The following is a 230,686-nucleotide window of genomic DNA, read 5'->3' as shown; positions in this document are numbered from 1 at the left end:
AGCATCGTATTTAAAATAAGTTCCGGAAAATGCAATTAAAAGCAAAATAAGAGAAGCGTAAAATCCTAAAACCTGATGCAGATCGTAATTAACTCTTTTAAAAGATCCGCTCCATTTTATTTTCAGAGATTGTTTTATTAAACGCTTTTGATTGGGAAACCATAATACAAGTCCGGTAATCAGCATAATAATAAAAATTACAACCGACCAGCCCTGAATAAATTCGCCAAAATCTCCTAATAATAGAGTTCGATGTATTTCGAGAACAATATTTAACCAATCAGCATTTTGTTTATTGATTAAGCTGCCGTCGTAAGGATTAAAGTAATACGTTTTTTTCTTTTTGGCCGCGATTTCAACAGCTGCATTAGGTTGTTCTCTATTTATTTTTAAGGCAGTAATTTTTTGTTTGGGCTCCAGACGCTCGTAATTCTCAATTATAGTTTTTAAACCAATAAAAGGTTTTTGCTGAATAGGAACATGCAGATATTCCTTGTTTGTAAAATCACGGATTTCTTCTTCAAAAACATACAAAAATCCGGTTATGCTTATTATAAAAACAATGAGGCCCGATGCTAAACCGAGCCATAAATGTATTTGTCTTATAGTGTTTTTAAAACCTTTGGTCATAATTTGTAATAAGTGCCAAATGTAGATAATATCGTTTAAAATGATGAACTTAAAATCTTAGAATTTAAAAGTAATATTTCCCGTTATTCTCGTCGGATTTTGAGCCGCTAAACGGTAAGACCAGTATTTTTCGTTTGTTAAATTATCTACTTTTAAGCCTAATCTGTATTTTGGTCTGTCATAAAAAACAGAAGCATCTAAAACAGTATATTCAGGGATTTGGAATTTAAAAGCTGCTGTATTCGTTTGATAATACTGACTTCCGTAAATTCCTCCAACACCAAATCCAAGACCAGATGCTGCACCATTGGTTAATCTGTAACTTGCCCAAAGATTGGCAGTTGTTGGTGAACCTGCAGTTGTAGGACGCAATCCGTTTGTGGCAGGGCTTGCTTTTGTTAATCTACTGTCATTATAGGTATAACCCGCTACAATGTTTAAACCTTTAATTGGATTTGCAATAAGCTCAGCTTCAAAACCTTTGCTTAATTGTGTACCATCCTGAATCTGAAAATTAGCGTGATCCGGATCTTCACGCGTAATGTTTGTTACTTTAATATCATAATAACTTAAAGTTGCACTAATTTTATTAAAGTCAAATTTAACTCCTCCTTCTAACTGATTTGCCTGATTTGGTTTAAAAGTATCTCCGTTAAAATCTGAACCTCCAACATTATTAAATCCGTTCATGTAATTTGCAAACACAGAAACTTTCTCTTTGACAACTTGAAAAACTGATCCAAATCTTGGAGAAAATGCTGTTTGATTATAATCGCCTGTCGTAGTATTTGTACTTGGATAATAGGCTCCTTTATTGAAATAACGATCTGCCCTAAGACCTCCCATTACAATCCATCTATCTGTAATATTTAATACATCAGACACATATGCACTGTATGTTCTTTCGTTATTAGATACATAGTTTGTGTACGTTTCCGTTGCAAATAATGGTTTTATTTTCTCAAGAGTAAAATTATTATAAGCATCTCCCGGTGTTCTAAAATTGATCGCAGGCATGTTTACAGATGCATCGTTACGAGTTGCACGAAGGCTGTAGAAATCAAAACCCGCCACTACTCTGTTACGTAGATTACCAATTTTGAAATCTCCATTAAAATTTTGCTGAATGTCGGTTCCGTAATAAGGATAATCCTGATTGGTAACCTGCTGTCTTAAAGTTTCATTACTCAAAGCTGTTAATTGTACCGTATATCCTTCTGAAGATGATCTTGTACGTGAAATAACAGTTTGTGATGTCCATTCATCTGAAATTTTATATTTTAACTGAGCAAAAATATTGTATTGCTGACTTGTGTAATTAACCGTATTATTGGCAAAAGACAATTTGTATGGAATCCCCATTTCTTCAATACTATGTGCCGCAGCATCTGCTTTTGTATAAGGCGCTAATCTTGTTGGCGAAGTTCCTTTTGCAGTACTAAACTCAGCATCGATAAGTAAAGTCAGTCTTTCGTTTACCTGGTAAGAGAAACTTGGAGCGATGAAAAAGCTTTTGTTAAATCCTGCATCCTGAAAACTTCTTTCGCTGTGCAAGGCAGTATTAATTCTAAAAAGTGCTGTTTTTTCGTCATTCAACGGCGTGTTAATATCAGCCGTAAAACGATTTAAATCCCAGTCGCCGGCAGAATAAGAAACTTCACCTTTAAAGAAATCAAAAGGCTTTTTGGTTACTCTGTTAAACAATCCGCCAAAAGAAGAAATCGTACTTCCAAATAAAGTTGCCGATGGTCCTTTGATAACTTCAATGCGCTCTAAGTTTGAAGGATCGATTGTAGTATATGTAAAACTTCCAACACCGTTTCTCACCAATTGAGGCGTAGCAAATCCTCTGGAAATATTGGTTGTTCTTCCCTGATTTCTAACCTCTGCAATACCTGCACCCGGAACGTTTTTAAAAGCACTGTTATAATCAGTAATAACCTGCTCTTTCATAAGTTCTTTACTTACAATAGTGTAAACCTGAGGATTTTCCATGTTTTTAAGTTTCATTTTCGAAACTTCTTCACTTTCTTTTCTTGCAAATCGGTTTCCTCCGGAACTTACAATTACTTCTTCTAATTTTTGAGAAGTATAAAGAAGCTCAAAATCAAGAATAGCATTCGGATTATTTTGATCGACTAAAACTGAAGCCGGAGTAGAATCGTAACCGTTTAATTTTATTTCTACTAAATATGTTCCGAAAGGGATATTTTTTAATTGATAAGCACCTTCAGAATCAGTTGTTGTAATTTTATTTAATTCTGAAATTTTTACGGTTGCCCCTTGTAAAGAATTTCCGTCTTTCAAAATAGCGCGACCCGAAATTGTTCCTAAAATTGACTGAGAAAAAGCTGTTTCTGAGCAAAAAAAGATAGTCAGAAAAACCATAAACACTTGAGGTAAAACATTGTTTTTAAGTGTTTTAAAAATTATTTTCATATTGAATTTGTAATTTATTCTTATTTAGACTGATTACAAATATATTAAACAGGATATAACTTCAAAGTCCAGAATTAAAATTTTCTTAAAAAAAAATAAGAATTAATATTGGAGTTTTTGATAATTGATACTCACAACTCAAAATTAAAATCAACAGTAAAAAGCTGCATTGGTTTTGCTTTTCCTCTTAAAGATATTTCTCCCTGCTGAGTATATTTTATGGAGTTATTTTCAAGCAATTCATTTTTCATAGTTTCGGAAATGACAAAATCATGATTCAGTTCGTTGCATTTACATTGAATTCTGGAAGCGGTATTTAAAAGGTCGCCATGATATACAATTTCTTTTTTAACCTTTCCTACCCACGTTGTTACTGCAGTGCCAATATGCATTCCTGCTTTAAACTTTGGCACTGTATTATATTTTTTTAAATAATACTCCTGTTTATTTTTTATACTTTGTTTTAAAAGATAAAAACAAAATAAACAGCGATTTTCTTTTATTCCTTTTGCAGATTTCCAGGTCAGGATAATTTCATCTCCGGCATATTGATAAACTTCGGCACGAGAAGCAAGAATGGCATCGGTAAAATCATTAAATAAATCCTGAAGCAAACTGCTGTATAAAATGTCTCCCAATTTTTCTGCGAGTGTTGTAGAAGATTTTACATCAACAAACATAAAAATTCGTTCTTCTTGTATTGGCCGATGGTATTTTCCTGTAAAATATTTATAAAAGAAATTTGAGCTAAGTAAACTGCTGATTTCTAAAAAAAGAAGTAAAAAAACAGAAGCCCAAATAGAAAATAAAAAATCGTCTAAAATTCTTTCTGAAATATATGAATGGAAAGCTTCCTGATAAGAAAGATGTTCTGAAATCCTGATAAAAGCAACCGCAAAAAGAAGTAGAAAAACAAGAACACCAATACTGTAAATAAGTGTTTTTAAAATCAAGGTTTTTACAAAAGAATATTGATTTAAAAAGACAAAAGACTTTTCGAATATTATGATTATAAAGCCAATAAAAATCCCGATAACGGTACCTAGAAGCATTTTAAAATATTCCAAATCGGTTCCGGCATCAATAACTGCAGTGTACAACAAACCTAAAATTCCGCCAGCAATAACGGCCCTAAAAATCATGTTGTATTTTCTATAAAAAGACAGCTTAGGTAATTCCATAAAGTGCAGATTCTTTTAAATATATTCATCATAAAAATAAATAATTTTAAAACATAAATCCCTGTCTATTAAAATAGTATTCCCCGAACGTCATACAACATTCAGGGAATTTATTATTACTTTTTTAAATTGATATTGCTATTGAGATTTGATATTGATATTGATATTGCAATAGTAAATTACTTTTTAATCAGCCAGCTTTCAACCGCTCTCGAAAAATCGGCAACATCAATTGGGTGTCGGCTCGTGATTATATTTCCGTCAGTAACTACACTTTGTTCCAAAATAGTACCTCCGGCATTTTTCAAATCTACCTGAATATTCCAGTAACCTGTCAGCTTTCTTCCCTTTAAAATATCAGCCGAAGCTAACACAACCGGAGCGTGACAAATAGCCGCAATTAGTTTTCCTTCTTTATTAAAGTCCTGAATAAATTTAATTACATCTTTATCATTACGAAGATTATCAGGATTCCATGCACCACCCGGAATAAATACAGCGTCATAGTCACTTACTTTGATTTGATCGGCAGTTCGGTCAAATTTTATCCATCCCACCGGCTGTAAATACTGTATTGCCATAACATGCGTATTTGACATTTCAGGATACACTAAACCGTATCTTTCGGGCGCAGGATTAAATTTTGGGGCAACAATATCAACTTGTGCTCCTAATTCTTTAAAATACCATACTGGCCCGGTTAATTCAATTTCTTCAAAACCATCGGCCACTATTACGGCGATTTTTTTTCCTTTTAATGCTGATTTGTCTTTTACGGGAGTAAAAAAGAAGTCTCTTAAACCTTCATTTCCAGGTGCGTTTAACAATTTTGTCACCGGCATATTTACAACGGCAGACTGAGTTGATAATTTGTTTGCGATTTCTAGTTCATTACTTGTTTTCATTTCTTTTGTTTTTACAGTTACTTGTCCTTCTACATTTATTACCGCAAGTACCGTTACGATACCTGCAGCAATCATTTTGCTGATTGTTTTCATGTTTTCTGAGATTTTAAAAATTAATAATGGATTGTTATTCTCGGGTAAGCGGAGCAAACTCTATTAGGTTATGAATTCCGTCCTGAAAAGGTTGTTTTTTAATACTCGTATTTAGGTAATCAATTACAGGCTGAATGGGCGGAAAATTTAAATGATACTGAAAAGCATCGTTGCTTCTGAATTTTTCAAAAGTCACAAACTGAGAATTATCATCAATAAATTGCGATAATTGGTATGTTACAACGCCCGGTTCGCTTCTAAACTCCGGCATTGCTTTGTGATAAACTTTCATAAAGTTTTCTTCGGTACCTTTTTTAGCATCCACAAAAAGCATAATGGTTAATTGTTTGTCTTCTGTTTTACTGGTTCTGCGCCATTCTTGTTTAGAAATTGGCTCTAAATCTTTTACATAAATGACTTTTTCCGGTTTAACCAATGTTGTTTTGATTAAAGTTTTTACGCTTTTTGCTTTTTCACTATTTCTAAATGTATCAAACATATTTTCGTTTGTCCAGCGTTCAAATAACCAGATAACAGATTGGTTCTCCTGCTCAAAATAAGCTTCAGACATAATATTGTTTTCTTCTAAAAGTGAAGCATTAACATAATCTGAAATTGCTTTTTGAAACTTTTCCTGATTTTCTTTTTTCACTTCATAACGTGTGATAACAGCTTTCATTCCTTTGTTTTTTTCAATTGATTTATTTGAATTTTGTGCTTCTGAGATTGATATTTGGAACAGAAACATTGCTGTAATAATTCCTGATAGTTTTTTCGAAATATGTGTTTTCATAATTACTTTTTGTCCTTTTTTAAAATGTAAACTCCCAAAAAGTGAAATAGCAAGCCTATTCCCCAGGCTGTATTCTGCCAAAGCGGCCATAAATACGTTTTGTCTGTAAAAAGCCATGCCAGCCAAAGCAAAGGCGCGGTTAATACAAATACTAATAAGTGAATTCTAAAACCTTTTTTGGGTTCGATATGAGCACTGGTGTGCTCTTTTACAAGATGTCTCATGATATTTAGTTTTAAACAGTTTGGTAATTTTATTTAAGCTGTGTTCCTAATTTTTCTACTTTTTTCAGCCATTTAGCACGCTGGTTTTCTGAAGATTTTCTAATAAACCCAAAAGTCGAAAAACGGATAGGATCAAATCCAACGTAGCCGAATACTATATCTTTAAGTATTTGATATTGAGATGCACGATAAATGAGATAAAACCACCATTTTGGTGTATCCATCGTAACGAGCAGTCTGAGACTTTTTCCTTTTAAAAGTTTTTCGGGGAATATTTTTCCTGAATGGTGTTTGAAAGCAAAATCGGGCAGAAAAATTCGATCAATAAATCCCTTAGTAATGGCGGGCATAAAACCCCACCAATTTGGATATGACAAAACAATGTGGTCAGCCCAGGAAATAAGTTCCTGAGCATGAACAAGATCTTTCTCTAGTTGTAGTTTTTCTCCGGTTTTATATCCGTCAGCAAGATTTACATCAAAATCCAGCTGCGATATGTAAATAGTTTTACAGTTTGCCCCTGTTTTTTCTACTCCTTTTTTGTAAGCATTGAGCAATGCATTACAAAAAGAATTTTGAGAAGGATGTCCAAGTATTAATAAAATATTCGTTTTCATCGCAGATCATTTTAATTTGACACTGCAAAGATTTTAAATAATACAAGGCCGCTCCTGACACAAATGTGTCAAAAATTATTGATGCGCTAATTTTTGACGAATTCGGGTAAGCGTCTGTCTTTCAATACCTAGAAAACTACAAAGGTGAGAAATGGATATTCGGTTAAACAAACCGGAACGGTGTTTAATAAAATCGAGATATCGCTCTTCGGCTGTTTGAAAAATAAAGCTTTCAATACGGGCCTGCTGGCGTTTTAAAATTTCTTCAGCAACCAGACGACCGTACCTTTCAAAGCTTGGTAAATGTTCATAAATCCATTGTATACTTTCGTACGAAAGACAAACCATAACAGTAGGTTCTAAACATTGAATAGAATATTTGCTGGGCTGCTGTGTTATAAAAGAAGGATAATGCGTTGCATAATCGCCTTCGGAATAAAATCCTACGGTAATTTCGTTTCCAACATTATCTATAAAAGAAGAACGAACTAAACCACTGGTTACAAAACCTATGGCTTTTTGTACTTTTCCAAATTGCAGAAAATAATCCTTTTTATTTAGTTCTTCAATAGTAAGTTTTGAAGCAAACTCACGGAGTTCATTATCAGTTACATTAGGACAGATTTCCTTAACCGATTGTAAAAAAAATTCTACTCCTGATTCCATAGTAATACTTCGTTTCAGTTTTGCTCAAATTTAAAAAGATAAATTTAAGAATTTCAACACAATTTATACCATTTTAAGTATTTCATTTACAAACAATTAAAGTTTTTATATTAATTACAAAAGCCATTTTGTCCGGCTAATCTTTTATCATAAATTTGCACTGCCGAAAATCCGGCATTATATCACGTGAACAAAGAATTGGAAAAAATAAAAACTGAAGCTATTAGCTGGACTACTTGCCAGGAATGTCAGGGACGAGGAAAAAAAAGCCGAAGACTGAACAAAAAAGTACGTCTTGAATACCAGATTGCTGTCGAGCAATTTGAAAAAACAAAAGGCCAAACTCCTGCTCCAGTTCGTCCTAAAGCTCCTTTGTACAATTGCGAAAATTGTTCAGGTTCCGGATTGCTTCCTTCTGAAAATTATACTCCTGCCGATACAAAAAATTATCCTCATGTAGCTATCATTGGTGCCGGAATTGGCGGAGCTGCACTTGCTGCTGCCTGCTTACACCGCGGAATTCCTTTTACACTTTATGAGCGTGATGCTGATTTTAATGCCCGATCTCAGGGCTACGGGCTTACGTTACAGCAGGCCAGTAAAGCGATTGAAGGTTTGGGAATTTTTTCTTTAAAAGAAGGCGTTGTATCTACCAGACATCTTGTTCATACTACAGAAGGAAAAGTAATTGGTGAATGGGGAAACCGAAAATGGATTCAGTCAAACGAAAAAACAGCTCCAAAACGCACCAATATTCATATTGCACGACAATCTTTACGTTCGGCACTTCTTGAAAAACTTAACGGAAATTCTGTTCAATGGGGGCATCAGTTACTTGATTTTAAAGAAGATTTTGATAAACGTATTGAACTAAAATTTAAAGTTAATAACGAAATAAAAACCGCCAAAGCCGATCTTATTGTTGGTGCTGATGGTATTCGAAGTTCAGTTCGAAAGCTTTTAATTGGCGATGATGTTACTCCGCTTCGGTATTTGGGGTGCATTGTAATTTTAGGAATTTGTCCTTTGAGTGTTCTTGAACAAGCTGATAATTCCCTATTAGATTCTGCAACTGTTTTTCAGACTGCCAATGGAAATGAGAGAATTTATGTAATGCCGTTTACATCTGATTCGGTAATGTGGCAGCTAAGTTTTCCGATGGAGGAAAATGAAGCAAAAGAATTAAGTGCTTTGGGAACTAAGGCCTTAAAAGAAGAAGCCTGTAGACGGACACAATGGCACGATCCAATTCCACAGATTTTAATGGCAACGCAGGAAAATCAAATATCCGGATATCCTGTTTATGATCGTGAATTGCTTAAATCTGAATTGCTGGAAAAAGGAGGATCTGTAACACTTATTGGAGATGCAGCCCATCCCATGAGTCCGTTTAAAGGACAAGGTGCTAATCAGGCCGTTTTGGATGCACTTACGCTCGCCCGTACCATTACAAAAAAATGCAATCCGTTATCTCAATGGAGAAAAAGAGGATTAAGAGAAAGTGTTTTAACCGAATATGAAGCAGAAATGTTGGAAAGAAGCGCTGTAAAAGTAAAAGGTTCTGCCGATGCAGCTCAGTTTCTGCATTCTGAAATAGTACTTCATGAAGGCGACGAACCACGTGGAAGATGTTTAAAAAGAAAACAGAAATAAAAATATAAAAACCCAAACCTAAAAAGGAATGGGCTTTTTTTGTCTTACAACCTGATTGTTTTGAAACTAATTCAAATTTTAATTCTTAACTTTTAATTTTTTAAAATTAATTATTCGCTAAAGCTTTCAATGCAATATATCGGTCTAAACTTTTAAAGTTATGTCCTTTAGCTTTCATCGCTTTAATATAAGCTGGTGTTGTTCCAGTTGCTTTTGCTCCAACAACTTCTTCAATATCAAAGTCTTCAAAACCAAGACTTTTATATTCTTTAACTAATTCAGCCGTTACATTTTGTGATTTAAGAGCAATTAAATTTTCAGCCTGAATGTTTTTAAAACCTGCATTCTGAAAACTTTTTACGTATTCTGGCGTTACATTCAGCGATTTCATGCCAATAAGATCGCTGTTTGAAAGATTGTTGTATCCCAATGTTTTAAAAGAATCAATAAAAGCTTTATCAATATTTAATGATTTAAAAGCAATAATATCGTCGTCATTATCGTCGTTATTATTATTATCATTGTTTTCATCATCGTTATTATTGGATTTATTTTTATTATTTCTGTCATTTTTAGTCGAACTGCGAAAATCGCTGATGTATTTTCCATCAATTCCCTGCGATTTCAAAGCAATAATATTTCCCGGACTTAAATCTTTGTAACCTGCATTTCGTATTTCGTCGATAAATGCATTATTAATTCCTAAAGATTTGAAAGGCACAAGGTTTTCTAAATCAATATCCGGAATTGCTTTTTTAATAGAAGTAATATACGCTTCATTAACATCCAATGCAGCAAGCGGGATAACCTCATCTTTGTCTAGATTATTGTAACCGTTTTTCTTAAGCATTTGAACATACGAAACTTTGATGTTGATTAAAAAGCAAACCATAAGGTCATTATCTTTTGTAAGCTCTACTCCTTCTTTGCGCATTGCTGTGCTGTAGTCTTTATTGGGAGTAAATTTATAAGTTCCCATACCTTTATCACCTTCAAATTTTCCGGTAAAAGTCATAGTCCCTGCTTCGCGGGTCAAAGTAAATTCGCCTTGTTTGTCTCTGGGAATACTGCTCAATTCACTCAATTGAAAAGTAGTTGATGAATTGTCGTGTTCATCACTTTTAAAGTTAATTTCAATAGAATTGTCTTTGATTACTGCAAACCAGTTTCCGTCAGTTTTCATTCCGTCCTGAATGTTTACATTTTTTTCTGATCCTTTATCAGAAATTACGTTTTGACTTTGCGCTGCCGGTTGATTAAAAAGGCACGCAAAAAGAACTAATAGCGGCACAAGGAAAAAATATTTCCATGTGGTGTGCACATTTGATTTTTTTGAGTTCATCATGATGATTCGTTTTTTTAATAATGATTGATTATAGTTGGTTGTAAGACTCAAAGGAAATTGCGGCGCAGCTACTTTTAGCAGGCTAAATTGATAACTTTCTTTTTCAACACTGCTTTGCTGCAGCATTTGATCATCAGTTAAAAATTCAAGATTGGTTTCTAAAGCTTTACGCCACTGCCATGCAAAAGGATTAAACCATTGAAAAATCAGGACTATTTCTGCAAGCAGGATATCAATAGTATGTTTTTGTTCAATGTGGATTTTTTCGTGCAATAAAATCTGGCTGTAAGTTTCCCACTCGTATTTTTCGGGATTAATGAAAATATTATTACCAAAAGAGCACGGAGCTTTATCGCCCGTTATTTCTACAATACGAAATTTTCCATCCTGAATTACTGATGCAGAATAAGCCCTAAAAAGTAATATAACTGCCTGCATTAAGAAATTAAGCCCAAAAATCACAACGCCAAACCAGTATAAATAAATTATACCCTGCATCAGGACATCAACATTGATTATTTGTTTTGTCTCTTGCGAAATGGCAGGTTCGGCTGGCACTTCTTTTACCGTTTCCGTTTTAATAATTGCAGATGGGATTTTGTTAATTACGATATCTTGTTTTACAGAATGTTTTCTAAATGACAATTGCTGCGGAACCGGAATCAAAGGCAGTGTAAATGCCAGTAGCATACAAGACAGGAGTACATATCGGTTTAAACTAAAAAAAGTTTCTTTTTGTAAAAGCAGCTTGTAAAAACCAAAACATGCTGAAAGAATAAGTGCTGTATATAATATGTAAGGTATCATAACGTATCGTTTTTAATTATAGAAACTATTTCATCTAATTCTTTTTCAGACAGTTTTTGTTCTTTTGCAAAAAAAGCAAGCATTCTTGGGTATGAATTGTCAAAATATTGGCTCACAATATCCTTCAGTGCAAACTGCTGGTATTCCTCTCTGCTTATAATAGGAAAAAAGCAATGCATATTTCCGGCAGTTTCATAATTGAGAAATCCTTTTTCTGCCAGTATCTTCACTATTGTTGCGACACTATTGTAATGCGGTTTTGGATCTGGCAGCAATGGAATTATATCTCTTATAAAGGCTTTTTTTAAATCCCAGAATACTTGCATAATCTGTTCTTCTCTTTTGGCTAGTTTTATCATGGCTAAATATTTTGATGCAAGATACTACTAATTAATTAGTAGACAAACTAATTTTTTAGTTTTTTAACTAATTAATTAGTAAAAACTGATAATCAATACCTTACAAAGTAATCACAACTTAGTATTTAGGTATAGATTTTTAATCTTCTGCTAGACATTAAAATTTAATGAAGAATTCGGGTAGATTGTATGGGATAAAAAAAAACAGCCAAGAAAACCTGACTGGTTAGTATCATTTTTTTGTAAAATCTGTCAACCTATTTTAGGAAGTCTCAATTTAAACAAAACTAACAAGATCTGCTTATTTTTTGTTAAGATCTCCAGGCTGAGGATCACTTTCTTCGTTACCTTCATTAGCACGGGTTGTACCTTTTGTTCCTGTATTTATTGATGTACTGTCTCCAGCTTTTATAGCATCTGAATCGGTGTTTACAGCTGTTCCTGATGCAGAACTTGATTTACAGGAAAAAAACAGCACTGTAAAAAGAATAAATACTAATATTTCTAATTTGTATATCGTTTTCATAATCAATTTTTTAAGTTAATAATATATGTTTTCAAATTTAATTTATAATACGATTTTTTTGTTTCAACATTTTGTAATTTTATTACACAATTAATTACAAATCAAACATTTACATAAAGTGACAATTAAGTAAATATTGATAAAAATGCTGTAATTAAAAATGCAGGGCCCCTGCTTAATTTTGACTGAAATGCAAAAATTGAAATAATTTCAAATCATTAATCAATTAAAAAATAGTAATTATGATAGCAGGCAATAATAAAGATTATGATCAGTACGAAAATAATTTTACAGAAGATAATCAAAGTTATGTTAAAAAATATCAGCAGGAACATATAGGTGACGAAACTAATTTTGAACAGGAATACGCTTTAAATGAAGATCAAAATTATCTTGACAATGAATTTTCTAATGCATTAGACCGAGATGACGAAGATGAAACTCAGGAAGAAGATACTGATTGGGATCAGGATGACTGGGACGAAGACGATGAAGAGGAAGAAGATTTAGATGAAGATGATCTCGATGATGATTTAGTTGAAGATTATGACGAAAATGACCGCGAACCTGAAACTTTTTCAGATGACGGATACAAAATAGATTAACCCGGAAATCTCAATAAAAAAGTGAAGTGCTGTATGAAATATGCAGCACTTTTTTTATGCCATGTTTAAATCACGTATTTATACCTTAACCAGAGAAGTTTGCATTCTGTATTTTTGAATTTAATTGAACTAAAAACAAATTATATGGAAACGAACCCAGATCACACAAAAGAAAATTTAAGCAGTAAAGATTTTGCCTATAATACATTAGTTGCTACTCCGGATGGCGAAAAAATAATTCAGTATTTAAATAAAGGAGATGAGGTGCTAGCATTTTCTGCAAAACAAGAGTCGGGAAAATTGAAGCTTGAATCTTTTACTGCAAAAATTAATTTTAGTTCCGGAACTGGAGATTATGGACATCAGCCTGCTATGGCATATCTGTCAATCGGAGAGCCATATTTGCAAAAAAATATAATCTGTACTACTGATCAGGTTTATTTGCTTTCAAACGGAAAATACACAACGGCTGGTAAACTTAGACCCGGATTACAACTGGTTGAGAAAGATGGTAATCCAATAGATATTACAATGGTTTCTATTGGAAATTACAGGGGCGGAGTTCACAATATTGCGACAGATGCTCCAATAAACAATAATCCTGATGGTCATTTAATAGTAAGTAATGGTGTAATTGCGGGTGATTATGTATTACAAATCCATTTTAGAAATATGCCGGATAGTATAAAATATGATAATGAATAAATTTTTAAAACAAACTGTTTAAAATAAACCTTAAAGTTTGTATGAGCTGGATAATCCTCGAAAACTTATGGAAAAGAACTTTAGATTCTTCGAATGCTTCTACAGTAAGTGACCAAACCTGGGATCAGGAAATAAAAACCCTGTATCAATTAGGAATTGGTATGGAAGACGCCATACAATTTTTGTATTTTGAAAAACCGGATTTTGAAACTTTTAAAAATTGGATAAATAAGAATAAGAAAGACGAAAATAATGCAGTAGAAAATACAGAAGAAAATGTTCTTTCTGAAGAAGACCTGAATTTTTGGAACGAAAACGGTTATGTAATTGTAAAAAATGCCATTTCAAAAAATGACTGTGAGGATACAGAAAAAGCGATTTGGGATTTCTTAAAAATGAATCCTGATAAACCAGAAACCTGGTATAACAGACATGAAAACCAAAAAGGTCTAATGCTCAATTTTTCTGATCATCAAACTTTAAATAAAAACCGTTTTTCGCCCAGAATAAAAAAGGCTTACGAACAGCTTTACAAAACTACTAAAATATACAAAACGATAGATAAAGTGAGTTTTAATCCACCGGAAACTGAGGATTTTACTTTCTTAGGAAGTCCGCTGCATTGGGATATCAGCTTAAAACAGCCCATCACTTTTGGTTTTCAGGGACTCCTCTATCTTACAGACTGCGGTATAGATGACGGCGCTTTTCATTGCGTTACGGGGTTTCATAATCAAATAAACGATTGGCTGAATCATCTAAAACCAAATGAAAATCCCAGAAATAAAGCTATTGAAACCTTACGCCCAAAAGTAATAACCGGCAGTGCAGGCGATTTTATAATCTGGAATAATACTTTGCCTCATTGTGCATCTCCAAACAGAGGCAAAAAACCACGAATGGTCCAGTACCTTACCTATTTACCGGAAAATTATGATGCATCAGGAGAATGGATTTGATTTATTTTAATTTTAAAATTTAAAAATTTCAGTTAGTTCAATTATAGTTTTACCGGCTGGAAGTTTTTTTGGTGCTTTTATTAATTTTTCGGCTAGAATTTCTGTTTCAAGCGGTTTCAACTTTTTGAGAATTCCAATTGCATTAAAGAAATTTATCAGTTTAACCGAGATTTTTTCTCCCAGTCGGTCTGTATTTTCACGTATTAAAGGTCCAGGTCTAAAAATAATATATTGCGGAAAATGAAGTTCTGCAATAAAGTCTTCGAGTTTTCCTTTCATTTTAGAATAAAAAACACTGCTTTTGGCAGAAGCGCCATAAGACGAAACCAAAACAAAAGAATTTACTTTATTTTCTTTGGCTGCCAGAGCAAATGCGGCAGGAATATCAAAATCTATTTTCCATTGGTTTTCTTTTGATCCGGCAGCTTTTAAAGTTGTTCCGAGACACGAAAACAAAACATCTCCATTTATCAGATCTTTAAAAGAATTAGTTTCTGCAAAATTAACAACGTGTTCTGTCAATTTAGAATGCTGTTTACCGGACGGTTTTCGAACAAAAGTAACAACAGAAGTATATTCGGTATTTGTAAGAAGCTGATTTACTAAAAACTTTCCTGTTGAGCCCGTAGCTCCTATTACCAATGCTTTCATAATGATTTTGATAAAATATTTGATCAGAGTTAAAGATACTCAAAAACATGTATTCAAAATTCAAAAAACAAACAAATACAAAATGACATTTTAAACAAAGTAAAAATGGCGTTTTAAACAAAATCGAAAGTTTGACATCTCTATAATTTTGCTTCATAACAATTTTTAAAATAAAAAAAATGAAAACAAATAATTATCAGGGAGCATTACAGAATCCTTTAAACTCAGGATTTAATTCAAAATCAACAACAGCAGATGTAATTAAAGGAATTGACCTTACAGGAAAAACTGCAATTATAACCGGCGGCCATACCGGAATTGGTTTAGAAACTACAAAAACTCTCGCAAACGCCGGAGCAAAAGTAATTGTGGCAGCAAGGGATATTGCAAAAGCCGAGAAAAATCTTGACGGAATTGCAAATGTCGAATTAGAAGCGTTAGATTTTATGAATCCGGATTCTATCGATTCATTTGCTTCAAAATTTTTATCTTCAAAAAGACCGCTGCATCTCCTTATCAATAATGCCGGAATTATGTGGGTCCCATTACGAAGAGATGAGCGTGGTTACGAATCGCAGCTGGTTACCAATTATTTGGGACAGTTTCAGCTTACGGCGAAGTTATGGCCGGCACTTAAAGAGGCTGACGGAGCAAGAGTTTTGAATGTATCTTCATACGGACACCAAATGGCACCATTTGATTTTGATGATCCTAATTTTTTTCATCGTGAATATCATACGCTTCAAGGTTACGGACAATCGAAAACAGCGTGCAACTTGTTTGCGTTAGAATTAGACAGTCGTGCAAAAGATTTTAATGTAAGAGCCTATTCCCTTCATCCGGGAAGTGTTTTGGGAACAGATTTAGGAAGAGAAGAACCTATCGAATTGTTTAAACAAATGGGAACACACGACGAAAATGGAAATTTAAAACCAGAAGTGGCTGCTTTACTTAAAACATTGCCGCAGGGAGCAGCAACAACTGTTTGGTGTGCAACGAGCCCTTTGCTTAATAATATTGGCGGTGTTTATTGTGAAGATGCCGATATCGCCAGATTAGACATTGGAAATATCGAACACAAATTTGATGATCCTTCAACAATATTTGGCGTTCAGCCTTATTCTTTAGATCAGGATAATGCCAAAAGACTTTGGGATTTAAGCGAAAGACTTTTAGGAATCTCGTTTAACATTAAATAAAATAGTAGAAATAGATACCGCCAAGATTTCTATCTTTGGTATACCGAAGAAAAATTGGCGGTTAATTTGTTGAAAAATGGAACATATATCAAAATATTTAACTCCTGAAATTAAACTTTCCTGTTATGAAGATAAATTCTTCAAATCGGATTTAATTTTTGATGACCATATGCTGATTTGGTTTATTTCGGGAGAAACAAAAATCATACAAACCGATGCCGTTTTTACGTTTAAAGCCGGAGATATTTTTCTGATTCCTAGAAATTTACTGGCTACAATAATCAATTATCCCAAAAACGGACAGCCGCACAAAACTGTTGTAATGCATCTGTCGGTCAAACGTTTAAAAGAGTTTTATAAAAACATTGACCTGAGCACTAAAACCGTTTCTGAACAAAAAATTATCTCTTACAATAATCATCCTTTATTAGAAAGCTGTCTGGCTTCTTTAATGCCGTATTTTGATATTGAAGGCGATTTTCCTGAAAATATTGCTTCTTTAAAAATTACCGAAGCGATTAGTATTTTAAGAGAAATTGACAAAAGTGTCGATAACATTTTAGCGAGTTTTGATGAACCCGGAAAAATTGATTTAATCGATTTTATGCAGCGTAATTTTATGTTTAATATGCCAATGGAAAAACTAGGCTATTTAACAGGACGTAGTTTGTCTACATTTAATAGGGATTTTAAGAAATATTTTGACACCACGCCGCAAAAATGGCTAACCAAAAAAAGATTAGAATTGGCCCACTATCATTTAGCCGAAAACAAGAAAAAGCCAACTGAAATTTATTATGAAGTAGGTTTTGAAAACCTGTCCCATTTTTCTTTTGCTTTCAAAAAACAATTTGGCTATTCTCCCACAGCATTAGGAAGTGTTAAGTAATCCAATTATCAATTATCAATTATCAATTATTAATGGTTTATCTCTTCTTACTTTTCACTGTAACAGAATCTTTATCTGCATTTTGTTTTTTTGAAGAGCTGGTATAAGTCGCACCATCCTGGGCGTCTTCGCCAGGACCAATTCCAGTTCCCGTGCCTCCATTTTTTGTGCCTTCTTTTCCCAAATCTTTATTGGGTGTAGTGCTTGCAGCACCAGTATTAGGATCACCAGTACTTTTATTCGTTCCGGTTTCATTTGTACCCGTGCTGTCTGCACCTTTTGTACTGTCTGTAGCAGTTGTCGTTTCAATTTCGTCGCTGTAACCATCCTGATTATTTTTACACGAAAATAAAAAAGCTGTAAGCATAAGCACTATTACGATATTTGATTTAAATAGATTCATAAGTTAAATTTTAGTTTTTAAACAATTCAGCTGCAATACATTAGCATTTAATAGCTGTTCTATTTTTCTTTCGAGTTTTTCCTGATTAACGGTTATATAAATTTCCATAGACCCCGTCCCTACTTTCAAAGCTAGAATATGTCCGCCGTAGGCGTCAAATTTATCATCTGCAGCAACGCCATGAATATGCAGGGATGGTTTTCCTTCGCTCCATGCAATAGAGCCTGTTAAACTTCCCATTTCTACTTTATTGAAAGTTTTAGGATGAAATTTCTTCTGATTAAAATCATAAAAACCAAAAGTGGCTTCCTGAGCAAAACCAATTCCGGTAAAATTCGCCGAAGGAATCTGCTGTTCTTTTGCTAAATTTTCAATTTCGGCAAGTACATTATCACCTTCACGCAACACCATTAAATAACCATAAACAGTTTTGGTAAAACGACATTTTTGGCTGTCATTACTTTGCTGTCCCTGAGCATTTATGGTAAGGCTTATAAATACAGCAAATAATATTTTTCTAAGTAATAAATGCATCTTCTTAAATTTTAAGCAATTACGAATTTTAAAATTACTTTGGTCTGTACATAAAACCTTATACTATTTCATATTCATATTACAAAACTTCAACTTTCGTGAATTGTAATGCAATAAATGGCATAATGAAATGTTATAAATAGAGATTATCAGCTCACTTTAAGTGCTGATTTAAGAATTTAAAAAGTAAATAAGAATGAAAAAAATATTGTTTCTAATTATAATGGCCGCTTCCCTGCACGTTCATTCGCAGGAAGAAGTGAAAGGAAAATATCAGCCTATTCAATCAAAAACTCCGGAAAGTAAAGAAGTAATTCCGCCAACGGAAACTCCGCCGCCAGATGAACCTACACTTGCAAAAGATCCAATTGTTTTAAAAATAGATCCTAAAGAACTTTTTAAAGACAATACGCTTTACAAACAAGAGGCAAATGTAGAAGGTATTTTTTATAGACGAAATGAATATTTAGGAGGTTTTGTAACCAAATCATCAACTTCAACCATTCGTTACCGTGACGCCGCTTTTGTTGATGGTGATAAAATCAGAGTATATCATAACGATAAAGTTATTGAACCAGAAGTTAATTTGGTTGGAGAATTTAAAGGCTTTAAAATAAATCTGGTAAAAGGTATGAACAAAATCGATTTTGAAGCCTTGAACGAAGGTTCAGCATCACCAAATACTGCCGAATTTCAGGTATATGATGACAACGGAAAAGTGATAGAAGCCAGCCAATGGAATGTTGGAACTGGTTATAAAGCAGTTATTATTTTATATAAAGAATAAATTAGTTTATTATTAATTCAGAGCCTGTAGAATTCTACAGGCTTTTTTTTTACTCATAATTAAAACTTCAAATTTTTTTCCCATAAAGCAAAAGTCTTTTAAAAGAATAAATAGCCGGAAGTTTAGGAAAATGCAGTGCAATTCTTTCTTTATAAGTTTTAATAAAAAGTTCTTTCTGTATTCCTTCAAGTCTTTCGATATAAGGAATTAAAGCCGATCCTGAAATAAAATTATAAAGTGTATCGTGATTGTCTGCAATGATAGGATATACTTTCTGCAGTATTTCAATATTTTCAAGACCTCCGTCAAAAAGTATTTGGGCATATTCATCGATACTTAAAACCGGAGAATCTCTTTTAAAACCATTTAAATATGTTTTAAACGGTTCTTCATCAACCAATTCTATAAGGATTTTATTCAGTTTATTATCTGGCTGAACGGGCATTTGTACCGCAAATTGTCCACCCTTATTAAGCAAGTTTAATAAACTGGGAAATAACTTATGATGATTGTTTGACCATTGTAAAGCTGCATTACTAAAAATTAAATCCCATTTTTCTCCAGATTCTATTGTTTCTTCTGTAGTCGATTTACGAAATTGCAGATTATCCATTTCAAAAGATTTCGATTTTTCCAGCATTTCGTCAGAAGAATCTACGCCAAGAAAATGGGCTTCTTTAAATTTATCGGCCAAAATTGCTGTTTGTTCTCCCGTTCCGCAGCCTAAATCGATGGCTTTCATCCCGTTTACAGGCTCTATAAATTCAATTAAATCATAAAATGGTTTATATCGAATATCTTTAAAATTGTTGTATATATCTGGATTCCAAGGCATTTTTGAATAATTTTATATTGATAAATAATTTACTGTAAATCTGCATTTATCAGCAGTTACTAAGTTACTAAATTTTCATTTGAGAGAATTCTAAAATAATTTTAAAAATAAATACAAAATTATACCGATTGGTATATATTTGTATTATAAATCATTTTAAAAATGAGAAAAGCCGAAAAAACAAAACAATTTATAATCGAAAAAACAGCGCCAATCTTTAATACAAAAGGTTACAGCGGCACTTCGATGAGTGATATTACAAATGCAACAAACCTTACCAAAGGAAGTATTTATGGTAATTTTGAAAATAAAGATGAAGTTGCGGTAGCAGCGTTTAAGTTTAACGTAAAAAAACTTCATGATGTTTTGAGTCGTGAAATCGAAAAACAAAGAACTTTTAAAGAAAAACTTCTGGTATATCCGAGACTGTATTCTAATTATTCAGAATTGGAAGTAACGATTGGCGGCTGTCCGGTTTTAAACACTGCAATCGAATCTGACGACACACATCCCATTCTTAAAAAATATGCCGAAAAAACACTTTTGTACTGGAAGGAAAAATTAATGTATTTGATTAATCAGGGAATTGCTGCCGGTGAATTTAAAGCTAATGATATTGATCCGGAAAAAACAGCTTTAACTATTATTGCCATCATTGAAGGTGCTGTGATGATTAGTAAACTTACAGGAAGCGCAAAAGATTTATCTTCTATTATGGTTTCGCTTTTTAAAATTATTGAAGACTTAGTATAAAAGCAATATTTATGATTGCTTTTTTTATAAATAAAAATATACCGTTTGGTATAATTAATAATTTTTAAACTTAGACAAAATGAAAACACGTTTACAGGTATTACAAGATCACATTGGCGGAGAATTTACACTTTCGCCTTCTCCTTTTATGCTTTGGATGAATCCAATAGTTGTTGCGGCCGAACCCGGAACAGTAACTTTTAAATATTTTATTCGCGATGAAATGACAAATCCTATAAAATCACTTCATGGAGGTGTTACAGCTGCAATTGTAGACGACTGCATTGGTGCAACGTTATTTTCTCTTGATGAAGAGCATTTTTATACAACAATTAACCTCAACATGGATTACTTTGCTCCTGCGCATTCCGGCGAAACGATTATAGCAAAAACATCAATTATTAAAAAAGGAAAACAGTTTGTAAATGCACAATGTGAGATTTGGAATGAATCCGAAACCAGATTAATTGCTAAGGGATATTCTAATCTTTTTAGAACAAATATTATGAAAAAAGTGCTCTAATTTTTTAATTTTTGAAAGATTTTACAAATAATGTTAAAATGGTAATTATGTAATTACTTACAAAAATAATGTAAAAAAGTCCGGTATTTGTACTCTACATTTGAGTATAGTAAAATTCTTAAATCTTACTTATTATATAATTTAATGAGTGAGATTTTTTGATTTTTAGCCTCGCTATTCCTTAATCGTGTTTTGATTAAGCAATCCAAAACAGCACTTATTATTGAAAATTCTCATCAGGAAAGAATTATAAGTCAGGGTTTCGTAAAAATTACTAGAGCATTCTGTACAATCTAATTTTGAAAAGTTATGAAAAAAATTACCTTTCTTATTTATATAATTTCTCTTCAAAGTTTTTCGCAGATTTACGTTGGTGCAAGTACACCTGTTTATGTAAAAAATCAGGTCTTGTTTGTACAGCAGAATATTAATCTGGCAGCAAATTCAAATCTTTATTTACGCAATCTTTCGCAGCTGGTACAAGGCACAACAGGCACTTCTACCAATTCCGGAACGGGAACAATATCAGTTTATCAGGAAGGAAGTTCGGATAATTTTGATTACAATTATTGGTGTTCTCCTGTTGGTACAGGAAGCGCAGGAGCGGGAAATACAAATTTTGGGATTACATTATTAAACAGGCCTACAACCTCAACAGCTTCAACACCTGCAGTAATTCTTCCACTGTCAAGTTTTGACGGAACTGCAAATCCGCTTGCAATTGCTTCGCGATGGATTTACAAACTCACAAATGCTAATAATTATTCGCAATGGGTTCAGGTTGGGGGTACAACCGGTTTGGCCCCAGGTGAAGGTTTTACAATGAAAGGAACCAGCGGCAGCGATGCCGTCGATCCAGAAGGAACCGGAGTTAATAATCCCGGTGGTACTGGTGCGCAGCGTTACGATTTTCGCGGAAAACCAAATGACGGAACTATTACAGTTTCGGTAGGAACAAATGCATCAACTTTAACAGGAAATCCTTATCCATCAGCAATGCACTTAAATGCTTTTTTGCTTGATCCTTTAAACAGCGCCTGTACCGGAATTGCTTATTTCTGGGAACAGGACAAAACAATAAATTCTCATTTAATTGCGGCTTACAGAGGTGGATATGCTACTTATTCTCCGGGTACTTTAGGATCAAACGGAATTTATGTTCCGGCAACTTTTAATAGTTATAAAGGCGATGGTTCGTTAAATACAGTTGGAACCTCGTCTGGTCTTATGCGACAAAGAAAATATGCTCCTATCGGACAGGGTTTTATAATCAAAGGTGCTTCAAATGGCACAGTGTCTTTTAGAAATTCTTATAGAATATTTTATAAAGAAGGAGCTGGTTTATCTCAATTTGAAAAACCTGCCAGACCTAAAACTACGGCTAAAAATGAGGAAACAGAAAATGAAGATGAGAATAACGATATTCCGCATATTCGAATAAATACAATTATAAATGACCAGTTTACAAGACAGCTTGCACTTGCTTTTTTACCCGAAGCCACAGATGGTATCGATCCCGGAATTGACGCCGTAAACATTGACGGAAGCCTGCCCAGCGATGCCACATTTTTTGTAGAGGGAAAAAGCTACATCATACAAGGTGTAAATTTTGATGTAAACAAAAGAATTCCCCTTACGGTAAAAGCTGCCGAAAATACGACGCTTAAGTTTTATATTCCGGAGGTTATAAACTTCGATCCTGCACAGGCTGTTTATATTTATGATGAATCGGATTTGTCTTATCATGATATTAAAAATGGAAATTATGAAGTTACCATAACACCGGGAGTTTACACACAAAGGTTTAAAATTGCTTTTACAAATAAAACGCTTGGAACAAATGAAGAAACAAAAACCAATTTCTTTATAAGTCAGGACAATGCAAATCAATTATTAAAAGCTTCAAATCCCAATGCAATTCAGTTAAAATCATTTTCTCTTTATGATATTTTGGGAAGAAAAGTACGTTTTAGAGACAATTTAGGTGCTGAACAATCCTATAATTTCTCTACGGCAGGCTTAAGTTCAGGAGTTTATATTGCATCATTCCTAACAGTCGATAATGAAAAAATAACTCAAAAAGTAATAGTTTCTAATACTGGTAAATAGATTAAAAAAATAAAGCCTTACTTCTATCAAACAACTAAAACCCAACATTATGATACCTAAAACTGCCCTAAAAAATAATAAAATATTCATAATACTGTTTTTTTTATTTTTATCATTCATTGGAAATGCACAAATTGGGATTGGAACTGTCACTCCTAATGCAAGTTCTGTATTAGATATAACATCAACAACTCAGGGAATGCTGACCCCGAGAATGACCACTGCCCAAAGAAATGCGATAGCCACTCCAGCTGATGGATTAATTGTTTATGATACTGATTTAAAAGCTTTTTATTATTACTCTTCGGGTTCTTCTTCATGGCTGGTTGTCAGCAGTGGTATAAGTCCGCGATTAAATTTTAAACGTATCCGATCGACTGATAATTTAGCAACAGTTCTGGCTGCCGAACTGGCGGCGGGCGGCGGAGCAAAATATCTTTTAAACTCCAATACCTTATATGAAATAAACGGTACTGTTACCTTCAATTTTCCTATCGATTTAAATAATGCTTACGTCCATGGTCTAGATTCAAACGATGATGTGATACTAAGAACAAGCGGTAATATATTTGAAGGAGCTACCGGCGGAAGCATACGAAGTTTAACCATTAGAGCCGCTACGGGAAATGTTTTTAATTTAAATGGATCTGCAACTCAAAACTTGATTTTTAGAGACTGCATTGTAGCCAATTCTGCTAATGTTGGTACGATATCAGGTTTTGGACTAGTGTTTTTGAGTATTATCAATTTTACGGGAAATACAAACGGAATAACCTATAACAATATCAGCCAGCTTTTATTAAGTAATATGGGTTGGTTTAATAATAATGGCGGAACTTACGAAAAACTTACCGGAACATTTACATTGGTAGAAAAACAAGGTGGTTTCAGTCAGGTTGACGGAACTGCAATTGGATTTGATGTTTCAACAAGCGGACTAACAATTACCGGAGATGCTGTATTAGAATCTGTTGTATTTACAGGAACAAACACTGCAGGATATGTAAAAGGTTACACAACAGGATCCTATACCGGATATAACTTCAATAACAGCTGGAATGTGAGAGCTGCAGGAATTCCCACAGAAACTGATGCAAATGCAGCAGCTGATTTTTCGATGGATTATCCTGTAGGAAATGGATTGGGAGTAAGTTTTACAAACAATTTGAACCCTAGTAATACAGTAAAAGTTGGTTCAGGTACACCTTCTACAACCTATTCAAATTTATTCAGATTTTCTACAGATGCTGTAAACAGATTGAGATATGTGGGCAAAAAGAAAAGAATCTTTCAAATAGCGGGTTCAATTTCATTTCAGGTTCCGGCTGCAGGAACTTACATCATCTATATCGCAAAAAATGGTACTGTCTTAAGCCAATATAAAATTTACGGTAGAGGTCAGGCAACAAATGATATTGTCGTGCTGCCTTTAAATGCAACTACAGAATTAGTCAACAATGATTATATTGAAGTTTTTGCACAACGTTATACAGGAGCTAATGGTGATATCGTCGTTCCTAATATGACAATTACAATTAAATAAATCATGAGTCATGAGGTGAATGACTTGCAAATAGATATAAAGGTCAAAATAATTCTTTACAAAAAAGCTCAATTTAAATTGAGCTTTTTTACTTTTCCATTAAATGCGCCTGCTTGCTCTAAAATAAGCAAATCAGCCTCCGTTTGACAGTGTTTAGTGCATTCTCCTTCTTTTAGTGCCGGAGTTTTAATTCAAAAAATCGATGCTCTTTCCTTCTATTTTATTTTTACTAAATCATCTGGTTTCCATGTTTGATCGTAAAATTCCATTCCGGTTCCATATAATCTTACAGCAACCAGTAAAGCACGATTTGGGATAGTTTGTATCCAGTTTTCCTGCGGTGCTGCAGATGGTTTGGAAGGTCCAAAATATAAATCTACCGACCCATCGGAATTTGTTTTAACCTTATCAAATTGATTTCTTGACGGAAAAGGTTGTGAGGTTTCCGGCATTGTCCCATCAATAGGATTATAAGCTGTTACTGCCCAATAAAGTTTTGCCGGAATATTAGGCGGAAGATGCAGTTTATAGTTATTACCTCCATTTAGTAATTCTCCATTAGAATCTGCCATCGCATTTGGATATTTCGAGCCTGCACCAACAGTATTGACAACCATAGCCGGAGCTGATGAATAAGCTACCTGAAAATAAGCAGCACGTGTTGTATAAGAGAGATAAGATGGTGTATTCCAGTCTGCATCAACTCCACCCCATACATTTAAATATTTTCGATCATTATAATAGGAATTCATAGGAAGTCCGCTTGAATTAAGTCTTAATGCGTAAATCATTTTCTCAGCTTTTTCTACTGCATCAGTCAAAATCTTACGTTCATGATCATTAGGTTTAAATGGTTTTCCTTTAACAATGCCAATAGAAGCAAGCACACCTCTTGATAAAGGATCGAGACATCCTACGGGCTCAAAATCTATAAACTCTTTAAGTTTTTCCCAATACGTAAAATCTGTTGGATACATCATATTTACTCTTGTTGGAGAGGCATTAACAAATTTCATAGCTGGTCTGTCAACTTCACGACTGCCTAAAGGATAAATACGTGTTAATTCTGCTGTTTGCACAGCTTTTGTTACATCAGGTCCATTGGGTCCTGCGCTAAGTACAGTACGAAAAAATAAAAAAACATTATAGGTATTGGAACGAAAAGTGAAATAACCACCCGGAACAGGTCCATCGTAATCAGGAGGAACCAGTAAATAAAGCCCTCCTGCATTTCTATCAGGTCCCGCAGCACCAACATCTGTCAGAGTACGCTGAAAAAAATCGGTAAACATTCCTATTACTCCCCCCGGTGCGTTTATAACAAGCGGCCCGGTTTCTTTTAAATTTAAATAATTCATAGAATAAATAACATCACAATTGGGAGTTGGAACTATCGTTTTAGCATTCATTCTGTCCTTCCATACAGGCAATACATTATATCCTTTTCCAAACGCAGCTTCAGAACCATCTCTCATTCCTATAACATTTAAGGCAGGAAGCGAAAGCATATAAGCCTGAATTGCTGCGTTTTCTAAAAATTCATCATAGTTTTTTTGAACTTCTTCTTTTGAAGGCCAGCCTCCATTATATAATTTTTGAACTAATGGTGAAGTTGTCTGTGCATCAATAAAATATGATTGAGACAAACAAAGTATCATAAATACTTGTGCTAATAGTGATTTAGTTTTTTTCATAAGAAAGTCAGTTAAATTACATCTCATTTATTCTTCTTATTATTCAGCATAAATTAAATCTTCACTACTGCAGGCGGATTCCAACTGTCGTTTAAAACAGTTTCTTCGGGCCAATAACATCTTATATATAATGAAAATATTTCTTTTGGTGCTGGCAGCCAATTACTTATTTTATCTTCAGATGGAGGAGTATTCTGTACATAAAGCGTAAGCGAGCCATCAGCATTCTTTTTTAAGTTTTTATTTTTTGTTCCTAGAGAGTATCGCTTAAGTTCATTAGGAGCAAAAAAATGTTCAGCATTATATAACGTAAGCGACCAAAAACCCTTAACAGGCGGAAGCTTTCCGCTGGCAAATGTTACGGTATACTTATTGGCACCGCTTAATCTTATGCCCTTTTCATCCAGATCCTGATAAAAATATCTTGTCTCAATAGGTTTATTTACAAAGATGTTGGCCTTAGCGCAGGAAAGACGGGTTAAATAATCGTAGCCAAACTGTGCTCCATTACGCTGTGTTGTCCAATTGTATTGTATTGGATAACCTACATTTTGAAATTGAAATAATGGTGTAACATAATTTTTTTCTGCATCAATTGCAGCATTTGTAACAATCGCTTTTAGCTTTGGATCTTTTTTAACAGCATCCAGCAATGCCTGGATTTGTGCATAAAAGGCTTCTTCACCGGACATTGGAGGAACTTCTTTTATAATATCAGCCAATTGATCGACGAATATTTCTGGTTTCACCCATTTTGTTTCTCCTTTTTCACCTTTTGCCGCTGGTGGAGTTGATTTCGTTTTTTTCCAGTCTGTCGTTTTAACTTTTCCATTATAATCGCTTAAAGGATATAATCCTATCTGATTAATTAATGGTTGTATAGCTTTTTTATCATTTGGATCGTCACTCTGAAATACACGCGGAATAACAATTCCGAGAGTTGTTGGGCATCTAAAAACTGAAATAATACCATCTGGAACTTCACCATTCCAGTCTTTTGGCGCCAGAAGATAAAATCCGGGTTTTGTTCCGTACATCTTACCCAAACTGGCAAATCCATTTGTACGTTGATCACAAATCTGATAAACCCAAAAACGATCTCCAAAATCAGGAACTTGTACTACTACAGGACCTTTTGTTAAATCTAAACCTGATAAACCATAAACTACATCCTGATTAGGACAAGCCACTGCTCTTTCCTGTGGCTGAATATAATCGTTAAGCATACAAAGGTGATTTGGCGGCGCAAGAGGCAGAATTCCTTCACCATAAACTGGTTCATTCAAGGTTCTAAACAATTCAACTCTATTATGAATGTTTACCATTGGCCATGCCCAGCCATAAATAGAAGTCGTAAGGTTTTTTACAAAAGCTTCTGTCATTATAGTATTAGGTACCGGGGCAGAAGGCCATTTTTTAGAAGCTGAACTGTCAGCTTTTGCTACAAAAGTATCTGATGAATCAGTACTTATGGTATTATCCTGTTTTTTGCAGGCTGTAAAAAACAAGATAAATGAGTACAATAAAAAAAGATTTGTTTTCATAGTATGGTGGTTTTATGGACAACTAATTTACAATTAAATGCACCTTAAATTCTTACAAAAACGTTTCAAGTTATAACTTGAAACCAGTTTTTGATCTAAAAATCAGAAAGTTAAATTAACTTATCACTGATAATTATATAAGCAACGATTTTAATATTATAAGCCCAAAAGAGCTTTGTAAGCTAACTTTGGTTTAAGTTTAATTATAAAGATTCTTATATGATTTTCTATATCATAATACAATTACTTTTAGTTTCGATTGTCGCTACATCGGCTATGACATGGTTTAGTTATGCCGTGTCAAATGCCTTTAGAGAATTGTATAAGGAACCTGTTCTTTTAAGCTATGCAATTAATAAAATGAAAATAGATTTCTCAGCGCAATCAAAAAAAAACTGGGGCTGGTTACTGCATTATGTAATCGGATTTTTGTTTGTATTGGGATATCATATTATTTGGGCAAAAGGTATGCTGCCAATTTCACCGCTAAGTGCGCTTATATTAGGGGCTGTCAGCGGTGTAATTGGCATTTTCAGCTGGATAATTATTTTCAAAATGACCCATCATCAACCCCCAATTGACTTTAAGGGTTATTATATTCAGCTGTTCTTTGCCCATGTAATTTTTGCCATTACAGCTACAGCTATGTACTCTATTACGTTAACGATTCTAATACTAACAAAAGCCTATGTCACTGTCTAAATACAATCAGAAAAGAGATTTTAAACAAACTCGTGAACCTCAAGGCAAAATTGGAAAATCTGCCAGCGAATTGATTTTTGTAGTTCAAAAACATGCTGCGTCTCATTTGCATTATGATTTCAGACTTGAAATAAACGGCGTTTTAAAAAGCTGGGCGGTTCCAAAAGGCCCTTCAATGGATCCGGAAGTAAAACGTCTGGCGATGATGGTCGAAGATCATCCTTACAGTTATAAAGATTTTGAAGGAACAATTCCCGAAGGAAATTACGGTGCGGGAAATGTCATTGTCTGGGATAACGGAACGTATACTTCTGATGAAAAAACAGAATCTGACGAAAAGAAATTAGCGGCTGATCTTAAAAAAGGACGTTTGAGTTTTATTTTGAAAGGAAAAAAACTTAAAGGCGAATTTTCTCTTGTAAAACTGCATGGAAAACAGGAAAATGCCTGGCTTTTGATAAAAAAACAAGACAAATATGCAACAGATTCTGATATTTTAGAAAAAAATAAATCAGTTATTTCTAAAAGAAGTTTAGAAGAATTAGAAGCCAAAGCTGAAAAAATAATTTCTAAAAAAGAAGAAAAAGAAACTCTTAAAACCGTAAAAAAAAAGCCTAAGGCTAAAACTACAAAAACAGATTTTATAAAACCAATGCTGGCCAGCACGATAGAAAAACCCTTTGATGACGAAGAGTGGGTCTTTGAAAACAAATATGACGGTTATCGCACTATTGCAGTAATAAATCCGAGTGAAGTTGAATTATTCAGCAGAAACCGAATTTCTTTTAATGCCAGCTTTAAGCCTATCGCTGAGGAATTAGCAAAAATAGATCACGCCGTAGTTCTTGACGGGGAAGTTGTTGTAGAAAATGATGCCGGACGTGCCGATTTTCAAATGCTGCAAAATTATCTTAAAACTGGAATAGGAAATCTTAAATATTATGTTTTTGATTTATTGAATTTGGACGGAAATCTAATTACGGAATTGTCTTTGCTGGAAAGAAAGGAACTTTTGAAAATCTTGTTTAATAAATATCAGTTTACGAATATTTTCTATTCTGAACATTCTGTTGGAAATGGAATTGAGCAATTTGAAAAAGCAAGAAAAAACAGTGGTGAAGGAATCATTGCAAAAAAAGCAAACAGCTCTTATACTGTGGCAGGCAGAAGTAATAACTGGTTGAAAATTAAACTTTCTAATGAAGAAGAAGCCATAATTATAGGAATAACTGAACCTAAAAATTCCCGTAAATACTTTGGTGCTATCCTTCTTGGTCAATATAACGGACAAGAACTGCAATATATTGGAAAATGCGGAACTGGTTTTACTGAATCAGTTTTAAAAGAGCTTTACACAAAACTTAAACCACTTTTTTTGGATAAATCTCCGCTTAGTAAAAAGGTACCGTTACGAGATAAAATTCAATGGGTTAAACCTAAAATCGTCTGCCAGGTAAAATATTCAGAATGGACGCAGGATAAAAATTTAAGACATCCGGTTTATCTGGGATTAAGGATAGACAAAAAAGCCAGTGAAGTTGTTTTCAATGACACTAAAAATGAAAATAAAAATAACAGTGACGTAAACAATCTCAATCAAAATAACATGGAAACTTTAAAAGAAACAAAAACCGAAAATGATTACGATTTAAAAGTTGGAAAAACGACTTTGCATTTAACGAATCAGAACAAAATATATTTTCCTGGTGAAGGCATTACAAAAGGAGACATTATTCAGTATTACAGTGAAGTTTCATCACTTATTCTTCCGTATTTAAAAGATCGTCCGGAATCTATGAACCGTTTTCCTAACGGAATTGACGCTCCTAGTTTTTATCAAAAAGATATTGATCTCGACAAAACGCCTAAATGGCTCAAAACAAAAAAGATATTTTCAGATTCAAACGAGGAAAACATCGATTACCTTATTTGTAATGATAAAGAGACACTGCTATATATGGCCAATTTGGGCTGTATAGAAATAAATCCGTGGAATTCGACTATAAAAAATATTCACAATCCTGACTGGCTTGTAATGGATTTAGATCCTGCAAAAGAAGATGATTTTCATATTGTTGTCGAAACAGCTCAGGTTGTAAAACAAGTTATGGATGAATTAGAAACCGAATGTTTGTGTAAAACGTCGGGTGCTACGGGACTTCACATCTATATTCCGCTTGGTGCGCAGTACGATTACGATTCGATTAAAATTTTAGGAGAATTGATTGCTAAAGAAGTTCAGACAAGACTTCCGGATACTACTACAATTGAACGAAGCATCAAGAAAAGAAATAATAAATTGTATATCGATTATCTGCAAAACCGACGCGGACAGACTTTAGCTGCGCCTTATTCTGCACGACCAAAACCAGGCGCAACAGTTTCTACACCTTTAGAATGGAGCGAAGTAAATAATAAATTACATCCATCGCAATTTACTATAAAAAATGTATTGAAGCGTTTTGAAAAAAAAGGAGATTTGTGGGAACCTGTTTTATCAAAAGGTGCCAATATTAAAAAGATTATCAAGAAATTAGAAGAAAATCAAAGCGAGTAAAACTCTAAGAAGATTTTTTCTTTTTGTTTTCTAAACTCGCTTTTAGCATTGACATTAAATCGTCGCTTTGTTTGCTGTGCACCACTTTCATTTTTGGCGCTTTGGCCACTTTTCCTTTGGCTTTCTTTTTAATAATGTCTAAAAGTTTAGCGGTATATTCGTCTTTAAAACCAGTAATATCAAATTTCTCAGTAAGCTGGTCGATAAGTTTTTCAGCCATATCCATTTCTTTTGTGGCTTTTTTAGAAACTGGCGGCAATTTTAGTTCGTCAGTTGACCTTATTTCCTGTTCAAAACGGATTCGGTTTAAAACAATAACATTTTTATATGGTTTTAGGATAGCCAGACTTTCTTTATTTCTTAAAACAAAACGCGTCACTCCTACTTTTCCAGAAGCCTGAAGTGCATCTCGAAGCAAGCCGTAGGCATTCATTGCACCTTTGTCCGGCTCCAGATAATATGGCTGTTCATAATAAATGCTCTGAATTTCTTTTTCGAGAACAAAACTCTCAATATCGATAGTTTTAGTTTTTACAGCGTCAGCAGCTTCAAAATCAGAATCCTCTAATATTACATATTTATCTTCGATTTTGTAGCCTTTTACAATGTTGGCAAAATCGACTTCTTTGCCTGTATCTTCGTTAACACGTTTGAATTTGATATTAGCGAGGTCTTTTTTGTCGAGCATATCCATATCCAGACTGCTTTCCTGAACCGCCGAAAACATTTTTATTGGAATATTTATCAATCCAAAACTCACCGAACCTGTCCATATTGATCTCATAACTATTTGATTTAGATATTAAAATTAAATCACAAACACTGATTTTATTTTATAACATTCACCAAAATGTTTTACAAAATAACGACCAAAAAAAAACGGCACCAAAGCACCGTTTTTTAAAATGAAGAATTCACAATTCACAATCCACAATTAATAATTATTTCTTATCGATTTTATAAAGTCTTCCCTGATCTGTAACGGCATACAAAGCGCCGTCATCACCTTGCGTAATATCTCTAAAACGCTGACCTTCGCCTGCCAGTAATCTTTCTTCACCCACTACTTTATTATCTTTGATAACAAGTCTTGCGATATGCGTTACGCTCAATGAACCTATGAAAAGATTATTTTCCCATTCTGGAACACGATTTCCTGTGTAAAAAGTCATTCCGCTTGGCGAAATAACCGGATCCCAATAATAAACCGGCTGTTCCATTCCTTCTTTCTGCTGAATAGCATCACCAATTGGCTGTCCGCTATATTCAATTCCATAAGTAATCGTTGGCCAACCATAATTTGCTCCGGCTTTTAAACGGTTAATTTCATCACCTCCCCTTGGTCCATGTTCGCTTTGCCAAATTTCCTTCGTAACAGGATGCATAGCAAGCCCCTGGGGGTTTCTATGTCCGTATGTATAAATTTCTGGCAAAGCATTAGCTCCGGCAAAAGCTGGGTTTCCGGGAGCAGCTTGTCCGTCTTTTGTAATTCTTATAACTTTACCAAGACTTGCCGTTAAAGATTGTGCCAAAGGTCTGGTTTGCAATACAGAACGTTCTCCGGTACTAACAATAAGATTTCCTGTCTGATCAAAAAGAATTCTTCCTCCATAATGTAAATCATTCGGATTTGCAGGACTTGAACGATAAATTACGGTTGCGTTTTCGATAGTCTTTTCATCGTTTGATAACCTTCCTTTAGCAACAGAAGAAATATTTCCGCCTGTTACTGCTTCCGAAAATACCCAGTAAATCATTCTGTTTGACGCAAAATCAGGATCAAGACATAAACCTAATAAACCACCTTGATTTGCAGGATTTACAGCTGGTAATCCCGTAATAGGTGCACTCACAACTCCGGCAGCTGTTACAATTCGTAATGTTCCGGTAGTTTTTTGAGTTACCAAAAGCCGGCCGTCAGGAAGTGCTTTTACACCCCACGGACTTGTTAGTGCTGATGTAATAATTTCTGCTTTAAATTCAGTATCAGTAGTCATACCTTTAATCCTGGTTTGTCCGGAAAAAGCAGGTTTGTATTGTGTATTTGCAGGATTAGTTTCAACAGGATCGGTTACAGTTCCGCCCCCATTTTCGGGCGTATCATCGTTATTACAGCTAAAAGCAAATAATGCACTCGAAAGAATCAAAAAGTATCTTAAATTTTTCATAGTAGTTATTATTAAATTAATTTGGGTTATAACTCCAAATATCTAAAATAAAAACTCAAAAAATTTATACAATTTAAGGGAAGACTTACAGAATTCTGCTTAAAAATTTTTTCTACCAACGGGATGTTCCTAAGCAATATAGATCCTACCAGCTGTATTTCAAAATCAATCTGGCATTAAACGGTGTTCCTGCCGTAAAATGAATTTCCTCTACAGGATCAGCTTCGTTTGCCAAACGGGATTCTGTCAGGAATTGAGTTTCTTTCCATTTTGTATTAAAAATATTGTCGATGTTTACGCCAATAGAAACTTTCTTAATTTGATAGTTCACAGAAAAATCAGTGATGCAATATCCTTTTGCCACAACTGAATTATCTTCATTAGCCGGTCGATCGCCCAAAAATCTCGTTCTCAAACTTCCTGAAAATCCTTTTAAATCTTTTACAGAAAATCCGTTCATTAAGGTATGAACCGGAGCCAGCGGTAAATAATCATTTCCTTTTGGCTCGTCGATTGATCTTGCGTGTGTATACGTATAATCGGTATTCCAGAATAACCAGTTGGTCAACTGATATCTAAAACCAAAATCAAAACCTTTTCGTTCTGTTTTTCCGCCTGGCTCTACAATCGCTTCATCTCCTACATATACAAATTCCTGCGCCAAATACAAATACCACACTGCACAGTTTACGATCATTCGTGGAAACGGTTTCCAGTTAATTCCTAAATCGGCGCCGTAAGTTTCAGGAAGGATTTTTTCTCCTTTTTGCGCTGCCACAACGCGCGTATCATTGCTGTGGAATCCTTTTCCTAGTTTTAAGAAATATTGTAAGTTGTCATTTTGTGTATACAGAAAATTCAGTTTAGGGCTTATAATAGCTTTTGTCTGGGTTTGATTGGTATAAACCGCAGCCAGCTGATCTTCGTATCCAAACTTAAAATAATCCAGACGCATACCGGAATTAATAAGCCATTTTCCAGAAGTAAAATCAAAACTGGTATAAGCAAATAGATTTGTTTGGTTAATGTTTCCTAAACTTAAATAGTCTAAAACCGTTTTTCTATTTAATGTATGCGAAAGTTCAACGTCTTTATTATTATCGTTTCGCAATCCTGCGCCAAGTTTAAAAAGCCATTTGTCGCTAAATCTCTCGTTATATTCGGATTGAAAACCTACAATCGTTCTATTTTCTTTTTGTTTAATTTGATCTCCGTTTACAGGATCATTTAGAAAAAATGTAAAATTAGAATACAATTCAAAATCATATTTGCTCAAATAAGCATTGTTTTTAATATGCGTGTTTTCATCGATTTTGGCGTAATATTGCAAGTTAAAATTCGTTCTTCCTGTATTTCCGCCTTCGTTTGGATCGATTGCGCCGTAATGCGAAATTGTTCCGTCATTTACAGCACGATCCGGAATTTGTCCGCTGGCATCCCACTCACTTTTAAAATGCGAAACCAAAATCGCCAGTTTATCACCATTATTCATTTTAGCCGAATATTTTCCAAACAAATTAATTCGGTTAAAGTTTTGCGGTGCATCAAAATAACCATCGGTCATCATATATTCTCCTGCAAAATATGCTGACTGATTTTCTTTGTTCAGTAAATTAAACAAAGCCACGGTACGAAAAGTATCAAATTGCCCGCCTTCAAAAGACAAGGAACTATTTTGCAAAGCATTTTTGGTATTAAAACCCACAAATCCTGCGGTTGTAAAATCGCCTTTATCAACAAAATATGAACCTTTATCAAAATCTATATTATCAACCGTTTCCGGAATTACAAAATGAAGATCGGCATAACCTTGTCCGTGTGCATGCGAAACCATATTAACCGGCATTCCATCAACCGTAACATTAATATCCGTTCCGTGATCACAGTCAAAACCTCTCAGGAAAATCTGTTCTGCCTTTCCCCCGCCCGCATGCTGGCCAATAAAAAGCCCCGGAACTTTACGCAGTAGATCCTGAGAATTTGATATGGGCTGGATTTCTAAATCTATTTTTGAAATCGTATTTAGATATTTCAGGTTGTTTGTAATTGTAACTTCTTCCAGTAAAAAAGGTTTTTCTTCTAATTGAATCGAAAGAAAATCAGTAGAAAAAAGTTTTATTTTCTGAGTAATAAATCCCTCTTTGGATATTTGAAGACTGTCGTCGATTTTAGTTTCTTCTAAAATAAATTTTCCATTTATATCACTGTGAGCGTGGGTTTTCGAAATCAAATCCCGAATCAAAACATCTGATAATGGTTTTCCGCTTCCATCTTTTATAATTCCTGAAATTGTTTGTGATTGTGCAGAAAAAGAAAGAATAAATATAGAAAAGAAAAGTAAAAATCGCATGTAATAGGTTTTGGCATTCGGTCGCAAAAATACTATTATAACTTTTGGCATGCAATTAATTTTAAACACATAGAAACATAGGTTTTCTTTGCTGAGAAAGAGTTCTTTCGATACTTAAAGCTCTAAGTAGCTTTAACGCAAAAAAGCTTTGTCAAAGTTTAAAACTTTGACAAAGCTAACCTTCAAACATTAAATAAAGCTGTTTTTAAAACTTAATCGCAATTTTACCAATCGTTTTTCCTGATTCTAAAAGCTCGTGTGCTTTTTTAAGATTTTCAGCCGTAAGTCCTTTGTAGGTTTCTTTTAAAGTTGTTTTTAAAACACCCTCGTCTAATAAATCGGCAATTTTATTTAAAATATGATGCTGTTCGATCATATCTTCGGTTTGAAACATCGAACGCGTATACATCAATTCCCATGAAAATGAAACACTTTTACTTTTCAATTTGTTTAAAACAACAGGTTCTGCACTTCCGGTAATCGATGCAATATGTCCCTGAGGCTTAATCAATTCAGCCATAATGTCCCAATATGCATTCGTGTCAACAAAATCCAAAATAAAATCTACGTGCTCAAAACCAGCTTCTCGAACCGAAGTAACTAAATTTTTATGATCGACTACAAAATCGGCACCTTGTTTTTTGCACCATTCAATCGTTTCTGGTCTCGAAGCTGTCGCAATAACAGTTAAACCTGCGATTTTCTTTGATAGCTGAATGGCGATGGAACCAACACCTCCGGCACCTCCGATGATTAAAATTGATTTTCCTTTGTCTTTTTCGGGATTAATTCTGATTCTGTCAAACAAAATTTCCCAGGCTGTTAATCCTGTCAGCGGAATTGCCGCAGCCTCTGCATTGGTTAAGGATGTTGGTTTATTGCCTACAATTCTTTCATCAATAATTTGAAATTCGGCATTGCTTCCTTGTTTGGTCAAATCTCCGGCATAATAAACCGGATCGCCAACTTCAAACAATGTTACTTTTTCTCCAACTGCCTGCACAATTCCTACAGCATCCCATCCAATGATTTTTGGATTTTCCATAACTGTATCTTTTGCACTGCTCTGGCGAATTTTAAAATCAACCGGATTTACTGAAATGGCATCAATTTTTACTAATAAATCGTGCGCTCCGGGTATTGGTTTTGCAGTTTCAAATTCAATAAAACTGTCTTTTTCTTCTATAGGTAATGATGATTTGAATCCTATTGCTTTCATCGTTTTTTTTATTTTGATTAAATTATACTAACAAAGATACGAGTGGTTTGTTTCTTAAAACTTGTATAATTTTATTTTATATTGGTACAAATTCGGCAGTTTTGTTTAAACACATAGAAACATAGATTTTTTTATTTTTTGAAAAAGAGATATTAAAAAAAAACTCGTTTTTTCACACATAGCTTTATGTATTTTTCGATGACACCTTTGTACATAGTTTTGAACTTTGACAAAGCTTTAGACACATCGCTATGTGCATTAAAACAAGTGAAACGCCTTTACACACAAAGAAAAACTATGTTCCTATGTGTTTAAAAAACTTTAAATTTGCTAAATTAAACTTCTCAAAATGATTATCCGAAAAGCCAAAATATCCGATTCTAAACAAATTGCTCCTATATTATTACTGGCAATGGAAGATCTTATTTATAAATTTATTTCAAAAAAAGATTATGCTGCCGCAAAAGATTTGCTGGAGTATTTTGTTTCAAAAAAAGATAATCAATATTCGTATCAAAATTGTTTTGTGGCCGAAGAAAATAACGAAATCATTGGTGCAGTAAATGTCTATAACGGATCTGACATAGAATCCTTACGTCAGCCAATTGTAGAATATGTTCGAAAAAATTACAATCCGGAATTTGATCCTGAGTTTGAAACGCGCGGCGGAGAATTTTATATTGATTCATTGGGTGTAAATCCTAATCAACAAGGAAAAGGAATTGGTTCTAAATTGCTTTTATTTCTAATCGATGAATATGTGCATAAAAACAAAGAAACTTTAGGATTATTGGTTGAAGAAGATAATCCGCTGGCAAAAAACCTTTATTTAAAACTTGGTTTTAAAGTTGTTGGCGTAAAGACTTTGGTAGGAAAAAAACTTGATCATCTGCAAATAACTTCGAATTAAAATAATGGCTCTGCCAAAAAAAATAAATACAAAACCTAAAATAAACCGTAATGAATCATCAAATATTTGAATCGAATTATAAAAAACTGGGATTTTTGATTTTAAATCAGGAAACGGTTGATGAAATTAATAGTGATGATTATAAAACTTATATTAAGGTGTTGTATCTGCCAGAAGATTATGAAATCACGATTGACTTTAAACATTATAGAACGTTAAGTCCATCTTTATTTTTTATAAACAGCAATCAATATCTGCAGATAAATAAAGAAGGAAAAAAACAGGGATATTTTATGTATTATAACCGTGACTTTTATTGTGTGCAGATTCATGATGCCGAGGTTGCCTGTGATGGTTTATTATTCAATAATATTTTTGAAATGCCAATGACAACTTTACCTGAAAAAGAGGTTTTATTTGTCGAAGGGATTTTTAACCAGATTCAACAGGAATTTGATGCGCCCGATTCTTCGCAGGAAGAAATGATACGTACTTATTTGAAACAGCTTATTATTAAAGCAACCCGAATCTGGAAAATACAGCAATTGGGTGTTTTGAACGATGAACCTTCTAAAGAGATGGATTTTTTTAGAGATTTCAGCCGACTGGTCGAAATTCATTTCAGAACCAAACATACAGTTGCTGATTATGCAGATATTTTGGGACTTGCTCCAAAAACACTTTCGAATAAATTCAATCGTTTAGAACTTTCTCAGCCAAATGATATTATTAAGGATCGGATTATTCTGGAAGCAAAACGTCTTTTGGGATATTCTTCTTTAAGCGTAAAAGAGATTGCTTATCAACTCGGATATGAAGATCCGGCTTATTTTAACCGGCTTTTTACCAATAAAGTTGGCGATACTCCATCGAATTTCAAGAAAAAATACCTTCAAGGGAAAAATGTACAATTATAATAGACTTTTATCCATTTTTAGAGCTTTATAAGCGCCATATCTTTGTCCTATCAAATTATAAATAATTAAAAACACAAAAGATATGGAAACTATTAAAACACTAAAACAAAGTTTATTTATTGCAGCATTTTTGATTGTAAACACATTTGCTTCAGCACAAGAAAGACCTTATAAAGGGCAAAACGACCCGGAAATTTTTACAGAAGTGAGAGGTTTTTTAAACGCTTTAAATTCTGGAGACGGAAAACCTTTGGAACAACTATCTGTTACTGATGCACGTAACGTTTTGGTTGGTGCACAAAAATCTGTACAGGTTGATTATTCAGGAATCGAAGAATCTGAAAAAGTAATTTCTCAAAACGGATTAAAAGTAAAAATCCATATTACAAAACCTAAAGGTGCTAAATCAAATGCTCCTGTATTTATCTTTATTCACGGCGGCGGATGGGTTTTAGGAGATTATCCTACACATAGAAGACTTGTTAGAGATTTGGTTGTAGAAAGCGGTGCTGTTGCAGTTTTCCCGGACTATACACCTTCACCGGAAGCGCAATATCCTGTTGCAATTAATGAAATTTACGCTGCAACTCAATGGGTAGCCGAAAATGGAAAAGAAATTGGTGTAAACGGTAAAAACCTTGCTGTTGTAGGAAACAGTGTGGGTGGAAATATGACTGCTGCGATTACTTTAATGGCAAAAGATAAAAAAGGTCCGCACATTAAATTACAAGTTTTATTATGGCCTGTTACCGATGCTAATTTTGAAACTGAATCTTATAACCTGTATGCAAACGGACGTTTCCTGACTAAAAATATGATGAAATGGTTTTGGGATAATTACTTGCCAGACGCTTCAAAAAGAACAGAAAAATATGCTTCTCCATTACAAGCTAGTTTAGCAGAATTAAAAGACTTACCTCCTGCATTGGTTCAAACTGCCGAAAATGATGTTTTAAGAGATGAAGGTGAAGCTTACGCCAGAAAATTAAACGAAGCCGGAGTTCCCGTAACTTTGACAAGATACAACGGATTGATTCACGATTACGGACTTTTAAATCCAATTTCAAATGTTCCTGCAATTCAAACTGCAATTCAGCAAGCTGCAATTGTTATCAAAACAACATTAAAATAAGAAACAAAACCTCGATGAAAAAGGGAACAGAATTAATCTGTTCCCTTTTTTGTTTAAAATAAAAACTATTTTAAAAACTTTACTTTATAAGCTTTGAGGTCCCTCAAAACTTATACAAAAAACAAAAAATCCACAGACAAAGGTAAAGCAGGATTTAATGTTAAAAATCATTAGAAATAGTGATTTTGTAATCAATATATGACCCAAATCTAATTTTTAAACAATTTGAAGCTTAGAATGTCGTTAATAAAAAAGATTTAATCCTCAGTTAAACAAATAATACACAGAATGAAAAATATAACAACATTAGAAGCAGGTTTGGTTTTAAGAATAATTTTAGCAATTACAATGTTATCAGCAGTTGCTGACCGATTTGGACTTTGGGGAGCTCCCGGTTCAAATGGAGTTGCCTGGGGAAACTGGGAAAACTTTGTGCTTTACACGCAGACGCTTAATCCTTTTGCAGGTAAAGATTTTGCAGAAATATTGGGCGGAATTGCAACCTTTTTCGAAGTTATATTGTCTATTTTATTATTGTTTGGTTTTAAAACACGAATTGCAGCTTTGGGAACTGCTTTTTTAATGCTGCTTTTTGCTCTGGCAATGGCAATATCCGTTTCGCTAAAAGCACCTTTTGATTATTCGGTTTTAACAAGTGCGGCGGCGGCTTTACTGCTTTCTACTATTGGAAAAACTGTTTTTGCTGTAGACAACAGAATATAGAAAATAAAAAAGGGATAGAAATTAATCTATCCCTTTTTGCCCCAAAATATTTAAAAACACCATAGTACCTACAAAAGTGTTTCTACATAATTTGCAATTTGTGAATCTGTTTGAGAATTAAACGAAGACTGCACTAATTGGACGGTTAAAAACAATGTGTCATCTTTTAATTCCATTTTCACATCATCATTATTTTCAGAATTTGTAACGTGAATGGTTTTCATTTTATCTTGAAGCGCTTCTTTTCCCATATCATCAGAGCAGATTTTTTTTACGAATGATTCTACATCATCAAAAACAATGTCCAATCTCGACAAAGGATATTGATCATAAGCGGTAAAAGTATTCCAGTCAATATCTACTTTAATATCATATCCTGCTCTTTCTTTTAATTTTGCTTCAAAAACCGGAAGTTTTTCTACTTTAATCGATTCTGCCAAACGTTTCTCTGCTAATCCCATATTTAATTTAAATGATTATTATAAAGGCAAATGTATCGCTGGAATTTGACGCTCACATCACTATTTATAATGATTTTCATTTTATTTAATACTGATTTATCAAATCGATTTTGCCTTTATTGGCTAGAATTTCATTCAGAATATCAGAATCATATCCCATCATTTTGGCTCTTCGGGCCTCTTTTAAAGCTTTTGCAGGTTCTTTTAATTTATAATACATTTCTCCAAGATTGCAGACAAAAATGGGTTCTTTTGGATTTATTTCAATTGCCTTTTCAAAATAAACGATTGATTCCTGATAACGGAGTTCTCTATCTAAAATGCATCCGTAATTATTGTAAATGAGTGAATTTACAGTAGGTTCATGTTCTGTTTTAGAAAAATAATATTCTCTTTTACTGTAACAGGCTTCAAAACCTTGTGTGTACCAAAGAATTCTCGTTTCCAGAAAATACGCCGATGCAAATTCAGGATCGATTGCCAGTATTGCATTGCATTTTTTTTGTGCTTCATTGTATTTTTTGGCAAAAACCAAATCCCAGCCTTCTCTCAAAAGAGCTCTTTTCTTTTCATCTGCATTTTCCTCCAGCTGTTCTTCGTCGATTTCTTTTTTTCGGTATTCGTCAATTTCAATTTCCCAATCTGTAAAAATTAGTTTTTTATCATTTCCACTTATGGTAAAAGTCAAATCTTTTGCAGCAGCATCTTTAAAATCAAGAGAAAACAAAACCTGATTTTCTAAGCCTGCACTTAAAACTTCCTCAATTTTCTGATTCAGTTTTTGAATATTAATATGAAGCCGCATCCATGTAAGCAGACAAGAACCGCGATATACAAAAGTTATTTTTCTGGGCAGATGTCGTAAAGCCGGTTCGGCTATATCCTCTTTTTCTATTTTATAATATTTAAAATAATTGTCGGTTATTTCGAGATAATTACGTTTGTCTAAACCTGAAAATTGTAAATTCCAAACCACGAGTTTATCTTTTAATTCAAACCTTTCCTGAATGTTATTTGAGTTTTTTATTCTTTCAATTAATTGATAAAAATGTGTTTCGTTATTATAAAAATTATGACAAAGTCTATTTGCTATAATTTTTTCATACTTCTCTTGTACATTTATTTCTGTTGAATTATTATTCAAAAAGTCCAGTAAAACCAAGTCATCATTGTACAATTTGAAACCTCCGTTTTGGTAAAGATGAAGATAAATTGGCTTTGTTTTTTTTCCTCTTATATTTCCAGGTTCGTCAAGTGGATATTTCTCTTCTTCGAGTTCTAATTTATCTATCGGAAACGGAACATTGACTTTAAAATATTTATCTTCAACTATAGAAAACCAGGAAATTTCGAAACTGTCAGCATCAAAAGGAATATAAATTAAACCGGAAAAAGCTGATTGCTGTAAATGATAATACTTAGACTGCGTATCCATTTCTGCCAATTCTTCATCAGAATAAAAACAAATATTGTTTTCCAGTTTTACATCTGAAACTAATTTTTTTGAAGAATTGACGAACGCAATCGAATCTATATACATCAAAAGTTCCCTGTCGTGATAAACGCTGAAAAAAGTTTTGAAATAAGTATCGGCAAGATTTACCTGAGCATAATAATGCGAACCAAAATAATGCATATAATAAATTATTGGAGTTCCCAATAAAACTGCCAGCCAGATCGAGAAATATAATCCATTAAATACTCCAGTCTTTTGAAAGGTTACCAGCGCATAAACACCATAATCAACAAAAAGCAAAAGGGCAAAAACTAATATTACTCCAAATAAAAATTCCAAAGTGATATTGGTTTTGGATTTTCCATAATAATAAAAGAAAAAATAGCCGCACCAGGCAATTACAGCATTAAAGAACACAGCAAAACCTAATCCTAAAAAATAAAGCAGAAAATAACTAATAAGCGCTGCAGCAAATAATAATCCAACAGGAAAAAAGATTTCACCGCTAAAATAAACGGGTTCAACTCTTTTATACGAACGGTAATTTTTCATGGCAATTTTAAATCTTAAAAAAAAGCAAATGTAAAAGTTCGTTAACGCTGAGAAGTCATTAGAAATAATGATTTTCTTTTTTAATTGTAAATGGTGAATTGTGAATTGTGAATTTTCAGTCGCTATAACTTTAACAAAGTTTAAACTTTGACAAAGTTCTTGACCATCAAGACTGAAAAACTGAGACTGCGACTGAAAACTAAAAACTAATAATTCATAATTCACAATTGATAACTCAAAACATTTTTAAGGTATATTTAAGTTCCCGAACAAATATGTATTCGTAAATTAGCCTCAAACAAAATTTAATTTAATGACAGTACTTACATTTACCCTGATAATGCTTCTTGGTGCTTTTTTAGCAGGTTTTATTGGCTCATTATCAGGCTTAGGCGGCGGTATAATAATTATTCCACTTTTAACAATTATTCTTGGTGTAGATATTCATTATGCAATTGGAGCAGCTTTAGTTTCGGTAATTGCGACTTCGTCCGGTTCTGCGGCGGCTTATGTAAAAGAAGGAATTACCAATATGCGTCTGGGAATTTTTCTCGAAATCGCCACTACAATTGGAGCCGTTTGCGGTGCTTTACTTTCTACCATTGCTCCTACTTCATTCATTGCCGTTTTATTCGGACTTACCCTGATTTTCTCAGCTATAAATTCGCTTCGTAAAAAAGAAGAGCATATTGTTTTAGAATCCAGTCCATTAGCTAAAAAACTAAAGTTACAAGGAACTTATCCCACCCACGACGGGCAAGTCGTAAGCTACGGAACCAAAAATGTTATTGGCGGTTTCAGTATGATGGGAATTGCAGGAATGATGTCGGGTTTACTCGGAATTGGTTCCGGAGCTTTTAAAGTGATTGCTATGGATAATATTATGCGAATTCCATTTAAGGTTTCAACCACAACCAGTAATTTTATGATGGGCGTTACGGCAATGGCGAGTTCTGTAATTTATATTCAAAAAGGATATATCGAACCGGGGATTTGTATGCCGGTTGTTATTGGTGTTTTATTTGGAGCCATGGCCGGAGCTAAAATTTTGGTTAGAACAAATCCTAAAAAACTTAGAATATTTTTTGCATGTCTGATTTTTGTTTTGGCGGTTAATATGATTTATAATGGACTTAATGGAAAAATCTAAAGTTATGACACACGAAAAATTTGGAGAAAAAGATTTTCAAACCATTATTGGAAACTTATTACGCTACGGAGTCTGGATTTCACTTTCGGTAGCGTTTATTGGCGGAATTATTTATTTAATGCATCACGGAAATGATATTGAAGATTATTCTGTTTTTAAAGAAAATGACCGAAATATATTTGAAGTTATTGGAACCGTTATTAATGGCGTAATTTCCGGAAGTGGTGAATATTTAATTTTCTTCGGAATTATATTATTATTCCTGACACCTGTTTTCAGGGTTTTGCTTTCTCTTTTCTCATTTATGATCGAGAAAGATTATTTATATGTAATAATCACACTGATTGTTATAGGGATTATTATAACGAGTATTTCATTTGGATTTTCACATTAGAAAATTTTAGATTGTAGATTGTAGATTTTAGATTGTAGATTTTAGATTGTAGATTTTAGATTGTTAGATTTTAGATTGTAGATTTTAGATTGTGGAATTTGGAATTTGGAATTTAAAAATTGGAATTTGATATTGACATTGTCATTGAAATTTAAAAAATTTTATGGAAATAGGAATCGATAGTTTTGCTTCGGCAATGTATGGCGACAACAATACTTTGAGCAGTGTTGACGCAATGGAACAGCTGCTGCAGAGAATAGAATTTGCAGATCAGGCTGGATTGGATGTTTTCGGGATTGGGGAACATCATAAAAAAGAATTTCTGGATTCGGCAACAGCGGTAATTTTAAGTGCGGCTGCGGCAAGAACAAAAAACATTCGTTTGTCAAGTGCCGTAACAGTTTTAAGTGCTGCAGATCCTGTGAGGGTTTATCAAAGTTTTGCAACATTAGATTTAATTTCGAAAGGAAGAACCGAAATTGTCGTCGGACGCGGATCTGCAATTGAAGCTTATCCTCTTTTTGGTTATGATCTTAAAGATTATGATGGACTTTTTAAGGAAAAACTCGAATTGCTTTTGCAAATTAGAGATAATGAATTTATAACCTGGTACGGAAAATTCCGTCCTGAACTGAATAATCTTCCGGTTTATCCAAGAGCATTGCAGGAAAAAATGCCGATTTGGCTTGGCGTTGGAGGAACTCCGGAATCTTTTATCAGAGCCGGAAGTTTAGGTTTGCCATTAATGGTTGCTATTATTGGAGGACAGACACATCGTTTCAGACCATTAATTGATTTGTATCGTGAGGCTGGTGAAGCCGCAGGTTTTAAACCACACGAATTAAAAGTTGGGCTGCATTCACCCGGATATGTTTCGAATACAACCGAAAAAGCAATTGATGAATACTATCCAGGTTATGCCGAATTGTGGACAAAATTAGGATATGAGAGAGGCTGGCCTCCGGTAACAAGAGGTAAATTTGACGGATTAATAGACGACTTGGGTGTTTTAATTGTGGGAAGTCCGGAAAGAGCCGCAGAGAAAATTCTGCGTCACAGCGAAGCACTTGGCGGTGTTGAAAGATTCACTTTTCAGATGGACAATGCCGGATTAACACATTTACAATTAATGAATGCCATAGAACTGATCGGAACAAAACTAATTCCTTTGGTTAAGAAGGGATAATATTTGCGGTTTTGGGCCACAGAATATACAGATAAAACGGATTTACGCTGACTTATTAAAATAAACCTGTGTAAATCCGTTTTTATTTGTTAAATCAGAGGGCAAATCCTCAAAAACCTTTTACCCTCTGCCTCTCTGGACCTTTGAACCTAAAAATTAGAACAATTTATAAGTAACTCCAATTCTAAAGTTAATGGGCTGTTCTGTCTGCCAGTAATAAGCATTTAACCAGCTGTAGAATGAACCGCTGTAAAGATATTTATCTAAGATGTTAAATACGTTTCCTGTAATTTTAAATTTCCCGGTTTCATAAGATAAACCTCCATCAAGTCTGAAATAATCAGGAAGTCTTTCTAAACCTGCACTCCAGGTATCTGTTTGACGTCCTGCAAGGAAAGAACCTCCTATAGAAGCACCAAAACCTTTAAGAACGCCGCCCTGAACGGTGTAATTTAACCATGCATTTGCTGTATGTTTTGCATAGCCCGGAACAACAGAACCTGCTGTAATACTTGGCACATTAGAATTAAGAACAATCGATTCTGTAAAAGCATAGTTTGCAATAAGGTTAAGCCCATCCAATAATTTTCCTCTTACGTCAAATTCAATACCTTCTGCTCTTTTCTCACCCAAAACGACACTGTATTGCTGCCCAGGCGTATTTGTTGGATCAGATGTAAGTTCGTTTTTCTTTAAAATTCTGTATGCTGCCAAAGTCGTACTCCAAGATCCGTCAAACCAGTCTCTTTTAATACCCACTTCAAAGTTATTTCCGGTAAGAGGTTTTACTTTATCACCGTTTTTGATAATACCTGCCTGAGGTGTAAAAGCCTGATCATATAATCCATAAACTGATGTAGCATCATCAATAGAAACACTTAAACCAACACGCGGCGTAATATGACTATCTGAAATTGGTGCTCCGCCCCAGCTTGCCTGACTAATCCAGGTATATCTTCCTGCAAGAGTAAGTCTCACCTTGTTTTGGAAAAACCCAATCTCATCCTGAATATATCCTGCGGCATATTCTGAACTCATTAACCCACCAGCATTTTTAGCTCTTACTGAAAGCGGGGTTTCATGATCAAAATTTGGCAGTCCGTTTGCCGGCGTGCCATAATTTGGGTTATATACATTAAACGGATTATCAACGGTATCAAGATCATGCGACTGCCCCCAATCTGCCATGTAATCTTTGCTTCCTAAATCTACTCCTCCTAATACCTTGTGAGAAACAGAACCGGTATTGAATTTTCCGTTTAAAAAAATCTGTCCTAAATACATATTACTTTCTGCATCCCAGATGCCAACATTTCTAATAATATCTCCATTTCCTATAGAAACATCCGGAACATTATCTCCATTTGTGTCTATATCTGCCGGCCCAACTAAACTCGGCCAGGAACTGTAACCCTGCTGAATATATTTAAAGTAAGAAGTCTGAGCAGTAAGTTTCCAGTTATCATCAAATTTATGTTCGAGAGTAAGATAACCACTGTGATCCTGAATATTCGTATCAGGCAATCCCGGCTGTGTCATTGTAAATCCTACTGGAAGTGTTCCGTATCCGCCAGAAGTAGGACCAAAAATATAATAAGAACCAACTTCAGTCATATTTGCATATTGAAAATTATATTCGGCAGTAATTTTTGTTTTGTCATCAATTTGATATGAAATTACAGGAGCCAGTACATAACGGTTATTGTGTTCAAAAGCGCGGTGAGAACCTTTGTTTTGAGCTGCTCCGTTAAATCTGTATAATAATTTACCTTTTTTATCTAATTTTCCGTCAAGATCTAGATTTACTCTGTAAAAATCATAGCTTCCGCCAATAGCCGTTACTTCAGCTTTAGTAATACCGGTTGGTTTTTTAGTAACCACATTATACAGTCCGCTTGGATCTCCGCTCGAAAGCATAAATCCTGCCGGGCCTTTTACAAATTCGATATGATCTACAAAACTCATATCTTCTGTTAGCGGTCCCCAGAAAGAAGACACAACGTTAAATCCGTTACGGAAAGCCTGAATCTGCGAACCGCGCATTGTAATATTGGTATATAAATCGCCCCAGTGTTCTAAACGCACGGCACCGCTCACATTACGAATAACCCCGTCACTCATACTAGTAATCTGTTGGTCTTTTAAAGTCTGACCGCTTACAATTTGTACGTTTTGCGGAATCTCTAAAACAGGAGTCTGTAAACGCAGTGACAATGAAGGTTTGTCTTGTTTGTATTTGTTCTTTGTAATAACCACTTCATCAAGATCTTCCTGACTTTCAGAAAGTGCAAAGTTTTTAGTTGTTGTTTGTTTTGCCGTAACAACAATTGTATTTTCTACTGCGTGAATTTCAACCGCACGAATACTAATTGTATAAGAACCCGGTTTAACATTTTTAATTTCATAATAACCGTTGTCGTTTGTAATAGCCGAATATCTTGTTCCTTTAAGGATTACAGAAACACCTGGAACGGGCTCGTCTCCGCTTAAAGAAATTTTTCCGCTTACTTTTCCTAGCTCCTGACTCATTGCATTTAGTGAAGTCAAAAGAATTATAAAAAAGCTGATTTTCTTAATGATATTTATACTCATTTTGGTAAGATTTTAAGTTTTATTTGGCAAAAGTATATGCTAATACTGGGTTTTCCAAATTATTTTTAATTATTCTAAATAAATATAAAATAATAAACTGATTTAGTGATATTTTTACACTTAAAACTTTTTAAATTCTGGGAGAAAACAAATTATTGAGGAAGTATACCTATCTTTAATCCACAAAATAAATTCCAGAACAACAAAAACATAAACCAATGGATACTACAAAAACTGTTAGAAAAGTTGCTATTGTGGGTTATAACCGAATTCCGTTTGCAAGAGCCAATACCGCTTACGCAGAAGTTGGAAATCAGCAAATGATGACCGCAGCCTTAAACGGCCTTATTGATAAATATAATTTAAAAGGTGAATTATTAGGTGAAGTTGCCGGAGGTGCCGTAATAAAACATTCATATGATATGAACCTTATAAGAGAATGTGTTATGAAAACCTCGCTCGATCCCGCTACTCCTGCCTGCGATTTACAGCAGGCTTGCGATACCGGAATTGAAAGTGCTGTTTATATTGCCAATAAAATTGCATTGGGTCAAATCGAGTCTGGTATTGCCGGCGGAGTTGATTCGATAAGTGATATGCCGATTGCGGTAAGCGAAAAACTAAGAAAAACGCTGCTCAAAGCCAGACAGGCAAAATCATTAGGAGAAAAAATAAAAACGTTTTTAAAACTTCGTCCAAAAGATTTTTCGCCATTAGTTCCAAGAAATGAAGAATCTCAAACCGGACTTTCGATGGGCGGGCATACTGAAATTACGGCAAAATATTATAAAATTTCCAGAGAAGACCAGGACAATCTGGCGCTTAAAAGTCATTTAAATATGGCAAAGGCTTATGAAGAAGGTTTCTTTGATGATATGATTACGCCTTTTAACGGACTTGATACCGATAATAATCTTAGAAAAGACAGCAGCATCGAAAAACTGGCTAAATTAAAACCGGCATTTGATAAAGTAAACGGAACTTTAACTGCAGGAAATTCGACACCTTTAACAGACGGTGCATCGTGTATACTTTTGGCCAGCGAAGAATGGGCAAAAGAACGTGGACTTCCGATTTTGGCTTATATTACTTTTGCAGAAATTGCAGCGATCGAATATGTAAAAAACCAGCAGAATCTTTTATTAGCTCCCTTATTTGCTGCTAGCAGAATGCTTGAAAAAGCAGGATTAAATCTTCAGGATTTTGATTATTACGAAATTCATGAAGCCTTTGCAGCTCAGGTTTTGGCAACTTTAAAAATTTGGGAAAGCCCTGAACTAAGTGCCGAATTAGGTTTAAAGAAACCTCTTGGTGCAATCGACAGAGAAAAATTAAATGTAAAAGGCAGCAGTCTGGCTGCCGCGCATCCTTTTGCCGCAACTGGAGGAAGAATTATTGACGTTATGGCCAAACTATTAAACCAAAAAGGTTCCGGAAGAGGATTTGTTTCTATTTGTGCAGCTGGCGGACAAGGTGTTACAATGATTATTGAGAAATAATATAACTACAATTAACTTTGTCAAAGTTTAAAACTTTGACAAAGATTTTAAAATCTAACCGATACAACAAACCCGACAGGTTTTAAAAACCTGTCGGGTTTACTTTTTTAAAACATAATTTTAAAGAAAATTAAAACGCAAATTCCTCAACAGAAGATAACGCTTTTGGCAGCGCATTTGCAGCAAAATCAGGAATTGCTGTTCCTTCAACACGGAAAGTCGTAACATCAGTCATTCCTAAAAAACCTAAAACTGTTCGTAAATACGATTCTGAGAAATCATAACTTTTGTACGGTCCTTCAGAGAATATAGCTCCTGAAGCAATTGACAAGTATACTTTTTTATCTGTTACCAAACCTTTTGCTCCTTCTGGACTATAACTAAAAGTCTTTCCTGCTCTGGCAACCTGATCGATCCATCCTTTTAAAACTGCCGGAATTCCAAAATTATACAAAGGCACACCAATGACAATAATATCCGATTCTAATAAGTTTTTTATAGCTTCATCAGAATATTTTAATGCTTCTTTTTGTTCTGGTGTATGCGCTTCTACAGGTGTGTACACAGCATTAATATGTGAACCTGTCAGGTAAGGCAAAGGTGTTTTTGTTAAGTCAAGTGTATTTATTTCTGTTTCTGTTTGTGATGCTAATTTTTCGATAATAGCGTTTGATAATTGGTTGCTAAACGAAGTATCTCCATTTGTACTGGTAATTATGCGCAGAATTTTTTGGCTCATGATTTAAATTATTTGTTTTACTATACAAACTTATTTACATTTGCTATCTCTTTTATAGTACTATCCTCAAGGATAGCGCTATCCTTGAGGATAGTAACATTTTAAGTATGAAAACAAAAAGTGAGATAACAAAAGAAATGTGCTGTGAACCAGAAGAATGCCTGGCAGCTTTATTACCTGTAAGAGATGCTTTAGAAGTTTTAAGCGGCAGATGGAAACTCCCTATTTTGATTGCTTTATCAAACAGACCAAAACGATTTAAAGAGATTTCTAAAGATATAAATGGAATTACAGATAAAATGCTTTCAAAAGAGCTTAAAGATCTGGAAATAAACAAATTGATCACCAGAACTGTTTATGATACATTTCCTCCAACAGTTGAATATGCCAGAACAGAGCACAGCCATACCTTATATAATGTAATAGGTGCATTAAATGAATGGGGAACTTTACACCGAAAAGAAATTATAGGAAAATAGAATATTTACAAAGATTTAAAACTGTTTTTAGAAAATCTTCTAATCAATTTCATCTTATAATCGTTGGATTAAAACCTTTGCGCCTCTGCTCCCTTTATAACTTTGCTCCTTAAAACTCCTCAATCGTTATCGTAAAGAAATTTTACTAAACATTCTCATTAGACAGAAAAAGATTAAATTTGGTTACCCAAACCACTAATAATTCTGAATAATTATGAGAAAAAATCTACAATTTAATATTAAAAAACGATTTTTAGGTTTATTGCTTATTTTCGTTTTATTGTTTTCATCACAATCCTATTCTCAATACATAACACAAAACCTCGCTCCTACTGCTGTTATTAAAGAAGGACTTGCTTTAGAACAATCTTCAGACGGAAGAATTTTCATAGCAGAAAGAGGCGGAATTGTAAAGGTATTTCAAAATAATGCCGTTTCGACAGTTTTTACTGTTACAACCGTAACCGATAACGAGCAAGGTTTACTTGGATTAACACTTCATCCCGATTTTGCAGTAAACGGCTATATTTATGTTTTTTATTCTATAAATGATGGTGTTATCAGACATAGAATTGAAAGGATTAAAATTGACAATAACAACCAGGTTGTGAGCCGACAGGAAATTTTACTTCTTGAACCTATCGGTGGAGGTTTTCATAACGGAGGTGATTTAAAATTCTTTAATGGCTTTTTGTATGTAACCGTTGGGGATAGTCAGCAGAATACTAATTCGCAAAATTTAGATACTTATAAAGGGAAAATCCTTCGTCTTACAGAAGACGGACTTCCTGCGCCCGGAAATCCATTTTACGGAAGCGGTTCTTTACAAAGACAAAGTATCTGGGTTTACGGTTTTAGAAATCCATGGAGATTAGTAGCCAATCCTGTTGCCAATAAATTATTTGTTCTTGATGTTGGAACTTCATGGGAAGAAATAAACGAAATCAGTAATCCGGCTATACGCAACTATGCCTGGGGGCATCCCGATGGTGGCGACGGAAAACAAACCGAAACGAATTTATTTACCAATCCTATATTTACATACGCAACCGGAAGTATCGGAAACGCCTTAACAAATGGTGTACTCTATAATCCGGCCATTTCGCGTTATCCAAATATGCAGGGCAGATTTATTATTAAAGATTTTGTGCGCAATGCCATTCGATGGTTTGACCCAAATATTGCCGATCCAGTTTCAACAGAATTTTATTCGGCGCCACAACAACAGGCATTGGGTATGATGTTAGGAAACGACGGTTATATTTATTATTGTGCTTATGGAAATAACGGTGCTTTAATTAAATTAGATTATATCGAGACCGCCGCACCAACTATTGTAAACCAGCCTCTTTCGCAAACTATAATGGAAACCGATCCGGTAACTTTTACAGTTTCTGCAAGTGGTGTAGGATTAACATATCAATGGCAGTTTAACAATGTAGATATTAATGGAGCAACGGGAACAAGTTATACTATTCCAAGTGTAACCAATGCAAATGCAGGAGCTTACAGAGTTATTGTAACTAATTCAGCAGGAAATGTAACCAGTAATCCCGCAACATTAACGGTAACTCCTTTTAGTAATAAACCAACTGTATCTATTGTTTCTCCGCTTCCATCTTTAAAATGGAATGCTGATGATGTTGTTCATTTTGAAGCTACAGCTTCCGACGTTGAAGACGGAACTTTACCGGCAAGTGCATTTTCGTGGAGTATTGATCTTTTTCACGAAGATATTCCTGGAGCGGGACATTCGCATCCCGGAGCAAGTCCACAAGGTGTAAAATCAGGAGATTTCACAGCTTCAAACCAAGGTGAAAAAACACCAAACGTTTGGTATAGATTTACTGTAAAAGTAACAGACAGCAACGGTTTAACGGCTACAACTTTTGTTGATATCAAACCAAATTTAGTCGATGTTACAGCTACAAGTTCTCCGGTTCCGCTTAAATTAGAATTCAACCAAAAAGCTGTTACTGCGCCTTCAACCAAACAAGTTGTGGCCAATGCAGCTTTGCAAACCTTAAACGCACCAACACCTCAATATATCGACAACAAACGTTATGATTTTGACCATTGGAGCCAGGGCGGAGCAGCAAATCAAACCTTTAAGGCACCAGCTGCAGGAACCATAAGCTACACAGCATTTTATACCGAAACCGTGCTTCAAAATGCTCCTTATCAAGGCTTGATTGCTCAAATTCCGGGAGTTATTGAAGCAGAAAATTATGATGTTGGACCAGGTGCCTATCTGGATAAAAACGGCGGCGGCGATACCGCTTACAGAGCCGGAGACGGTGTTGGAACGGAAGCTTGCAGCGAAGGTGGATTTAATCTCGCTTATGTAGCCAAAGATGAATGGCTAAAATATACGGCTAAAGTAAATACAACCGGAAATTATACAATTAATTTAAGAATTTCAACGCCTTATAATACTAGAAAATTACATCTTGAAGTTGATGGCGTAAACGTAACCGGAATTCTTGATATTCCAAACACAGGAGGTTTTCAGGCTTGGCAGACCGTTGCTGTACCAAATATTGCATTAACGCAGGGCGATCACGTTATCACTTTATATTTTGATGAAAACGACATCAACGTAAATAAAATGGAGTTTGTCTTAAGCGGAGCAGCTGCCCCAGTTGCTGATTTTGAATATACACCACAAATGGGATGCGTAAATGAGCCTGTTACTTTTACATCGGTTTCTACTGGCACAATCAACACCTATACATGGAATTTTGGAGAAGGCGCGCAGCCTGCAACCGCAACCGGTATTGGACCACACACAGTAACATTTTCTACAGAGGGAGATAAAGAAGTTTCGCTTACCGTAACCAATTCAGCAGGAAACAACACAAAAGATGTCACTTTTATGGTTCACGATTGTCATCTTGGTGTCGAAAATCCAAATGCTGAATCAAATAAAGTTGTAGTATATCCAAATCCTTCAAAAGGAGTTTTTCATTTGTCTAAAGAATTAGAATGGACAGTATTTTCTGTTTCAGGAAGTAAAATTAAACAAGGCAAAGGAAATGTAATTTCAATCTCAGATCAGGCGGCGGGAATTTATTTTGTAAAAACAAATGCAGCCAGTAAAGCAATTCAGATAAATAAACAATAATTTTATTTATAAAATAATCTTAATAAGCCCGGCAGGATTAAAATCTGCCGGGCTTTACTTTTTATTTCTCTTTATTTCAAACAAAAGACTCAGATCTGAAAACAGATTCTATTAATCATTTCGGATTTACTAAATGAATCTGAATTTCTTATTTCCTGATTTTGCAGGTAAATTTTTACGGCAATTTTTTCAACAGCTTTTGTTTGTAATATTTCAAAAAAATAGCAGTAAAAAAAGGATTTAGTAATGTACAGCTAAACATATTTTTATTAGATTTATGACCTGATACCCCCAAATCAATAACGTAAATAATGGCTTACAACAATAAAGAATTACTTCGTTTTTTAGATGCGCAAAATAAATTATATCTAACTGCGCTTGAAGAAATTAAAAAAGGTAAAAAAGAATCTCCTTGGATGTGGTTTATTTTTCCGCAGATAAAAGGAATGGGTTCAAGTGATACATCAAAATTCTACGAAATTAAGAATGCCGACGAAGCAATTGCTTTTCTTGAGCATCCAATTTTAGGAAAACACCTTATTGAAATTACCGGAGAACTAGTCAAAAAAGAAGAACAGGACGTTGCAGATATTTTTGGAACACCTGATGTTGAAAATCTACAGTCATGCATGACATTGTTTGCAAGTATTCAGAATACGGAACCTGTTTTTCAGGAAGTTTTGCATAAATATTTCGACGGATCGTCTGATTTTCATACACTGCAACTTTTGTACAATAATCTTTAAAACCCTTATATTCATACGGTTTACAATATTTTGGTCAAAAATATAAAGCCGAAATTTGTGCATTTATAAATAAGATATTTATATTTGCAACAGTGTTGCGTTTATTTGTGTGATATTAAAGCATTTAAATATTTCGGACAGAAATACCACGGAATGAAAAAGAAAATTGTAGTTGTAAATTTCTTTATGTCTTTTACAGTATTGTTCGCCATGCTGTTTCAGACTGTTCACTCCTACGAACATATCTTAAAGCAGGCTTCAGAGATACACTGTGAGCATAAATATACAGCCGGGCAAAAACAAATCACTCACAGCCATTCTGTCGACGCCAATTGTCATATTTGTCATTTTGCCTTTAGTACTTTTATTCCGAATTCTTTTCAGGCAGTATCATTTCATAAAATAACTGTCGAAACCTCTTATAAATTCTTTTATTCGAAGGTTTATACTGCATTTTTCAAAGGAAGTTTATTTGCACTCCGCGCACCTCCTCCATTTATTTAATTTACTGCATTTACATTAAAAAAATAAAATAACTTTTTACATGTTTTCTAAAAAAATATGTAAAAAGAAATTCTGTTTTTACAGCTGTTTTTGATTTGTTCTTTTGAATTAAGCCAAAACAACCCCTTAATTTTCTGCAGTAAAATTTCTTCTCTATTTACTAAAAAGCAGTCCTATACCCTCTTTTACCAATCTGTAAAAGTCCGGGATTTCTATATCTGTTAAATAATTTATACAAATACATAAAAACAATGCTTACAGCAAAAAATCTGACCAAAAAATACGGTGATCATACCGCTTTGAATGCTTTAAACCTAACTATAAAAGAAGGTGAAATTTTTGCTCTTCTGGGACAAAACGGAGCCGGAAAAACCACAACAATAAATCTCTTTTTAGGCTTTGTTGAACCTACATCGGGAGAATTAGAAATTAATAATATTTCGGTTACCCAAAACAATCAGGAAACCAAAAAGTATGTGGCATATATCCCCGAAACCGTAATGTTATATCCTAATTTAAGCGGTTTAGAGAACCTTAAATTCTTTTCGTCTTTGGCTGGATTTAAATATTCTGCAGGAGAACTGACTTATTTCTTAAATAAAGCCGGGTTGCAGGCCAAAGCACATGAACAGAATTTAGAAGGCTATTCTAAAGGAATGCGCCAAAAAGTGGGAATTGCCATTGCGATTGCAAAAAAGGCAAAAGTATTATTGTTAGACGAACCTACGAGTGGTCTGGATCCTAAAGCTTCCAACGAATTTTCTCAGATATTAAAAGAACTTTCTGCAGATGGAACCGCAATTTTAATGGCTACGCACGACATTTTCAGAGCCCGGGAAGTTGCTTCTCATATTGGCATTATGAAGCAAGGAAATTTAGTCACGGTTATCGAAGCTGATAAAATATCTGCCCACGAACTCGAAAATCTCTATTTACAAACTGTTTAAAAGGAAAGAAAATTTCCATCTGTCTTAAAAATGAAAACTATATTTTCTTTTCTATTTCTAATAATTGCTGCACAAACTGTAAAATCTCAAATAGTAAGCATAAAAAGCACCGATAGTATTACTCAGGATTCTGTCAAAATGAAAAAAAATGAACTGCAGACTGTTGAAATTGTTGGCCGATCGACAAAAAAATACAACAGCGATTATTCATTTGCAGCAACAAAAATTGCCGCTTTAAACAAAGATATTCCGCAGTCAATTTCGACTATAACCAAAGAATTAATTACAGATAAAGGCGCATTTTATCTTGCCGATGCTGTAAAAATGGCAAGCGGCGTTATTCCGGCAAGTTATTACAATCAATATACGATTCGTGGAATCAGCCAGAACGAAGAAGGTCAGATTATTAACGGAATGCGAACCCGTCAATATTATTTTCTTCAGCCTTTAACAAGCAATATTGAACGTGTAGAAGTTATCAAAGGCCCGTCGAGTGCCACATTTTCTTCTGTAGATCCTGGCGGAAGTATTAATATGGTAACCAAAAAACCTTTGGCTATCGACCGAAAAGAAGTAAGCTTAAGCGTTGGAAGTTTCAGTACTTTGCGCGGAACACTTGATTTTACAGGACCTTTAAACGAATCTAAAACACTTTTATATCGTGTAAACGGAGCCTATCAGGAAGCTAAATCATTTCGTGATTTAGTTCAAAATAAATCTTTTTTGATTTCTCCTTCTTTCAGTTATATACCAAATGAAAAAACTGCCATTAATACCGAATTGATTTTGAGCGACATGACTGGGAATCTCGATAGAGGCCAGCCTATTTTTGGTGCCGTTGCCGGAAAAACAAGTTTAAATAAAACACCGATAAGCTTAAATCTGGGTGGTCCAAGTGACTTTTTTAAGTCAAAAGAAATGATTTTGATGACCAATTTTGCACATAAATTCAGTTCAAAAATTGGTTTTAATGCTTCGTACATGAAACAAACCTGGACAGAAGACCTTCAGGAACACAGAACTACAAATGCTTTTGCGGTCGATATAAATAACCAGCCTGTAACAAGTCTGGCTATGATGCAGTTTGTTCAGCGTCAGCAAAACTGGGATATTGACAATCTAAATGCCTATTTTAATTTTGACTTAAAAACAGGAAAATTAAACCATAAGTTATTGGCTGGATATGATTTAAGCAGCTGGAATAAAAATAAAGGCGGCGGACAAAACGCGGCAAGAGGTTATTTGCTAAAAGATGGAACGGTTGCGAGTTCATTTGTTGCAGCCAATGCGGCAAATTACCAAACCATTACTATCGATGGGGTAACATTGCCAAAACCCAACGTCGAATATTTTAATTTGAATACTCCTGCATATAAAATCACAAGCCCGGAAGATTATATTTTAAATGTTCGAACAGCACTCCCATCTGCATTAACGACTACAAATGCGGTTTATATTCAGGATCAGATTCAATGGGAAAAATTTATTTTTTTATTGGGGCTCCGAAATGAATGGTTTGAAGACATTACAAATTACAAAACTAATAATGAACTGAAAGTTAGAAAATCAGTTTTACTGCCAAGAATCGGAATTACGTATGCTATTAATAATGCCATAAATATTTATACAACCTATCTTGAAGGTTATCAGCCGCAATCGAATACGGTTACTTTAATGCCTCAAACAGGTTCTCTTCCTGGAGGAAGTTTATTTGATCCTCTTGAAAGTGATTTGAAAGAAGTGGGTATTAAAACGACTTTTTTGAACAACTCTATGAGTTTTAATGCTGCACTTTACGAAATCAATCAGCGCAATATTTTAATGAACGCCAATAATCCTGCAAATCCGGATTTACTGGTTACAAGAGGTGCCGAAAGAAGCCGTGGTTTTGAGTGCGATCTTGCAGGTTATATTACTCCGGATTGGCAGATAAATGCTTCCTACAGTTATATAGATGCCGAAATTATGAAAGACAGTAATCCGGCATTAATTGGCGCCAGAAAACAAAACACGCCAAAAAACAGCGCCAGCTTATGGACACGCTACAACTTTAAAGCCGATACTGCTTTACAGGATTTGGGAATTGGAATTGGTATGCAATATCAAAGCAGCAAAATCCCTTGGTTTACGCGAGATTTTACACTTCCGGATTTTACCATTTTTGATGCTGCTTTGTTCTATAAACCCAGTAAAAGCAATGTGCAGATTGCCGTAAATGCGGGAAATTTATTAAACAAAACATATTGGCTGGGTGCACAAAATTATCTGCGTTTATTTCCGGGAAGTCCGCGAAATGTGAGCCTTACTGTAACTTATAAATTTTAATTTATATGAAATTATTACATAAAGAAATACTGATAGCCAAACATTTACAAAAATCTGTTTTTAAAAATTCGGCCATTTATAGTATTACATTTTTTATTGGAGTTTTACTATTGTTTGCCGCATTTTCGGGTTGGGACAATTACAAAAGCCAAAATGAAACCAGCGAAAAGTATCAGCATCAATCGCGTGAAGACTGGTTGAAAAATCCGGACAAAAACCCGCATCGAATGGCGCATTACGGCAATTTTGCTTTTAGGAAAAGTACATCATTAAGTGTTTTCGAATTCGGAATGGAACCATTTTTCGGAAATGCAATTTTTCTGGAAGCACATAAACAAAATACCGCCAATTTCTCCGAAGCCGGATTTTCCAATAGTATGCTCCGTTTTGGCGAAATAAGCATAGCAATGATTTTACAAATTTTACTTCCGTTATTGATCTTTTTTGTTGGTTTTAATTCAGTTGCTTACGAAAGAGAAAACGGAACGCTAAAAATACTTTTAACCCAGGGAATTACCTGGAAACAGCTTCTGTTTGGTAAAATTCTCGGAATTACCAGTGTCGTCATGCTGCTTTTTGTTCCAACTATTATGGTATTGGTTTTGATTTGGTTAACGCTTCAAAACTTTACAATTTCGGCCGATGAAACAATTAAATTACTATTATTTATTGTTTTTCATTTTATTTATCAAATGTTCTTTTGTATCATCTCTGTTTTAGTTTCAGCATCAGGCAAAACCTCAAAAAAAGCTTTGGTTTCCTTAATCGGAATCTGGCTGATTTTTACCATTATTCTGCCAAGAACAACTCAGGCAATTGGAGCGTATTTATATCAAGCGCCATCGAAAATTCAGTTTAACAGTGATATTGAAAAAGATATTCTGAAACAAGGTGACAGCCATAACCCAAACGATGTGCACTATAAAGCAATAAAAGATTCTTTATTAACAGTTTACAAAGTAGATTCTGTAGAAAAACTCCCGTTTAACTATTCCGGTTTTATTATGACCGAAGGCGAAAGAATCAGTTCAAACATTTACAATAAACATCTTGAAGAACTATTGAAAATTTACAAAAAGCAAAATAGTTTTTCTAAAGCAATATCTTTTATAAATCCATACATCGCCATGAAAAATCTGTCGATGGGATTATCAAATACCGATTATGATTCGTATATCGATTTTCAAAAACAAGCCGAACAATATCGCTATAATATGGCCCAGAAAATGAATGGTTTGCAAATAAAATACATCAGCAATAAAAAACCCGGACCAAACGATAAACCACTTACAATAGACAAAAAACACTGGGCAGATATTGAAGAATTTCATTATGAACCAAAAGGCGTACGTGAAGTCTTAAAGACCGAAATCATTGCAGTTATCTCTCTGCTATTATGGATAATTCTACTTTTTGTTTTGATAAAAATTGCTGCCAAAAACCTAAAAGCCATTTAATATGTTAGTACTTTTATTTAAAAATTTTATACGTTCAAAAGGAACCAAAATCGGCTTGCTTTTTTTATTACTAATTGGCATTATCAGTCTTTTAATAGGTCGTCAGTTTCAGGAAAAACAGCAAAATAATATTACCGAAGCCGCTGTTTATCAAAAAGAACATATTGCCAGAAATGCCTCTTTTCATAAAGATGAAATTGGGCTTCTTCTCTATTATATTAAATTTTCTCTGGTAAATCATACTTTGCCAATTAACAGCCTGGCAATTGGACAAAGAGATGTAAATCCCTCAATTCAAAGTGTTACTATTCGAGGTTTGGAAGCCCAAAAATACGATTCGGAACTCAATAATCCGAGTAATCTGCTGTCCGGAAATATCGATTTTAGTTTTGTGCTTTTGTATCTTTTTCCACTTTTGATTATCGCATTTTCGTATAATATTATTTCTGAAGAAAAAGAATCCGGAACCTGGAAAATTACAGCAACACAGAGCTCAAACACTTTTTTGTATATTTTGAAATTGTTTTATATCCGAATTTTAAGTTTAATTGGATTATTAACTTTACTGCTTTTGATTGCGATTTTCTTTTTGCAGATTCCTGTTGACAAATCTTTTTTTATCTTTTACATTCTAAGTGTTTTATACATTCTTTTTTGGTTCTCGATTTGTTTTTTTATTGCTTCCTTACAAAAGAATTCCAACTTTAATGCGGTTATATTATTGACAATCTGGTTGTTTCTTATTATAATTCTTCCAGCCGGTATCAATACTTATATCATCAATAAATATAAAGTTCCCGAAGCTCTGGAATTAACACTGACCCAAAGAAATGCCTATCATGAAAAATGGGATATAGATAAACAAAAAACTTTGAATAAATTTTATAAACATTATCCGAGATTTAAAGATTATAAGCTTCCGGATAGTGAATTCAGCTGGCTATGGTATTACGCCATGCAGCAAATGGGTGATGATGAATCGGCAGTACAGTCAAAAGAACTGGAATCAAAATTAGAACAGCGTAATAATGCCAGCGAACTGATTGCACAGTTTATTCCAACACTTCATACACAAATCCAGCTAAACGAAATTGCAAAATCTGATTTGAGAAACCAGCTTTTATTTATAAAAGAAACCAAACAATTTCATGAAAAACTGCGTTTACATTTTTATCCAAAAATTTTCGATAATGAACCCGTTAACAAACAAAAATGGGAAAATTTTAAAGTTGAAACTTTTACTGATAAATCCGAAACCAGTTTCGCAAAAGCATTTCTGCCATTAATAATCTTTAATTTACTATTAATAGCTTTTGGATGGCGGAATTTTAAACGCTGAGTTTTTTTAACGCAAAGAGGGCAAAGGTTTTTCGCAAAGGCGCTAAGATTAATAAAAGAAAAAGTTTTTTTGCAAAGTTCACAAAGCTTTACGTATAGCTTTGTGAGCTTTGCGTTTATAAAACTTTCTTGCAAAAAAACTTTGCGAACTTGACGAAAAACCTTTGCGCCTTTGCGATAAAATTTCATAAGCCCGGAGCAAAAAAATAACATAAAAATATTTTCGCTTTTTAGAGAAATATATTAGTATTTTACTATTTTTATCGAAATTTTAGAAACAAAACTGTTAAATATAAGCCCCAAATTTATAATTTAATGAAAAAATTGCTTTTTATAAGTATAATCGTTCTTGTCTTTTTTTATGCTTTTAGAGAAATCGTTTACAAACCCTATATGTGGAAAAAAGCGATGAATACTCCAGAACACAGATTGCAAATGGGAAGTTTTCTTTTTAGCAAACAAACAGGTTCAAATGGCAGCAAGAGTTCTCAAACCAACTATTTGATTTTTAAAGTAGTAGAAATAAATGGTGATTATGTACGTCTTTCTGCAATTCGGCAATTATCTGAAAAAGGAAAACTTAAATCCTCAGATTTTTCTTTTACAAGGGAAAATTACCGCCACTTAAAAAAGAATATTAAAAAGCTTACCATAACAGCAATTCTTCGTACAGATTTGTATAAGGAAGGTGCAACTTATACCGTAAACGATTATCTTTTAAACAAATATCCTTCGTTAAAAAAATCCCGTTATTACTATGAAGAACTTAGCGAAGCTGAAAAAAACGTGCATTTGCCACGAGAGTATTTTACGATGGTTTATTCTAAAGAAAAAATCATCGAAAAAAGAAAACTGATTCCCTATATCATCGATAATACTAACGAACCAGAATTAGCAAAAAACCTGTCACAAAAAGTAAGTTTAATTCTTAATTGATTTTTATTTCTAAATCGCAAAAACACAAAGAAGAAATCAATGATTTACCAGTTTTTACAGAACCTTTGAGCGAGCCGGCAAGAAGAATCATAAGTAGAGTGCCTTAAACAATATAAATTATAATGATTTGTTTTTTTGCACAAAACTCGAAAATCGCTTTTTGTTCTGAAAAGAGGTTTTTATCCAGATCAAAATTTTAACATTTAAATCTTTGACGAAAAATTTGTAATATAAAAAACTATATCGTAATATTGCTATATTAAAATAAACAAAAAAATGGGAGCTTCAAAAACTGAACATTTTACAGAAAAACAAAATCAAATTGCCACAATAGCAAAAGCCTTGGGACATCCTGCCAGAATAGCTATTATCGAATACCTGTTGAAGGTAAATGAATGTATCTGCGGTGATATTGTAAATGAGCTTCCCCTTGCCCAGCCTACTGTTTCGCAGCACTTAAAAGAATTAAAAAATGCAGGACTTATAAAAGGAAATATTGAAGGAAATGCTATTTGTTATTGCATCGATGAAACAACTTTTGATGTTTTAAAAGGGTATTTTTCTAATATTATTGCTGTCACAAAAAATCAAAAATGCTGTTAAGGCGTTTTTTTAAATATCTATATCGTAATATTGCATTATAACTATAAATAAAAAACAATGAAACTATCAGACATCAAAAACATTCTTCCAAATTTGGAAAATGTTGTATTTCAATTAGAAAACGGAACTTTCGTACCTGAACATTTTCATGTAACAGAAGTTGGAATTACAAGTAAAAATTTTATTGACTGCGGCGGTGTAATTCGCCATGAAAAAGCTGTTAATTTTCAATTGTGGAATGCAAACGATTTTGAACACAGACTAAAACCCAATAAACTCTTGCACATCATTAATCTATCTGAAGAAAAATTGGGTATTGAAGATTTTGAAATTGAAGTTGAATATCAAAATGAAACCATCGGAAGGTATGATTTAGAATTTAACGGAAATCATTTTATACTAAAAAACAAAACTACGGCTTGTCTGGCGCAAGAAGCATGCGGTGTTCCAGCACCAAAAGAGAAAATAGCTTTGACAGAACTATATAAAAATGCAGGCAACAGCTGTTCGCCAAATTCGGGCTGCTGTTAATTATGAAACAGAAAATTATTAAATATAAAAAGCCTATTATCATAACAACATCTGTTATTGTTTTACAGCTCATTTTTGGATTTGAACCAAAATTCTGTATCATCAATATCATTTGGTTACTTGTCTGATTATGAAAAAAAATATTTTAGTACTCTGCACAGGAAATAGCTGCAGAAGCCAGATTGCCGAAGGTTATTTAAAACATTTTTTAGGTGGCAAAGCCAATGTTTACAGTGCAGGAATAGAAACTCACGGAGTTAATCCGAGAGCCATTATAACCATGAAAGAAGATGGGATTGACATTTCAAATCATACTTCAAATCATATCGATGAATATCAGGATATAGAATTTGATTTTGTAATTACGGTTTGTGATAACGCAAAAGAACGCTGCCCATTTTTTCCATCAAAAGCTAAAAAAATACATCAAAACTTTAATGATCCCGCTAAAGCAACAGGAACTGAAGAAGAAATTTTAAAAGAGTTTAGAACTGTGAGACAAACGATTAAAGAGTTTTGTGAACAATTCTCTAAAAATGATTGTTAATTATTAATGTTTAATGGTTACTTGGTAATTCATAATTAACAATTAACCATTATTCTAAAATTTCATTCTCTGAATTCTGACCGCATTTAAAATTGCCAATAATGCAACGCCAACATCGGCAAAAACAGCTTCCCACATTGTGGCAAGTCCGCCTGCTCCGAGAATCAATACAAAAGCTTTTACGACAAATGCCAAAGTAATATTTTGCCAGACGATTTTCTTAGTTTGTTTTCCAATGTTTATAGCCATTGCAATTTTACTCGGTTTATCATCCTGAATAACAACATCGGCGGTTTCGATTGCAGCATCACTTCCCAAGCCTCCCATTGCAATTCCTACGGTACTTAAAGCAATTACAGGCGCATCATTTACACCATCGCCTACAAAAGCTACGGTTTCGTTTTTGGCTTTGATTTCGTTTACTTTATTGACTTTATCTTCCGGAAGTAAATCTCCAAAAGCATTTTTAATACCGAGTTTATCCGCAACAAACTGAACAACATTTGTTTTATCTCCGCTCAACATTGTTACTTTTACGCCTAAATATTTAAGTTTTGAAACGGTTTCGGGAGCATCAGCTTTAATTTCATCAGCAATGGTTAAATAACCGGCAAACTTGTTATCGTAAGCAATGGCAATTGTTGTGTAAACTACAGAACCTGGGTCAATATCATAATTGATTTTATATTTATCCAGTAATTTAAAATTCCCAACGTGAAGTTGTTTTCCATTAATTTCAGCTTTTAAACCGTGTCCGGAAATTTCTTCAACATTTTTTAATTCTACAGAAGAATCAATTACGCCAACATAATTATGAATCGCCGTCGCTACCGGATGCGTGCTCTTTCCTTCTAAAACATTAACCAGTTTCAGGATTTCTTCTTTATCAAAATCGGGTTTTATAATGACTTCCTGAACTTTAAAAACACCTTCGGTCATGGTTCCGGTTTTGTCCATAACGACATTCTGAATTTTCGAAATACTGTCCAGATAATTACTGCCTTTAAACAAAATTCCGTTTTTACTTGCAGCGCCAATTCCACCAAAATAACCAAGCGGAATACTAATAACCAAAGCGCAAGGGCAAGAAATTACCAAGAAAACCAAAGCTCTGTACAACCAGTCGTTAAAGACATAATTATCAACAAAAAACATTGGCAGTAAACAAATTGCAATTGCCAGATATACTACAATTGGCGTGTAGATTTTGGCAAATTTGCGTATAAACAATTCAGCAGGCGCTTTTTTAGTTGTCGCATTTTGTACTAATTCGAGTATTTTCGAAAGTTTACTATCGTTATAAGCCGTTGTAACTTTTACCTCAGTAATTGTATTTCCATTTATCATTCCGGCCAAAACCGTTTCGCCTTTCTTTTTGGTATCGGGTTTACTTTCTCCTGTTAAGGCCGCAGTATTAAACGAAGCCGAATCTGATAATAATTCGCCGTCTAAACCTAGTTTTTCTCCTGCTTTAAGCTGAATGATATCACCTATTTGTGCCTCTTTTGCTTTAATTTTTACAGCATTATTATCTTTCAAAATCGTAACCTCATCCGGACGCTGATCTAACAAACTTTTAATATTCGATTTTGCTTTACTGACCGCCATTCCCTGAAAGGTTTCTCCAATCGTATAAAAAAGCATAACCGCAACTCCTTCGGGATATTCTCCAATGGCAAATGCTCCAATTGTGGCAATACACATCAGGAAAAACTCTGAAAAAACATCGCCTTTTACAATGCTTTCATAAGCTTCTTTTAAAACCGGAAGTCCAACCGGAAGATAAGCTATTACGTACCAGGCAATTCTAACATATCCTGAAAACCAGCTTTGCGGAAAATAGTTATCAAAACCAATTCCGATAAGCAATAAAATAAAGGATATTATAGACGGGAGAAACATTTTAAACAAGCTTCCTTCAACTTCATGTTCATGATCGTGACCGTGATCATGTCCATCATTTTCTGTGTGCACAGGTTCGTCGTGAGAACAGCAGCAGGAAGGTTTGGACTTATTTTTTGTGGTTTTTATTTCTTTATCTTGATGTATCATTATAGCGTTTCAGGTTTCAGGTTTAAAGTTTAAGTTTCTCCGAAACTTCGTTAAAATTATGCTCTAAATTTAATCATTTTGTGGTAAAGTTTATTGTTGTAAAGACATGAAAGACGTTAAGTTTTATGTTTCACGCAGATTTAACAGATTAAGCAGATTTATTTTTTACAACAGCCTTCCGAATTTTATTTTCAATTGCCTCCAGCTTTAGCTGGAGGTTCTCAAATAGAAGTAAGAAATGGCTTTAGCCAAAAATGCACAAGTTTGGCTAAAGCCCTTGAAATTAGCATTTTATGACCTCCAGCTAAAGCTGGAGGCAATTAAGCAAAGCCAAAGACTAAAAAAAACTTTGCGACTTTGCGAGATTATCTCATTCCACTAAAAACCTCAGTCCCTTAGAACCTTAGCATCTCAGAACCTTAAAAAAAATCAATGCTCATGCTCTCCTCCGCCCTTCATTGCCGAAAGCAGATAAAAAGCACCTTTGGTCACAATTTTAGCATTTGGCTCTATAGTATCTACAAATTTAACTTCTGTAAAACCTAAATCGGTTGTGCCGGGAACAACTTCAATGGCTTGAAAATGAATTTCTTTTTCTTTTGTTTGCTCATTTATATGTTCTTCTTCCAAAGCAAAAACAAAATATTTATCGGCATTTCGAACTACGGCATCTTTTGGCAAAGCCGGAACCGTGGTATTTGTAATATTGATATTTGCCGAAACATACATTCCGGGAATCAAGTCTTTTGCGTCAGCAGGTTCGATTTTAGCATGAACGGCAACGGTTTTACTTTCGTTAGAAAATGATTTATTGATTCCGAAAATCTTTCCTTTGATTGATTTGTTCGATTGATTTGTCAATACAAAATCAATAACCTGACCAATCGAAATTGAACCTAAGTCTTTTTCATACACATTCAAGTCTAAATGCATCTGACTGTTGTCTACAACCTCAAATAAAGAAACTCCAGTGTTTGCAAAAGCGCCTTTGGCAATATTAATTTTTCCAACGTAACCGTTTATAGGCGAAACAATTGGCACTACCGAAGAATTCCCTTTTGTGGAAACATGTAAAGCTTCTAACTTGTTTTTTGCTGCCTGTGCGCGGGCTCTTTCGGCAGCCAATTTGGCTTTTACTTCCTGAAATGTTTTTCTCGGATTTACATTTTCGTCGCTTAATGTTTTCTGACGATTGTATTCTAATTGCAGATATTCGACATTGGCTGCTGCCGATTGATATTCTTCCTGCATTTCAATTACTTCCAGATTCTGAATCGTTGCCAGAACTTTTCCTTTGTTTACATAAGTACCTTCTAAAACAAAAATATCTTTTACCGTGCCGCCAATTAAAGTCGAAACCTCAGCAGAATTTTGCGGCGGAACTGTCGTATAACCATTTGCTTTAATTATTTTATTAAGATTTCGGTCTTCTACAAATCCTGTTTCAATTCCAACCGTTTTATATTGCGTTTCTGTCAGTGCAACTTCTGTAGTTGTTTTTTCTTCTTCGTGGGTTTCTTCAGCTTTCTTTTCATTGCAGCTTGCTAAGGTAACCGCAAAACATGCAAAGACAAAGCGCAAGGCAAGCAAGGAAATTAAACTTTGCTCCCGATAGCTATCGGGATTGCGTTTTTTCTTTGCGAACTTTGCGGTTAAATCTGCAGTTAAATTATATATATTTTTCATTTTTAATTGTTTTTGATAGTTGGAAATTGGAGTTCGATAGCACTTTGATTAAAGCTGTGTGTCGCTTCGGCAAGTTGTTTTTTAATATCAATGGCCTGATTTAAAAAACTGATGTACGACCAATAACTCATATCACCGTTGGCATAACTTTTTTGAGCCGTTTCAATAATCTGATTGGCGTATTGTAAACCTTCATTTTGATAATAATTCAAATTTTTCTGTTGTTTTTGAAAGTTGTTCTGCAACTCTTCTTTTTGCAGATTCATAATAATTTTGTTTTTATCTAATGCCAATTGCGATTGCGAAATACTGATTTGTGCAGCTTTGGCTTTTGCCGTATTTACGCCGCCAAAAAGCGGAATCTGCAATCCGGCCGTAAAACCCTGAAACAAAGATTCGGTATTAATAGTCTGCGCAAAATAACCCAAACCCAGTTTTGGAGTTCGGTTGGCTTTAAACGTTCCGGCTTCTTTTTGATAAACCGAAATTTGCTGCTGATAAAAATCGGTCATTAAACTCTCTGCTTTTGAATCTTTATTTTCTATAAATGGATATTGCAGCGAAGTTGTTTCATCAGGAATAATATTTTCATCGGTCTGAACAAAAAACTGAAGCTGTTTTTGATAAATCGCCAAATCATAGTTTAATTGTTCTTTCTGCGTTTCAATTTCCTTTACTTTGGCTTTCGCACTTATAACTTCAATATTGCCACTTTCTCCAGTTTTAAATCGGAGTTCTGCGTTTTTTAGGAATTTGGTATAAATCTCATTTAATTCTGAGTTTAATTTTTGAATTGAAATTCCGTATAAATATTGATAATAGGCCAAAGTCACGGCTTTTTCGAGTTCGTATGATGATAATGCTTTTCGTTTTTCGGCTAGTTTTGCCAGTTCTTCCTGCAATTGTCTGTTGGCTTTTGTGACATTTCCTAACGGAAAAAACTGCTGAACCGAAACATTATGGTCAAAATCGACACTGTTAAACTGTCCGCCCTGATATTGAACCTGCAAAGGATCTGGCTGAAAAGCGGTTTTCTTTAAAAGGATTTGTTTTTCTATTTCTTTATCGGCAATTTTTAAGTCGATGTTGCTTGATTTGGCAAGTTCTATGGCTTTTTCTAAGGATATTTTGCTTTGTGCTGATAGCATTGTGCCTGCTAATAGGAACGTGCTTAACCGCAATCCCGATAGCCATCGGAAGCAAAGGTTTTTCGCAAAGTTCGCAAAGGGCTTTATGTTGATTTTATATTGTGTTTTCATTTTCTTTATTTTTTGTTTCACGCAGATTTTAAAAAGATTTAAGCAGATGTGTACAGATTATTATAATTAAATCTGCTTAAATCTGCAGAATCTGCGTGAAAAATCATTTTGCTTTACGACTAAACTTCTCTAACATTAAATACAAAATCGGTAAAACGATTAAGGTCAATAACGTTGCTGAAACTAAACCGCCGATTACGACAGTTGCCAAAGGTTTTTGGACTTCTGCCCCGCCGCTTGTAGATAATGCCATTGGCAGAAATCCTAACGAAGCTACGGCTGCAGTCATCAAAACGGGACGTAATCTGGTTTTGGTCCCGATTATAACTCTTTGCAGCGGATCTAAAATGCCTTCTGTTTTTAATTGATTGAAATACGAAATCAAGACGATTCCGTTTAAAACGGCAATTCCGAATAAGGCGATAAATCCAATTCCGGCCGAAATACTAAACGGCATTCCTCTCAGCGAAAGCGCAAATACGCCTCCTATAGCAGATAAAGGAATGGCTGTAAAAATTAAAAGCGCTTGTTTATAGCTCTTGAAAGTGAAATACAGCAATACCAAAATTAAACCTAAAGCGATGGGTAAGGCTACAGAAAGTCGTTTTGTAGCTTCTATTAAATTCTCAAATTGTCCGCCGTATGTAATATAATATCCAGCAGGAAGTTTGAAATCTTTATCCAGTTTCTGCTGAATTTCTTCTACAACAGTTTTAATATCTCTGCCTCGAACGTTTAAGCCAACAGTAATTCTTCTTTTTCCATCTTCGCGAACAATCTGGACAGGACCTTGTTCGTAATCGACTGTTGCAACTTGCGAAAGCGGCACCTGCTGTCCATTTGGAAGCGGAATAAATAAGTTACTCACATCTGTTATATCATTACGATTGTCTTCATTCATTCGAACCACCACATCAAATCTTTTATTATCATCGTAGATTTTTCCGGCGCTTTCTCCGGCAAACGACGAACGTATAATTTGGTTGATATCAGAAATGTTCAATCCGTATAAGGCGATTTTATTGTAATCGTATTTTACTGTGATCTGAGGCAGGCCCGTTACTTTATCTGCTTTCAAATCTCCTATTCCTTCTATACTTTTTATTTTTGAAATCAGCTCTTTTGCTTTTGAATCCAGAATTTCCAGGTCATCACCAAAAATTTTGATGGCAATATCACTTCGGCTTCCTGTCATTAATTCATTAAAACGCATCTGTATAGGCTGCGAAATCTCAATATTGGCTCCGGGAATTACTTCCATTTCTTCTTTTATGGCATTTGCAATTTCTTCCCAATTATGGTATTTCCCTTTCCATTCTTTTTTGTCTTTCAAAACAATAATCAAATCACCGCTTTCTATAGGCATTGGATCGGTTGGTATTTCTCCGCTTCCTATTTTGGTAACAATAGTTTTGATCTCCGGAAATTTGGCTTTTAGAATCTGTTCGTATTTAGTTGCTGTTTCAACCATCTGCGTAAGCGAACTTCCGGTCATAATGGATGCATTTATGGCTAAATCGCCTTCTTCGATTGTTGGAATAAATTCGCCCCCCATATTTTGAAAAATGATTAATGCGAAGGCAAACAAACCTAGGGCAATTCCTAAAACTACTTTTTTGAATTCTAAGGCTTTATTTAAAAACGGCGTGTATAAATTTTCAAACCAAAGCATCATTCTGTCGCTGAAGTTTTCTTTATGTTCTGTTTTCTTCGAAAGAAACAAAGCACTCATCATGGGAACATATGTCAACGAAAGTATAAATGCTCCAATAACAGCAAACCCAACCGTCATGGCCATTGGCTTAAACATTTTTCCCTCGGTACCTATTAAAGCCAGAATTGGCAGATAAACTATTAGAATAATAATTTCTCCAAATGCGGCACTATTTCTAATTTTTGATGCCGAATTGTAGATTTCATCATCCATTTCATCCTGCGAAAGTTGTTTTTTTCGTTTAAGTTTCTGCAGATGATGCATTGAAGCTTCAACAATAATAACCGCGCCATCGACAATGATTCCGAAATCTATTGCGCCCAGGCTCATTAAGTTTCCGCTTACGCCAAAAGCATTCATTAAAATGATAGCAAAAAGCATCGCCAGCGGAATTACCGATGCTACAATTAATCCGGCACGAAGGTTTCCTAAAAATAAAATAAGAACAAAAATGACTATTAATGCCCCTTCTAACAGGTTTTTAGTAACGGTTCCTACGGCATTATCAACGAGTTTCCCTCTATCGATAAAAGCTTCGGCAACGACACCTTCAGGCAGACTTTTATTTATCTGCTTCATTCGTTCTTTTACTCTGTGAACGACTGCACTGGAGTTTTCTCCTTTTAACATCAAAACCATACCGGATACAATTTCTCCTTTTCCGTCTTTGGTCGAAGCTCCGTAGCGCAGTGCAACGCCTTCTCTAACCTGAGCAACATCACGTACAAGAACAGGCGAACCATTTCGGTTTTTAACCACCACATTTCCAAGATCTTTTACGCCTTTTGCCATTCCAACACCGCGAATAAAATAGGCATATTGATCTTTTTCTATATAAGCACCTCCGGTATTTTGGTTGTTTTTTTCGAGAGCATCAAAGATTTCTGTAATTGTTACGCCCAGACTGTTTAGTGTATTTGGGTTTACGGCAATTTCGTATTGTTTCAGTTTTCCGCCCCAAGCGCTTACTTCGGCAACACCTTTTACACCCTGTAACTGCGGAATAATAATCCAATCCTGAATGGTTCTTAGTTTTATGGCGTCGTATTTGTCTTCGTAGCCTTTTTTGGCGTACACATCGTATTGATAAATTTCGCCCAACCCTGTTGAAATTGGAGCAAGTTCCGGTGATCCGGCATAAGGCGGAATATTTTCTTCGGCCTGTTTCAGACGCTGAAATATTTGTTCGCGTGCCCAGTAAATATCGACATCATCTTCGAAAACAACCGTTACGACCGATAATCCGAAACGAGAAATACTGCGAAGTTCTATAATATCCGGAACTGTTTTTACAGCTTGTTCCAGCGGATAGGTAATTAACTGCTCCACTTCCTGACTTGCCAATGTAGGCGCAGTTGTAATAATCTGTACCTGATTGTTAGTAACATCCGGCAAGGCATCAAGTGGTAATTGTTTAAGCGAATAGCTTCCCCACGCTATTAAAACGAGGGTAAATAATAGTATAACAAATTTGTTTCGTATACTAAACTGAATGATTTTATCTAGCATTTGGAATATATAATGACATGAGAAATTAGACAAAGAATTTGTCTGATATATTTGTGGAAAATCCACAGTTCTCTAACCCGAAACTAGTCGGGAATCATTATGCTATTTGAGGTGGCTGCCAAATTTTTCCGCTGAAGTTTGAAATAAATACGGAATTATAACTTGGTAAAGAAATTGAAATTTGAGTATAAGCCGAAGGAAATTCGTAAGTTACAGTTGTCTGGTAACTTAAAACCTGTGCACCGCAGCAGTTGCAATTACAAAATGGAGAACATAAATCGTTTTGTTTGTCATGCGTATGATTATCTTCTGATGAAAACTGAGCCGTTTTATGCATAGCACTATTTACTTCCATATCTGCACAGGGCATATTTGAAAGTGCCATCAAATAAATTGACAATAAAACAGCGATCCATTTCATGATTTCAAAAATAATATTTTATTCTTTACAGTTTAAAAAAATATCACAAACCACTGATTTTAAACGCATTTATTTAAAAATAATTCTTACATAAAAGAAATTTTAGTTAACTTTAACATTAATTAACACCTATATCTTTACACAAAGTTCTTTTTAAAATCTTATTTCTATACACCCGTAAACAAAAGATAAGCCGAATTCTTACAGAATACATTAGTACATGTTTTATTTTATGCAGTTTTATTTTAATCAACTAATACTCTAATCAATGAAATGTAGAAAACTAATATCAGCCCTTTTTTTATTATTTAGTATTTCATTTTTCGGTCAGGTTTATACCGATAAAATAGTAGGACAAAAAAATCAGGAATTAAAAGACAGCCTTAAAGTAGTCGAATATCCATACGCTCTACCCATTTGGGGAGAAAAAGTTGCCCAAAAGGGATATCAGCTTCCTTATTCTGCAGGAATCTCTGTAAATTACTTTTGGCAGGATTCTGAAATTGTGATCAACGACTTGGAAGTTGGTTTTAATAATGGTCCAAAATTCAATTTAGACGAAATCGTACGTTTTGACAAATCTTCTGTTGAAGCCGGTGCTCTTACAATCCGCCCGGATATCTGGCTTCTTCCTTTTTTAAATATTTATGGCGTTTTTGGCAAGGCCAATACATCGACAAAAATTAATGCCGGAATCTGGATTCCGGATGCCGATAACAACTGGTCGCAAGCTGCGTCTTTTAGTACAAAGGCCAATTTTGATGCGACAACTTTTGGTTTGGGTATGACACCAACTATTGGTATTGGCGGCGGTTGGCTGGCGCTAGATATGAATATGGCATGGACAGATATTAGTTCTCTTGACAAACCTGCATTTTCGTATGTTTTTGGACCCAGGTTAGGAAAAACATTCAAGTTTCATAAACAAGATGAAAATATTGCTGTCTGGGTTGGCGGTTTTAGAGTTCATATCTCTGGAGATACCAATGGAAATATTGCTTTATCTGATATTTTTGATTTGAGCAACGCGCAGGCAAAAGTAGATAACGGATTGGCAAAAGTATCTGAAAATCAAGAAAAAGTAGATACGTGGTGGAATGGTTTAACTCCGGCACAGCAGGCAAATCCGGTAAATATAGCCAAACATAATACTGCAAATCGTGCTTTGGAAAGAGCCGGAACTTTTTTGACAAACTTAGATGGGGCATTAAGTACGGCTAACTCTTCTACGGTTCAGTATTCTCTTCAAAAAAGACCAAAAGATATGTGGAATTTTATTGTGGGTTCTCAATATCAATACAATAAACATATAATGTTTAGAGTCGAAGCCGGTTTCTTGGCGAGTCGTACACAAGTTTTGGGCGGCATTCAATATCGTTTTGGATTATAAAAACCTACTTTATGAAAAAAGGTTTTCTTTTACTCGTTTTTTTATTTTTTATAAATCAAATGGAATCACAGGTTTTGATTTCGCTAATTTTTGGAGATAAGCTGAATTCTCCTTTCTTAGAATTTGGTCTTGAAGGCGGAATTAATCTTTCTGATATTTCTAATATGGAAAGTTCGGGAATGAATCCCGGTTTTAATCTTGGGTTTTATTTTGATATAAGGTCTAAACAAAATCCGGCCTGGATGATTAATACCGGAGTAATTGTAAAATCTCCAATGGGTGCACGTCATATTCCTGTTTATTCCTTAGAAAATGAAAATCTGGATAACACTTTTGCGGGCGGAACTGTTAATCGCGAAATTCGGTATTTTAATGTGCCTATTTTAATCAAATATCAATTTAAAAATCGAATTTTCCTTAAAGCAGGACCTCAAGTTGGACTTTTGGCTTCGGCTTTTGATAAGTTTGAAAATGAAATCAATAAAAATGATGTTGTTTACAAAAACAAAATCAGAGACCAAATTAGGGTTATTGATGCCGGAGTTGTTTTTGGAACTGGTTATCATATGAATGTTGGAAACGGCTTAAATGTAACAATTCAATATTATTATGGATTAGTTCCTGTTATGAAAGGCGATGGACCAAATGTTTACAACAGATCTTTGTACTTAACAGCCGGAATTCCTATTGGAAAAGGAAAAGCTGCACAGCGGCGTGCCGAACAGGATGCCGAATTGAATAAGGTAATTCTTCCTGAGGAAGAAGCTCCAAAACCAAAAAAATAAATCAGGTATTTATCGAGTTGAGTAAATCTAATATTTCCTTATTATTTAAAACGTAATCCGGTGATGAAAATAATATCGCATTATTGGGCATAAAAGGCATATCTGCCGAAAGCGGATTTTGTACTACAATTGTTCCTCCGGCAGCTTTAATTGCTTTCAGTCCCTGGGTTCCGTCTGTATTTGAACCAGAAAACAAAATTCCAACTAGTGAATCTGTATAAACTTCTGCAGCAGATTCAAATGAAACATCTATGCTGGGACGGCTGTAATTGATTTTTTCGGATGTATCAAGGGCAAGAGTATCGTCTTTTTCAAATAATAAATGATAATTTGATGGTGCAACGTAAACAAACCCTGATTTTAAAATGGTTTTATCTTCTATTGCTTTTACAGGAATACTTGATTTTAATGTAATCAGCTCTTCCAGTGTTTGATCGTCAGTGCTTTTACGATGCACTACAATTACAATTGCAAAATTATTGAGTTTATTTAAAGATGGTAAAATCTGCATTAAAGCGTTTAAACTTCCTGCGGACCCTCCTATTATTACAACTTTACAGTTTACTATTATTTTATTTTCCTCCATATTTTCTCTTTTTCATACTGTTTGTATTTACCCGGAGAAATAGAATATTTTATAGTTTCTTTGGTTCCTAAGGCCAAAAATCCTAAAACAGCTAAACTTTCATCAAATAAATTAATGACTCTTTTTTGAAGTTCATTATCAAAATAGATCAAAACATTGCGGCACAAAATCATATCAAATTCATTAAATGATGTGTCAGAAACAAGATTATGCTGCGAATACACCATTTTCTGCGACAGTTCATCATTAAATTTTGCAATGCCGTAATTGGCAGTATAATAACGTGAAAAGTCTTCCTGACCGCCTGCATCACGATAATTTTGTGAATATTCTTTCATCATTTTCAGCGGGAAAATACCTTTTTTTGCCGTTTCCAGTACGGTTGCATTAATATCTGTTGCATAAATGAGAGATTTATGCAGTAATCCGGCTTCTTTTAGCATTATGGCCATAGAATACACTTCTTCGCCTGTAGAACAGCCCGCATGCCATAACCTTATAAAAGGTTTTGTGCCCAATAATGGTAATATTTCTTTTCGTAAAATGTTATAAAATGATGGGTCGCGAAACATCTCGGTAACATTTACCGTTATTTCGTCGACCATTCTTTTATAATATTCAGGGTCTGTTCGCACTTTTGAAAGAAAGTCATGAAAATGAGTAAATCCGTCTAGCTGATAAACTCTGTATACACGTCTTTTTAGTGATGCTCTCGAATAACTTCCAAAATCGAAACCGTAATATTCATAAACTTCATTGATAAGTGTTTCCAGCTCAATATCCTCAATCATAATTCATTAAATTTTGCTTAAAATAAGCAGTAACTTATCAACATCTACCGGTTTAGAAATATATTCGTCTGCTCCGGCTTCTAAACATTTTTCTTTATCGCCTGCCATTGCCTGGGCTGTAAGCGCTATAACAAAAGTCGATTTTCTTGACGGAATCGCTTTTATTAATGGAATTGCCTCATAACCATCCATTTCCGGCATCATCATATCTAGTAAAACTGCATCAATTTTTTCGTCAGATTTTAAAAGTTTTAAAGCTTCTTCGGCACTTGTACAGGACAAACAATCGTATGATCTGACACGGAGTGTATGTACTAATGCGAATATATTTCTGGAATCGTCATCTACAATTAAAAGTCGTTTATTACTCATATTGTTTTATATGTTTTTTTGCCTCAGATTCCAATTGTTAAATAATTAAAACTTTAATCTTTGAATCTTCCGGCTAAGCTATTTTTTATTTTTTGTCAGTACTATTAAACCTTATCATAAAGCCAAACTCGAAGCAGCGACAACAGCTGGTCTACATCTACCGGTTTTGTAATATAATCTGATGCTCCGGCTTTTATACATTTTTCTCTATCACCCGTCATGGCTTTTGCTGTTACGGCAATGAGAGGTAAGTTTAAAAACTTAGGATTGGCTCGTATTTTTTCGGCTGTTTCATAACCGTCCATGTGCGGCATCATCATGTCTAACAAAACAATATCGGTATCCGGGTTTTCATCTAAAACTTTAATAGCGTCATTTCCGTCAAAAGCAGTAATGATTGACATTTTAAAAACTTCTAAAGCTTTTGTAAGCGAATAAATATTACGAACGTCATCATCAACAATAAGCACTTTTTTATCGTGCAGGATATTATTTAGTAAATTTAGCTTTTTATGTCCGTCTTTTTTGTCTTTTCCTTCTTTTTTGTCTTCAACTAAATGCAGAAACAGCGAAACCTCGTCTAACATTCTTTGGTATGAATGCGCTGTTTTTACAATAATTGAATCGGCATATTTCTTAATTTTTACTTCTTCTTTTAGCGAAAGACTTTTTCCTGTAAAGACAATTACCGGAAGTTTTTCTAATCCCGGATTTTTCTTTACTCCGTCAAGAATCTGGTACGCTTGTTTGTCCGGAATTCCCATATCAAGAATTACGCAGTCAACTTCTGTTTTGTTTAATGCCTGAATTCCTTCCGAAACTTCGCTTTTTATTTCAGAATTGATATTGTACGTTTCTAAGAAATATGCCAGCGCTTTTGCATGTTTCGGGTTGTCCTCGATAATTAAAACTTTTTGAGCTTCTTTATTGATAATGTGCTCTATTCGTAAAAATACATCCGGAATTTTATCAAATGCTACCGGTTTGTCTAAGAAATCTACAGCTCCTTTTAATAAACTTTCCTGCTTTAATTTATGAGAAGACATTATATGAACCGGAATATGTTTGGTTTCGTTGTGGTTTTTTAGTTCTTCAAGAACTTCCCATCCGCTTTTTACAGGAAGTTCTATGTCTAATAAAACTCCAACCGGTTTATAAAGCAGTGTAAAGTTTAATGCATAATCACCTCGCACTGCAACGATTCCTTTATAACCTTTTTGACGGGTAAATGATAAAAGTGATTTTGCAAAATTAATATCGTCTTCAACAATTAAAATTACTTTATCGCCCTCTTTTACAATGCTTCTGTCGTCATCAATTTCATCTGGAATTACCGGACTTATGTATCTTTTTGATGGTTCTGTTGTTTCGGTTTCAGATTCTATTTCGACAAAATCTGTAGGAGGAATTTTATCAATACTTACTTTTTGACTAATTGAACCAAATACAGGAAGACATAATGTAAAGGTACTTCCTTCGTTTACTTTACTATGCAGGATAATTTCTCCTCTAAGTAATTTTGCAAGTTCCCTGCTTATTGAAAGTCCTAAACCAGTTCCGCCATATTTACGTTTTGTAGAACCGTCGGCTTGTTGAAATGCTTCAAAAACAAGCGGCTGTTTTTCTAACGGAATTCCGATTCCGGTATCTTTTACAATAAAGCAAATAATTTTATCATCATCGGTATTAACTTTGATTTCAAGTGTAACTTTTCCTTTTTCTGTAAATTTAATAGCATTAGAAATCAGGTTTTTCAAAATTTGTTCTAAACGCATTTTGTCAGTTTTAATAACAATTGGCGCTTCTTTAGAAATTATTTCAAACTCAATTCCTTTTTCTTTTGCAACTAAATTAAAGAGATTCCAAAGTGTATCTGTGATTTCTTTTGTCGAAATATCAAGGAATTCCAACTCCATTTTTCCGGCTTCAATTTTAGATAAATCCAGAATTTCATCGATTAATCCTAATAAACTGTTTCCGGAACTCTGAATCACTTTGGCAAACTCAACTTCTTCATTGTTCATGCTTTTATTGTTGTTTTCAGATAACAATCGGCTTAAAAGCAAAATCGAGTTGAGAGGCGTTCTTAATTCATGCGACATATTTGCCAAAAACTCTGATTTGTAACGTGTTGTTAATTCCAGAGCTTCGGATTTTTTCTGGATTTCATTATTTTTTTCTTCCAGTAAAACACTTCTTTCAGAAAGTTCTTCATTGGTTTGCTCCAATTCTTCCTGCTGCACTCTCAATTCTTCTTCAGAAGCCTGCAGTTTTTCAGTCTGTGCTTCTAATTCGGCATTAATGGCTTCCAGTTCGCTATGCTGCTGCTGAAGTTCTTCAGACTGCGATTTAGTTTCTTCCAGCAGTTCCATTACTCGTTTACGGTTTTGAGTAGATTTAACTGCAATTCCGATATTATTTCCAACAGTTTTTAGAAATTCAAGATGCAGTTCAGAAAATCCATAAATACTTGCCAATTCAATTGCACCTTCAATTCGGTTATCAATTAATGGAAAAGCCACGATATGAGTAGGTTTTACCTGGCCTAAAGCATAATTAATCTGAATATCATCCGGAGATAATGATTTTAATTCTAATAATTTTCCAGATGCAATTGCCTGACCTATTAAACCTTCGCCTTTTTGGATTCTTTCGCGGTTTTTGTTCGGTATATAGCTATATCCTCCCGAAGAAATAAGTTCATTTTCTTCAATAATATAAAAAACTCCGGCGCTGCTGTTTGTATACTGGCACAAGAATTCGATAACATCTTTTGATAATTTCTGCAAAGCTTTATCGCCAAGCATTACATTATTTAACTCAGCAATTCCTGTTTGAAGCCATTCTTTCTGCGAAAGCAGCTCAAAAGAATTTTTGAGAGAAACTCCCATTATATTTAACGATTCTCCTACGCTTCCAAGTGCATCGGCTTTTGTATCATCTACACGAATGTCATAGTTTCCTTTTGAAATATTATTTGCAATCGTACTGATAGCTTCGATTCTCTGTGCAGTTTCTATATCTTTTTTCTCCAGCTCTCTCTGCAGTGCAGAACGCTCGTTATAATCTTTTAAAATACGAATTAAGAAAACTATCGAAATAATAAAAGCAATAATAAAAGCAACAATAATTAAAATCAAACTATACGTTCCGTAACGTTCAGAATTTTCGTTGCGCTCCTGCAAAAGTTTTTGTTCTGTATTTTCTATTCTTTTAATAAGTGCACGCATGTCGTTCATCATTAATCTTCCTTCATTTAGGTCGAAGATTAAAGTTTCCTTGCTTAAACGCTTTTTTACGATTTGATTATTAAGGTATTTAAAGAAAGCAGAACGCTTGGCAGTTAACTCTGTTAAAAGCTTTTGCTGCGAAGGGTTATCAATTGTAAGTTCTTCAAGCTTTTCAAAATAGTTATTTGATCTTGCTTCAGACTCATTAAATCGGTCTGCAAATTGTTCATCTCCGGTTAAAAGATACCCCCGCATGCTGGTTTGGGCTTCTGTTATAATAGCCGAACCTTCATTTAAATTATAAATAACATCCTGAGTATGATTTACCCAAAAATTACTGTTTAATAAGCTTTTAATGCTGATAAAGGAAGCAACAGAACTAATTGTCAGCACTAATAATGAAACTAATGAACTAATTAGCAGATTTCTTTTAAAGTTACCATTCATATTTTTAATTTGTATTTATTCGTATTTTAAGGGAAGAACAATAATAAAACTAGCACCTTTACCTACTTCACTTTTGGCGGTGATTAATCCGTTGTGTTTTTCGATGATTTTTTTGGCGATTGCCAGGCCAATTCCGGTTCCTTCATAAGTCTGCCTGTCATTTAAACTTTGGAAAATGATAAAGATTCTGTCCAGATAAATTTCATCAAAACCAATTCCGTTATCTTTTACAATAATCCTGCAGTATTTGCCTTCCGGAGAAGTTGGACTGTCAAAAGATTTTTCGACAATTAATTCAGATGTAATTTCGATTACCGGCTGCTCACTGGCACCAGAAAACTTAAGCGCATTTCCAATTAAATTCTGAAAAACCTGCCTAAGCTGGCTCGGTATACTGTCTATTGTGGGAAGTTCTGTAGTTTTTACAATGGCATTTTTTCTTTCAATTAAATAATCAAAATCCGAAAGAACTTCCTGTAAAACAATATTCAAATCGGTAATTTCAGGTTTAACCTGCGCCGATAAACGTGAATAAGCCAGAAGATCTGTAATAAGTGTCTGCATTCTTTCTGCAGATTTTATTGTTCTGTCTACATAATCAATTCCTTTTTCGTCATCTTTTAAGTAAAGCTCTTTAATTATTTTAATAAATATCTGGATTTTGCGTATTGGTTCATTCAAATCGTGCGAAACCACCCAGGCAAACTGCTGTAACTCGTGGTTTTTCATCTCCAATTCTTCGTTTTTCAAAACCAGTTCTTTGGTTCTTTCTGCGATTTTAATTTCGAGATTATCCTGTGCTTCTTTTCTAATTTTAATTTCTTTAGAAAGAAGTTCTTTGGTAACTTTTAATTCGTTTTGCTGTTCGTAAATTTTAAGGAATGTTTTTACCTTCAGCATCAGCAAATCAGTATCGACAGGCTTTGTGATATATTCTACTGCACCGGTTTCGTATCCTTTAAAAATGTATTTTTTTTCAATATTTAAAGCCGAAAGAAAAATTACAGGAATATCTTTTGTTCGCTGGTTTCCCGAAAGGATTTTAACAACTTCAAAACCGTCAAGTCCGGGCATCTGAACATCCATTATAATAAGACAATACGTAGTCTTTAATATTTTTTTCAGGGCCTCTTCACCAGATTCTGCTGTATCGACTTCAATATCATGCAGTTCTAATGTTTTCTTTAAAGCAATAATATTTGCCTTAATGTCATCGACAATTAATACCATGCTGTTATGGGGAATAAAGCGTTATTTACTAAAAAAAATTGGTTCATGGTTAGGTAGATAATCTTATTTCAAACTTCAAAAATTATTTAAAACAAAAGTTGGTCAAACTTTCAAATTTATAGAATTAAGATGCAATGCTATTGTATTCAAAATAGAAATCGTTACATAATTCCCATGTCGTGTTATAAAATCTGATTGAATTTATGAAAATCAACAAATTAAAAAAGGAAGAATTTAAAATACGACAAAACAAAATATAGCTTTTTTCTTTCTTTTCAATTTTATTGAGGCAATCTAAAATTTATTACAGTCTTTATTTCCTTTTTTGATAAAGTAATTTTAGTATTAAAATCAATATTATAAATTACTTGTTATGAAAAAACCTAAAACATTTCCGGAGCAGAAACAAGAACTTCCGGGAAACGAACATAAAATGAATCCCGAACCAGAAATTATAAGAGAAAACTATACCGGAAGCGGAAAGCTTTTGGGCAAAACGGCTTTTATAACTGGTGGTGACAGCGGAATTGGCCGAAGTGCTGCTGTACATTTTGCACGTGAAGGCGCCAATATTGCAATTGTGTATCTAAAAGAAGATAAAGATGCCAAGGAAACCAAAGCCCTTATTGAAAAAGAAGGTCAGCAATGTCTCCTTATAAGTGGTGATTTAACAGATGAAAATTCTGTAAAACTGCAGTTAAAAAATGCATCACAACTTTTAAAACTATAAATGTTTTAGTAAATAATGCTGCTGTACAATTTCCACAATCTGAATTGGAAAAAATTACCGCATCACAATTGCATAAAACATTTGAAACCAATATTTATCCGTATTTCTATATTACAAAAGCGGCACTTCCGTACTTAAATGAAGGCGATGCTATTATAAACACAAGCTCTGTAACAGCTTACCGCGGAAGTGAACATCTCGCAGATTATGCAAGTACAAAAGGCGCAATTGTTAGTTTTACAAGGTCTTTGTCGTCTATGCTTGCCAAAAGAAAAATCAGGGTAAACGGTGTTGCACCCGGACCAATATGGACACCTTTGATTGTAGCGAGTTTTGATAAAGTTTCAGATTTCGGAAAAGATAACCCGATGGAAAGAGCCGGACAGCCATCAGAAGTTGGCCCTGCTTATGTTTTCCTTGCTTGCGAAGACAGCAGCTATATTACCGGGCAATTTATTCATATAAACGGTGGAGAATTAGTGGGCGGCTGAGTTTTTTAGTATTTGTATTGAAAAAAAAACTTAGTCCTTACCCTCTCATAACCTTAGAACCTTATAAAAAATGAATTACATCGACATCATAGGATTATTTGCGGGAACCTGCATTACGATATCGACAATTCCGCAGATTGCGAAAGTCTGGAAAAGTAAAAAAGTAAAAGATATTTCGCTTAAAACCTTTAGTATCCTGACTTTTGGTATCGCAGTTTGGATTGTTTACGGGATTCTAAAAAAGGATCTTGCCATCATAGTCACCAATAGCGTTTCACTATGTCTAAATCTAATTATGGTTTATTTTATTATTTATTATGAAAAAGAATGATTTTTTGGAGGTGTTAAGGTTCTGAGATTTTGAGATTTATTAGACCGTTCTTTTATAAAAACCAAGGTGAAAGAGAATCTGTGAACCATAAATCCCAGCAGCTTAAAATAAAAAAACAGCTTCTTTAGGAAAAGCTGTTTTTTTCGTAATAGTAGTTAATATATAATGCTTCTTAGCTAGCTAATTTTTGATTGTATGGTTTAAATGAAAAATGGTATTTTGCTCTAAAATGTCTCGCTGCAGCCAGGATTTCAGAAAAATTCATAGCCGAAATTCGTTTAATTTCATTAATTGGTTTCATTGCAAGATTTACAACAGGATCAAATGTTTTTAAGTAATTAAAACTATGCTGCTCTACTTCTATCTCAACAATATTTTTTAATATGCTTTTTTTAAGAAGCGTACCAACAATTCCGGTTTGCGGCACTGTTTTAAATTCATTTATTTTTTCTGAAATTCTGGAATTTCCTTTTCCAACATAAATATAATTTCCAGAATCGTTTGTAAAGCGTTGTTTTACCTGCGAAGCTAATTCAGAATTTTTATTTTCGATTGTTGGCATTCCTAATAAAGTAAACTGAATGCGTTTATGACTTTCAAAATATAAGACGCTATTTATGACTGAAGAATTGCTCAAAACTGCCGATTGGTTTTTGCTCAAAAGCTTTTTTTCGCCATTTGCCCCAAAACTGTGGCTTACATTTCCGTTTTCGCAATAAACAAAAAATACAGGTGCCGTTTTAAATGATTCGATACTTAAACTCACTTCCTGATGAAATTCAAGATCAAAATGCATAAACAAAACTTTGTCATCAAAGCGGGTTCCTTTTATAGAACCTCTAGTCCATTTTGATTTTATTTCCAAATTATATTCATTGTCTTTGGCTGTTAATTCGCCGCTAAAACTATCTTTTAGATCATTAAAAACGGCATCAAATCCTCCAGTATTTATGTAAAGTTTTTTCATTTTGCTTTGGTTTTTAGAAAGTAATTTGTATTTATTTACGTACAAAATAACCTTTTGGTTTTTCTTCATTTTCTATAATCCAAATTTCGTACTAATTACAAATCAAAACCTTATACAATTTCAATCAGAAATTTCATAATTTTTATACTAAGGTTCTAAGATGCTCAGATACTAAGGTTCTAAGGTTTATGTATACAGATTAAAAAGACTTAGCATCTTCGCACCTCAGAACCTTAGCACCTAAAAAAGAAAAAACAGCTGCTCCAGAATAAATCTGGAACAACTGCTCCTCAGCAAAATAAAAATACTTATCTATTTTATTTTAGGTAAGTTCGCTAATATCTGCATTTTTTGAATAGTTCTTTTTCGGAATATCTTTAAAGAATTCTGCTTCTTCAAGATCTGCTGTAGGACCATATCCTAATAGATGAGTTCCTTTTTGTTGATCTTTTGTTTCGATAATGTATAAAATTGACATATCATCCGGATCGCTCATTCCTTCATAACGATGATGGGCTACAATATAGATTTCGTCGGGTTGATATGCATATTTTGTATCCGAATCTATCAGGCAGCCATTTTCAAATAAATAATTTTTTGTATAGCCTTCGTCCTGATATTTCTTTATATAGTCGGTTTCGTGTTTTTGTTCCTTTTTCATGGTGCATTATTTTGAGATTAGTCGTGTAATCTTTGTTAATTCAAATTTCACTATTAAAATCAATGAAAATTAACTCAAATGATTTTAATGTTAGCTCATTCAAAAAAGGAAAAAACAAATCAAAATTAATTTTTATAATTTTAAACTTGATTCAAAATATGTACAATTAAGTACTATATTTATTACAGAATATTATTGTTTCGACTAAAACAAAAAGCAAATTTTAATGAGCAATACAAATCATGATTTCCTGTCAAAAGGAGGCGAAATGGGTGCTTTAATACGTGCAAAAGACTGGAGCAAAACGCCTCTTGGTCCCGTCGATACATGGCCGCAGAGTCTTCGTACTACTTTAGGAATTCTTTTAAATTCAAAATTCCCAATGTTTCTGTTCTGGGGACCAGAACATATATGTTTTTATAATGATGCTTACCGTCCAAGCCTTGGAGACGATGGTAAACATCCCGATATATTAGGTCAAAAAGGTGCTGAATACTGGTCGGAAATCTGGCATTTTATAGGTCCGCTGATTGATCAGGTTTTAACTGAAGGCGAAGCTTCATGGCACGAAGATTTACTGCTTCCTATTTACAGAAATGGAAAAATTGAAGATGTTTACTGGACTTTCAGTTATAGTCCGGTTATAGATAATGACGGAAAAATTTCCGGAGTTTTGGTTATTTGTTATGAAACAACAGACAAAGTAAACATTCGAAAAAATTTAGAAGAAAGCGAAAAACAATTTAAAAACATTGTAAAACAAGTTCCGCTTGGAATCGCCATTCTAAAAGGCGAAGAACTTCGAGTTGAAATGGCAAATAATACCTATCTGCAAATTATAGATAAAACCGAAGAACAAATTCTCAATAAATCTGTTTTTGAATATCTTCCTGAAGCAAAAGAAACTATTCTGCCTTTGCTTTTGGAGGTTTACGAAAATGGAATACCATATTTTTCAAATGAATTATTGGTGACTTTAAACCGATACGGAAAACAGGAAGACTGTTATTTCAATTTGGTTTTTCATCCTTTGAAAGAAGAAAATGGTATGGTTAGCGGCGTAATTGTTGTTGGTTATGAAGTAACAGAATCTGTCAGAGCAAAATATTATCTGGCAGAAAGCGAAAAAGCTTTTAGAAATCTGGTTACGCAGTCACCCATTGCTATGACGATTTTTAAAGGAAAAAATCATATCATAGAACTGGCTAATTTAACCATGCTTAATGATATTTGGCAGAGAAAGCCCAGCGAAACTATTGGCAAACCTGCTCTGGAAGTGTTTCCCGAGCTCTTAGATCAAAAATATCCCGAACTTCTTAATGAGGTACTAAACAATGGCAAAACGATTCGTGAAAACGAATCTATTGCCTATATTGATATAAAGGGAAAATTACAGAAGTTTTATCTCGATTTTCAATACACACCTTTGTATGAAAAAAATGGCGAAATCTCATCGGTTATGATTACTGTAAATAATGTTACAGAAAAAGTCGAAGCCCGAAAAAAAGTCGAAGATGCCGAAGAACGGGCACGTCTGGCTTCTGAAATTGCCGAAATTGTAACCTGGCATTTAAATATTCCAACTCAGGAACTGATTTATTCTGATAATCTGCCGGAGCTGTTTGGTCTTCCCAAAAATATAAAAATCACCCGCCAGCAGGTTTTACAGCGCGTTTTGCAAGAAGATTTTGGAGCAATCGAAAAAGCTTACGAAATAGCTTTAAAAACCAATATATACAAATACGAAGTACGGGTTTTAAAACCAGACAATACTATTGCATGGATTCGGGTTCATGGCAAAATATTTTTCGACGAATTAAAAAATCCAATCAAAATGCTGGGAACTGTAATAGATATTACAGACGTAAAAAACCGGGAGGAAATTTTAATGAAAAGTGAAGAAAAATTCAGGGTTCTTGCCAATTCTATGCCTCAGTTTGTGTGGACAAGCGATGCTATGGGAAATCTTGATTATTTTAATCAGTCACTGTATGACTATACCGGACTTACTAAAGAAAATGTTGAAAAAAATGGGTGGCTGCAAGTTATACATCCGGATGACCGTGAAGAGAATATTAATCGCTGGATGGAGGCTGTTAAAACCGGCAATGAGTTTTTATTTGAGCATCGGTTTTTGCGCAATGACGGTAAATACCGCTGGCAGTTTAGCAGGGCAATACCGCAGAGGGATCCTGAAGGAAAAATTCAAATGTGGGTAGGTACTAGCTCTGATATTCAGGATCAAAGAGATTTTACAAACCTTCTGGAAAAACAAGTCCATGACCGAACTGAAGAGTTGGAAATAAAAAACCGCGACCTAATAAACATGAATATTGAGCTTCAGTCTTTTGCTTACATCTCGAGTCATGATTTACAGGAACCCCTTCGCAAAATTCAAACTTTTGCCAGTCGTTTAGCCGAATTAGATGATCAGAATATTTCGACGAAAGCCAAATCCTATTTAGAACGAATTGAATTTTCGGCAAAGAGAATGCAGACCCTTATACAGGATCTTCTCACCTATTCCCGAACCAATTCTGCCGAAAGAGTTTTTGTAAAAACCAATCTGGATGAAATTGTAGAAGAAGTTATTATGGATTTCTCTGAACGAATTGAAGAAAAAAATGCTGTAATAGATCTTCATCCTCTGGGAGAAGGAACTGTGATGCTTTTTCAGTTCAGACAGCTGCTGCATAATTTAATTGGAAATGCTTTAAAGTTCTCACGCAAAGATATTCCGCCGCATATTCAGGTCAAGGCACGCAGGGTTATAGGCCGAAAATTGAATTTTAAAGTCGATTATCCTGATAAGATTTATTTCTGTTTAAGAATTTCTGATAACGGAATTGGTTTTGATGAAAATTACAAAGAACGCATTTTTGAGGTTTTTCAGCGATTAAATACAGAAAGTGAATACTCAGGTACTGGAATTGGTTTAGCGATCGTTAAAAAGATCGTAGAGAACCACAAGGGCATAATCAAAGCACGTAGTGAAAAAGGTCAGGGAGCGACTTTTAAAATTTTCCTGCCTGAACTATAAAAAAACACCAAACTCATTTTAATAAATAAGTTTGGTGTTTCTTCTACTCACAATTTGAGTAATTATAATTTATATACAAAAGTTTTTCTGTCCGGTACAAATTCTTTCCAGTTAATGGTAAGCGAATGTTCGATTGATTTAATAATATCTTTCATTAAAACCGGCTTAGTTATAAAGAAATTAGCTCCTAAAGAGAGACATTTTTCAATAATACTGGGCTCATTTGAGGTTGAGAAAATAATTATCGGGATATCGCTGCTTTCTTTAGATCCTTTGAGTTCGTTTAAAACATCAAATCCATTTTTTCCCGGCATGTTCAGGTCTAAAAAAATAATACTGGGGGTTGGCGGCGGGTTATATACGGCATTTAAAAGCTTTTCTCCGCCTGAGTAAGTCTGCAGATTAATATCTTCTGACAATGACTCTACCGCGTCTGTAAATAAGCTTAAATCGTCTTCGTCGTCATCTGTGTAGAAGATTGTCCATTTTTTCATATGTTACTTGTAAAATCTGTTTTATTCAAAGATAGCATAAATTTAATGATTAAAAATTATCTGATTAAAAATTCTCACAAAAACCGTTAATTGAAATCTGATAATTTATAAATATAATTCTGTAAGCTATTCAGTTTTAAAAATCTCAATTTTGCTATAAGTGTGTTTTTAAACACTTTAAAACAAAATTTTAATTATAAAAATATATAGCCATGGGAGATCATAAAGACCTTACAGACGTATTAGCTGCCGACAAGATAAAAGAATTGGCAGAAAACATAAAAACATGCATGTTTTGCACTTACAACAGCGACAGACTGCAATCCCGACCTATGTCTGTTCAAAAAGTAGATGATTTGGGCAGGCTTTGGTTTTTATCAGACCGAAACAGCAGCCAAAATGCTGAAATTACATTAAATCCACAGGTTGAATTGTTCTTTTCTGAACCGCATGATAAGTTTTTGACTTTACACGGTACAGCTACAATTTCTTATGACAGAGAAACTATTGAAGAATTATACGATCCAATCGTAAAAGTATGGATGCCGGGCGGTAAGGACGATCCAAATTTAAGTGTTATAACCGTAACACCTGAAGATGGTTACTACTGGAACAACAAACACGGCAAAATGGTTGCAATTGCAAAAATGACTGCTGCATTTGTAACCGGAAAAGTTATGGATGACGGCATTGAAGGCAATTTGAAACTGTAGTTTTTTAAACCATAAAGTCCGCAAGGAAAATTGCAAAGCACACAAAGGAATTATATACCTTGTGAATCTTTCGTTGACCTTTGCGGACTTTGCGGTTAAATATCAAATCAGCTTTTTTAATTCCACCGCATTTAAAATTCCTGCTTCGCTGGCAGTATTATTAAAATATATAAATCCTGATTTTGAATTAGTTTCATCTTTTATATTAAGTAATTCTTGAAGTGAATAACCTGAATAAAACAACTTAGGAATTCCGTGCAGACGAATGTATACAAATGGAAATTGTTTAAAAATAGTCTGCGGTAAATTGGGATAACTTACACTGCAAAAAGTGATATTGTTTTCCAGAAAAGCATCCCAAACTTCCTGATTCCACCAGCTTATATGGCGAAACTCAATTACATTTTTAAATTTCAAGTCTAAACTGCTTATTATTTGCTTTAATCTTTCTGAAGTAAAAGAATAACTTGGAGGAAACTGAAAAAGCACACAAGCCAGCTTTTCTTTTAAACCATTTTCGCAGACATTATAAAATTCCGAAAGCAGATTTTCGCAGTCAATAAATTTCTTAAAATGAGTAATTTCTTTTGGTGCTTTTACCGAAAAAAGGAAATTTTCAGGAGCTTTATTGTACCAGTTTGTTAAGACTCTAAGTGTTGGAAACTTATAAAAGCTTCCGTTGAACTCATACGTGCTAAAGTGCTGGCTATAAAACTCAAACCACTTCGAGTATGACAGATTGTCAGGGTAAAAAATTCCCTTCCAATACCGGTTATTGTAACTCGAACATCCTATTAAAATTTCATTTTTCATATATGAAGCTGCTGGCAGTTAGTACAGAAAAAACTTCGACGGTTTTTCTTCCCTGTCGGTTTTTTTATTAAGGGTAAATTGCATCTTTTACATTCTTTTTTTGAATATGCCAGCCAATGTTTTTTGAGTTCGAATTTCTTCTTCCAGTATAAAAATTCAAAACTGTAAATAGAACATTCGGCTATTATTTCATCAATTTTTTCTGGTGGAATTTTCCCAACCAAAGATTCGGGATGAACAAAACATCGGTACAAAACTTCATTTTTAATAATATTCCCTACTCCCGAAAAAATATTTTGTTCTAAAACAGCATCACAAATCATTTCATCTGGAATTTTATCCAGGCTTTGTTTTGCCTTTTTAGGATTCCAGTTTTCATTTAAAACATCTTCGCTCCAGTCGTAATATTGGCTTACAGGACCTTCTAAAACCTTTACAGAACAGGTATAAAAATTGATTTCTCCATTTAAAAATCCTAAATGCAACCTTGGTGCAGTATCTTTTTTTTCATTAATTCTGTAAGTTCCAAACATCAGCATGTGGATTTTGATGGTAAAATCTTCAAAGCAAATCAAAAAGTGTTTTCCCCAGGTCTTAAAAGACAATATTGTTTTATCTCTTAAACGTTCGAGATCAATACTCGAATTTCCTGAAACTTCGATCACTTTTTTTCCTGCAAATTGTTGTACTTCTTCTTTTAAAATCAATATTGACGGACCTTCGGGCATAATTTTTTGTTTTAAATTAAAAAAGTGCAGTTTTAATCCTGCACTTTTTATCACTAATAAATTCTATTATTCTTCCATTTCAATTTCGGCAGCTTCTAGATTTATGGCATTTACAGCTACTTCGGTTAATAATTTATCAGCACCTTTTTCTTCATCAAGTGTTTGTTCCAAAAGAGCTGCGGCTTCTTCATAACCCAAAGTTTCTGCAAATTGTCTCAAAGTACCATAAGTTGCAATTTCATAATGCTCGATTTTTTGGCTTGCTGCAATAATTCCCGCATCACGCACAACTCCAATTTCAGTTTCTTCAAGAATGCCTTTTCCTTCTTCAATTAAACCTTCCATTGCATCGCATTTTTTAGCGGTTGCTTTTTTTCCGATAAGTTCAAAAACTTTCTCTAAACGTGTTACGTGTTCTTCGGTTTCAGTTAAATGGTTATTAATGGCAGTAATTAATTCTTCTGAAGTTGCATTTTTAGCCATTGTTGGAAGCGCTTTTGTTAAAGCTTTTTCTGCCCAGTACAAATCTTTCAGGCTTTCTTCAAATAATTCTGTTAATCCTGCAGCAGCATTAGATTTTGGTTTTGTAACTCCTCTTTTTACCGTTTGTTTCGGTGTGGTTTCTTTCTTACTATCAGTAGTTTTCATGGTAATAATTTTTTATGATTAATATTTTATAAAATTACCGCGATGATAATCTGTAAGCTTATAAAATTCTTATATTAAATTTCATTCTAAACACCTGTTAATTATAGAATTACATCAAACAATTCTATAAGAAAATCCATCCTATTGATGGCTAGCTTTGTATATATACATTTAAAAAATAAAACGTCATGAATACTACAGATAAAAAAAACAGCACTTTTCCTAAAGATCCGGCAAGCCCGAATGCTTCAGACAGAAATACGGTTATGAACGAGGAACTTTATGATTTAAATACGAGAGAAACCCAAAACAGCCGAGCAGAAGACGCAGAACGCGGTTATACGGTTCGAAATGGCCATAACCCTGATAAACCTAATCCGGATGAAAGATCGGGCGTATATGACGATGATTTGGACGATTTAGATGATGATTTCCACAAAGACAGAGATCTTGAAGATAATAACGATGATATTTATGAAGTTGTTTTGGAAGAAGATGATGCGCTTGACAGCGACGAAGAAGAGGAAGATGAAGACTTAGACGAAGATGAATACATCGAAGAAGAATTAGACGACGATCTTGAAAATGATGAATTTGACAACCCGTCTGATACTTTTGAAAATGATTTTAGTGAAACGGAAGAAGATTTAGAAGATCTGGAGGATGGAGATGAAGAAGATGAAGACATTGAAAACAACGATTATGTTGAAGATGATGTTCAGGAAGATGATGATTATAATGAACAGGACAAGAGAAGATTATAACTTTTGGATTCTGAAATAAAAAAAACCGTTAAGAAATATACTTAACGGTTTTTTTTTGTGATTATAAACTTTAATCGCCTATTTTCTCTAACACGGGAATATCATCCATTTTTTGTAAACGTTCTACCAATCCTGTTTTGGCTTCTGCTAATTCTTTTTCTGCTTTGCTTAATTCTTCGTACCACTCCTCTTTTCCATCGTTTAAATTTTCTATTTTTCGCATAATTTCAAAAATTTCACCCTCGGTTTCCATTATTTTTAAGCGTTTGTAGTAAGTTAAACTTTCGGTCATGTGAGCCAATGCAATCATTGCGGTCAAAAAAGGATGGTTATTGGTAACATTTACATCTCTGATTTTTCCATGTTCAAGTTCAACTTTTAAGGCAAATGCAAATTCTTCCATATTAAAATCGGCATGTTTGCTGTCAGGATTTAAATATGCTTTTATGGCTTCAACATTGTCCATTGTCGAAAGGTCAACTTCGGTATGTTTTTCGTCTAGCAAATCTTTATAAACCACATTTGCTATCGCTCTTGCTTCGGCAATTGTAGGGTCGTTTTCAGGATTTTCAAAATCTCTAGTCGACCAATCCCAGTTTTCAGGATGCACAGGTTTTATATATTTTGCACAAAAATCTGTCACATCGTTTTTTAGACTTACCATTTCGTCTTGTCTTTTAATGTAAACGTCCTGATAAGCACCGCTTTTAGTTCCCATAATATTATATTTTAAAAAACAAACGACACATTTACCGAAATATATGTGCCGTTTTTAGTTCGTTATTATTTTACTGAATTAGTGTTAAACACTTCTTCTTCCGCTTATTAACGAAATAATAAATAACACTAAGAATATAAAAAATAAAATTTTTGCTATACTAGCAGCTCCAGCGGCAATTCCGCCAAAACCAAATATCCCCGCAATAATTGCCAGAATAATAAATATGACTGTCCAACGTAACATAATAATTGATTTTTAGTTAATACTGTTTTTGTTTGTTTTTAAACTTATGCTTTTTAAGAGATGCATTAACTCTATTCGTTTATTTTACAATAAATTGACCTGGTAATTCCCTATCAATTCTGCAAAGGCACTTTCAGTTCGTGAAAAGTATTTTTTCGTGCTTCGGCTTTTTTTAACTTTATCAAAATACTGCTGAATTGATCCATCTTCGTAAGTTGAAACTAAAAGCGGATGAACGTAATAATTCTTGCAGACATTTCTTGTATTTCCAAGTGCTTCGGCTGTGGCATCATAAGCCATAACAATGTTTTTTTTGATTTCTTTTTCATTTGATGTAACGCCTAGTTCCATCAGATTTTCAAAAAATATAATTGAGGCTGCCCACGTTCTGAAATCTTTAGCACTGAAATATTCGCCCGAAATATTATGCAGATATTCATTTACCATATGGCTGTCTAAAACCTTTTTTTCGCCGTTTTTATCGTAATATTTAAAAACTTCCCAACCCGGAATTTCTTCGCATCTGCTTACTAGCTTAATTAATTGTTTGTTTCGGGTTGTAATCGTGTGTTGTTTTCCTTTTTTTCCAATGAATTCAAACCGAAGTGAATTTTTATTGATATTAATGTGTCTTTTTCGCAAAGTAGAAAGCCCGTAGGATTTATTATTTTTGGCATATTTTTCATTTCCAATACGTATATGCGTTTCTTCCATTAATCGTATTACAAGCGCAACTACTTTTTCTTTAGACCATTCTTTTCTTTCAAGATCGATATCAACCTGTTTACGTATAGAAGGAAGCTTTTGTCCGAATTCGGCAATTTTGTAAAATTTGGTTTGATTACGGATTAAATTCCACTTTGGATGATATCGATATTGTTTTCTGTTTTTTACATCTACTCCTACTGCTTGTAAATGGCCGTTTGATAAATCGCTTATTTTTACATTTACCCAAGCTGGAGGCAGGACTAAGCTGTTAAAGCGTTTTATTTCACTTTTTTGTTTTATACAGCGCCCATTTTTTTTATAAATAAAACCATCTTCTCCCTGGCATCTTTCAATTGGTAAATTTTGATTGTTGACATATACTAATTCCAGCTTTTCTAACACCAAATGCGGTGTTTTAATAAGCTGTGTCAACAATTTTTGAGTTCTGGCGGTATTCATGGTCGTTTTATTTTTTGCCACTCCCTTTAGCGGGATTCACAGATTCAAAAGATTTTCCTATTCATTCTTCTATCACCTCATCTCAGAGAATCTGTGAAATCTGCAGCATTTTATTTTAATTAGTTCTTAAAGATTTTATCAAACTTTTTTTATTCATATAAGAGCGCCCCTGAACACCAACTTTTTTAGCCTGTTCATAGAGTTCTTCTTTTGTCCATTCTTCATAAGGCTTTGCTTTTCCACCTTTTTCTCCTGCATTTGGCGTGTTTGCTATTCGCGCCGATTTCTCTTTACTATAACCTTTTTTAACGAGTGCTTCATATTGCGCTTCGTTCTTAATTCTTGGATCTGGCATGACTTTGATTTTTAGGTTAATAAAAATTAGTTTGTATGTTGATATCAAAGTTCTCAAAAAGAAAGATTTTTCTGTTATACAATTTTGGTTTGAACTTTCATAATTAGAATTGTACGATTTTAGACTTTAATTTTTAAATGTTAGCTTTAGGTCAATATTGTTGAGATTTAAAAACAAAAATCCCATTCGCAGTACGAATGGGATTTAAAAAAGTAATATTTTATATTTCTTTTAATTTCTATTTATAGCAACCATAAAAAAATTGCTTTTATTCTGTTTGCACCTTTATATATGCATAAGAAATTCTACCTGATCCATCACTAAAAAAATTAATCTCATTTATATTTTCTATATTTTTCCATCTTATTAAATTTTGCGGATTATTAAAATATGACGTAGTAAACTGAAGTCCAAGTATTTCAATATTATCTTCGGTTAAATCATATTCCAACAAATTATTAATTGTGATCCAATCTGCTTTCCCATTTACAAATATAATTTCAAACTTATCTTTTTGATAATAAGCTTTTTCACATGGGGTATTTTTACAAGGTGTACTTCTTGCAGAAAATGATTCCACCTTATCAGATTTTCCAAGAACCTTGTCTACCTCTATTTTATTTTTTCCAGCGATTAGCTTAAGATCAACTACAATTTGTTTTTGTGTAATGCCTTTTTCCACTATAGCTACATTATCACTTTTCGTGTTATTGCAAGAAAAGAACATTACAATAATTAGAGGGAATAAAATTTTCTTCATGTGAAACGTTTTAAGTTTAAATAATTAAAAAGACAAATATTCAACATTATAACTAACCTTCTTTATGGAAATCCATAATAAGGAAATTAATATAACCACTATACTGAATAATTTAAATCAAAAATTAAATAATAATACTGGTTTATTACCTCAGCATCCAAATCATATAACAATCTCTCAAAATCCTGTAAGTAATTCTTACGGCTTCTGAATAATTTTACATCATAACATTTAAACTATAAAATCATGAAAAAGATATTATTAGCCAGTAAAGCAATTTTAGGAGCAGGACTTATTCTTATATTCCTGAATTCGTGTAAAAATGAAACTAAGCAGGAAGATCCGAAAGAAGTTGCGGAAGATGCTAATGAAGCCAAATTTGATACTATTGACAGTAAAGAAGATGATTCTGAGTTTTTAGTAGATCAGGCTGAAATTAATCTGGCTGAAATTGAAATTGGAAAATTGGCACAACAAAAAAGTACTAATGCAGAAGTGAAAAAATTTGGTAAAATGCTTGTTGACGAACATACTAAATCAGCATCTGAAGTGAGTGCTTTAGCAAAAGCCAAAAACTTTACACTGCCTACTTCTCTTACTGAAGAAGGTCAGGAAGAATACAACAAACTAAACGAAAAATCTGGTCTTGATTTTGATAAAAAATTCGCCGATATGATGATCGACGGTCACGAAAAAGCAATTGACAAACTTCAAAAAGCATCAAAAGATGCTCATGATGCAGATGTTAAACAGTGGGCTTCTAACAATATCGCGCCTTTGACAGCGCATTTAGAACACGCTAAAATGCTTAAACAAAATCTTGACAAAAAGTAAAATAAATTTAATTGGTTATTATTTATTTTTGAAAAACCCCTCAAGAGTTGAATTGCTTGAGGGGTTTGCTTTTTTAAATTACAAAGGTTCAGAGGTTCAGAGTTTCAAAGGTTTTTATTTTTTATCCCTTAGAAACCTTTGTTCCTTTGAACCTTTGCAGCTTTGAACCTATTTTAAAGAAGCCATATCAATAACAAATCGATATTTGATATCACCTTTTAATAATCTTTCGTAAGCGTTGTTTACGTCATTTACACCAATAACTTCAATATCGGCAGTGATGTTATGTTCTGCACAAAAGTCAAGCATTTCCTGAGTTTCGGCGATTCCTCCAATTGCTGAACCAGCAAAGCTTCTTCTTCCTAATATAAGACTAAATGATGCTACAGGCAGCGGATCCATCGGAGCTCCTACTAGCGTAAGGGTTCCGTCAACCTTTAATAAATTTAAATACGAATCGATATTATGCTCAGCCGAAACGCAGTCTAAAATAAAATTCAAACTTTTTGCATGCTGTGCCATTTGTTCAGGATCTGTAGACAAAACTACTTCATCTGCACCTAGGCGTTTTGCATCTTCTGTTTTAGATAAATTGGTTGTAAACACCACAACATGTGCTCCCATTGCTTTTGCCAATTTGATTCCCATGTGTCCTAATCCACCAATTCCAACAATTCCAACTTTTTGTCCTGGCCCAACTTTCCAGTGTTTTAACGGAGAATACGTTGTAATTCCGGCACATAATAGAGGTGCAACTCCCGCAAGATCAAGTTTATCTGAAATATGAAGCACAAAACTTTCATCCACAACAATACTTTGGGAATAACCTCCAAAAGTCTGAATTCCGCCCAAATGTTTATCCGGAGAATTGAAAGTCAAAACACTTCCTTCATCACAATATTGTTCCAAATCATTTTTACAATTCTCACATTCTCTGCAAGAATCTACCATACAGCCTACTCCTGCCAGTTCTCCAACTTTGAAATTTTTAACGTGATCGCCTACTTTTACAATACGTCCTACAATTTCGTGTCCAGGAACAATTGGATAAATCGTTCCGCGCCATTCGTTTCTTGCCGAATGAAGATCAGAGTGACAAATTCCGCAGTATAAAATTTCTATTTCCACATCATGTGCCTGTACAGCACGACGCTGAATGTCTAATGTCTTTAAGGGTGCCTCGGCAGCTTCTGTACCAAAGGCTTTTATACTTTTCGTTTCCATATCGTTTTTTTATTATTTTAGGTTCTTTCAAGTTTAGGTTTCAAGTTTCAAAAACTTAGAACCTTTACAGCTTAGTTTCTGGCAGCTTAAAAAATTAACGGCTGCTTAAAAGAAAATATTCTGCATCGGTTACTTTTTCTAACCATGTTCCGTGACCTTTATCAATTTCTGTAATAATGGCAACGTAAGAAAACTTATCAAACGGAGTCGCTCCGTACCAATGTTCTACCCCAGGCAGGATTGTAACTACTTCATCTTTAAGAAGTATACGAGCAGCACTTCCTCTTTCCTGATAATAACCTACTCCATCTTTTGCAATAAGCATATGAAGACTTGCATTGATATGCCAGTTGCTTCTTGCACAAGGTTCAAAAGTAACTTCCTTAATAACAGTATTTTCAGGATGAATATCACTGCTTTGCTTCTTGTATGAAACGTCGCCCGTCATATATGCACTAGGGACTTTTCCTTCTTCGATAACGGCTGAATAATTTGTTGACATAAATTTAGTTATTTTTTTGAGATTGACTTTACTGAAATCACTTATATATTTCATTATCAGAATTATAAACTAAAAATAGAAAGCTAGAATCCGCTTTATGAAGTAGTATTTTAGTTGTTGAAACTGATAAATTATTTTAGTATCATAATTTCAAAAGCAAAATTAGGGCAGTAATGCTTTCCGGAAATAACAAAATTCAAACAAAAAATTATGAATTTGAAACAATTTTACATTCTAAGCGATTTTGGAATCGTTCCGGTAAGTCTTTTAAAATAATTATTGAAATAACTCGGATATTCAAATCCAAGCGAATAACCTATATCTGAAATACTCCAGTCGGTATGCTGCAGCAAAGCTTTTGCTTCGTTGATAATTCTTTCGGTAATGTGCGCCGTTGTTGGTTTTCCTGTAATTTCCTTTACAGAACGATTTAAATGGTTTACATGTACCGCCAGACTTTGCGCATAATCCTGTGGTGTTTTTAATGCCAGAGGTTCGTTTTTTGTTTCTATAGGGAATTGTCTTTCCAGTAATTCTAAAAACAGAGAAGTAATTCTTGCCGAAGCATTTTTATGTTTAAAGAAATTATCTGACGGCTGCATTTTCATCGATTCATGAATAATCAAATTGACGTAACTACGCATTAAATCATCTTTAAAAACATAGTCTGTTTCGTATTCCTGAATCATTTTTTGAAATAAGGAATCTATAAAAAGCTTTTGGTCAGCATTTAAAGGAAAAATAGGTGTTCCCCCAATTTTAAACAGAGGCGATTCCTGAAGTGTTTCTGAGCGGTCTTTTGCTTTCAGAAATTCTTCTGTAAAAACACAGGCATAACCTTCGTATCCTTCTGAAATAGTTTCCCATGAATATGGTATAATCGGGTTACCGAAAAATAAAATTGTTCCGTCTGTTTCTATTCCACGATCGGCATATTGTATAATACTTTTACTTGTATTGATGCATATTTTATAAAAATCCCTGCGGCTGTAAACCGGGATTTTACTTACATCACCGTTTATCTGATATACTTTAAAACCCTTCAGCTTCAAATCTGAAGTAAAATCGCAATTCTGAGTTTCTACCTGATTATTCATTTTGCAAAGTTATGAAAATCAAATATTACTTTTTTGTTTTTTTTTGTTTCTGGTTTCAGGTTTCAAGTTTCTGGTTTCAAGTTTCTGGTTTCAAGTTTCTGGTTTCAAGTTTCTGGTTTCAAGTTTCTGGTTTCTGGTTTCAGGTTTTTGGTTTTTGGTTTTTTAAACGCAAAGAGGCTAGGCTTGCGGTTAAATTAATTTTTCAAGATACCTGCTCGTAATCCTTTTGCAGAAGCGGATAAAATAACTTCTACTGCATTTTCATCTTTTTGAATAATAATTTGTGCATAACCATTAAAAAGCTTCCTTTTCCAGGGTTCCGATGGTGTAATGATTTGTATAATTCCGGGATCTGTATTCATTACGTCCCATTCTTTTATTTTTTGTAAAGGCGTTGCAGCGATATGAATTGTGTTTTTGCCTTCTTTTAAAATTGAAGAATCTAAAATGTACTTTTGGGAATCTTCTGCACTTGGTCTTACTTTATTACCGTTAACGAAAACTAAAACTTCTGTTCCTATTTTTTTATAAAAGAAGCTCACATTATTCGAAGATGCATTAGTTTTCAAATCAAATTCGCCTTTGTAAATATAAGAAGCTGCCTGATTCTTATAATCACGGTCTTTAAACGCTGTTTTCCAATCGTTTTCTTGATAATTTGGCAACTCATTGGGCAAAATAGCTTTTTCTAATTTTTGTTCTTGAAAATTCGTTATTTGAACTAATGAAATTGTATCATGAAACTGATCTTTTTCTAACGAAGTCGGATCGCCGTTTCCAACCCCTAAAATTTTTCCGCCTTTTACAGAAAAGGTAATTTCATCATTTGCCGTGGCAGCATGTAAGTTATTTTTATCCGTAACTTCTACTGTGACTACAAAAACATTTCCTTTTAAAACATTTTCTTTATCTAATGATAATTTAATATTTTCTGGTTTTCCGGTTGTTTTTTGAGTTTCGGTCAATACTTTTTTACCATTTTTATAACCTACCGCTTTCACAGTTCCGGGCGCATAATTCACTTTCCATTCTAAATGTCCGTTTTGTTCCATTTTCTTTTTTCCTAAACTTTTGTTGTTCAGGAAAAGTTCTACTTCGTCGCAGTTTCAATAAGCCCGGACATCGATTTCTTTACCTTCCATTCCGCTCCAGTTCCAATGCGGCATAATGTGCAAAACAGGCTTGTTTTCCCACCATGATTTTAAGTAAAACACATTATCTTTTGGGAAACCGCAAACGTCCATCATTCCGAAATATGACGTAACCGATGGCCAGCCATAAGGCGTTGGTTCTCCGCGATAATCAAAACCTGTCCAGATAAACATTCCAGCCAAATAAGGACGTTCTGCATAAAATTTCCAGCCTTCTTCAATACTATAAAAAGTCGGACGAGGTTTTTTGTCATAAGCACTCTGGTAATGTTTGGCATCATCTGTAAAATAAATTCCGCGTGTTGCAAACGTTGAGCCTTCCTCCGTTCCCATTCCCGGCTGATTTTTAAACTGATTTCGGTGCGCATCAATATCACCGTTTCCGAGATAATTGTAACCCATAATTTCTACTACAGACGAAATTCCGCTTTTAAATCCGCTGCTGATTCCAACTGTTACAGGTCTTGTAGGATCGATACTTTTGGCGTAATTCTGCATTACATTTGTAATACGTTCACCTGCAATGTTTCCTTCAATATTCCATTCTTCATTTCCAACCGACCAGCAAAAAACACTAGGATGATTTCGGTCACGCTCTATCATTCGCTTCAAATCATTTAAATGATAGTCATTAATTCCCATCAAACGAGTTTCATCAATAACCAGCATTCCCAGTTCATCACATGCTTTTAATAATTCGGGTGTTGGCGGATGATGCGAACAACGATAAGCATTTGAACCCATTTCTTTTAGTTTTTTAATTCGGTAATACTGAATTTCATCTGGAAGTGCTGTTCCAATTCCCGCATGATCCTGATGATTATTTGTTCCTTTTAGCTTTAACGATTTTCCGTTTAAGAAAAAGCCTTTTTCGGGGTCAAATTCAATAGTTCTGATTCCGAATGTAGTTTCGTAACTGTCAATTAATTTACCGTCTTTCCTAATTTGAGTTTCCAAACGATATAAATTAGGTTTTTCAATATCCCATAAAAGCGGACTTTTTAAATTAAATTTTGAAATATAATTGGCTGTTTTATAAAATTGAGGAGCATATACATCTTCAAGGAAAAATCCGGCTTCTTTACCTTCAGCATCAAAAATTGTCTGTACAACTTCGATCGCACCGTCAAAATTCCCTTTATTTTCAATTCTTACGTTTACAATAACCTCAGCTTCATTATTTTTAAGTTCAGAAGTTACATAAGTTCCGTTTGATACAACGTAAATTGGATTTGTTTTTTGTAGATAAACATGCCTGTAAATTCCGGCTCCTTCATAAAACCAGCCTTCTTCCATCGAAGCATCGGCACGCACAACGATTGTGTTTTCGCCGCCATAATTAGCATAAGCCGTAACGTCGTATTCAAATCCGTTATAACCGCTTTGTTCAGTTCCGAGGTAATAGCCGTTAAAAAATACTTTTGAGTTTCTAAAAACACCGTCAAATTTCAGACTGATAATTTTTCCGTTATCACTTTCAGGAATATTGATTTTTTTTCGGTACCAGCCAATACTTTTCTCCGGAAAACCTTTTCCTGCTGTTTTGAATCCGTGACTGAAACTTCCTTTTTCGCTAAAATCCTGTTCAACGGCCCAATCGTGCGGTAAATCTAACTTTCGCCAGGCGCGGTCATCAAAATCTTTTGCCGCCGGCCCATCGCCAAAACCAGTTTTTGATAAATATGAAAAATACCCTTCTGCATGGCCGAAATCTTTTTTTGTATCATACAAATGACCAAATGAAAACCGCCAGTCTTTATCAATTAAAATTAATTCTCTCACTGGTTTATTTTGGGCAAATGATAAACAGGAAATTAGAAAAACAATAAAGAGAAGCGTTATTTTAAAAGTAACAGATTTCATGAAAATGCGGTTAGGTTAGAAAGATAAAATTATGATATAAAAATAACTTACCTTAATAGTATTTTATCAAAACCTATACAATAACTAGCTGTAATTAAGCTGAAAATGGTTATTAAAAATTTAGAATCATTCTATTGGCGATACTTTTTAAAATGATTTTGATTTGATGTAATTTTATATAAAAATTTAAAAAACAGAGATTATATGAGTGTTATTAAAGATGAAAAAAAGCTTCTTAGCACCATTAAACGTATCGACGAAAAGATCGATAAGAATAATGATCAAAAGATACTAGCCTTTTTTGAATCTCTTGGATTAACTGAAAGAGAGGATGTTCCCAAAAATTTTCTGGATTGGGATACGATTCTTATTATCGTACCAGACCGCCACATTTCACATGAATTAAAATATTATAAATTCTCTATATCAAGACTTTTCTTTGTAACAAATCCATATGCAGATAAAATTCACATCTACGATTTTGACCAATGGAAAAGCGTAACCAGAAATAAAACACAATTTCAGATTAGGGAAATGATGAAAACGAGTTTTGGCGGTGTGAGGAAAACTTCTTCAGAAAATGAGTAACGAATTTTAAAATGAACAAAAGTCCGAATCGATTGATTTGGACTTTTTTTTATGCATTAATTCTTTTAAATATCATGAATGTAACTTCTTAAATAACGAAATACAGTAAAATATTCTTCAAAATACGTTTCAAATTATTAAATTTCAACATCTTTAAAAAAGGCATATTCATTGCCTGAATTTAAGTCAAAAAATGTTCTTTTAATTTCTAAAAAATTCATTTATGGAAACAAAATTCGATATCGTAGTTATTGGCTCTGGCCCTGGTGGTTATGCATCGGCAATTCGATGTTCTCAACTTGGTTACAAAACTGCACTTGTAGAAAAATATAAGGCCCTGGGCGGAACCTGTACCAATGTTGGCTGCATTCCCACAAAAGCATTACTCGACAGCACCGAACATTATCATACTGCCGAAACTAAATTTGCAGCTCACGGAATTCTAACTGGAAAATTGGATTTAGATTTTCAACAGTTAATAAAAAGAAAAGGCGAAGTTGTAGAGCAGAATATTGCCGGACTTAACTTTTTAATGAAAAAAAATAAAATTGAAGTTTTTGAAGGAATTGGTTCTTTTATCAATAATTCAGAAATCAGTGTAAAGCATAACGACGGAAATTCTACTAAAATTTCATCTACTTATTTTATTATTGCAACAGGCTCAAAACCAGCTACAATTCCCGGAGTTGAGATTGATAAAAAACGTATTATTACCTCAACAGAAGCACTTTCACTGCCCGAAAAACCAAAAAGCATTGTTATTATCGGCGGAGGCGTAATTGGGGTTGAAATGGCTTCTATCTATGCAAGAATTGGTGTTGAAATTACTATAATCGAATATTTTGACAGCCTGATTCCTACTATGGATAAAGACCTCGGAAAAGAACTTAAAAAGATTTTTACCAAACAAGGTATCAAGATTTTACTAAGTCATAAAGTACAATCGGCTAAAAATAATGGCAAAAATGCAACGGTAAGCTTTTTGGATGCATCAAATAATCCGCAGGAAATTACAGCCGATTATTGCCTGGTTGCCGTTGGAAGAAAACCTTATACAGAAGGATTAGGCCTAGAGAATACAAACATTGAAGTTGATTCTAAAGGAAGAATCGTAACCAATGAAAAACTCCAGACAAAAGTCGAAAATATTTATGCCATTGGCGATGTTGTTGCCGGAGCCATGCTTGCACACAAAGCCGAAGAAGAAGGCATTTTTGTTGCCGAAACTATCAACGGGCAAAAACCTCATATCAATTATAAATTAATTCCCGGCGTTGTTTATACCTGGCCAGAAGTCGCTTCTGTTGGGTATACCGAAGAAGAACTGAAAGAAAAAGGAGTTGAATATCGCGTTGGGAAATTTCCATTTTCAGCTAGTGCACGTGCGAGAGCTGCAATGGAAAAAGATGGTTTTTCTAAAATCCTTTCTGATCCTAAATACGGCGAACTTCTTGGCATGCATGTAATTGGTCCGCGCGCAGCCGATTTAATCGCCCAAGGTGTAATAGGAATGGAATATGAAGTTACAGACGAAGACATGTTCAGAATTTCATACGCTCATCCAACTTATTCTGAAACCCTAAAAGAAGCTTATATGATTGCTTCGGGACAAGGAGCTATTAATATTTAGTTTTTATTTGTTTCAGGTTTAAAGTTTAAAGTTAATTTAAATCGTTAATCTTTGTCAAATTTTGAAACTTTGACAAAGATTTTCAACTTAAAAAAAAACATTAAGTTTTTTTGAAGATATTATTCAATCTCAAAAATTTCAATAAACTTTTGTTCTATGTTTTTTCTTTTTCGTTTAATATCCCACCTGGAATAGAAAATCATAAAAACTAGAAATACATTTACAACTATAAATGCTTCTTGAGGCGCATTTTTAGAAGAAATGAGTAATGAATTCATTAGTATAAAACAAAAAATAGGGAAATATTTTACCCAAACTAAAATAAATTTGGGATGTGGTTCAATTTCATAATTAACGTGAAGTATATTATTCACTACCTTATATTTTCCTTTAACTATAAAAGATGTTGGAGTTACTCTATAATTTATAGTTAAGCGGAAATCTTTATCATCAAAAAGTCCATAAAATGGTTTAGATTTTCCATCAAATATTGTAAAAACAGCAAATGGTCCTAATTTTAGTTTCGGAGAACCAATTTGAATACTTTCTTTCAATCTTGACCGAAACTCCAATAAATTAAGGTTTGATTTCATTAATAAATAAAATTGAAAATTAAATTCGTTTAATAAGTTCTTTTACTCTCACAAAAACATAATCAGCTTTTAAATCATAAACAACCATATCAAAATCCTGGCTTCCTGGTTCAAAACCTTCTTTTTTAGTGTCAGAATATGCTTTTTTAAAATATTTGATGGAAAATCTAAACCATTCTAATTGCTCTTTTTTCAGCTTCGATTGTTCTTCAGTACTCAATTTTAATCTTAACTTTTTGTACACTACATTCAGCAGACTATCAGATTGATAGTAAAATTCAACAGAACAATTTCTCATTCCAATTCCAGTATCTAAACAATTTTGATGATCAGTTTCTAATTTACTAACTGTTTTTAAAGTTTGTGAATTAGAATGTATCGAAACGAGAATGGATAATAAAAAAATAGATTTTTTTATCATGATTAGTATTTTTAATAAAGTCTAAAACAAATATCACTTAGCTGTCAGCAAACTATTCACCATATCTTCCAAAGCTTTTCCATGAATATTTTTAGCAAGGATGATTCCGTTTTTATCTATTAAAAAGTTTAACGGAACTGATTGAAGCATATAAGCTCCAACAACCGGAGACTGCCAGTATTTTAAATCACTTACTTGTATCCAAGGCAGTTTTCCTTTTGCAATGGCTGCCAGCCAAAGTGGCTTTTTAGTATCCATAGAAACGCTGTAAATCGAAAATTTATCTGGATAAGCTGCGTACAGCTTTTTTAAAGTCGGCTGTTCTTTTATACAAGGTCCGCACCATGAAGCCCAAAAATCAATTAAAGTTAAGGAACCTCTTAAAGATGAAAGTGCAACATTTTCTCCTTTCGTATTTGGCAGATCAATTTCCGGAGCGATATCTCCAACATCAACGCCTACAACCTGTGCTTTTGTATTGGTTATTACACAACATAAAAATCCTAAAATAAGTAGAGTTTTTTTCATAAATGATTAAGTTTATTGGTTTGGGGAACATTTTTAATCCATAAAACAAATATAAACTTTCTCTACCTCTATCATAAAATTATGCTAAAAATATTTTTTTTAATTGATATATCGGGAAAAGTCGATATATTTGCACCATGGAAAATATAGAACTTTTTAAAGCCTTGTCAAACAAGTCCAGACTGCAAATGCTTGAATGGCTAAAAGAACCTGAAATAAACTTTCCCGGCCAGCTGGAACATGGCGGATTTGAACACGGCGTATGCGTGGGACAAATTCAGGCCAAAGCCGGTTTGACACAATCAACTGTATCAGAATACCTGTCTATTTTACAACGCGCGGGTTTTATCGAAGCCAAACGTGTTGGACAATGGACTTATTATAAACGTAACGAAGGTGCCTTTGAAGCACTTAGTAAATTAATCCAATCTAATTTGTAAATTACTATGAGTACAAACAACCTGTTTTCGCCGTTTAACTTAAAAACGTTAAACCTTAAAAACCGAATCGTAATGGCGCCTATGACGCGCTCTTTTTCTCCAAACGGAGTTCCAACTGATGATGTAGCAGCTTATTACCAAAAAAGAGCTGAAGGAGAAGTTGGTTTAATATTATCTGAAGGAACTGTTATCGACAGACCTTCTTCTTCAAATGATGCAAATGTTCCGCATTTTTATGGTGAAACATCTTTAAACGGATGGAAAAAAGTTATTGACGGAGTTCACGCTGCGGGCGGAAAAATGGGACCGCAGATTTGGCATATGGGAATTATGGATAACCATCATTCAGGATGGGTTCCGCCAGTTCCTTTTGAAGGACCGTCTGGTTTAAACCGTCCTGATTTTAGAAATGGTGTTGCCATGACCGAAAAAGATATCGAAGATACCATTCTTGCTTTTGGTAAAGCTGCGGCTGATGCCAAAAGATTAGGTTTTGATACGATCGAAATTCACGGTGCACACGGATATTTAATCGATCAGTTCTTTCGAGCCGAAACGAACTTACGTGAAGATATTTACGGTGGAAAAACGTTACCGGAACGTAATCGTTTTGCTATTGAAGTGATAAAAGAAATCAGAAAGCAAGTGGGTAATGATTTTGCTGTTATTATGCGTTTTTCTCAGTTTAAACCTTCTGATTATAACTATAAACTGGCTAAAAATCCACAAGAATTAGAAGCTTGGCTTACACCGCTTGTTGATGCCGGAGTTGATATTATACATGCTTCGCAACGCAGATTCTGGGAACCTGAATTTGAAGATTCTGATTTGAATTTTGCAGGATGGGCTAAAAAAGTAACTGGAGCCCCAACAATTACTGTTGGTTCTGTTGGTCTTTCTGGTGATTTCTTTGGTGCCTTTGCCGGAGAAAGTTCTGAGCCAACTTCTTTGGAAGAATTAAACAGACGTTTCGACAGAGGCGATTTTGATTTAGTTGCCGTTGGAAGACCTTTATTGTCAGATCCTAATTGGGTTGCTAAAATAAAAGCCGGAAAAACAGATCAGTTAAAAGGTTTTAGTAAAGAAGCTTTAGGAGCATTGGTTTTAGAATAAATTAAGGTTCTAAGGTACTAAGGTACTAAGATACTGAGATTCTAAGTTTTTTTAGTCTACAAAATTTTAGAATAAGGTTAAATATTAAAGGGATAAACAATTATGTTTATCCCTTTTTTGAATGTCTATAACTAACAAAATTAGAAATTCAATATTTTTAAGGCAGTAACTAAGGCTTTACTTAAAATCTCTATCAAAACAATTTATATCCTTAGAACCTTAGTTGCTTAGAACCTCAGAACCTTTCTTTCTCTGAAATTTATTCTGAAGCCAGTTCCTAACAGGTTCGTCATATAATTTTAAACATAAATACGCCAATAAAATACTAGCTATTAAAACTCCTATTCCCAATGGATAACCTTCCTGAAGAGAGACTTTGTTATCGACAACCCAAGCTGTATACCAGTAAATTAATGGATAATGTGTAATGTAAATAGGATACGAAATATCGCCTAAAAGCTTACAGATTTTAGCTGAAAATGCATTTTTAATTTGTCCGCCCGCCCCTATTGCAACGATAACCGGAAAAACTAAAATGATGCAGAAAGATTCGTATAAACCGTTTATCCATAAAATGTCTTCATTTCCAAATCTTGGCAATGCCAAAACAATTGTGATTAAAATACTGCAAACCCAAAATGCACCTTTTATGTGAATTAATTTTCCTAAACGGGAAAGCAAAATTCCGGCGAAAAACGGATATAATAATCGGGTGAATCCAATATTCATTTGTTCCAGATTTAAAGACCACCCGCCTATAACATCGCCTTTGGGGCCAAAAACCGTGTAATTAATTAACAGTCCGGCAAATATCAGTACGAAAACTGATAGCACTTTATTCGAAAATCTGCGAAAAATTAGGGCGTACAAGATGTTTGCAATGTATTCGAAAAAAAGTGACCATGCCGGACCATTTAAAGGATGCATTTCTCCCCAGCCTCTTATTTCCATTGATGGTGGAATTGGCAAGAGAGTGAAACCAATAAGCATTGTTACAATTACTTTCCACACTTCCATTCCTGTAATTTGTGGAAACAATATATCTGAGGCTTGAAAATAATAAAATACAGCACCAATGATCATTCCCATGATTACCATTGGCTGAAGCCGAATTAACCGGCGTTTGTAGAATTCCCATTGTGTCATTTTCCCCCAGCGGTCATCATACGCATAGGCGACAACAAATCCAGATAAAAGAAAAAAGAAATCTACAGCCAGATAACCGTGATTGATAATTTGTACAAAACGATTTCCTCCGCTAAATGATTCAAAAATGTGAAAGGTAACAACTAAGATAGCCGCAACTCCACGCAAACCATCCAGAATTTCGTAATGTTTTTTTGCTTTAATATACATTTGGTTGATAGTTTATAGTTGGTGGTTGATGGTTAATTATTGGTGGTTAGATTTGTTAATTCATAATTCATAATTCATAATTCATAATTCATAATTCATAATTGATAATTAACCATTAACAATTAACAATTATTACTGGTGATTTTTAAGCCATTCTAATCTTCTTTGATCTGGCAGATGTTTTACAGAGAAGTTTTCGAATTTAGCTTCAAAACCTTTTCCGTCAGGTGATGCAGCCATTAATCCAACCATAACAGGAGTATTGTCTTGCAAAGGCGCATTTCTTGTCATGATATAATTTTTATCATCAAAAGAATAAAATACCTCAACAGCATCCAATCTTCTCACAACTTTAATCCATACGAATGGCGGCGCTTTTTCAAGAGTTAACACGCTCCAATCGCTTTTATCGTGTGTTACAACGGTGCTGATATTGAATTTTCCGTCAACAAATTCTACTCCTGTTTTAATGTAATTTTTTTCGTCAACACGGATCATTAAACCCATTTGGTCAAAACGTGCGATATAATTTCCTGTGATTTTTACTTTGGCTTCAAATTCGCCGCCATAAGTTGCATAATAAAACGGTGCATCATCAACAGTAAATCCGTAGTGCGAGATTCTCCAGTAATCGCTGTTTGCGGTTACATTCATGATTAAGGCATTGTTTTTAATTTCCCATTTTTCAGGTTCATTAAACCACTGCATTTTTTCAAGGCTTTGCGCCGAAAGGTTTTGAAACAAAACAAAGGCAACTGAAAAGAATACTATTTTTTTCATAACATTTTTATTAAAAATAAACTTCTGATATATCCATCAGGTGTAACATTTTTTTTAAACACATAGAAACATAGATTTTTATTTAAAGAAAAGATCTGAAAAAAGAAACTAGTTTCTAACACATAGCCAACTATGTTTTATTTAAAATAAGTGAAACGCCTTTTTTAGGTGTTCAAAATCTATGTTTCTATGTGTTTGAATTAATTGCGACCAACCGTTTCTAACATATAACATTTTACTTCTTACTTTTTTATAAAGCAAAGCTGCAACTTTTTACACTTGCAGCTTTACAACCAACCAATTTAGAAATAATGAAATTATTGAAGTGAGAATCCCACTTTAGATTTTATATCGGTTGATGATGCTCCTACGATTGCTTCAAAAGCTCCCGGTTCTGCAACCCAGTCGTGTTTTTTATCATCAAAGAAACTTAAGGCTGTTTTATCGATTGTAAACGTTACTGTTTTTTCTTCTCCAGCTTTTAGGGCAACTTTTTCAAATCCTTTTAATTCTTTTACCGGACGCGGTAATGAAGATTTTAAATCGCTGATATAAAGCTGAACAACTTCAGATCCTTCTCTGTTTCCTGTATTTTTTACCGTTACAGAAAATGTGATTTTATCATTGCCTGACATTTGTTTTTTGTCAGCAGTTACTTTTCCGTATGCAAAAGTCGTATAACTTAATCCGTGTCCAAAAGAGAATAATGGTTTTATTTTGTTTTTGTCTGCCCAACGGTATCCTACAAAAATTCCTTCGTTGTATTTAACTTCGTCTCCTCCTGGAAATTCCCCTAAAGCATGTGCTCCGTTATCAGATAATTTTACCGGGAAAGTGAAAGATAATTTTCCGGAAGGATTAACATCTCCAACCAAAACAGCAGCTAAAGCATTTCCAGCTTCTGTACCTAAAAACCATCCCTGAACAACTCCCGGAACTTCTTTAATCCATGGCATTGCAACTGCATTTCCTGAAATATTTACAAAAACAATGTTTTTATTTACTTTTGCAAGTTCGCTGATTAATTTATCCTGACCATAAGAAAGCTCTAATCCGTTACGGTCGTGTCCTTCATCATCCTGGTTTGGAGCTTTATTTAAACCTCCAATAAAAAGAACAATATCAGCATCTTTAGCAACGTTTAAAGCTTCAGCAGTTAATTCTGCAGGAGAACGTTTCTCTTCTAAACTTACTTTTGCAACCACTCCATTATAATTACTTGTTGGATCTCCAACATAACCACGAGCATAAACGATTTCTGCCTGATTACCAATTCTTTTCTTCAAACCTTCAAGCGGAGTAATTTCGTAACGTGCTTTTAGAGAAGAACTTCCTCCTCCTACAGTCATCATTTTAATGGCATTTTCTCCAATTACTGCAATCTTTTTAGTTTTAGAAAGGTTAATTGGCAGGATATTGTTGTTGTTTTGCAATAAAACAATTCCTTCTTCGGCAATTTTTAAACCGGCTTTTGCATGCTCATCTGTCCCAAAAGATCCAAAAGGACGATTTCTGTCCATTGTAGTAAGGAAAGCCAAACGAAGAATGCGACGTACTTTTTCGTCAAGTTCTTTTGTTCCAACTTCACCTTTTTTAATCATTTCAGAATATGGTTTTGCTAAGTAATAGTTATCGTAAGCATTACTTGTTCCCCATGAAAGTCCGTTTGTCCATGAACCAAATTCCATATCAAGACCATTGTGAATAGCTTGTTTTGTATCGTGTACGCCGCCCCAGTCAGAAACTACAACGCCTTTAAAACCCCATTCTCCGCGAAGAATATCGTTTAATAAATATTCGTTGTGGCAGCATTGCTGTCCTTTATATTTGTTGTAAGATCCCATAATTGCCCACACTTCTCCTTCTTGTACAGCAGCTTTAAAAGCCGGAAGATAGATTTCGTATAACGCACGATCATCAACTACAACATTTACAGTATTTCGGTTTGTTTCCTGATTATTTAAGGCAAAATGTTTAACGCAGGCAGCAACTCCATTTGACTGAACTCCTTTAATATAAGGAACCACCATTTTTGAAGTTAAGAAAGGGTCTTCTCCCATATATTCGAAGTTACGTCCATTTAAAGGGCTTCTGTAAATGTTAACTCCCGGTCCTAATAGTACGTTTTTGTTTCGGTAACGTGCTTCTTCTCCAATTGATTTCCCGTATAAAGATGCTAATTCTTTATTCCATGTTGAAGAAAGTGCCGTTAAAGCCGGAAATGCAATACAAGAATCATTTGTCCATCCTGCCTGATCCCATTCGTCCCATTTTACTTCGGTACGAATTCCGTGTGGTCCATCGGTCATCCAGTTTTCAGGAATTCCAAGTCGTTTCACACCAGGTGAGCTAAATTTAGACTGCGCATGGATCATGGCAATTTTTTCCTCGGTTGTCATTCGCGAAAGCGCATCTTCTATACGCTCATTAATTGGCTTTTTATCATCAAGATAAACCGGAACTTTATTTTGTGCATTCAATCCGAATGAACTCAATAAAACTAAAACAACGATTGTTTTAACGTTTTTAAACATAACTATTAATTTATTTAAGCATTCAATTTTTGGTATAGATACAAGTGGTCAAATGTACCTTTTAATAATATTGTAAAGCTAAAACGTTATAGTTCGTTTTGAATTTTTAAACGAAAAAAAGTAGTGAATTAAAAAATTAAAGTATTGATTATCAATTTTTTAATAAAAAATAAGCAGTAAAAAAAGTAGTGATTTTAAAACGAATCTTTAGATTTTCAACGTAATTAAACCGATTTTCATGACCATTTCTTCAAAATCATTTCTCGAAACAGCGGCTTTATTTCTGGCTCTTGTTCGATAATTGTAAATTGTACTTAAAGAGTAACGAAGAAAGGCTGCAATTTTTACGCTGTCGTTAATTCCTAAACGAATTAATGCAAAAATTCGAAGTTCGGTATTGAGTAATTCTCCCTGTTTTAAAACTACTTGTTCTTCTTTTATTAAAAGCGCATTAAAATCCTTTACAAAAGTTGGGTAAAGATTCAGGAAAATAATATCGAAGTTTTTATACAATTCTTCCAGTTCAGTATCGACCAAAGTGGTTGACTTGAGCATTTTGTAAATTTCGTCAAATTGTTTTGCTGTTGCTTTTTTATTTAAAATAATGCGGTAATTCTCCAGTTTATTGATATAAGTCGAGCAAAGACTGAAAAAATGCGCAATATATTCTTCTTTAATATGATTTGATTCTGATAATTGAGCGTTACGTTCCTGTAATTGGTTATTAGTTTCAGTAATATCCTGATTTAATTCGGCCAGTTTTTGGCTTGTTTCGTACAATTCTCCCCGAATTCGCGAAACTTTTTTCATTTGTTTGTAAACGTAAATAACGGCAATAATCAAAAATACCGAAAGCAGGCTGATACAGATTAAATACAACTGTAATTCTGTTTTTCGTTTGGCTTCTTTTTCTAAATAAACGGTATTAATGATCGAATAAACTTCTGACATTAAAAGCGTTCGAAACTGCACATTGCAATAAAGCGCATCTTCAATGGCCGATTGTGTGAGCTTATACGCCATATCGACATCTTCTATTTCATAAAAAACCAAAGCCAGCTCCTGCAGCGAAGCATTATCTTTATTAGCATTTTTAATATCGGCAGTAGCCGAAAGTGCATAATATTTTTTTCTCAATTCCAGCTGATGTGTACGCTCATAAATACTTCCAAGCAAATACGTTATCATAGCATACTGAGGATCTGCTTCTTTAGTATTTTTGAGCAGATTCATTAAGTCTTTTTGGGCACCAGCAAGTTTTTTGTGATAAATATCGTGCTGAATTTTATTGATCTTATAATTGATGGATTTCTGGTCTAAAACCATCAATAAAGAATCACGGTATTTTTGAATTTGCTCTAAATAATGAATGCTGTAACTATTTGCGGCATAATGTTCAAAAAATTCACGATACGAAGTATAATAGTTAGGAAGCAGCGATTTTGATAATTTATTTTTATCAATGCTTTTTAAAATCGCTTCGGATTCGCGATATTTTCCTGAAGATGAATATAATGTAACCAATTGCAGATTGGCTAAGTCCGAAAGATCTTTATCCTGAAGTTCATCGGCAATTTTTAGATTCTTTTTTACATATAAAATAGCAGAATCTGAATTGAATTTTTGATACTCTGTATATAACGTTTTATTATAATTGTACTCCTGCTCTTTTGTTAAACCATCCGATTTGATTTTCTTGAAATTAAGAATTCTTTCTTCTTTTAACCGGACATAATGTTCCTTGTTTTTTAAAGCAAGGTTTAGCTTATCTATAATATCGTCTGTACTTTCCGATGCATAAACGGAAAAGCTGATAAGACCAAGTAAAAGAGACAAAAATGAGGTTTTCAAACTAAGTAAAAAAATAAATGTAACGTACAAATATAATAAAGTGTCGAGAGAAAAATGAATTATTTATTAGAACAGAAAATAAACGGAAACCTGATAATGTTTTTATAATTTTGTTTGAACTGAATTTCTAATTTAAACATACAAAAAATGCCAAATTTGATTATTGACTGCTCTGAAAATGTATTGCGATTAAAATCTGCAGATGAAATAATGCAGGAAGTTTTTGATTCGGCTTTAGCAACAAATCTTTTTACTGCGCCCGAAATTAAAGTTCGCATTAATGCTTTCTCTCATTATAATAACGGAAACACTTTAGAAGATTTTATTCATGTTTTTGGTTATATAATGGAAGGCCGAAATGAGGAACAAAAGAACAATTTATCAAAAACAATCGTAACCAGATTAAAAACTGTTCTTCCGGAAGTAAAGTCAATCTCTATGAATATTGACGATTTTAAAAAAGCCGGTTACTTTAACAGTAAAATGATTTGATTCCCATTTTATAAATAAAATTTATAACGAATAGTGATATTATAAAAAATAATTCCACTTGTTTATTCTGTTGAATATTCAAGTGGAATTTTAGTTAAAACAATTTTGCTATAAAACCAATTTCCCGAATTTTATTGTTTTAACTCTTTAATTGGAGTTTCCTGTTCAAAAGCTTTTTTTACTTTTTCGACTGTAATTTCATTTGGTACAGTAAATTCTACTGATTTTTTAATATCTAAAGATGAAGCACCTGTCATGACTTTATAAGTTCCGGCTTCGGCAATCCATGCATTTTGATTTTCTATAAAAGAAGCCAGATCTTTTGGCGACAATGTTAATTTTAAAGTTTGGCTTTCACCCGGTTTTAAATCTTTTGTTTTAGCAAAAGCCTTCAATTCTTCTTTAGGTTTGTCAATAGATTTTGAAGGAGCAGATAAGTATAACTGCACCACTTCTTTTCCGGCTGTTTTTCCGGTATTTTTTACCGTAACCGAAACTGTTATTGATGAATTGAAAGTTGAAGAACTCAGTTTTATATCAGAATAATCAAATGTAGTGTACGAATTTCCAAAACCAAATTCATAAGATGGTTTTACATTAAATGTATTGTAATAACGGTATCCTACATACACACCTTCTTCATATGTTACATTTTTTGGATCATCTGCCGGAGTTCCCAGCCAGTTTTTTGCCGACGGCGTATCTTCATATTTTATTGGAAAAGTCATTGTAAGTTTTCCTGACGGATTTACTTTTCCAGAAAAAACATCTGCTACGGAATTTCCTCCTTCCTGCCCTGGCTGCCAGGATAATAAAATGGCATCTACTTTATCTTTCCAGCTTGCCGTTTCAATAACGCCTCCAATATTTAATATTACTACTACTTTTTTTCCTTTAGCATGAAAAGCTTCAGAAACATTGTTGATTAATTCTACTTCATCCTGAGCAAGATTAAAATCATTATCGACTTTACGATCTCCGCCTTCTCCTGAATTTCTTCCAATAGTAATAATTGCTAATTCTGATGATACAGCGTGTTTATCTACTTCTTCTTTATCTAATTTTAATTCCGGCAGTCTTTTTGGTAAAGCCAGAAAGCCTTCTTTTTTACGGCTTTCCATTTCTGCGTCCTTTACTTTTGCCACAAATGGGGTGTATGCGGCTTTTAGTTCATTATCAATAGAATATCCTGAGTTTTTTAAACCATCTAATAATGAAACAGTATAAGCCTCATTAACGTCTCCGCTTCCTGTTCCTCCGGAAATAAAATCATAAGATGTAACTCCAAAAACGGCTATTTTACCTTTTTTGTTTGTAAATGGCAAAACACCTTTATCATTTTTCAACAAGATCATTCCTTCGGCAGCTGCTTGTCTGGTAATTTGGGCGTTCTCCTTTAAATTTGGTTTGTTCGAATATTTGTAGTTTTCCATTATTGGAGATTTTAAAACCAATTCTAAAATCCTTTCAACATTTTTATCTACAACTTCTTTAGACAAATTCTTATTATTAATATTTTCTAAAATAGCTTTCTTTTGCGCTTCGATTCCCGGCATCAATAAATCGTTTCCGGCACTTAACTGTTGTGTAACATTACTGGAGCCCGCCATAATAGACTCTGCACCGGCAAAACCACCAAACCAGTCTGTCATTACAATTCCTTTAAAACCCCATTCGTTGCGAAGAATCTCTGTTAATAAATCTTTTCTTGCCGAAGTGTACGTTCCGTTAATTAAATTATAAGAAGACATTACCGTCCAGGGATTTGATTCTTTTACAGCAATTTCGAAACCTTTCAGGTAAATTTCGCGCATTGCTCTTTCGCTGATATGTTCATTAATCGAAAGACGATTGGTTTCCTGATTATTAGCCGCAAAATGCTTAATAGAAGTCCCTACTCCATTCGACTGAATTCCTTTTACCATTGCCGAAGCAATTTTTCCGGAAACTAACGGATCTTCAGAGTAATATTCAAAATTTCTTCCGCACAAAGGATTTCTGTGAATGTTTAAAGCAGGCGCTAACAATACATCAACACCGTATTCTTTCACTTCATTTCCCATTGCTTTACCTACTTTTTCAATCAAAGCTTCATTCCATGTAGATGCTAAAGCCGTTCCAACCGGAAATGCGGTACAGTAATAGGTATTTTTATCATCTTTACGAATTGGTTTTATTCGTAATCCGGCTGGACCATCGGCAACAATAATAGCAGGAATTCCCAAACGTTTAATTTCATATGTTCCGCCGGCAGCGCCCGGAACACGCCCTTCGATAGCACCTATCACTGGTTTTATTCCGTCAAATCCCGGCATTCCGGTACCCATTAAAAAATTGGCTTTTTCTTCATCAGTCATTTTTTTGACCAAATCGACAGCACGCTCATGAATCGAAAGTCTGGTATCTTCATAAATATCCAATTTTCCGTTTTTATTTAAATCTCTAAAAGTAAATCCGTTAAGAGTTAAAATTGGCGGATTATTTTCCTCGTCAGATAAACTGCTCCATGATATATTAGAAATCACTAAAGCAGTCAAAAGCGATATTCGTGCTGTTTTTATAATTGTTTTTTTCATAAGTGAAACTAAAAATGTGGTTTGAAAATAGTAAAGTTTTAAAATTCAGCGTTTTTCATTGCTTCATTATGAAGCAATATTAATTACTTTTTTTCGTTTCAACAAATAAAAGAGGTTAAATTTTCATTTATCCTAATCTTAAAAAAGAAAAATTAGAGGATTACCATCAAAACAAGCAATTGATTACATATAAATCAGAATAAAAAAAAGTAAAAAACATTTCTATTAAAGGGAAAAAATTGTTTTTAAAAAAATAAGCTGATTTATATTTTTCAAATAGATTAAATTTGAAAACAAATAAAACCAATGGAACTAAAGAAATTACTTGAACAGCAGTCTGCCGAAGCATGGGAAAAATATATTCCGTCGCTTTCTATTGACTGCGTTATTTTTAGTTTTCATGAAAACGCACTTCATGTTCTTACACTTAAAATGAAGGATCAGGATTCGTTTGGGCTTCCTGGCGGTTATGTTCAAAAAAATGAAAATGTAGACGATGCCGCAGTCCGTATTTTAAAAGACAGAACCGGAACCGAGAATATCTATTTGCAGCAGTTTTACACTTTTGGAAATTTAAAAAGATCTGAAAGTGTTTTTGAAGGTTATGATGATAATATTTGGAACAAACAGCGTTTTGTTTCTATTGGATATTATGCACTTGCAGAGCATTCGCAGGTAAAGCTACAGATTGACCAATACTCAAATGCCGTTGAATGGAAATTGATCGAAGCTTTACCGGAATTTATGATGGATCATCGCGCAATTTTCGACAAAGCGCTTCTTACGCTTCGCGAACAGCTCAACAATCATCCTATTGGTTATAATCTTCTGCCTGAGAAATTTACAATGCCGGAACTTCAAAAATTGTATGAAGCTATTTTAGGAAAAAAACTAAATCGCGGTAATTTTTATCGAAAGATTCTTCGTTACGATATTCTTACCAAACTAGATGAATCCCGCAAAGGCGGCGCGCATAAAGCTCCTGATTTATACAGTTTTGATTTAGAAAAATACAATGCTGCTTTAAAAGAAGGTTTAAAAGGAAGCTGGTAATTTCATAATATTTTAATACACCATATAAGTGATATAAGTTTATTTAAAGTTTGATGTTAAAAACCTTGTCAAAGTCTAAAATTTTGACAAGGTTTGAAAAAACTTTTAAAACTTATATCACTTATATAGTTTAAAAAAATCACACCGCAATTGGCGCCGCCAGACAACTTTCCGGAATATCAAAAGCGTTTACCAATGCAACCGCATCGGGACGAATATCCCAACATAGCTGATTTACAATTTTACGAACGGCTTTTGTTTTTACGGCTTCCATATAACCGTCTTCAAGATACCAGGCTTTATTTTTTTCTATCTGCGAAAGCGCATATAATTGATATAATTTGGTTAAAATATTTTTTGAATTCTGATCTTCGATGGCTTTGATTGCTTCCTGAAATTGCTCTAAAACAATACGCTCCAGATATGCCTGCGCAACATCAATCATTTGATGCTGAACAACATTAAAAGCATCATAAGCTTCTAATCCTCCATCTACTAATTTCTTTATACGTCGCGCTGCCGAAGCCAGAATTGTTTTTTCTCTGTGAACAAAAGCCTGAAGATGAAATTCACCATCAAGCAAATGCTCGTCATCAGTTCTTCGGGTTGCGATTGGATTTTTTTCTGTAATCGCCGTTTTTGCATTTTCGTAGACATAATTGATGATGCCCAAAGAACCCATTTCGCCAAAAGTTTTTCTAAATTCAGATAAACGGTTTTTAGCGACTAATTGCATTAAAACGGTATTATCGCCTTCAAAAGTGGTGTAAATTTCAGTATCATTTTTTAAAGCGTCGATTCGGTTTTCAGATAAATACCCTTTTCCGCCACAAGCTTCTCGGCATTCCTGTAGAATATCTCTTGTACTCCAGGTTGAATACGATTTCATTCCGGCTGCAAGCGCTTCGATTTCCTGCATTTCTGCTTCTGTTCTGTTTAAGAATCTTTTGGTCAGATATTGAAGTGCGAAATGAACAGCGTAGATTTTAGCCAAATGCGGCAACAATCTGCGCTGATGCATTCTGTAATTTAAAATCGGAACTTCTGATCCGCCTTCGGGACCAAATTGTCGACGTTGATCGCTGTAGCGAATGGCAATTGTCAATCCTGATTTGGATGCAGCCAAAGCCGAACGCGGAATCCCGATTCTTCCTCCAACCAAAGTGCCTAACATCGTAAAAAATCTTCTATTATCACTCGGAATCGGACTTTCAAATTCTCCTTTATCATTTACAGATGCAAAACGATCGAGCATATCTTCTTTCGGAATCACAACATTATCAAAACTTATTGTTCCGTTATCAACTCCGTTTAAACCCATTTTATGTCCGCAATCGCCTATCGTAACGCCTTTTACGACATTTCCGTTTGTATCTCGTAACGGTACTACAAAAGCATTTACGCCATAATCATGTCCATCGATAATTAGCTTTGCAAAAACTGTTGCTTTTTGCCCGTGAACTGCTGCGTTTCCGATATATTCTTTTTGGGCATTTTTATTTGGCGTATGAATCGTAAAAGTCTGATCGTTATGATTGTAAGTTGCTGTAGTTTCAAGACCTTTTACGTTAGATCCGTGATGCGTTTCGGTCATGGCAAAACAACCCGGAAGTTTTAAAGAACCAATATCTTTTAAGTATTTTGCATAATGTTTTTCGGTTCCAAGTGACTGAACGCTCATTCCCCAAAGTCCAAACTGAACGCCAAATTTTATCACTAAACTTAAATCGTGATAACTCAGCGTTTCCATAATCGCAAAATAATCTTCTACGTTTCCTCCTCCTCCATATTCTTTTGGATAAGCCATGTTTCCTAAGTTTTCATTGGCTAGAATTTTACACCAGTTGTAAACCGTTTGGCGGAAAACATTTATATCTGTTGAAGTTTCATAAGCAAATTCAGGTCTTGAAATAACTTCCTTAACTCTTTTTATAATTGGAGCTTCTTTTCCATCCAGAAATTCAGTTATTTTTTGAATATCAAAATTGCTTGTCGTTTGTGAATTTGCCGTAAAAGAACCAGCTTTTGTTTTAAAATTTTGAAGTGCTTCTTCGCCTAAAATTCCGAGGTCATTTTCAAGTTTTGTAAAATCTGATTCTAAAGATGAAATATCCAAATCTTTATCTGAAAGCGCTACAGCAATATCAAAAATAGATTTTATCGAAGATTTATCCTGAATGCTTTTTTCGATGTCCAGTTTCCATTGCGCAACTTCATTTCGCGAAGGCGGATTCGAAATATCTACTTTAGAAAGCAGATATTCTTGTTCTTCAACAGAAAGTGCTTTTTGGGATTTTATAAATTCCTGTAATGTGGCAAATTCTTTTTGAGTTAAAAGATCATCAGACCACACTAAATAAAATAACGGAGTAAAGGCTTGCAGCTTGGCTGGTTTCATATAATAGAGATTCGGTTATAAATTATTTATTTGCCACAGATTACACAGATTAAAAGGATTTTTTTGTTGAAGATTAGCCACGAATTCACGAATTATCAGATAAATAAAATTCGTGAATTCGTGGCTAAAAAAATCATTTTACTGCATAAAAAAGCAGGAATGAAAAATACTCATTCCTGCTTAAAAATCCTGTTAAGATTCTCGTAATTTTATACCTTAAACCAATAAAAATACAGAGTTACTTTATTGAGAATCTTTAGAGGACAGGATATATTTCTGTTTTATGGCAAAAATATGATTGGAATTAAAAACTAACACTGCAATAAAAATAATGCCGTAAGCACTGATTTGCAAAGCACTGATTTTTTCGTGATAGACAAAATTTGCCAGTAAAAAAGCAATCATCGGATTAATGTTCAAAAGCATTCCAACAGTTGATGAGTTAATTCCTGAAAGTGCGTACAGGTTAAGAAACAACGGAATAATCGTAAATGCAATTGCGATGGTTTCTATACAGAAATAAAACTTAAATTCGGTTGGGATTGGTCCGCTGTATTCCGGATAAAACGGGAATAAACATATCGCTGCCAATGTAATATGAAACGTGAGGACAATAAATCTGTCAAAACCTTTGTTAACTCTTTGACTTACCAAATAAGAAGCATACGTTAAACCAATAATGATACTGAAAAACATATCCATAATATCGGCGTAAGATAAAAGCAGACAACCAAAAATACTTAAGCCAACTGCCAGCCATTGCGTTTTTTCCAGTTTTTCTTTTAATATAAAAAACGCTAACAAAGTGGTTAAAATTGGACATACTAAATACGCCAAAGAAGTCGCTTTTACACTAACATGATTCATTACATAAATAAATGTGAACCAGTTTGCCATTAAAAAGAAGCTTCCGCCGATATTCAATAAAACAGCTTTTTTCTTTTCTGAAGAAGATAATCCTTTGAAAATATTTAGAGTTTCCTGCAATGCTTTTCTTTTAAATAAAAACGTAATTAAAAGCATTAAAATACTGCAGCTAAAAACACGATAAAATAAAATATCGAGTGCAGGATAATCGTGAATAGGTTTTAAAACCAAACTGAAAAATCCCCAAACGGTGTAAGCGGTAATAGCTGCGATATAATATTTTGTTGTTTTCACGACTGTTTTTCTTTTATTTTTTTGATGAAACAAATTTCTAAAAAATAAAATAGCAATACAGATACAGTTTTTGTAAATTGCAGCATAACAGTTTATTTTATGAAAAGCTCAAATTACTTGTATTTACAGTTTGCCGATGTTATCGAAAATCAGATAAAATCAGGGCTTTTGAATGTTGGAGACAAACTGCCTTCTATACGGGAAGTTTGTGCTGAAACGGGTTACAGCATGAGTACCGTTAGCAAAGCATATTATGAAGTTGAGAGTCGATCACTGATTGAATCGCGTCCGCAATCTGGTTATTATGTGAGCAACATTTCGGCAAGAATAATTACAGAACCTTCAGCCAGTAAGCCCATTTTAAGCGTTGAAAACATTGATCGCGAAGATTTAGTCGATTTGGTTTATGGTGATATGCGTAAAAAAGACCTGACGATGCTTTCACTTGGTTTTCCATCAAATGAACTGCTTCCTATTGCAAAACTGAATAAAGGAATGGTTCAGGCCATGCGTCAATTGCCCAACAGCGGTACGAGTTATGAGGAAATTCAGGGAAACAGTAATTTACGAAAAGAAATTGCCCGCTGGTCGTTCACTTGGGGAGGTTCTTTGACCGAAGATGATATTATCACCACTCCGGGCTGCATTTCGGCTATTTCAGATTGTTTACTGACTTTGACAAAACCGGGAGATACTATAATTACCGAAAGTCCGGTTTATTTTGGTATTCTGCAATTGGCGCGATCGTTAGGTTTGTATGTGATGGAACTTCCAACCAATATGACAACGGGAATTGAACTCGAAGCCGTTAAAAAAACACTTTCTACCAATAAAGTAAAAGCCTGCGTATTAATGAGCAATTTCAGTAATCCATCGGGAAGTATGCTGCCAAATGAACATAAAAAGGAAATTGTGCGTTTGATGGATTTTTATAATGTTCCGTTAATTGAAGATGATATTCACGGCGATTTGTACTTTGGCACAAGCCGTCCAACAAATTGTAAAACGTATGACGAAAGCGGGATTGTACTTTGCTGCAGTTCGGTTTCTAAATCTCTGGCGCCGGGTTATCGCGTTGGCTGGGTTTCTGCTGGTAAATTTAAAAAAGAAGTTTTAAGAACTAAACTATATCATACGATCTCCTCGCCTACGATTACTCATGAAGTTGTTGGTGATTTTTTGAAAAACGGCCGTTATGAAAATCATCTTCGTAAAATTCGCCAAATCCTGAATCGCAACTGCAATAATTACATTAATACGGTTTTAGAATCTTTTCCGGCTGGAACAAAAGTAAGTCAGCCTCAGGGCGGATTTTTCCTTTGGGTCGAACTGGATAAAAAAATAGATACGGCAGCTTTTTATCATTTGGCTTTAAAACATAATATCAGTATTGCACCGGGAAGGATTTTTTCTTTTCAGGATCAGTTTTCAAACTGTATGCGTTTAAGTTTTGGACTTCCGTGGAGTAATGAATTGCGCGAATCTATTAGAACTTTGGGGAGATTGGCAGCGAAACAATTGTAATCTTTGCGCTTTTTTCTATTTGACATAGCCCCGTAGTTTCAACCATGGGAGAGCATAATTTTCAAAAACAACTACATGTCCCCGTGGTTGAAACCACGGGCTATGTTTAGTTGATTTGTGTTTCAAAAAAACTTAGAACCTTAGCAACTTAGAATCTCAGCAACTTCCAAAAAAAAACCGGACAGTGTAATTAATAACACTGTCCGGACAACAATTAATTAAAGAAGACCAAAATTAAGGCGTTATAGAACGAAGTAAGCGTCTTTTTCGACTTTTTTAGCTTCGTCGTTTATTTCAAATTCTTTTAGGATATCAAATTCGCTTTGATATTCGTTGAGCATTTGCTTTATGTTCTTTTCGATTGTATTTGCAATTGTTGTAACAGGCGTATCAGTTGGTCTGTTTTCAAAAGGATCCTGCAAATGAATTGCCATTCTTTCAATCAAAAAGAAAGCTGCGGCGATTGCTGTAATTAACGGAATGGCAAACCAGCTTAATACACTTGTTAATCCGAATGGTAATAACAAAATAAACAAACACAAGGTTAATCTAATATACATGCTGTAGGTTGTTGGGAAAATCGTATTCTTGATTCTCTCGCATTTACCCATTTCATCGCATAATCGCGATAATGTATTATCGATTTCTACCTGCTGATACATATTGATTTTTTTCTCGTTTTTAGCATTTTTAAGATCGCGTGCATGCAGCATTAAAATAGCATTTGGAACGTTTTGATGGTTCTTGATGTATTTAATTTCTTCCTCGCTCATTAAACCTTTTAGTGGTTTTATTGCGTCTTTATTTCGAAGCGACTGACCTAAACTGTAACACCATGCTATTTGCCTTTTTGCAAAATTTTCTTTGAATTCGCTTGCTTCTACAGAAAAATCAGGATCTTTATAAAATGTCAAAACCTGACGAATTAAGGTTCGGGAATCGTTTACAACGGCTCCCCAAACAATTCTGGCTTCCCACCAGCGGTCGTATGCCTGATTTGATTTAAAGGCTAATAATAAGGAAATAATCGTTCCAATCATCGTTGGAATCGCTATTGGAATATCTACGGGAAGTGTAACAAAATAATGGTGAAATATTTCAAATAATATGGTGTATGCCAGTACAAGAGCCATTTCTACTTTAATTTTCCCGAGAACGTACTTCATTGGTATTCTTTTTCTTAATAACATATTTTCGGTTTTTAATTAAACAATTTGTGCCGTTAGGCACTACATATTGGTAGAAAACAAAAAATTGAAAATAAATTCAATCGTGCCGTAGGTACGAAAGAACTAACATTGCGTACCTACGGCACGCTTATGAAATTCCGCATATATTACTGGCTACCGATATTGAGTGCCTAGCGGCACATTTTAAATCAAGATTTGTGTTAAGATTACTAGATCTGATTTTGAAAAAAACTAAACCAACTCTTCATATAATGAAAGCACCGGAAGTCCCAGTTTTTCATTGATGTTTTGTTTTTTTACTTTTTTAAATTTTATTTTTTCGCCTTTACGGGTTTCAACTAAAAGATCAATTTCGTATTTAGAAATAGCTTCTGTTAAATAAGGTGCTGATTCTTCGTAATTATCATCAATTTTAGAAGTCTGACTTACAATTTCATAAGAGAAATTTTCATTCAAAAACTGCTGAACATCTTTTACATGAACATTTGCAGAACTGTTTTCTATATAAAGTGCTTTTGTAAAATCTTCTTTAAATTCATTTCCTAAATGCAGAATCGGACATTTTTGATTTCCTGCTAATTGTACTAAATATTGATGAATGCGCTTAGTTTCTTGTTTATAAGAATGAGTTAAAATGACTAATTTTACAGAAAAGTGCTCGATAATTCCTCTAAAAATTGGCGACGAAAGTCCATATTGATTATGAATTTTAATTCTGCAGTTTTTAGCATGATCGATCATGTATCTGCAGGTTTCGAGAACTTCTTCCTGACTTTTGGTAAGTCCGGTTCTCATTTCACGTAAAAAATTAGATGATGAAAAGGCATCTGGTGTTTCAGAAACCATCATTAAAACAATTTCACAGTCTGACTCTTTTGCCTGGCTAATTGCTGATTTTACAGCAGAAATCGTATCATCTTTTAGAGTTGTAGGGATCAGGAAATTTTTCATATGCATAATCTTTTAGTTTATACATACAAAGTAACTTCTTGAATATTAGAAAGGTATTAATCTTAAATTAGATTTTTCTAAGATTCAACATTAGAATTTTTAATGTTGTTCTTTTTCGTTTTTGCTTTCTTAAAAATAATGGTTACAATTGTGCCTTTATTTTGTTCCGACTGAACTTGTATTTCACCATCGTGCATACGAATGATTTTTGAAGCCAGCGGAAGTCCTAAACCATAACCAATATATTTGGCGGCAATTTTTCCTCTAAAGAAAGGTTCATACAAATGCGGAATATCTTCGGGCGGAATTCCGATTCCGATATCATTTATAGAAATTTTAATAGCTTCCTGATTTGCCGAAAGTGTTACAAATACTTCATTATTATCGGAATATTTTACACCATTTGTAATAATGTTGTTAATCGCTAATTCTAAAAGGGGTTTATTACAAGGAATTAAAAGCAGATTGGAATCTTTTGGTGCAAAATTCATTTTAACACTCACACGGTTTTCCGGATAAATCTTATCTAAATCTGATTTTACGTCCAGTAATAATTCGTCGATTCTGGCAATGTCCAAAACCTGTTTATTCCCATCGTACCCCGTTTGCGTAAGCTTTAATAAACTTTCGGTAAGATTTCCTAATCTTGATGCCTGACTGTAAATATTTTGGAGAGATTCTACATACTCAGCCACTTCACGTTCTTTTAGGAGCATAATTTCAGCTTCGGCAATAATGGTTGTAATTGGCGTTTTTAACTCATGTGAAGCATTATTAATAAAATTGGCCTGAATTTCAAATGAAGTTTCGAGTCGGTCGAGCATATCGTTGAACGTTTCTGTGAGATCTGAAATTTCATCTGAATTTTTAATTGCCGGCAATCGATTATGAAGATTTGAAGCACTAATTCTGTTTACTTCTTTGGTAATTCTTGCCACGGGATTTATAACTCTTTTTGCCAGAAAACGACCTAAAAAGAAAGCAAGCAGAATAAATCCGATTCCGCCAAAAACTAATATTTTTATAATATAAATAGTTGTCGTTTTTCCTCTTCGGTCACGCGCGCCAACAATTACAATATATTTTTGATCTCTTTCTGTAAAAACCTGCCCGAGATAATATTTACTGTTTACTTCAAAATAATCTTTTCCCGTTTGCAGAATATTAGAATAGAATGCATTTGGAAGATTTAGTTTTGTGTTGTAATCAAAACTATTGGCACTGTTTATTTTAAGAACATATTCTTCTTCTTCAATAAGTTCTTCCAGTCCGTTTTTCTTTAAATTACTATAGTATTTGCTTTTTTCGGGATCGTGCTGAAAATGAATTGATGCTACAATTTTGGCACGGTCTTCCAGCCTTTTCAAAAAATGATAACGGTTATTTTCTCTAAATAAAACGAATACTATAATACTCAATAGCAATGTACTAAAGGTAGAAAGTGCTACATAAGTAAACGTAATTTTTTTTCTAATATCCATTTTATGGCTTTATAACATAACCTAAACCTTTCATAGTATGAATAAGTTTGGTTTTAAAAGGTTTGTCTATTTTTTTTCTTAAATATGTAATATAAACGTCTACAACATTGGTATTCATGTCGAAATTGATATCCCAAACATTATCGAGAATTTGATCACGGGAAACGATTCTTCCGGCATTTTTTCCCAGATAATACAGCAATTTAAATTCTTTTGCCGTTAAAATTATCGGTTCGCCATCTCTTTTTACCGTTTTAGCACGACCGTTTATTTCTAAATCACCAATGGTAATAACATCGATTTTATCAGTTTCCTGATGCGCTCTTCTATGCAGAGCGTTTACTCTTGCGTCGAGTTCGCCAAATTTAAAAGGCTTTACCAAATAATCATCGGCACCGGAATTAAGTCCGGTTACTATATTTTCTGAAGTTCCCAGAGCGGTCAAAAGCAAAATTGGAACAAAGTTTTTGCTGGCACGAAGTCTTCTGCAAATCTCTATTCCGTTTATATCCGGCAGCATAACATCTAAAACAACAACATCGAAGTTATAATTGTGAATCATCTCAAGGGCAGTTTTGCCGTCAAGAGCCACACTTACTTCGTTGTTATTTTCGGCAAATCCTTTTCTTAAAATCGATAAAAGATTTGGTTCGTCTTCGACTATTAGTAACCTCATATAATTTGTATATACAACAAAAATAAGGATTGACTTCAAAAATAGTACTCATAACGGATAGAAATTATGATTTAATTATGAACAATCACGATTGAGATACAAAAAAAAAAGCAGCCTGATTTAGCTGCTTTTTCTTAAATATTTTCGTTTAACTCAAAATTTTATCACTTCTTAAAGTTAAAGCTCAAAACGGCTCCCAGTCCAAACTGAAAAGTAGAAACATAATCTTGAACCGCAACCGGCCCATAATAATATGTCCAATAATAACTGTCTCCAACTGCAGCTGACATAGATTGTAAGTAAGCATTAATATTTACAGAAACTATTGATGCTGTTTTAATTTTTACGCCTCCTTTAATATCCCAGGCAAAGTAAGTTCCACTGCCGCTTTGAGGCGTTTCAACAATACCAACACCCGCACCCGCACCTAAATAAGGCAGAAGATTTGTACCGGTATCAAAATAATGTGTAAAATCTGCAAGAATGAAGTTAAATGCTCCTTTATCATCACTTGAATTTAATTGAGTGCCTAATGGACCGTACACTGGTATTTTAACATCTGTTCTTAAATACTTTACCTCAACTGAATTGTTTGTTGAAAAGAAATACTCAAATCCTGCTCCGTATTGAAAACCATCTTCAATAGTAGCAGAATAATTGTCGTAATCAAGCTTATCCGAAAAGTTATAACCACCATACAAATTAAGCGAAAAAGACCTTGCATCCTGAGCCTGCATTCCTATCACCGACAGAAACACAGCTAATAATAAACTGTACTGTTTCATAAATTATGTGTTTGAAAGTTAAATGGTTAGCCAAATTTAATATTTTTTATTGTAAATTCTTACAATTTTATATTTAAAATTCAACAAATCAAACACTTACATATTTTACAAAATAGTTTTTTTAGAAAGTTTCCCCGGCATTCAGATAAAATCCTTTCGAATTGTTTCCCCAAGCATTATCAACAACTAAATTCGTACGCGTTTTTTTGTCAATCAATATTCGAAGACCAAGTCCGGCTGCAGGCTGAATAGAATGAAAAAGTGCCAGATCATTGTCCTTGTTGCTGGCAGTAACGAAATTTGTAAAAACTACTCCACTAAAGATTTGATTACAGGTTATGGGAAATCGAAATTCTGTTGAAAGATAAACCAAACCATTTCCTCTAAATAATCCCTGCGTATAACCTTCTCCACTCCTGCTGCGCTGATCCCAGCCAATCGCCGGAAGATTTAAATATGGCACTTCGCCTCTGGTTATAAATTGGCCATAAGCCCAAATGCCGAGAATGTAGCGATCGTTTTTCTGCGAAAGCGGAATAAAATTTCGATATTCTGCGTACAAAACATTACTGTATTTTTGATTGTGAAATAAAACAGGATTGAATCGGTAATTAATATTGGCAAACCAGCCATGAGAAGAATTTACCTGATTGTCGCGGGAATCGTAAACAAGATTTAAACTTACTCCTGTTAGAAAATATTCTAAATCATCAAAACCATGTTCCTGACTGTAATTGTAGTGATAGGTAAAATTCCCGTTTTCAATGTCTAGTTCTTTGTCTTTAATATTCGTATACCAGTCAATATTTATTCCTCCTCCAAAGTAAAAATTCTTTCTTATTTCAAAAGAAGCGGTTTGATGAAATTTAAAATAATTATAATCCATCGCCTGTGCCAAAGAATCAATGCTGAAATTAGAATCCTGATCGCGTTTGGGCGGAATTATATCAGTACCGAGTCCGTAGTTTGGCTGTGAAAATATATAGAACCGATAATCTCCGCTGAGAAAGATTCGGTTATTTTTGAGTAGAATATTGTTTTTGACATTAATCAGCCATTGTTTTTTCACTGTATATGTTATTCCCAAATTAGCTACCGAATATTTATCTGATTCTTGTTTTCCTTTGAAAGTATATTGTGCAACGGCACCAAAAAAAAATCCCGTTGCCGGCTGTGAACCAATTGCGGGAATTACAAGAAAAAAATTGTTTTTGGCAGGTTTAACTACTAAAGCCGAATCCCTTTTTTTAAAGATTTCTAAAATAGTTTTTGGGGGACATATTGCTTTATTCTGAGAATTTATTTCGGTTTGAGCTTCTAAAAACAATGGAAATAGAAAAAGCAGGACTGCGATTTTAATTTTATGCTGAAAACTTATTTTTTTTAATAATTTCATTCGGCAAAAATTTTAAATTTCAATTTGAAAGATCAAACTTTCTGTAAATATAATTCATTTTCAATACTTTACACAAACAAAAACATTACTTCATTAGTTTTAAAAAGTCTTATTTTACAATTTTTTTGACTTTTAGTACCTAAATCTAATTTACTGTTCAAACTATTTTTACAAAATTTTGTAAAACAACGTAATGTCCATTTTTAAAGGGCTTACAGCAATAAAACATTAGCGATGAAAAACACTTTTAAATTTACACTACCAGATTTTCCAAATGATGAATTTGAATTTGAAAATAATATCTTTTCTGGCAAATCGACATTAAAACAAAATGGAATTTTTGTTGAACAGAGTAAAGAAAAAGGAAAACCTTTTTTAATTAAAAGAGCAAATCAGGAAATAGTTAAAGCTTTTCCTAAAATGAACATCCCGGATATTTCAGCACAAATTTTAAACATAGATGGAAAAAAATATCGTATGGCAGATAAATTAAAATGGTATGAATATATAGTTGGCGGAATGCCTTTATTAATTGTATTAGGAGGTGGTGCGATTGGCGGTATGATAGGTGGTGCTGCAACCGTAATTAATTATACTTTTTTTAGAGAATCGCAAAAAAACAAATATTTCAAGGTAATCGGTGTAAATATTTTATGCGCAATAATTTATTTAATTGCAGCCGGTTTTTTATACAAATTAGCTCAATAATTGATTAAATTAAGAATATAGAAGCAATAACAAAGCCGGCAGAAATGATGGCTTTGTTATTGTATTTTTTATAACAAGCTGACTTTGTGATAAATTTTAAATTAATTATTTTTTTGAAATAGTTTTCATCTCATTTTTCCTGTCATTCAATTCTAAATTTTTGTTTACAAATTTTCCACGATATTTTCGCTTAAAGTAGTATCTTTTCAGTCCCAAATAATTATTAAAAGAGTTGAAAAAAGAAAGCGAATATTTTCTGGATAAAGAATATAATACAATTATTTACGCCAAAGATGATCTTAACTTTAAAGACTTTGAAGGCTGCATTTTTAATAATTGTAATTTTTCTGCCTGTACTTTTTTAGCAGTTACTTTTATCGACTGTGTTTTTAATGACTGTATTTTCAGCGAAGCAAAGATTAATTATGTCGCGTTGAGAACAGTTACTTTTAACCGATGCGAAATTAAAGAAGTAAATTTTGCAATGTGCGACAAACTCATTTTTGAAGTTCATTTTAATGATTGTACTCTGGACTTTTCGAAATTTTATACTTTAAAATTAAAAGGAACTCCCTTTACCAATTGCAGTTTGATTGCCGTTGATTTTATGGCGGCTGATCTCACAAGTGCTATTTTTGATAATTGCGATTTGTACCGTTCAGAATTCAACAAGGCCATCGCCAACAAAGCAGATTTTAAAACGAGTTATAATTATACTATTGATCCGTCTAAAACGAAACTTAAAAAAGCTGTTTTTTCTTTGAAAGAAGTAAAAGGGTTATTATTTAAGCATGATGTTATTGTGAGTTGAATAATATTTAATTTCAATTTTAACAAAATAAGATAAATGAAAAAACTAGCTATTCTTCTTTTTTTAATCTTTCATCTAACATACGCGCAAAAAACAACTAAATTTAGAGATATTGGAGTAATATTTTCCGAAAATTATAATTGTTATCTTTTTGAAAATTTGAAACGTTTTACCCCAACTTCAAATGAAATTAATGAATTAGAAATTTTATTAGGCAAGAATATAGAAATTATCAATACTAATAAATTCAATCCATTAATACATAAAAATTTAAATAACTACAACAGACAATATTTTGGCATTTTTAACGAGAAAGGCCAAAAGATTATTTATGTCAATTTTCTCTGGAGAGAAAATACAGACCATCCTTTTAACAGAAACAAAAAAGAAAAATGGAAAACTGAATGGCAGGATATTTCAGATGGCGGAAGTTATTATTGGAATATAAAATACAATTTAATCAATAAAACTTTTTTTGATTTCCGAGTAAATACCCTTGGTTAAATTAGAGCTTTTTCCCCATTACATAATCTTCCATCAAATAACCATTTCCAATTTCAATGTCAACGGTTTCTTTAATTTCAAAACCTAGTTTTTTATAGAAATTTAAAGCCGTATTAAAACGGTTTACATTTAATAAAAGGTTTTTTGAATTGTTTTCTAAAGCCATTTTTTCAATGGATTCAAAAACTGTTTTTCCGTAACCTTTTCCCTGTGTTTCCGGCAGAAGATAAATTTTATGGATTTTAGTTACAGCTTCATTATTATAATTATGCTCAATTCCGATAAAACCAATTGTAGATTCTGAATCAGAAATTAGATAAAACAATTGTTCTTTATTCTCGATTTGCTTCGTTAGAGCTTCATCAGAATAAAATAAAGCTAACATGTAATCTAATTGTTCTTTTGTCAAAATTTCCCCGTAAGTAATTGGCCAGGTTATATTTGTGATTTTTTGAATTGTTTTTATATCGCTTAAACCTGCGTCTGAAATAGTAATCATATTGAATTCTGAAATATTTTAATTTGTATAAACCTGATTTTCCTGCTCGCTTACGCGGATGAAAGTTGTTCGTTTTGAAAGTTCTTTTAATCTTGGAGCGCCAACATAAGTACAAGTACTTCTCAAACCGCCCAAAATATCTAAAACGGTGTGAATTACATTTCCCCTAAACGGAACTTTTACAGTTTTTCCTTCACTTGCTCTATATTCTGCAACTCCTCCGGCATATTTTTCCATCGCCGTAGCTGAACTCATTCCGTAGAATTGTTTGAATTTTTCACCGTTTATTTCGATAAGCTCGCCTCCACTTTCGGTGTGTCCGGCTAACATTCCACCTAACATTACAAAATCAGATCCCGCGCCAAAAGCTTTTGCAACATCACCCGGAGTTGTGCAGCCGCCATCACTAATGATATGTCCGCCTAAGCCGTGCGCGGCATCAGCACATTCAATAATTGCAGAAAGCTGCGGATAACCAACACCTGTTTTTACACGAGTTGTACAGACAGATCCGGGTCCAATTCCGACTTTTACAATATCGGCTCCAGCCAAAAGTAATTCTTCGGTCATTTCGCCTGTAACTACATTTCCGGCAATAATTATTTTATCCGGATATTGTGTTCGGGTTTTCTTTAGAAATTCAACAAAATGCTCTGAATAGCCGTTTGCTACGTCAATGCAAATAAATTTCAATGAAGGATTTGCTGTAATTACTTTTCCTATTTTCTCAAAATCTTCCTGCCCTGTTCCGGTGCTTATCGCAATATAATTATAGAAATCCGGGCTGACATTTTTTAGGAAATTATTCCATTCTTCAAGCGAATAATGTTTATGAATTGCCGTAAAAAGTTTTTCTTTTGCTAAAACCTGTGCTATTTGAAAAGTTCCTACTGTATCCATATTCGCAGCCATAATTGGAATTCCCGTCCAATCTGCGGAACTGTGCAAAAACTTGAAATTTCGTTCTAAAGAAACTTCCGACCTGCTTTTGAGCGTTGATCTTTTTGGTCTGAACATTACATCTTTAAATCCTAGCTTTAGGTCCATTTCTATTCTCATAATTGAAAATTTTGGTTACTTTCAAATGTAATGATTTTAGAATTTAGATTGTAGATTTTAGATTTAAAATGCGTGTTAATTTTGGCACGCGGATGATACGGATTCACTTCGTGAAAACGCGGATTTGATGCGGATTTTTTCTATGCTTTGCGCGGGCTTCGACTTTGCTCAGCCTGACAAAACCTGAAACCTGAAACTTGAAACAACGAAAACTACCCGTGAATCGTTTCGTTTTTTCCGTAATTGGTAATAATTGATTCTTCAAAAGCTAACCATTCTCTCCAGCGTTTTTCAACGTCGATTCCTACTCCGTACTTACGTGCGTAAGTAATGAATGTAGTGTAATGTCCTGCTTCGCTTTCCATTAATTCTCTGTAAAAAACGGCAAGTTCTTCGTCCTGAATATTTTCTGAAAGTACTTTAAAACGTTCGCAGCTTCTGGCCTCGATCATTGCAGAAAACAATAATCTTTCTACAAGACCCGAAACCCGGCTTCCGTCTCCGCTTCTTTTCATGTATTGGTATAATTCGTTTACATATTCATCTTTACGTTCACGTCCTAATTTTAATCCTCTTTTGATGATGATATTATGTACTTGTTCAAAATGATCTACTTCTTCTTTTACCAAAGCCAGTAAATCTTTAACCAAATCCTGATGCTCCGGATTGTTTGTAATAATCGTAATCGCGTTTGTTGCTGCTTTTTGTTCGCACCACGCATGATCTGTTAAGATTTCTTCGATGTTTTTCTCAACAATATTTACCCATCTTGGGTCGGTTGGCAATTGTAATCTTAATACGCCCATTTTTTTTAAGTCTTAAAGTTTGAAAGCCGAAAGTCATAAAGTCATTGGAAAACTTTAAAAGAAAAATCGAAGATCAAAAACTAAAATAGAAATTCACATTCCATTTAGACTTTCGACCTTCGACTTTATGGCTTTTGACTAATTTTTAATATGCAAAAATCGGTCTTTCGCTCATTAATTCGTTTACTTCTTCAGCAACTTCTTCGATAAGATCTTCATTTGTATGATCTGCAAGAACTTTATCAATTAAAGCTACGATAGTTTCCATATCTTTTTCAACTAAACCACGAGTTGTGATTGCAGCTGTTCCTACGCGAATTCCAGAAGTGATAAATGGAGATTTATCGTCAAAAGGAACCATGTTTTTGTTTACTGTAATTTCAGCTTTTACTAATGCGTTTTCAGCTTCTTTTCCAGAAATATTTTTATTTCTTAAATCGATAAGCATCATGTGGTTGTCTGTTCCGCCAGAGATAATGTTGTAACCTCTTTTTACGAAAGCATCTGCCATTGCCTTTGCATTTTTTTGTAATTGCATTGCGTAAGTAAAGAACTCATCTTTAAGAGCTTCGCCAAAAGCAACCGCTTTAGCAGCAATAATATGCATTAAAGGTCCTCCTTGGTTTCCAGGGAAAACAGCTAAGTCTAATAATGAAGACATCATTCTGATTTCTCCTTTTGGAGTTGTTAATCCTTGTGGATTTGGGAAATCTTTACCCATTAAAATTAAACCTCCACGTGGTCCTCTTAATGTTTTATGTGTTGTTGTAGAAACAATGTGGCAATGTGGAATTGGATCGCTTAATAATCCTTTTGCAATAAGACCAGCTGGGTGCGAAATATCAGCAAATAAGATCGCTCCTACGCTGTCTGCAATTTGTCTGAAACGAGCAAAATCCATATCACGAGAATAAGCAGAAGCTCCGGCGATGATTAATTTTGGCTGTTCTTTAGTGGCAATTTCCTGAATTTTATCATAATCTAAACGACCAGTTTCAGCATCTACACCGTAGAAAACCGGACGGTATAAACGTCCTGAAAAGTTTACAGGAGAACCATGAGTTAAGTGACCTCCGTGTGATAAATCAAAACCTAAAATAGTATCTCCAGGATTTAAACATGCATGATAAACAGCTGTATTTGCCTGAGAACCTGAGTGCGGCTGTACGTTTGCGTATTCAGCTCCAAATAATTCTTTTGCTCTGTCAATTGCAATCTGCTCAATAACGTCAACTACTTCGCAGCCTCCGTAATATCTTTTGCCAGGATACCCCTCAGCATATTTATTAGTCAATACAGAGCCGGCAGCCTGCATTACCTCATCACTTACAAAGTTTTCAGAAGCAATAAGCTCTAATCCGTGAATTTGTCTTTCTTTTTCTTCTTGTATAAGATCAAAAATTTGTTCGTCGCGTTGCATTTTTTCGTTTTTCGTTAATTTCCTGCAAAAATACAAAAAAACGTTTGTGATACTGTTAGATTATGATATATTTGACATGTAATTTTTCAACAAATAATTAACATCTAAACATGCCAATAACCGCCAACGATACTAAAAGAAAATCATGGTTAGAAGTGCCAGAAAATAGCGACTTCCCTATTCAAAATATCCCTTTCGGTGTATTTCTTACCAAAGAAAATGTCGTTACCGTAGGAACGCGAATTGGCGATTATGCCATAGATTTAGGGGCTTTACAGCAATTAAACTATTTTGAAGGAATAGATTTAACCGATGATATGTTTATGCAGGATACGCTTAATGATTTTATTTCTGATGGAAAAAAAACATGGCGTTTGGTGCGAAATCGTATCGCTGATATTTTCGACGAAAACAACCCACAGCTTAGAGATTCAACAAAAGACCGTGATATTGTTATTTTTAATATTGAAGATGTAGAGATGCAGCTTCCGGTTTTAATTGGAGATTATACCGATTTTTATTCAAGCCGCGAACATGCTACAAATGTAGGTAAAATGTTCCGCGATCCGGAGAATGCCCTTCTTCCAAACTGGCTGCATATTCCGGTTGGATACCACGGAAGAAGTTCTACAATTGTTCCGTCTGGAATTCCGGTTCACAGACCAATGGGACAAACTTTGCCTCCCGGAGGAGATTATCCTGTTTTTGGGCCATCACGTTTAGTAGATTTCGAATTAGAAACTGCTTTTATTACCACTGATGTAAACGTAATGGGCGAAAATATTTCGACTTACGAAGCAGAAGATTATATTTTCGGAATGGTTTTACTGAATGACTGGAGCGCACGTGATATCCAGAAATGGGAATATGTGCCGCTAGGACCTTTCTTAGCTAAAAACTTTGCATCGTCAATTTCTCCATGGATTGTTACTATGGATGCTTTAGAGCCTTTTAGAACAAAAGGGCCTAAACAAGATCCGTCACCGCTTCCTTATTTACAGACAAAGGGTAAAAAAGCTTTTGATATTCATTTAGAAGTTTCATTAAAACCTGAAGATGCTGTTGAAGAAACGGTAATTTCGAGATCAAATTTTAAATACCTATACTGGTCAATGGCTCAGCAGTTAACGCATCATACTTCAAACGGATGCCGTATTAACTCTGGCGACATGATGGGTTCCGGAACTATTTCCGGGCCAACTCCTGACAGTTTTGGTTCTATGTTGGAATTGACTTGGGGAGGAAAAAATCCATTAAAATTAAAAGATGGTAGCGAGCGTAAATTTATTGAAGATAATGATACGGTAATTATTCGCGGGTTCTGTGAAAATGCAGAAGTAAGAATTGGTTTTGGAGAAGTTTCAAGTCAGCTTTTACCCCCTTTCATTAGACAATGAAGAGCAGATAAAGATTCTGAAAAAATATAAAAATAAAAAACCTTGGCTTTCACCAAGGTTTTTTTATGTTTATTATTTACAAAAGTGTCGGATCATTATTCTCATTTTTGTCATTTCGACGTAAGGAGAAATCTTCGCAAGTAAATCCGCAACAGCAAGCCAATCTTTGTAGAGTTTCTCGTGAAGATTTCTCCTTACGTCGAAATGACAAATGTTGCGTATAATTATATTGATCTAAAAACATTGAGAAGCTTTGACTTCGCTCAGCCTGACAAACCTGTAAAAAACTTTGCCCCTTTGCATTTCTGCTTCTTTGCACCTAATTTAATTAAGCAGGAATCTGCTGGCTTAAACAATGTAATGTCCCGAATCCCCAAATAAAATCAATACAGCTTATTCCGATTACTTCTCTGTCTGGGAAACATTCTGCCAAAATATTTAAAGCTACACGATCGTTACTGTCATTGAATGTTGGTACCAAAACACAATTATTCAGAATTAAGAAATTAGCATAACTCGCAGGAAGCCTTAAATCTTCAAAATCTACACGCTTTGGCATTGGCAATGCTACAATAACCGGAGATTTTCCGTTTTCTAATTTTGCGTTTTGTAAACGTTTTAAATTGTCTTGCAATGGTTTGTAATTCGAATCGTTTTTATCTGTTTCAACAATAGTTACGATTGTATCTTCGTTTACGAATCGGCATAAATCATCGATGTGTCCATGTGTATCGTCACCTTCAATTCCGTCACCCAACCAGATTACGTTTGTAACGCCAAGATATTCTTTAAAAACGGCTTCGTAATCTTCTTTTGTAAAACCTTGATTTCGCACCTGAATGGTTGGATGCATCAAACATTCTTCAGAAGTTAATAAAGTTCCTTTTCCGTTAACATCAATTGCGCCGCCTTCAACAATTACCGGTTTTCCTTTATACATTACCTGCGTTAACGGAACATCAATGAAATCAGCTACTTTTCCGGGTACAAATTTATCTAACTGATAGTTTTTATATTTTGCCCAGCCATTAAAATTAAAATTTAATGCCTCTCTTTTCGAACCATTTTTAACGATAATTGGTCCGGAATCGCGCATCCAGCTTCTGTTGGTTTTATGAATTATATATGAAACGTTTTTAGTATTTACGCGGGCTCTTTCAAGCATTTCAGCAACTTTTGCTTTAAGTTTTTCATCGGCTACGACCAAAAAAACAGTTTCATACGCAGCTACTTTTTTGATAAATTCTACAAAAGCCCATTGAACAGCTTCGTATTTTCCCGGCCAATCGTTACCATTATGCGGAAAACATAATACAATTCCTTGTTGTTTTTCCCATTCTGCTGGAAATCTTCTATTATTTGTTGACATAGATAGGTTCTAATTTTGAAAGTGTACAAAGATAAGCATTCGTTAGGATTATAAAACACCTGAGCAAAAATCATCTTAAATTTCACAAAGAATATCTTCCAAAAATTAAGTTAAAGATTAAATAATAAAGGCTTAATATTCGCTCCAAGCTTGGTAATTACATTTGGCGAAACTAAAAAACTAACAAATGAAAAAAGTAAGCCTTTCATTATTAGCAGCTTTATTTTTAATGGCAAGCTGTAATAACGATGAAAACTCAAAAAACGAAGAACAAGAAGTTGTTGTAAATGAAAACCCTGCCACTTTCAAAGAAATTGGTTCAATTACTATTGGCGGAGAGGCAGCTGCCGAAATCTCTGCTTACTGCGAAAAAACAAAAAGACTTTTTACGGTTAACAACAGCGGAACAAATCAAATTGACATTATCGATTTATCAGATCCTTCAAAACCAGTAAAAATTGGTAAAATTGATTTAACTGCTTATGAAGGTGCATCAAATAGTGTTTCTGTTTTTGACGGAAAACTGGCTGTGGCTTTAGAATCTACAGTTAACAAACAAGGAAACGGAAAAGTTGTTATTTTTAATACTTCTGATTATAGCTTAATAAAACAAGTTATTGTTGGTGCTTTGCCTGATATGATTACATTTTCTCCAGATGGGAAATACATTATGACTGCTAATGAAGGAGAACCAAATACAGATTATTCTCAAGATCCAAACGGAACTGTTTCTATTATTGAAACAAGTGGTTATACTGTTACAACTTTGGATTTCAGTTCGTTTGCAAGTCAGGCTGAAACTTTAAAAAAAGATGGCTTCAGAATTTCAAAATTTGCTAAAAGTTTTGCTCAGGATATTGAACCGGAATACATCACTATTTCTGATGATTCTAAAACAGCATGGATAACATTACAGGAAAATAATGGCGTTGCCAAAGTTGATTTAACTTCTAAAACTATTACAGCAATTTATCCGCTTGGTTTGAAAGACTATAATACAGCTGAAAACGCAATTGATGTAAGTGACAAAGATGATAAAGTAGCCTTTAATCCTTGGAAAGTAAAAGGTTTGTATATGCCGGATGCAATTAGTCATTTTTCTGCTAATAATGTTTCATATTTTGTTACTGCAAATGAAGGTGATGCGAGAGAATATGCAGCTTATTCAGACATTAAACGTATGAAAGATATGAAACTTGATGCAGCAATTTTTCCAGATGCTGCAACTCTAAAATTAGAAACTAATTTAGGAAGACTAAATCTTGTTGCGGATATGGGCGATACTGACGGTGATGGAGATTTAGATGAAATGGTAAGCTTTGGTGCACGTTCTTTTTCTATTTGGAATGGAAATACTGGAAAGATCGTTTACGACAGCAAAAATGATGTTGACAAAAAAACAAACGAACTAGGAACTTATGATGATAAACGTAGCGACGACAAAGGTTCTGAGCCAGAAGCTGTTGTTGTAGCTAAAATGGGAACTCAGAATATTTTATTTGTTGGTCTTGAAAGATCTGATGCTTTTATGACTTATGATGTTACAAATCCTAATACTCCTCAATATTTACAAACAGTAAAAACTGGCGATGCACCAGAAGGAATTCTTTTCATTCCAGCTTCAAAAAGTCCAACTAAAAGAAGTTTATTAGTTGTGAGCAGTGAAGGTGACGGAAGTATTAAAATATATCAGCCAGACTTGAAATAACCAGAATTTTTTAGAATTGAAAAGGGTAAAATTTAGATTTTACCCTTTTTTTTATTTAAAAATCAAAATTTAATTAACACATTTTCAGATTTATAAACTAAACAATGGGAATTATGTAAGGCAAGATAGAACACATTCCCAAAACGCGAGCCCTACTTTTGCTAAGAGTTTAAATAAAAGCCGAATTAAATATTTTTATTATGAAAAAGAAATTAGCATCTGTATCCCTTTTACTATTAGCCTTTGCAGCAAATGCACAAATGACTACTACGTCTACAAAACCAGCTGTCGATCAGCCTGAATATAACAAATGGTCCATTGAATTAAATGGCGGTGTAAATAAACCAACTCGAGCAATGACTCCAGGTTATGCAACCGAATCTTTAAATTTTTTCCACGGAGATTTAGGTGTAAGATATATGTTTAATCCAAAATTTGGTTTGAAGCTAGATGTTGGATATGATCAGTTTAAAGAAAAAAAGAATACGCCTGATTTTGAAAGTCGTTATGTTAGAGCAAGTTTACAAGGAGTTATTAATGTTGGACGTGCTTTAAATTTTGAAAGCTGGACAAATACAATTGGTATTTTGGCACACGGAGGTTTTGGAGTTTCGCAAATTAGTACTGAAACTGGTTTTGGCGGACAAGATTATATGGCACACGGAATTGCTGGTTTAACCGGGCAAATTAAGTTGAGCAACCGAGTGGCATTGACTGGTGATCTTACCGGAATTATCAACGGAAGACAAAACTGGAATTTTGACGGAATGGGCAATACAACAACAGGTTCTTTTGATGGAATTTTGTTAAATGCATCTGTAGGTTTGACTTTCTATTTGGGTAAAAACGAAAAACACGCTGACTGGTATTCTGAAGAAAATGAAAGATTAAACAAATTAGAAGACAGAGTTACTACTATCGAAACCAATCTTATCGATACTGATAAAGATGGTGTTGCTGATTTGTATGATTTAGAACCAAACACAATTGCCGGAGTTGCAGTAAATACAAAAGGACAATCTATTGATAACAATCAAAATGGTGTGCCGGATGAGTTAGAAAGTTATTTAGATAAAACTTATGAAAAGAAAGGCAATGGAGCTACAAATAATACTGTTGAAGAATTAATTAACGGTGGATATGTAAATGTTTATTTCGATTTTAATTCATCTAAACCGACAAACGCTTCTTTATCTGGTGTTGATTTCTTAGTGAAATATTTAAAAAACAATCCAGGAAAATCTGCAGATATTATTGGTTATGCAGATGAAATTGGAAAAACAAGTTATAATACTGAATTATCAAGAAAAAGAGCTGAAGCGGTGAAAAAAGTTGCTGTTAATGCAGGAATCGACGCTTCAAGACTTAATGTTGTTGCTAACGGAGAAGATACTTCGGTAAACAAAAATTCTAAAGAGGCACGTCAGATCGTGAGAAGAGTTACTTTCCAGGTAAAGTAAATTATATATACATTAAAAAAGGCGGTTTCAAAATTATTGAAACCGCCTTTTTGTTTTATATAAAAATAAATAATTATTTATCGATTGCTCTTTTTGTGATGTCTCCAAAAGCATCAATTCTTCTGTCTCTGAAAAATGGCCAGTTTTGACGTACGTTTTCCTGTAAATCTAAATCAACTTCAGCAATTAAGATTTCTTCTTTATCATGAGAAGCTTGTGCTAAAATCTCTCCTTGTGGTCCAGCAATAAATGATGCTCCCCAGAATTGGATTCCTTCTGTTCCTTCAATATATTTTTCAAGTCCGATACGGTTTGCTGCTGCTACGAAAACACCATTTGCTACAGCATGTCCTTTCATTACGTTCATCCAGGCTCCGTATTGGTTTTCTCCGTATTGTTCTTTTTCTTTAGGATGCCACCCAATTGCTGTTGGGTAAAATAAAACTTCTGCACCTTTTAAAGCTGTAATTCGTGCAGCTTCCGGATACCATTGGTCCCAGCAGATTAAAGTTCCGACAGTTCCTTTTTTAGTTTCGATTGCCTGAAAACCTAAATCTCCCGGAGTGAAATAGAATTTTTCATAAAAATGAGGATCGTCAGGAATATGCATTTTACGGTATAATCCAGCTTCTGTACCATCTGTATCAATAATGTAAGCACTATTGTGATAGATTCCAGCCATTCTTTTTTCGAAGAAAGGAACAATAATTACAACTCCAAGTTCTTTTGCTAACTCGCTGAAAGCAACAAATGAAGTACTGTAAAGTGGTTCTGCTAATGCAAAATTATCTACGTCTTCGCTTTGGCAGAAATAATGACTGCTATATAATTCAGGTAGTAAGATAACCTCAGCTCCCTGACTTGCAGCATCTCTTACCCAGCTGATACATTTTTTTAGATTGTTTTCGGCTACATCATTCAGGTTTAACTGAATTACCGATATTTTATATTTTCTTTTCGACATGACATAAAATTTAGAGTGCAAAAATAATACTTTTTAAAGGAATGGCAAAGTATACTGTTTTTTTGAACAGTTGTAAAAAGAGCTATTCCAAACTAAAATTTCGAGTTTAATTTTAACTCATTATAAAAACAAAAAACCGTTTTACAATTGCAAAACGGTTTATGATATTCTCACTATTAAAAATTAGTCTGTTATAACTACTTTTGTTACTATAAATTCAGTCTCAGATTTAGCAATTCTTAAATAATAAGTTCCTGCTTTTGATGTCGTAATTTTATAAATAGTTACTTTATTTTCTGGTTCAGGTCTATTACAAGTCGCTTTTGGATATTTTACTTCTATTTGGTATCCCAGCTCTTTGTTAAACTCTACATCAGTCATTTGATTAAATTCACCACATCCGTTTTCTACAGGAAAAGTAATAGCATAACTAAGCTCCTGACCTACTTTTCCAGTTAATGGTCCAGATACTTCAGTAGCGAAAGCACTTTTATAAATAACATCTTCAGTTGGAGAATCATCATTACTGCAAGAAGTTAATGCTGTAATGAATAATAACATTAATGCAATTGATTGTAATTTAAATTTTTTCATAGAATAATTGATTTGTTCTTATTTATACATAGATACTAATAAATGATTATAGTTGCTTTAAAATTTGTTATTTTTTTTTTACAAAAAACACTAATTAGTTATAAATAAATATCTTAACAAAAAAAATGCCAAAAAAGTATGCCTAACTATGATTTTTCTTTCCAAATATCTTTTTAAAAAAATTCACAATCAATAAAACCGCAAATCCTAAAGCAAGTCCAATTACAAACTCTTTTATAATAGAAGGTATTTTAATTTCTTCTGACAAATGGTGGAAATACGGAATATAATGCACGAAAATACCTCCGGCAACTAATAATAAAGCAATGGTACCTATTACAGTCAAACTTTTGATAACCAGCGGCAGTGCTTTTACTAAAATATTTCCGATGAATTTTGATATGCTTTTTTCTCTTTTACTAACTTTAATAAGTTTATAACCAGCCTCATCCATTCTTACTATTAATGCTACAATTCCGTATACACCAATAGTTGCAACTACAGCAATGATTGAGGTTACAATAATCTGCTGTGTGATAGGTTTACCAATAACGGTTCCCAGAGCAATAATTACGATTTCTACCGATAATATAAAATCGGTTACAATGGCTGATTTTATTTTACCTTTTTCAGCTTCCAGAATCTGTTCTTCGGTAAGTACTTCTTCTGTAATTCCTTCTGATTTTTCGTGTGAATGCGGGAAAATAAATTCGTAAATTTTTTCGGCTCCTTCATAGGCAAGAAAAAGTCCGCCAAGAACCAAAATTACAATAATAGCAATTGGAAAAAATGCACTTAATAGAAACGCAATTGGCAAAATAATGATTTTGTTAAGAAGTGAACCTTTACTTATTGCCCATAAAACAGGAAGTTCTCTGGATGAAGCAAATCCTGAAGCTTTCTCAGCATTGACTGCTAAGTCATCGCCAAGAATACCCGCTGTTTTTTTTGCTGCAACTTTACTCATTACCGCAATGTCGTCCATAATTGCCGCGATATCGTCTAATAGTACGAAAAAACCTGATGCCATTATATTTTGTCTTATTAAATTTTTAGTTGTGCGAATCTAAGACTTTTTAGCTTAATCTCTTTAACGAAAATTAGATTTAATTTTAGCTGCACTGCCCCAGTAAAAGCCAGATAATTACAAAAACCAAGATGGTTCCAAAGCATCCTCCGCCTAATTTCTTTGCCCCATATCCGGCAATTAATCCTCTAAATATATTGTTCATAACAGTTTGATTTTATATTACTGTAAATTTGAGAATTAAATCAAATTTTTAATTTATATGAATTTTAAAAAAAGTTTCATTATTCACGGATATAAACAAAAAACGCCTGCATTTTCTACAGGCGTTTTAAGAACATTAAAAAAATCTGAAATTTATTTTACTTCCTGGTTTTGATTTCTAAAAACCAATTTACCATCGAAGGCATCTAGTAAGATGATGCTGTCTGTTGTTATGTGTTCTGCCAAAATTTCTTTTGACAGCTGATTAAGAACTTCTCTCTGAACCACACGTTTTACAGGTCTTGCCCCAAAATGTGGATCAAATCCTTTGTCTGACAAGTAAGCAATTGCTTCTGGAGTTGCGTCCATAGTAATGCCTTGCAAAGCCAGCATTTTGGTAACGCTTTTTAGCTGCAGACTTACAATTTTAGAAATATTATCAACTGTAAGCGGCGTAAACATTACGATTTCGTCGATTCGGTTTATAAACTCCGGGCGAACAGTTTGTTTCAACAATCCAAGTACCTCGTTTTTGGCAGCTTCTGTAGCGGCTTCAACGCTTCCTTTTAGATTTTCAAATTTTTCCTGAATAATATTACTTCCCATATTTGAGGTCATAATAATAATCGAATTTTTGAAATCTGCCAGACGACCTTTGTTATCTGTTAATCGTCCTTCATCCAAAACCTGCAATAAAATATTGAAAGTGTCCGGGTGTGCTTTTTCGATCTCGTCTAACAAAATTACAGAATATGGTTTTCTACGAACAGCTTCTGTCAATTGACCTCCTTCATCATAACCTACATATCCCGGAGGCGCACCCACTAAACGGCTCACACTGTGGCGTTCCTGATACTCACTCATATCGATACGAGTCATCGCATTTTCATCATCAAAAAGATATTCGGCCAATGCTTTTGCCAGCTCTGTTTTACCAACACCCGTTGTCCCTAAAAATAAGAAAGATCCAATAGGTTTTTTCATATCCTGCAAACCGGCACGGCTTCTGCGGACTGCATCACTTACCGCTTCTATCGCTTCTTCCTGTCCTACTACACGTTTATGCAATTCATCTTCGAGATGCAATAATTTTTCTCTTTCTGTCTGAAGCATTTTCATTACCGGAATACCTGTCCATTTTGCTACAACTTCTGCAATATCTTCTCTGGTTACTTCTTCCTTGATTAAAGAATTTCCAGATTGAAATTCCAATAATTGTTTTTGTAAAGTTTCCTGGCGTTCCTGCGCTTCTTTTATTTTTCCGTAACGAATTTCAGCTACTTTACCATAATCTCCATCACGTTCTGCACGTTCTGCTTCATATTTAAAGTCTTCAATTTCGTGTTTTACAGCCTGAATTCCGTCAACTATATCTTTTTCTTGTTTCCATTTTGCATAGATTTCGTTGCGTTCTTCTTTCAGGTTGGCCAATTCCATACCTAAAATTTTCAGTTTGCTTTCTTCTTTTTCACGCTTAATAGCTTCGATCTCGATTTCTAACTGCATGATTTTACGATCCAAAACATCTAATTCTTCTGGTTTTGAATTGATTTCCATACGCAATTTAGAAGCCGCTTCGTCCATTAAGTCAATCGCTTTATCTGGCAAGAAACGATTCGTAATATATCTCTGTGAAAGCTCAACCGCTGCAATAATCGCTTCGTCTTTAATCTGAACTTTATGGTGCGTTTCGTATTTCTCTTTGATTCCACGTAAAATCGAAATCGCGCTTTCAGTATCTGGTTCATCGATTAAGACTTTTTGGAAACGTCTTTCAAGCGCTTTATCTTTTTCGAAATATTTTTGATATTCATCTAAAGTTGTAGCACCAATTGCTCTCAGCTCCCCACGCGCTAAAGCTGGTTTCAGGATATTAGCAGCATCCATTGCGCCTTCTCCTCCGCCCGCTCCTACAAGTGTGTGAATCTCATCGATAAACAAAACAATATCACCTTCGGCAGCTGTAACTTCTTTTACAACTGATTTTAAACGTTCTTCAAATTCTCCTTTGTATTTTGCTCCGGCAATCAATGCTCCCATATCTAATGAGAAAACGATTTTTTCTTTTAAGTTTTCAGGAACGTCTCCATCTACAATTCTATGCGCTAAACCTTCAGCAATAGCAGTTTTACCAACCCCGGGTTCACCAATAAGCATTGGATTGTTTTTAGTTCTTCGGGTCAAAATCTGCAATACACGGCGAATTTCTTCGTCACGCCCAATGACTGGATCAAGTTTTCCTGTTCTTGCTAATTCGTTTAAGTTTTTAGCGTATTTATTAAGCGAATTATAGGTTTCTTCTGCCGAAGCAGATGTTACTCTTTCTCCCTTACGAAGTTCTTCGATTGCCGCTTTTAAACCTTTTCCTGTAACGCCCTGATCTTTTAAGATTTGAGAAACTTTACTTTTTGAATCAAAAATTGCCAGAATTAAATGTTCGATCGAAACATATTCGTCATTCATTTTTTGTGCGATGATTTCTGCTTCGTTTAGAGCTTTGTTGGCGTCTCTTGAAAGCATTACATCACCTCCCGAAACTTTCGGAAAACTCTGGATTGTACTATCCAGAATTTGAAGAAATAATGGAACGTTTACATTTAATTTTTTCAAAATAAAAGGTGCAACGTTCTCATCAACTTCAAAAATAGCTTTGAAAATGTGCTCATTTTCAATTTGCTGCTGGCCATTTCGCTGTGCTAATTGCTGCGACAACTGAATGGCTTCCTGCGATTTAATAGTAAATTTATTTATATTCATATCTTTATATTTTTTGATTGATTTTTTTTCAAATATTCGATAACATTAAAGTTAAGACTTATTGAGATACATTTTTAACTCAAAAGATTTAACTTTGCTTTTGAATATTCAAATTATATTCCACAGTAAAAACAAAGACAAAATGACGCGAAAAATCTGTTTTTAATCAGTTTTAAGTGTCAAAAAGTCCTAAAACAAGCCAAATATGAGTTTTTTTAATTCAATTTTCGGAAGTTCAGAGAACTCAGAAGCTCCAAAAAGTAAAGTGAACTGGACAGAATTAACAGATATTGCACAATTAATGGAAATTGAAGCGATATCATATGAAAAACCTGTTGTAATTTTTAAACACAGCACAAGATGCAGCATCAGCCGCATGGCGTTAAAACAATTTGAAAGAGAATTTGATCTTGAAGAAGTTGTTGATGCTTATTTTCTGGATTTAATTGCGCATCGCGATATTTCAAATGATATCGCCAGCAGATTTGGAGTTTATCACGAATCACCACAATTGATTTTAATTAAAAACGGAAAAGCGGTTTATGATGTTTCGCACAGCGACATTGATGCAGAAGCTTTAAAAAGCAAGATCTAAGCTATTAGTTATAAATTTATGAGTTTATGAGTTATTACTCAACTTAGACTACAACAAAATCAAAATCCTGAAATTTCAGGATTTTGATTTTTTACGTCAAATCTAATTTTAATTCAAATAGCGTTCAACTCATAACTCATAATTAAACTTAAAAACTTCCTCCAGATCCTCCACCGCTAAAACCTCCATCTCCAAATTCCATTGGAGATTCTGCTTTTACTTCAGGTTTCATGCCTAAAGCTGAAGCTACAATTAAAGTTTCTGCATTTAAAATAGCGGTTGAATGATTGATTCTATCTGGTTTAAAAGTTAGTCCCGATTCTTTATTTTTTAATTTTTGAATAGAGAAAAATGCAATTCCAAATAATATTAATCCACCAATAGTCAATGCTGCTTCAATTGGTAAAACTGAATAGTAAAATCGGATTGTAAAAACAGTAAAAGCTAATGTTGCAAAACTTATCCACAACATTATTCTGTCTTTCGTTTTTAACGCCCGAAACAAATAAACAGCCGGCACAATAAACGTGAAGGCGTAGAAGAAATAAGAAAATGGAATATCCTGACCAGGCTTAACGTCAACTCCCAGAAGTTCTGCAGAAAGTTCTCTTACAACCAAATAATTGCAGGAAAGATAAAATAGAATCAAACAAAAACTATTGGCTAATAAAAGTCCATTGTAATAATAAACTTCTTTTAAGTTCTTGATTCTGTTTTTAGTAAAAAAATAAAATCCTGCCGAAACCAGCATTACTGCAAAAGGCAAAATTGTTTTGCCAATATCTCCTATCTCAAACATTCCGAAAAATAAAACTGCTGATGAAGCTAAGCAAAATATAACCATAGATAGTAAATGGAGATATCTTTTATAAGTTAAAAAAGATGCAATTGCAATAAAAATAGCAGGAGTTAAGCCCGTTTTAAAATCTTCTGTCAAGATAAAAACAGCACATCCTACATTTAAAATTATTCCCAAAATAAAAGCATCGTCTAATCCGTGTCGGTAATATTTATTTCCTGCTAAAAATTCAGCACCGGTAATACCAATTCCTGCGAAAAGAAAGCAGCAAATTTTAAAAAAATACCCCTCTGCAGATAGTCCAATTAAAGAAACAAAACCACAAATCGATGAATAGAGAAATGTCCCTAGTAGAAAAAATCCTAAACGAACTAAAATATTATTTTGAATTTTAAATGAAGACAGTTCATTTCTAATAATTTTCTTTTGCTCTTTGCTGATAAATCCTCCTCTTTCAAGAGAATCAGCCTCTTCAGTTAAAAATAAATTATTAAGCAATTCTTTATCGTGTACTATCATTCTGCTATTTCTTTATTAAATTTTTTAATCAGTTTTATAAATAATACTATCGAACCGATAAAATATGCCGGCAATAGCATTACAAATAAAACCCAAATATCATCAAAATCAGCATGCTCAAATATTTTAAAAAGAAAAATATTGAACCCGATGTAGGCATAAATAATCATAAAAACATAAAGTGAAATTGCCTTAAGCTGATGACTGACTTTATAAAAGTAATAAGAGGAAACGGCCAAGACTAAACTAAAAAGAATCCAGCTTAAATCATAACTGTACAAATTACTTATAGAAGCAATACTGATAATATGCAGAGCAAATGTGAGATAAACCAAAGTAAAATGCGTTTTTAATTTAATTTTAAAACTATAAACAGTCCATAAAATCAATAAAACACCAAGCATAATTGCTGAATAACTCAAACTTTGATTGGCATAAAAATTATTATTGCCATTGAAAATATCCTGCGGTGTTACCGAAAGACCAACGTAAGCCGCCAAACCTGTAACTGCAATGGTTAAAACGCTTTTATTATCAAAATAATAAGCACAAAAGAAACTGACGATTGTAGGAACCAGAGTTGCTAAACCATAATGAGTTCCAAATACTTCATACTGAACCTGAAGATATCCTATAAAAATACAGGTAAGAACGTTTGCTGTTAAAACGATATATTCTAAGAAATGACTTTCTGTTGTAGTTTCTGTTTTCTGAAAACCTTTGGAGTTTTTAAAACAATAATAAAAACAACCACAAATAAGAGCAAACAAAATGGCCAAAAGTGCAATATGTCCAATGCTGTCAATATTATCATAAATAAGAATTCCAATTCCGGACGTGAACATTAAAACCGAAATAGAAAGCAATAATTTTAATTCTACATTTAATGAAAAAATATTGAGACTTCTATATTCTTTAATTTCCTTAAACTGATTTTCCGTTATTAGATTTTTCTCAAAAAGTTGCTGCGTGGCCTGCCCGTCAAATTGCGTCATATTTTTAATTTAAAAATGATCAATTCTCAAATTTAGAGAATTAGGTCGAATTTTCTTAAAGTAGAAATACTTATTTTAAAGAAATAAAAAAACCGATTTGCAACAATTTACAAATCGGTTTAAAATTTTGATAAATAGGAATTACAAAGCTGCTTCCATTTTTTGCTTTATTTGCACTAAACACAAATTATTGATACTTCCTTCGTGCGTGTGTTTTGTCGCTTTTGGAGATTGATACGTTCCTGATTCTAATTGTTCAGCAACAGCTTTATAAGCATCTCTAAAAGGCATTCCTTCAACAACCATTTCGTTTAAAGTATCTACAGTAAACAAATAATCATATTTTTTATCTTCTAAAATATGATCTTTAACCGTAATATCTTTTATAGAAAAAATAGCAATATCCAAACAAGATTTTAAAGTTTGAATCGCTGGAAACAAACCTTCTTTTAAAAGCTGTAAATCTCTGTGATAACCACTTGGAAGATTATTGGTTATCAAAGTGATTTCGTATGGAAGCGCCTGAATCTTATTGCATTTTCCTCTGATTAATTCGAAAACATCGGGATTTTTCTTGTGAGGCATAATGCTTGAACCTGTTGTAAGATGCGCCGGAAGACCAATAAAATCAAAGTTCTGACTCATATACAGACAAACGTCCATTGCAAATTTTGACAATGTTCCTGCAACACTTGTCATGGCAAAAGCAACAGTTTTCTCAGCTTTCCCACGGCTCATTTGCGCTGCAACTGCATTGTATTTTAAGGTTTCAAAACCTAATTCCTGTGTTGTAAATGTTCTGTTGATTGGAAATGAACTTCCGTAACCTGCAGCAGATCCTAACGGATTCTGATCTACAATTTTTGAAGCAGCGTTTAGCATTGTAATATCGTCAATCAAACTTTCGGCGTAAGCTGAAAACCACATTCCGAATGACGATGGCATTGCAATTTGTAAATGCGTGTAACCTGGCAATAATACATTTTGATGTTTTTCTGCCGATTCCATCAACAAGTCAAAAAGCGTTTTAACCTGCTCTTTTATGGCTTTTAATTCGTCTTTTAAATACAAATGAACATCTACTAGAACCTGATCGTTACGAGAACGCGCGGTGTGGATTTTCTTTCCTGCATCGCCTAATTTTACAGTTAGAAGATATTCAATTTTAGAATGTACATCTTCAAAACTATCTTCGATTTCGAAATTTCCTACTACAATATCTGCAATGATTTCGTTTAAAGCATCAACCAAAGATGTTGTTTCTTCAGCAGTCAATAAACCAATCTGACCCAACATTTTGGCGTGCGCGATTGAACCTAAAGCATCATATTTTGCTAAAACTAAATCCAGTTCACGGTCGTTTCCAACGGTGAATTGTTCGATTTGTTTATCTGTTGGTATTCCTTTTTCCCAAAGTTTCATAGGTCATATTTTTTTGCCACAACTCGAGCGCTAGCGAACTGGCGAAGCAATTCACGAATTATTTTTTCAAATCTTTGCGATTATTTTTTTTCAAATTAATTCGAATTAATATTTCGTTTAAATAGTAAAAAACAATTCGTGAATTCGTGGCGGTTTTTCTTTTATTATAATTTAAAGAAATCGGTTAGTATTTTGATATACAGGTCGACTCCTTCTACAATTTCCTTTACAAAAATAAATTCGTCTGCTGAATGCGAACGCAACGTTTCTCCCGGTCCTAATTTCAAAGACTGACAGCTTAAAACTGACTGATCTGAAAGTGTTGGCGAACCATAAGTTGTTCTTCCTAAGGCAATTCCAGCCTGAACCAAACCGTGCGTAACTGGAATAGAAGATGCATTTAAATGCATCGATCTTGGCGTTACTTCGGCATTTACATTTGCTTTTACAACTTCCAAAATTTCCTGATTTGTATAACGATCTGTTACACGAATGTCAACAACCAAATCACATTCTGAAGGCACAACATTGTGCTGCTTTCCTGCATTAATCTGCGTTACAGTCATTTTTACGGGACCTAAAACGTCTGAAATTTTGTCGAATTTATAGTTTTTAAACCATTCTATTACCGGAATTGATTTGTATAAAGCATTATCATCATTTTGATGTGCGGCATGGCTTGCAGTTCCTTTTACTTTTACATCTAAAACTAATAAACCTTTTTCGGCAACTGCTAACTGCATTAAAGTTGGCTCTCCTACAATAGCGCAATCCAGTTCTGGTAAATGTTTTAGAACACTATTTAAACCGTTTTTCCCGCTGCTTTCTTCTTCTGCTGAAGCTACGATTACTATATTGTGCGAAAGGTTTTGATTTTCATAAAAATGTACAAAGGTTGCTAGTAATGAAACTAAACATCCTCCTGCGTCGTTACTTCCTAATCCGAATAACTTTCCGTCTTTTTCAATCGCTTTAAATGGATCGTTGGTATACGCCTGATTTGGGCGAACGGTATCGTGATGTGAGTTTAGTAAAAGTGTTGGTTTATTTTCGTCGAAATATTTGTTGAAAGCCCACACATTGTTGTTTTCTCTCTTGAAAGGAATTTCATTCTGATTGAACCAATTTTCGATTAAAAGAGCCGTCTGATCTTCTTCACTTGAAAATGAAGGGGTTTCGATTAAGCTTTTTAATAAACTAATTGCTTCGTGGGTAAGCGTATCTATATTTTTCATTTCTATTAGGTACTGAGATGCTAAGATTCTAAGGTTCTAAGTTTTCTCTAAACTTGTGTCACTATAGTCAATCTTAACCTAAATTTAATTGGCGCAAATTTCTTAAATTAATATTTAAAAGTACCGCGCAACTCCGTTTTTTTGCCACTAATTACACGAATTTTCGCAAATTATTTTTTTTATCACAGATTTAAAATCAAAATGAACTTTTTAATGTTCTTCTAAAATTATTTTCTCTTTTAACAGCAAAAATTAATGTCAATTCGTGGCAACATTTTTTATAATGTAATCGTTGTATGCGGAATATCTGAATTTTGAAGCATTCTGTGATGTCCAATTTTGATTTTCTGCACGCCTCTTGACAAACTATTGAAACAGTTATCCAATTTTGGAATCATACCGGAATGGATTACTTTTTCTTCTTTTAGTTTATTATATAATGTCTCGTTGATTTCTATAATTACAGACGAATCATCTTCTGAATCTTGCAAAACACCTTGTTTTTCAAAACAATAAGTGAGTGTAACATCAAAAACTTTCGATAAAGCAATTGACAATTCGCTTGCAATTGTATCAGCATTAGTATTTAACAATTGTCCATTTTTATCGTGTGTAATCGCGCAGAAAACAGGCACAACTCCTGCTTCTAATAAAGTTGCCAGTAATTTGGTATTAACTTGTTTTACATCGCCTACAAATCCGTAATCGATTGTTGGATGGTTTCTTTTTGTGGACTGAATTAAATTTCCGTCAGCTCCTGAAAAACCAATTGCATTATTGTCTTTTGCCTGCAATTGAGCTACAATATGTTTGTTGATTTGTCCTGCGTAAATCATGACCACAACATCAAGCATTGGAGCATCTGTAATTCGGCGTCCGTCAATCATTTGCGGAACCAAACCAATACTCTGCGCCATTTTCGTAGCCGATTTTCCACCCCCGTGAACTAAAACTTTATAACCTTCAATTTTAGAAAAATCGGTTAAAAATTGTTCTAATTCTGCCGGATTATCGATGATGTTTCCACCTATTTTTATTACTGATACATTCATTATCTTTAAGGTTCAGAGAGACAAAGTGACAAAGTTTCAAAGTTTTTTAGCAAGGTTTCAACCTCTGTCACTTTGTAACTTTGTTTCTTTGTTACTTTAATTTACAATTTCTTCAAAATCTTTTGTAAAACTAATTGTGCTGAATACGTTCTGTTGTTTGCCTGCTCGATTACGATTGAATTTTCTCCATCAAGAACTTCGTCGCTTACAATTACGTTACGACGAACAGGAAGACAGTGCATGAATTTTCCGTTGTTGGTTAAAGCCATTTTCTCAGCCGTAACGGTCCAATTTGGATCGCTGTTGGTTACTTTTCCGTAATCGTTGAAATTACTCCAGTTTTTCACGTAAACGAAATCAGCATTTTCAAAAGCTTTATTTTGGTCGTATTCAATTTTGCAATCTTGTGTGATTTCTGGACTTAATTCATAACCTTCTGGGTGCGTTATTACAAAATCCATGTCTTTTTGCATCTGCATCATTTCTACAAATGAATTGGCAACTGCCTGCGGTAAGGCTTTTGGATGTGGTGCCCAGGAAAGCACTACTTTCGGTTTGTGTTTCGTTTTGAATTCTTCCATTGTGATGGCATCTGCTAACGATTGCAATGGGTGACGAACCGCACTTTCCATGTTTACAATTGGTACGGTAGCGTATTTTAAAAATCCTGAAATTACAGTTTCCTGATAATCTTTTTCCTTGTCAACCAAACCTGCAAAAGCACGAATGGCAATAATATCACAATATTGCGAAACTACTTCTGCAGCTTCTTTAATATGTTCTGAAGCGCCAGAATTCATAACTGCTCCATCTTCGAACTCCAATGTCCATCCTTCATTGGTAAAGTTCATTACCATAACGTTCATTCCTAAGTTCATTGCCGCTTTTTGAGTACTTAAACGCGTTCTCAAACTCGGATTAAAGAATAACATTCCAAGAGTTTTATTCTTTCCTAAACTTTGATTTTTAAGCGGATTCTTTTTGATTTTAATCGCTTGTTTTACCCATTTTGATAATGAGTTGATGTCTTTTATTGAAATATAGTTCATTTGTTTTTTGCTTTTTTAGTTGTTTTTTCCGCCACGAATTCACGAATTATTTTTTCAATCTTTGCGTTTTTTTTCGAATGAATTCGAATTAATATTTCGTTTAAATATTAAAAAGAATAATTCGTGAATTCGTTGCTATAAAATTTTCGTAAATGGAATTTCGCCTTTCAATGCCCGCAGAATAAAATTATCATTCAGTCCATTTACAATCCACGTTTCTATATTTGCTGCTTTTGAAATTGCCGCTGCTTCTATTTTAGACTGCATTCCTCCTGTTCCGTGCGATGATTTTGATTCGCCTATTTCTTTTTCAAGCGTTTTTAAATCATTCACTAATTTTATTGTTTCCGGATTTTCATCATGAATTGATTCTTTTGTATAAATTCCGTTTGTATTCGTAGCAATTATCAGAATATCAACATTTAAAAGAACCGCTGTTAAAGCCGCTAATTTATCATTATCTCCAAACCGAATCTCATCTGTCGCAACGGTATCATTTTCATTGATAATCGGAATGTAATTGTTTTTAACTAATACATTAATGGTATTTACAATGTTTTTTTTGGTCTGTTCTTTTTCGAAATCAGAATAAGAAAGTAAACACTGCGACGTATTTAATCCTAAATCCTTAAAATTTTCATTGTAAATCCGCATTAAATGAGGCTGTCCTATTGAAGCTAAAGCCTGTTTCACAAAAACATCTTTATCCTGATTATCTAGCTTTACAAATTGCTTTGCTGCTGCAATTGCTCCCGAACTTACTATGATAAACTCATATTCGTCGTTTAAAGCTGCAATCTGTATGCCGAGGTCTTCAATCTTTCCCCGCGAAATATGATTGGTTTCTTTGGTTAAAGTATTACTTCCTATTTTTAATAAAATCCTTTTTTTTGCCATGTCTTGTTTTTTAACCGCAAAGGGCGCAAGGTTTTTTGATATAGTTTGTGTTTACAAACGCTAAGTTCGCAAAGCTTTATCTATAGTTAAATTTCAATAATTTTAAATCAAAAATCGTTAATCATCAATCTAAAATCTAAAATTATCTAATTTGTCCTTCTCCGTACACGTACCATTTATTGGTTACCAAATGCTGAAGTCCAATTGGGCCTCTTTGATGCAATTTATCAGTGCTTATTGCTAATTCTCCGCCAAGACCGAATTGTCCTCCGTCTGTGAAACGGGTTGATGCATTTTGGTAAACAGCTGCTGCATCAATCGATTCCATAAACTGCTGTGCAGTTTCATCGTCTCTCGTAATAATTGCCGCAGAATGTCCTCCGCAGTATTTATTAATCATATCAATGGCGTGATCCTGAGAATCAATGGTTCCGATTACGATTTTATAATCTAGAAACTCTTCGTACCAAATATCTTCATTTTGAAGTGTTTTAGTATTTTCGAAATTTGCTAATGATTTATCTACGATAACTTCCACTTTTGATTCTACTAAAGCTTCGATTAACATTGCTGTAAAACCTTCAAAATTTGGAAGCTTAGAACTTATCAAAACTTTATCTAATGCATTACAAGCTGATATTTTAGCTGTTTTTGCATTTAAAATTACTTTTAAAGCTAAATCTGTGTCTGCATCTTCATGAACGTAAACAAAATTATTCCCGCGTCCGCTTACAATTACGGGACAAGTGGCATGCGCTTTTACGAACTCAATTAATTTTTCTCCACCTCTTGGAACTATTAAATCAACTTTTTGAGTTGGTTTTTCTAAGAAAGCTTGAGTTTCTGTTCTGTTATAATTCAGATATTCCACCCAATCTTTTGAAACTCCGTTTTCCTCCAAAGCTTTATGCCAAAAACTTACGATTTTCAAATTTGATTTTAAAGATTCTTTTCCTCCTTTTAATAAAATCTTATTTCCAGATTTAAAAGCAATTCCGCCTGCTTCGATTGTAACGTCTGGACGTGATTCGTAAATAATTAAAATCGTTCCGAAAGCTGCGGTTTTATTGACCACTTTAATTCCATTATCATGAGTAAAATGAAAACGCTCAACGCCAACGGGATCTTCCTGAGAAGCTAGTTGGTTTAATGATAAAATCATCTCATCGACTTTTTTATCATCTACTTTCAGGCGTTCTTCCATCGCTAAATCAGAACCGTCGTAATCGGCAAGATCTTCCTGATTGGTCAGGATTATCTCATTCCGCTCCTGCTCGACCAGCTTTGCCATAGTCTGCAAAACCGCATTGCGTGTTTCAATTGATAATGGTTTCATAATTTCAAGTGGTTGGTTGTTTTTTGGTTGTTTCTTTTTTATCGAAACTTTATTCATCCTAACAGGTTTCCAAAAACCTGTTAGGTTTGATTCTTGAATATTTCCAAGTTTATTTATATACCTAACAGGTTTTGGAAACCTGTTAGGATAATAGTATTATGTTTAGTTTTTTAATTCTTCTAAACTTTCTTTTAAAGCTTTTACAAATGTATCGATATCAGCTTTTTTCACAGTCAAAGGCGGTAAAATTCTTAACAGATTTTTGTTGTTGGCGCTTCCTGTAAAAATGTGTTTTTCGATGATTAATTTCTTTCTTAAAGCGGCTACATCAAAATCAAACTCAACCCCAAGCATTAAGCCTTTTCCTTTTACTTGTTTGATTCCAGGAACTTCTTTGATTTTTTCTAAGAAATATTCATAAACTTCATTTACATTTTTCTGTAAATCTAGTTTTTCAATTACATCTAAAACTGCAATTCCTGCTGCACAAGACAAGTGGCTTCCGCCGAAAGTAGTTCCTAATAATCCGAAACTAGCTTCGAATTTTGGAGAAATTAAAATCGCCCCAACCGGAAAACCGTTCCCCATTCCTTTTGCAACCGAAATAATATCAGCGTTGATTCCGTGATGCTGGAAAGCGAAGAATTTCCCGCTTCTTCCGTATCCTGATTGCACTTCGTCTAAAATTAAAACCACATCGTGTTTTTTACATGCTTTTTCTAAAGCCTGGAAAAATTCTGTTGTTCCTTGGTCTAAACCGCCAACTCCTTGAATTCCTTCGATAATTATTGCTGTAACATCTCCTTTAGCTAATTCAGCTTCAACCAATTCGATTTGGTTTAAAGGTAAAAAAGTAACTACTTGCTGTGCATTTATTGGAGCAACAATCTTCTTATTGTCAGTAACGGCAACGGCTGCAGAAGTTCTTCCGTGGAAAGAATTATCAAAAGCCACCACTCTTGATTTTCCGTTATGGAAAGAAGCTAATTTTAAAGCATTTTCGTTTGCTTCAGCTCCAGAACTGCATAAAAACAATTCGTAATCTTCAAGACCAGAAAGTTTTCCTAACTTCTGAGCTAATTCCACCTGCAAAGGATTCTGAATGGCATTCGAATAAAAACCTAAATTATCTATCTGATTCTTTAATTTTGCTACATAATCCGGCTGTGTGTGTCCGATAGAAATCACACCATGTCCGCTGTATAAGTCTAAATATTCTACTCCTTTGTCGTCAATAATTGTACAATCTACTGCTTTTACTGGAGTTATGTCGTATAATGGGTAAACGTTGAATAAGTTCATTTTTGTTATTGTTTATTTTGTTTCAGGTTTCATGTTTCAAGTTACTCACTGAACGTGAAAACTAAAACTTCAAACCTTAAAACTAGTTATTGTTTCTTCGTATCCATTTCGAGTCACGTACAGAACGTGAAACCTGAAACTTTAAACTTGAAACTAAAAATTAAAATCCGCTTGGTCTCAAATTTAAACCTGTGGTTTCTTCTAATCCGAACATTAAATTCATGTTTTGAATTGCTTGTCCTGAAGCACCTTTGGTTAAGTTATCTATGATTGATGTAATGAGAACCCGGTTTCCTTTTTTCAATAAACTAATAATACATTTATTCGTTTGTACCACCTGTTTCATGTTTATGTTTGTTGTGGTAATGGTTACAAAAGGTTCATTTTTATAGAACTCATCGTATTTCGCAACCAATTGATCCAAACTATCATCACATAATGTGTAAAGCGTTGCAAAAATTCCTCTTGGAAAATCTCCTCTGTTCGGAATAAAAAGCAATTCGCTTTCAAAATCATCCTGCAGCTGAACCAAACTTTCTGAAATTTCACCTAAATGCTGGTGTTCAAAAGCTTTGTAATGCGACATATTGTTGTTTCTCCAGCTGAAATGAGAAGTTTCGGCAAGACCTACACCCGCTCCTGTACTTCCGGTTGTGGCGTTAATATGAACATCATTATTCAGCATATTATTTTTAGCTAAAGGCAATAAAGCCAATTGAATCGCTGTAGCAAAACAACCCGGATTAGCGATATAATTTGCTTTTTTGATTTCGCTTTTATTTAATTCAGGAAGTCCGTAAACAAAGTCTTTTCCTTGAAAATGTGCGTCTTTATTTAATCTGAAGTCATTTCCTAAATCGATAATTTTCGTGTGACTTGCAAATGCATTTTCTTCCAAAAATGAAATTGATTTTCCATGACCCAAACATAAAAAAACCACATTTACATCTGGATTTATTATATCTGTGAAATCCATTTCGATATCGCCCATCAAATCGTGATGCGCTACAGAAAGTGGCTTTCCAGCATTTGTTGTACTGTAAACAAAATCGATGTTTACTTTTGGATGATACATTAAAATTCTGATAAGTTCTCCTGCCGTGTAGCCCGAACCACCAATAATTCCGACATTAATCATGATCTAATTTGTTTACAGATGAGAATATGTTTTGTGCATTTCCTAAAATCTTAATAAATCCTTTTGCATCGTCTGATGTCCAGGCATTGTTCATTTCGCCATACTGACCGAAACCTGTATTCATTAAATCATTTTCAGATTCGATTCCGTCAAGTGAGAAATGATATGGTTTTAATGAAACTGTAACCGTTCCATTTACTGTTTTTTGTGTGTCTTGCAAGAAAGTTTCAATGTTTCTCATAACCGGATCTAAGAACTGACCTTCGTGAAATAACATTCCGTACCAGTTTCCTAATTGTTCTTTCCAGTATTGCTGCCATTTTCCTAAAGTATGTTTCTCTAATAAATGGTGTGCTTTGATGATAATTAATGGTGCTGCTGCTTCGAAACCAACTCTTCCCTTAATTCCGATAATAGTATCTCCAACGTGAATATCTCTACCAATTGCATAAGCGCTTGCTAATTTTTCCAGCGCTACAATATTGTTTGATGGTTTATCTGTTTTTCCGTTTAAACCAACTAATTCTCCTTGTTCAAAATGAAGCGTTACTTTTTCCTCTCCTTCTTTTTGTAATTGCGAAGGATACGCTTCACTTGGCAATGGTTGACTAGAAGTCAATGTTTCTTTTCCTCCAACACTTGTTCCCCAAAGTCCTTTATTGATAGAATATTGTGCTTTTTCCCAAGAATAGTGAACTCCATTTTGAGCTAAATAATCTACTTCTTCTTGTCTTGATAATTTTAAATCTCTAATTGGAGTAATAATTTCGATTTCCGGAGCGATAGTTTGGAAAATCAAATCGAAACGAATTTGATCGTTTCCTGCACCTGTACTTCCGTGAGCAATTGCAGTTGCTCCAACTTTTTTTGCATATTTTATAGCTTCAATTGCCTGAAAAACACGCTCTGCACTTACAGATAATGGATACGTATTGTTTTTTAACACATTTCCAAAAATCAAGTATTTTATAGCTTTATCGTAATATTTATCCAAAATAGTTAAGTTGGCGTGTTGAGCACTTCCTAACTCGTAAGCTCTTTTTTCAATAGCTGTTAATTCTTCAGCAGAAAATCCTCCTGTATCTACAAGAACAGTATGAACTTCGTATCCTTTTTCATTTTTTAAATATTTCAAACAATACGAGGTATCTAATCCTCCGCTATAAGCTAATACTACTTTTTTCATTTTTTATAATTTAGGCTAATACTTTCGTATTTAGCAGTTTGAGATTTCTTTTTGATTAAATTTTGAATAAAAAAATAAATGACAATAATTTGTTTAAAAACAAAGCCTGTTTGATTTTTTTAAGTCTGCTTAAAACAGCCTCATTAAAAGGATGTTTTGGTGGTGTTTTTTGTTTTTCTTTTGGGTCGTACAACATTCCGGTACAAAGACACATTTTGTTTTGTTTGCTTTGTAGAATTTCAAAATTGGTACATGTTTTACAGCCCGCCCAGAAACTTGGATCAGTTGTTAATTCTGAAAATGGGACCGGTTTATAACCTAGTTCAGAGTTAATTTTCATAACCGCTAAACCAGTTGTAATTCCGAATATTTTAGCGTCCGGATATCTTTTTAAAGAATAGTCAAAAACTTTTGATTTGATTTTTTTTGCCAAACCTAAACTTCTGTAATCAGGATGTACAATTAAACCTGAATGCGCTACGAATTTTCCGTGTTCCCAGCTTTCGATATAACAAAAACCTGCAAATTTCCCGTCTGCCAGAGCAATCATCGCATCACCATTCGACATTTTTTTCTGAATGTACTCAGGAGTTCTTTTAGCAATCCCCGTGCCTCTTAACAAGGCAGATGATTCTATCGTATCGCAGATTTCCTGCGCGTATTTGAAGTGTTCTTCCTGGGTAACAACAATAGAGATCTTCATTTCAATTATTGAAGTTAGAGTTAAAAATTAAAGCATATTGATTCGTTTGAAATCCAGAATTGAATCCAATAAAATTAAGCAAAACAGAAGTAACATTCTCACAATCAAAAAGTTGATCAAGAAAATTCACAAAATAATAAATACTTTTAGGATATGTTTGTCCAATGGACAAATTATGTGATTTCAAAATGAAAAATGGATATGAATAAATATACGGCTATAAAACTCAGTGGATACTATAGAGATAGTGTCCGTACTTCGGGAGAAGTAATCGGTGAGTTTGTCCGTGACAAAGAAGTTGTATGTAAACTTATTTTATTCATCGGTGCAAAAGTACACTATTTTTTTATTCACAAAACAAAAAATTAAAATTCTAACATTTTTTTAATGAAAAGTTATTTTTTTTTGAAAGATACTGAGATTCTAAGTTGCTAAGGTTCTAAGGTTTTAATTTGATCACGCAAACCTGAAACCTGAAACCTGAAACCTGAAACCTGAAACCTGAAACCTGAAACTTGAAACCTGAAACTTGAAACTTGAAACTTGAAATCTGAAACTTGAAATCTGAAACTTCAACCAAAACAAAAACAAAACCCGATAACCATTTCTAGTTATCGGGTTTTGAATATTTCTATTTTAAATAATTACTTTTTCGTAAACGGAATTACTTGTCCATTTCCTGTAAGTATCATATCGAAACCTGTTTTTCCTTCATTAAATTTGAATTTTAATCCGGCTCTTTTTGATTCAAATGTATCTTTTTCACCTGCTACAGGAGAAAGAGTGAACTTTGGATAATTTGGAAGTTCTGCGTTTAAAGTACTGTTTTTCTCTGTTAATTCAATTGTTAAAGGAGATTTAGCTGTAACATAATTTCCTAAATAGCCGTCCAGAATAACATCTTTTTCAATTTTTCCGTTTCCCGCTTTCCAAACATTATTACTATCGTTATAATCTGGGAAAGCATTATCTGGGTCAAGAGTTATACTTTCAATTTCTTCTGTAGAATTGTGTTTAAAAGACCAATCATTGTTGCGCTGCCAGATTTCGACAGGTAATTTAACTCTGGTAACTTTTCCGCTTTTTGTTTTTACATCTAAAACAATTGGCATTGGCATTTTGTCAAAGTTTTCAACATTGATAATTACACCTTTTGCCGGATCATTTTTTACATATTTAATCCAGTTGATTCCTTGGTCAAAACGCCAGTTGTTTACGAACCAGCTTCTCCAGAACCAGCTTAAATCTTCTCCGGCTACATTTTCAACCGTTCTAAAAAAATCATCCGGAGTTGGGTGTTTATAAGCCCAACGCTCAACATAAGTACGCAGTGCTTTATCAAAACGCTCCTGCCCTAAAACCTGTTCCCTTAAAATAACTAAACCTGCACTTGGCTTTACATAACATAAAACGCCAATATTAGCTTCTTTCATATTATCAGGAGAACTCATAATTGGTTCTAAATTTTTTCCTGTAATATATTCAGCATCTTCATGTAAGTTTGAAGCCGGCTGTTTGTACTCACCATTGTTAAAATCATATGAACTTACAGAATTTATAAAAGTATTGAAACCTTCATCCATCCATGCAAAATAACGCTCATTTGAACCTACAATCATCGGGAACCAAATGTGTCCAAATTCGTGATCTGTAACACCCCATAAATCATCTGTTTTAGATTTCCATCCACAAAAAACAATTCCCGGATATTCCATTCCGCCTTCGTTACCTGCTACGTTTGTGGCTGCAGGATAAGGATATTCAAACCATCTTTTAGAATAATTTTCGATAGATGCTTTTACATATTCTGTAGAACGCCCGTAAGCGTCATTTCCAGCACTTTCTACAGGATAAGCAGATAATGCCAATGATTTTTTACCGCTTGGTAAATTGATTCTTGCTCCGTCTAGAATAAAAGCTGGTGATGAAGCCCAAGAAAAGTCACGTGCATTTTTGATTTTATAATGCCATGTTTTTTCTGCAGAAGCATTTGTATTTGCTGTTGCTGCAACTTCTTCTGCCGTACGAATCATAACCGTTTTATCGCTTTGAGAGGCGTCTTTATAACGTTTTAATTGTTCTGCAGAAAGAACTTCTGCACCGTTTACTAATTCTCCTGAACCAACAACGTAGTGATTTGCAGGTACAGTTAATTTTACATCAAAATCTCCATATTCTAAATAAAACTCAGATGCTCCTAAATAGGGCGCTGTGTTCCATCCTTTTACATCATCGAATACACACATACGCGGATACCATTGTGCAATTGTAAAGATTTTTCCGTTTTTAGTTTCCAGAACTCCCATTCTGTCTGAGCCTTCAAAAGGCGCAATAAATGAAAATTCGATTTTAATTTTTACAGAAGCTCCCTTTGCAGCCAATTCTTCCGGAAGGAAAATCTGCATTCTGGTATCTGTAACAATATATTTTGCATCAACTTCTGTTTTCTTTTTTCCAACAGAAATTACTTTTACTGATTTTATTTTATTTCCTCCATCAAAAACCTGACCCTGAGCTCCGTTACGGCTTCCTGTTAAAGGCACAACTGCATTTCCCCTGGAATCGTCTTTGAATAAATTCTGGTCTAAATTTAACCATACAAATGACATTTTCTCAGGACTGTTATTCGTGTAAGTAATTTCGTCCGTACCCGTAATTTCATTTGTAGTTCCGTTTAACTTTGCCGTTATTTGATAATCGGCTCTGTTTTGCCAATATTCAACACCCGGCTGACCACTTGCTGTACGTGTAGAAGTACCATTTTTAGTGTAAAAATTTGGTGCAAACGCATCATGATAATTGTAATTATTTACTGGATTTGCCGCTGTTGCTGAAGGCGTTTGCTGAGCCCAGACAGAAGAAAATCCAACAAACAAAGCCATGGTTAGTAAGGCTTTTGAAGATTGTTTTTTCATATTTTTTAGCTGTTTATGTAGCAAATTAATGAAAAAAAAAGCTATTTACAGAGAAAACCAAAAGGATAAATTTAATTTTAGCATAATTTTATTAAAAAAATAATTCTAAGCATTTTCCTAAAAAAATAAAATTTATAAAATATATTTACATCTCTATTTTAGATTAATTCCTTTCAATTATAATATTTTGAACACAACTATCTCAAATTCAAAACTTAAAGCTTCGATTAAAAATTTCGGAGCTGAATTATTTTCATTAAAAGACAATCAAAACAAAGAATACATCTGGGGAGGAAATCCCGATTTTTGGGGAAAACACTCCCCTGTTCTTTTTCCGATTGTAGGAACTTTAAAAAACAATACTTTTACAATAGATAATACCGAATATCAACTGCCAAGACATGGTTTTGCCAGAGATATGGAATTTCAATTAATTGAAAAAACGGGAAACAGCGCTGTTTTTTCTTTAGAATCAAATGCCGAAACTTTAAAAAAATACCCTTTTGAATTCGAATTACAGCTTATCTATACGCTGGAAGACACTACATTAAACATAGAATATGTTGTAATCAATAAAGGTGATACAAAAATGCCTTTTTCTATTGGAGCACATCCTGCGATTGCACTTCCTGAAAACTTTGAGAATTATGCTTTTAAGTTTGAAAAAGAAGAACCTTTAAAATATAATCTTCTAGAAAATGATTTAATTTCGAATAAAACCGAAACTTTAAAAACCACAGGAAATATCGTTCCGCTGCATTATAAACTTTTTGAGAACGATGCTTTGGTTTTTAAAACGTTAGAATCAAATTCGCTTACAATTCTCGAAAACTCAAAACCTTACGTTCAGGTTGAATTTGAAGATTTTCCGAGTTTAGGAATCTGGACAAAAAATATGGCTCCATTTGTTTGTATTGAACCTTGGTTTGGCTATTCTGATACGGCAGATAATTCGGGAAATTTATTTGAAAAAGAAGGAATCCTGACTTTAGAAATCGATCAGTCGTTTCATTCAAAATTCAGTATTAAAATATTATAATTATAAAATGTTAGAGTTTAACTTTCACCCTTTTCCGGTAATAGAAACAGAACGTTTGCTTTTGAGAAGAATTACAAATGATGATGTAAATGAGGTTTTTGAATTACGTTCGAATCCTGAAACCATGAAATATATTCCGCGTCCATTGGTAAAAAACAATCAGGATGCTCTCGATCATATTACAATGATTGATGAAAAAATCGATTCGAATGTTGGAGTAAACTGGGGTATAACTTTAAAAGGAAACCCTAAACTTTTGGGCATAATTGGGTATTACAGAATGCAGCCCGAAAATCATCGTGCAGAGATTGGTTATATGCTATCGCCTGATTTTCATGGAAAAGGAATTATTCCAGAAGCTGTAAACCGACTTTTACAATATGGTTTTGAAGATTTAAAACTTCATTCTATTGAAGCCGTTATTGATCCTGAAAATTATGCTTCTGAAAAAGTTCTTCAAAAATGCGGTTTTGTAAGAGAGGCACATTTACGTGAAGCAGAATTTTGGGAAGGTAAATTTCTGGACAAAGTGATTTATTCCTTATTAGTCTCTGATAAAAAATAACACTTAAAACATCAAATACTGCAATAGTAAACCTAGTATTGCGTTATATTTGTGGCCGAAAACAAAATTGCGGCCGCAATCACAAAAAATACCATGAAGAAATTATTCGCCTTTATTATTCTTTTTTTATCGATTCAATTACAAAGCCAGACTTTTATAAAATTTAACGGTGCGACAGCTTTAGTTGGTATTCCAAATGTAGGTGTAGAAACGAGCATTGGAGAAAAAACAACTTTTAGTTTTGATGTTATGGCTTCTTTCTGGAAATCCTTTAATGGAAATAATCCGATGGAATTTTACACGTTTACGCCTGAAGTGCGTTATCACTTTAAAGAAAAATATAATGGATTTTACATTGGTGGTCATATTGGTCCCGATTTTTATCAGTTACAAAAATGGAATTATTGGGACACAAACAAATATGAACATGGTTTTGGTTACCGTATAGGAGTTACAGTAGGTTATAACATCAAATTAAACGATAAATTTTTATTGGATATTTTTGCAGGCGGCGGATGGCACCAAGGCTTTTACCACGGTTATTATAACGACGGAACTCCGGGAAGATATGAAACTGCAGAACACTGGAACAAAAGCGGTGAATGGCTTCCGTATCGTGGCGGCGTAATGATTTCGTATAAACTAAATTAAAATCAGCTAAGTTTAGGAAGCGTTTTTATATATAAATCTTCTACTTTTTTTCGCGCCCAATCGGTTTTTCTTAAAAAAGTCAAGCTTGATTTTACACTCGGATTTGAGTTAAAACACTTTATAGGAATTAATTCTCCTAAAGTGTCAAAACCATAATAATCAACCAGAGTTTCGACAATTTTTTGAAGCGTAATTCCGTGCAGCGGATCTTTAGATTTATTTTCCATTTTATATATTTAAAACAAAAGACCGTCCTTAAAAAAGAACGGTCTTTTTTGCAAAATTAACGAATTCACCTAATACAATTCGCTAAAATTTAGAATATGAATTTAAAACCAAAAGAAAGCGGCGAAGTTAGATTTGGGTTACTTCCTGCAAGAGCTGTATTATAAAATGGGTCAACATTTGCAACATGCGCCAATCCAAAATTTGTAACCGTCGTTTTTTCTCCATTTTTAGGCTCTAGCGTTGTAGAAGTAAAATTAGCCAAATCGTAAGAGAACTCAACTGAGAAGTTTTTCGTTACGAAATAATCAAAACCTCCAGATACAGACAATCCTACCTGATTAACTTTCAACTCGCTTTCTTTTTCTTTTCCGGTAATGATAGGCAGAGCTGCTTGTCCAAAAAAGTACAATGAACCTGCTACATTCCAATATTTTCTTGCCAAGGGCTGAATAACAAATAAGTCTGTTTTTGCTGCAGTTCCAGCATTAGAATCTGCTTTTATATTTATAATTCCAATTCCGGCTCCAACAGCAACTGAAGGTGTAACAAATGTTCCAACGATTGGAAGAACAGATAAACTTGTATTTTTTTGATCTGCAGTTTTTGTTTGCTGATAACCAAATTGCGAAGTTGCAAACCAAGCTCCTTTTAGTCCCTGAGTAGAATCCTGAGCTCTTACAGATAAACTAATTAATGCAATACCTACTAATGTAAAAATCTTTTTCATTTGAGTTTGTTTTATAATTACAGAACAAACTTATGAGTAACCTTTTGCGTTGAAGCTGATTAAAATCATAGATTAAAAAAAATCTTTAATTATATTTGATCGCATTAAGTTTTACAATTTTCCTTACTTTTGTACCCATGTTAAAATCAGTCAATATACTCAATAAGAGAGCTCGTTTTGATTACGAGATCATCGACACTTATACTGCCGGAATTGTTTTGGCAGGAACCGAAATCAAATCTATCCGATTAGGAAAAGCGAATATTACCGAAAGCTTTTGTGAATTTAGCGGTATGGAACTTTTTGCAATTAATACTTATATTGAAGAATATTCTTTTGGAAATCAGTTCAATCATAAATCCAGAAGTGAACGTAAATTGCTTTTAAATAAAAAAGAATTAAAAACGCTTCATAAAAGTGTTCAGGCAAAAGGTCTTACTATTGTTCCGCTAAAATTATTTACAAATGAAAAAGGGCTTGCAAAACTGCAGATTGGTCTTTGTAAAGGAAAGAAAAACTACGACAAGCGTGAATCTTTAAAAGAAGCAGACACAAAACGTGACTTAGACAGAATTAAAAAAGCCTATAATTAGGCTTTTTTAATTTAATGCAAACATATGTTTATTAGTATTTTATAGTTATTTTTACTACAAAAACTGTAAAATATGAAAAAGTACTTAATTCTATCGATTGTAATTCTGTCACTTTTAGGCTGCGGCAGTAATACTACTATTGTAAATAGCTGGAGAGATCCAAAAATAACCGTTACCCAGGAACATTTTAAAAAAGTTTTGGTAGTTGCATTGGTTAAAGACGAAGCTTCAAGGCGAATTGCCGAAAATAGAATTGCGGCAAGTAATCCTATTTTTAAAACTTCTTATCAATATTTAAACGAAGACACCAAAAAACTTACTCAGGATCAAAAATTAAAAATTCTGAAAGACGAAAATTTTGACGGAGTTGTTACCATGCGTTTAGTGAGTACTGAAAAAGAAACTACTTACGTTCCAGGATCTTATACAGGAATGTATTATGGAGGTTTTGACGGTTTATATTCCGGAATGTATGGTTACGGTTTTGGAAACTGGTACGGAATGTATTCGCCTGCTTTCTATGATCCCGGCTATTATTCTGAATCAACATATTACATGGTCGAAACCAATATTTTTTCTTTAAAAGAAAATAAACTAATCTGGACAGGAACTACAAAATCCGATTACGTTACTGATGTAGGTCAAACTGTAGATGCAATTATGCAGGCTGTAGTTAAAGAAATGAGAAAAGACGGTTCTCTGCCTCCAAAATAAAATCAAAGAAAGCAATATTTAAAATGTTGCTTTTTTTATGTTTTAAAAAATGACTAATTTTGTCAAGACTTTAAATTTCATCATTATGAAATCGCTTTTAAAAAATGCCAGAGAACAAAAAGGATTAAAAACTCGTGAGTTAGCACAGCTTGCTGGTATTGATCAGGCTTTGATCAGTAAATTTGAATCGGGCAGTCGAAAACCAACAAAAGATCAGATAATCAAACTTTCTCAACTACTGGAAATTGATTACGAAACTTTAATGATTGCATGGCTTAAAGAAAAAATTCTTTATGAAATTGGTGATGATGATTTAGCATTAAAAGCACTAAAAGTTGCAGAGGATGAAATCAAATACAACAAAACCGTATCAAATCTTAAATTATCTACATCTTTAGAAAAAATCTTAAAAGAGATTGATCTTCTAAAAGAAAAATTAGATTCTTACAGACAATTCGACAGTTTCAAAATTAAACAAGCTTTAGAACTTGAATATACCTTTGAAAGTAATAGAATTGAAGGAAATACGATGACCCTTCGAGAAACTGATATGGTTATTAATGAAGGATTAACCATTTCAGGAAAAAGCATGCGCGAACATCTTGAAGCCATAAATCATCAGGAAGCTATTGGTTTTATAAAAGATTTAATGAACAAAAACAATTCATTAAATGAACGTGATCTTTTGTCTATTCATAATTTAATACTTCGAGGAATAATTCCTGAAGATGCCGGCAGGTATAGAAAAGTTCAGGTTATGATACAAGGAAGCAGCCACATGCCGCCACAGCCTTTATTAGTTCCACAAGAAATGGAAGAATATTTTAATTGGTATGAAATTAATAAAAACAAACTTCATCCTGTTATTTTAGCTGCAGAAATGCATGAAAGATTAGTAACAATCCATCCTTTTATTGACGGAAATGGAAGAACGTCGAGATTAATCATGAATTTAATTTTGATGCAAAAAGGCTATTTAATTGCTAATATCAAAGGAGATTACGAAAACAGAATGCGCTATTATCAATCTCTGGAAGCAGCTCAGACTAAAAAAGATAAAGAAGATTTTTTACTTTTTATAGCTCAAACACAAAAAGAAAGTTTAGAAAGATACATTTCGATACTTACTCAATAAAAAAAGCCCAGCTAAAACTGGGCTTTTTCATTAATTTTTATCTTCTAATAAAGGAACAAATCTAAATTCTCCAAACTCATGTTTTTCAAATTGGGTTTCGTTCTTTCTGATTAACAAAGTCATAATCTGAACATCTTCTCCAAGCGGAATTACCAATCTTCCTCCTATTTTCAACTGCGCCATTAAAGGCTGCGGAATAAATGGCGCTCCAGCCGTTACAATAATACTGTCAAACGGAGCATAATTTGGAAGTCCTTTATAACCGTCTCCAAAAGAAACATGTTTAGGACGAATATTCAGTTTCGGAAATAAAATAGAAGTTTGTTTAAATAACTCTTTTTGTCTTTCAACTGTATACACTTTTGCTCCTAAAGTAAATAAAACTGCTGTTTGATATCCGGAACCGGTACCAATTTCCAGAATTTTATGATCCTTTTGTACTTCCAGCAGCTGAGATTGAAAAGCAACTGTATAAGGCTGCGAAATCGTCTGCCCTGCACCAATAGGAAAAGCCTTATCCTGATAAGCAAAATCTTCAAAACTTGAATTTAAAAAAAGGTGTCTTGGGATTTTTTTAATCGCATCCAGAACCGCTCTGTCAGTAATTCCTTTTTGTTCTAAAGTTGTTACTAATTGATTACGAAGTCCTTGATGTTTGGCAGTATCTTTCAAAATAAGTAGGTTTTATTTTCGCAAAAATAAGAAACAAAACAGGATTTCAAATATTGATTTTTAAATAATAAATTTTATAAAGTAGAAAGTCAAAAGCCGAAAGTAGAAAGCTCTCATTTATTAAGCCGAATGAAGTTGAAGCTTTTGGCGTCCTAACTAAGTGTCTCTACGGCTTCACTCAGGGTGTTAAACAAAAAAAGAGCAGTTACAATCGTAAGACATAATTCATAACTCAAAATTCATAACTCACAATTAGATGAATTCATTTTCACGTTAAACAAATAAATTATATTTTTGTTTAAAATACATTCTCATGTTAAAAGTAGGAGTTTTAGGTGCTGGTCATCTTGGTAAAATACATTTACGCTTATTACAACAATCTGACAAATACGAATTAGTTGGATTTTACGACGAAAATCAGGAAAATGCCGAAAGAATCTCAAAAGAATTTGGCTATAAAAACTTCAGCACAATTGCAAAACTTATTCACGCTGTCGACGTGATTGACATTGTTACTCCTACACTTTCACATTATAAATGTGCAAAAGTGGCGATTAAATCAGGAAAACATATTTTTATTGAAAAACCAATTGCCAATACGGTTGAAGAAGCTGAAGAAATTATTGCTTTAGCAAAAGAACACAACGTAAAAGGACAAGTTGGTCATGTTGAGCGTTTTAACCCTGCTTTTATTGCGACCAAAAACATGATCGAAAACCCAATGTTTATTGAAACACATCGTTTGGCTGAGTTTAATCCGCGTGGTACAGACGTTCCTGTTGTTTTGGATTTAATGATTCATGATATTGATGCTATTTTAAGTGTTGTAAAATCTAAAGTAAAAAATATTAATGCAAGCGGTGTTTCGGTTATTAGTGAAACTCCGGATATTGCCAATGCCCGAATCGAATTTGAAAATGGCTGTGTTGCGAATTTAACAGCAAGCAGAATTTCAATGAAAAACATGCGAAAGTCACGTTTCTTTCAGAAAGACGCTTACATTTCTGTTGACTTTTTAGAAAAAAAATGCGAAGTAGTTCGTATGAAAGATGCGCCTGAAGTTCCGGGAGATTTTGATATGATTCTGCAAAACGCCGAAGGTGTAAAAAAACAAATCTATTTTACTAATCCAGACGTTGAACAAAACAATGCAATCTTAGACGAGTTAAATTCGTTTGCAGATGCTATAAATAACAACACAACTCCGGTTGTAACCCTTGAACAAGCTACCGACGCATTGCGCGTAGCCTATCAGATTATTGATTGTTTCGATAAATAATAAAAAATATAACTCATTATTTTTAAGGTTTAAAGCTGGCAGAAAAGCCTCTTTAAACCTTAACTTTTAAAAATTAAATACCAAAACAAAATGAAAACTATAGCTGTAATTGGTGCAGGAACAATGGGTAACGGAATTGCTCACACATTTGCACAAAGCGGATTTACTGTAAAACTAATCGACATTTCTGAAAAATCTTTAGACAAAGGAATGGCAACTATTGCCGCAAACTTAGATCGCATGCTGGCAAAAGGAACAATTACACAGGAGGACGTTACCAAAACAATTACCAATATTATTACTTATACAGATATTAAAGACGGTGTTGTTGGCGTTGATTTGGTAGTCGAAGCTGCAACAGAAAACGTAGAATTAAAACTGAACATTTTCAAACAGCTAAATGAAGCTTGTTCTCACAATACTATCTTAGCAACTAATACATCTTCAATTTCAATTACACAAATTGGTTCAGTTGTAGCACATCCTGAGCGTGTTATCGGAATGCATTTTATGAATCCAGTGCCAATTATGAAATTAGTCGAAATCATCCGCGGATATAACACTAGCGATGAAGTTACTAAAATCATCATGGATTTATCTGAAAAACTAGGTAAAGTTCCGGTTGAAGTAAACGATTATCCTGGTTTTGTAGCCAACAGAATTTTAATGCCAATGCTAAACGAAGCAATCGAAACGTTATATAATGGTGTTGCCGGAGTTTATGAAATTGACACCGTTATGAAATTAGGAATGGGACACCCAATGGGACCTCTTCAATTGGCTGATTTTATTGGTCTTGATGTTTGCTTGGCAATTCTGAATGTTATGTACGAAGGTTTCAAAAACCCAAAATACGCTCCTTGCCCATTATTAGTAAATATGGTAAGAGCCGGAAAATTGGGAGTAAAATCTGGTGAAGGTTTTTATGATTATAGTGAAAGCAAAAAAGCAGAGAAAATCTCTAAGCAGTTTTTATAAAAAGAAATACCATGTCGATTCAATCGAATTTAAATACAATTAAAGCAACTTTACCAGAACATGTTACTCTTGTAGCCGTTTCAAAAACAAAACCTGTTTCAGATTTGATGGAGGCTTACGAAGCTGGCCAACGCATCTTTGGAGAAAACAAAATCCAGGAAATGACTGAAAAATGGGAACAAATGCCAAAAGACATTCAATGGCATATGATTGGTCATGTTCAGTCCAATAAAGTCAAATTTATGGCGCCTTATGTGACTTTAATTCATGGCGTTGACAGTTTGAAATTATTGCAGGAAATCAATAAACAAGCTTTAAAAAATAATAGAATTATAGATTGTCTTCTTCAAATTTATATTGCCGAGGAAGAATCTAAATTTGGTTTAGACGAAAATGAACTAAATGAACTTTTAACTTCTGCAGAGTTTAAAGAGTTAAAAAATATTCGTATCTTAGGTTTAATGGGAATGGCCACTTTTACCGAAGACCAAAGCCAGATTAAAAAAGAATTTACCCATTTAAAAAACATTTTTGATTCAATCCAAAAATCACAAGACATTAAAGATTTTACAATTATTTCAATGGGAATGTCTGGAGATTATCAATTGGCAATAGAATGCGGAAGCACAATGGTTCGCATTGGAAGCAGCATTTTTGGCGGTCGTTGATTTTGAATATCAATTACAATTGCAAAAATCAATATCAATTTTTAAAATGGGAAAATTTAAATGGAAAAAATATTCAATTTTGAAGATCGATTAGTTCGATTTGCTGGAGAATGTATTTTCTTTACAAGACAATTAGAAAGACTATTTGAAAATGAATATTATAAAAATCAATTAATTAGATCATCTGGAAGCGCCTCTTTAAATTTTGGAGAAGCACAAGGAACGATAACGGATAAAGATTTTGTGTTTAAAGTTTCATTAGTTGTAAAAGAGTTAAAAGAATCTAGAAACTCATTAAAAATACTAGATTATATTAAAGAAGGTGATGACAGCAAAAGGAATAAACTTCTAATCGAAGTAGAACAATTAATCGCAATTTCATCAAAAATGATACTAAATAAAAGATAACTTTTCAATGACAATTACAATAACAATTGCAAATTTCAATTTTCACTATTGATTTTTGAAATTGACATTGATTTTTGAAATTGACATTGACATTGAATATGTACGCAATACTTGACATAGAAACAACCGGAGGACAATTTAATGAAGAGGGAATTACCGAAATCGCTATCTACAAATTTGATGGGCATGAAGTAGTTGATCAATTCATAAGCCTTGTCAATCCTGAAATCCCGATTCAGCCTTTCGTAGTAAAGTTAACCGGGATCAATAACGCTATGCTGCGTTCTGCTCCTAAGTTTTACGAAATTGCAAAACGCATAATCGAAATCACTTCAGACTGCGTTATTGTTGCTCACAACGCCTCTTTTGATTACCGAATCCTTAGAACCGAATTTAGACGTTTAGGCTACGATTTTGAAGCCAAAACCCTCTGCACAGTCGAATTGGCCAAGAAATTAATTCCAGAACAGCCTTCATATAGTTTAGGAAAACTCGTTCGTGCACTCGGAATCCCAATGGCTGACAGACACCGAGCCAGCGGAGATGCAATGGCAACGACTAAACTTTTTAAAATGCTTCTTGAAAAAGATGTAGAAAAAACAATAGTAAAAGATTTTATAAAACTTGAGATCGAAAAAGGAATTGCGCCAAAGTTCTTAGATCTTTTAAGTCAAATGCCTGCAAAAACAGGAGTTTATTATATATACAAAGAAGACGGTACTTTAATTTATATTGGAAAAAGCCAAAACATCAAAAAGAGGGTAAATCAGCATTTTACAGGAATCACAAACAAAAGCAAAAGAATTCAGGCTGAAGTTTTTACCATAACTTATGATGAAACCGGAAGCGAATTAATAGCACTTTTAAAAGAAAGCCAGGAAGTAAAAATAAATCGCCCGCGGTACAATCGTTCCCAAAAGAAAACCATTTTTCCTTTTGCACTATATGCCGAAAAAGATTCTAACGGGTATATTAACCTAAAACTTGAAAAAGCAGACGGACGTAAAAAAGAAATTACATCGTACGCCTCTTTGCAGGAAGGAAAAAATGCGCTTTTCAAAATCACAGCAAAATACCATTTGTGTCAAAAACTAACCGGTTTATACCAAACCAAAAGTGAATGTTTTCAATATAAAATCAAAGAATGCGACGGTGCCTGCATTGGAGAAATCACTTCCGAAATTTACAATTTAAGAGTTCAGCAGTTCATTTCAGAAAATAGCTTTGATAACAAAAGTATGATTTTGATAGACAGAGGTCGAAATGTAAACGAACGAAGCGCCATTTTAATCGAAAACGGAACTTATAAAGGCTATGCTTATTACGATCTAAATTACCAGATTACCAATATAGATATCCTAAAAAACATCTTAATTCCTATGCAGCATAATCGTGATGTAAAAAATATAATTCAAAACTACATTCGAAAAAGTAAATCTTTAAAAATCCTGCACTTTTAACAAAACAAAACTTTCATTATCTTTAAGATATGAAAAAGAGAAAATCACAATACGAAATCTTTAGAGAAAAAGTCAAAATCATACTATATGGCACCAACACCATTTTAGGACGAATGTTCGATTTAGTACTTTTAGGTTTAATTTTACTGAGTGTGCTATTAATAATGCTTGACACCGTTCAGGGAATTAATTCTAAATATCATCAGCAGTTAATCATCTGTGAATGGATTATAACAATATTTTTTACAATAGAATATATTTTAAGGATAATATCCATTCAAAAACCAGTCAAATATATTTTTAGTTTTTACGGAATCATCGATTTACTGGCCGTATTGCCAATGTATTTGTCGATATTTTTTCCGGGTGCAAGTATTTTATCGATTGTCAGAGCATTGCGTTTTCTTAGATTATTCAAAATTTTGCACATTCCGCAAATCAACCATCAATCCCTGCAATTAAAAGAAGCCATTGAAGCCAGTAAAGAAAAAATTCTCGTTTTCATTTATTTTGTTTTAATCAGCACCGTAATCATCGGTACAATAATGTATCTGGTTGAAGGTCGCGAATCAGGTTTTACAAGTATTCCAATGGCAATTTATTGGACTATTGTAACCTTAACGACAGTAGGTTACGGAGATATTTCGCCGCAAACACCACTAGGACAATTTATTGCTGCATTTGTAATGATTTTAGGATACGGAATCATTGCCGTTCCTACCGGAATCGTAACCGCCGAATTTGCCAAAAGCAGTTTAAGAAACAATTCTGTAAGCGGTAAAAAAACATGTAAAAAATGTCAGTCGCAAGTCCATTTCGATAATGCAAAATATTGTTACGAATGCGGAACAGAACTGCCAAATAATTAATTTTAGAAGCTAATCCAGCTGTACATTCCAACTCCTCCTTATATTTGTAATTTTTTAAGGCATAAAAGGAGCTTCCGCTGGTCGCTCTTTTACACCAAAAAAATACAACAAATATAAGTCCGGGGTTTCCATTTCCATCTGGGCTAAAAAATATGAAATACCTAATTACCATTGTCGGACCAACAGCTATAGGCAAAACAGCCTTGAGTATTGCTTTGGCACAACATTTTAAATGCGAAATCGTTTCTTGCGACAGTCGTCAGTTTTTTAAAGAAATGACAATCGGAACCGCAGTTCCAAGTCAGGAAGAATTAAATTCAGCTAAACACCATTTCATTCAAAATAAATCTATTTTTGAAAATTACACCGTTGGCGATTACGAAAAAGAAGCTTTAGCCAAAATCGAAGAATTATTTCAAACCAATGATTTTGTGATTCTTATTGGCGGTTCAGGATTATACGTTGACGCGATTTTAAAAGGATTTGACGAATTTCCTGAAATCGATCCAAAAGTCCGCGCTGAAGTAAATTCAAACTATGAAAAATTAGGAATTGAATATCTTCAAGAACAACTGAAAAATTTAGATCCCGAATATTATCAAAAAATAACTTTAGAAAATCCGCAGACCCTGCAAAACCCGCAGCGAATGATGCGTTTTGTAGAAGTTTGTATCGGATCTCAACAACCATATTCTTCATTTCTAAATCAAAAGAAAAACAACAGAAACTTCACTCCTATTTTAATCGGTTTAGAGGCCGACAGAGAAATTATTTACAGTAGAATCAATCAGCGCGTTGACATCATGATGAACGAAGGATTATTAAAAGAAGCAGAAACACTTTATCCTAACAAAGCGTTAAATGCACTTCAAACCGTGGGTTATAGAGAATTATTTAGTTATTTTGATGGAGAATTCACATTGCCTTTTGCAATAGAAGAAATCAAAAAAAACACACGTAGATTCTCCAAAAGACAATTAACGTGGTTTAAACGAAACGAAAACACAAAATGGTTTGATTACGCAACAGATAGAAAAGAAATTATAAATTACATAGAAAATCTTCTAAAGTAAAAAGTCTTTTCTCTTTCATCTTTGCTCTATTTTCCAAAGGAAAAAATCTAAAATCAACACTCTAAAATCTAAAATTAAAAAATGCCAATATCTCCCAATTTCACATCAGTTTTAAGCAAAGACTGGGAAATCAATTTCACACAGTGTACGCCAAACGGCTACTTAAAATATACTGATTTGTGCAACCTTTTACAATTAACTGCCGCAGCCCATTCTGAAGTTGGCGGAATCAGCTTTACTGATATGCAGGAATTTGATCAGGCCTGGGTTTTAAGCCGAATGCGCGTTGAAATCACAGCATTACCAAAATGGCAGGATGTTGTAACCGTAAAAACGTGGATCAACAGTTTAGAAAATTCACGTTCTGTACGTGCATTAGAAATGTATGTAAACGGAAAAAAGATAGTAGGAAGCGAAACCTATTGGGCCGTTTTTAACACCAAAGCACGCCGTCCCGAAGCTTTAGCTCTGCCATACGAACATTTTGAATTATTTCCAGATAATAGAGCCACTGTCGAAGGATTTTCGAAAATCAATATCAATCTTGAAAAAGAATCAGTGTTCGAAAAAACCGTTTATTTATCAGATTTAGATATTGTAAATCACGCCAATAATGTAAAATATCTCGAATGGTGCCTAGATCATGTTGATGCTAAAAGAATTTTAAAACAAGAAGTAAAAAGCTTCGAAATGAACTTTTTAAAAGAACTTTCTTTAAAAGATCAGGTTGTTATTCACGAAAGTGAAAACGAGGATAACTCTGCTACAACTTTCAGCATTACAAAAGGTGATAAAACCTGTTTTGCGCTTGAATTACATTGGAAATAAACTACGTCCTGCAAGGTTTTCAAAACCTTGTAGGTATTTTTTCTTTTTTTTCTTAGTAAATAATATTGAAACTTAAATAACAAACCTACAAGGTTTTGAAAACCTTGCAGGAAATGGTACTTAATAAAAAAATCATTTCGATTTCTTTTTAGAATCTTTTTTAGATTTCTTTTCTTTCTTTTTTTTCAGCAAATCAATTTTATTCTCAATCCTTTTCTCTACATCAGTAATATCAGATTCATAATTGAATTGCAACAAATGAAGTTTCGCATTTTTTATTTCTTTTAATGCTCTTTTAAATTCATTTTGTGCTTCTAAAAGAACTGCTTTCTTCAAATAAATCTCTGATTTGTTGATTCCTTTTACTGTTAAAGCAAAATCAATTAATTTCAGAGCTTCCTCGTAATCCTCATTTAAAATCAATGTTTTTAAATAATACGGATACACTTCAAGAGCATGAATATTAATAGCTAAAGCTTGCTGAAAATAAGATTTTGCTTCTTCATAATTCATTAATTGTTCTGCCTGAATTCTTCCATATAAGCACAAAACCATTGTATTTTTATCATCGTAAGAATGAGCATAATCTAAAGATTCTATAGTCCCTTCAAGCCAAAACGGATAGTTATCCAAAGCCTGAAAAAGGTATTTATCAGTTGTTTTCATTTCGTAAATTGTTTTTTAATTTCTGACGAGTTCCTTTGTAACTTTTTTCAATTTTGTTCTTTTTAAAATCACTTCCTGTAAAAACTCTCACGGGATTTCCACGCTCTACATTGAGTTGATTTTCCCATTGTTTTCCAACATGATTTTTAAGCTGAATTAATTTCTCGTCTTCTAGTTTTTTTAATAATCTTTCTGTTGCCAGTTTTTTGTTTTGATGCTGCGAACGGCTGTCCATAGCAACAACTGCAATTCCAGTAGGAATATGCGTTGCCCGAATTGCTGAACTTACTTTGTTTACATGCTGGCCTCCGGCACCGGAACTTCTCATAGCCTGATACTGAATATCATTTTCTGAAACAAATGCATTTTTCTGCTGTTCGATTTCAAAAATGCCAATGAACCAGTTTTTACGTTTGTGCATTTTCCTAAACTGACTCTGACCAATCCATTGAATCGTTCCAATCCATGATTTTACAAAACTATCTGCATTTTTACCTTTTACAGAAATAGATGCAGTTTCTATAGTTCCGTTTTCTTCTCCTTTCTCTCTTTGGAGTAAAACCACATCTAAATTCTGATCCTGTGCTTCTTCCAAAACTTTTTTGAGCACTTGGGCAGCAACCCAAGTGCATTCTGCAGGTCCGCGACCTGCCGTTATTTGAATTATTTTTTCCATTTTGAGTCTCTTTTTAACGATCCATTCTAACGATCTTAGGCGTAAAAGTTCCTAAAACTTCAACCAAATCGGTTTGATTTGCCATTACTTTCGTGATGTCTTTGTAAGCCATTGGAGCCTCGTCGATATTACCTCCAATTAAAGTTACATCGTTGGCTTTCAAAACCTTTTTAATATCACTTTGAGTAAAACTACTTTTACATTTCGCTCTCGAAAACAAACGTCCCGCACCATGCGAAGCAGAATTCAGACTTTCAGCATTTCCTTTTCCTTTTACAATAAATCCCGGAGCTGTCATCGAACCCGGAATAATTCCCAACTGTCCTTCTCCGGCTGGGGTTGCTCCTTTTCTGTGTACAATACATTCCTGACCGTTTACCATTTCTTTCCATGCAAAATTGTGGTGATTTTCAATCGTTACCACTACTCTTTTTCCAATCGCTTTGGCAATTCTTCTATGAATATCATCGTGACAAGCCTTTGCATATTCACCGGCTAAATTCATTGCCAGCCAATATTCCTGACCATCGTGCGTATTCAAATCCAGCCAGGCCAAATGCTGTACATTTTTTGGTAAAGGACATTGTTTTGTTGCCAAATACGTGTAATGTTTCGCAATGTTTGCACCCAAGCCACGAGAACCACTATGCGAAAGAACAGCAAAATATTCACCTTTTTCAAGTTTCCATTCGTTCTCTGGATTATCAATTTTAGCAATTCCAAATTCTACAAAATGGTTTCCTCCTCCTGAAGTTCCTAATTGTTTATAGGCTTTTGGTAAAAGATTTTTCAGCAGTGGAATATCCTGAAATTCACTTTTATAAAATACTTCGTGATCTACTCTCGATGTATGTGTTTCATACATTCCAAACTTGGTGTTGTCTTTTAAAATAGCTTCCAATTGATGTTCTTTTCCTTTAAAATAAGAACCGGGCAAATCAAAAATCGAAAGGCTCATTCGGCATCCAATATCAACTCCAACTCCGTATGGAATTACAGTATTGTCTGTTGCTAAAACACCGCCAATTGGCAGTCCATAACCAGAATGTGCATCTGGCATTAAAGCTCCTGCAACCGAAATTGGCAGTTTTAACGAATCATACAATTGAAATTTTGCCTGCTCATCAATTTCATTTTCACCAAAAATTTTAAAAGGTGATCTCGTATTTTTGAGCCGATGCATTCTTACCTGAACCGGTTTAATTAAACCTTCGGCAACTTTTCCCCAGGTTCCGTTTCCTTCATATTTTTCAGGATACAATAGAACGTCTTTTGCTTCTGTTAGAATAGATTCTTTTTTTTCTCTTTTTCTATATCTGTTTATCTGCCCTAAGGCGATGTTTATTGAATTATTTTTTGGAAAACCTAATTTAATCAGGTCTTTTCCATTTAATTTATTTCCCATAAATTGTTTAATTATGTTATTGTGCAGAATAAATCAGATTGAAATCTCAAAGAAATCAAAATGAAATAAACATGCGGAATTTTCTATCCTTTTGGATAAATACTAAATCTTTTTTTCGGGAAAATTTTGAAGTGTCTAGAATAAAAAAAGCCCGAAACTTATTGTCTTCGGGCTTTTTTATATATCTAAAAATTATATTTCTAAGATTGAAATAAGCCACGAAGAAGCGCTGCACCAAATCCGTTTGGTGTGAAGCTTTGTGATGTCAATGCAAATACAAACATTTTTTCTTCGTTTTAAAGGGTTATTATTTTTTTTCGTGTGCAAATATTCAAAATTGTTTTTTGATTTTCCAAATTTATTTTAACAAAAAATCTCGCAAAATATTTTAAGCTAACATTTTTTAAAACATATAAGAAGACAAACAATTAATAATCAATACAATAAATCTTGTGTAAAATATTAAAATAAATGCACAAAAAAGCTCTGATTTCTCAGAGCTTTATATATTTTTTAGGTGAATTTTCTAAATATTATTCAGAAACTTTGCTTTTTACAACTAATCTGAAACCTTCTCCGTGAATATTTAAAATTTCAACGTCTTCATCAGATTTTAGATATTTTCTCAATTTAGCGATGTAAACGTCCATACTTCTTGAAGTAAAGTAGTTATCATCTCTCCAGATTTTAGTTAATGCTAATTCTCTTGGCATTAAATCATTTTCATGAAGAATAAGCATTTTAAGTAATTCGTTTTCTTTTGGAGACAATTTAATTGGCTCTTCATCCTGGAAAGTCAGGAATCTTAATTTTGAGTTTAAGTGGAATTTTCCAATATTAAATTCAAATTGTACTTGCTCTGCTTTTGTATCAGCCGATTTTCTTTGAATAATCGCTTTGATTTTCATCAATAAAACTTCTGAATCAAAAGGTTTATTCAGGTAATCGTCGGCACCAGCTTTGTATCCTTTTAACACATCTTCTTTCATAGATTTTGCTGTTAAAAAAATAATTGGCACTTCACTATTTTTTTCTCTAATTTCTTTTGCTAAAGTATAACCATCTTTATACGGCATCATTACATCAAGAATACATAAATCGTAAACATCCTTCTTGAATTTCTCGAAACCTTCCATACCGTTTTTAGCTAAAGTAACTTCAAAGTCATTTAACATTAGATAATCTTTAAGAACCGCCCCAAAATTTAGGTCATCTTCTACTAAAAGTATTCTTTTGTTAGTATTTTCCATATTTTAATTTATTAATGGTATTTTTATTATAAAGGTGCTACCTTTTCCTTTTTCGCTTTCAACATATACTTGACCATTATGGTCCTCTACTATTCTTTTTACGTAAGCAAGCCCTAAGCCATGCCCTTTTACATTATGGAGATCACCGGTATGTTCCCTGTAAAATTTCTCAAAAACTCGTTTTTGAGCTATCTTACTCATTCCTAATCCATGATCTCTTACTTTAATTAAAATCATGTCTTTTACATTCTCCGTAAATATTTCAATTTCAGGAGCATCCGGAGAATATTTTATTGCATTTTCTAAAATATTAACCAAAACATTTGTAAAGTGAACTTCATTAATCAAACAAGTTGTTCTTGCTGCATTATAATGTTTTACTACTGATCCTTTTCTATCTTCTAAAATCAGATTTACGTGCTCAATTGCATCATCAATTACATCAGTAATTACGGTTGGCTCCTTGGTGATATCAAGTTCTCGTTTCTCTAGTTTAGAAATACGGAGTACATTTTCTACCTGAGCGTGCATTCTTTTATTTTCATCCCTTATCATTTGAAGATATCGATAAACTTTGTCTTTATCTTCGATAACTTTAGGACTTCTAATGGCGTCAAGTGCTAAATTTATTGTTGCAATTGGAGTTTTAAACTCATGCGTCATATTATTAATAAAATCGGTTTTGATTTCAGAAATATGTTTCTGACGCAGTAATTGATTTAAAGCACTTGTGTATGCTACTATTATGATCAAAGTAAAAACTATTGATAATATAGTGATACTTAATAACTCTGATAATAAAAATTTCTTTTTGTGAGGAAAGGTAACAGATAATTCATATCTGCTGTTTCCTTCATTATCAGTAAAAATTGGAATATTATAGGTTGCTTCTTTATCATAGTGAAATCCGTCTGATTTAATTTTCGTAGGAACACCGCTGCTATAAATTCCATATTCGAATTTGGTTTTTACTCCATATTCTTCTAATTCTTTCTTTAAAAGCTTAAAAAGTTTATCTTTTGTAATTCTGCCTTCAATTGGGGTAAGCGAAGCAATATCTTTATACTGAATTTGCTGCTGAACTTTATTTAAAATATCTAAACTTCCTGATTTTTCAATTTTCAGATCCGGTATAATACTTTGACCTAAATTGTTATTATCGATTCCGTTATTGTTATTGTAAACTTCTGTAACTCTTTTAGAACTAAAATTCTTAAATCTCTCGCTGCTGAATTTTTTGTTAAAAACAGATCCGTTTATATCATAATCTTCAGAAGTAAGTGTATTCGAATAAACAATTGTTTTATTTGTTTTTGTATTTCTCTGCACATACAATACTTCAAGCAAATCTTCTTTTTTAGGAATTTTACCCGTACTGTCTTTTATGCGGTTGTATTTATCGTAAAAGCTGTATTCTTCTTGCTGCTCAAGTTTGTCTGCAACATTTCCGATAACTTGTGTAACGTGGTATTTAAATTGTTCTTCATTATTTTTAAACGAAGAATTAAACCAAAATACTTGTACCAGAATTATCCCTATCAATGACAGGCTCATCAGTAAAACAAGTATTCTAAAAAATAATTTATTCATCGAAACAAAATTAATATTTTAACAATATACTAAATAATACATTAACCAAATATTAACATTTAAGACTGTTTTTGTTTTATATTTAAAATTTTAAGAATTTTAACAACTTCTTCTCTAGCAATTTTAAGATTACTGTTATTAATAACAAAATTGCTCAAAGAAATTCGTTTTTCATCATTCCACTGCATTTTCATTCTGCTTAAAACCTGCTCACGTGTTGCATTATCCCGTTTCATTACTCTTTCGATTCTAATTTCTTCAGGAGCAGTAACTGTAACTATATAATCGATTTCTTTATATTTACCACTTTCAAATAAAATAGCTGCTTCATAAATTACGAATTCATGATTTTTATTTTGTGAAAGCCAAAGCTGAAAATCTTTTTTTACGGCCGGATGAACAATAGAATTAAGCTTTTCTAATTTTTCTGCATCATTAAAAACAATCTCAGCTAGTTTTGCCCGATTTAAAACATTATTATCAAAGAGCGATTCTCCAAAAGAAATTTTTATCTGATTTATAATTTCTTCAGACTGCATTACCTTTTTTGCTTCATCATCGGCGATATAAACCGGAATGCCCATTTCTCTAAAAAAATTGGCAATAGTTGTTTTACCACTTCCTATTCCGCCAGTAAGGCCGATAATCTTTGTCATATTATATTTTAAAAAACATACGTGGAAAAGCTTCTTGTGGTTTTTTCTTTAATAAAATGACTTTTATAAAAGACTCCAAAAAACCAGTTCCATAACCATAAAATTGTTTCCATACAGCAATTACTGATAAATATCCAATCTTGATACTTTTATTCTGAATACTTGCTGTAAGAAAAATAATAACGAAATATACAAAATATAATTGTAATAAAATATCAATATTAAAAATTAATAGTAAAAAAGCTATCAATAAACCTATGATAAATACGGTTGGAAAGAAAAAAGTCAGCTTATTATGTTCTGGGTACCAACTGTTTAATATTGGTCTTGCAATACCGAATTTTTTTACCTGAATAGAGAATTTTTCCCAGTCAATTCTACGTTTATGATACACAAAAGCCTCAGAAAACAGTCTGGTTTCAAATCCAAGATTCCATAAACGGATAGATAAATCAGGATCTTCACCAGGATGAATGTTTCCAAAACCTTTTGATGCTTCAAATGCTTTCTTAGAAATTCCCATATTAAAACTGCGGGGCTGAAACTTATTAATTTTTTCAGAACCTCCGCGGATTCCACCTGTTGTAAGGAAAGATGTCATCGCAAAATTGATCGCTTTTTGAATACTCGAAAAGGTTTTTAAGGCTTTATCCGGTCCGCCAAAACAATCTACATATTTTTCATCCAGAGCTTTTCGAACTTCTGTTAAATAATTTGAAGGAATAATACAATCTGAATCAAAAATGATAAAATAATCACCTCTTGCCTTCTGCATTCCAAAATTTCGTGAATCGCCAGGACCTGAATTTTGTTTAAAATAATACGAAATATTCAATTTCCCCTGATACGTCATCACTACATCTTTGCAGGGAATAGAAGATCCGTCTTCAACAAGAACAATTTCAAAAGGTTCATTGTAATCAGATTTTGTAAGACTTTCCAAAAGTTCATCAACTTCATCTGGACGATTATACACGGGTATAATTAAAGAAAAAATCATAGCGGGAATGCGGTTTAAGTGGAATATTCTAAGCTTTAAAATTTGAGCAAAGATAGGTTATATTCATAAAAAAACCACCAACTTTTGGTTGATGGTTTTTATTGTAAGATATATGTTTTTATTTGATGCTGTCAATATTAACTACTTCATTAGCTTCTGCTTTGTAGTCAACTCCATCAAATTCAAATCCAAATAAGTTTAGGAAATCATTTCTGTAACCTGCTAAATCACCAATAGCTGGTAATGTTTCAGTTGTTGCTTCTTTCCAAAGTTTAGCAACTTTTGCCTGAACATCTTCACGCATTTCCCAATCATCAATTCTGATTCTTCCTTTTTCATCAACAGGAACTTCTGAACCATTGTATAATCTATCCTGAAACAAACGCTGAATTTGCTCGATGCATCCTTCGTGAATACCTTCTTCTTTCATGATTTTATATAAAAGAGAAATATACAACGGAATAACCGGAATTGCAGAACTTGCCTGTGTTACTAATGCTTTATTTACAGAAACATAAGCTTTTCCGCCTATAGATTTTAAATTATCTGAAATTGTAAATGCAGTAGCTTCTAAATGATCTTTTGCACGACCAATTGTTCCTTTGCGGTAAACTGCTTCCGTTAATTCTGGTCCAATATATGAGTACGCAATTGTTAGAGCACCGTCTGCTAATAAATTTTCATTTTTCAAAGCATCGATCCACATTGCCCAGTCTTCACCTCCCATAACTGCCACTGTGTTTTCAATATCTTCCTCGTTTGCAGGAGCGATTGAAACCTCAGTCACATTTCCTGTATGAAAATCAACTGTTTTGTTTGTAAAAGTTTGTCCGATTGGTTTTAAAACTGAACGGTGAGTAACGCCAGTGTTAGGGTTTGTACGCACTGGAGAAGCTAAACTGTATATTACTAAATCTACCTGACCTAAATCAGCTTTTATTAAATCTAAAGTTTCTCTTTTTATTTCGTTTGAAAAAGCATCTCCATTGATACTTTTTGCATATAGACCTGCTTTATGAGCTTCAGTTTCAAAAGCTGCAGAATTATACCAGCCTGGTGAAGCAGTTTTTCCTTCAACTGGCGGTTTTTCGAAAAACACTCCAATTGTAGCAGCATCAGATCCAAAAGCACTTGTAATTCTTGAAGCTAATCCGAAACCTGTTGAAGCACCAATAACTAATACTTTTTTTGCTCCGGCAATTGCACCTTTTGATTTGATATATTCAATTTGATTTTTAACATTTTGCTCAGCTCCCTTTGGGTGGGCAGTCAAACAAATAAATCCTCTCATTCTAGGTTCTATAATCATACTCTTTTTATTTACTCATAAATTAATCATTATCAAGATAAATGACTACTTATGCAGGTTTGTTTAATTATTTTTCGATGACAAATATAAAGTATTTCTTTAGTTCAACAAGGCTTTGGCGTGATTTAAAGCCGAATCTGAAACGACTGCGCCGGATAACATTTGAGCAATTTCTATAACTCTTTCATCCTGAGACAGCAGCTTTAATTCTGACTGCGTATCATCATCTATTGTTGCTTTTGAAACTTTGAAATGCGAATCACCTTTTGCCGCAATTTGTGGTAAATGTGTAATGGCAAAAATCTGCATTTTAGTACTCATTTCTTTCATAATCTCACCCATTCTGATGGCTATTTCTCCTGAAACCCCTGTGTCAATTTCATCAAAAATTAAAGTTGGAAGTTTTGAATACTGCGCTAAAATTGCTTTTACAGCCAGCATAATACGTGACATCTCCCCTCCTGATGCTACTTTTTTCAACAAACCAAAATCAGTTCCTTTATTGGCCGAAAATAAGAATTGTAATTCGTCTTTTCCATTTTGAAAATAGGTTTCAGAAGGTAAAAGCTCAATATTAAAACGAACATTCGGCATTCCCAATGTTTCTAAAATCGATATTAGCTTATTTGATAAAACCGGAATTGCATTGGTTCTGTTTTTGTGGATTGCTGCCGCATAAGCATCTAATTCTGACGCTTTTTGTTCGATTGATTTTGAAAGATTTTCTATTTCTTCTTCGATATTGTCTAATTCAAGGAGTGTATTTCCTAAATCGGCCTGAATTTGAAGCAATTCATCTACAGTATTTACGTGATGTTTCTTTTGAAGATTGAAAATTAACTGTAGTTTTTGACTCACTAATTCCAATTGCTCCGGATCATTTAGTAATTTCTCGGAAGCATTTTGAAGCTCTTTTGAAATATCATCAAATTCTATTGCGATACTGGTAACTCTTTCAAATAGATTTTGATATTCTGTTGAAAATGGAGCAATTTTCTGCAAGGCATTTTTAATTTCATTCAAATTATGAAATACACCAAACTGCTCTTCATTTGCTATTACAAGTGATTTATCAATTGATTCTTTAATAATTTCAACATTATTCAGTTTCTCAAAATCAGCTTCTAATTCTGCTTGTTCTCCAGATTTTAATTTAGCCGAAACCAATTCATTCAATAAAAAAGTATTGTATTCCTGCTCTTTTCCAGAATCGCTTTGTTTTTTCAGTAAAGCATTTAATTTAGACTTTTCTGATTTATAAACTTTTAATAAATTTTGATATGCTAAAATTGTTTCGCCATTATCAGCAATTGCATCAATTATTTTAAACTGAACTGTTTCGTCTGATAATTCCTGGGTTTGCTGCTGCGAATGGATATCTATTAAAAATAAACTTAAATCTTGTAATTCCTGAAGATTTACAGGGCTGTCGTTTATAAAAGCACGAGATTTTCCCGAAGGTAAAATTTCACGTCTTATTATGGTTTCATCTTCGTAATCAAGATCATTGGCTTCAAAAAACTCTTTTAGATTGTATTTAGAAATTTCAAACTGAGCTTCAATAACACATTTTTCTTCTTTATTTTTTAATGACGTAAGATCGGCTCTTTTTCCTAAAACCAGTCCAATTGCTCCTAAAATAATCGATTTTCCTGCTCCGGTTTCTCCTGTAATGATAGAAAAACCTTTTGAAAAGTCTATAGCAAGTTTTTCAATTAGAGCATAATTTTTAATCGATAGTGAAGTTATCATAAGGGGAAATTATAAAAATAAAAGTACTACGAAGAAAGTAAAAAAAATTAAGTTTTTAAAACTTAATTTGAGTCCATTTTGTAGTATTTAAAGGCGACACTTTATTTAAAACGTCTGTTAAGTCCGTAACCGGAATACTTGGCCCGCCAGAAAAAATAGAAACAATTTCATCTGATTTTGCATCAAAAAATACTCTTGTTACAAATGCGTTTGGTCTAACTGAATTTACTTTACCAATAAGTATTAAAGATGATTTTACTTTTTCTTTTGCAGTTTTTAAATCGGTGCTCATCAGATCTAATCCTGTATGATACAAAAAACTTGTCTGGCGTAAATCTGTATACATTGGCGAAAGCATATCATTTATTAAATAATAACGATTTTGAAGCCCATCAGACTGGCTCCATCCTTTAAATCCGCCTTGCTGTGCAACACTTGCAATATTTTGTGCCGTTTCAAGATATTGATTTCCAGCTCCACTTTGAAAAGTATCGGCATCCATTCCTAAAATTATGTAGCTGTAAAAAGATATAACAGATACCAAATTTGATTCATAAACAGAAGGATTAAATAAAAGCGGTTCGTACTCTGTATATCTAAAATTAAAATCTTTGTCGTTAAAATTTAAAACAGGCGATGAATATGTCGAATTATAAATTAACCTTGAAGATTGTACCTGAATAGTTCCTGTAAACTGGTCAGAACTATAAGATGACAATGTAATATACATCGAACAGTTAATTCTTTCATTTTGTTTTAAAGCAGAACCGGTCCAGTCTGTTTTGTTTACAAATTCAGATAAAGCTGTCTGAAGTGTTTTAAAAATCTGTTGATTTGGTGTAGGAAGCCTTTCAGTATTGATAGTTACTGTACAATTTAACTGTTGTGCCTGAGAGAAGCTAAAAATAAAAAATACGAAAAGAGTAACTATTTTGTTCATACAAATACAATTTTATAATTAGCAAAAATAAGACAACTATTCTTACTTTATAGAAATATTTAAAAACTTTATGATTTTGAAAAATGCGAAATCACTTTGTTTAAAATATCAACTGCTACAAATTCTTTAGATTTTAATTCCATTGGCTCGATATTAAAATCTTTATCAATAAAGGTCACTTTATTGGTTGCTTTTTTAAAACCGGCACCTTCGTCCTGTAAAGAATTCAGCACTATCAAATCTAAGTTTTTTTTCTGGATTTTTAACTTAGCATTTTCAATTTCATTTTCAGTTTCAAGAGCAAAGCCTATTAAAAACTGGCTTTTTTTAGCAGCTCCTAAAGATGACAAAATATCTTTTGTTTTCTCTAATTCAATCGAAAACTCATTTGCATTTTTCTTTATCTTTTGCAAAGCTACTTCTTTAGGCTTGTAATCTGCTACGGCGGCGGCGGCAATTGCTGCATCAACATTATCATAATATTTATGACATGCATCATACATTTCCTGAGCGGACATCACGCTTATTACTTCTATAGAAGAATTTTTAGTTTTGTAATGTGTTGGACCTGAAACCAAAATTACCTCAGCACCAAGATTTGCAGCTTGATTTGCAATGTCAAATCCCATTTTTCCAGATGAATGGTTTCCTATAAAACGTACGGGATCTATCGCTTCGTATGTGGGACCTGCAGTAATTAGTATTTTTTTTCCTTTAAGGGGTAATTTACTTTCTAAATCGGCTTCAAGAAAAGCTATAATATTTTCAGGTTCAGCCATTCGACCTTCACCAGATAAACCGCTTGCCAGTTCACCTTTTTCGGCCGGAATAATAATATTACCAAATTGTTTTAAGGTATTAAAACTAGAAAGTGTAGAAGGATGTTTGTACATATCCAGATCCATTGCCGGAGCAAAATAAACAGGACATTTAGCAGATAAATACGTAGCTATTAACAGATTATCACAGTTTCCTGATGCCATTTTAGACATCGTGTTTGCTGTTGCCGGAGCTATCAGCATTAAATCGGCCCAAAGACCTAATTCAACGTGGTTATTCCATACAGCATCTTCATTATCATCATTAAAGAAACTGGAATGTACAGGATTTTTTGATAAGGTAGATAACGTAAGCGGAGTTACAAAATCCTTAGAAGCAGGTGTCATTATCACTTGGACATGTGCACCTGCTTTTATAAAAAGTCGTACTAATGAGGCTGTTTTATACGCTGCAATTCCACCGGAAACTCCCAGTAAAATTTTTTTTCCGTTTAAAACTGACATTTATACTATATTATTTGTTTGAACCTCTGTGGTAAGTTTTTCCGTCTAGCCATTCCTGAACAGCTAAAGCGTGTGGTTTTGGTAATTTTTCGTAAAATTTAGAAACTTCAATTTGCTCTTTATTTTCAAAAACTTCTTCAAGACTGTCATTGTAAGTAGCAAATTCTTCTAATTTCTCAGTTAATTCTTTTTTAATTTCAGAATTAATCTGGTTTGCTCTTTTAGCCATAATGGTAATTGCTTCATACACATTTCCTGTTGGCTCTTCAATAACTGTTTTGTTGTAAGTTATTGTGTTAACAGGAGCATTCGTCTTTTTTAAATCCATGACTTCTTTTTTATTTAGTATATTTTTGTAAATCTGTTTCAACTCTGGCATTCATTTCGTCTGCCTCTTTTTTATATTTGGTATCGCTTTTAAACTTAATCAAATTTGCATAAGCTGTTTTGGCGATATTTAAACGTTCTTCCATTTTTGAAGGAACACTGTTTATTGCTAGTTTATATGCTGAATCATATTTATAGAATAAAGCGTCTTCTTTTAAAGGTGTTCCCGGAAAATCAGCAATAAAATTATCAAAAGCTACTAAAGCTGACTTATAATCTGAAATTGTATTATATCCTTTTGCATTTTCAAATGCTTTTTTCTCTAATTTTCCATTCAAAACCTGAACTGTGGCATTTGCCTGAGGAATGTATTCTGAATTTGGATAATTATCAATAAATGCCTGCAGCTTTTCTAAAGCTTTTACAGTATCTGCCTGATCTAAACTGTAAACCGGAGATAATTTTGAATAACTGTATGCTCCTAAAAATGCTGCTTCCTGAACTTTTTCACTTCGTGGATATCCTGAAACAAAACTTTCAAATTGATATCCTGCTAAATAATACTGCTTCGTTTTGTAATAAGACTGTGAAAACATATAAAAAAGTTTTTCAGCCTGAGGTTTACCTCTATAAGATGGCGCCAGTTGTTCAAAAAGCCTAATGGCTTTATTGTATTTACCAGCATCATACATTTTTGTCGCTACTTCAAATTTTGCCGCAACATCTTCATTTTTTAATGCTTTTTGATACTCGCTACAAGAACAAAAAAGCGCAGCAACAATTAATAGAGATACTATTTTTTTCATTTTTTTACTTTTATTATGATTTTCTTAGACATTATGCCAAAGTAAAAACCACACCGAAGTTTCGGAGGCAAATTTAGTCATTAATTTAGCGACTGCAAAATAATTTTTTCGGATATTAAAATACTAACACTTTAACAATTATTTAATGCTGTTTTTTACAAACTCATTTAATCTTGCTGCCAATGACTCATCAACTGAGACTAACGGAAGCCGAACGGTATTTTCGGCAATATTCATAGCCTGAAATATCTGTTTAATTCCGGCAGGATTTCCCTGTTCGAAAATCATATCGATACAGTCTGACAAAAAGTATTGTGTTTTAAATGCTTCGGCTGCTTTTTTATTCAGCCCTAAACGAATCATTTCTGAAAATTCTTTTGGAAAACCTTGCCCAATTACTGAAATTACTCCTGCTCCTCCAGCCAAAACAATTGGCAAAGCGATCATATCATCTCCGGAAATTACAAGAAAGTCTTTTGGCGCATCTTTTATAATTTTCAGTGCCTGAGCCATATCGCCGGCTGCTTCTTTGATTGCTACGATATTTTTAAAATCGTTTGCTAAACGAATTACTGTCGAAGGAAGCATGTTGCTGGCTGTTCTTCCCGGAACATTATATAGTATAACCGGAATTGGAGAAGCTTCTGCAATCGCTTTAAAATGCTGGTAAATTCCTTCCTGAGTTGGTTTATTATAATAAGGAGAAACTGAAAGTATGGCTTCAAAAGCAGAAAAATCTCTTGTTTTTAATTCTTCTACAATTTGCAGTGTATTGTTCCCTCCAACTCCAAGAACCAAAGGCAGTCTTCCTTTATTAACATTGATTACAGTGTTAATAACCAGCTCTTTTTCTTCTTGTGTCAAGGTTGCATTTTCTGCAGTTGTACCCATAACTACAAGATATTCAACTCCTCCGTCAATCGAAAAATTTACGATACGCTGCAATGCTTCGATATCTACTGAAAAGTCTTTTTTAAATGGAGTTACAAGCGCAACACCAGTTCCTATTAATGATTGCATATTTTGATTTATAATTTTATTTTATACTTTTTAAATACTTAAACAATTCTTTTATGAAAAGTCTATACTCTGCCATAGTGGTGTTTATCATCCATCGGTTTAATTTTTGATCGACTGATGCAAACCCTACTTTGAATTTTGCTTTTGATTTACTTGTTATTAACATTAAAATGGGGCTTTCGACATCATAATAACTAATCAAAAGGTCAAATTCTGTTTCAATAAATTCATTTAAAAAATCTTCGCTGATATGTCCTCTCCAGTTGATATGTTTTTTACCAAAAGTAGGTCTTGAATACGTTTTTTTCTTTTTGAACTTACGTCTGTACACAGCAATTTTTATGTTTTCAGAAACAATTCCGTTCGCAATAAGTTCTTGTATTAACTCTTTTGAATAGCGAAAATTACTTTCATCAACCAGCAAACCAACAGTTTGAATATTACTTGTAAAAACTTCGTTTTTGATAGTATTCAAGTTATTTTTTAATGATTTTTTTACAAAAAATTCCTTTATATAATCTAAAAACATAGTACTTTTACGAATTACAAAATTAATTATTTAAGCCGCATTTAAAATGGTAAAACTAAAAAAGTATAACCGATTTTTAAAACTTTTTGTTATATTCTTAACATCAATTTCAATATTTTCTTGCAGTCCCAAGAATTATAACGTAACGAAGATAGAAGGAAAACAGATTCCGGTAACGGAAAAAAACACTGAAACTCCTGAAATTGAAAAATTTATCAAACCATATCGCGACCATATTAATAAGGATTTAGATAGTGTTTTAGCATATTGTCCGGAGACTATGGATAAAAGTGTGGGTAAATGGCAAACTACTATTGGATGCCTGCTGGCTGATGCTTGTGTTGAAAGAGGGAATCTTGTTTTTAAAAAACGTGAGAATAAAACAATTGATTTATGTTTATTAAATCATGGTGGAATTCGTGCTACACTTCCAAAAGGAAATGTTACCACAAGAAGTGCTTTCGAAATTATGCCTTTTGAAAATAACTTAGTTGTATTAGGCTTAAAAGGTGAACAAGTTGAGGAAATAACTGCTTATATAATTAAGGAGAAAAAGGCACAACCTTTATCCGGAATGACTTTTACAATTGGAAAAGATAATAAAGCAAAAAATATTATGGTTCAGGGAAAACCTCTTGATTTGAATAAAATCTATTATGTTGCTACAAATGATTATCTGGCAAATAGAGGTGACAACATGAACTTCTTTGGTAAAAGTGTCGAAAAATATGATCTGAACTATAAATTAAGAAATGTTTTAATTGATTATTTCAAAGAAGTTGATACAATTCCGGTTCCGAGAGATATTAGAATTACTGAAGAATAAAAAAAAACTATTTCAAACAAAATAACTGAAGCATTTCTGCAAAAAAAATATAAAATGAAAAGAAGAGAATTTATCGAAAAAACAGCTGCAAGTACGGCCTTAATTGGTTTAGGATTGTCTTTGAGCAGTTTTGGGAATAACGATATTAAACACTTAACGATTCTTCATACAAACGATGTTCACAGCCACATTGACCCTTTTCCGGCTGATGATCCCCGTAATCCAAATAAAGGAGGCGTATCTCGACGTGCGGCTCTTATTGAAACTATACGTAAGGAAAATCCAAATGTACTTTTGTTAGACGCGGGAGATATTTTTCAGGGAACTCCATATTTTAATTATTATGGAGGAGAATTGGAGTTTAAATTGATGAGCATGATGAAATATGATGCCTCAACAATTGGAAATCATGATTTTGATAATGGTCTTGATGGACTGTATGCACAAATGCCTCACGCTACTTTTGAATTTATAAATTCGAATTATGATTTTAAAAATACCGTAATGAACGGTCTTGTAAAACCTTATAAGATTTTCAACAAAAACGGAATTAAAGTTGGCGTTTTTGGTTTAGGAATTGAACTTCAGGGCTTAGTTGACAAGCAATTGTATAAAGAAACGGTTTATAATGATCCTGTCGAAATTGCTCAGGATATGACACGTTTGTTAAAACAAGAAGAAAAATGCGATTTGGTAATTTGTCTTTCTCACCTTGGCTATAAATACAAAGACGATCCTTCAAAAATTTCTGATTTAAAACTGGCCGAACTTACACAGGATATTGATTTAATTATTGGCGGACATACCCATACTTTTCTTGACAAACCAACTATTGTAAAAAATAAAGCAGGAAAAGAAGTTTTGGTTAATCAGGTTGGCTGTTACGGAATTAATTTAGGCCGTATCGATTTTTATTTTGATAACGATAAAGCTCACAGCAATCAGGCGAGATCAATTATTGTATAAGGCTCTTTTGTGCATTTTTGTTTTTTCCAGAAAATATTCGACCATAAAGTAATAGGCTAAAATTTGTGTTATATCACGAATTAAAACCAGTACAACTGAGTGCGAAAAGTATTCATTAAAAATATAGAATATATCCGAAAAGATATAACTTACGGCCATTAAAGACATTAATAGTGTTATAAATGTACCTTTTGTGATGTAGCTTACAAAAGAAAAGTAACTTATATAACTTAGAATTATTCCGTAAATAATATAGATATAATCGAATTCTTTCGTGTTATCAAATTTGATGCTGAGTACCGAAATAAGCAAATACACAATAAAAATTATCACTATTGAGATTGGCAGAATATCTTTTTTCTTGAGTTTGATTCGCTCGTGTTCTAATAAAAAAAGTTTCATTATTAAGGCATATACTATAAGAAAACTTATAACAGCACCAATTTCAGAAATCTCAATATCCATTAGATCGAAAACCTGACCTATAAAACAAAAAAGGAAAATCAGGCTTTCGGTCTTTTTTATTTTAAACTCGCTGCTGATTAAAAAGTAAATAAAAATTGCGGGCAGAACTATTGCCTTAGCATAAATAGAAAGAAAATCCTGTTCTGTCCAATCGAAAATAATTGTAAACAGTAAGGCGAGAAAAAATAAAATTAACGATGGTTTATTAGCCTTCATTCAGTTTAGTTATAAAATCATCTTCAGATAGTATAGGTATATTCAGTTTATTTGCTTTTTCTAATTTTGCCGGTCCCATATTATCTCCTGCAACGACAAAGTCGGTTTTTGCAGAAATTGAACTTCCTACTTTTCCACCGTTGTCTTCGATCGTTTTCTTTAATTCGTCTCTTGAAAATTGGCTGAAAACTCCTGAAACAACAAAAGTTTTACCAATGAATTTCTCGGTAGCATTTGGATTTATTCTTTCTACTATTTCAAACTGAACGCCATATTTTTTTAGTCGTTCAATTATAATTTTGTTTTCTTCGTTTTCAAAAAATTCGATTACGCTTTTGGCAATTCTTTCTCCAATTTCATCAACCAAAATTAAATCCATTAAAGAAGCCTGGCTTAAAGCATCAATATTTTTATAATGTTTAGCTAATTTCTTGGCTACGGTTTCTCCAACGAAACGAATTCCTAGCGCAAACAAAACACTTTCGAATGGAATTTCTTTTGATTTTTGTACTCCATTAACTAAATTTTCTGCTGATTTCTGAGCCATTCTTTCTAAATGGAGAATGTCTTCAACTTTTAATTCATACAAATCGGCATAGTTATGAACTAAGTTATTTTTGAAAAGTAAAGCGACAGTTTCTCCACCAAGTCCTTCAATATCCATTGCTTTTCTTGAAATAAAATGCTGTACCCTTCCTATAATCTGGGGCGGGCAGCCATAGAAATTTGGACAATAATGGTTGGCCTCGCCTGCATTTCTGACTAATTCTGTCTCACATTCCGGGCAATGTGTTATGTAATGCGTTACTTGTGAATCTTCCGGACGCTTTTCTAAATCTACAGCAATAATTTTCGGAATAATTTCTCCTCCTTTTTCTACAAAAACGGTATCGTTTATCCTGATATCGAGCTTTTCGATTTGGTCTGCGTTATGAAGTGAAGCTCTTTTTACTATAGTTCCGGCCAATTGCACTGGTTCCAAATTAGCAACCGGAGTTATGGCTCCTGTACGTCCAACCTGGTATGAAATTGATTTTAATTTGGTTGAAACCTGCTCTGATTTGAATTTATATGCGATTGCCCAGCGCGGCGATTTTGCGGTGTAACCCAATTCTTCCTGCGAATGGATACTATTTACCTTTATGACAACGCCGTCTGTTTCATAAGGTAATTTATGTCGTTGTACATCCCAGTGATCAATAAATTCGAAAACTTCCTGCATGTTATTTACCAGTTTGGCTTCATTTGGTACTTTAAATCCCCATTTTCTTGCAGATTCTAATCCTTCGAATTGTGTTTTAAATGGAAGGTTATTTCCGGTAACGGTATATAAAAGGCATTCCAGCGGGCGTTTTGCAACCTCAGCACTATCTTGTAATTTCAAGCTTCCCGATGCTGTATTTCTTGGGTTTGAATATGGTGTTTCGCCTATTTCGATTAATTCCTGATTCATTTTTTCGAATCCTGCAAACGGAAGTATAATTTCACCGCGAATGTCAAATTTCTCAGGATAATCTCCTTTTAATTTTATCGGAATTGATTTGATGGTTTTTATATTGTTGGTAACCTCATCTCCCTGAAAACCGTCCCCGCGCGTTAGCGCCTGAACCAGTTTTCCGTTTTCATAAGAAATACTGATTGAAGCTCCGTCGTATTTTAATTCGCAGGTATACTGCAGGTCTACATTTCCTAAAACACGCTGAATTCTGTTTTCCCAATCTAATAAATCTTCTTTTGAATAGGAATTATCAAGAGAATACATTCTGAATTGGTGCGCAATGGTTTTGAAATTTTTTGTAACCGTTCCGCCTACTCTCTGGGTTGGTGAATTTTCGTCAAAAAATTCAGGATGTTTATTTTCTAAATCCTGAAGTTCTTTTAGTTTTATGTCAAAATCGTAATCAGAAATTGTGGCGTTATCCAGCACATAGTAGTTATAGTTATGCTGATTAAGTTCGTCTCTTAAAGCTTGAATGGTTTCCTGAATACTCATAGATGGTAAAATAATGCTGATTTTGATTTAAAAATAAATGAATATCAAAATTAGGATTATTTTTGTTTATATAACATTAAACACAAAAGTTTTATAAAATCAAAAATCAGGCAGCAAAAGCTTGCGGCCTGATTTTCTCCTTGTCCATTATTCTTAAAAAGAATTTTAAAAACCAACTTCCAAATGGTTTCTGCGTTCTATATTTTAAAATCTGATTATCAATAAATTAGACCACAAATATAGTACTATTTTTGAATAATGATGAAATCGGAGCGTCTGTTTAACAAATGTTCTTCTTCTGTACATTTCACTCCATTTTTGCATTTATTGATTAAACGGGTTTCGCCGTAACCAATTGCACTTTCAATTCTTGATGCATCAATTCCTTGCGAGATAATATAATCTCTGGTCGATTTTGCACGGTTATCTGAAAGTTTTAAGTTGTATGAATCCTTTCCTCTTGAATCAGTATGCGATTCTATTTTGATTCTGATGTTTGGAAATTTCTGCATGATGAAAACTACTTTTGTTAATTCTTCGACTGCTTTTGGTGTAATATCGTATTTGTCATAATCAAAATAAATTGGATTAACATCTACTTTTTCTACACCTTTCTTTTTAACAACTAAGTCATCATAATTGCTAAGTTCAAAATTAATGTTTGGAATTTCGCCTTCGTTTTCTTTTGTTGTTGTTACGGTTTTTTCGTCACTGCTGTAATTTGGCTTGGCTGCAATCATGTTTACAAGTTTATCACAAGGCACAACGATGGCATATTTTCCTTCGTAATTTGTTTTGGTTTCGCCCAAAACTTCTTTAAACGAATTGTACGCCATAACTGTTACATCTGCTAATGGAAGTTTTGATTTTCTGTCGACTGCCATTCCAGAAATGCTTTGGTTACAAACTGGTTTTCCTTTTACAAAAGAATAAATATCATCATCACCTTTTCCTCCTTCTCTGTTTGATGAAACATAACCATAACTGTCTGACTTATCAACGATATAAGCAAAATCGTCTTTGTTACTGTTTATTGGTGCTCCAAGATTTCTAGGTGTTGTAAAAGTTCCGTCTGGCAAAAATTTGCTTTCGTAAACATCTAAATCACCAAGTCCATAATGTCCATCTGAAGAAAAATAAAGCATTCCGTTTCTATAGTAAGGAAAAAGATCGTTACCAATTGTATTGATTTTCGGTCCGAGATTTAACGGAGAACTCATGGTTCCGTCATCGGCAATTTTTACAACATATAAATCGGTTTCTCCAAAACCTCCGGGCATATCCGAAGCAAAGAAAAGCCATTTTCCGTCATCGCTTAAAGAAGGATGGCCAACAGAATAATCGTCGCTGCTAAAGAATACGTTTTGCGGATTTTCTAATTTATTGTCTACAACATTACCTTTAACGATTTGAAAATTATTGACTTTATCACCATCAACAACCAGTTTATTTTTCTTTAAAATGTTTGTTGTATAATAAATCGTTTTTCCTGCTGCATCAAAAGTTGCTGTTGCTTCGTGATATTTGCTCATTACGTTTGGTATGAACAAACTTTCGTTGAACAAACTTCCGTCTGCTGGATTTCTTTCGGAAACGTATAAATTCAGAAAAGGCTGATTATTCCATGTATATAGTTTTTCACTAAACTTGGTCGTATCTCTAGCCGATGTAAATACAATTTTATCCTGATAGAAAGTTGTTCCAAAATCAGATTTACTGGTATTAATATCGAGATTTTTAATATTATAAAGAGGTTTTGCTTTTGCTAAACTATCCAATTGCTTTTTTTGTGCTACGTAACGGTTTATCTCTTTTTGATCTCCTTTTTTATCCAGATATTCCTTGGTAACTCTATCTGCTTCTTCATAATCCATGACAGCTTTCATTGTTTGAATGTAACGCAGATAGTAAATATCAGTTAAATTATTTCCCTGAACTTCGTATAGTTTACGATACCATTTAAGAGCATTTCTTGCATCAGAAATAAAATAATACGAGTCGGCAGCATTTTTTATGGTCTGCGTCGTTGGATTTTTAACATTCTGTAAAATTTCTTCGTAAGCCTTTGATGCATCTGTATATGAATAATTTCTAAACAAAGCATCGGCTTTCTTTAAATTAGTCTTTTGAGCAAAACTAAACGTAATGCTCAAGACTAAACTTAGGATATATAATTTTTTCATATGTTTTGTTTTTAGAAGAATCGAGGAGACTTAATTTTACTTTGGCCTTTGTTGAATGTATAACGAAGGATAAACTCATGTGTTCCATCGTTATATTTATTCAACTGACTTGTGGTGTAATCAAAAGCATATCCCAGATAAAAACTAGGAGATATTTGAAAACCTGCCAGAATACTTACCGAATCATCGGTTCTATATGATCCTCCTATAACAAATTTTTCAACAATCATAAAATTTGCCGATATATCAGCAGTAATCGGTGCTCCGCTTACCGCTTTTACTAAAAACGCTGGTTTGAACTTTAAACTTGGGCTCAAATCAAAAACATATCCTCCCATTAAATAATAATGTAAACGATCGTAATCTATAGATTCCTGAACATCATCATAATAGTTGTTTTGCATAAAACTTGGAATAGAAAAGCCTAAATAAAATCTTTGTGTGTAATAGTAGATTCCGGCTCCTACTGCTAATTTCATTTGATTATTAATATTTTGGTTTAAAAGAACATCATTATTATCGTAATATCTTCCTTTTGACCAATCTATATTTAGCATTCTCATACCCGCTTTTATACCAAACGCTAATCTTTTATCGTAACCAAGAGGTAATGAATAAGAAAAGTTTCCGTCAACATATAGTTCATTTGAAGGACCAATTTTGTCATTTACAATACTTAACCCCAAACCAATTGTTTCATTAGTTAAAGGTCCGTGAATTGAAAACGACTGTGTTTCTGGCGCTCCTGAAATTCCTACCCATTGCGAACGGTGTAAAAGTGCAGCTTCGAGAGTGCCGGTAGATCCGGCATAAGCCGGATTTACCGCCATTGTATTATACATATACTGGGTATATTGAGGATCTTGTTGTGCACTGACACATACTGTAATAAAAGAACATATTAAAATGAAATACGTTTCTAATGGTTTTATATATAGTTTCATAACGATACTTATTTAGTTTAATTAATTAGATTGATTAATAGAATGTTATCTCATAATTGATAACCATCCTTTTTTAACCGTTCCATCTCCAATGGTAATCACATAAAAATAAGTACCTGTTGGCAGCATATCTCCTCTATTAACTACTCCGGATACATTTGCAGTTCCGTCCCAATCGTTTTCATAGTGTGCCTTGCTGTACACTAATGCACCGTATCTGTTAAAAACTTTTAACTCGTTGTTTGGATATGTTTCTATACAATCGATTCTAAACAAGTCATTAGCTCCGTCATTATTTGGTGTGAACTCGTTATAAACTGTTAAACAGATTGGCTCAACTGAAGCAGAAGCTGAATTGTTTGTTGCATCGACATCTAAAGGTGTTGAGTTTTCGATTGTGGCAACAGTTAAATAATTTCCGCTAGAAAGCACCTCGGCAACAATTGTTAATGTTACACTTTGTCCTGCAGGAAGCGTTGGAATTGTCCAAAGTCCTGTTGCAGGATCATAAGTACCTACAGATGTGTTAGAGCTTACTAAATTGTATCCTGTTGGCAATAAATTACTAACTAGTGTGTTTATGAAACTTCCTTCGCCAACATTATTTACTGTGATTGTAAAGGTTACGTTATCACCAAAATTAGGCGTTGGATTATCAACTACATTTGTTATTGTTAAATCTGAACAAGTTGCAACGGTTACATTTAAAAATTTAGTTGTGGTTTCGTCACAATTGTTTGTATAAGTAACCTCAACTCTTCCCGGTCCAATATCAGACCATGAGATTGTTGCTGAACCGTCTGCAGTTCCTCCACCAGAAATTATTGTTCCATTAGTAACTGACCAAACATAATTAGATTTTCCGTTTGCAATTGAATAGGTTACTCCCTGGAAAACACATGGTGTATCGTCAGTTGTTGTAAGCTGTACTAAAGCATCATTTTCAAAATCAATTGTAATAGCCAGTCTTGCTGCACTTTCACAACCGTTTGTTGTGTTTGCCAGCGCTGCCGCATAATATGTTCCTGCTGTTAGCAATGTTCCTGCTGGCAGTGGTGTTCCTCCTGTTGCAGTAGCATAGAAAACAACATTTGGTTCGTTAACTAAAATGTTAGCAAGTGTTGGCAGTTTCGATAAACAGAATGTTTGTGTTGTATTTGGTGTTGTTACAGTACCCGGAGTGTTTACATTTACAACAACGGCTAATCTTACTGGATTTTCGCAGTTTATTGCGCTTGCAACTGCTCCGTAATAGGTTCCGGATGTTAAAGCTGTTGCTGGTGCAATTGGTGTTCCGCCTGTGGTAGTACTGTACCAAATAACATTTGCTTCATTTACCTGAATATTGGCAACTGTTGGTGAATTTATTGAACAGAAATCTTGTGTAGTATCTGTTGTAGTAGGTGTTGGGCTCGGATCTGTTACCGTAACTGTTACTTGTAAACGAGTTGAACTTTCGCATCCTGTTGCCGGATCTACAATATTTCCATAATAAACTCCTGTTGTTAAAGCTGTTGTTGGTGGAATTGCTGTTCCGCCTGTCGCTGTGCTAAACCAAGTAACGTTGCTTTCATTTACCTGAATATTAGCAACCGTTGGTGAAGTTGTTGAACAGAAACTTTGTGATGCATTATTGGTAGTAGGATTAACTGTATTTCCAACTGTAACTGCTACTAATAATCTGATACTGCTTTCACATCCTGTTGTTGGATCTTGAATTGCTCCATAATAATTACCTGTTACTAAAGCTGTTGTTGATGGAATTGCTGTTCCGCCTGTCGCAGCTGCGTACCAAACTACATTTGATTCATTTACCTGAATATTAGCAACCGTTGGTGAATTTCCAGAACAGAAAGTCTGAGTTGCGTTTGTAGTTGTTGGCGTGGCTGGATCTGTTACAGTTACCGCAACCGCTAATCTAACTGCACTTTGACAGTTTGTGGCTGGATCTAAGATCGCTGCATAGTAAGTTCCGTTTGCTAAAGCTGTTGTAGTTGGAATTGCTGTTCCACCTGTGGCTGTACTGTACCAAACAACATTTGATTCATTTACCTGAATATTTGCTACTGTGGGTGCGTTTACTAAACAGAAATCCTGAGTGGTATCTGCTGTGGTTGGTGTGCCCGGATCGCTTACTGTTACGGCTACTGCTAATCTAACAGCGCTTTCACAGTTTGTACCAGGATCAAGGATTGATGCATAGTATGTTCCGCTTGCCAAGGCTGTTGCTGGTGGAACTGCTGTTCCGCCTGTCGCAGCTGTGTACCAAACTACTGTTCCCGCCGCTGGTGTATTTACCTGGATACTTGCAACCGTTGGTGCATCAACTAAACAGAAGTCTTGTGTCGTTTCCGTTGTAGTTGGTGTGCCAGGATCGTTTACCGTTACGGCAATCGCTAATCTTGTATTGCTTTCACAGCCTGTTGCAGCATCTAGTAAAGCAGCGTAATAAGTTCCGCTTGCTAAAGCTGTTGTCGGAGCAATCGCTGTTCCGCCTGTGGCAGCTGAATACCAAACTACATTGGTTTCATTTACCTGAATACTTGCTACTGTTGGAGCATTCACTAAACAGAAATCCTGAGTAGTATCTGTAGTTGTCGGTGTACCCGGATCGCTTACCGTTACGGCAATCGCTAATCTTGTATTGCTTTCACAGCCTGTTGCAGCATCTAATAAAGCAGCATAATAGGTTCCATTTGCTAAAGCTGTTGCTGTTGCTGGTGCAATTGCTGTTCCGCCTGTGGCTGTACTGTACCAAACTACATTGGTTTCATTTACCTGAATATTTGCTACTGTTGGAGCATTCACTAAACAGAAATCTTGTGTCGTATCTGCTGTGGTTGGTGTGCCCGGATCGCTTACTGTTACGGCTACTGCTAATCTAACAGCGCTTTCACAGTTTGTTGCCGGATCAAGGATTGATGCATAGTATGTTCCGCTTGCCAAAGCTGTTGCTGGTGGAACCGCTGTTCCGCCTGTGGCAGCTGTGTACCAAACTATTGTTCCCGCCGCTGGTGTATTTACCTGGATACTTGCAACCGTTGGTGCATCAACTAAACAGAAATTCTGAGTGGTATCTGTAGTTGTTGGGGTGCCAGGATCGGTTACGCTTACAGCAACAGCTAATCTTGTGTTGCTTTCACAGCCTGTTGCAGCGTCTAATAAAGCAGCGTAATATGTTCCTGTTGCTAAAGCTGTTGTTGGAGCAATCGCTGTTCCTCCTGTGGCTGTACTGTACCAAACTACATTGGTTTCATTTACCTGAATATTTGCTACTGTTGGAGCATTCACTAAACAGAAATCTTGTGTCGTATCTGCTGTGGTTGGTGTGCCCGGATCACTTACTGTTACGGCAATCGCTAATCTTGTATTGCTTTCACAGCCTGTTGCAGCATCTAATAAAGCAGCATAATAGGTTCCATTTGCTAAAGCTGTTGTTGGCGCAATTGCTGTTCCGCCTGTGGCTGTACTGTACCAAACTACATTGGTTTCATTTACCTGAATATTTGCTACTGTTGGAGCATTCACTAAACAGAAATCTTGTGTCGTATCTGCTGTGGTTGGTGTGCCCGGATCGCTTACTGTTACGGCTACTGCTAATCTAACAGCGCTTTCGCAGTTTGTTGCCGGATCAAGAATTGACGCATAGTATGTTCCTGTTGCCAAAGCTGTTGTCGGAGCAATCGCTGTTCCGCCTGTGGCAGCTGTGTACCAAACTATACTTCCTGTCGCTGGTGTGTTTACCTGAATATCAGCAACCGTTGGTGCATTAACTAAACAGAAATTCTGAGTGGTATCTGTAGTTGTTGGTGTGCCAGGATCGCTCACGGTTACGGCAATCGCTAATCTTGTATTGCTTTCACAGCTTGTTGCAGCGTCTAATAAAGCAGCGTAATAAGTTCCGCTTACAAGTGCTGTTGTCGGAGCAATCGCTGTTCCGCCTGTCGCAGCTGAATACCAAACTACATTGGTTTCATTTACCTGAATACTTGCTACTGTTGGAGCATCAACTAAACAAAAATCCTGAGTGGTATCTGTTGTAGTTGGTGTACCCGGATCGCTTACTGTTACGGCAATCGCTAATCTTGTATTACTTTCACAGCCTGTTGCAGCATCTAATAAAGCAGCATAATAAGTTCCTGCAACTAAAGCAGTTGCTGGTGGAATCGCTGTTCCTCCTGTGGCTGTACTGTACCAAACTACATTGGTTTCATTTACCTGAATATTTGCTACTGTTGGAGCATCAACTAAACAGAAATCCTGAGTGGTATCTGTTGTGGTTGGTGTTCCCGGATCGCTTACTGTTACGGCTACTGCTAATCTAACAGCGCTTTCACAGTTTGTAGCAGGATCTAAAATAGAAGCGTAATAGGTTCCGCTTGCCAAGGCTGTTGTCGGAGCAATCGCTGTTCCGCCTGTGGCAGCTGTGTACCAAACTATACTTCCTGTCGCTGGTGTGTTTACCTGAATATTAGCAACCGTTGGTGCATTAACTAAACAGAAATCTTGTGTCGCATCTGTTGTAGTCGGCGTGCCTGGATCGTTTACAATTACCGCAATGGCTAATCTTGTATTGCTTTCACAGCCTGTTACGGCATCTAGTAAAGCAGCATAATATGTTCCTGTTGCTAAAGCTGTTGTCGGAGCAATCGCTGTTCCGCCTGTAGCAGCTGTGTACCAAACTACATTACTTTCATTTACCTGAATACTTGCCACTGTAGGCGCATCAACTAAACAGAAATCTTGTGTTGTATCCGTTGTGGTTGGTGTGCCAGGATCGCTTACTGTTACGACAATCGCTAATCTTGTATTGCTTTCACAGCCTGTTACGGCATCTAATAAAGCAGCATAATAAGTTCCTGCAACTAAAGCAGTTGCTGGTGGAATCGTTGTTCCTCCTGTGGCTGTACTGTACCAAACTACATTGGTTTCATTTACCTGAATATTTGCTACTGTTGGAGCATCAACTAAACAGAAATCCTGAGTGGTATCTGTTGTGGTTGGTGTTCCCGGATCGCTTACTGTTACGGCTACTGCTAATCTAACAGCGCTTTCACAGTTTGTAGCAGGATCTAAAATAGAAGCGTAATAGGTTCCGCTTGCCAAAGCTGTTGTCGGAGCAATCGCTGTTCCGCCTGTGGCAGCTGTGTACCAAACTATTGTTCCCGCCGCTGGCGTATTTACCTGGATACTTGCAACCGTTGGTGCATCAACTAAACAGAAATTCTGAGTGGTATCTGTAGTTGTTGGGGTGCCAGGATCGGTTACGCTTACAGCAACAGCTAATCTTGTATTGCTTTCACAGCCTGTAGCAGCGTCTAATAAAGCAGCGTAATAAGTTCCGCTTACAAGTGCTGTTGTCGGAGCAATCGCTGTTCCGCCTGTGGCAGCTGTGTACCAAACAACATTTGATTCATTTACCTGAATATTTGCTACTGTTGGAGCATCAACTAAACAGAAATCCTGAGTAGTATCTGTTGTGGTTGGTGTGCCAGGATCGGTTACGCTTACAGCAACAGCTAATCTTACCGCACTTTCACAATTTGTAGTTCCATTTAAAATTGATCCATAATAAGTACCTGTAGTCAAAGCTGTTGTAGAAGCGATTGCTGTTCCGCCTGTAGCTGTCGTATACCAAACTATCGTTCCTGTCGCTGGTGCATTTACCTGAATATCGGCAACAGTAGGAGCATCAACTAAACAGAAATCCTGTGTGGTATCTGTAGTAGTTGGTGTTCCGGGATCGGTTACATTTACTGCAACCGATAATCTCACGCTGCTTTCGCAGCCTGTTATTGCATCTGTAGCTGCTGCATAATAAGTTCCGCTTACTAAAGCTGTCGTTGATGGAATAGCTGTTCCACCTGTTGGAACATTATACCAAACAACATTTGATTCATTTACCTGAATACTCGCAATTGTTGGTGCATCAACTAAACAGAAATCTTGTGTTGTATCTGTAGTTGTTGGCGTATTCGGATCACTTATAATAATTACGGCATCTTGCAAGGTTCCTGCAAGGTTCTCACAAGTATTATCACTTGCAACAGCAACATAATAGGTAATTGGGCTCATAAGTTTTGTTAATCCTACAGCAGTTAAAACACCTGCAGGATCAATTGTATAAGTAACTCCTGCTATAACTGCGCTATTTGTAATTGGCTGTGTTTTAGCTGCATCCAAATACCATGTAAATACTGGATTTGTCAATGTTGGAGCAGTCGGAGTTAATGAAGCCGGAACACTATGACAAACTGTTATATCATCAACTAAAATATCATTTACAGTTGAAGGAGGCAGAATCGTAAATGTAATTTGTTTTCTATCTGCTGCAGCTGTTTCACAAAATTGATCACCGCTTACGCCCACATAGTAAGTATACGTTCCAGGTGCCAATCCGTTTACAATTAATTGAGAAGTTGTTTCTCCCGGAATTATCTGAGCCGTTGTTCCGTTAAAACTGTACCAATAGTAAACTGGGTTGGTTACAACTGGTGTTCCGCTTAAACTTGTTGCTAATGTTACAGTTCCTGAAGGAGAACAAATAGAAGTTGCAGTTCCTCCATTTAAAGTAATGTATGTTAGCGCATTTACCGGAGAAGAAGCTTTAATTTCAACTGTCACTTCTCCTCTTGCAAAAGTTTCACAGCCATAACGTACAGGCTGTACGTAATATTTATATATTCCAGCAGTCAAATTCGCCGGTACTGTATATGTAATACCAGTCGCAAGCGCGGTTCCTCCTGTTGGTGAATCGTACCAAATGTAAGTTGAACATGCTTCTTCAGGTATTTGAAGCGTTATATCTGTTCCCGGGCAGACTGTTATTTTGTTATCCGGATCTGCTCCTATTACGGTTGTATTAGCTACTCTTTCTACGGTATGTACCCTTAAGAAATCTAACACTCCGGCAACGCCGCCAAAACGGATTCTTACTCTGTCATATATTTCTGTTGGTGAAGAAACTAAAACCATTGCCATTGAATTTCCCGGCAATAATCTTAAGCTCAATAAAGTACTAGTATTTTGAATTGGAGCTCCAACGGCAACATTTCCTAAGTAACGCTGAATATTAAATCCTGTTAATAAATTAACATCCAAAAGTGCCCCAGGTTTTGAAATGACAATTCTTAAAGTATCGCTAACAACTGATGGCGTTTTAAATTCTACGGTTAAATCAGCTGCAGCCAAAACACCAGCTCCACTATACATTGTTGCAAATGTTGTAATATCATTATCTGCAATATTCCATGCATCGCTAACTCCTACTGCAGCTGTTACAGCTCCAACAGGAAGTCCTAAATCTGTTGCTCCATAGAAAATATCACGAATATCTCCCGCAGTACAAGTTACGCTTGAAACTGATCTGTTGTAATGAGCATCAAAAACTTTGGTATTTTGAGCCGCGCTTAATATTGAAGCTGACTGAATTCTGATTCCGTCATAATCCTGTGGACCAGAAGCATCAGATGGAACAAAAGTAAATTCATAGGTATTATCTCCAGAAATTAGATTTAATAATGAACCTGATACAGACTGCATTGCTCCAATATCAACTCCGCCTATAGTTCCTATTACTGATAAATTTTGACCTACTGCTAATAAGCTGTATTCTGATCCTAATTTAATACTAACCGGAGTTCCTTTTGCAATTGGTGCTGGCCATGTTAGGTTTTGCCAAGTTGTACCCACTCCCAAAAGTCCTAAACCTGTTGTAATGGTTGAATAGGTTTGAGGATTACCGTCGATAGCATTTCCTCCGTCAGTAACTGTTCCTGTTACTATTGATCCTGATGTTTGCGCAGTTGCATACACTCTTTCTGTTAAAGACTGACAGCTGCTAAGATCAATTACGTTTATTACTTTTGTCGCTGTTGAAGTACAAATTCCGTCACTGGCAACAACTGTATAAGTATATACTCCCGGAGTATTTAAAACTCCTGTTGTAAATGGCGGTCCAGCTATAGCATTTCCTTGAGGATCAAACCATGAAATCGTTCCTGTTGAAGTCGCTGTTAAAGTAACATTTGAACCAACGTTTACAGATTCTTGCGGATTTGTTACAACCAAGCTTGGTAATGCGTTAATTGTCACCGTTACTGACTGCTGAGCTGATGGACAAGTAACTCCATTCTGTTGAGCCAGAATTGAATAAACACCGCCTGTAGTAATATTGGCTGCAGCATCGGCAGTAATTACATTATTTGACGGATCGTAGAAAGTGTAGGTTGTATTTCCTGATGAATCAAAATTGGTTATGGCATTTCTTAAATTAACACTTCCACAGCCTGCTAATGTTGAATTTACAGTTAAAACAGTAGTTGAAGGAAAGTTAACAGTAACTTGTTTTAATGTTCCGTTTACATTTTCGCAAGTTCCGCCATTTAAGATTGAAACGAAATAATTATAAGGAGTTCCTGCAGCACTTAAACCTGCAATAGTTAATGCTCCTGTTATAGGATCTTTAGTAAATGAAACTCCCGGCTGGCTTACAACAGTAGTTCCTGTGATAATTTCCTGAGTTTTATTCTGATCTGTATAATATTTAAATTCAGCGCCGGTAATGGTACTTGATGATGGAGTTAAAACCGCATCTCCTGTACAACTAGCTTCTACTGGTGTTGTAATGATAACATCAGCATCTGTAGGAATTGGCAATACAGTAACTGTTACTGCCTGACGTAAACTATTAATACAAGTTCCTCCGCGAGTTCCCTCTAAATAATAAGTCGTAGTAGATGTTAAAGGAGCCGTTGGATTAACCGCTACGATATTTCCTCCAGTTGGAGCATCGTACCACGTAAACGTTTCAGTTCCTGTTGCAGAAGCTGTTAAAGAAGCCGTTTGTCCAGAACAAATTGGTGCAGACGCTCCCGTAATTGCTGCATTTGGAAATCTGTAAGAAGCGGCATAAACATATAAATTAGTTAATACTGATGCCAAGCCTCCTAATCTTACCTCAACCTGATCGAATGGTGCAGTTGCTGTAAAACTTGCTTTAAATTTATTTCCTGATAATACCTGAAGATTTAATAAATTACTGGTAACCGCAACTCTGTCATTATTATAAGTTGCTCCGTTGTAAGTTGCTAAACTTACAGCACCTAATAAATTAACATCAGCTAAACCACCCGGTAATTCTAATTCTACATCGATTATATCTCCTGTTTCACCTGGTGTCGCAAAAGTCAAATGTTGTTGGATATAAGCTCCAAGACCAAGTGGAACAGTAAGTTCTGCATAGGTATTTATATCACCATCTACAGAATTATTTGGATTAGTAGCTGTACATAATCCACATAATATACCATCTGTACTTGTAATTTGAGTTTCAGCTTGTAAACAAGTACTAATATTATTGATTACAATAACATTAATAACTCCTCTAACTGGATTTGAACAATCTGTAACCGCATCTACAGCTTCAACATAAAAAGTTTTATTTGCTGTTAAAACCGGACTTGGTGTATAGCTTGTAGTATTAAAAGCTAAAGAAGTGCCTCCAGTTGGAACATCATACCAATTGTATCTAACTCCTGCCACAGGATTAGAAACTGATAATGCAACTGTCTGCCCAGATTGAATAATAACATCTGTAGAAGCAAAAGTTGGCACAGCTGGTAATGGACTTACTGTTAGGTTTACTGCAGTTCGAGTCGCTGTTAAACAAGTACCTATTGCAGCTTCTACATAATAATCTGTATTTGCTGTTAGAGGCGGAGTTGTAAATGAAGTTCCTGTAAAAACTAAATTACCTCCCGTAGATGCATCATACCAATTGTAAAGAGTCCCTACAACTGGCGCCTGAACAGTTAAAGTAGTTGACTGTACGCTGCAAATAGTTGATGGAGATGCGTTAATTAAAGGAAGCACAGGATTATCAACTAAAACCTGAACCGGGTTTCTTTCACTATTAACACAACCATTTCTGGTTATCTCTGTATAATAAGTAGTCGCTGCTGATAAAGCCGGAGTTGTAAAAACGGCTGTAAAAGCTAATGAAGTTCCTCCTGTAGTAGCCGCAAACCAATTTACTGTTTCACCAACGGCAAGAGAAGCCGTTAAAGTAGAAGTTGTACCACTACAAATTGTGGTATCACCTGTTACTGTTGGAGCTTTAAATCTGTAAGTTGCCTGATAAATATTAGCCGTAGTCAACACAGTCGCCAAACCTCCTAATCGAATTTCTACACGATCAAAATTCGCACCTGCAACTACGCTGGCTCTGAAACGATTTCCGCTTAATAACTGCAAAGTAACCAAGGGATTGTTAACAGAAATTCTGTCATTATTATATGTTGCTCCATTATAAGTTGCCAAACTAACAGCTCCTAATAATGAAAGATCGGCAATTCCGCCTGGCAATTCTAATTCAACATCTACAATATCACCCGCTTTACCCGGATTCGTAAATTGTAAAGTCTGCTGAATCCATCCATTAATTAATCCTACAGGTACTGTAAGAGTTGAGGCGGTTGCTGTATTACCGTCTACTGAATTATTTGGATTTGTAGAACTACATAATAAACACAGACCGTTTTGTGCTGTAAGCTGGCTTCCGGCTTCCAAACATCCAACTAAAGAAGCCGGCTGAACAGTAACTGTAACCGGAACTCTTGCCGCACTAGGACAAAGTCCGTTTGGGCTTTGAGCTTCTACATAATATATTTTTGTTGCCGTTAAAATTGGCGTTGTAAAAGTTGTTGTATTGGTCGCAACGGCGGTTCCTCCTGTTGGAACATCAAACCAGTTTAACTGCGCACCAACTTCTGAAGTGGTTGCTGTTAAAGTTGCATTTTGACCTGACTGAATCGTAACACTTTGTGTTAAAACTGTTGGTGTTGCCGGCACCGCTGTAGAAACCACATTCACCTGAGCACGTGTAGGACTTATACAGCTTCCTATAGAAGCTTCAACAAAAAAACTCGTAGTTCCTAATGGAACTGTTGGTGAATAGGTAGTTCCTGTTGCCAATGCTGTTGTTGACGATGCGGAACTATACCATGTATAAGTTGTTCCCGGAACAGGATTTAAAAGAGACAAAGTCGTTTGCTGAGTTGCGCCTGTAGAACAAATTGAAGTTCCCGTATTATTAATTGCGGGAGCAACAGGATTTGAAACATTTAAAACTACAGGAACACGAACATTTCCTTCGCATCCTGCCACTCTCGAAATACTTATATAATAAGTTGCAGAAGCATTTAAAGTTGGTGTTGTATACGTATTTCCAGTTGCTAAAGGCGTTGTAGATCCAAGTGAACTGTACCAGGCCAAAGTTGTTCCTGCGGCCGGAGTCGCAGTAAGTGTAGTTGCTGATCCGGCGCAAACAGTTTGTGTTAAACCGCCGGTTACGGTTGGCTGTGCAAATTCCAATCGTACATCGTAAATTCTTAAACTTACCAATAAACTTACGAGTCCGCCAACCTGAATTTGTACTTGATCAGCGTCTCCCGGTAAAGTATATTTTACAACTGCTACTGTATTACCCGATAACAAATTTAGGTTCAAAAGCGGACTATTCAGCGCCACACTTGAACCTACATTCGAACCAGAAAGTTTAGCCTGTATAGAAGCGTTAGATAATAATCCAACGTCTAATAAACCATTTCCAGTACCAAAATAAATGGCAATTTGATCTCCTGCCCTTGCCGTCTGGTTTAAGGTCATTGTTTCTTCTACAAAACAACCTACCCCAACGGCATTTGTCAGGGTTGCATAAGTCGTTAAGCCAGCACTATCATAAGCGTTGGCTGGACTATCTACATTCAATCCTACACACAATAATCCACCTTGGCTATTTGTTTGAGACACAGGTCTGCAAATAGTCTGCGAAAATGCATTAGTGCATAATAAGAATAAAAATAATAGTCCGAATAATCTCTTCTGAAAGCTGAGACTACAAAAAGTAAATTTTTTTTTCATAATTTGGAAGATTAGAAAATGGACAATAAAATACCTGTTGCAATAAGCACGTATGCCTACACAATTAAAAAAAAACGTTAAAAATCAATTAGTTAAACTCTAAAATAAATCCTTAGCACATAAAGACTATAGTTTAAATTTTTAAAAAAAATTATTGTTTTATCTAGTATACATATAGTATAGTTCTCAGAACTTTTATCTTATTCAAATAAAATGTTCCGTAAATTTTAGGGAATACTGATCCTCACCAATCTTCCAAATGAAGTGATCTGCTTAAAAATAATTTTCACAAAAGAAAATTAAAGTGTGGAGGGAAATTTTTAATTCAATAATATTAAATCAATTCAGTTCTTATTAGAAAGTTGATTACTCTTTCTATGGTTTTATTAAAATCAAAAACCAAAAATTGAATAAATTAAACATTATTGGGTTATCCGTTAAAATATTTTTAACAGAAAACACCTTCGTCAACAATAATGTCGGACGAATTTTGAATATTGAAAATTAAATATTGAGAACTTTTGAAAAAAGTCTTTAATAAAAGAAGGGAAATCAAAAAGATGTAGAAGTTTATTTTTCTTCAAAATAATATAAAATAAAGCTGAAATATGAAAACCTAATGCAAATTCCATGAAGAAAGTAAATGTCAGTTCCATAAGCAAGGCGATTAAAGTTATTATTACATAGTATCTTTTTGTTTAAAAAAGTCAAGGCAAAAATTTCTGATTTTTATTTAAAAAAAAGAAAAATCATTTTGTTTAACTTTTCTATTCTAAAATTATAAAAAACAAAACAATAAAACAAGGATAAAATTCTTATTTTTTTGAAGGATATTAAAAAACAAAAATTAGCAAACGAGCGTTAATATAAGAAAATACGGAGCTTTTAGCGAAAAAACATCTATTTTAGAGTTTCTAAAAATACTAAATTTTTTTATGTTAAATTTATTATTTGAAAGTTAAATATTACAATTTTACCAACGAAAACGATTTATATTTAACAAAAATAGACTCTTGTATTCTAATTCTGACGAAAAAATAACGCAAATCTTAAAATTTTAATTATTTTTATAAAACCACGTAAAAATACGGGTGTTAAAAAATATAAAAGACTAAACAATAGTTAAAAAACCAAAAAAAGGACAAACAATTAACACAACCGCTTGCCCTTTTATAATATTTTGAAAATGAAGTTATTACACGATTAAGGTTTTAAAATCGTATTAATTTGAGTAAATAATTGTCCGTCACTCAAAAAAGCACCTTGTTTTATCAATTCAAAAATTAAAGCATTTCTTTCTTCTGTAAATACCTTTTTCCCTACTTTCATTTCGATGTTTTCAGTAAACATATTATCACTCAACCATTGCAAACCATCTTTTGTTAAAAAATCAATTTCCGGAATTAACGATTTCAACACAATAGACTGAACGTAAGTATCAAAACATTGAAATAAGAAAATATGATTCTTAGAGAAATGCTCTAAAAATTCAGCTCTTCCCAAAACACCTTCCCAGATTAAATCTGAAAAAACATCAAGTTCCTGTTCTGCAACTTCCGGTTTATTTATTTTAAGAGAATCCCATTCAGCTTTATCAATTGCCTGAGTTGCCAAAAAACTTGCAAATTCGGCATGCAATTCCTCAAACTGTTCTTTTGTTAGTCTTGCGTATTTCATTCTTTTAGGCATTATACTTTACACTGTAAGGTTTAAACCGCAGCCATAAGTCTAATTATTAATATTCACTCAGTGCTAAAAAAAAATCCCGATTCTCATCGGGATTTTTATATAGTATTTAAAACTATTACTTTTCAGCAACAATTTCGTATGGTAAGTCAACGATAACATCTCTGTGTAAACGGATGCTAGCTGAATATTTTCCAATACGTTTTACGATACCGCTAGTGATGAATTTTCTATCGATAGCGTTACCAGATTTCTCTAAAGCTTCAGCAATATCGATGTTAGTGATAGAACCAAAAAGTTTCTCTCCACCAGCTTTTGCAGTAATTTTAATTTCAAGAGCTTTAATAGCTTCAGCTAAAGCTTTAGCATCAGCAACAATTTTAGCTTCTTTGTGTGCTCTTTGTTTTAGGTTTTCAGCTAAAACTTTTTTAGCAGAAGGAGTTGCTAAAGTAGCGAACCCTTGAGGAATTAAATAGTTACGTCCGTAACCTGGTTTTACAGATACTACATCATCTTTAAATCCTAAGTTTTGAACGTCTTGTTTTAAAATAAGTTCCATGTTGTTGTCCTTATATTTTAGAAGTTAGGTTCTGCTTTAACAGAAACCAGCGACTAGAGTTTTTAATTATTTTAATAAATCGGCCACGTATGGCATTAAAGCTAAGTGACGAGCTCTTTTTACAGCTACAGAAACTTTTCTTTGGTATTTTAATGAAGTTCCAGTTAAACGACGAGGAAGAATTTTTCCTTGCTCATTAACGAATTTCAATAAGAAATCAGCATCTTTATAATCGATATATTTGATTCCAGATTTTTTGAAACGGCAATACTTTTTAGTTTTGTTAGTTTCAATGTTTAAAGGCGTTAAATATCTGATATCTCCGTCTTTTTTTCCTTTTGCAGATTGCTCAATTGTAGACATAATAATTACGCTTTAGTAGATTTTAATTTTGCTCTTCTTCTTTCCGCCCATGAAATAGCATGTTTGTCTAAACTTACAGTTAAGAAACGCATAACTCTTTCGTCACGTCTAAATTCAGTTTCAAAAGCAAGTAGAACTTCTCCAGCTACTTTGAATTCAAATAAGTGATAAAAACCACTTTTTTTGTTTTGGATTTCGTAAGCCATTTTTTTAAGACCCCAATCCTCTTTTGATACCATTTCAGCTCCTCTACTAGTAAGAAATTCTTCAAATTTCGTTACTGTTTCCTTCACCTGAACCTCAGATAAAACGGGATTTAAAATGAAAACAGTTTCATAATGATTCATAAATACAATATTTATTTGTTAAAATTGGGTGCAAAAGTAAGCATTATTTTTAAATATACAACACATTTTTTCTATTATTCGTCATAATGCAAAAAATGTACGCTCATTTTAGTTTTTTTTCCAAAAAAACTATACATTTACTACTGCTATCCTGAATTTATTCTAAATTTAAATGTTATGAAACTAAACTGTGTTGTTGTAGATGATAGTTCTATACAAAGGACAATTATTGCAAAATTAGTTAATAATCACCCAGGTTTGCATTTAATCGGGGATTTTTCTAATGCAATAGAAGCAAAAAGTTGTATCTCATTAAATAATATCGACTTAATATTTCTAGATATAGAAATGCCTGTTATAAATGGCTTTGATTTTCTTGATGGTTTAAAATCTAAACCTCAAATTATTTTTATCACTTCTAAAGCTGAATATGCTTTAAAAGCTTTTGATTATGACGCTACTGATTATCTGCAAAAACCAATTGCTGTAGATCGTTTTAATGCTTCTGTAAAAAGGGCAATAGATATGCACTTGCTTAAAAAAGAAGTTAAAGAAGAAGAAGGTGAGCATATTTTCATCAAAAGTAATTTAAAGAAACTTAAAATATTTACAGCAAAAATCAAATGGATTGAAGCCTTTGGCGATTATGTAAGAGTTGTGACCGAAGACGACAGTAATTTGGTATTATCAACAATGAAGTCTTTTGAAAACGATTTATCAAAAGACAAATTTATTCGCGTACACAAGTCCTATATTATTAATATAGACAAAGTTGAACGCTTCAATAGTAAGTTTGCCGAAATCGGAATTACAAAAATTCCGCTTAGCCGAAATAAGAAAGAAGATTTAGTAAAAGCACTGTCAACGTCTAGTTAATAAAAATCGACGTTTACAACAACTTTAATAGCTCTGTACTGAGCAACAGCTTCAAAACTATTCAACATTTTCTGAATAGTTTTTTTTGTGTTACCCAGATGCAAATTTTGCGGTATCTTAATCAAAATCGTTCTGATATATTCATTCCTAATTCTGCTTATTGCAGGTTCTTCCGGCCCCAAAACAGGTATGTTAAGATTTTGGCTTAAAACCTGATACAGCCACATTGAACCTTCTTTCAATTTATCAAAATCACGGTGTTTTAATGTCAGCTTTATTATTCTGAAATATGGCGGATATTTATAAATCTGTCTGTCATACAATTGCTCCTTATACATACCTGTATAATTATGGTTTGTAACCTGTTGAATTGTATTATGGTTTGGATTATAAGTTTGAATAACAACTTTTCCTTGTTTTTCAGATCTTCCTGCTCTTCCTGCAACTTGCGTCATCATTTGAAAACTGCGCTCAAAAGCTCTAAAATCAGGATGATGCAGCATATTGTCAGCATTCATGATTCCAACAAGACTTACATTATCAAAATCCAAACCTTTCGCCAGCATTTGTGTCCCGACTAAAATATCAATTTCACGATTTTTGAAAGTATCTATGATTTTTTCAAAGCCAAATTTACCGCGGGTTGTATCCTGATCCATTCTTGCCGTTTTGGCTTTAGGAAAAAGTGATAGTAACTCCTGCTCTATCTGCTCTGTTCCAAATCCTTTTGTTGTTAAATCAATACTTGAACAGCTATGGCAATGTGTTGGTTTTGCAATGGCATAACCGCAATAATGGCAGCGCAGTTGATTTTTAAATTTATGATACGTCAAACTCACGTCGCATTGCTGACAATGCGGAACGTGTCCGCAGGTTAAACACTCTATTATAGGCGAATATCCTCTTCTGTTTTGAAACAAAATTATCTGCTCGCCCAAAGACAAAGCTTCAGCAATTTCTTCTATTAAAAGATCACTAAAATGCCCCGTCATTCTTTTTCTAAAATGTTTGTCTTTCAAATCGACTAAAACAACTTCGGGCATGCGAACATTTTTATAACGCTCTGTAAGCGTAACCAAACCGTATTTATCATTCTGTGTATTAAAGTACGTTTCAATACTTGGCGTTGCAGAACCTAAAAGTACCTTCGCATTATGAAAATTTGCCAAAACTATAGCCGCATCTCTGGCGTGATATCTTGGTGCAGGATCTGTCTGTTTAAAAGTCTGTTCGTGTTCTTCATCAACAATCAACAAACCCAGATCATTAAAAGGTAAAAACAATGCCGATCTTGCTCCTATTACAATTTGTGCTTTTTGTGAATTTTCGAGCGTTTGTTTCCAAACCTCAACCCTTTCATTATTACTGTATTTAGAATGAAAAACAGCTACTTTATCTCCAAAATGAAGCCGAAGACGCGAAACCAATTGTGTTGTTAATGCAATTTCAGGAAGCAGATACAAAACCTGTCTTCCGGTATGCAGATATTCTTCTATTAATTTAATGTAGATTTCTGTTTTACCACTTGAAGTTACGCCGTGAAGCAGACACACTTCTTTCTCGGTAAAACTTTCTTTTATTGCCATAAAAGCTTTTTCCTGTGCTTCGCTTAACTGAAGTTCTTTTTCTGATTTTTCTCCGTTAAACAAAACCCGGTCTTGCTGCAAAAGATATTCTTCAAAAATTTCATTTTTGACCAAAGTTTTTATAATTCCAGAAGTACAACCTGAAACCTCAACTAATTTCTTGATCGTTACCGGCTTTTTTTCTGATGCGCTTATTTGAAAATAAGCTAAAACTATTTCTCTTTGTTTATCATTTTTCAAAATACCCAGCAAATCAGATAAACCCTGATCTGTCTCGTATTTTGAATGCAATTTTACAAACTTAACCAGTTTGGGCTTGTAGCTTTCTTTTATCTCTTCTTCTAAAACAATAACATCTCTTGATAATAATTTTTGAAGCGTGGGCAGTATATTTTTTTTATTTAAAATAGAAGCTATTTCCTGAACTTTAAGGGAACTTTGATGCTGCAGTGCTTCATAAATCAGGAATTCATCATCAGAAAGTTCAGAATCATTTACCACAACTTCCGGTTTATGCGAAACAATAGTTTCACTTTCTAATAATAATCCTGTTGGAAATGCACCACGATATACATCACCGATTCCGCACATATAATAGTTTGCAAGCCAAAGCCAGTGTTTAATCTGAATTTCGGTTGCAATAGGTTTTTCATCCAAAATCTGATGAATTTCTTTGGCCTCATATAATGTTGGCGCATCTTGATGAATATCTAATACAAGTGCCGTGTAAATTTTACTTTTACCAAAAGGTACCGCCACACGCATTCCTTTTTTTATAAAATGGAATTCGGCCTCAGAAACACGGTATGTAAAGGTTTTTGCTAAGGAAAGCGGTAAAATAACTTCGATAAAAAACATGTACTATATATATGAATGCAAAGTTACTTTTTTTCGGTAGACTTTTGAGCCAAATACTCCTTAACCAATTTTAAAGTATGATCTATTGATTTATTTGTTGTTCCGCCATCATGTCCCGGAATAACATACTTTGGATTTTTAAATTTTAATTGAACTTTCTTGATTGATTCCTTCCATTCTTTGACATCAGCATCTCCTAAATATCCTAAATCTTTCGCTTCTTCACTTTTTATAAAACATCCGCCATAAAGAATTTTATCTTTTCCAAACCACGCTACGATATTATCTGGTGCATGTCCTTTTCCTGGATAATACACCTCAAACTTATATTGCCCGACAGTAAAAGTAGTATCACTTGGAATTATAAATTCTGCTCTTGGTTCATTATTTTTTTTCAGAATATCATCCGTTAGTTTACCAGAATATGTTTTAATTCCTTTCTTTCTGTAAAAATCAAATCCTCCTGCACGATCCTCATGAGAATGCGTACCAAAAAGCATAATAACATCTTTATTATGTTTTGCTTTTATACTGTCCAGTAAAGGCTGAAACTGTGTTTTGTCCCAAGGCGCATCAAACATTACAACTCCCACATCTGTAACCAAATACATGGCATTAGCAGAAATCAACGTTCCGTTGTAATCATGAAATGTTTTATAAACATAAAAGTCACCTGTTAGATGACTTATTGGTAATGGCGAATTCTTAGATTGTCCAAAACTATTTGAAACTATGGCTAAGAATAAAATTATCGAAGCTAATTTTCGCATTTTATTTTTTGAATTAATTTTTCACTCTTGTCCAATATTGTGTTCTTCCCATAATAGAAACACCAACATAACCGCGAAGTTTTAATTTATCTGCAGATTCTAATGTGATATAACATTTGTATTTTTTACCACTTGTTGGGTCTAAAATAGTTCCTCCGTTATATTCTGAACCATCTTTTTTAAGTCCGTTTATGATAACCATACCCAGGATTGGTTTGTTTTTTTCGGCACCGTCGCACTTCACACAAACATCTTTTTTATGATTTTCGCGCAGTATTTCAACAATCTTTCCGTAAATTTTTCCTGATTTCTCGTAAATCTCAACTACCGATTTGGCTTCTCCCGTTTCATCGTCAATGGTTTTCCATTTTCCAATTACACTTTGACTTTGCATGGTCAGGGCAAAGAAGAACACTCCGATAGTCAGCATCAAATTTTTCATATTATTTTTCTTTTTTTTGTTTTAATTTTCTGATAGAAGCGTTCAATTCGAACCCTAAAAGCAGAATCATACAGTTTATCCAAATATAGAACATTAGAATTAATAATGTTCCAATTGAACCATAAAGTTCGTTGTATTTTGAAAATTTTATAACCCAAATCCCAAAAAAGAACGAAGATATAACAAATAACACTGTGGTAAAAACAGATCCAATGCTTATAAAAGGCACTTTATTGTACTGTTTTGTACCATAACGCAATAATATTGAAGATGTTATCAAAATCATTAAAACAACAAACAAATATCGCCCTAAAATGATGAGCGGAATTCTGTCACTCAACACATCCTGAATAATCGTTTTTTGAATAAATACCTCAAAAACAACAATTATGGCAACCGTAACAAACAATATAAAAGTCATCGTTAGAGAAATAGCCAGAGCAACCAAATACTGCCTGAAAAAACCTCGTTTATCAAAAACATGTTTAGAAGATTCAAAACCGCTTAAGATTCCGTTAACTCCATTTGCCATTAAAAAAATCGATAGCAGGAAACCCGATGACAATAATCCCGAATGACTATTATTTAAGATATCGCTGATAATTTTACTGATAGCATCAAATGTGTTTGGAGGCACATTCTGCTGCACAAACTGAAGAAAATCCTCCTGAAAATTATCTATTGGAATGTAGGGAATTAGGTTTAAAATGAATAAGGCAAATGGAAACAAAGCCATAAAAAAGCTAAAGGAAACTGCACTCGCATGATACGAAAATGCACCTTCAAGAATTCCTAAAGTGTACATTTCGAGCAAATCATACAAAGAAAATCCCTCTAACCAAGGGAGCTTTATTCTTTTAAAAAGTCGGGCCAGATTACGTATTACGGGCAGTTTTTCAATCCGGGCTTCTATTTCCTTCGACATATTTTTTGATTTTAGTCCCGATAGCTATCGGGAGATTTTAGATTATTCTTTAAGTGAATATTGTAAAACCAAACTCATAACTCAAAATTCAAACTTCACTAAAAAGCTTTCAGACTCAAATCCATATTGTGAACAGAGTGTGTTAAAGCTCCTGATGAAATATAATTTACGCCGCACAAAGCATATTCGCGAACCGTTTTTTCGCTGATATTACCAGAAGATTCTGTCTGACATTTTGAACCGATCAAATTTACTGCCGTTTTTGTATCTTCATAATTAAAATTATCAATCAGAATTCTGTGAACGCCGTCGCTCAACAAGATTTCTCTAATTTCATCAAGATTACGAGCTTCAACAATGATTTTCAGATCAAGATTATTCTCTTTCAAATATTCTTTTGTTTTAGAAATAGCACGCGTAATTCCACCTGCAAAATCAATATGATTATCTTTCAGCATAATCATATCATACAAAGCATAACGGTGATTTTCGCCCCCTCCTATTTTTACAGCCCATTTTTCTGCAGCTCTAAAATTTGGTGTTGTTTTGCGTGTGTCTAATATTTTAGCATTTGTTCCTTCCAAAAGTTTCATCAAATGCTTTGTTTTTGTGGCAATTGCCGACATACGCTGCATCGTATTCAAAACTACTCTTTCGGCTTTTAAAATAGACTGTGAACTTCCCGAAACTTCAAAAACAACTTCACCGTATTCTACATGCATCCCATCTTCAATATATGTTTTTACTTTTAATTTTGGATCTACATGTTCAAATATCATTTTAGCAAGTTCAACACCGGCAATTACGCCCTGATCTTTTACAAGTAATTTTGCCTGACCGTGAGCCGTGTCCGGAATACAGGCAAGCGAACTGTAATCGCCCGGGCCAACATCTTCTCTAATGGCATTGCTTATTAAAAGTTGTAATTCTGCTTGAAATTGAGCTTCGCTTATCATTTTTCTGTTTTTAATAATAATGCTAAATTAGAACTTATTTTATGGATTTGAAAATTCCAATAACATGAAAAGTTATATCAAACATTAAATATCTCTTTTTTAGCCATTAAGATATTCAGAAAAAAAAGTTACAATTCTTAACAACACTTAATCTTTTAATAAGCGTTCAATTAAATATCTTTGAAGTTCAATCAAGCAAAATTTATGGGATTAATTAAAGATATTTACTCCGTTTCTTTTTACGAAAAATTTAGTCAGGCTGTCGCCGAAGTGTATCCTGCATTCAACAAAGAAAAATTTATTGAAGCAATTTACGAAGGTGATTTTCTTCAGAAAGAATGGAAAGAAAGAATGAAACATACAACTGTTGTTTTTCATCAATTTATGCCTCAAAATTTTCCAGAAGCTGTTTCTCTTATTGACAAAATCATAGAAAATCTAAGAAAAAACAACTTTGCAGACAGCAATCTGGCTTTCATTTTCTTTGCTGATTATATCGAAATATATGGTTTAGACGATTTTGAAACTTCGAAAAAAGCCTTCGTTTCTGTTACCCAATTTATAAGCTGCGAATTTGCCGTTCGTCCTTTCATTTTAAAATATAAAGAAAAAATGATTGATGAAATGATCAAATGGTCATTGCATAAAAATCATCATGTTCGCCGTTTGGCAAGCGAAGGTTCGCGTCCGAGATTACCTTGGGCAATGGCAATTCCGTTTCTTAAAAAAGATCCTTCTTCCATTCTGCCGATTTTGGAGAATTTAAAAAACGATCCTTCAGAATATGTCCGCAGAAGTGTTGCCAATAATTTGAATGATATTGCCAAAGATAATCCGCAGATTGTTCTGGAAATTGCTTCGGAATGGAAAGGCCACAGCAAAGAAACAGATGCAATTATCAAGCATGGATCTCGAACTTTACTGAAACAAGGCCATCCTGAAATTTTAAGCCATTATGGTTTAGAAAGCACTAATATTGAGCTTTCATCATTTGAAATTAAAACTCCTGTTGTAAAAATTGGAGATTATCTTCAGTTTCAATTTTATTTAAATAATAAAAACGAAGAACCAAAAACAGTTCGTTTAGAATATGCTGTTCATTACAAAAAAGCAAAAGGGCATTTGGCGAAAAAAGTCTTTAAAATCAGTGAGAAGATTTATCATCCTAATCAATTGACTAAGATTGAAAGAAATCAGTCTTTTAAATTGATTACAACTCGTGTTTTTCATACTGGAATACATCAATTATCGATTATTATTAATGGAACAGAAAGTGACACTTTGGAGTTTGAGTTGATTGATTAATCCGAAAAAGTTATTTTTTTTAAGTACTGTCAGACTGAGCGAAGTCGAAGTCCCACTTGCTGAATCACTTTGCGGGACTTCGACTTCGCTCAGTTTGACAAAACTGCATTTCATCACTTTACACTAATACAATGAATTATTCTAGATTTTCCTTACTTTTATAAATCAAAAAAAATAAAAACCACTTTCTTAATCTAAATTAAGTTACAGATTCCTATCACAACTGTAATTTCGTTTTCAAATCAAATCAAAATACTACATGTCAAATATCAGTTTAATTATCGAAGAACGTGCTGCCAATATTGGCAACTTTATGGTTGGGCGTTTATTGCCTTTCCGTGAAAAAAGAGCTGTCGGACCATTTGTTTTTATCGACCACATGGGACCTGCGCATTTAAGTGATCATGAAAATATGGATGTTCCGCCGCATCCGCATATCGGACTTTCAACGCTTACTTTTTTATTTGAAGCAAGCATTATGCACCGCGACAGTTTAGGAACAGAATTAGAAATAAAACCTGGTGCCGTAAACTGGATGACAGCTGGAAAAGGAATTGTACATTCTGAAAGAACTCCAGAATATTTAAGACATTCTGATAAAATGCTTCACGGATTGCAGATTTGGGTGGCACTTCCAAAAGAATTGGAGCAAATGGAACCGAATTTCACGCATGTTGAAGCAGATGATATTCCGGCTTGGGAAGAAGACGGTGTTTCATACAAATTAATTGCCGGTGAAGCTTTTGGTAAAAAATCTCCAGTTCCTGTTTATAGTCCGCTTTATTTTATTGAAATTAAAAGCAAAGAAGCCAAAAAAATCAATATTGGAAAAGATTTATTCGGCGAAAGCGGTTTGTATATTTTGGAGGGAAGCATCAAAAATGGCGAACATGTTTATGATCCAAGACAAATTTTAATTACAACTGAAGCTTCGCTTTGCGAGTTTGAAATTTCTGAAAACTCTACGGTTTATCTTTTTGGCGGACAACCATTCCCTGAAGAACATTTTATCTTTTGGAATTTTGTTTCTTCGGATAAAGAATTAATTGAAAAGGCAAAAAAAGACTGGACAGAACAGACTTTCCCAAAAGTTCCCGGCGAAACCGAATTTGTTCCATTACCTGAACCAAGAATTAAATAACTATGGATACAATCTCAGCAAAAATAGATACGCGTTTATATCGAACGGAAATTACATCCGCCAGCGGAAATGTATTAATTTCTGACGAACCCCAGCAATTGGGAGGCAAAAATTTAGGCTTAAATCCTACTGAACTTTTAGCTTCATCGTTAGCTTCTTGCACTTTAATTACTTTACGAATGTACATTAATCGCAAGCAATGGAACGTTGAAGAAATCAATATCAAAATTGATTTTGAAAGGGATTCCGAGCGAAATTGCACCTCATTTACCAGAAGAATTGAAGTGATAGGAGAAGTTGACGAAACGCAAAGACAAAGACTAGAAACGATTGCAAACAGTTGTCCGATTCATAAAACATTGGCACATTCAATCGAAATCAAAACCACACTAATATAATTATCATGGAAATTCAACAAATAAACGATATAAAAAGAGGCTATTTTGAAGCCGTAGAAGACGGAAAAGAAGCTGGTAAAATGACCTATACCTGGGCAGGAGACTCAAAATTTATTATTGATCATACCGAAGTGAGTCCAGAATTTAACGGAAAAGGTGTTGGTAAAAAACTGGTTATGGCTGCCGTAGATTATGCCAGAAACAACAATCTTAAAATTATTCCGCTTTGTCCTTTTGCGAAAAGCGTTTTTGATAAGGTTCCTGAAATACATGATGTACTTTTTTCTTAAAAGGTACTAAGGTTCTGAGGGACTAAGGTTCTAAGTTTTTTTTTACCGCAAAGCGCGCAAAGAATAACGCAAAGTTCGCAAAGTTTTTCACATAAAGCTTTGCGAACTTTGCGTTTATAACAAGTCTAGTAAATAACAAAACCTTGCGTACTTTGCGTTAAAAATTCAACGCAACGAAATTCGATTTTCAAATTTCTCCGAAAACTCGTATATTTGCGCGTAATTTAAACTTAGAGTATGACAAGGATAATTACGCTTTTCTGTATTTTTATAGCACAAATCGGCTTTTCTCAATCAGCTGAAAGTTATTTAGAAAAAATCAGAAATAATGAAGCTCTCTTAACAGCTTTCTTTCAACAAATGCCTAAAGGAGGCGATTTACACCACCATTTTTCAGGATCAGTTTATGCAGAACCTCTTTTGGAAAGAGCTATTGCAGAAGACTTTTATTTGAATCTGGAAACTATGGCAGTTTCTAAAACAAAACCTGAAAAAGGAAAATGGCAGACTTTTTCTTCTATAAAAAATGACGGAAAATTAGATTATTACGAGCAGCAGGTTATGCAGACCTGGTCAATAAAAGATTATAATGGTTCAGTACCTTCTGACGATCAGTTTTTTGACTCTTTTATGAAATTTGAACCCACTATCGCAGGCCATTTTGCAGAAGGAATGCTCGAATTAAAGAAACGCGCCATTGCCGAAAATGTATCTTATATTGAAACACAGTTATCGACAATTCCGTGTGATATGAATGTTTCAGATTTAGTAGATTTCAATACAAAACTTCGTCAGGCTGCATCGCAAAAAGATGAAAAAGCGGTTTTAAAACTTTTGGATGAATTGTATAAATCACTTCAGAAAAAAGAGGCTAAAAAGTATGCAGATGATTTCAATACTAATTTCTTAGCAAAACTGCATAAAGATTTAAAAATAGATGACGAAAAATTCACCATGCGTTATCAAAACTTTGTACTGCGTTTTATGGAACCTGTCGATTTGTTCAAAAATCTGGTAATTGCTTTTATTTCGTCAAGCGAAAGCAAACTAACTGCAGGTGTAAATATCGTTTCTCCAGAACATGGCGAAAACTCTATGAAAGATTATTGGCTGCATATGGTGATGTTTAAATATTGTCATTCTAAATTCCCAGACGTAAAATATACGCTCCACGCGGGCGAATTGACTTTAGGCTTGGTTCAGCCAGAAGATTTAACATGGCATATTAATGACGCTATTTATATTGCAGGCGCCAACAGAATTGGTCACGGAGTTGATATTGCTTACGAAGCTAATTCATACGACTTATTAAAGTATATGGCTCAAAAAAACATTCCGATTGAAATCAATTTGGTGAGTAACGAATTCATTTTGAAAGTAAAAGAAAATAGACATCCTTTTACGCTTTACAAAGAGTTTAATGTTCCAATTGTAATCAGTACAGACGATGCGGGAATTTTAAGAAGCAATATGACAGAACAATATGTTTTACTGGCAAAAAGATATCCTGATGTAAGCTACGAAACAATCAAAAAATACGTTTACAACAGCATCAATTACAGTTTCATTCAAGATACATCGGTTAAAAAACAATTAATCAAAGATCTAGACAATCGTTTTAAAATTTTTGAAGCGAAGTTTTCTAAAAACTAAATTTCTAAACCTAACAGGTTTTAAAACCTGTTAGGTAAACATTAAAATTATGATTCTAGAAGCAGCATTTTTATATGTAAAACCAGAATTAGCATCAACATTTGAAGCCGATTTTGCAAAAGCAAGTCAATATATTTCATCAATCGATGGTTATTTAGGACATCGTTTAGAAAAATGTCTTGAAGTCGAAAATAAATATCTTTTATTAGTTGATTGGAATACGCTGGAAGGTCATACAGTAGGTTTCAGAACTTCTGAAGCGTATTTAGAATGGAAGAAAATTTTGCATCATTATTACGAACCTTTTCCAATTGTAGAACATTTCGAAACAGTTTTTGAGAATAAAAAATAATATTTATCCTTTCTGCGAAAAAATTTAAACACATAGAAACATAGATCTATTGTTTCTGTTTAAGATTACAGAAAAAGCAAGCTTTAACACATAGCTATGTGTATTGCAATTAGTGAAACGCCTTTATAGACAAAGAAAAACTATGACTCTATGTGTTTAAATTAAATTCGTGCTAATTTGTGCAATTCGTGGCAAAAAAACTTTACAAATGAACATCAAGTTAATCGCAATAGGCAAAACAGACAATAAATCGCTTCAAACTTTGATAGACGATTATACCAAACGTTTGTCGTTTTACATCAAATTTGATTTGGAGATTATTCCAGATATTAAAAACGTAAAAAACTTATCTGAAAGCCAGCAGAAAGAAAAAGAAGGAGAATTAATTCTTTCTAAACTTTCAGCCACAGATCAATTGATTTTATTGGATGAAAACGGAAAAAACTTCTCCAGCGTTGGTTTCTCTGAAGAACTGCAAAAGAAAATGAATTCTGGAGTAAAAACGTTGGTTTTTGTTATCGGCGGTCCTTATGGTTTTTCTGAAACTGTTTATAAAAAAGCACAAGGAAAAGTTTCGCTTTCGCTGATGACGTTTTCGCATCAAATGGTTCGTTTATTCTTTATCGAACAATTGTACCGCGGATTTACGATTTTACGAAATGAACCTTATCATCATCAATAACGTCATTTAATTTAACTGGCATTTTTAAAAAACAAACTCTTGTTCTTCGTTTATAAAAACAAACGGAATCTTTTTGTCAATAATGTTTTTTACAAGGATTTTAGATTGAATGTAATCTCCATAACTCATGTTTTTATCATAAGAAAATGTAATCTGAGCTTTTGGATTTATAATCAAACTATCTAAAAACGGTTTTAAATTACTTTTAGGAAAATCATAGGCTTTTCTTCCACTGTAGTGTATCATTCCGTTCTTTTTAAAATACAGCTGACTTCTGTTATTTGCAATTTCTAATTTGTAAAACACTTTCGTAAAAGGCAGAAAAGCTAAATTCTTTCCAACAGAATCAGCATACGAATAATAGTTTTCAGATTCTTCATTTTGGTGCATTTTTTCATTTCGCTTTTTATCCTGTAATTTTATTATCTGCGGCATCACCAATTTCAATGGTAAACGTTTGTCAATATTAAAAATCCAATTAGTTGAAATGATAGCACTTTTTCTATTTAAATCGGCGATTGTATCTTTTCCTTCAACTTTAAAAAAGATATAAATGGGCGAATGATCTTGTACGTCTTTTACGATTGTAACATTTGATTTTGGCAATAAAACATCTTCTTTTTTTCCACAGGAAAAGAGAAGAAAAGCTATAATTAGAGAGAAATATTTCATTTTCATTTATTTTACTAAAGTTTGTCATTCCGAGGAACAAGGAATCTCACTAGTATTCCGCAAAGTAATCGTCAATCTTTGTCGAGTTTCGAGTGTGATTCCTCGTTCCTCGGAATGATAAAACTGGCGATTATAAATTCATTTTATTAAACAAAGCAACACATTCCACCGCTTCTTTCACATCATGCACACGAAGAATCTTCGCTCCTTTTGTCAAAGCAATTGTATTTAGAAAAGTTGTTCCGTTAAGAGCTTCTTGTGGTGTAATATCTAAAGTTTTATAAATCATTGATTTTCTTGAAATTCCAGCCAAAACAGGCAATTCTAAAACATTGAAAAGTTCCATTTTCTGCATTACTTCATAATTCTGATCGGTTGTTTTGGCAAAACCAAATCCCGGATCCAAAATCAAATCGTTGATTCCTAAAGCTCTTGCCTGTTGCACTTTTTCAGAAAAATAGAAGAGTATTTCTTTTACAATATCATCGTATTGGGTCAAACTCTGCATCGTCTGAGGATTACCACGCATGTGCATCATAATATAGGGAACGTTATATTTGGCAATAACATCAAACATTTTATCGTCTAATTCTCCCGCTGCAATATCGTTTATAATCGCTGCACCGTTTTCTATACTAACTTTTGCTACCTCAGCCCTAAATGTATCAATTGATAATAAAGCTTTTGGAAAATGACTTAAAATCAATTCTATGACAGGAACAATTCTATCGATTTCTTCTTGTTCAGAAACAAATTCGGCACTCGGTTTACTAGAGTAGGCACCAATATCAATAAATGTTGCTCCTTCTGAAAGCATTTTATCTACCTGAGAAATAATTTCATCTTCGTTTTTATATTTTCCTCCGTCAAAGAAAGAATTTGGCGTAACATTCAGGATTCCCATAACTTTTGGAATCGATAAATCTAGAAGTTCGCCTTTGCAGTTAATAAACATTTTGTTTCAAGTTTTATTTGTTTAATGTTTCAAGTTAATGCAGATTAGGCAAGTTTGGGAACTTGAAACCTGAAACCTGAAACATTTTTCAGTTTCAAGTTACAGCGTTAACACTATGTTTAGAAAAAACTTGAAACAAAGAAAACCTTAAACTTGAAACTCTTAAAAAATTATCCTTATTTTTGAAGAAATTTTAGCAAATATACAGCAATAAATGAAGAATACTTCCCTTGAATTTGATAATGTAATTACGGTTTGCCGAACCTTGTTTATCAATAAAATGAAAGATTACGGCAGCGCCTGGAGAATTTTAAGACTTCCTTCGCTGACAGATCAAATTTTCATAAAAGCACAAAGAATCAGAAGTTTACAGGAAAATGACGTTCGTAAAGTTGATGAAGATGAAAAAGGAGAATTTATTGGAATTATCAATTATTCTATCATGGCTTTAATTCAATTAGAATTAGGTGTTGTGGATCAGCCTGATCTTGACGTTGAAAAAGCAACTGAATTATACGATGCTAAAGTAAAGTTAACCAAAGACTTAATGGAAGCTAAAAATCACGATTATGGTGAAGCATGGCGCGACATGCGTGTAAGTTCACTGACAGATTTGATTTTGCAGAAACTTCTTCGCGTAAAGCAAATTGAAGACAACAAAGGTTTGACTTTGGTTTCTGAAGGAATTGATGCTAATTATCAGGATATGATTAATTATTCTGTTTTTGCTTTGATCCTTAATCCTATAAACAAATAGAAAATCCAAAAATAAAATTCCAAATTCGAATTTTCTAACATGATTTTGGAATTTGGTATTTAAACCCTAAATATTTGCCATGAAAAACATTATTACTCAATTCTCCCGATTATTTGTCGGTGTATTATTTATCATTTCCGGATTAATAAAACTGAACGATCCTGTTGGTTTCTCTTATAAATTGGCAGAATATTTTAGCGAACCGGTTTTCAATATGCCATTTTTAGAACCATTAGCATTAGGTTTAGCTATTTTCTTAGTTATTCTGGAAGTAGTTTTGGGCGTAATGTTGTTAGTGGGATATAAAGCCAAAACTACCATTTGGGCATTATTGCTTTTAATCGTTTTCTTTACCTTCCTTACCTTCTACTCTGCTTATTTTGATGTTGTTAAGGATTGCGGTTGTTTCGGAGACGCACTTCATTTAACCCCTTGGCAGTCATTTACAAAAGATGTTGTTTTACTATTCTTTATCCTGATTTTATTTATAAATCAAAAACTTGTAAAACCTTTATTTTCAAACGGAGTTACAAATGCCATTACTTTGATTAGTGTGACTTTAAGTGCGTTT

204 protein-coding genes and 2 pseudogenes (2 of these 206 running past the window's edge) are annotated in these 230,686 nt (G+C 34.0%); 82 read left to right on the top strand and 124 right to left on the bottom strand.

The annotated features are described in order from the left end of the window. The 8 genes from BUC29_RS06450 to BUC29_RS06415 form a co-directional block, all read right to left on the bottom strand. Positions 1–630, bottom strand: the 5' portion of a protein-coding gene (locus BUC29_RS06450) for a PepSY-associated TM helix domain-containing protein (protein ID WP_073414487.1). Its footprint begins 468 nt before the window's first position; 630 of the gene's 1,098 nt are visible here — the first part of the coding sequence; the start codon lies at positions 628–630; its stop codon lies beyond the left edge, outside the window. A 57-nt stretch (positions 631–687) separates the two neighbouring features. Further along, a complete protein-coding gene (locus BUC29_RS06445; RefSeq protein WP_073414485.1) occupies positions 688–3,069 on the bottom strand; it encodes a TonB-dependent siderophore receptor in 2,382 nt (793 codons plus the stop codon). Positions 3,070–3,200: 131 nt separating this feature from the next. Continuing rightward, the gene (locus BUC29_RS06440) at positions 3,201–4,250 is read right to left on the bottom strand and encodes an adenylate/guanylate cyclase domain-containing protein (RefSeq protein ID WP_073414483.1); all 1,050 of its coding nucleotides are present in this window, start codon (positions 4,248–4,250) and stop codon (positions 3,201–3,203) included. Positions 4,251–4,429: 179 nt separating this feature from the next. Next, positions 4,430–5,248: a DJ-1/PfpI/YhbO family deglycase/protease gene (locus BUC29_RS06435; protein ID WP_073414481.1), complete on the bottom strand. Its 819-nt coding sequence runs from the start codon at positions 5,246–5,248 to the stop codon at positions 4,430–4,432. Positions 5,249–5,282: 34 nt separating this feature from the next. Further along, positions 5,283–6,041 carry a putative quinol monooxygenase gene (locus BUC29_RS06430; RefSeq protein WP_073414479.1) on the bottom strand — a complete coding sequence of 253 codons (759 nt, stop codon included), beginning with the start codon at positions 6,039–6,041 and terminating at the stop codon, positions 5,283–5,285. A gap of 2 nt (positions 6,042–6,043) precedes the next feature. Continuing rightward, positions 6,044–6,265: a 2TM domain-containing protein gene (locus BUC29_RS06425; protein ID WP_073414477.1), complete on the bottom strand. Its 222-nt coding sequence runs from the start codon at positions 6,263–6,265 to the stop codon at positions 6,044–6,046. 29 nt (positions 6,266–6,294) lie between these two features. Further along, complete coding sequence (locus tag BUC29_RS06420) at positions 6,295–6,882, bottom strand: NAD(P)H-dependent oxidoreductase (protein WP_073414474.1); 588 nt, start codon at positions 6,880–6,882, stop codon at positions 6,295–6,297. A 75-nt stretch (positions 6,883–6,957) separates the two neighbouring features. Continuing rightward, positions 6,958–7,548 (bottom strand): Crp/Fnr family transcriptional regulator, encoded by a 591-nt coding sequence (locus BUC29_RS06415; RefSeq protein WP_073414472.1) that lies wholly within the window; start codon positions 7,546–7,548, stop codon positions 6,958–6,960. 198 nt (positions 7,549–7,746) lie between these two features. On the opposite strand from BUC29_RS06415, the gene BUC29_RS06410 reads away from it, so the two are divergent. Continuing rightward, positions 7,747–9,201 (top strand): FAD-dependent oxidoreductase, encoded by a 1,455-nt coding sequence (locus BUC29_RS06410; protein WP_073414926.1) that lies wholly within the window; start codon positions 7,747–7,749, stop codon positions 9,199–9,201. 106 nt (positions 9,202–9,307) lie between these two features. Here BUC29_RS06410 and BUC29_RS06405 read toward each other — a convergent pair whose 3' ends face one another. From BUC29_RS06405 to BUC29_RS06395, 3 genes are all read right to left on the bottom strand, one after another. After that, positions 9,308–11,353, bottom strand: a complete 2,046-nt coding sequence (locus tag BUC29_RS06405) for a M56 family metallopeptidase (protein ID WP_073414470.1) — start codon at positions 11,351–11,353, stop codon at positions 9,308–9,310. Beyond that, positions 11,350–11,712 carry a BlaI/MecI/CopY family transcriptional regulator gene (locus BUC29_RS06400; RefSeq protein WP_073414468.1) on the bottom strand — a complete coding sequence of 121 codons (363 nt, stop codon included), beginning with the start codon at positions 11,710–11,712 and terminating at the stop codon, positions 11,350–11,352. Before BUC29_RS06400 ends, BUC29_RS06405 begins: the two co-directional genes overlap by 4 nt. Before the next feature lie 301 nt (positions 11,713–12,013). Then, positions 12,014–12,238 (bottom strand): hypothetical protein, encoded by a 225-nt coding sequence (locus BUC29_RS06395; protein ID WP_073414465.1) that lies wholly within the window; start codon positions 12,236–12,238, stop codon positions 12,014–12,016. Positions 12,239–12,480: 242 nt separating this feature from the next. Here BUC29_RS06395 and BUC29_RS21475 point away from each other — a divergent pair, with 242 nt between their 5' ends. The 3 genes from BUC29_RS21475 (at position 12,481) to BUC29_RS06380 (ending at position 14,507) form a co-directional block, all read left to right on the top strand. After that, on the top strand, positions 12,481–12,843 hold the full coding sequence (locus tag BUC29_RS21475) for a hypothetical protein (RefSeq protein ID WP_073414463.1): 363 nt from the start codon (positions 12,481–12,483) through the stop codon (positions 12,841–12,843). Between the two features lie 144 nt (positions 12,844–12,987). Next, entirely contained in the window at positions 12,988–13,548 is a 561-nt protein-coding gene (locus BUC29_RS06385; RefSeq protein ID WP_139260419.1) for a hypothetical protein, read from the top strand. A gap of 41 nt (positions 13,549–13,589) precedes the next feature. After that, the gene (locus BUC29_RS06380) at positions 13,590–14,507 is read left to right on the top strand and encodes a phytanoyl-CoA dioxygenase family protein (protein WP_073414459.1); all 918 of its coding nucleotides are present in this window, start codon (positions 13,590–13,592) and stop codon (positions 14,505–14,507) included. 12 nt (positions 14,508–14,519) lie between these two features. On the opposite strand, the gene BUC29_RS06375 is transcribed toward BUC29_RS06380, so the two are convergent. Then, entirely contained in the window at positions 14,520–15,158 is a 639-nt protein-coding gene (locus BUC29_RS06375) for an NAD(P)H-binding protein (RefSeq protein ID WP_073414457.1), read from the bottom strand. 179 nt (positions 15,159–15,337) lie between these two features. Here BUC29_RS06375 and BUC29_RS06370 point away from each other — a divergent pair, with 179 nt between their 5' ends. Both BUC29_RS06370 and BUC29_RS06365 read left to right on the top strand, forming a co-directional pair. Then, positions 15,338–16,357: an SDR family NAD(P)-dependent oxidoreductase gene (locus BUC29_RS06370; protein ID WP_073414454.1), complete on the top strand. Its 1,020-nt coding sequence runs from the start codon at positions 15,338–15,340 to the stop codon at positions 16,355–16,357. A gap of 76 nt (positions 16,358–16,433) precedes the next feature. Further along, complete coding sequence (locus BUC29_RS06365; RefSeq protein WP_073414452.1) at positions 16,434–17,246, top strand: helix-turn-helix domain-containing protein; 813 nt, start codon at positions 16,434–16,436, stop codon at positions 17,244–17,246. Positions 17,247–17,283: 37 nt separating this feature from the next. Here the strand turns inward: BUC29_RS06365 and BUC29_RS06360 are convergent, their stop codons facing one another. Then, complete coding sequence (locus tag BUC29_RS06360) at positions 17,284–17,649, bottom strand: hypothetical protein (protein ID WP_139260417.1); 366 nt, start codon at positions 17,647–17,649, stop codon at positions 17,284–17,286. A 3-nt stretch (positions 17,650–17,652) separates the two neighbouring features. Continuing rightward, positions 17,653–18,183: a PPC domain-containing DNA-binding protein gene (locus tag BUC29_RS06355; protein ID WP_073414447.1), complete on the bottom strand. Its 531-nt coding sequence runs from the start codon at positions 18,181–18,183 to the stop codon at positions 17,653–17,655. A gap of 196 nt (positions 18,184–18,379) precedes the next feature. Here BUC29_RS06355 and BUC29_RS06350 point away from each other — a divergent pair, with 196 nt between their 5' ends. Beyond that, positions 18,380–18,970, top strand: coding sequence for a hypothetical protein (locus BUC29_RS06350; protein WP_073414445.1), 591 nt, complete (start codon positions 18,380–18,382; stop codon positions 18,968–18,970). 67 nt (positions 18,971–19,037) lie between these two features. Here BUC29_RS06350 and BUC29_RS06345 read toward each other — a convergent pair whose 3' ends face one another. Beyond that, on the bottom strand, positions 19,038–19,805 hold the full coding sequence (locus BUC29_RS06345; protein WP_073414443.1) for a methyltransferase domain-containing protein: 768 nt from the start codon (positions 19,803–19,805) through the stop codon (positions 19,038–19,040). Between the two features lie 162 nt (positions 19,806–19,967). On the opposite strand from BUC29_RS06345, the gene BUC29_RS06340 reads away from it, so the two are divergent. The 4 genes from BUC29_RS06340 (at position 19,968) to BUC29_RS06325 (ending at position 24,733) form a co-directional block, all read left to right on the top strand. Continuing rightward, on the top strand, positions 19,968–20,558 hold the full coding sequence (locus BUC29_RS06340) for a TetR/AcrR family transcriptional regulator (RefSeq protein ID WP_073414441.1): 591 nt from the start codon (positions 19,968–19,970) through the stop codon (positions 20,556–20,558). A gap of 79 nt (positions 20,559–20,637) precedes the next feature. Beyond that, entirely contained in the window at positions 20,638–21,081 is a 444-nt protein-coding gene (locus tag BUC29_RS06335) for a PaaI family thioesterase (protein WP_073414439.1), read from the top strand. A 309-nt stretch (positions 21,082–21,390) separates the two neighbouring features. Further along, positions 21,391–23,190, top strand: coding sequence for a T9SS type A sorting domain-containing protein (locus tag BUC29_RS06330; protein WP_073414438.1), 1,800 nt, complete (start codon positions 21,391–21,393; stop codon positions 23,188–23,190). A gap of 49 nt (positions 23,191–23,239) precedes the next feature. Continuing rightward, complete coding sequence (locus tag BUC29_RS06325; RefSeq protein WP_073414436.1) at positions 23,240–24,733, top strand: hypothetical protein; 1,494 nt, start codon at positions 23,240–23,242, stop codon at positions 24,731–24,733. 215 nt (positions 24,734–24,948) lie between these two features. Here the strand turns inward: BUC29_RS06325 and BUC29_RS06320 are convergent, their stop codons facing one another. Both BUC29_RS06320 and BUC29_RS06315 read right to left on the bottom strand, forming a co-directional pair. After that, positions 24,949–26,427, bottom strand: a complete 1,479-nt coding sequence (locus BUC29_RS06320) for a DUF1254 domain-containing protein (protein WP_084538592.1) — start codon at positions 26,425–26,427, stop codon at positions 24,949–24,951. A 53-nt stretch (positions 26,428–26,480) separates the two neighbouring features. After that, positions 26,481–27,971 carry a DUF1254 domain-containing protein gene (locus tag BUC29_RS06315; RefSeq protein WP_073414432.1) on the bottom strand — a complete coding sequence of 497 codons (1,491 nt, stop codon included), beginning with the start codon at positions 27,969–27,971 and terminating at the stop codon, positions 26,481–26,483. A 219-nt stretch (positions 27,972–28,190) separates the two neighbouring features. Here BUC29_RS06315 and BUC29_RS06310 point away from each other — a divergent pair, with 219 nt between their 5' ends. Both BUC29_RS06310 and ligD read left to right on the top strand, forming a co-directional pair. Further along, complete coding sequence (locus BUC29_RS06310) at positions 28,191–28,673, top strand: hypothetical protein (RefSeq protein ID WP_073414431.1); 483 nt, start codon at positions 28,191–28,193, stop codon at positions 28,671–28,673. Continuing rightward, positions 28,660–31,230 (top strand): DNA ligase D, encoded by a 2,571-nt coding sequence (gene ligD / locus BUC29_RS06305; RefSeq protein WP_073414429.1) that lies wholly within the window; start codon positions 28,660–28,662, stop codon positions 31,228–31,230. Before BUC29_RS06310 ends, ligD begins: the two co-directional genes overlap by 14 nt. Positions 31,231–31,234: 4 nt before the next feature. Here the strand turns inward: ligD and ku are convergent, their stop codons facing one another. The 4 genes from ku to BUC29_RS06285 all read right to left on the bottom strand — a co-directional run bounded on the left by ku (position 31,235) and on the right by BUC29_RS06285 (position 36,967). Next, a complete protein-coding gene (ku, locus tag BUC29_RS06300; protein ID WP_073414427.1) occupies positions 31,235–32,014 on the bottom strand; it encodes a non-homologous end joining protein Ku in 780 nt (259 codons plus the stop codon). Between the two features lie 157 nt (positions 32,015–32,171). Then, complete coding sequence (locus tag BUC29_RS06295) at positions 32,172–33,398, bottom strand: PQQ-dependent sugar dehydrogenase (protein ID WP_073414425.1); 1,227 nt, start codon at positions 33,396–33,398, stop codon at positions 32,172–32,174. Positions 33,399–33,543: 145 nt separating this feature from the next. Then, positions 33,544–35,748: a TonB-dependent receptor gene (locus tag BUC29_RS06290; protein ID WP_073414423.1), complete on the bottom strand. Its 2,205-nt coding sequence runs from the start codon at positions 35,746–35,748 to the stop codon at positions 33,544–33,546. Between the two features lie 205 nt (positions 35,749–35,953). Further along, entirely contained in the window at positions 35,954–36,967 is a 1,014-nt protein-coding gene (locus tag BUC29_RS06285; RefSeq protein WP_073414421.1) for a zinc-binding alcohol dehydrogenase family protein, read from the bottom strand. 349 nt (positions 36,968–37,316) lie between these two features. On the opposite strand from BUC29_RS06285, the gene BUC29_RS06280 reads away from it, so the two are divergent. The 4 genes from BUC29_RS06280 to BUC29_RS06265 all read left to right on the top strand — a co-directional run bounded on the left by BUC29_RS06280 (position 37,317) and on the right by BUC29_RS06265 (position 40,649). Then, positions 37,317–37,877: a GNAT family N-acetyltransferase gene (locus tag BUC29_RS06280; protein WP_073414419.1), complete on the top strand. Its 561-nt coding sequence runs from the start codon at positions 37,317–37,319 to the stop codon at positions 37,875–37,877. A 50-nt stretch (positions 37,878–37,927) separates the two neighbouring features. Next, positions 37,928–38,794, top strand: coding sequence for a helix-turn-helix domain-containing protein (locus BUC29_RS06275; RefSeq protein ID WP_073414418.1), 867 nt, complete (start codon positions 37,928–37,930; stop codon positions 38,792–38,794). An 82-nt stretch (positions 38,795–38,876) separates the two neighbouring features. Then, the gene (locus tag BUC29_RS06270; protein WP_208610041.1) at positions 38,877–39,926 is read left to right on the top strand and encodes an alpha/beta hydrolase; all 1,050 of its coding nucleotides are present in this window, start codon (positions 38,877–38,879) and stop codon (positions 39,924–39,926) included. A gap of 288 nt (positions 39,927–40,214) precedes the next feature. Next, positions 40,215–40,649, top strand: coding sequence for a DoxX family membrane protein (locus BUC29_RS06265; protein ID WP_073414417.1), 435 nt, complete (start codon positions 40,215–40,217; stop codon positions 40,647–40,649). A gap of 68 nt (positions 40,650–40,717) precedes the next feature. Here BUC29_RS06265 and BUC29_RS06260 read toward each other — a convergent pair whose 3' ends face one another. Continuing rightward, a complete protein-coding gene (locus tag BUC29_RS06260; protein ID WP_073414416.1) occupies positions 40,718–41,110 on the bottom strand; it encodes a hypothetical protein in 393 nt (130 codons plus the stop codon). Between the two features lie 85 nt (positions 41,111–41,195). Further along, positions 41,196–43,118: a tetratricopeptide repeat protein gene (locus BUC29_RS06255; protein ID WP_073414921.1), complete on the bottom strand. Its 1,923-nt coding sequence runs from the start codon at positions 43,116–43,118 to the stop codon at positions 41,196–41,198. Between the two features lie 313 nt (positions 43,119–43,431). Between BUC29_RS06255 and BUC29_RS06250 the strand changes: the two genes are divergently transcribed. The 3 genes from BUC29_RS06250 to BUC29_RS06240 all read left to right on the top strand — a co-directional run bounded on the left by BUC29_RS06250 (position 43,432) and on the right by BUC29_RS06240 (position 45,848). Next, positions 43,432–44,268 carry a sulfite exporter TauE/SafE family protein gene (locus BUC29_RS06250; protein WP_073414415.1) on the top strand — a complete coding sequence of 279 codons (837 nt, stop codon included), beginning with the start codon at positions 43,432–43,434 and terminating at the stop codon, positions 44,266–44,268. Between the two features lie 4 nt (positions 44,269–44,272). Beyond that, positions 44,273–44,662: a DUF1634 domain-containing protein gene (locus BUC29_RS06245; RefSeq protein ID WP_073414919.1), complete on the top strand. Its 390-nt coding sequence runs from the start codon at positions 44,273–44,275 to the stop codon at positions 44,660–44,662. 163 nt (positions 44,663–44,825) lie between these two features. After that, positions 44,826–45,848: an LLM class flavin-dependent oxidoreductase gene (locus BUC29_RS06240; RefSeq protein WP_073414414.1), complete on the top strand. Its 1,023-nt coding sequence runs from the start codon at positions 44,826–44,828 to the stop codon at positions 45,846–45,848. Positions 45,849–46,004: 156 nt separating this feature from the next. On the opposite strand, the gene BUC29_RS06235 is transcribed toward BUC29_RS06240, so the two are convergent. Continuing rightward, positions 46,005–48,440, bottom strand: coding sequence for a TonB-dependent receptor (locus BUC29_RS06235; RefSeq protein WP_073414413.1), 2,436 nt, complete (start codon positions 48,438–48,440; stop codon positions 46,005–46,007). 218 nt (positions 48,441–48,658) lie between these two features. Here BUC29_RS06235 and BUC29_RS06230 point away from each other — a divergent pair, with 218 nt between their 5' ends. Next, positions 48,659–49,939 carry an acetyl-CoA C-acetyltransferase gene (locus BUC29_RS06230; RefSeq protein WP_073414412.1) on the top strand — a complete coding sequence of 427 codons (1,281 nt, stop codon included), beginning with the start codon at positions 48,659–48,661 and terminating at the stop codon, positions 49,937–49,939. Between the two features lie 130 nt (positions 49,940–50,069). Here the strand turns inward: BUC29_RS06230 and BUC29_RS06225 are convergent, their stop codons facing one another. Beyond that, complete coding sequence (locus tag BUC29_RS06225) at positions 50,070–50,678, bottom strand: FMN-dependent NADH-azoreductase (RefSeq protein ID WP_073414411.1); 609 nt, start codon at positions 50,676–50,678, stop codon at positions 50,070–50,072. A 107-nt stretch (positions 50,679–50,785) separates the two neighbouring features. Between BUC29_RS06225 and BUC29_RS06220 the strand changes: the two genes are divergently transcribed. From BUC29_RS06220 to BUC29_RS06165, 12 genes are all read left to right on the top strand, one after another. Next, positions 50,786–51,157, top strand: a complete 372-nt coding sequence (locus tag BUC29_RS06220) for a winged helix-turn-helix transcriptional regulator (RefSeq protein ID WP_073414410.1) — start codon at positions 50,786–50,788, stop codon at positions 51,155–51,157. 214 nt (positions 51,158–51,371) lie between these two features. Next, entirely contained in the window at positions 51,372–54,281 is a 2,910-nt protein-coding gene (locus BUC29_RS06215; protein WP_073414409.1) for a PQQ-dependent sugar dehydrogenase, read from the top strand. A gap of 311 nt (positions 54,282–54,592) precedes the next feature. Continuing rightward, the gene (locus BUC29_RS06210) at positions 54,593–55,027 is read left to right on the top strand and encodes a DUF1810 domain-containing protein (protein ID WP_073414408.1); all 435 of its coding nucleotides are present in this window, start codon (positions 54,593–54,595) and stop codon (positions 55,025–55,027) included. A gap of 153 nt (positions 55,028–55,180) precedes the next feature. Further along, positions 55,181–55,531, top strand: coding sequence for a hypothetical protein (locus BUC29_RS06205; RefSeq protein WP_073414917.1), 351 nt, complete (start codon positions 55,181–55,183; stop codon positions 55,529–55,531). A 251-nt stretch (positions 55,532–55,782) separates the two neighbouring features. Further along, complete coding sequence (locus BUC29_RS06200; RefSeq protein ID WP_073414407.1) at positions 55,783–56,478, top strand: ABC transporter ATP-binding protein; 696 nt, start codon at positions 55,783–55,785, stop codon at positions 56,476–56,478. A gap of 30 nt (positions 56,479–56,508) precedes the next feature. Continuing rightward, positions 56,509–58,803: a TonB-dependent siderophore receptor gene (locus tag BUC29_RS06195; RefSeq protein WP_073414405.1), complete on the top strand. Its 2,295-nt coding sequence runs from the start codon at positions 56,509–56,511 to the stop codon at positions 58,801–58,803. Between the two features lie 5 nt (positions 58,804–58,808). Then, a complete protein-coding gene (locus BUC29_RS06190) occupies positions 58,809–60,260 on the top strand; it encodes an ABC transporter permease (protein ID WP_073414403.1) in 1,452 nt (483 codons plus the stop codon). A gap of 1 nt (position 60,261) precedes the next feature. Next, a complete protein-coding gene (locus tag BUC29_RS06185; protein WP_073414401.1) occupies positions 60,262–61,599 on the top strand; it encodes a DUF3526 domain-containing protein in 1,338 nt (445 codons plus the stop codon). Between the two features lie 314 nt (positions 61,600–61,913). Further along, positions 61,914–62,534: a hypothetical protein gene (locus BUC29_RS06180; protein WP_139260415.1), complete on the top strand. Its 621-nt coding sequence runs from the start codon at positions 61,914–61,916 to the stop codon at positions 62,532–62,534. Between the two features lie 276 nt (positions 62,535–62,810). Then, positions 62,811–63,137, top strand: coding sequence for an ArsR/SmtB family transcription factor (locus BUC29_RS06175; protein ID WP_073414396.1), 327 nt, complete (start codon positions 62,811–62,813; stop codon positions 63,135–63,137). A 57-nt stretch (positions 63,138–63,194) separates the two neighbouring features. Continuing rightward, a complete protein-coding gene (locus tag BUC29_RS06170; protein ID WP_073414394.1) occupies positions 63,195–63,668 on the top strand; it encodes a DUF6428 family protein in 474 nt (157 codons plus the stop codon). A gap of 130 nt (positions 63,669–63,798) precedes the next feature. Beyond that, the gene (locus tag BUC29_RS06165; protein ID WP_073414392.1) at positions 63,799–64,215 is read left to right on the top strand and encodes an arsenate reductase ArsC; all 417 of its coding nucleotides are present in this window, start codon (positions 63,799–63,801) and stop codon (positions 64,213–64,215) included. 54 nt (positions 64,216–64,269) lie between these two features. On the opposite strand, the gene BUC29_RS06160 is transcribed toward BUC29_RS06165, so the two are convergent. The 5 genes from BUC29_RS06160 to BUC29_RS06140 all read right to left on the bottom strand — a co-directional run bounded on the left by BUC29_RS06160 (position 64,270) and on the right by BUC29_RS06140 (position 72,856). Beyond that, positions 64,270–66,267 (bottom strand): heavy metal translocating P-type ATPase, encoded by a 1,998-nt coding sequence (locus BUC29_RS06160; protein WP_073414390.1) that lies wholly within the window; start codon positions 66,265–66,267, stop codon positions 64,270–64,272. Between the two features lie 429 nt (positions 66,268–66,696). Continuing rightward, the gene (locus BUC29_RS06155) at positions 66,697–67,953 is read right to left on the bottom strand and encodes an efflux RND transporter periplasmic adaptor subunit (protein ID WP_073414388.1); all 1,257 of its coding nucleotides are present in this window, start codon (positions 67,951–67,953) and stop codon (positions 66,697–66,699) included. A gap of 2 nt (positions 67,954–67,955) precedes the next feature. Continuing rightward, entirely contained in the window at positions 67,956–69,101 is a 1,146-nt protein-coding gene (locus tag BUC29_RS06150; protein WP_244160781.1) for a TolC family protein, read from the bottom strand. A 214-nt stretch (positions 69,102–69,315) separates the two neighbouring features. Next, positions 69,316–72,435 carry an efflux RND transporter permease subunit gene (locus BUC29_RS06145; protein WP_073414384.1) on the bottom strand — a complete coding sequence of 1,040 codons (3,120 nt, stop codon included), beginning with the start codon at positions 72,433–72,435 and terminating at the stop codon, positions 69,316–69,318. Positions 72,436–72,532: 97 nt separating this feature from the next. Further along, complete coding sequence (locus BUC29_RS06140) at positions 72,533–72,856, bottom strand: DUF6660 family protein (RefSeq protein WP_073414381.1); 324 nt, start codon at positions 72,854–72,856, stop codon at positions 72,533–72,535. A 268-nt stretch (positions 72,857–73,124) separates the two neighbouring features. Here BUC29_RS06140 and BUC29_RS06135 point away from each other — a divergent pair, with 268 nt between their 5' ends. After that, on the top strand, positions 73,125–74,246 hold the full coding sequence (locus BUC29_RS06135) for a hypothetical protein (RefSeq protein ID WP_073414379.1): 1,122 nt from the start codon (positions 73,125–73,127) through the stop codon (positions 74,244–74,246). Between the two features lie 11 nt (positions 74,247–74,257). Continuing rightward, complete coding sequence (locus tag BUC29_RS06130) at positions 74,258–75,031, top strand: porin family protein (RefSeq protein WP_073414377.1); 774 nt, start codon at positions 74,258–74,260, stop codon at positions 75,029–75,031. Between the two features lies 1 nt (position 75,032). Here the strand turns inward: BUC29_RS06130 and BUC29_RS06125 are convergent, their stop codons facing one another. From BUC29_RS06125 to BUC29_RS06105, 5 genes are all read right to left on the bottom strand, one after another. Further along, entirely contained in the window at positions 75,033–75,617 is a 585-nt protein-coding gene (locus BUC29_RS06125; protein WP_073414375.1) for a chemotaxis protein CheB, read from the bottom strand. Then, positions 75,599–76,408: a CheR family methyltransferase gene (locus BUC29_RS06120; RefSeq protein WP_073414374.1), complete on the bottom strand. Its 810-nt coding sequence runs from the start codon at positions 76,406–76,408 to the stop codon at positions 75,599–75,601. The genes BUC29_RS06125 and BUC29_RS06120 overlap by 19 nt, the downstream gene beginning before the upstream one ends. A gap of 6 nt (positions 76,409–76,414) precedes the next feature. After that, positions 76,415–76,780, bottom strand: a complete 366-nt coding sequence (locus BUC29_RS06115) for a response regulator (protein ID WP_073414371.1) — start codon at positions 76,778–76,780, stop codon at positions 76,415–76,417. Positions 76,781–76,884: 104 nt separating this feature from the next. Continuing rightward, positions 76,885–80,457: a response regulator gene (locus BUC29_RS06110; protein ID WP_073414368.1), complete on the bottom strand. Its 3,573-nt coding sequence runs from the start codon at positions 80,455–80,457 to the stop codon at positions 76,885–76,887. A 15-nt stretch (positions 80,458–80,472) separates the two neighbouring features. Further along, positions 80,473–81,687 (bottom strand): hybrid sensor histidine kinase/response regulator, encoded by a 1,215-nt coding sequence (locus BUC29_RS06105; RefSeq protein WP_073414366.1) that lies wholly within the window; start codon positions 81,685–81,687, stop codon positions 80,473–80,475. 373 nt (positions 81,688–82,060) lie between these two features. Between BUC29_RS06105 and BUC29_RS06100 the strand changes: the two are divergent. After that, positions 82,061–82,908: pseudogene (locus tag BUC29_RS06100) on the top strand (SDR family oxidoreductase). A gap of 70 nt (positions 82,909–82,978) precedes the next feature. Further along, the gene (locus BUC29_RS06095; RefSeq protein ID WP_073414364.1) at positions 82,979–83,239 is read left to right on the top strand and encodes a SemiSWEET family sugar transporter; all 261 of its coding nucleotides are present in this window, start codon (positions 82,979–82,981) and stop codon (positions 83,237–83,239) included. A 172-nt stretch (positions 83,240–83,411) separates the two neighbouring features. Here BUC29_RS06095 and BUC29_RS06090 read toward each other — a convergent pair whose 3' ends face one another. Both BUC29_RS06090 and BUC29_RS06085 read right to left on the bottom strand, forming a co-directional pair. Beyond that, complete coding sequence (locus BUC29_RS06090) at positions 83,412–84,206, bottom strand: hypothetical protein (RefSeq protein ID WP_073414915.1); 795 nt, start codon at positions 84,204–84,206, stop codon at positions 83,412–83,414. Between the two features lie 322 nt (positions 84,207–84,528). Further along, positions 84,529–84,867: a hypothetical protein gene (locus BUC29_RS06085; protein ID WP_073414362.1), complete on the bottom strand. Its 339-nt coding sequence runs from the start codon at positions 84,865–84,867 to the stop codon at positions 84,529–84,531. Between the two features lie 226 nt (positions 84,868–85,093). Here BUC29_RS06085 and BUC29_RS06080 point away from each other — a divergent pair, with 226 nt between their 5' ends. Continuing rightward, positions 85,094–87,907, top strand: a complete 2,814-nt coding sequence (locus tag BUC29_RS06080) for a PAS domain-containing protein (RefSeq protein WP_073414360.1) — start codon at positions 85,094–85,096, stop codon at positions 87,905–87,907. A 62-nt stretch (positions 87,908–87,969) separates the two neighbouring features. Here BUC29_RS06080 and BUC29_RS06075 read toward each other — a convergent pair whose 3' ends face one another. Continuing rightward, positions 87,970–88,401 (bottom strand): response regulator, encoded by a 432-nt coding sequence (locus tag BUC29_RS06075; RefSeq protein WP_073414358.1) that lies wholly within the window; start codon positions 88,399–88,401, stop codon positions 87,970–87,972. Positions 88,402–88,613: 212 nt separating this feature from the next. On the opposite strand from BUC29_RS06075, the gene BUC29_RS06070 reads away from it, so the two are divergent. Continuing rightward, positions 88,614–89,114 (top strand): pyridoxamine 5'-phosphate oxidase family protein, encoded by a 501-nt coding sequence (locus tag BUC29_RS06070; protein WP_073414356.1) that lies wholly within the window; start codon positions 88,614–88,616, stop codon positions 89,112–89,114. A gap of 102 nt (positions 89,115–89,216) precedes the next feature. Here the strand turns inward: BUC29_RS06070 and BUC29_RS06065 are convergent, their stop codons facing one another. The 3 genes from BUC29_RS06065 to BUC29_RS06055 all read right to left on the bottom strand — a co-directional run bounded on the left by BUC29_RS06065 (position 89,217) and on the right by BUC29_RS06055 (position 91,303). Beyond that, complete coding sequence (locus BUC29_RS06065) at positions 89,217–89,927, bottom strand: DUF72 domain-containing protein (protein WP_073414354.1); 711 nt, start codon at positions 89,925–89,927, stop codon at positions 89,217–89,219. Next, positions 89,924–90,655, bottom strand: a complete 732-nt coding sequence (locus BUC29_RS06060; RefSeq protein ID WP_073414913.1) for a DNA-formamidopyrimidine glycosylase family protein — start codon at positions 90,653–90,655, stop codon at positions 89,924–89,926. Before BUC29_RS06060 ends, BUC29_RS06065 begins: the two co-directional genes overlap by 4 nt. Positions 90,656–90,721: 66 nt before the next feature. Beyond that, the gene (locus BUC29_RS06055) at positions 90,722–91,303 is read right to left on the bottom strand and encodes a YciE/YciF ferroxidase family protein (RefSeq protein ID WP_073414352.1); all 582 of its coding nucleotides are present in this window, start codon (positions 91,301–91,303) and stop codon (positions 90,722–90,724) included. A 188-nt stretch (positions 91,304–91,491) separates the two neighbouring features. Here BUC29_RS06055 and BUC29_RS06050 point away from each other — a divergent pair, with 188 nt between their 5' ends. Beyond that, positions 91,492–92,067 carry a hypothetical protein gene (locus BUC29_RS06050; RefSeq protein WP_073414350.1) on the top strand — a complete coding sequence of 192 codons (576 nt, stop codon included), beginning with the start codon at positions 91,492–91,494 and terminating at the stop codon, positions 92,065–92,067. Between the two features lie 70 nt (positions 92,068–92,137). Here BUC29_RS06050 and BUC29_RS06045 read toward each other — a convergent pair whose 3' ends face one another. The 5 genes from BUC29_RS06045 to BUC29_RS06025 all read right to left on the bottom strand — a co-directional run bounded on the left by BUC29_RS06045 (position 92,138) and on the right by BUC29_RS06025 (position 95,313). Beyond that, positions 92,138–92,785: a DUF5661 family protein gene (locus BUC29_RS06045; RefSeq protein ID WP_073414348.1), complete on the bottom strand. Its 648-nt coding sequence runs from the start codon at positions 92,783–92,785 to the stop codon at positions 92,138–92,140. Between the two features lie 84 nt (positions 92,786–92,869). Beyond that, on the bottom strand, positions 92,870–93,031 hold the full coding sequence (locus tag BUC29_RS06040; protein ID WP_035644678.1) for a DUF1328 family protein: 162 nt from the start codon (positions 93,029–93,031) through the stop codon (positions 92,870–92,872). 84 nt (positions 93,032–93,115) lie between these two features. After that, on the bottom strand, positions 93,116–94,198 hold the full coding sequence (locus tag BUC29_RS06035) for a DNA topoisomerase IB (protein WP_073414910.1): 1,083 nt from the start codon (positions 94,196–94,198) through the stop codon (positions 93,116–93,118). A gap of 115 nt (positions 94,199–94,313) precedes the next feature. Next, on the bottom strand, positions 94,314–94,553 hold the full coding sequence (locus BUC29_RS06030; RefSeq protein WP_073414346.1) for a DUF7218 family protein: 240 nt from the start codon (positions 94,551–94,553) through the stop codon (positions 94,314–94,316). 268 nt (positions 94,554–94,821) lie between these two features. Then, the gene (locus BUC29_RS06025) at positions 94,822–95,313 is read right to left on the bottom strand and encodes a hypothetical protein (protein WP_073414344.1); all 492 of its coding nucleotides are present in this window, start codon (positions 95,311–95,313) and stop codon (positions 94,822–94,824) included. A 246-nt stretch (positions 95,314–95,559) separates the two neighbouring features. Between BUC29_RS06025 and BUC29_RS06020 the strand changes: the two genes are divergently transcribed. Further along, the gene (locus BUC29_RS06020; protein ID WP_073414342.1) at positions 95,560–96,147 is read left to right on the top strand and encodes a DUF4142 domain-containing protein; all 588 of its coding nucleotides are present in this window, start codon (positions 95,560–95,562) and stop codon (positions 96,145–96,147) included. A 168-nt stretch (positions 96,148–96,315) separates the two neighbouring features. Here the strand turns inward: BUC29_RS06020 and BUC29_RS06010 are convergent, their stop codons facing one another. The 6 genes and pseudogenes from BUC29_RS06010 to BUC29_RS05990 all read right to left on the bottom strand — a co-directional run bounded on the left by BUC29_RS06010 (position 96,316) and on the right by BUC29_RS05990 (position 101,984). Next, positions 96,316–97,371, bottom strand: coding sequence for an NAD(P)-dependent alcohol dehydrogenase (locus BUC29_RS06010; protein ID WP_073414338.1), 1,056 nt, complete (start codon positions 97,369–97,371; stop codon positions 96,316–96,318). Between the two features lie 94 nt (positions 97,372–97,465). Continuing rightward, positions 97,466–97,873 (bottom strand): cupin domain-containing protein, encoded by a 408-nt coding sequence (locus tag BUC29_RS06005; protein ID WP_073414908.1) that lies wholly within the window; start codon positions 97,871–97,873, stop codon positions 97,466–97,468. 227 nt (positions 97,874–98,100) lie between these two features. Beyond that, positions 98,101–98,970 (bottom strand): helix-turn-helix domain-containing protein, encoded by an 870-nt coding sequence (locus BUC29_RS06000; protein ID WP_073414336.1) that lies wholly within the window; start codon positions 98,968–98,970, stop codon positions 98,101–98,103. Positions 98,971–99,164: 194 nt separating this feature from the next. Beyond that, entirely contained in the window at positions 99,165–99,971 is an 807-nt protein-coding gene (locus BUC29_RS21825) for a hypothetical protein (RefSeq protein WP_394332988.1), read from the bottom strand. Beyond that, positions 99,948–100,064: pseudogene (locus BUC29_RS21820) on the bottom strand (DUF4982 domain-containing protein); the annotation flags it as partial. The pseudogene BUC29_RS21820 and the gene BUC29_RS21825, both read right to left, overlap by 24 nt. 12 nt (positions 100,065–100,076) lie before the next feature. Further along, positions 100,077–101,984 (bottom strand): glycoside hydrolase family 2 TIM barrel-domain containing protein, encoded by a 1,908-nt coding sequence (locus BUC29_RS05990; RefSeq protein WP_244160779.1) that lies wholly within the window; start codon positions 101,982–101,984, stop codon positions 100,077–100,079. 204 nt (positions 101,985–102,188) lie between these two features. Here BUC29_RS05990 and BUC29_RS05985 point away from each other — a divergent pair, with 204 nt between their 5' ends. Together BUC29_RS05985 and lpdA are read left to right on the top strand one after the other, a co-directional pair. Then, positions 102,189–102,572 (top strand): hypothetical protein, encoded by a 384-nt coding sequence (locus tag BUC29_RS05985; RefSeq protein ID WP_073414332.1) that lies wholly within the window; start codon positions 102,189–102,191, stop codon positions 102,570–102,572. Positions 102,573–102,795: 223 nt separating this feature from the next. Then, positions 102,796–104,202: a dihydrolipoyl dehydrogenase gene (gene lpdA, locus BUC29_RS05980; RefSeq protein WP_073414330.1), complete on the top strand. Its 1,407-nt coding sequence runs from the start codon at positions 102,796–102,798 to the stop codon at positions 104,200–104,202. 119 nt (positions 104,203–104,321) lie between these two features. On the opposite strand, the gene BUC29_RS05975 is transcribed toward lpdA, so the two are convergent. Genes BUC29_RS05975 through BUC29_RS05965 form a run of 3 tightly spaced genes read right to left on the bottom strand, consistent with a single transcriptional unit; the run spans position 104,322 to position 105,744 of the window. Then, a complete protein-coding gene (locus tag BUC29_RS05975; RefSeq protein WP_073414328.1) occupies positions 104,322–104,795 on the bottom strand; it encodes a hypothetical protein in 474 nt (157 codons plus the stop codon). Positions 104,796–104,814: 19 nt separating this feature from the next. Continuing rightward, positions 104,815–105,216, bottom strand: a complete 402-nt coding sequence (locus BUC29_RS05970; protein WP_073414326.1) for a lysozyme inhibitor LprI family protein — start codon at positions 105,214–105,216, stop codon at positions 104,815–104,817. A gap of 33 nt (positions 105,217–105,249) precedes the next feature. Continuing rightward, entirely contained in the window at positions 105,250–105,744 is a 495-nt protein-coding gene (locus BUC29_RS05965) for a TlpA family protein disulfide reductase (protein ID WP_073414324.1), read from the bottom strand. Between the two features lie 137 nt (positions 105,745–105,881). Here BUC29_RS05965 and BUC29_RS05960 point away from each other — a divergent pair, with 137 nt between their 5' ends. Together BUC29_RS05960 and BUC29_RS05955 are read left to right on the top strand one after the other, a co-directional pair. Continuing rightward, positions 105,882–106,184, top strand: coding sequence for an ArsR/SmtB family transcription factor (locus BUC29_RS05960; protein ID WP_073414322.1), 303 nt, complete (start codon positions 105,882–105,884; stop codon positions 106,182–106,184). A 6-nt stretch (positions 106,185–106,190) separates the two neighbouring features. After that, positions 106,191–107,297 (top strand): NADH:flavin oxidoreductase, encoded by a 1,107-nt coding sequence (locus tag BUC29_RS05955; RefSeq protein WP_073414320.1) that lies wholly within the window; start codon positions 106,191–106,193, stop codon positions 107,295–107,297. Between the two features lie 219 nt (positions 107,298–107,516). Here BUC29_RS05955 and BUC29_RS05950 read toward each other — a convergent pair whose 3' ends face one another. The 4 genes from BUC29_RS05950 to BUC29_RS05935 all read right to left on the bottom strand — a co-directional run bounded on the left by BUC29_RS05950 (position 107,517) and on the right by BUC29_RS05935 (position 113,803). Continuing rightward, a complete protein-coding gene (locus BUC29_RS05950; RefSeq protein ID WP_073414318.1) occupies positions 107,517–108,653 on the bottom strand; it encodes an acyltransferase family protein in 1,137 nt (378 codons plus the stop codon). Positions 108,654–108,785: 132 nt separating this feature from the next. Further along, positions 108,786–109,433, bottom strand: a complete 648-nt coding sequence (locus tag BUC29_RS05945) for a DUF1349 domain-containing protein (protein ID WP_073414316.1) — start codon at positions 109,431–109,433, stop codon at positions 108,786–108,788. Positions 109,434–109,750: 317 nt separating this feature from the next. Continuing rightward, positions 109,751–111,967 (bottom strand): glycoside hydrolase family 3 C-terminal domain-containing protein, encoded by a 2,217-nt coding sequence (locus BUC29_RS05940; protein ID WP_073414314.1) that lies wholly within the window; start codon positions 111,965–111,967, stop codon positions 109,751–109,753. 207 nt (positions 111,968–112,174) lie between these two features. Beyond that, positions 112,175–113,803 carry a DUF6377 domain-containing protein gene (locus tag BUC29_RS05935; protein WP_244160778.1) on the bottom strand — a complete coding sequence of 543 codons (1,629 nt, stop codon included), beginning with the start codon at positions 113,801–113,803 and terminating at the stop codon, positions 112,175–112,177. Between the two features lie 162 nt (positions 113,804–113,965). Between BUC29_RS05935 and BUC29_RS05930 the strand changes: the two genes are divergently transcribed. Then, entirely contained in the window at positions 113,966–114,310 is a 345-nt protein-coding gene (locus BUC29_RS05930) for a 5-carboxymethyl-2-hydroxymuconate Delta-isomerase (protein WP_073414310.1), read from the top strand. Between the two features lie 131 nt (positions 114,311–114,441). Here BUC29_RS05930 and BUC29_RS05925 read toward each other — a convergent pair whose 3' ends face one another. Further along, complete coding sequence (locus tag BUC29_RS05925; RefSeq protein ID WP_073414308.1) at positions 114,442–116,886, bottom strand: glycoside hydrolase family 3 C-terminal domain-containing protein; 2,445 nt, start codon at positions 116,884–116,886, stop codon at positions 114,442–114,444. Positions 116,887–117,192: 306 nt separating this feature from the next. Between BUC29_RS05925 and BUC29_RS05920 the strand changes: the two genes are divergently transcribed. Then, positions 117,193–117,939 (top strand): NUDIX hydrolase, encoded by a 747-nt coding sequence (locus BUC29_RS05920; RefSeq protein ID WP_073414306.1) that lies wholly within the window; start codon positions 117,193–117,195, stop codon positions 117,937–117,939. A gap of 139 nt (positions 117,940–118,078) precedes the next feature. Here the strand turns inward: BUC29_RS05920 and BUC29_RS05915 are convergent, their stop codons facing one another. Both BUC29_RS05915 and BUC29_RS05910 read right to left on the bottom strand, forming a co-directional pair. Next, a complete protein-coding gene (locus tag BUC29_RS05915; protein WP_073414304.1) occupies positions 118,079–120,337 on the bottom strand; it encodes an acyl-CoA dehydrogenase family protein in 2,259 nt (752 codons plus the stop codon). Between the two features lie 243 nt (positions 120,338–120,580). Then, the gene (locus BUC29_RS05910; protein ID WP_073414905.1) at positions 120,581–121,498 is read right to left on the bottom strand and encodes an EamA family transporter; all 918 of its coding nucleotides are present in this window, start codon (positions 121,496–121,498) and stop codon (positions 120,581–120,583) included. A gap of 99 nt (positions 121,499–121,597) precedes the next feature. Here BUC29_RS05910 and BUC29_RS05905 point away from each other — a divergent pair, with 99 nt between their 5' ends. After that, complete coding sequence (locus tag BUC29_RS05905; protein ID WP_073414302.1) at positions 121,598–123,022, top strand: aminotransferase-like domain-containing protein; 1,425 nt, start codon at positions 121,598–121,600, stop codon at positions 123,020–123,022. A gap of 242 nt (positions 123,023–123,264) precedes the next feature. On the opposite strand, the gene BUC29_RS05900 is transcribed toward BUC29_RS05905, so the two are convergent. The 6 genes from BUC29_RS05900 to BUC29_RS05875 form a co-directional block, all read right to left on the bottom strand. Continuing rightward, positions 123,265–124,212 carry a bestrophin family protein gene (locus tag BUC29_RS05900; protein ID WP_073414300.1) on the bottom strand — a complete coding sequence of 316 codons (948 nt, stop codon included), beginning with the start codon at positions 124,210–124,212 and terminating at the stop codon, positions 123,265–123,267. A gap of 231 nt (positions 124,213–124,443) precedes the next feature. Then, positions 124,444–125,163, bottom strand: a complete 720-nt coding sequence (locus BUC29_RS05895) for an adenine nucleotide alpha hydrolase family protein (protein ID WP_073414298.1) — start codon at positions 125,161–125,163, stop codon at positions 124,444–124,446. 77 nt (positions 125,164–125,240) lie between these two features. Further along, on the bottom strand, positions 125,241–126,644 hold the full coding sequence (locus tag BUC29_RS05890) for a sensor histidine kinase (protein ID WP_073414296.1): 1,404 nt from the start codon (positions 126,642–126,644) through the stop codon (positions 125,241–125,243). 1 nt (position 126,645) lies between these two features. Beyond that, positions 126,646–127,320 (bottom strand): response regulator transcription factor, encoded by a 675-nt coding sequence (locus tag BUC29_RS05885; protein WP_073414294.1) that lies wholly within the window; start codon positions 127,318–127,320, stop codon positions 126,646–126,648. A 164-nt stretch (positions 127,321–127,484) separates the two neighbouring features. Beyond that, a complete protein-coding gene (locus tag BUC29_RS05880) occupies positions 127,485–128,105 on the bottom strand; it encodes a porin family protein (protein ID WP_073414292.1) in 621 nt (206 codons plus the stop codon). 121 nt (positions 128,106–128,226) lie between these two features. Beyond that, positions 128,227–129,501 carry a BamA/TamA family outer membrane protein gene (locus tag BUC29_RS05875; protein ID WP_073414290.1) on the bottom strand — a complete coding sequence of 425 codons (1,275 nt, stop codon included), beginning with the start codon at positions 129,499–129,501 and terminating at the stop codon, positions 128,227–128,229. A 234-nt stretch (positions 129,502–129,735) separates the two neighbouring features. Here BUC29_RS05875 and BUC29_RS05870 point away from each other — a divergent pair, with 234 nt between their 5' ends. The 3 genes from BUC29_RS05870 (at position 129,736) to BUC29_RS05860 (ending at position 131,524) form a co-directional block, all read left to right on the top strand. After that, on the top strand, positions 129,736–130,209 hold the full coding sequence (locus BUC29_RS05870; RefSeq protein WP_073414288.1) for a hypothetical protein: 474 nt from the start codon (positions 129,736–129,738) through the stop codon (positions 130,207–130,209). A 232-nt stretch (positions 130,210–130,441) separates the two neighbouring features. After that, entirely contained in the window at positions 130,442–131,020 is a 579-nt protein-coding gene (locus BUC29_RS05865; protein ID WP_073414286.1) for a pentapeptide repeat-containing protein, read from the top strand. Between the two features lie 159 nt (positions 131,021–131,179). Beyond that, positions 131,180–131,524 (top strand): hypothetical protein, encoded by a 345-nt coding sequence (locus BUC29_RS05860; RefSeq protein WP_139260413.1) that lies wholly within the window; start codon positions 131,180–131,182, stop codon positions 131,522–131,524. Position 131,525: 1 nt separating this feature from the next. On the opposite strand, the gene BUC29_RS05855 is transcribed toward BUC29_RS05860, so the two are convergent. The 4 genes from BUC29_RS05855 to glyA all read right to left on the bottom strand — a co-directional run bounded on the left by BUC29_RS05855 (position 131,526) and on the right by glyA (position 135,308). Continuing rightward, positions 131,526–132,023, bottom strand: coding sequence for a GNAT family N-acetyltransferase (locus BUC29_RS05855; protein ID WP_073414282.1), 498 nt, complete (start codon positions 132,021–132,023; stop codon positions 131,526–131,528). A gap of 18 nt (positions 132,024–132,041) precedes the next feature. Continuing rightward, positions 132,042–133,082 (bottom strand): GMP reductase, encoded by a 1,041-nt coding sequence (locus BUC29_RS05850; RefSeq protein ID WP_073414280.1) that lies wholly within the window; start codon positions 133,080–133,082, stop codon positions 132,042–132,044. Positions 133,083–133,294: 212 nt separating this feature from the next. Beyond that, complete coding sequence (miaE, locus tag BUC29_RS05845; protein ID WP_073414278.1) at positions 133,295–133,888, bottom strand: MiaE family protein; 594 nt, start codon at positions 133,886–133,888, stop codon at positions 133,295–133,297. Between the two features lie 145 nt (positions 133,889–134,033). After that, positions 134,034–135,308, bottom strand: coding sequence for a serine hydroxymethyltransferase (gene glyA, locus BUC29_RS05840; protein WP_073414276.1), 1,275 nt, complete (start codon positions 135,306–135,308; stop codon positions 134,034–134,036). A gap of 110 nt (positions 135,309–135,418) precedes the next feature. On the opposite strand from glyA, the gene fahA reads away from it, so the two are divergent. Continuing rightward, positions 135,419–136,705: a fumarylacetoacetase gene (gene fahA, locus BUC29_RS05835; RefSeq protein WP_073414274.1), complete on the top strand. Its 1,287-nt coding sequence runs from the start codon at positions 135,419–135,421 to the stop codon at positions 136,703–136,705. Between the two features lie 328 nt (positions 136,706–137,033). Here fahA and BUC29_RS05830 read toward each other — a convergent pair whose 3' ends face one another. Next, on the bottom strand, positions 137,034–138,074 hold the full coding sequence (locus BUC29_RS05830; protein ID WP_073414272.1) for an agmatine deiminase family protein: 1,041 nt from the start codon (positions 138,072–138,074) through the stop codon (positions 137,034–137,036). A gap of 187 nt (positions 138,075–138,261) precedes the next feature. Here BUC29_RS05830 and BUC29_RS05825 point away from each other — a divergent pair, with 187 nt between their 5' ends. Together BUC29_RS05825 and BUC29_RS05820 are read left to right on the top strand one after the other, a co-directional pair. Next, positions 138,262–139,782: a choice-of-anchor I family protein gene (locus tag BUC29_RS05825; protein ID WP_073414270.1), complete on the top strand. Its 1,521-nt coding sequence runs from the start codon at positions 138,262–138,264 to the stop codon at positions 139,780–139,782. A 200-nt stretch (positions 139,783–139,982) separates the two neighbouring features. Further along, on the top strand, positions 139,983–141,242 hold the full coding sequence (locus tag BUC29_RS05820; protein ID WP_073414268.1) for an OmpA family protein: 1,260 nt from the start codon (positions 139,983–139,985) through the stop codon (positions 141,240–141,242). 73 nt (positions 141,243–141,315) lie between these two features. On the opposite strand, the gene BUC29_RS05815 is transcribed toward BUC29_RS05820, so the two are convergent. The 4 genes from BUC29_RS05815 to clpB all read right to left on the bottom strand — a co-directional run bounded on the left by BUC29_RS05815 (position 141,316) and on the right by clpB (position 146,788). Continuing rightward, positions 141,316–142,206 carry a carbon-nitrogen hydrolase gene (locus BUC29_RS05815; RefSeq protein ID WP_073414266.1) on the bottom strand — a complete coding sequence of 297 codons (891 nt, stop codon included), beginning with the start codon at positions 142,204–142,206 and terminating at the stop codon, positions 141,316–141,318. Positions 142,207–142,389: 183 nt separating this feature from the next. Next, positions 142,390–142,800: a hypothetical protein gene (locus BUC29_RS05810; RefSeq protein ID WP_073414264.1), complete on the bottom strand. Its 411-nt coding sequence runs from the start codon at positions 142,798–142,800 to the stop codon at positions 142,390–142,392. A 142-nt stretch (positions 142,801–142,942) separates the two neighbouring features. After that, entirely contained in the window at positions 142,943–143,830 is an 888-nt protein-coding gene (locus BUC29_RS05805; RefSeq protein WP_073414262.1) for a DUF808 domain-containing protein, read from the bottom strand. 354 nt (positions 143,831–144,184) lie between these two features. Then, complete coding sequence (gene clpB, locus BUC29_RS05800) at positions 144,185–146,788, bottom strand: ATP-dependent chaperone ClpB (RefSeq protein ID WP_073414260.1); 2,604 nt, start codon at positions 146,786–146,788, stop codon at positions 144,185–144,187. Between the two features lie 205 nt (positions 146,789–146,993). On the opposite strand from clpB, the gene ytxJ reads away from it, so the two are divergent. Next, on the top strand, positions 146,994–147,383 hold the full coding sequence (ytxJ, locus tag BUC29_RS05795) for a bacillithiol system redox-active protein YtxJ (RefSeq protein ID WP_073414258.1): 390 nt from the start codon (positions 146,994–146,996) through the stop codon (positions 147,381–147,383). Between the two features lie 148 nt (positions 147,384–147,531). On the opposite strand, the gene BUC29_RS21470 is transcribed toward ytxJ, so the two are convergent. The 12 genes from BUC29_RS21470 to BUC29_RS05735 form a co-directional block, all read right to left on the bottom strand. Continuing rightward, on the bottom strand, positions 147,532–148,701 hold the full coding sequence (locus BUC29_RS21470) for a hypothetical protein (RefSeq protein ID WP_073414255.1): 1,170 nt from the start codon (positions 148,699–148,701) through the stop codon (positions 147,532–147,534). Continuing rightward, complete coding sequence (locus tag BUC29_RS05785) at positions 148,698–149,696, bottom strand: DUF2157 domain-containing protein (protein ID WP_073414253.1); 999 nt, start codon at positions 149,694–149,696, stop codon at positions 148,698–148,700. The genes BUC29_RS21470 and BUC29_RS05785 overlap by 4 nt, the downstream gene beginning before the upstream one ends. Positions 149,697–149,837: 141 nt before the next feature. Then, a complete protein-coding gene (gene argH, locus BUC29_RS05780; protein ID WP_073414251.1) occupies positions 149,838–151,118 on the bottom strand; it encodes an argininosuccinate lyase in 1,281 nt (426 codons plus the stop codon). A 164-nt stretch (positions 151,119–151,282) separates the two neighbouring features. Next, entirely contained in the window at positions 151,283–152,353 is a 1,071-nt protein-coding gene (locus BUC29_RS05775) for a M20 family metallo-hydrolase (RefSeq protein ID WP_073414249.1), read from the bottom strand. 278 nt (positions 152,354–152,631) lie between these two features. After that, complete coding sequence (gene argB, locus BUC29_RS05770; RefSeq protein ID WP_073414247.1) at positions 152,632–153,405, bottom strand: acetylglutamate kinase; 774 nt, start codon at positions 153,403–153,405, stop codon at positions 152,632–152,634. A 101-nt stretch (positions 153,406–153,506) separates the two neighbouring features. Continuing rightward, positions 153,507–154,454 (bottom strand): N-acetylornithine carbamoyltransferase, encoded by a 948-nt coding sequence (locus BUC29_RS05765; protein ID WP_073414245.1) that lies wholly within the window; start codon positions 154,452–154,454, stop codon positions 153,507–153,509. Between the two features lie 135 nt (positions 154,455–154,589). Beyond that, the gene (gene proB, locus BUC29_RS05760) at positions 154,590–155,351 is read right to left on the bottom strand and encodes a glutamate 5-kinase (protein ID WP_073414243.1); all 762 of its coding nucleotides are present in this window, start codon (positions 155,349–155,351) and stop codon (positions 154,590–154,592) included. 142 nt (positions 155,352–155,493) lie between these two features. Further along, positions 155,494–156,687, bottom strand: a complete 1,194-nt coding sequence (locus BUC29_RS05755; protein ID WP_244160777.1) for a glutamate-5-semialdehyde dehydrogenase — start codon at positions 156,685–156,687, stop codon at positions 155,494–155,496. Between the two features lie 162 nt (positions 156,688–156,849). Beyond that, positions 156,850–157,989 carry an aspartate aminotransferase family protein gene (locus BUC29_RS05750; protein WP_073414240.1) on the bottom strand — a complete coding sequence of 380 codons (1,140 nt, stop codon included), beginning with the start codon at positions 157,987–157,989 and terminating at the stop codon, positions 156,850–156,852. Positions 157,990–158,149: 160 nt separating this feature from the next. Next, entirely contained in the window at positions 158,150–159,127 is a 978-nt protein-coding gene (gene argC, locus BUC29_RS05745) for an N-acetyl-gamma-glutamyl-phosphate reductase (RefSeq protein WP_073414238.1), read from the bottom strand. Then, a complete protein-coding gene (locus BUC29_RS05740; protein WP_073409232.1) occupies positions 159,120–160,313 on the bottom strand; it encodes an argininosuccinate synthase in 1,194 nt (397 codons plus the stop codon). The genes argC and BUC29_RS05740 overlap by 8 nt, the downstream gene beginning before the upstream one ends. Before the next feature lie 55 nt (positions 160,314–160,368). Next, positions 160,369–161,016, bottom strand: coding sequence for a GNAT family N-acetyltransferase (locus BUC29_RS05735; protein WP_073414236.1), 648 nt, complete (start codon positions 161,014–161,016; stop codon positions 160,369–160,371). A gap of 201 nt (positions 161,017–161,217) precedes the next feature. Here BUC29_RS05735 and BUC29_RS21465 point away from each other — a divergent pair, with 201 nt between their 5' ends. Further along, positions 161,218–161,385, top strand: a complete 168-nt coding sequence (locus tag BUC29_RS21465; protein WP_167369520.1) for a hypothetical protein — start codon at positions 161,218–161,220, stop codon at positions 161,383–161,385. 275 nt (positions 161,386–161,660) lie between these two features. On the opposite strand, the gene BUC29_RS05730 is transcribed toward BUC29_RS21465, so the two are convergent. Then, positions 161,661–163,931: a M1 family metallopeptidase gene (locus BUC29_RS05730; RefSeq protein WP_073414234.1), complete on the bottom strand. Its 2,271-nt coding sequence runs from the start codon at positions 163,929–163,931 to the stop codon at positions 161,661–161,663. Between the two features lie 187 nt (positions 163,932–164,118). Here BUC29_RS05730 and BUC29_RS05725 point away from each other — a divergent pair, with 187 nt between their 5' ends. From BUC29_RS05725 to BUC29_RS05715, 3 genes are all read left to right on the top strand, one after another. Beyond that, a complete protein-coding gene (locus BUC29_RS05725; protein WP_073414232.1) occupies positions 164,119–164,970 on the top strand; it encodes an aldose 1-epimerase family protein in 852 nt (283 codons plus the stop codon). 7 nt (positions 164,971–164,977) lie between these two features. Then, positions 164,978–165,535 carry a GNAT family N-acetyltransferase gene (locus BUC29_RS05720; RefSeq protein WP_073414230.1) on the top strand — a complete coding sequence of 186 codons (558 nt, stop codon included), beginning with the start codon at positions 164,978–164,980 and terminating at the stop codon, positions 165,533–165,535. A 93-nt stretch (positions 165,536–165,628) separates the two neighbouring features. Continuing rightward, complete coding sequence (locus tag BUC29_RS05715) at positions 165,629–166,186, top strand: DUF3575 domain-containing protein (RefSeq protein WP_073414903.1); 558 nt, start codon at positions 165,629–165,631, stop codon at positions 166,184–166,186. 2 nt (positions 166,187–166,188) lie between these two features. Here the strand turns inward: BUC29_RS05715 and BUC29_RS05710 are convergent, their stop codons facing one another. Both BUC29_RS05710 and BUC29_RS05705 read right to left on the bottom strand, forming a co-directional pair. Next, the gene (locus tag BUC29_RS05710) at positions 166,189–166,413 is read right to left on the bottom strand and encodes a VF530 family protein (RefSeq protein WP_073414228.1); all 225 of its coding nucleotides are present in this window, start codon (positions 166,411–166,413) and stop codon (positions 166,189–166,191) included. 89 nt (positions 166,414–166,502) lie between these two features. Continuing rightward, entirely contained in the window at positions 166,503–167,141 is a 639-nt protein-coding gene (locus BUC29_RS05705) for an outer membrane beta-barrel protein (RefSeq protein WP_073414226.1), read from the bottom strand. A 137-nt stretch (positions 167,142–167,278) separates the two neighbouring features. On the opposite strand from BUC29_RS05705, the gene smpB reads away from it, so the two are divergent. The 3 genes from smpB to BUC29_RS05690 all read left to right on the top strand — a co-directional run bounded on the left by smpB (position 167,279) and on the right by BUC29_RS05690 (position 169,583). Then, positions 167,279–167,734: an SsrA-binding protein SmpB gene (gene smpB / locus BUC29_RS05700; protein ID WP_073414224.1), complete on the top strand. Its 456-nt coding sequence runs from the start codon at positions 167,279–167,281 to the stop codon at positions 167,732–167,734. 72 nt (positions 167,735–167,806) lie between these two features. After that, complete coding sequence (locus BUC29_RS05695; protein WP_073414222.1) at positions 167,807–168,448, top strand: DUF4136 domain-containing protein; 642 nt, start codon at positions 167,807–167,809, stop codon at positions 168,446–168,448. An 85-nt stretch (positions 168,449–168,533) separates the two neighbouring features. Next, positions 168,534–169,583, top strand: a complete 1,050-nt coding sequence (locus BUC29_RS05690; protein ID WP_073414220.1) for a Fic family protein — start codon at positions 168,534–168,536, stop codon at positions 169,581–169,583. A gap of 30 nt (positions 169,584–169,613) precedes the next feature. On the opposite strand, the gene BUC29_RS05685 is transcribed toward BUC29_RS05690, so the two are convergent. After that, a complete protein-coding gene (locus tag BUC29_RS05685) occupies positions 169,614–170,255 on the bottom strand; it encodes a protein-L-isoaspartate(D-aspartate) O-methyltransferase (RefSeq protein WP_073414218.1) in 642 nt (213 codons plus the stop codon). A 313-nt stretch (positions 170,256–170,568) separates the two neighbouring features. On the opposite strand from BUC29_RS05685, the gene BUC29_RS05680 reads away from it, so the two are divergent. The 8 genes from BUC29_RS05680 (at position 170,569) to BUC29_RS05645 (ending at position 177,818) form a co-directional block, all read left to right on the top strand. Beyond that, positions 170,569–171,534, top strand: a complete 966-nt coding sequence (locus BUC29_RS05680; protein ID WP_073414216.1) for a Gfo/Idh/MocA family protein — start codon at positions 170,569–170,571, stop codon at positions 171,532–171,534. A 90-nt stretch (positions 171,535–171,624) separates the two neighbouring features. Next, a complete protein-coding gene (locus tag BUC29_RS05675; protein WP_073414214.1) occupies positions 171,625–172,512 on the top strand; it encodes a 3-hydroxyacyl-CoA dehydrogenase family protein in 888 nt (295 codons plus the stop codon). 11 nt (positions 172,513–172,523) lie between these two features. Next, positions 172,524–173,180, top strand: a complete 657-nt coding sequence (locus BUC29_RS05670; RefSeq protein ID WP_073414212.1) for a YggS family pyridoxal phosphate-dependent enzyme — start codon at positions 172,524–172,526, stop codon at positions 173,178–173,180. A gap of 60 nt (positions 173,181–173,240) precedes the next feature. Beyond that, positions 173,241–173,588: a four helix bundle protein gene (locus BUC29_RS05665; RefSeq protein WP_073414210.1), complete on the top strand. Its 348-nt coding sequence runs from the start codon at positions 173,241–173,243 to the stop codon at positions 173,586–173,588. A gap of 98 nt (positions 173,589–173,686) precedes the next feature. Next, positions 173,687–175,048, top strand: coding sequence for an exonuclease domain-containing protein (locus tag BUC29_RS05660; protein WP_073414208.1), 1,362 nt, complete (start codon positions 173,687–173,689; stop codon positions 175,046–175,048). 29 nt (positions 175,049–175,077) lie between these two features. Next, positions 175,078–175,917 (top strand): ion transporter, encoded by an 840-nt coding sequence (locus BUC29_RS05655; RefSeq protein ID WP_073414206.1) that lies wholly within the window; start codon positions 175,078–175,080, stop codon positions 175,915–175,917. 152 nt (positions 175,918–176,069) lie between these two features. Further along, positions 176,070–176,990, top strand: a complete 921-nt coding sequence (miaA, locus tag BUC29_RS05650) for a tRNA (adenosine(37)-N6)-dimethylallyltransferase MiaA (RefSeq protein ID WP_073414203.1) — start codon at positions 176,070–176,072, stop codon at positions 176,988–176,990. Between the two features lie 81 nt (positions 176,991–177,071). Continuing rightward, a complete protein-coding gene (locus BUC29_RS05645; protein WP_073414201.1) occupies positions 177,072–177,818 on the top strand; it encodes an acyl-[acyl-carrier-protein] thioesterase in 747 nt (248 codons plus the stop codon). Positions 177,819–177,950: 132 nt separating this feature from the next. Here the strand turns inward: BUC29_RS05645 and BUC29_RS05640 are convergent, their stop codons facing one another. From BUC29_RS05640 to BUC29_RS05570, 15 genes are all read right to left on the bottom strand, one after another. Next, entirely contained in the window at positions 177,951–178,484 is a 534-nt protein-coding gene (locus tag BUC29_RS05640) for a hypothetical protein (protein WP_073414199.1), read from the bottom strand. Continuing rightward, positions 178,471–179,160, bottom strand: coding sequence for a peptide chain release factor H (prfH, locus tag BUC29_RS05635; RefSeq protein ID WP_073414197.1), 690 nt, complete (start codon positions 179,158–179,160; stop codon positions 178,471–178,473). The genes BUC29_RS05640 and prfH overlap by 14 nt, the downstream gene beginning before the upstream one ends. A gap of 13 nt (positions 179,161–179,173) precedes the next feature. Continuing rightward, a complete protein-coding gene (locus BUC29_RS05630; protein ID WP_073414195.1) occupies positions 179,174–180,565 on the bottom strand; it encodes an RtcB family protein in 1,392 nt (463 codons plus the stop codon). 533 nt (positions 180,566–181,098) lie between these two features. Then, positions 181,099–181,815: a response regulator transcription factor gene (locus tag BUC29_RS05625; RefSeq protein ID WP_012025443.1), complete on the bottom strand. Its 717-nt coding sequence runs from the start codon at positions 181,813–181,815 to the stop codon at positions 181,099–181,101. A gap of 3 nt (positions 181,816–181,818) precedes the next feature. Further along, the gene (locus BUC29_RS05620; RefSeq protein WP_073414193.1) at positions 181,819–183,405 is read right to left on the bottom strand and encodes a sensor histidine kinase; all 1,587 of its coding nucleotides are present in this window, start codon (positions 183,403–183,405) and stop codon (positions 181,819–181,821) included. A gap of 59 nt (positions 183,406–183,464) precedes the next feature. Beyond that, complete coding sequence (gene coaE, locus BUC29_RS05615; RefSeq protein WP_073414191.1) at positions 183,465–184,061, bottom strand: dephospho-CoA kinase; 597 nt, start codon at positions 184,059–184,061, stop codon at positions 183,465–183,467. 1 nt (position 184,062) lies between these two features. Continuing rightward, positions 184,063–185,061 carry a glycosyltransferase family 2 protein gene (locus BUC29_RS05610; RefSeq protein WP_073414189.1) on the bottom strand — a complete coding sequence of 333 codons (999 nt, stop codon included), beginning with the start codon at positions 185,059–185,061 and terminating at the stop codon, positions 184,063–184,065. A gap of 118 nt (positions 185,062–185,179) precedes the next feature. Further along, entirely contained in the window at positions 185,180–186,370 is a 1,191-nt protein-coding gene (gene fabV / locus BUC29_RS05605) for an enoyl-ACP reductase FabV (protein ID WP_073414187.1), read from the bottom strand. A 99-nt stretch (positions 186,371–186,469) separates the two neighbouring features. Beyond that, positions 186,470–188,122 carry a DNA repair protein RecN gene (gene recN, locus BUC29_RS05600; protein WP_073414185.1) on the bottom strand — a complete coding sequence of 551 codons (1,653 nt, stop codon included), beginning with the start codon at positions 188,120–188,122 and terminating at the stop codon, positions 186,470–186,472. A gap of 55 nt (positions 188,123–188,177) precedes the next feature. Then, on the bottom strand, positions 188,178–189,062 hold the full coding sequence (porD, locus tag BUC29_RS05595) for a type IX secretion system protein PorD (RefSeq protein WP_073414183.1): 885 nt from the start codon (positions 189,060–189,062) through the stop codon (positions 188,178–188,180). A gap of 68 nt (positions 189,063–189,130) precedes the next feature. Continuing rightward, positions 189,131–190,345: a bifunctional phosphopantothenoylcysteine decarboxylase/phosphopantothenate--cysteine ligase CoaBC gene (coaBC, locus tag BUC29_RS05590; RefSeq protein ID WP_073414181.1), complete on the bottom strand. Its 1,215-nt coding sequence runs from the start codon at positions 190,343–190,345 to the stop codon at positions 189,131–189,133. 10 nt (positions 190,346–190,355) lie between these two features. After that, positions 190,356–190,673, bottom strand: a complete 318-nt coding sequence (locus BUC29_RS05585; protein WP_007807938.1) for a DNA-directed RNA polymerase subunit omega — start codon at positions 190,671–190,673, stop codon at positions 190,356–190,358. Positions 190,674–190,683: 10 nt separating this feature from the next. Further along, a complete protein-coding gene (locus BUC29_RS05580; RefSeq protein WP_073414179.1) occupies positions 190,684–191,478 on the bottom strand; it encodes an outer membrane protein assembly factor BamD in 795 nt (264 codons plus the stop codon). 138 nt (positions 191,479–191,616) lie between these two features. Continuing rightward, positions 191,617–192,498, bottom strand: coding sequence for a 4-hydroxy-tetrahydrodipicolinate synthase (gene dapA, locus BUC29_RS05575; protein ID WP_073414176.1), 882 nt, complete (start codon positions 192,496–192,498; stop codon positions 191,617–191,619). A gap of 16 nt (positions 192,499–192,514) precedes the next feature. Continuing rightward, entirely contained in the window at positions 192,515–193,027 is a 513-nt protein-coding gene (locus BUC29_RS05570) for a DUF6913 domain-containing protein (RefSeq protein ID WP_073414174.1), read from the bottom strand. A 46-nt stretch (positions 193,028–193,073) separates the two neighbouring features. Here BUC29_RS05570 and BUC29_RS05565 point away from each other — a divergent pair, with 46 nt between their 5' ends. Both BUC29_RS05565 and BUC29_RS05560 read left to right on the top strand, forming a co-directional pair. Next, positions 193,074–193,853, top strand: coding sequence for a 5'-nucleotidase C-terminal domain-containing protein (locus tag BUC29_RS05565; RefSeq protein WP_073414172.1), 780 nt, complete (start codon positions 193,074–193,076; stop codon positions 193,851–193,853). A gap of 54 nt (positions 193,854–193,907) precedes the next feature. After that, positions 193,908–194,819 carry a bifunctional metallophosphatase/5'-nucleotidase gene (locus BUC29_RS05560; RefSeq protein ID WP_073414170.1) on the top strand — a complete coding sequence of 304 codons (912 nt, stop codon included), beginning with the start codon at positions 193,908–193,910 and terminating at the stop codon, positions 194,817–194,819. On the opposite strand, the gene BUC29_RS05555 is transcribed toward BUC29_RS05560, so the two are convergent. The 9 genes from BUC29_RS05555 to rpsF all read right to left on the bottom strand — a co-directional run bounded on the left by BUC29_RS05555 (position 194,805) and on the right by rpsF (position 215,497). After that, the gene (locus BUC29_RS05555) at positions 194,805–195,500 is read right to left on the bottom strand and encodes a hypothetical protein (protein WP_073414168.1); all 696 of its coding nucleotides are present in this window, start codon (positions 195,498–195,500) and stop codon (positions 194,805–194,807) included. The genes BUC29_RS05560 and BUC29_RS05555 overlap by 15 nt on opposite strands. After that, the gene (gene ligA / locus BUC29_RS05550) at positions 195,490–197,493 is read right to left on the bottom strand and encodes an NAD-dependent DNA ligase LigA (RefSeq protein ID WP_073414166.1); all 2,004 of its coding nucleotides are present in this window, start codon (positions 197,491–197,493) and stop codon (positions 195,490–195,492) included. The genes BUC29_RS05555 and ligA overlap by 11 nt, the downstream gene beginning before the upstream one ends. 245 nt (positions 197,494–197,738) lie before the next feature. Further along, on the bottom strand, positions 197,739–199,676 hold the full coding sequence (locus BUC29_RS05545; protein ID WP_073414164.1) for an OmpA family protein: 1,938 nt from the start codon (positions 199,674–199,676) through the stop codon (positions 197,739–197,741). Positions 199,677–199,687: 11 nt separating this feature from the next. Beyond that, entirely contained in the window at positions 199,688–200,620 is a 933-nt protein-coding gene (locus BUC29_RS05540) for a PorP/SprF family type IX secretion system membrane protein (RefSeq protein WP_073414162.1), read from the bottom strand. Positions 200,621–200,665: 45 nt separating this feature from the next. Next, entirely contained in the window at positions 200,666–212,542 is an 11,877-nt protein-coding gene (locus BUC29_RS05530; protein ID WP_244160771.1) for an Ig-like domain-containing protein, read from the bottom strand. A 1,203-nt stretch (positions 212,543–213,745) separates the two neighbouring features. Continuing rightward, on the bottom strand, positions 213,746–214,219 hold the full coding sequence (locus tag BUC29_RS05525) for a DUF6495 family protein (protein WP_073414901.1): 474 nt from the start codon (positions 214,217–214,219) through the stop codon (positions 213,746–213,748). 127 nt (positions 214,220–214,346) lie between these two features. Continuing rightward, entirely contained in the window at positions 214,347–214,787 is a 441-nt protein-coding gene (gene rplI, locus BUC29_RS05520) for a 50S ribosomal protein L9 (RefSeq protein WP_073414160.1), read from the bottom strand. A gap of 66 nt (positions 214,788–214,853) precedes the next feature. Next, on the bottom strand, positions 214,854–215,150 hold the full coding sequence (rpsR, locus tag BUC29_RS05515; protein WP_002987043.1) for a 30S ribosomal protein S18: 297 nt from the start codon (positions 215,148–215,150) through the stop codon (positions 214,854–214,856). Between the two features lie 5 nt (positions 215,151–215,155). Continuing rightward, positions 215,156–215,497 carry a 30S ribosomal protein S6 gene (rpsF, locus tag BUC29_RS05510; protein WP_068842999.1) on the bottom strand — a complete coding sequence of 114 codons (342 nt, stop codon included), beginning with the start codon at positions 215,495–215,497 and terminating at the stop codon, positions 215,156–215,158. 177 nt (positions 215,498–215,674) lie between these two features. Here rpsF and BUC29_RS05505 point away from each other — a divergent pair, with 177 nt between their 5' ends. Then, on the top strand, positions 215,675–216,373 hold the full coding sequence (locus tag BUC29_RS05505; RefSeq protein WP_026729423.1) for a LytR/AlgR family response regulator transcription factor: 699 nt from the start codon (positions 215,675–215,677) through the stop codon (positions 216,371–216,373). Here the strand turns inward: BUC29_RS05505 and priA are convergent. From priA to nadC, 5 genes are all read right to left on the bottom strand, one after another. Next, positions 216,370–218,817, bottom strand: a complete 2,448-nt coding sequence (gene priA, locus BUC29_RS05500) for a replication restart helicase PriA (RefSeq protein ID WP_073414158.1) — start codon at positions 218,815–218,817, stop codon at positions 216,370–216,372. The two genes, BUC29_RS05505 and priA, sit on opposite strands and share 4 nt — an antisense overlap. Positions 218,818–218,840: 23 nt before the next feature. Next, on the bottom strand, positions 218,841–219,587 hold the full coding sequence (gene bla-B1-FLAV, locus BUC29_RS05495; protein ID WP_073414156.1) for a subclass B1 metallo-beta-lactamase: 747 nt from the start codon (positions 219,585–219,587) through the stop codon (positions 218,841–218,843). Positions 219,588–219,600: 13 nt separating this feature from the next. After that, complete coding sequence (locus BUC29_RS05490) at positions 219,601–220,029, bottom strand: DUF2147 domain-containing protein (RefSeq protein WP_073414154.1); 429 nt, start codon at positions 220,027–220,029, stop codon at positions 219,601–219,603. 1 nt (position 220,030) lies between these two features. Then, positions 220,031–220,954: a YihY/virulence factor BrkB family protein gene (locus BUC29_RS05485; RefSeq protein WP_073414152.1), complete on the bottom strand. Its 924-nt coding sequence runs from the start codon at positions 220,952–220,954 to the stop codon at positions 220,031–220,033. Between the two features lie 98 nt (positions 220,955–221,052). Beyond that, the gene (gene nadC / locus BUC29_RS05480) at positions 221,053–221,910 is read right to left on the bottom strand and encodes a carboxylating nicotinate-nucleotide diphosphorylase (protein ID WP_073414150.1); all 858 of its coding nucleotides are present in this window, start codon (positions 221,908–221,910) and stop codon (positions 221,053–221,055) included. A gap of 204 nt (positions 221,911–222,114) precedes the next feature. Here nadC and BUC29_RS05475 point away from each other — a divergent pair, with 204 nt between their 5' ends. The 7 genes from BUC29_RS05475 to rlmH all read left to right on the top strand — a co-directional run bounded on the left by BUC29_RS05475 (position 222,115) and on the right by rlmH (position 227,731). Then, positions 222,115–223,215 (top strand): DNA alkylation repair protein, encoded by a 1,101-nt coding sequence (locus BUC29_RS05475; protein ID WP_073414148.1) that lies wholly within the window; start codon positions 222,115–222,117, stop codon positions 223,213–223,215. A 259-nt stretch (positions 223,216–223,474) separates the two neighbouring features. Next, positions 223,475–224,356, top strand: a complete 882-nt coding sequence (locus BUC29_RS05470; RefSeq protein WP_073414146.1) for a pirin family protein — start codon at positions 223,475–223,477, stop codon at positions 224,354–224,356. A gap of 2 nt (positions 224,357–224,358) precedes the next feature. Further along, positions 224,359–224,754, top strand: a complete 396-nt coding sequence (locus BUC29_RS05465) for an OsmC family protein (RefSeq protein WP_073414144.1) — start codon at positions 224,359–224,361, stop codon at positions 224,752–224,754. Between the two features lie 5 nt (positions 224,755–224,759). Next, positions 224,760–225,044, top strand: coding sequence for a GNAT family N-acetyltransferase (locus tag BUC29_RS05460; RefSeq protein WP_073414141.1), 285 nt, complete (start codon positions 224,760–224,762; stop codon positions 225,042–225,044). 237 nt (positions 225,045–225,281) lie between these two features. Next, on the top strand, positions 225,282–226,697 hold the full coding sequence (locus tag BUC29_RS05455; protein WP_073414139.1) for an amidohydrolase family protein: 1,416 nt from the start codon (positions 225,282–225,284) through the stop codon (positions 226,695–226,697). Positions 226,698–226,746: 49 nt separating this feature from the next. Next, positions 226,747–227,049, top strand: coding sequence for an antibiotic biosynthesis monooxygenase family protein (locus BUC29_RS05450; RefSeq protein WP_073414137.1), 303 nt, complete (start codon positions 226,747–226,749; stop codon positions 227,047–227,049). A gap of 208 nt (positions 227,050–227,257) precedes the next feature. Then, the gene (gene rlmH / locus BUC29_RS05445; protein ID WP_026729408.1) at positions 227,258–227,731 is read left to right on the top strand and encodes a 23S rRNA (pseudouridine(1915)-N(3))-methyltransferase RlmH; all 474 of its coding nucleotides are present in this window, start codon (positions 227,258–227,260) and stop codon (positions 227,729–227,731) included. Positions 227,732–227,755: 24 nt separating this feature from the next. Here the strand turns inward: rlmH and BUC29_RS05440 are convergent, their stop codons facing one another. Continuing rightward, positions 227,756–228,403, bottom strand: coding sequence for a hypothetical protein (locus tag BUC29_RS05440; protein ID WP_073414899.1), 648 nt, complete (start codon positions 228,401–228,403; stop codon positions 227,756–227,758). 130 nt (positions 228,404–228,533) lie between these two features. Next, on the bottom strand, positions 228,534–229,358 hold the full coding sequence (gene folP, locus BUC29_RS05435) for a dihydropteroate synthase (protein WP_073414135.1): 825 nt from the start codon (positions 229,356–229,358) through the stop codon (positions 228,534–228,536). Between the two features lie 214 nt (positions 229,359–229,572). Here folP and BUC29_RS05430 point away from each other — a divergent pair, with 214 nt between their 5' ends. Both BUC29_RS05430 and BUC29_RS05425 read left to right on the top strand, forming a co-directional pair. Then, positions 229,573–230,115, top strand: a complete 543-nt coding sequence (locus BUC29_RS05430; protein WP_053473476.1) for a DUF1599 domain-containing protein — start codon at positions 229,573–229,575, stop codon at positions 230,113–230,115. Between the two features lie 79 nt (positions 230,116–230,194). Next, a protein-coding gene (locus BUC29_RS05425; protein ID WP_073414133.1) for a BT_3928 family protein crosses the window boundary here: on the top strand, positions 230,195–230,686 show its 5' portion. The gene runs 630 nt beyond the window's last position; 492 of the gene's 1,122 nt are visible here — the first part of the coding sequence; its start codon is at positions 230,195–230,197; its stop codon lies off the right edge, out of view.

Origin of the sequence: Flavobacterium defluvii (assembly GCF_900129555.1) — a bacterium.
In the GTDB taxonomy this organism is placed as follows: domain Bacteria; phylum Bacteroidota; class Bacteroidia; order Flavobacteriales; family Flavobacteriaceae; genus Flavobacterium; species Flavobacterium defluvii.
The sequence above is the reverse complement of the archived record's forward strand: the minus strand, read 5'-3'. Positions and strand labels throughout refer to the sequence as shown.

Coding starts and splice junctions, on each gene's coding strand:
- BUC29_RS05990 (WP_244160779.1), bottom strand. CDS start 101,984: ATGAAATCTGTTACTTTTAAAATAACGCTTCTCTTTATTGTTTTTCTA.
- BUC29_RS05580 (WP_073414179.1), bottom strand. CDS start 191,478: ATGAAAAAAATAGTATCTCTATTAATTGTTGCTGCGCTTTTTTGTTCT.
- ku (WP_073414427.1), bottom strand. CDS start 32,014: ATGAGATCAATATGGACAGGTTCGGTGAGTTTTGGATTGATAAATATT.
- rplI (WP_073414160.1), bottom strand. CDS start 214,787: ATGGAACTTATTTTAAAACAAGACGTTCAAAACTTAGGATTTAAAGAT.
- BUC29_RS05630 (WP_073414195.1), bottom strand. CDS start 180,565: ATGGGAAATAAATTAAATGGAAAAGACCTGATTAAATTAGGTTTTCCA.
- bla-B1-FLAV (WP_073414156.1), bottom strand. CDS start 219,587: ATGCGAAAATTAGCTTCGATAATTTTATTCTTAGCCATAGTTTCAAAT.
- BUC29_RS05890 (WP_073414296.1), bottom strand. CDS start 126,644: ATGGATATTAGAAAAAAAATTACGTTTACTTATGTAGCACTTTCTACC.
- BUC29_RS05680 (WP_073414216.1), top strand. CDS start 170,569: ATGTTAAAAGTAGGAGTTTTAGGTGCTGGTCATCTTGGTAAAATACAT.
- BUC29_RS05965 (WP_073414324.1), bottom strand. CDS start 105,744: ATGAAAAAAACTCTACTTATTTTAGGATTTTTATGTTGTGTAATAACC.
- BUC29_RS06400 (WP_073414468.1), bottom strand. CDS start 11,712: ATGATAAAACTAGCCAAAAGAGAAGAACAGATTATGCAAGTATTCTGG.
- BUC29_RS06430 (WP_073414479.1), bottom strand. CDS start 6,041: ATGAAAACACATATTTCGAAAAAACTATCAGGAATTATTACAGCAATG.
- BUC29_RS06325 (WP_073414436.1), top strand. CDS start 23,240: ATGATACCTAAAACTGCCCTAAAAAATAATAAAATATTCATAATACTG.
- BUC29_RS06445 (WP_073414485.1), bottom strand. CDS start 3,069: ATGAAAATAATTTTTAAAACACTTAAAAACAATGTTTTACCTCAAGTG.
- BUC29_RS06330 (WP_073414438.1), top strand. CDS start 21,391: ATGAAAAAAATTACCTTTCTTATTTATATAATTTCTCTTCAAAGTTTT.
- glyA (WP_073414276.1), bottom strand. CDS start 135,308: ATGCAACGCGACGAACAAATTTTTGATCTTATACAAGAAGAAAAAGAA.
- BUC29_RS06025 (WP_073414344.1), bottom strand. CDS start 95,313: ATGAAGAAAATTTTATTCCCTCTAATTATTGTAATGTTCTTTTCTTGC.
- coaE (WP_073414191.1), bottom strand. CDS start 184,061: ATGACAAAGATTATCGGCCTTACTGGCGGAATAGGAAGTGGTAAAACA.
- BUC29_RS06155 (WP_073414388.1), bottom strand. CDS start 67,953: ATGAAAAATATATATAATTTAACTGCAGATTTAACCGCAAAGTTCGCA.
- miaE (WP_073414278.1), bottom strand. CDS start 133,888: ATGGGCGTATTAAGATTACAATTGCCAACCGACCCAAGATGGGTAAAT.
- BUC29_RS05900 (WP_073414300.1), bottom strand. CDS start 124,212: ATGTTATTAAGAAAAAGAATACCAATGAAGTACGTTCTCGGGAAAATT.
- nadC (WP_073414150.1), bottom strand. CDS start 221,910: ATGATAAGCGAAGCTCAATTTCAAGCAGAATTACAACTTTTAATAAGC.
- BUC29_RS05540 (WP_073414162.1), bottom strand. CDS start 200,620: ATGAAACTATATATAAAACCATTAGAAACGTATTTCATTTTAATATGT.
- BUC29_RS06215 (WP_073414409.1), top strand. CDS start 51,372: ATGAGAAAAAATCTACAATTTAATATTAAAAAACGATTTTTAGGTTTA.
- BUC29_RS06065 (WP_073414354.1), bottom strand. CDS start 89,927: ATGAAAAATGAAATTTTAATAGGATGTTCGAGTTACAATAACCGGTAT.
- proB (WP_073414243.1), bottom strand. CDS start 155,351: ATGGCAAAAAAAAGGATTTTATTAAAAATAGGAAGTAATACTTTAACC.
- BUC29_RS05505 (WP_026729423.1), top strand. CDS start 215,675: ATGAAACTAAACTGTGTTGTTGTAGATGATAGTTCTATACAAAGGACA.
- BUC29_RS05870 (WP_073414288.1), top strand. CDS start 129,736: ATGAAAAACACTTTTAAATTTACACTACCAGATTTTCCAAATGATGAA.
- BUC29_RS06035 (WP_073414910.1), bottom strand. CDS start 94,198: ATGAATACCGCCAGAACTCAAAAATTGTTGACACAGCTTATTAAAACA.
- BUC29_RS05765 (WP_073414245.1), bottom strand. CDS start 154,454: ATGAACTATATTTCAATAAAAGACATCAACTCATTATCAAAATGGGTA.
- BUC29_RS06200 (WP_073414407.1), top strand. CDS start 55,783: ATGCTTACAGCAAAAAATCTGACCAAAAAATACGGTGATCATACCGCT.
- BUC29_RS05555 (WP_073414168.1), bottom strand. CDS start 195,500: ATGAAGGCTAATAAACCATCGTTAATTTTATTTTTTCTCGCCTTACTG.
- BUC29_RS06385 (WP_139260419.1), top strand. CDS start 12,988: ATGGAAACGAACCCAGATCACACAAAAGAAAATTTAAGCAGTAAAGAT.
- BUC29_RS05925 (WP_073414308.1), bottom strand. CDS start 116,886: ATGAAAAAAACAATTATAAAAACAGCACGAATATCGCTTTTGACTGCT.
- rlmH (WP_026729408.1), top strand. CDS start 227,258: ATGAACATCAAGTTAATCGCAATAGGCAAAACAGACAATAAATCGCTT.
- BUC29_RS05450 (WP_073414137.1), top strand. CDS start 226,747: ATGATTCTAGAAGCAGCATTTTTATATGTAAAACCAGAATTAGCATCA.
- BUC29_RS05455 (WP_073414139.1), top strand. CDS start 225,282: ATGACAAGGATAATTACGCTTTTCTGTATTTTTATAGCACAAATCGGC.
- BUC29_RS05695 (WP_073414222.1), top strand. CDS start 167,807: ATGAAAAAGTACTTAATTCTATCGATTGTAATTCTGTCACTTTTAGGC.
- BUC29_RS05875 (WP_073414290.1), bottom strand. CDS start 129,501: ATGAAATTATTAAAAAAAATAAGTTTTCAGCATAAAATTAAAATCGCA.
- dapA (WP_073414176.1), bottom strand. CDS start 192,498: ATGCAATCATTAATAGGAACTGGTGTTGCGCTTGTAACTCCATTTAAA.
- BUC29_RS05720 (WP_073414230.1), top strand. CDS start 164,978: ATGTTAGAGTTTAACTTTCACCCTTTTCCGGTAATAGAAACAGAACGT.
- BUC29_RS06380 (WP_073414459.1), top strand. CDS start 13,590: ATGAGCTGGATAATCCTCGAAAACTTATGGAAAAGAACTTTAGATTCT.
- BUC29_RS21470 (WP_073414255.1), bottom strand. CDS start 148,701: ATGATAGTACACGATAAAGAATTGCTTAATAATTTATTTTTAACTGAA.
- BUC29_RS05655 (WP_073414206.1), top strand. CDS start 175,078: ATGAAAAAGAGAAAATCACAATACGAAATCTTTAGAGAAAAAGTCAAA.
- BUC29_RS06320 (WP_084538592.1), bottom strand. CDS start 26,427: ATGAAAAAAACTAAATCACTATTAGCACAAGTATTTATGATACTTTGT.
- BUC29_RS05565 (WP_073414172.1), top strand. CDS start 193,074: ATGGTAAAACTAAAAAAGTATAACCGATTTTTAAAACTTTTTGTTATA.
- BUC29_RS06185 (WP_073414401.1), top strand. CDS start 60,262: ATGTTAGTACTTTTATTTAAAAATTTTATACGTTCAAAAGGAACCAAA.
- BUC29_RS06370 (WP_073414454.1), top strand. CDS start 15,338: ATGAAAACAAATAATTATCAGGGAGCATTACAGAATCCTTTAAACTCA.
- BUC29_RS05915 (WP_073414304.1), bottom strand. CDS start 120,337: ATGAAACCAGCCAAGCTGCAAGCCTTTACTCCGTTATTTTATTTAGTG.
- BUC29_RS06345 (WP_073414443.1), bottom strand. CDS start 19,805: ATGCCTTGGAATCCAGATATATACAACAATTTTAAAGATATTCGATAT.
- BUC29_RS06125 (WP_073414375.1), bottom strand. CDS start 75,617: ATGGAGGAAAATAAAATAATAGTAAACTGTAAAGTTGTAATAATAGGA.
- BUC29_RS06420 (WP_073414474.1), bottom strand. CDS start 6,882: ATGAAAACGAATATTTTATTAATACTTGGACATCCTTCTCAAAATTCT.
- BUC29_RS06270 (WP_208610041.1), top strand. CDS start 38,877: ATGGAAACTATTAAAACACTAAAACAAAGTTTATTTATTGCAGCATTT.
- BUC29_RS06435 (WP_073414481.1), bottom strand. CDS start 5,248: ATGAAAACAATCAGCAAAATGATTGCTGCAGGTATCGTAACGGTACTT.
- BUC29_RS06075 (WP_073414358.1), bottom strand. CDS start 88,401: ATGAAAAAATGGACAATCTTCTACACAGATGACGACGAAGACGATTTA.
- BUC29_RS06225 (WP_073414411.1), bottom strand. CDS start 50,678: ATGAGCCAAAAAATTCTGCGCATAATTACCAGTACAAATGGAGATACT.
- BUC29_RS05830 (WP_073414272.1), bottom strand. CDS start 138,074: ATGTCAACAAATAATAGAAGATTTCCAGCAGAATGGGAAAAACAACAA.
- BUC29_RS05820 (WP_073414268.1), top strand. CDS start 139,983: ATGAAAAAGAAATTAGCATCTGTATCCCTTTTACTATTAGCCTTTGCA.
- BUC29_RS06235 (WP_073414413.1), bottom strand. CDS start 48,440: ATGAGTATAAATATCATTAAGAAAATCAGCTTTTTTATAATTCTTTTG.
- BUC29_RS05705 (WP_073414226.1), bottom strand. CDS start 167,141: ATGAAAAAGATTTTTACATTAGTAGGTATTGCATTAATTAGTTTATCT.
- BUC29_RS05960 (WP_073414322.1), top strand. CDS start 105,882: ATGGAAAATATAGAACTTTTTAAAGCCTTGTCAAACAAGTCCAGACTG.
- BUC29_RS05810 (WP_073414264.1), bottom strand. CDS start 142,800: ATGAAAAAATTTAAATTACAATCAATTGCATTAATGTTATTATTCATT.
- rpsF (WP_068842999.1), bottom strand. CDS start 215,497: ATGAATCATTATGAAACTGTTTTCATTTTAAATCCCGTTTTATCTGAG.
- BUC29_RS05715 (WP_073414903.1), top strand. CDS start 165,629: ATGAAGAAATTATTCGCCTTTATTATTCTTTTTTTATCGATTCAATTA.
- BUC29_RS06095 (WP_073414364.1), top strand. CDS start 82,979: ATGAATTACATCGACATCATAGGATTATTTGCGGGAACCTGCATTACG.
- BUC29_RS06335 (WP_073414439.1), top strand. CDS start 20,638: ATGAAAACACGTTTACAGGTATTACAAGATCACATTGGCGGAGAATTT.
- BUC29_RS05755 (WP_244160777.1), bottom strand. CDS start 156,687: ATGAAACCATTATCAATTGAAACACGCAATGCGGTTTTGCAGACTATG.
- BUC29_RS05885 (WP_073414294.1), bottom strand. CDS start 127,320: ATGAGGTTACTAATAGTCGAAGACGAACCAAATCTTTTATCGATTTTA.
- BUC29_RS05730 (WP_073414234.1), bottom strand. CDS start 163,931: ATGAAAAAACAATCTTCAAAAGCCTTACTAACCATGGCTTTGTTTGTT.
- BUC29_RS05430 (WP_053473476.1), top strand. CDS start 229,573: ATGAAGAATACTTCCCTTGAATTTGATAATGTAATTACGGTTTGCCGA.
- miaA (WP_073414203.1), top strand. CDS start 176,070: ATGAAATACCTAATTACCATTGTCGGACCAACAGCTATAGGCAAAACA.
- BUC29_RS06265 (WP_073414417.1), top strand. CDS start 40,215: ATGAAAAATATAACAACATTAGAAGCAGGTTTGGTTTTAAGAATAATT.
- BUC29_RS06280 (WP_073414419.1), top strand. CDS start 37,317: ATGATTATCCGAAAAGCCAAAATATCCGATTCTAAACAAATTGCTCCT.
- BUC29_RS06415 (WP_073414472.1), bottom strand. CDS start 7,548: ATGGAATCAGGAGTAGAATTTTTTTTACAATCGGTTAAGGAAATCTGT.
- BUC29_RS05895 (WP_073414298.1), bottom strand. CDS start 125,163: ATGAAAAATTTCCTGATCCCTACAACTCTAAAAGATGATACGATTTCT.
- BUC29_RS05485 (WP_073414152.1), bottom strand. CDS start 220,954: ATGTCGAAGGAAATAGAAGCCCGGATTGAAAAACTGCCCGTAATACGT.
- BUC29_RS06145 (WP_073414384.1), bottom strand. CDS start 72,435: ATGCTAGATAAAATCATTCAGTTTAGTATACGAAACAAATTTGTTATA.
- BUC29_RS05920 (WP_073414306.1), top strand. CDS start 117,193: ATGGAACTAAAGAAATTACTTGAACAGCAGTCTGCCGAAGCATGGGAA.
- argB (WP_073414247.1), bottom strand. CDS start 153,405: ATGAATGTATCAGTAATAAAAATAGGTGGAAACATCATCGATAATCCG.
- BUC29_RS05805 (WP_073414262.1), bottom strand. CDS start 143,830: ATGGCATCAGGTTTTTTCGTACTATTAGACGATATCGCGGCAATTATG.
- BUC29_RS05560 (WP_073414170.1), top strand. CDS start 193,908: ATGAAAAGAAGAGAATTTATCGAAAAAACAGCTGCAAGTACGGCCTTA.
- BUC29_RS05570 (WP_073414174.1), bottom strand. CDS start 193,027: ATGTTTTTAGATTATATAAAGGAATTTTTTGTAAAAAAATCATTAAAA.
- BUC29_RS05475 (WP_073414148.1), top strand. CDS start 222,115: ATGGGATTAATTAAAGATATTTACTCCGTTTCTTTTTACGAAAAATTT.
- BUC29_RS05460 (WP_073414141.1), top strand. CDS start 224,760: ATGGAAATTCAACAAATAAACGATATAAAAAGAGGCTATTTTGAAGCC.
- BUC29_RS06210 (WP_073414408.1), top strand. CDS start 54,593: ATGGCTTACAACAATAAAGAATTACTTCGTTTTTTAGATGCGCAAAAT.
- BUC29_RS05620 (WP_073414193.1), bottom strand. CDS start 183,405: ATGAATAAATTATTTTTTAGAATACTTGTTTTACTGATGAGCCTGTCA.
- BUC29_RS21465 (WP_167369520.1), top strand. CDS start 161,218: ATGAATAAATATACGGCTATAAAACTCAGTGGATACTATAGAGATAGT.
- fahA (WP_073414274.1), top strand. CDS start 135,419: ATGCCAATAACCGCCAACGATACTAAAAGAAAATCATGGTTAGAAGTG.
- BUC29_RS05440 (WP_073414899.1), bottom strand. CDS start 228,403: ATGAAATATTTCTCTCTAATTATAGCTTTTCTTCTCTTTTCCTGTGGA.
- BUC29_RS06340 (WP_073414441.1), top strand. CDS start 19,968: ATGAGAAAAGCCGAAAAAACAAAACAATTTATAATCGAAAAAACAGCG.
- BUC29_RS05640 (WP_073414199.1), bottom strand. CDS start 178,484: ATGAAAACAACTGATAAATACCTTTTTCAGGCTTTGGATAACTATCCG.
- ytxJ (WP_073414258.1), top strand. CDS start 146,994: ATGAGTTTTTTTAATTCAATTTTCGGAAGTTCAGAGAACTCAGAAGCT.
- priA (WP_073414158.1), bottom strand. CDS start 218,817: ATGTTTTTTATCGAAGTTATTTTACCGCTTTCCTTAGCAAAAACCTTT.
- BUC29_RS05880 (WP_073414292.1), bottom strand. CDS start 128,105: ATGAAACAGTACAGTTTATTATTAGCTGTGTTTCTGTCGGTGATAGGA.
- BUC29_RS06190 (WP_073414403.1), top strand. CDS start 58,809: ATGAAATTATTACATAAAGAAATACTGATAGCCAAACATTTACAAAAA.
- BUC29_RS05985 (WP_073414332.1), top strand. CDS start 102,189: ATGAGTGTTATTAAAGATGAAAAAAAGCTTCTTAGCACCATTAAACGT.
- BUC29_RS05740 (WP_073409232.1), bottom strand. CDS start 160,313: ATGAAAAAAGTAGTATTAGCTTATAGCGGAGGATTAGATACCTCGTAT.
- BUC29_RS06055 (WP_073414352.1), bottom strand. CDS start 91,303: ATGAAAACTACTGATAGTAAGAAAGAAACCACACCGAAACAAACGGTA.
- BUC29_RS06115 (WP_073414371.1), bottom strand. CDS start 76,780: ATGAGTAATAAACGACTTTTAATTGTAGATGACGATTCCAGAAATATA.
- BUC29_RS06255 (WP_073414921.1), bottom strand. CDS start 43,118: ATGAAAAATTACCGTTCGTATAAAAGAGTTGAACCCGTTTATTTTAGC.
- BUC29_RS21475 (WP_073414463.1), top strand. CDS start 12,481: ATGATAGCAGGCAATAATAAAGATTATGATCAGTACGAAAATAATTTT.
- BUC29_RS05945 (WP_073414316.1), bottom strand. CDS start 109,433: ATGAAAAAAATAGTATTCTTTTCAGTTGCCTTTGTTTTGTTTCAAAAC.
- BUC29_RS06180 (WP_139260415.1), top strand. CDS start 61,914: ATGAAAAAATTGCTTTTTATAAGTATAATCGTTCTTGTCTTTTTTTAT.
- BUC29_RS06355 (WP_073414447.1), bottom strand. CDS start 18,183: ATGCATTTATTACTTAGAAAAATATTATTTGCTGTATTTATAAGCCTT.
- BUC29_RS05750 (WP_073414240.1), bottom strand. CDS start 157,989: ATGAACTTATTCAACGTTTACCCATTATACGACATAACTCCAGTAAAA.
- BUC29_RS05735 (WP_073414236.1), bottom strand. CDS start 161,016: ATGAAGATCTCTATTGTTGTTACCCAGGAAGAACACTTCAAATACGCG.
- BUC29_RS06010 (WP_073414338.1), bottom strand. CDS start 97,371: ATGGAAACGAAAAGTATAAAAGCCTTTGGTACAGAAGCTGCCGAGGCA.
- BUC29_RS06110 (WP_073414368.1), bottom strand. CDS start 80,457: ATGAATGGTAACTTTAAAAGAAATCTGCTAATTAGTTCATTAGTTTCA.
- fabV (WP_073414187.1), bottom strand. CDS start 186,370: ATGATTATAGAACCTAGAATGAGAGGATTTATTTGTTTGACTGCCCAC.
- BUC29_RS06440 (WP_073414483.1), bottom strand. CDS start 4,250: ATGGAATTACCTAAGCTGTCTTTTTATAGAAAATACAACATGATTTTT.
- porD (WP_073414183.1), bottom strand. CDS start 189,062: ATGAACAAAATAGTTACTCTTTTCGTATTTTTTATTTTTAGCTTCTCT.
- BUC29_RS06020 (WP_073414342.1), top strand. CDS start 95,560: ATGAAAAAGATATTATTAGCCAGTAAAGCAATTTTAGGAGCAGGACTT.
- BUC29_RS06230 (WP_073414412.1), top strand. CDS start 48,659: ATGGATACTACAAAAACTGTTAGAAAAGTTGCTATTGTGGGTTATAAC.
- BUC29_RS06275 (WP_073414418.1), top strand. CDS start 37,928: ATGAATCATCAAATATTTGAATCGAATTATAAAAAACTGGGATTTTTG.
- BUC29_RS05940 (WP_073414314.1), bottom strand. CDS start 111,967: ATGTTTAAAAACGTTAAAACAATCGTTGTTTTAGTTTTATTGAGTTCA.
- BUC29_RS06350 (WP_073414445.1), top strand. CDS start 18,380: ATGAAAAAAATATTGTTTCTAATTATAATGGCCGCTTCCCTGCACGTT.
- BUC29_RS06245 (WP_073414919.1), top strand. CDS start 44,273: ATGACACACGAAAAATTTGGAGAAAAAGATTTTCAAACCATTATTGGA.
- BUC29_RS06090 (WP_073414915.1), bottom strand. CDS start 84,206: ATGAAAAAACTTTACATAAATACTGGAGGATTTGATGCCGTTTTTAAT.
- BUC29_RS05490 (WP_073414154.1), bottom strand. CDS start 220,029: ATGAAAAATTTGATGCTGACTATCGGAGTGTTCTTCTTTGCCCTGACC.
- BUC29_RS06365 (WP_073414452.1), top strand. CDS start 16,434: ATGGAACATATATCAAAATATTTAACTCCTGAAATTAAACTTTCCTGT.
- BUC29_RS06175 (WP_073414396.1), top strand. CDS start 62,811: ATGGGAGCTTCAAAAACTGAACATTTTACAGAAAAACAAAATCAAATT.
- BUC29_RS06170 (WP_073414394.1), top strand. CDS start 63,195: ATGAAACTATCAGACATCAAAAACATTCTTCCAAATTTGGAAAATGTT.
- BUC29_RS06040 (WP_035644678.1), bottom strand. CDS start 93,031: ATGTTACGTTGGACAGTCATATTTATTATTCTGGCAATTATTGCGGGG.
- BUC29_RS06290 (WP_073414423.1), bottom strand. CDS start 35,748: ATGCGATTTTTACTTTTCTTTTCTATATTTATTCTTTCTTTTTCTGCA.
- BUC29_RS05970 (WP_073414326.1), bottom strand. CDS start 105,216: ATGATAAAAAAATCTATTTTTTTATTATCCATTCTCGTTTCGATACAT.
- lpdA (WP_073414330.1), top strand. CDS start 102,796: ATGGAAACAAAATTCGATATCGTAGTTATTGGCTCTGGCCCTGGTGGT.
- BUC29_RS05530 (WP_244160771.1), bottom strand. CDS start 212,542: ATGAAAAAAAAATTTACTTTTTGTAGTCTCAGCTTTCAGAAGAGATTA.
- BUC29_RS05930 (WP_073414310.1), top strand. CDS start 113,966: ATGCCAAATTTGATTATTGACTGCTCTGAAAATGTATTGCGATTAAAA.
- BUC29_RS06130 (WP_073414377.1), top strand. CDS start 74,258: ATGAAAAAAGGTTTTCTTTTACTCGTTTTTTTATTTTTTATAAATCAA.
- recN (WP_073414185.1), bottom strand. CDS start 188,122: ATGATAACTTCACTATCGATTAAAAATTATGCTCTAATTGAAAAACTT.
- BUC29_RS06080 (WP_073414360.1), top strand. CDS start 85,094: ATGAGCAATACAAATCATGATTTCCTGTCAAAAGGAGGCGAAATGGGT.
- BUC29_RS06120 (WP_073414374.1), bottom strand. CDS start 76,408: ATGATTGAGGATATTGAGCTGGAAACACTTATCAATGAAGTTTATGAA.
- BUC29_RS06105 (WP_073414366.1), bottom strand. CDS start 81,687: ATGGTATTAATTGTCGATGACATTAAGGCAAATATTATTGCTTTAAAG.
- BUC29_RS06310 (WP_073414431.1), top strand. CDS start 28,191: ATGATTTTCTATATCATAATACAATTACTTTTAGTTTCGATTGTCGCT.
- BUC29_RS05850 (WP_073414280.1), bottom strand. CDS start 133,082: ATGAGAATAGAAATGGACCTAAAGCTAGGATTTAAAGATGTAATGTTC.
- smpB (WP_073414224.1), top strand. CDS start 167,279: ATGTTAAAATCAGTCAATATACTCAATAAGAGAGCTCGTTTTGATTAC.
- BUC29_RS06070 (WP_073414356.1), top strand. CDS start 88,614: ATGGGAGATCATAAAGACCTTACAGACGTATTAGCTGCCGACAAGATA.
- BUC29_RS05625 (WP_012025443.1), bottom strand. CDS start 181,815: ATGGAAAATACTAACAAAAGAATACTTTTAGTAGAAGATGACCTAAAT.
- rpsR (WP_002987043.1), bottom strand. CDS start 215,150: ATGTCTACAATTGAGCAATCTGCAAAAGGAAAAAAAGACGGAGATATC.
- BUC29_RS06240 (WP_073414414.1), top strand. CDS start 44,826: ATGGAAATAGGAATCGATAGTTTTGCTTCGGCAATGTATGGCGACAAC.
- BUC29_RS06395 (WP_073414465.1), bottom strand. CDS start 12,238: ATGAAAACGATATACAAATTAGAAATATTAGTATTTATTCTTTTTACA.
- BUC29_RS06260 (WP_073414416.1), bottom strand. CDS start 41,110: ATGGGATTAGCAGAGAAACGTTTGGCAGAATCGATTAAAGTAGAAAAA.
- BUC29_RS06000 (WP_073414336.1), bottom strand. CDS start 98,970: ATGAATAATCAGGTAGAAACTCAGAATTGCGATTTTACTTCAGATTTG.
- BUC29_RS05785 (WP_073414253.1), bottom strand. CDS start 149,696: ATGACGCAATTTGACGGGCAGGCCACGCAGCAACTTTTTGAGAAAAAT.
- BUC29_RS05905 (WP_073414302.1), top strand. CDS start 121,598: ATGAAAAGCTCAAATTACTTGTATTTACAGTTTGCCGATGTTATCGAA.
- BUC29_RS05975 (WP_073414328.1), bottom strand. CDS start 104,795: ATGAAATCAAACCTTAATTTATTGGAGTTTCGGTCAAGATTGAAAGAA.
- BUC29_RS06005 (WP_073414908.1), bottom strand. CDS start 97,873: ATGTCAACAAATTATTCAGCCGTTATCGAAGAAGGAAAAGTCCCTAGT.
- BUC29_RS06150 (WP_244160781.1), bottom strand. CDS start 69,101: ATGCTATCAGCACAAAGCAAAATATCCTTAGAAAAAGCCATAGAACTT.
- BUC29_RS06360 (WP_139260417.1), bottom strand. CDS start 17,649: ATGAATCTATTTAAATCAAATATCGTAATAGTGCTTATGCTTACAGCT.
- BUC29_RS06295 (WP_073414425.1), bottom strand. CDS start 33,398: ATGAAAAATTTAAGATACTTTTTGATTCTTTCGAGTGCATTATTTGCT.
- BUC29_RS05855 (WP_073414282.1), bottom strand. CDS start 132,023: ATGATTACTATTTCAGACGCAGGTTTAAGCGATATAAAAACAATTCAA.
- folP (WP_073414135.1), bottom strand. CDS start 229,358: ATGTTTATTAACTGCAAAGGCGAACTTCTAGATTTATCGATTCCAAAA.
- BUC29_RS05660 (WP_073414208.1), top strand. CDS start 173,687: ATGTACGCAATACTTGACATAGAAACAACCGGAGGACAATTTAATGAA.
- ligA (WP_073414166.1), bottom strand. CDS start 197,493: ATGAGTATTCAGGAAACCATTCAAGCTTTAAGAGACGAACTTAATCAG.
- BUC29_RS05675 (WP_073414214.1), top strand. CDS start 171,625: ATGAAAACTATAGCTGTAATTGGTGCAGGAACAATGGGTAACGGAATT.
- BUC29_RS05690 (WP_073414220.1), top strand. CDS start 168,534: ATGAAATCGCTTTTAAAAAATGCCAGAGAACAAAAAGGATTAAAAACT.
- BUC29_RS06050 (WP_073414350.1), top strand. CDS start 91,492: ATGAATACTACAGATAAAAAAAACAGCACTTTTCCTAAAGATCCGGCA.
- BUC29_RS06060 (WP_073414913.1), bottom strand. CDS start 90,655: ATGCCCGAAGGTCCGTCAATATTGATTTTAAAAGAAGAAGTACAACAA.
- ligD (WP_073414429.1), top strand. CDS start 28,660: ATGTCACTGTCTAAATACAATCAGAAAAGAGATTTTAAACAAACTCGT.
- BUC29_RS06315 (WP_073414432.1), bottom strand. CDS start 27,971: ATGAAAACAAATCTTTTTTTATTGTACTCATTTATCTTGTTTTTTACA.
- BUC29_RS05470 (WP_073414146.1), top strand. CDS start 223,475: ATGTCAAATATCAGTTTAATTATCGAAGAACGTGCTGCCAATATTGGC.
- BUC29_RS06205 (WP_073414917.1), top strand. CDS start 55,181: ATGAAAAAGAAAATTGTAGTTGTAAATTTCTTTATGTCTTTTACAGTA.
- BUC29_RS06160 (WP_073414390.1), bottom strand. CDS start 66,267: ATGATACATCAAGATAAAGAAATAAAAACCACAAAAAATAAGTCCAAA.
- BUC29_RS06405 (WP_073414470.1), bottom strand. CDS start 11,353: ATGATACCTTACATATTATATACAGCACTTATTCTTTCAGCATGTTTT.
- BUC29_RS05585 (WP_007807938.1), bottom strand. CDS start 190,673: ATGGATTTAAAAAAGACGAATGCTCCTGTTAACACAATAACTTACAAC.
- BUC29_RS05645 (WP_073414201.1), top strand. CDS start 177,072: ATGCCAATATCTCCCAATTTCACATCAGTTTTAAGCAAAGACTGGGAA.
- BUC29_RS05775 (WP_073414249.1), bottom strand. CDS start 152,353: ATGAAAAATATAGATACGCTTACCCACGAAGCAATTAGTTTATTAAAA.
- BUC29_RS06135 (WP_073414379.1), top strand. CDS start 73,125: ATGAAATGTAGAAAACTAATATCAGCCCTTTTTTTATTATTTAGTATT.
- BUC29_RS05950 (WP_073414318.1), bottom strand. CDS start 108,653: ATGTATATTAAAGCAAAAAAACATTACGAAATTCTGGATGGTTTGCGT.
- BUC29_RS06285 (WP_073414421.1), bottom strand. CDS start 36,967: ATGAAAGCAATAGGATTCAAATCATCATTACCTATAGAAGAAAAAGAC.
- BUC29_RS05710 (WP_073414228.1), bottom strand. CDS start 166,413: ATGGAAAATAAATCTAAAGATCCGCTGCACGGAATTACGCTTCAAAAA.
- prfH (WP_073414197.1), bottom strand. CDS start 179,160: ATGGAAAAAATAATTCAAATAACGGCAGGTCGCGGACCTGCAGAATGC.
- BUC29_RS05610 (WP_073414189.1), bottom strand. CDS start 185,061: ATGATTTTTTCTTTAATTATACCCGTGTATAATCGTCCAGATGAAGTT.
- BUC29_RS05665 (WP_073414210.1), top strand. CDS start 173,241: ATGGAAAAAATATTCAATTTTGAAGATCGATTAGTTCGATTTGCTGGA.
- BUC29_RS05955 (WP_073414320.1), top strand. CDS start 106,191: ATGAGTACAAACAACCTGTTTTCGCCGTTTAACTTAAAAACGTTAAAC.
- BUC29_RS06085 (WP_073414362.1), bottom strand. CDS start 84,867: ATGAAAAAGGAACAAAAACACGAAACCGACTATATAAAGAAATATCAG.
- BUC29_RS06250 (WP_073414415.1), top strand. CDS start 43,432: ATGACAGTACTTACATTTACCCTGATAATGCTTCTTGGTGCTTTTTTA.
- argH (WP_073414251.1), bottom strand. CDS start 151,118: ATGAAACTTTGGGAAAAAGGAATACCAACAGATAAACAAATCGAACAA.
- BUC29_RS05545 (WP_073414164.1), bottom strand. CDS start 199,676: ATGAAAAAATTATATATCCTAAGTTTAGTCTTGAGCATTACGTTTAGT.
- coaBC (WP_073414181.1), bottom strand. CDS start 190,345: ATGTCAGTTTTAAACGGAAAAAAAATTTTACTGGGAGTTTCCGGTGGA.
- BUC29_RS06045 (WP_073414348.1), bottom strand. CDS start 92,785: ATGGGAACTAAAAGCGGTGCTTATCAGGACGTTTACATTAAAAGACAA.
- BUC29_RS05670 (WP_073414212.1), top strand. CDS start 172,524: ATGTCGATTCAATCGAATTTAAATACAATTAAAGCAACTTTACCAGAA.
- BUC29_RS05815 (WP_073414266.1), bottom strand. CDS start 142,206: ATGTCGAAAAGAAAATATAAAATATCGGTAATTCAGTTAAACCTGAAT.
- clpB (WP_073414260.1), bottom strand. CDS start 146,788: ATGAATATAAATAAATTTACTATTAAATCGCAGGAAGCCATTCAGTTG.
- BUC29_RS06165 (WP_073414392.1), top strand. CDS start 63,799: ATGAAAAAAAATATTTTAGTACTCTGCACAGGAAATAGCTGCAGAAGC.
- BUC29_RS06375 (WP_073414457.1), bottom strand. CDS start 15,158: ATGAAAGCATTGGTAATAGGAGCTACGGGCTCAACAGGAAAGTTTTTA.
- BUC29_RS06140 (WP_073414381.1), bottom strand. CDS start 72,856: ATGAAATGGATCGCTGTTTTATTGTCAATTTATTTGATGGCACTTTCA.
- argC (WP_073414238.1), bottom strand. CDS start 159,127: ATGATTAATGTCGGAATTATTGGTGGTTCGGGCTACACGGCAGGAGAA.
- BUC29_RS06195 (WP_073414405.1), top strand. CDS start 56,509: ATGAAAACTATATTTTCTTTTCTATTTCTAATAATTGCTGCACAAACT.
- BUC29_RS06220 (WP_073414410.1), top strand. CDS start 50,786: ATGAAAACAAAAAGTGAGATAACAAAAGAAATGTGCTGTGAACCAGAA.
- BUC29_RS05525 (WP_073414901.1), bottom strand. CDS start 214,219: ATGAAATACGCAAGACTAACAAAAGAACAGTTTGAGGAATTGCATGCC.
- BUC29_RS05825 (WP_073414270.1), top strand. CDS start 138,262: ATGAAAAAAGTAAGCCTTTCATTATTAGCAGCTTTATTTTTAATGGCA.
- BUC29_RS06030 (WP_073414346.1), bottom strand. CDS start 94,553: ATGCCAGATCCAAGAATTAAGAACGAAGCGCAATATGAAGCACTCGTT.
- BUC29_RS06425 (WP_073414477.1), bottom strand. CDS start 6,265: ATGAGACATCTTGTAAAAGAGCACACCAGTGCTCATATCGAACCCAAA.
- BUC29_RS05465 (WP_073414144.1), top strand. CDS start 224,359: ATGGATACAATCTCAGCAAAAATAGATACGCGTTTATATCGAACGGAA.